188 protein-coding genes, 6 tRNA genes, 1 pseudogene and 1 riboswitch (2 of these 196 cut by a window edge) are annotated in these 230686 nt (G+C 67.7%); of the genes and pseudogenes, 135 read left to right on the top strand and 60 right to left on the bottom strand.

Annotated elements, in window-relative coordinates:
- The 6 genes from GQ464_RS17700 to GQ464_RS17725 all read left to right on the top strand — a co-directional run.
- On the top strand, window positions 1–743 hold the final stretch of the coding sequence (locus GQ464_RS17700) for a RimK family protein (protein WP_166978411.1). The gene continues 757 nt to the left of window position 1, outside the view; only the last 743 of its 1500 coding nucleotides appear in the window; the start codon falls outside the window, past its left edge; it ends in the stop codon at window positions 741–743.
- Window positions 712–1947 (top strand): carboxylate-amine ligase, encoded by a 1236-nt coding sequence (locus GQ464_RS17705; protein ID WP_166978409.1) that lies wholly within the window; start codon window positions 712–714, stop codon window positions 1945–1947. The genes GQ464_RS17700 and GQ464_RS17705 overlap by 32 nt, the downstream gene beginning before the upstream one ends.
- A gap of 348 nt (window positions 1948–2295) precedes the next feature.
- A complete protein-coding gene (locus GQ464_RS17710) occupies window positions 2296–4050 on the top strand; it encodes an alanine/glycine:cation symporter family protein (protein ID WP_166978407.1) in 1755 nt (584 codons plus the stop codon).
- A 72-nt stretch (window positions 4051–4122) separates the two neighbouring features.
- Window positions 4123–4752, top strand: a complete 630-nt coding sequence (upp, locus tag GQ464_RS17715; protein WP_166978405.1) for a uracil phosphoribosyltransferase — start codon at window positions 4123–4125, stop codon at window positions 4750–4752.
- A gap of 76 nt (window positions 4753–4828) precedes the next feature.
- The gene (locus GQ464_RS17720) at window positions 4829–6784 is read left to right on the top strand and encodes a Na+/H+ antiporter NhaC family protein (protein WP_166978403.1); all 1956 of its coding nucleotides are present in this window, start codon (window positions 4829–4831) and stop codon (window positions 6782–6784) included.
- 59 nt (window positions 6785–6843) lie between these two features.
- Window positions 6844–7191 carry a phosphomannose isomerase type II C-terminal cupin domain gene (locus tag GQ464_RS17725; protein WP_166978401.1) on the top strand — a complete coding sequence of 116 codons (348 nt, stop codon included), beginning with the start codon at window positions 6844–6846 and terminating at the stop codon, window positions 7189–7191.
- Between the two features lie 107 nt (window positions 7192–7298).
- On the opposite strand, the gene GQ464_RS17730 is transcribed toward GQ464_RS17725, so the two are convergent.
- From GQ464_RS17730 to GQ464_RS17740, 3 genes are all read right to left on the bottom strand, one after another.
- Window positions 7299–8354, bottom strand: coding sequence for a DUF72 domain-containing protein (locus tag GQ464_RS17730; protein ID WP_166978399.1), 1056 nt, complete (start codon window positions 8352–8354; stop codon window positions 7299–7301).
- Window positions 8355–8381: 27 nt separating this feature from the next.
- The gene (locus GQ464_RS17735; RefSeq protein ID WP_166978397.1) at window positions 8382–9563 is read right to left on the bottom strand and encodes a lysylphosphatidylglycerol synthase transmembrane domain-containing protein; all 1182 of its coding nucleotides are present in this window, start codon (window positions 9561–9563) and stop codon (window positions 8382–8384) included.
- Between the two features lie 89 nt (window positions 9564–9652).
- Window positions 9653–10165, bottom strand: coding sequence for an HIT family protein (locus GQ464_RS17740; protein WP_166978395.1), 513 nt, complete (start codon window positions 10163–10165; stop codon window positions 9653–9655).
- Between the two features lie 145 nt (window positions 10166–10310).
- Here GQ464_RS17740 and GQ464_RS17745 point away from each other — a divergent pair, with 145 nt between their 5' ends.
- The 6 genes from GQ464_RS17745 (at window position 10311) to GQ464_RS17770 (ending at window position 16053) form a co-directional block, all read left to right on the top strand.
- On the top strand, window positions 10311–11171 hold the full coding sequence (locus GQ464_RS17745; RefSeq protein WP_228350420.1) for a PHP domain-containing protein: 861 nt from the start codon (window positions 10311–10313) through the stop codon (window positions 11169–11171).
- Window positions 11172–11209: 38 nt separating this feature from the next.
- The gene (ribH, locus tag GQ464_RS17750) at window positions 11210–11674 is read left to right on the top strand and encodes a 6,7-dimethyl-8-ribityllumazine synthase (RefSeq protein ID WP_166978391.1); all 465 of its coding nucleotides are present in this window, start codon (window positions 11210–11212) and stop codon (window positions 11672–11674) included.
- A 105-nt stretch (window positions 11675–11779) separates the two neighbouring features.
- Window positions 11780–14158: a type IX secretion system anionic LPS delivery protein PorZ gene (gene porZ / locus GQ464_RS17755; protein WP_228350421.1), complete on the top strand. Its 2379-nt coding sequence runs from the start codon at window positions 11780–11782 to the stop codon at window positions 14156–14158.
- 174 nt (window positions 14159–14332) lie between these two features.
- Window positions 14333–14406, top strand: a tRNA-His gene (locus GQ464_RS17760).
- Window positions 14407–14455: 49 nt separating this feature from the next.
- Window positions 14456–14528 (top strand) — tRNA-Glu (locus GQ464_RS17765).
- A 331-nt stretch (window positions 14529–14859) separates the two neighbouring features.
- A complete protein-coding gene (locus GQ464_RS17770) occupies window positions 14860–16053 on the top strand; it encodes a glycosyltransferase family 4 protein (protein WP_166978389.1) in 1194 nt (397 codons plus the stop codon).
- A gap of 9 nt (window positions 16054–16062) precedes the next feature.
- Here the strand turns inward: GQ464_RS17770 and GQ464_RS17775 are convergent, their stop codons facing one another.
- Window positions 16063–17274 (bottom strand): Lnb N-terminal periplasmic domain-containing protein, encoded by a 1212-nt coding sequence (locus GQ464_RS17775; RefSeq protein ID WP_166978387.1) that lies wholly within the window; start codon window positions 17272–17274, stop codon window positions 16063–16065.
- A gap of 166 nt (window positions 17275–17440) precedes the next feature.
- Here GQ464_RS17775 and nth point away from each other — a divergent pair, with 166 nt between their 5' ends.
- Entirely contained in the window at window positions 17441–18286 is an 846-nt protein-coding gene (gene nth / locus GQ464_RS17780; RefSeq protein WP_228350422.1) for an endonuclease III, read from the top strand.
- A gap of 45 nt (window positions 18287–18331) precedes the next feature.
- Window positions 18332–19945, top strand: a complete 1614-nt coding sequence (gpmI, locus tag GQ464_RS17785) for a 2,3-bisphosphoglycerate-independent phosphoglycerate mutase (RefSeq protein ID WP_166978384.1) — start codon at window positions 18332–18334, stop codon at window positions 19943–19945.
- 115 nt (window positions 19946–20060) lie between these two features.
- Here gpmI and sppA read toward each other — a convergent pair whose 3' ends face one another.
- Window positions 20061–21869: a signal peptide peptidase SppA gene (gene sppA / locus GQ464_RS17790; protein ID WP_166978381.1), complete on the bottom strand. Its 1809-nt coding sequence runs from the start codon at window positions 21867–21869 to the stop codon at window positions 20061–20063.
- Window positions 21870–22033: 164 nt separating this feature from the next.
- On the opposite strand from sppA, the gene GQ464_RS17795 reads away from it, so the two are divergent.
- The 6 genes from GQ464_RS17795 (at window position 22034) to GQ464_RS17820 (ending at window position 27663) form a co-directional block, all read left to right on the top strand.
- Window positions 22034–22534, top strand: coding sequence for a DUF2231 domain-containing protein (locus tag GQ464_RS17795; protein ID WP_166978379.1), 501 nt, complete (start codon window positions 22034–22036; stop codon window positions 22532–22534).
- A gap of 195 nt (window positions 22535–22729) precedes the next feature.
- A complete protein-coding gene (locus GQ464_RS17800; protein WP_166978377.1) occupies window positions 22730–23908 on the top strand; it encodes a hypothetical protein in 1179 nt (392 codons plus the stop codon).
- 280 nt (window positions 23909–24188) lie between these two features.
- A complete protein-coding gene (gene hrcA, locus GQ464_RS17805) occupies window positions 24189–25286 on the top strand; it encodes a heat-inducible transcriptional repressor HrcA (RefSeq protein ID WP_228350423.1) in 1098 nt (365 codons plus the stop codon).
- Window positions 25287–25334: 48 nt separating this feature from the next.
- Complete coding sequence (locus tag GQ464_RS17810) at window positions 25335–25910, top strand: nucleotide exchange factor GrpE (protein WP_166978375.1); 576 nt, start codon at window positions 25335–25337, stop codon at window positions 25908–25910.
- Between the two features lie 39 nt (window positions 25911–25949).
- Entirely contained in the window at window positions 25950–27107 is a 1158-nt protein-coding gene (gene dnaJ, locus GQ464_RS17815; protein ID WP_166978373.1) for a molecular chaperone DnaJ, read from the top strand.
- A gap of 22 nt (window positions 27108–27129) precedes the next feature.
- A complete protein-coding gene (locus GQ464_RS17820) occupies window positions 27130–27663 on the top strand; it encodes a flavin reductase family protein (RefSeq protein ID WP_166978371.1) in 534 nt (177 codons plus the stop codon).
- A 978-nt stretch (window positions 27664–28641) separates the two neighbouring features.
- Here the strand turns inward: GQ464_RS17820 and GQ464_RS17825 are convergent.
- The 3 genes from GQ464_RS17825 to GQ464_RS17835 all read right to left on the bottom strand — a co-directional run bounded on the left by GQ464_RS17825 (window position 28642) and on the right by GQ464_RS17835 (window position 31314).
- Entirely contained in the window at window positions 28642–29451 is an 810-nt protein-coding gene (locus GQ464_RS17825) for a TIGR02757 family protein (RefSeq protein WP_166978368.1), read from the bottom strand.
- 439 nt (window positions 29452–29890) lie between these two features.
- Window positions 29891–30916 carry a threo-3-hydroxy-L-aspartate ammonia-lyase gene (locus GQ464_RS17830; protein WP_166978365.1) on the bottom strand — a complete coding sequence of 342 codons (1026 nt, stop codon included), beginning with the start codon at window positions 30914–30916 and terminating at the stop codon, window positions 29891–29893.
- 56 nt (window positions 30917–30972) lie between these two features.
- Window positions 30973–31314 carry a DUF4342 domain-containing protein gene (locus GQ464_RS17835; protein WP_166978362.1) on the bottom strand — a complete coding sequence of 114 codons (342 nt, stop codon included), beginning with the start codon at window positions 31312–31314 and terminating at the stop codon, window positions 30973–30975.
- Between the two features lie 440 nt (window positions 31315–31754).
- On the opposite strand from GQ464_RS17835, the gene GQ464_RS17840 reads away from it, so the two are divergent.
- From GQ464_RS17840 to GQ464_RS17880, 9 genes are all read left to right on the top strand, one after another.
- On the top strand, window positions 31755–32180 hold the full coding sequence (locus tag GQ464_RS17840) for a hypothetical protein (protein WP_166978352.1): 426 nt from the start codon (window positions 31755–31757) through the stop codon (window positions 32178–32180).
- Window positions 32181–32295: 115 nt separating this feature from the next.
- Window positions 32296–32706, top strand: coding sequence for a hypothetical protein (locus GQ464_RS17845; protein ID WP_166978358.1), 411 nt, complete (start codon window positions 32296–32298; stop codon window positions 32704–32706).
- Between the two features lie 52 nt (window positions 32707–32758).
- Window positions 32759–34297 (top strand): O-antigen ligase family protein, encoded by a 1539-nt coding sequence (locus tag GQ464_RS17850; protein ID WP_166978356.1) that lies wholly within the window; start codon window positions 32759–32761, stop codon window positions 34295–34297.
- A gap of 579 nt (window positions 34298–34876) precedes the next feature.
- Entirely contained in the window at window positions 34877–36241 is a 1365-nt protein-coding gene (locus GQ464_RS17855; RefSeq protein WP_166978355.1) for a type II secretion system F family protein, read from the top strand.
- 51 nt (window positions 36242–36292) lie between these two features.
- Window positions 36293–38467: an ATPase, T2SS/T4P/T4SS family gene (locus GQ464_RS17860; protein ID WP_228350424.1), complete on the top strand. Its 2175-nt coding sequence runs from the start codon at window positions 36293–36295 to the stop codon at window positions 38465–38467.
- Between the two features lie 378 nt (window positions 38468–38845).
- The gene (locus GQ464_RS17865; protein ID WP_166978986.1) at window positions 38846–40201 is read left to right on the top strand and encodes a type IV pilus twitching motility protein PilT; all 1356 of its coding nucleotides are present in this window, start codon (window positions 38846–38848) and stop codon (window positions 40199–40201) included.
- A 75-nt stretch (window positions 40202–40276) separates the two neighbouring features.
- Window positions 40277–42202: a PilN domain-containing protein gene (locus tag GQ464_RS17870; protein WP_166978985.1), complete on the top strand. Its 1926-nt coding sequence runs from the start codon at window positions 40277–40279 to the stop codon at window positions 42200–42202.
- Between the two features lie 24 nt (window positions 42203–42226).
- A complete protein-coding gene (locus tag GQ464_RS17875) occupies window positions 42227–43228 on the top strand; it encodes a hypothetical protein (protein ID WP_166978984.1) in 1002 nt (333 codons plus the stop codon).
- A gap of 28 nt (window positions 43229–43256) precedes the next feature.
- Window positions 43257–44648, top strand: a complete 1392-nt coding sequence (locus GQ464_RS17880) for a type II secretion system protein GspD (protein WP_228350425.1) — start codon at window positions 43257–43259, stop codon at window positions 44646–44648.
- A gap of 68 nt (window positions 44649–44716) precedes the next feature.
- On the opposite strand, the gene GQ464_RS17885 is transcribed toward GQ464_RS17880, so the two are convergent.
- A complete protein-coding gene (locus GQ464_RS17885) occupies window positions 44717–45439 on the bottom strand; it encodes a hypothetical protein (RefSeq protein ID WP_166978983.1) in 723 nt (240 codons plus the stop codon).
- 236 nt (window positions 45440–45675) lie between these two features.
- Here GQ464_RS17885 and GQ464_RS17890 point away from each other — a divergent pair, with 236 nt between their 5' ends.
- Window positions 45676–47025: a zinc-binding metallopeptidase family protein gene (locus GQ464_RS17890; protein ID WP_228350426.1), complete on the top strand. Its 1350-nt coding sequence runs from the start codon at window positions 45676–45678 to the stop codon at window positions 47023–47025.
- Window positions 47022–47810 carry a sugar phosphate isomerase/epimerase family protein gene (locus tag GQ464_RS17895; protein ID WP_166978980.1) on the top strand — a complete coding sequence of 263 codons (789 nt, stop codon included), beginning with the start codon at window positions 47022–47024 and terminating at the stop codon, window positions 47808–47810. Before GQ464_RS17890 ends, GQ464_RS17895 begins: the two co-directional genes overlap by 4 nt.
- 58 nt (window positions 47811–47868) lie before the next feature.
- On the opposite strand, the gene GQ464_RS17900 is transcribed toward GQ464_RS17895, so the two are convergent.
- On the bottom strand, window positions 47869–48579 hold the full coding sequence (locus GQ464_RS17900) for a porin family protein (protein WP_166978979.1): 711 nt from the start codon (window positions 48577–48579) through the stop codon (window positions 47869–47871).
- Between the two features lie 185 nt (window positions 48580–48764).
- On the opposite strand from GQ464_RS17900, the gene GQ464_RS17905 reads away from it, so the two are divergent.
- From GQ464_RS17905 to GQ464_RS17955, 11 genes are all read left to right on the top strand, one after another.
- A complete protein-coding gene (locus GQ464_RS17905; protein ID WP_166978977.1) occupies window positions 48765–49520 on the top strand; it encodes a lysophospholipid acyltransferase family protein in 756 nt (251 codons plus the stop codon).
- An 82-nt stretch (window positions 49521–49602) separates the two neighbouring features.
- Window positions 49603–49890: an Asp-tRNA(Asn)/Glu-tRNA(Gln) amidotransferase subunit GatC gene (gatC, locus tag GQ464_RS17910; RefSeq protein WP_166978973.1), complete on the top strand. Its 288-nt coding sequence runs from the start codon at window positions 49603–49605 to the stop codon at window positions 49888–49890.
- Between the two features lie 81 nt (window positions 49891–49971).
- Window positions 49972–52461, top strand: a complete 2490-nt coding sequence (locus GQ464_RS17915; RefSeq protein ID WP_228350427.1) for a YfhO family protein — start codon at window positions 49972–49974, stop codon at window positions 52459–52461.
- On the top strand, window positions 52458–52994 hold the full coding sequence (locus GQ464_RS17920; RefSeq protein WP_166978965.1) for a class I SAM-dependent methyltransferase: 537 nt from the start codon (window positions 52458–52460) through the stop codon (window positions 52992–52994). Before GQ464_RS17915 ends, GQ464_RS17920 begins: the two co-directional genes overlap by 4 nt.
- 29 nt (window positions 52995–53023) lie before the next feature.
- On the top strand, window positions 53024–54349 hold the full coding sequence (locus GQ464_RS17925; protein WP_228350428.1) for a glycosyltransferase family 4 protein: 1326 nt from the start codon (window positions 53024–53026) through the stop codon (window positions 54347–54349).
- Between the two features lie 12 nt (window positions 54350–54361).
- Window positions 54362–55456: a non-hydrolyzing UDP-N-acetylglucosamine 2-epimerase gene (gene wecB / locus GQ464_RS17930; protein WP_166978962.1), complete on the top strand. Its 1095-nt coding sequence runs from the start codon at window positions 54362–54364 to the stop codon at window positions 55454–55456.
- Window positions 55444–56637 (top strand): glycosyltransferase family 4 protein, encoded by a 1194-nt coding sequence (locus GQ464_RS17935; protein ID WP_166978960.1) that lies wholly within the window; start codon window positions 55444–55446, stop codon window positions 56635–56637. Before wecB ends, GQ464_RS17935 begins: the two co-directional genes overlap by 13 nt.
- 14 nt (window positions 56638–56651) lie before the next feature.
- Entirely contained in the window at window positions 56652–58124 is a 1473-nt protein-coding gene (locus GQ464_RS17940; RefSeq protein WP_228350429.1) for a lipopolysaccharide biosynthesis protein, read from the top strand.
- A 165-nt stretch (window positions 58125–58289) separates the two neighbouring features.
- The gene (gene eutM / locus GQ464_RS17945; RefSeq protein ID WP_166978956.1) at window positions 58290–58580 is read left to right on the top strand and encodes an ethanolamine utilization microcompartment protein EutM; all 291 of its coding nucleotides are present in this window, start codon (window positions 58290–58292) and stop codon (window positions 58578–58580) included.
- A gap of 204 nt (window positions 58581–58784) precedes the next feature.
- Window positions 58785–59249 carry a BMC domain-containing protein gene (locus tag GQ464_RS19125; protein ID WP_272493451.1) on the top strand — a complete coding sequence of 155 codons (465 nt, stop codon included), beginning with the start codon at window positions 58785–58787 and terminating at the stop codon, window positions 59247–59249.
- 108 nt (window positions 59250–59357) lie between these two features.
- A complete protein-coding gene (locus tag GQ464_RS17955; RefSeq protein ID WP_166978952.1) occupies window positions 59358–60278 on the top strand; it encodes a YbbR-like domain-containing protein in 921 nt (306 codons plus the stop codon).
- Window positions 60279–60580: 302 nt separating this feature from the next.
- On the opposite strand, the gene GQ464_RS17960 is transcribed toward GQ464_RS17955, so the two are convergent.
- The gene (locus GQ464_RS17960; protein ID WP_166978950.1) at window positions 60581–61036 is read right to left on the bottom strand and encodes a CBS domain-containing protein; all 456 of its coding nucleotides are present in this window, start codon (window positions 61034–61036) and stop codon (window positions 60581–60583) included.
- A 193-nt stretch (window positions 61037–61229) separates the two neighbouring features.
- On the opposite strand from GQ464_RS17960, the gene GQ464_RS17965 reads away from it, so the two are divergent.
- The 8 genes from GQ464_RS17965 to GQ464_RS18000 all read left to right on the top strand — a co-directional run bounded on the left by GQ464_RS17965 (window position 61230) and on the right by GQ464_RS18000 (window position 69774).
- Complete coding sequence (locus tag GQ464_RS17965) at window positions 61230–61901, top strand: hypothetical protein (RefSeq protein WP_166978948.1); 672 nt, start codon at window positions 61230–61232, stop codon at window positions 61899–61901.
- The gene (locus GQ464_RS17970) at window positions 61898–63346 is read left to right on the top strand and encodes an isochorismate synthase (protein WP_166978946.1); all 1449 of its coding nucleotides are present in this window, start codon (window positions 61898–61900) and stop codon (window positions 63344–63346) included. The genes GQ464_RS17965 and GQ464_RS17970 overlap by 4 nt, the downstream gene beginning before the upstream one ends.
- Window positions 63324–65078: a 2-succinyl-5-enolpyruvyl-6-hydroxy-3-cyclohexene-1-carboxylic-acid synthase gene (menD, locus tag GQ464_RS17975; protein ID WP_166978944.1), complete on the top strand. Its 1755-nt coding sequence runs from the start codon at window positions 63324–63326 to the stop codon at window positions 65076–65078. The genes GQ464_RS17970 and menD overlap by 23 nt, the downstream gene beginning before the upstream one ends.
- 4 nt (window positions 65079–65082) lie before the next feature.
- Complete coding sequence (locus tag GQ464_RS17980) at window positions 65083–65424, top strand: DUF7009 family protein (RefSeq protein WP_166978942.1); 342 nt, start codon at window positions 65083–65085, stop codon at window positions 65422–65424.
- A 117-nt stretch (window positions 65425–65541) separates the two neighbouring features.
- Window positions 65542–66474, top strand: a complete 933-nt coding sequence (locus GQ464_RS17985) for a 1,4-dihydroxy-2-naphthoate polyprenyltransferase (RefSeq protein ID WP_166978940.1) — start codon at window positions 65542–65544, stop codon at window positions 66472–66474.
- A gap of 36 nt (window positions 66475–66510) precedes the next feature.
- Entirely contained in the window at window positions 66511–67602 is a 1092-nt protein-coding gene (menC, locus tag GQ464_RS17990) for an o-succinylbenzoate synthase (RefSeq protein ID WP_166978938.1), read from the top strand.
- Complete coding sequence (gene menE / locus GQ464_RS17995; RefSeq protein WP_228350430.1) at window positions 67599–69101, top strand: o-succinylbenzoate--CoA ligase; 1503 nt, start codon at window positions 67599–67601, stop codon at window positions 69099–69101. The genes menC and menE overlap by 4 nt, the downstream gene beginning before the upstream one ends.
- A 118-nt stretch (window positions 69102–69219) precedes the next feature.
- A complete protein-coding gene (locus tag GQ464_RS18000) occupies window positions 69220–69774 on the top strand; it encodes a GNAT family N-acetyltransferase (protein ID WP_166978935.1) in 555 nt (184 codons plus the stop codon).
- A gap of 91 nt (window positions 69775–69865) precedes the next feature.
- Here the strand turns inward: GQ464_RS18000 and GQ464_RS18005 are convergent, their stop codons facing one another.
- The 3 genes from GQ464_RS18005 to GQ464_RS18015 form a co-directional block, all read right to left on the bottom strand.
- Window positions 69866–71047 carry a PP2C family protein-serine/threonine phosphatase gene (locus GQ464_RS18005; RefSeq protein ID WP_166978933.1) on the bottom strand — a complete coding sequence of 394 codons (1182 nt, stop codon included), beginning with the start codon at window positions 71045–71047 and terminating at the stop codon, window positions 69866–69868.
- A complete protein-coding gene (locus tag GQ464_RS18010; protein WP_166978932.1) occupies window positions 71026–71478 on the bottom strand; it encodes an ATP-binding protein in 453 nt (150 codons plus the stop codon). Before GQ464_RS18010 ends, GQ464_RS18005 begins: the two co-directional genes overlap by 22 nt.
- 70 nt (window positions 71479–71548) lie before the next feature.
- Window positions 71549–71902: an STAS domain-containing protein gene (locus tag GQ464_RS18015; RefSeq protein WP_228350431.1), complete on the bottom strand. Its 354-nt coding sequence runs from the start codon at window positions 71900–71902 to the stop codon at window positions 71549–71551.
- Window positions 71903–72212: 310 nt separating this feature from the next.
- On the opposite strand from GQ464_RS18015, the gene asd reads away from it, so the two are divergent.
- The 7 genes from asd to GQ464_RS18050 all read left to right on the top strand — a co-directional run bounded on the left by asd (window position 72213) and on the right by GQ464_RS18050 (window position 77755).
- Window positions 72213–73301 (top strand): aspartate-semialdehyde dehydrogenase, encoded by a 1089-nt coding sequence (gene asd / locus GQ464_RS18020; protein ID WP_166978930.1) that lies wholly within the window; start codon window positions 72213–72215, stop codon window positions 73299–73301.
- 14 nt (window positions 73302–73315) lie between these two features.
- Window positions 73316–73840 (top strand): GNAT family N-acetyltransferase, encoded by a 525-nt coding sequence (locus GQ464_RS18025; RefSeq protein WP_166978928.1) that lies wholly within the window; start codon window positions 73316–73318, stop codon window positions 73838–73840.
- 147 nt (window positions 73841–73987) lie between these two features.
- Window positions 73988–74059, top strand: a tRNA-Gly gene (locus GQ464_RS18030).
- A 204-nt stretch (window positions 74060–74263) separates the two neighbouring features.
- Window positions 74264–75565 (top strand): serine hydrolase domain-containing protein, encoded by a 1302-nt coding sequence (locus tag GQ464_RS18035; RefSeq protein ID WP_166978926.1) that lies wholly within the window; start codon window positions 74264–74266, stop codon window positions 75563–75565.
- 35 nt (window positions 75566–75600) lie between these two features.
- A complete protein-coding gene (locus GQ464_RS18040) occupies window positions 75601–76239 on the top strand; it encodes a TVP38/TMEM64 family protein (RefSeq protein ID WP_166978924.1) in 639 nt (212 codons plus the stop codon).
- A gap of 39 nt (window positions 76240–76278) precedes the next feature.
- A complete protein-coding gene (locus GQ464_RS18045; protein WP_166978922.1) occupies window positions 76279–77190 on the top strand; it encodes an SMP-30/gluconolactonase/LRE family protein in 912 nt (303 codons plus the stop codon).
- A gap of 40 nt (window positions 77191–77230) precedes the next feature.
- The gene (locus GQ464_RS18050) at window positions 77231–77755 is read left to right on the top strand and encodes a DinB family protein (RefSeq protein WP_166978920.1); all 525 of its coding nucleotides are present in this window, start codon (window positions 77231–77233) and stop codon (window positions 77753–77755) included.
- 21 nt (window positions 77756–77776) lie between these two features.
- Here GQ464_RS18050 and GQ464_RS18055 read toward each other — a convergent pair whose 3' ends face one another.
- Entirely contained in the window at window positions 77777–78625 is an 849-nt protein-coding gene (locus GQ464_RS18055; RefSeq protein WP_166978918.1) for an endonuclease/exonuclease/phosphatase family protein, read from the bottom strand.
- Window positions 78626–78816: 191 nt separating this feature from the next.
- Between GQ464_RS18055 and GQ464_RS18060 the strand changes: the two genes are divergently transcribed.
- From GQ464_RS18060 to GQ464_RS18070, 3 genes are all read left to right on the top strand, one after another.
- Complete coding sequence (locus GQ464_RS18060; RefSeq protein ID WP_228350432.1) at window positions 78817–79857, top strand: glycosyltransferase family 2 protein; 1041 nt, start codon at window positions 78817–78819, stop codon at window positions 79855–79857.
- A gap of 54 nt (window positions 79858–79911) precedes the next feature.
- Window positions 79912–80958: an S-methyl-5-thioribose-1-phosphate isomerase gene (gene mtnA, locus GQ464_RS18065; protein ID WP_228350433.1), complete on the top strand. Its 1047-nt coding sequence runs from the start codon at window positions 79912–79914 to the stop codon at window positions 80956–80958.
- A gap of 137 nt (window positions 80959–81095) precedes the next feature.
- Entirely contained in the window at window positions 81096–81848 is a 753-nt protein-coding gene (locus tag GQ464_RS18070; RefSeq protein ID WP_166977727.1) for an energy transducer TonB family protein, read from the top strand.
- Window positions 81849–81896: 48 nt separating this feature from the next.
- On the opposite strand, the gene GQ464_RS18075 is transcribed toward GQ464_RS18070, so the two are convergent.
- The 4 genes from GQ464_RS18075 to GQ464_RS18090 are packed head-to-tail and all read right to left on the bottom strand — an operon-like array spanning window position 81897 to window position 87493.
- Entirely contained in the window at window positions 81897–83405 is a 1509-nt protein-coding gene (locus GQ464_RS18075) for an RsmB/NOP family class I SAM-dependent RNA methyltransferase (RefSeq protein WP_166977729.1), read from the bottom strand.
- A 3-nt stretch (window positions 83406–83408) separates the two neighbouring features.
- A complete protein-coding gene (locus GQ464_RS18080; RefSeq protein WP_166977731.1) occupies window positions 83409–85346 on the bottom strand; it encodes a TonB-dependent receptor in 1938 nt (645 codons plus the stop codon).
- Window positions 85343–85924: a hypothetical protein gene (locus tag GQ464_RS18085; protein ID WP_166977733.1), complete on the bottom strand. Its 582-nt coding sequence runs from the start codon at window positions 85922–85924 to the stop codon at window positions 85343–85345. The genes GQ464_RS18080 and GQ464_RS18085 overlap by 4 nt, the downstream gene beginning before the upstream one ends.
- Before the next feature lie 12 nt (window positions 85925–85936).
- Window positions 85937–87493: a capsule assembly Wzi family protein gene (locus GQ464_RS18090; protein ID WP_166977735.1), complete on the bottom strand. Its 1557-nt coding sequence runs from the start codon at window positions 87491–87493 to the stop codon at window positions 85937–85939.
- A 322-nt stretch (window positions 87494–87815) separates the two neighbouring features.
- On the opposite strand from GQ464_RS18090, the gene GQ464_RS18095 reads away from it, so the two are divergent.
- From GQ464_RS18095 to GQ464_RS18105, 3 genes are all read left to right on the top strand, one after another.
- Complete coding sequence (locus GQ464_RS18095) at window positions 87816–89288, top strand: sugar transferase (RefSeq protein ID WP_166977737.1); 1473 nt, start codon at window positions 87816–87818, stop codon at window positions 89286–89288.
- A 253-nt stretch (window positions 89289–89541) separates the two neighbouring features.
- Window positions 89542–91575, top strand: a complete 2034-nt coding sequence (locus tag GQ464_RS18100; RefSeq protein WP_166977739.1) for an alpha-ketoacid dehydrogenase subunit alpha/beta — start codon at window positions 89542–89544, stop codon at window positions 91573–91575.
- A complete protein-coding gene (locus GQ464_RS18105) occupies window positions 91575–92342 on the top strand; it encodes a winged helix-turn-helix transcriptional regulator (RefSeq protein ID WP_166977741.1) in 768 nt (255 codons plus the stop codon). The genes GQ464_RS18100 and GQ464_RS18105 overlap by 1 nt, the downstream gene beginning before the upstream one ends.
- A 25-nt stretch (window positions 92343–92367) precedes the next feature.
- Here the strand turns inward: GQ464_RS18105 and GQ464_RS18110 are convergent, their stop codons facing one another.
- The 6 genes from GQ464_RS18110 to GQ464_RS18135 form a co-directional block, all read right to left on the bottom strand.
- Window positions 92368–93186 carry a hypothetical protein gene (locus GQ464_RS18110; protein ID WP_166977743.1) on the bottom strand — a complete coding sequence of 273 codons (819 nt, stop codon included), beginning with the start codon at window positions 93184–93186 and terminating at the stop codon, window positions 92368–92370.
- Window positions 93187–93205: 19 nt separating this feature from the next.
- Window positions 93206–93940, bottom strand: coding sequence for a L,D-transpeptidase (locus tag GQ464_RS18115; RefSeq protein ID WP_166977823.1), 735 nt, complete (start codon window positions 93938–93940; stop codon window positions 93206–93208).
- Window positions 93941–93963: 23 nt separating this feature from the next.
- Entirely contained in the window at window positions 93964–95151 is a 1188-nt protein-coding gene (locus GQ464_RS18120; RefSeq protein WP_166977745.1) for a L,D-transpeptidase family protein, read from the bottom strand.
- A 168-nt stretch (window positions 95152–95319) separates the two neighbouring features.
- Complete coding sequence (locus tag GQ464_RS18125) at window positions 95320–95922, bottom strand: DUF4398 domain-containing protein (protein ID WP_166977747.1); 603 nt, start codon at window positions 95920–95922, stop codon at window positions 95320–95322.
- A 180-nt stretch (window positions 95923–96102) separates the two neighbouring features.
- On the bottom strand, window positions 96103–96264 hold the full coding sequence (locus GQ464_RS18130; protein ID WP_166977749.1) for a hypothetical protein: 162 nt from the start codon (window positions 96262–96264) through the stop codon (window positions 96103–96105).
- Between the two features lie 206 nt (window positions 96265–96470).
- Window positions 96471–96887, bottom strand: coding sequence for a hypothetical protein (locus tag GQ464_RS18135; protein WP_166977751.1), 417 nt, complete (start codon window positions 96885–96887; stop codon window positions 96471–96473).
- Window positions 96888–97077: 190 nt separating this feature from the next.
- On the opposite strand from GQ464_RS18135, the gene bcp reads away from it, so the two are divergent.
- From bcp to GQ464_RS18165, 6 genes are all read left to right on the top strand, one after another.
- Window positions 97078–97557, top strand: coding sequence for a thioredoxin-dependent thiol peroxidase (bcp, locus tag GQ464_RS18140; protein ID WP_228350434.1), 480 nt, complete (start codon window positions 97078–97080; stop codon window positions 97555–97557).
- 125 nt (window positions 97558–97682) lie between these two features.
- Window positions 97683–99179, top strand: coding sequence for an Asp-tRNA(Asn)/Glu-tRNA(Gln) amidotransferase subunit GatB (gene gatB, locus GQ464_RS18145; RefSeq protein ID WP_166977753.1), 1497 nt, complete (start codon window positions 97683–97685; stop codon window positions 99177–99179).
- A 109-nt stretch (window positions 99180–99288) separates the two neighbouring features.
- A complete protein-coding gene (locus GQ464_RS18150; protein WP_166977755.1) occupies window positions 99289–100677 on the top strand; it encodes a peroxiredoxin family protein in 1389 nt (462 codons plus the stop codon).
- 42 nt (window positions 100678–100719) lie between these two features.
- Complete coding sequence (tpiA, locus tag GQ464_RS18155) at window positions 100720–101475, top strand: triose-phosphate isomerase (protein WP_166977757.1); 756 nt, start codon at window positions 100720–100722, stop codon at window positions 101473–101475.
- Between the two features lie 69 nt (window positions 101476–101544).
- Window positions 101545–103104 (top strand): alpha-L-fucosidase, encoded by a 1560-nt coding sequence (locus tag GQ464_RS18160; protein WP_228350435.1) that lies wholly within the window; start codon window positions 101545–101547, stop codon window positions 103102–103104.
- A gap of 103 nt (window positions 103105–103207) precedes the next feature.
- Complete coding sequence (locus GQ464_RS18165) at window positions 103208–103600, top strand: hypothetical protein (RefSeq protein WP_166977759.1); 393 nt, start codon at window positions 103208–103210, stop codon at window positions 103598–103600.
- Here GQ464_RS18165 and GQ464_RS18170 read toward each other — a convergent pair.
- Window positions 103597–103890 carry a DUF4359 domain-containing protein gene (locus tag GQ464_RS18170; protein ID WP_228350436.1) on the bottom strand — a complete coding sequence of 98 codons (294 nt, stop codon included), beginning with the start codon at window positions 103888–103890 and terminating at the stop codon, window positions 103597–103599. The two genes, GQ464_RS18165 and GQ464_RS18170, sit on opposite strands and share 4 nt — an antisense overlap.
- Window positions 103891–104181: 291 nt before the next feature.
- On the opposite strand from GQ464_RS18170, the gene acs reads away from it, so the two are divergent.
- Entirely contained in the window at window positions 104182–106143 is a 1962-nt protein-coding gene (gene acs / locus GQ464_RS18175) for an acetate--CoA ligase (protein WP_166977763.1), read from the top strand.
- Between the two features lie 248 nt (window positions 106144–106391).
- On the top strand, window positions 106392–107984 hold the full coding sequence (pckA, locus tag GQ464_RS18180; RefSeq protein ID WP_166977829.1) for a phosphoenolpyruvate carboxykinase (ATP): 1593 nt from the start codon (window positions 106392–106394) through the stop codon (window positions 107982–107984).
- Between the two features lie 18 nt (window positions 107985–108002).
- Here pckA and GQ464_RS18185 read toward each other — a convergent pair whose 3' ends face one another.
- From GQ464_RS18185 to polX, 3 genes are all read right to left on the bottom strand, one after another.
- The gene (locus GQ464_RS18185; RefSeq protein ID WP_166977765.1) at window positions 108003–108923 is read right to left on the bottom strand and encodes an N-acetylglucosamine kinase; all 921 of its coding nucleotides are present in this window, start codon (window positions 108921–108923) and stop codon (window positions 108003–108005) included.
- A gap of 57 nt (window positions 108924–108980) precedes the next feature.
- The gene (locus GQ464_RS18190; RefSeq protein WP_166977767.1) at window positions 108981–110939 is read right to left on the bottom strand and encodes a penicillin acylase family protein; all 1959 of its coding nucleotides are present in this window, start codon (window positions 110937–110939) and stop codon (window positions 108981–108983) included.
- A gap of 64 nt (window positions 110940–111003) precedes the next feature.
- Window positions 111004–112716 (bottom strand): DNA polymerase/3'-5' exonuclease PolX, encoded by a 1713-nt coding sequence (gene polX / locus GQ464_RS18195; RefSeq protein ID WP_166977769.1) that lies wholly within the window; start codon window positions 112714–112716, stop codon window positions 111004–111006.
- 304 nt (window positions 112717–113020) lie between these two features.
- Between polX and GQ464_RS18200 the strand changes: the two genes are divergently transcribed.
- The 10 genes from GQ464_RS18200 to GQ464_RS18240 all read left to right on the top strand — a co-directional run bounded on the left by GQ464_RS18200 (window position 113021) and on the right by GQ464_RS18240 (window position 121448).
- On the top strand, window positions 113021–114709 hold the full coding sequence (locus GQ464_RS18200; protein WP_166977771.1) for a S41 family peptidase: 1689 nt from the start codon (window positions 113021–113023) through the stop codon (window positions 114707–114709).
- A gap of 361 nt (window positions 114710–115070) precedes the next feature.
- Entirely contained in the window at window positions 115071–115775 is a 705-nt protein-coding gene (locus GQ464_RS18205) for a MotA/TolQ/ExbB proton channel family protein (protein ID WP_166977773.1), read from the top strand.
- 50 nt (window positions 115776–115825) lie between these two features.
- Window positions 115826–116101 (top strand): hypothetical protein, encoded by a 276-nt coding sequence (locus GQ464_RS18210; RefSeq protein ID WP_166977775.1) that lies wholly within the window; start codon window positions 115826–115828, stop codon window positions 116099–116101.
- A 34-nt stretch (window positions 116102–116135) separates the two neighbouring features.
- Entirely contained in the window at window positions 116136–116690 is a 555-nt protein-coding gene (locus tag GQ464_RS18215; RefSeq protein ID WP_166977777.1) for an ExbD/TolR family protein, read from the top strand.
- A gap of 53 nt (window positions 116691–116743) precedes the next feature.
- Window positions 116744–117196, top strand: coding sequence for an ExbD/TolR family protein (locus GQ464_RS18220; RefSeq protein ID WP_166977779.1), 453 nt, complete (start codon window positions 116744–116746; stop codon window positions 117194–117196).
- 4 nt (window positions 117197–117200) lie between these two features.
- Window positions 117201–117332, top strand: a complete 132-nt coding sequence (locus GQ464_RS18790) for a hypothetical protein (RefSeq protein WP_262899679.1) — start codon at window positions 117201–117203, stop codon at window positions 117330–117332.
- Between the two features lie 5 nt (window positions 117333–117337).
- On the top strand, window positions 117338–118360 hold the full coding sequence (locus GQ464_RS18225) for an isocitrate/isopropylmalate dehydrogenase family protein (protein WP_166977781.1): 1023 nt from the start codon (window positions 117338–117340) through the stop codon (window positions 118358–118360).
- A gap of 22 nt (window positions 118361–118382) precedes the next feature.
- Window positions 118383–118838 carry a DUF4293 family protein gene (locus GQ464_RS18230; protein ID WP_166977783.1) on the top strand — a complete coding sequence of 152 codons (456 nt, stop codon included), beginning with the start codon at window positions 118383–118385 and terminating at the stop codon, window positions 118836–118838.
- Window positions 118839–118877: 39 nt separating this feature from the next.
- On the top strand, window positions 118878–119798 hold the full coding sequence (locus GQ464_RS18235) for a DMT family transporter (RefSeq protein ID WP_166977785.1): 921 nt from the start codon (window positions 118878–118880) through the stop codon (window positions 119796–119798).
- Between the two features lie 81 nt (window positions 119799–119879).
- Window positions 119880–121448 (top strand): B12-binding domain-containing radical SAM protein, encoded by a 1569-nt coding sequence (locus tag GQ464_RS18240; protein ID WP_166977787.1) that lies wholly within the window; start codon window positions 119880–119882, stop codon window positions 121446–121448.
- On the opposite strand, the gene GQ464_RS18245 is transcribed toward GQ464_RS18240, so the two are convergent.
- Window positions 121417–122487, bottom strand: coding sequence for a glycosyltransferase family 2 protein (locus tag GQ464_RS18245; RefSeq protein WP_166977789.1), 1071 nt, complete (start codon window positions 122485–122487; stop codon window positions 121417–121419). The two genes, GQ464_RS18240 and GQ464_RS18245, sit on opposite strands and share 32 nt — an antisense overlap.
- 156 nt (window positions 122488–122643) lie before the next feature.
- On the opposite strand from GQ464_RS18245, the gene GQ464_RS18250 reads away from it, so the two are divergent.
- On the top strand, window positions 122644–125010 hold the full coding sequence (locus tag GQ464_RS18250) for a glutamine--tRNA ligase/YqeY domain fusion protein (protein ID WP_166977791.1): 2367 nt from the start codon (window positions 122644–122646) through the stop codon (window positions 125008–125010).
- 20 nt (window positions 125011–125030) lie between these two features.
- Here GQ464_RS18250 and GQ464_RS18255 read toward each other — a convergent pair whose 3' ends face one another.
- From GQ464_RS18255 to GQ464_RS18270, 4 genes are all read right to left on the bottom strand, one after another.
- Window positions 125031–126041, bottom strand: coding sequence for an AAA family ATPase (locus GQ464_RS18255; protein WP_166977793.1), 1011 nt, complete (start codon window positions 126039–126041; stop codon window positions 125031–125033).
- 87 nt (window positions 126042–126128) lie between these two features.
- Window positions 126129–127493, bottom strand: a complete 1365-nt coding sequence (locus tag GQ464_RS18260; RefSeq protein WP_228350438.1) for a peptidylprolyl isomerase — start codon at window positions 127491–127493, stop codon at window positions 126129–126131.
- 145 nt (window positions 127494–127638) lie between these two features.
- On the bottom strand, window positions 127639–128517 hold the full coding sequence (locus GQ464_RS18265; RefSeq protein WP_228350439.1) for a peptidyl-prolyl cis-trans isomerase: 879 nt from the start codon (window positions 128515–128517) through the stop codon (window positions 127639–127641).
- Between the two features lies 1 nt (window position 128518).
- On the bottom strand, window positions 128519–130567 hold the full coding sequence (locus tag GQ464_RS18270) for a peptidylprolyl isomerase (RefSeq protein WP_228350440.1): 2049 nt from the start codon (window positions 130565–130567) through the stop codon (window positions 128519–128521).
- A 206-nt stretch (window positions 130568–130773) separates the two neighbouring features.
- Here GQ464_RS18270 and GQ464_RS18275 point away from each other — a divergent pair, with 206 nt between their 5' ends.
- From GQ464_RS18275 to gltX, 3 genes are all read left to right on the top strand, one after another.
- Entirely contained in the window at window positions 130774–131355 is a 582-nt protein-coding gene (locus tag GQ464_RS18275; protein WP_166977797.1) for an RNA polymerase sigma factor, read from the top strand.
- 47 nt (window positions 131356–131402) lie between these two features.
- Window positions 131403–131951, top strand: coding sequence for a zf-HC2 domain-containing protein (locus GQ464_RS18280; protein WP_166977799.1), 549 nt, complete (start codon window positions 131403–131405; stop codon window positions 131949–131951).
- 107 nt (window positions 131952–132058) lie between these two features.
- Window positions 132059–133549: a glutamate--tRNA ligase gene (gltX, locus tag GQ464_RS18285; RefSeq protein WP_166977801.1), complete on the top strand. Its 1491-nt coding sequence runs from the start codon at window positions 132059–132061 to the stop codon at window positions 133547–133549.
- 24 nt (window positions 133550–133573) lie between these two features.
- On the opposite strand, the gene GQ464_RS18290 is transcribed toward gltX, so the two are convergent.
- Genes GQ464_RS18290 through GQ464_RS18310 form a run of 5 tightly spaced genes read right to left on the bottom strand, consistent with a single transcriptional unit; the run spans window position 133574 to window position 140607 of the window.
- Complete coding sequence (locus GQ464_RS18290; protein ID WP_166977803.1) at window positions 133574–134620, bottom strand: phosphotransferase family protein; 1047 nt, start codon at window positions 134618–134620, stop codon at window positions 133574–133576.
- Window positions 134617–135726, bottom strand: coding sequence for a methylmalonyl Co-A mutase-associated GTPase MeaB (meaB, locus tag GQ464_RS18295; protein WP_228350441.1), 1110 nt, complete (start codon window positions 135724–135726; stop codon window positions 134617–134619). Before meaB ends, GQ464_RS18290 begins: the two co-directional genes overlap by 4 nt.
- 22 nt (window positions 135727–135748) lie before the next feature.
- Complete coding sequence (gene scpA / locus GQ464_RS18300; RefSeq protein WP_228350442.1) at window positions 135749–137911, bottom strand: methylmalonyl-CoA mutase; 2163 nt, start codon at window positions 137909–137911, stop codon at window positions 135749–135751.
- 23 nt (window positions 137912–137934) lie between these two features.
- Window positions 137935–139974: a methylmalonyl-CoA mutase family protein gene (locus GQ464_RS18305; RefSeq protein WP_166977807.1), complete on the bottom strand. Its 2040-nt coding sequence runs from the start codon at window positions 139972–139974 to the stop codon at window positions 137935–137937.
- 45 nt (window positions 139975–140019) lie between these two features.
- The gene (locus GQ464_RS18310) at window positions 140020–140607 is read right to left on the bottom strand and encodes an RNA methyltransferase (protein ID WP_166977809.1); all 588 of its coding nucleotides are present in this window, start codon (window positions 140605–140607) and stop codon (window positions 140020–140022) included.
- A gap of 111 nt (window positions 140608–140718) precedes the next feature.
- Between GQ464_RS18310 and GQ464_RS18315 the strand changes: the two genes are divergently transcribed.
- From GQ464_RS18315 to rpsA, 3 genes are all read left to right on the top strand, one after another.
- Window positions 140719–141330 carry a hypothetical protein gene (locus GQ464_RS18315; RefSeq protein ID WP_166977811.1) on the top strand — a complete coding sequence of 204 codons (612 nt, stop codon included), beginning with the start codon at window positions 140719–140721 and terminating at the stop codon, window positions 141328–141330.
- A gap of 135 nt (window positions 141331–141465) precedes the next feature.
- Entirely contained in the window at window positions 141466–142152 is a 687-nt protein-coding gene (cmk, locus tag GQ464_RS18320) for a (d)CMP kinase (RefSeq protein WP_166977813.1), read from the top strand.
- 227 nt (window positions 142153–142379) lie between these two features.
- Window positions 142380–144695, top strand: a complete 2316-nt coding sequence (gene rpsA / locus GQ464_RS18325) for a 30S ribosomal protein S1 (RefSeq protein ID WP_166977815.1) — start codon at window positions 142380–142382, stop codon at window positions 144693–144695.
- Between the two features lie 56 nt (window positions 144696–144751).
- Here the strand turns inward: rpsA and GQ464_RS18330 are convergent, their stop codons facing one another.
- Window positions 144752–145270, bottom strand: coding sequence for a CPCC family cysteine-rich protein (locus GQ464_RS18330; protein ID WP_228350443.1), 519 nt, complete (start codon window positions 145268–145270; stop codon window positions 144752–144754).
- 169 nt (window positions 145271–145439) lie between these two features.
- On the opposite strand from GQ464_RS18330, the gene GQ464_RS18335 reads away from it, so the two are divergent.
- Both GQ464_RS18335 and GQ464_RS18340 read left to right on the top strand, forming a co-directional pair.
- The gene (locus GQ464_RS18335; RefSeq protein ID WP_166977819.1) at window positions 145440–145931 is read left to right on the top strand and encodes a hypothetical protein; all 492 of its coding nucleotides are present in this window, start codon (window positions 145440–145442) and stop codon (window positions 145929–145931) included.
- 129 nt (window positions 145932–146060) lie between these two features.
- A complete protein-coding gene (locus GQ464_RS18340) occupies window positions 146061–148388 on the top strand; it encodes a TonB-dependent receptor (RefSeq protein WP_228350444.1) in 2328 nt (775 codons plus the stop codon).
- An 86-nt stretch (window positions 148389–148474) separates the two neighbouring features.
- Here GQ464_RS18340 and GQ464_RS18345 read toward each other — a convergent pair whose 3' ends face one another.
- From GQ464_RS18345 to GQ464_RS18355, 3 genes are all read right to left on the bottom strand, one after another.
- Complete coding sequence (locus GQ464_RS18345) at window positions 148475–152296, bottom strand: ThuA domain-containing protein (protein ID WP_166980733.1); 3822 nt, start codon at window positions 152294–152296, stop codon at window positions 148475–148477.
- A gap of 280 nt (window positions 152297–152576) precedes the next feature.
- Window positions 152577–153542, bottom strand: a complete 966-nt coding sequence (locus tag GQ464_RS18350) for a phosphoribosylaminoimidazolesuccinocarboxamide synthase (protein ID WP_166980735.1) — start codon at window positions 153540–153542, stop codon at window positions 152577–152579.
- A gap of 24 nt (window positions 153543–153566) precedes the next feature.
- A complete protein-coding gene (locus GQ464_RS18355) occupies window positions 153567–154592 on the bottom strand; it encodes a LacI family DNA-binding transcriptional regulator (RefSeq protein WP_166980737.1) in 1026 nt (341 codons plus the stop codon).
- 300 nt (window positions 154593–154892) lie between these two features.
- Here GQ464_RS18355 and GQ464_RS18360 point away from each other — a divergent pair, with 300 nt between their 5' ends.
- Window positions 154893–156020 carry an ABC transporter ATP-binding protein gene (locus GQ464_RS18360; RefSeq protein WP_166980739.1) on the top strand — a complete coding sequence of 376 codons (1128 nt, stop codon included), beginning with the start codon at window positions 154893–154895 and terminating at the stop codon, window positions 156018–156020.
- 51 nt (window positions 156021–156071) lie between these two features.
- Window positions 156072–156293 carry a heavy-metal-associated domain-containing protein gene (locus GQ464_RS18365; RefSeq protein WP_166980741.1) on the top strand — a complete coding sequence of 74 codons (222 nt, stop codon included), beginning with the start codon at window positions 156072–156074 and terminating at the stop codon, window positions 156291–156293.
- Here GQ464_RS18365 and GQ464_RS18370 read toward each other — a convergent pair.
- Entirely contained in the window at window positions 156290–157762 is a 1473-nt protein-coding gene (locus tag GQ464_RS18370; RefSeq protein WP_166980743.1) for an FAD-dependent oxidoreductase, read from the bottom strand. The two genes, GQ464_RS18365 and GQ464_RS18370, sit on opposite strands and share 4 nt — an antisense overlap.
- Before the next feature lie 373 nt (window positions 157763–158135).
- Between GQ464_RS18370 and GQ464_RS18375 the strand changes: the two genes are divergently transcribed.
- Window positions 158136–161714 carry a hypothetical protein gene (locus GQ464_RS18375; protein WP_166980745.1) on the top strand — a complete coding sequence of 1193 codons (3579 nt, stop codon included), beginning with the start codon at window positions 158136–158138 and terminating at the stop codon, window positions 161712–161714.
- Window positions 161715–161773: 59 nt separating this feature from the next.
- Here the strand turns inward: GQ464_RS18375 and GQ464_RS18380 are convergent, their stop codons facing one another.
- From GQ464_RS18380 to murA, 3 genes are all read right to left on the bottom strand, one after another.
- Window positions 161774–162235 (bottom strand): hypothetical protein, encoded by a 462-nt coding sequence (locus GQ464_RS18380; protein WP_166980748.1) that lies wholly within the window; start codon window positions 162233–162235, stop codon window positions 161774–161776.
- A 117-nt stretch (window positions 162236–162352) separates the two neighbouring features.
- Complete coding sequence (locus GQ464_RS18385) at window positions 162353–163012, bottom strand: hypothetical protein (RefSeq protein WP_166980750.1); 660 nt, start codon at window positions 163010–163012, stop codon at window positions 162353–162355.
- Window positions 163013–163126: 114 nt separating this feature from the next.
- Complete coding sequence (murA, locus tag GQ464_RS18390) at window positions 163127–164446, bottom strand: UDP-N-acetylglucosamine 1-carboxyvinyltransferase (protein ID WP_166980752.1); 1320 nt, start codon at window positions 164444–164446, stop codon at window positions 163127–163129.
- Window positions 164447–164780: 334 nt separating this feature from the next.
- On the opposite strand from murA, the pseudogene GQ464_RS19130 reads away from it, so the two are divergent.
- From GQ464_RS19130 to GQ464_RS18400, 3 genes and pseudogenes are all read left to right on the top strand, one after another.
- A pseudogene (locus GQ464_RS19130) lies at window positions 164781–165401 on the top strand (cysteine desulfurase family protein); the annotation flags it as partial.
- Window positions 165289–165873 carry an aminotransferase class V-fold PLP-dependent enzyme gene (locus tag GQ464_RS19275; protein WP_262899680.1) on the top strand — a complete coding sequence of 195 codons (585 nt, stop codon included), beginning with the start codon at window positions 165289–165291 and terminating at the stop codon, window positions 165871–165873. The pseudogene GQ464_RS19130 and the gene GQ464_RS19275, both read left to right, overlap by 113 nt.
- 54 nt (window positions 165874–165927) lie before the next feature.
- A complete protein-coding gene (locus tag GQ464_RS18400; RefSeq protein ID WP_166977611.1) occupies window positions 165928–166608 on the top strand; it encodes a TIGR04282 family arsenosugar biosynthesis glycosyltransferase in 681 nt (226 codons plus the stop codon).
- A 23-nt stretch (window positions 166609–166631) separates the two neighbouring features.
- Here GQ464_RS18400 and GQ464_RS18405 read toward each other — a convergent pair whose 3' ends face one another.
- Window positions 166632–167837 (bottom strand): ATP-grasp domain-containing protein, encoded by a 1206-nt coding sequence (locus GQ464_RS18405; RefSeq protein ID WP_166977613.1) that lies wholly within the window; start codon window positions 167835–167837, stop codon window positions 166632–166634.
- A gap of 251 nt (window positions 167838–168088) precedes the next feature.
- On the opposite strand from GQ464_RS18405, the gene GQ464_RS18410 reads away from it, so the two are divergent.
- A complete protein-coding gene (locus tag GQ464_RS18410) occupies window positions 168089–168928 on the top strand; it encodes an alpha/beta hydrolase (protein ID WP_166977615.1) in 840 nt (279 codons plus the stop codon).
- 231 nt (window positions 168929–169159) lie between these two features.
- Complete coding sequence (fbp, locus tag GQ464_RS18415; protein ID WP_166977617.1) at window positions 169160–170203, top strand: class 1 fructose-bisphosphatase; 1044 nt, start codon at window positions 169160–169162, stop codon at window positions 170201–170203.
- Window positions 170204–170292: 89 nt separating this feature from the next.
- Here fbp and GQ464_RS18420 read toward each other — a convergent pair whose 3' ends face one another.
- Window positions 170293–171462, bottom strand: a complete 1170-nt coding sequence (locus tag GQ464_RS18420) for a trans-sulfuration enzyme family protein (protein ID WP_166977619.1) — start codon at window positions 171460–171462, stop codon at window positions 170293–170295.
- A 38-nt stretch (window positions 171463–171500) separates the two neighbouring features.
- On the bottom strand, window positions 171501–172517 hold the full coding sequence (locus tag GQ464_RS18425; protein WP_166977621.1) for an amino acid kinase family protein: 1017 nt from the start codon (window positions 172515–172517) through the stop codon (window positions 171501–171503).
- A 191-nt stretch (window positions 172518–172708) separates the two neighbouring features.
- Window positions 172709–172845: riboswitch (SAM riboswitch) on the bottom strand.
- A 274-nt stretch (window positions 172846–173119) separates the two neighbouring features.
- Here GQ464_RS18425 and GQ464_RS18430 point away from each other — a divergent pair.
- The 3 genes from GQ464_RS18430 to GQ464_RS18440 all read left to right on the top strand — a co-directional run bounded on the left by GQ464_RS18430 (window position 173120) and on the right by GQ464_RS18440 (window position 176260).
- The gene (locus GQ464_RS18430) at window positions 173120–174136 is read left to right on the top strand and encodes a homoserine kinase (protein ID WP_166977623.1); all 1017 of its coding nucleotides are present in this window, start codon (window positions 173120–173122) and stop codon (window positions 174134–174136) included.
- A gap of 161 nt (window positions 174137–174297) precedes the next feature.
- Window positions 174298–175614 (top strand): threonine synthase, encoded by a 1317-nt coding sequence (gene thrC, locus GQ464_RS18435; protein WP_166977625.1) that lies wholly within the window; start codon window positions 174298–174300, stop codon window positions 175612–175614.
- The gene (locus GQ464_RS18440) at window positions 175595–176260 is read left to right on the top strand and encodes a hypothetical protein (protein WP_166977627.1); all 666 of its coding nucleotides are present in this window, start codon (window positions 175595–175597) and stop codon (window positions 176258–176260) included. The genes thrC and GQ464_RS18440 overlap by 20 nt, the downstream gene beginning before the upstream one ends.
- Before the next feature lie 8 nt (window positions 176261–176268).
- Here the strand turns inward: GQ464_RS18440 and GQ464_RS18445 are convergent, their stop codons facing one another.
- Entirely contained in the window at window positions 176269–178521 is a 2253-nt protein-coding gene (locus GQ464_RS18445) for an APC family permease (protein WP_228350445.1), read from the bottom strand.
- 97 nt (window positions 178522–178618) lie between these two features.
- Here GQ464_RS18445 and GQ464_RS18450 point away from each other — a divergent pair, with 97 nt between their 5' ends.
- The 18 genes from GQ464_RS18450 to miaA all read left to right on the top strand — a co-directional run bounded on the left by GQ464_RS18450 (window position 178619) and on the right by miaA (window position 197672).
- A complete protein-coding gene (locus GQ464_RS18450) occupies window positions 178619–179404 on the top strand; it encodes an enoyl-CoA hydratase/isomerase family protein (RefSeq protein WP_166977629.1) in 786 nt (261 codons plus the stop codon).
- A gap of 27 nt (window positions 179405–179431) precedes the next feature.
- Window positions 179432–180265, top strand: coding sequence for a squalene/phytoene synthase family protein (locus tag GQ464_RS18455; protein WP_166977631.1), 834 nt, complete (start codon window positions 179432–179434; stop codon window positions 180263–180265).
- A 115-nt stretch (window positions 180266–180380) separates the two neighbouring features.
- On the top strand, window positions 180381–181409 hold the full coding sequence (purM, locus tag GQ464_RS18460; protein WP_166977633.1) for a phosphoribosylformylglycinamidine cyclo-ligase: 1029 nt from the start codon (window positions 180381–180383) through the stop codon (window positions 181407–181409).
- A gap of 104 nt (window positions 181410–181513) precedes the next feature.
- Window positions 181514–182197 carry a glycerol-3-phosphate 1-O-acyltransferase PlsY gene (gene plsY / locus GQ464_RS18465; RefSeq protein ID WP_166977635.1) on the top strand — a complete coding sequence of 228 codons (684 nt, stop codon included), beginning with the start codon at window positions 181514–181516 and terminating at the stop codon, window positions 182195–182197.
- Between the two features lie 43 nt (window positions 182198–182240).
- Complete coding sequence (locus tag GQ464_RS18470) at window positions 182241–183299, top strand: NAD(P)H-dependent glycerol-3-phosphate dehydrogenase (RefSeq protein ID WP_228350446.1); 1059 nt, start codon at window positions 182241–182243, stop codon at window positions 183297–183299.
- 20 nt (window positions 183300–183319) lie between these two features.
- A complete protein-coding gene (locus GQ464_RS18475) occupies window positions 183320–183973 on the top strand; it encodes an AlbA family DNA-binding domain-containing protein (protein WP_166977637.1) in 654 nt (217 codons plus the stop codon).
- A 162-nt stretch (window positions 183974–184135) separates the two neighbouring features.
- Entirely contained in the window at window positions 184136–186487 is a 2352-nt protein-coding gene (locus tag GQ464_RS18480; RefSeq protein WP_166977639.1) for a DNA gyrase/topoisomerase IV subunit A, read from the top strand.
- 37 nt (window positions 186488–186524) lie between these two features.
- Complete coding sequence (locus GQ464_RS18485; protein ID WP_166977641.1) at window positions 186525–188453, top strand: DNA gyrase/topoisomerase IV subunit B; 1929 nt, start codon at window positions 186525–186527, stop codon at window positions 188451–188453.
- Between the two features lie 51 nt (window positions 188454–188504).
- Window positions 188505–188580: transfer RNA gene (locus GQ464_RS18490), tRNA-Lys, on the top strand.
- A 202-nt stretch (window positions 188581–188782) separates the two neighbouring features.
- The gene (locus tag GQ464_RS18495; RefSeq protein ID WP_166977643.1) at window positions 188783–189373 is read left to right on the top strand and encodes an RNA polymerase sigma factor; all 591 of its coding nucleotides are present in this window, start codon (window positions 188783–188785) and stop codon (window positions 189371–189373) included.
- A gap of 116 nt (window positions 189374–189489) precedes the next feature.
- Window positions 189490–190413 carry a hypothetical protein gene (locus tag GQ464_RS18500; RefSeq protein WP_166977645.1) on the top strand — a complete coding sequence of 308 codons (924 nt, stop codon included), beginning with the start codon at window positions 189490–189492 and terminating at the stop codon, window positions 190411–190413.
- 60 nt (window positions 190414–190473) lie between these two features.
- A complete protein-coding gene (locus GQ464_RS18505; protein WP_166977647.1) occupies window positions 190474–191460 on the top strand; it encodes a FecR family protein in 987 nt (328 codons plus the stop codon).
- Between the two features lie 31 nt (window positions 191461–191491).
- Window positions 191492–194074, top strand: a complete 2583-nt coding sequence (locus tag GQ464_RS18510; RefSeq protein ID WP_228350447.1) for a TonB-dependent receptor — start codon at window positions 191492–191494, stop codon at window positions 194072–194074.
- Between the two features lie 89 nt (window positions 194075–194163).
- Window positions 194164–194775 carry a thioredoxin family protein gene (locus GQ464_RS18515; RefSeq protein WP_166977651.1) on the top strand — a complete coding sequence of 204 codons (612 nt, stop codon included), beginning with the start codon at window positions 194164–194166 and terminating at the stop codon, window positions 194773–194775.
- 81 nt (window positions 194776–194856) lie between these two features.
- A complete protein-coding gene (locus GQ464_RS18520; RefSeq protein WP_166977653.1) occupies window positions 194857–195465 on the top strand; it encodes an HNH endonuclease signature motif containing protein in 609 nt (202 codons plus the stop codon).
- The gene (locus tag GQ464_RS18525; RefSeq protein ID WP_166977655.1) at window positions 195462–196415 is read left to right on the top strand and encodes a tyrosine-type recombinase/integrase; all 954 of its coding nucleotides are present in this window, start codon (window positions 195462–195464) and stop codon (window positions 196413–196415) included. Before GQ464_RS18520 ends, GQ464_RS18525 begins: the two co-directional genes overlap by 4 nt.
- Before the next feature lie 2 nt (window positions 196416–196417).
- Window positions 196418–196765, top strand: a complete 348-nt coding sequence (locus GQ464_RS18530) for a rhodanese-like domain-containing protein (protein ID WP_166977657.1) — start codon at window positions 196418–196420, stop codon at window positions 196763–196765.
- A 46-nt stretch (window positions 196766–196811) separates the two neighbouring features.
- The gene (miaA, locus tag GQ464_RS18535; RefSeq protein ID WP_262899681.1) at window positions 196812–197672 is read left to right on the top strand and encodes a tRNA (adenosine(37)-N6)-dimethylallyltransferase MiaA; all 861 of its coding nucleotides are present in this window, start codon (window positions 196812–196814) and stop codon (window positions 197670–197672) included.
- Here the strand turns inward: miaA and folB are convergent.
- The 4 genes from folB to GQ464_RS18555 form a co-directional block, all read right to left on the bottom strand.
- A complete protein-coding gene (gene folB / locus GQ464_RS18540) occupies window positions 197654–198022 on the bottom strand; it encodes a dihydroneopterin aldolase (RefSeq protein WP_228350448.1) in 369 nt (122 codons plus the stop codon). The genes miaA and folB overlap by 19 nt on opposite strands.
- A 2-nt stretch (window positions 198023–198024) precedes the next feature.
- A complete protein-coding gene (locus GQ464_RS18545; protein WP_166977663.1) occupies window positions 198025–199026 on the bottom strand; it encodes a cytochrome P460 family protein in 1002 nt (333 codons plus the stop codon).
- Window positions 199023–199955, bottom strand: a complete 933-nt coding sequence (locus tag GQ464_RS18550; protein ID WP_166977665.1) for a PfkB family carbohydrate kinase — start codon at window positions 199953–199955, stop codon at window positions 199023–199025. Before GQ464_RS18550 ends, GQ464_RS18545 begins: the two co-directional genes overlap by 4 nt.
- A gap of 115 nt (window positions 199956–200070) precedes the next feature.
- Entirely contained in the window at window positions 200071–200709 is a 639-nt protein-coding gene (locus tag GQ464_RS18555) for a hypothetical protein (RefSeq protein ID WP_166977667.1), read from the bottom strand.
- Window positions 200710–200960: 251 nt separating this feature from the next.
- On the opposite strand from GQ464_RS18555, the gene GQ464_RS18560 reads away from it, so the two are divergent.
- The 7 genes from GQ464_RS18560 to GQ464_RS18590 all read left to right on the top strand — a co-directional run bounded on the left by GQ464_RS18560 (window position 200961) and on the right by GQ464_RS18590 (window position 210296).
- Window positions 200961–203978: a tetratricopeptide repeat protein gene (locus tag GQ464_RS18560; protein WP_166977669.1), complete on the top strand. Its 3018-nt coding sequence runs from the start codon at window positions 200961–200963 to the stop codon at window positions 203976–203978.
- A 225-nt stretch (window positions 203979–204203) separates the two neighbouring features.
- Window positions 204204–205943 (top strand): TonB-dependent receptor, encoded by a 1740-nt coding sequence (locus GQ464_RS18565; RefSeq protein WP_166977671.1) that lies wholly within the window; start codon window positions 204204–204206, stop codon window positions 205941–205943.
- Window positions 205944–206058: 115 nt separating this feature from the next.
- Complete coding sequence (locus GQ464_RS18570; RefSeq protein WP_166977675.1) at window positions 206059–206259, top strand: HU family DNA-binding protein; 201 nt, start codon at window positions 206059–206061, stop codon at window positions 206257–206259.
- A gap of 16 nt (window positions 206260–206275) precedes the next feature.
- A complete protein-coding gene (locus GQ464_RS18575; protein WP_166977678.1) occupies window positions 206276–207496 on the top strand; it encodes an SPOR domain-containing protein in 1221 nt (406 codons plus the stop codon).
- A 53-nt stretch (window positions 207497–207549) separates the two neighbouring features.
- Window positions 207550–208284 (top strand): MotA/TolQ/ExbB proton channel family protein, encoded by a 735-nt coding sequence (locus GQ464_RS18580; RefSeq protein WP_166977681.1) that lies wholly within the window; start codon window positions 207550–207552, stop codon window positions 208282–208284.
- Window positions 208285–208296: 12 nt separating this feature from the next.
- Window positions 208297–208707 (top strand): ExbD/TolR family protein, encoded by a 411-nt coding sequence (locus tag GQ464_RS18585; RefSeq protein ID WP_166977684.1) that lies wholly within the window; start codon window positions 208297–208299, stop codon window positions 208705–208707.
- On the top strand, window positions 208704–210296 hold the full coding sequence (locus GQ464_RS18590) for a carboxylesterase/lipase family protein (RefSeq protein ID WP_166977688.1): 1593 nt from the start codon (window positions 208704–208706) through the stop codon (window positions 210294–210296). The genes GQ464_RS18585 and GQ464_RS18590 overlap by 4 nt, the downstream gene beginning before the upstream one ends.
- Before the next feature lie 17 nt (window positions 210297–210313).
- Here the strand turns inward: GQ464_RS18590 and GQ464_RS18595 are convergent, their stop codons facing one another.
- The 3 genes from GQ464_RS18595 to GQ464_RS18605 form a co-directional block, all read right to left on the bottom strand.
- Complete coding sequence (locus GQ464_RS18595; RefSeq protein ID WP_166977691.1) at window positions 210314–211858, bottom strand: YifB family Mg chelatase-like AAA ATPase; 1545 nt, start codon at window positions 211856–211858, stop codon at window positions 210314–210316.
- Window positions 211859–211967: 109 nt separating this feature from the next.
- Entirely contained in the window at window positions 211968–213560 is a 1593-nt protein-coding gene (locus GQ464_RS18600) for a 4Fe-4S binding protein (protein WP_228350449.1), read from the bottom strand.
- Window positions 213539–214879 carry an NAD(P)/FAD-dependent oxidoreductase gene (locus tag GQ464_RS18605; protein WP_166977695.1) on the bottom strand — a complete coding sequence of 447 codons (1341 nt, stop codon included), beginning with the start codon at window positions 214877–214879 and terminating at the stop codon, window positions 213539–213541. The genes GQ464_RS18600 and GQ464_RS18605 overlap by 22 nt, the downstream gene beginning before the upstream one ends.
- A 156-nt stretch (window positions 214880–215035) precedes the next feature.
- Here GQ464_RS18605 and GQ464_RS18610 point away from each other — a divergent pair, with 156 nt between their 5' ends.
- The 4 genes from GQ464_RS18610 to GQ464_RS18625 all read left to right on the top strand — a co-directional run bounded on the left by GQ464_RS18610 (window position 215036) and on the right by GQ464_RS18625 (window position 217984).
- Complete coding sequence (locus GQ464_RS18610) at window positions 215036–215914, top strand: NAD(+)/NADH kinase (RefSeq protein WP_166977698.1); 879 nt, start codon at window positions 215036–215038, stop codon at window positions 215912–215914.
- Between the two features lie 143 nt (window positions 215915–216057).
- Window positions 216058–216130, top strand: a tRNA-Phe gene (locus tag GQ464_RS18615).
- A 73-nt stretch (window positions 216131–216203) separates the two neighbouring features.
- A tRNA-Asp gene (locus GQ464_RS18620) sits at window positions 216204–216278 on the top strand.
- Window positions 216279–216982: 704 nt separating this feature from the next.
- Window positions 216983–217984: a LacI family DNA-binding transcriptional regulator gene (locus tag GQ464_RS18625; protein ID WP_166977701.1), complete on the top strand. Its 1002-nt coding sequence runs from the start codon at window positions 216983–216985 to the stop codon at window positions 217982–217984.
- A 61-nt stretch (window positions 217985–218045) separates the two neighbouring features.
- On the opposite strand, the gene GQ464_RS18630 is transcribed toward GQ464_RS18625, so the two are convergent.
- Both GQ464_RS18630 and GQ464_RS18635 read right to left on the bottom strand, forming a co-directional pair.
- Window positions 218046–218945: an ROK family protein gene (locus tag GQ464_RS18630; RefSeq protein ID WP_166977704.1), complete on the bottom strand. Its 900-nt coding sequence runs from the start codon at window positions 218943–218945 to the stop codon at window positions 218046–218048.
- A gap of 4 nt (window positions 218946–218949) precedes the next feature.
- On the bottom strand, window positions 218950–220221 hold the full coding sequence (locus tag GQ464_RS18635; protein WP_166977706.1) for a sugar MFS transporter: 1272 nt from the start codon (window positions 220219–220221) through the stop codon (window positions 218950–218952).
- A 1446-nt stretch (window positions 220222–221667) separates the two neighbouring features.
- On the opposite strand from GQ464_RS18635, the gene GQ464_RS18640 reads away from it, so the two are divergent.
- The 5 genes from GQ464_RS18640 to GQ464_RS18660 all read left to right on the top strand — a co-directional run.
- The gene (locus GQ464_RS18640) at window positions 221668–224862 is read left to right on the top strand and encodes a SusC/RagA family TonB-linked outer membrane protein (protein ID WP_166977708.1); all 3195 of its coding nucleotides are present in this window, start codon (window positions 221668–221670) and stop codon (window positions 224860–224862) included.
- Between the two features lie 56 nt (window positions 224863–224918).
- The gene (locus tag GQ464_RS18645) at window positions 224919–226241 is read left to right on the top strand and encodes a RagB/SusD family nutrient uptake outer membrane protein (protein WP_166977710.1); all 1323 of its coding nucleotides are present in this window, start codon (window positions 224919–224921) and stop codon (window positions 226239–226241) included.
- Between the two features lie 84 nt (window positions 226242–226325).
- Window positions 226326–227162, top strand: a complete 837-nt coding sequence (locus GQ464_RS18650) for a PIG-L deacetylase family protein (RefSeq protein WP_166977712.1) — start codon at window positions 226326–226328, stop codon at window positions 227160–227162.
- A gap of 251 nt (window positions 227163–227413) precedes the next feature.
- Window positions 227414–230062 carry an exo-rhamnogalacturonan lyase family protein gene (locus GQ464_RS18655; protein ID WP_166977714.1) on the top strand — a complete coding sequence of 883 codons (2649 nt, stop codon included), beginning with the start codon at window positions 227414–227416 and terminating at the stop codon, window positions 230060–230062.
- Window positions 230063–230127: 65 nt separating this feature from the next.
- On the top strand, window positions 230128–230686 hold the 5' end (the start) of the coding sequence (locus GQ464_RS18660; RefSeq protein ID WP_228350450.1) for an SLC13 family permease. 986 nt of this gene lie beyond the right edge of the window; 559 of the gene's 1545 nt are visible here — the first part of the coding sequence; it begins with the start codon at window positions 230128–230130; its stop codon lies off the right edge, out of view.

Consider the following 230686-nt stretch of genomic DNA (forward strand, 5'->3'; position numbering starts at 1 on the left):
CCGTCAATCACCACACCTACCGCTTCGCCAGCCGGGCGCAGTCCGAAGGGATGGCCGTCATCGACAGCCCGGACGCCATCCTGCGCTGCAACAACAAGGTGTACCTGGCCGAGCTGTTCCAGACGGCCCGCCTGCCCGTGCCGAAGACCCTCGTGGTGCATGCGGATAACCGCAAGACCGTCGCGGGGGCGCTGGGGCTGCCGTGCGTGCTCAAGCTGCCGGACTCGTCCTTCTCGCGCGGGGTGGTCAAGGTCAAGACGCCGGAGGAGCTCCGCACCGAACTCGACCGCATGCTGGAGGAATCCGAGCTGGTCATCGCGCAGGCCTTCACGCCGACCGACTTCGACTGGCGCATCGGCATCCTCGACGGCCGCCCACTCTACGCCTGCAAATACTTTATGGCGAAGGGGCACTGGCAGATCTACAACTGGAGCGGGCGGAAGGCTGACGTCGAAGGTGGGGCCGAGACGGTGCCCGTCGAGCAGGCACCGCCGGCCGTGGTGGAGGCGGCCCTGCGCGCCGCCCGCCTCATCGGCGACGGCCTCTTCGGTGTGGACGTGAAGGAGGTCGACGGCCGCCCGCTGCTGATCGAGGTCAACGAGAATCCCAACATCGACGCGGGGGTGGAGGACGCCGTGCTGAAGGAGGAGCTCTACACCCGTATCATCCAGGCCCTCAAAATCCGCATCGAAAACCGACTGGGCATCTCTCGTGTCAACACGTCCCCGCTACGACCTCTTTGAGGTCTTTGGCGTCGAACTCGAATACATGATCGTGGACCGGGCGACGCTGGCCGTCCGTCCCCTGGCCGACGTACTCATCCACGAAAAGACGGGGCAATACGTCTCCGACGTAGACAACGGCTCCGTGGCGTGGTCGAACGAACTGGTCAACCACGTCCTCGAGCTGAAGACGAACGGCCCGGTGCCGTCGCTCGACGGGCTGGCAACCCTGTTTCACGCGAATGTGGTGGAGATCAACGACCGCCTGCGCCGGCACGAGGCGATGCTGCTGCCCTCGGGCGCGCACCCGCTCATGGATCCGCGTACCGAGACGCACCTCTGGCCGCACGAGTACAACGAAGTCTACAGCCTCTACAACCGTCTCTTCGACTGCCGGGGACACGGGTGGGCCAACCTGCAGAGCACCCACCTGAATCTGCCGTTTCGAGACGAAGACGGCTTCGGGCGGCTGCATGCCGCCATCCGGGTCCTGCTGCCCGTCATCCCGGCCCTGAGCGCCAGCACGCCCCTGCTCGACGGGGCGCTCACGGGCTTTGCCGACAGCCGCCTCGAGACGTACCGGCACAACCAGGACCGCTTTCCCGTCATCACGGGCCGGGTCATCCCCGAGGCCGTCTTCACAAAGGCGGACTACCACCGGCGCATCTACCGGCCCATCAACGAGGCGCTCCGGCCCTTCGACACCGACGGCGTGCTCGACCATACCTTCGTCAACTCGCGCGGTGCCATCGCCCGCTTTGACCGGAACGCCATTGAGATCCGGATCATCGACCTGCAGGAGTGCCCGGCCGCTGATCTGGCGATCCTCGCCGGCGTCGTGGCGGTGCTCCGGGCACTGGTGGCGGAGCGGTGGGTCCCGCTCGCGGCCCTGAAGGCCTGGCACGAGGACGCGCTGGCCGCCATCTTCCTCGACGTCGTTCGCCACGCCGAGCGGGCCGTGATCACGGACCAGGCCTACCTGCGGCTCTTCGGCCTGGAGGCGTCCGAAGCCACGGCGGGGGCGCTCTGGCAGCACCTTGTCGCGGCGATACAGGACGACCTGTCCGGCGACGCCGCCGGGGTGCTGGAACACCTCCTCACGCAGGGGTCGCTTGCTACCCGCATTACCCGCCGCCTGGGCGATGACATCACGCCTGGCCGCATCCGGGAGGTGTACCACGAACTGGCCGTCTGCCTGGCCGAGAACCGGCTGTTTGAAGCCTGAACCCTCCGCTGCGGGCGGGTTATGCAGGAACCCGGAACGCTACGTGGTTCGTGCCTTTGCTCCGTTCCCGCACACCGGGTGCGGGGTGCGTCCGTGGATCCGCCATCCGTATCCGTGGATCCGCCATCCGTACAGGTCCATTCCGTGTGCCGTCGCCGGGTTGGAAGGGGGGCCTCCTCACCCGTTCAACGACCGGCGCACCCGGGGGGAGCGGAAATCGGTTTGCCCCGCTGTTACGGGGGCGTTATATTTTCGCGCGGCGTACGTCGCAGTGACGGGAGCGCGGGATCCCCGTGCCCCCTGATTTTTTGCTCCCGGTCGCTCCAACCTTCACGTTGATCCGGATTCATGGAAACGCTGTCTTCCTTCATCGAACTGGCGAATGGCCTGCTGTCTCCCGTCCTGGTGACCGGGCTGCTGGGTGCGGGGTTGTTCCTGACGTTACGACTCGGCTTCATCCAGATCCGCCGGCTCGGGCATGGTTTTGCCGTCACCTCGGGCAAGTACGACGATCCGAATGAGCCGGGCGACGTGTCCCATTTCCAGGCCCTGACGACGGCGCTCTCGGCCACGGTCGGGATTGGCAACATCGCGGGGGTGGCGCTGGCGATCCACTGGGGTGGGCCGGGAGCGCTCTTCTGGATGTGGATCACGGCGCTGCTCGGCATGGCGACCAAGTACAGCGAGGTCACGCTTGCGCAGCACTACCGGGAGACGATCGAGGACGGAAAGGCCTGGGAAGGCTCCGTCGCCGGCGGGCCCATGTACTACATCGAGAAGGGGATCAAGGAACGGTACGGGTGGAACTGGAAGCCTGTGGCCGTCTTTTTCGCCTTCATGCTGATGATGACCTCGTTCATGACGGGCAACGCGATCCAGGCCAACACCATCGCCACGGAGATGGCGTCCAACTTCGGCCTGGCCAAGTGGATCACGGGCCTGTGCACGGCGACCATCGTCGGGGTGGTCATCATCGGCGGGATCCGGCGGATCGGGGCCGTCACCGGCGTGCTGGCTCCGCTCATGGCGGCGCTCTACGTCACCGGCGGGCTCCTGATCCTGCTCCTCAACGCGGGGGACGTGCCGGGAACCCTGGCGACGATCATCACCGAGGCCTTCAACCCGTCGGCCGGGGTGGCCGGCACCGGCATCGGCCTTTTCCTGACGACGATGACCTACGGCGTGCAGCGCGGCCTCTTCTCGAACGAGGCGGGGCAGGGATCGGCTCCCATCGCCCACTCGGCCGCCAAGACGGACGAGCCCGTCTCGGAGGGGGTTGTGGCCCTGCTCGAACCCTTCATCGACACCATCATCATCTGCACCATCACCGGCCTGGTGATCGTCTCCACCGGGGTCTTCGACGACAAGGTGCCGACGACCATCTCCCTGGGCGACAACAACGTGTCGTATGTACAGGTCGACGACCGGGGTAACATCACGAGCACGTCTTCGCCGCGGGAGCTGGCCGTGCAGAACGGCATGCCGGTGGTGACCTCGGGCACCGATCCCCGCCTGGCCTATTTCGACGTGCCGGTGGATACCCTCTTCATCGACGCTGCGCAGACGCAACCCTTCACGGGCACGATCTTTCCCGGCCGGGCACAGGCCGTAGGGTCCGACGGCACCACGTACGCCGTGCTCTACGGCAATGCCGTGCGCAACAGCGCCCCGCTCACCTCGCTCGGCTTCCAGCGCGGGCTCGAACCCCTCGGCCTCTCGGAGCTGGGACGCTGGATCGTGCTGCTGTGCGTGTTCCTCTTTGCCATCTCGACGGCCATCTCCTGGAGCTATTACGGTGACCGCTGCGCCAACTACCTCTGGGGCAAGAAAGCCATCCTGCCCTACAAGATGGTCTTTCTCGTCATGCACTTCCTCGGGGCCGTCGTGGCGGTGACGACGATCTGGGACCTGGGGGATGTGGCCCTCTCGCTCGTGACGCTGCCGAACGTGATCACGCTCGTCCTGCTCTCGGGGCTGCTCAAGCGCGTCACCGACAGCTACTTCCAGCGCAAGCCGTGGCTGGAGAACTACGAGGTCCACCGGCGGATCGTGGAGGAGAAGAAGCAGAAAGCCGCCGCGCGCAAGCAGCACGAGCGCATCTAGCGCGTCGCGCGTCCAGGACGCGCTGGAGGAGGACGGCTCCGGGCCGCGTCGTCAACAGACCTGCCGAAGGGCATGAAAAACCTCACCGTTGTCGATCATCCGCTTCTGGCACGGGACGTGACCATCCTGCGTCGCCGGGAAACCCCTCACGGTGTCTTCCGGGAGACGCTCTCGAACGCGGCGGCGATTCTGGCCTATGAGGCCCTGCGTGACCTGCGGCTGCGGGCCGTCCCGGTCATGACGCCGCTGGAAGCGACCGTCGGCGTGGAGGTGGACGAGGAGGTCATCGTTGTGCCGATCCTGCGGGCCGGGCTCGGCATGGTCGACGGGTTCGTTCGCTTCATCCCGACCGCCCGCATCGGCCACCTGGGTATGTACCGGGACAAGGAGACGCACCGGCCGGTGGACTATTACAGCAACATTCCCGGCGGGCTGGAGACGGCCCGCGTGTTCGTCGTCGATCCGATGCTGGCCACGGGTGGGAGCGCCGTCGGCGCCATCAACCATCTGAAGGAGCGGGGAGCCCGGCGCTTCACCTTCGTCTGCCTCGTGGCGGCCCCCGAAGGGGTCCGTGCCCTCGCCGAAGCCCACCCCGGCGTGCCCGTGCTCGCGGCCGTGCTCGACCGCGAGCTCGACGAACACGCCTACATCCGCCCCGGGCTGGGCGACGCCGGCGACCGTATCTTCGGGACGTCCGGTTGACGGCCGGCCCCCGGGCCGTGCCACCCGGCCCGGTCGTTTCGGCTTTCGGTACGGGACCTTCGACCTTCGACGCAACATGCAACGCCTGCTTCTCCTGCTCGTCTTCCTCGGTGTGGCACGGCCGGCCCCGGCACAGGACTACACGCTCGAGGTTCCCGGCGTCGTGCTCCGCGACGTTCCGTTCTCGGTCGCCGTGCGCAGCCCCGACGTGCTCTTCGACGAGGTGAGCGCCGTGGCCTACCGCCTCTGCCTGGGCGACGCGACTCCGCCGCTCACCTGTCTGGGCGGCGAGGCGGTGCCCCTGGCGTTTCAGCGCGGCGACGACGGGACACGCCGGCTCGTAGCCGAGGGCCTCACGGTGCCCGGGACCGGGGCGTTCGAGGTCGCCCTGCTGCACAACGGCCTGCCGGCGGCCGTCGCCCGGTCCCGTGCCGTGCCCGGGTGGCTTTCCATCCTCCCGCCGCTGCTGGCCATCGCCATCGCGCTCGCCTTCAAACGGGTCATCCCGGCCCTCTTCCTGGGCATCTGGGTCGGGGCGTGGACGGCCGCCGGCGGCGGAACCGGCTTCTGGAGCGGCCTCCTGGACACGTTCCAGGTCTACGTCGCGGGGGCCCTCGCCGACCCCGACCATGCGGCCATCATCCTCTTTTCGCTGATGATCGGGGGGATGGTGGGCATCATCTCCCGCAACGGCGGCATGCAGGGCATCGTCAACCGGATCGTCCGCTGGGCACGGGACGCCCGGCGCGGGCAACTCGCCACGGCCCTGCTCGGCATCGCCATCTTTTTCGACGACTACGCCAACACGCTCGTCGTCGGCGGTACGATGCGGCCCGTGACGGACCGCCTGCGCATCTCCCGGGAGAAGCTGGCCTACATCGTCGACTCGACGGCGGCCCCGGTGGCGGCCCTGGCCTTCGTCACCACCTGGATCGGCTTCGAGGTCGGGCTCATCGGCGACGCGGTCGGTAAGATCGACGGGCTGGACCTTTCGGCCTATTCGATCTTTCTGCACTCGATCCCGTACAGCTTCTACCCGATCCTGGCACTGTTCTTCGTCTTCGTGGTGGCGGGAACGAACCGGGAGTTCGGGCCGATGTGGGAGGCGGAGACCCGGGCCCGCACGACCGGACAGGTGCTGCGGCCGGGGGCCAGCATCGACGAGGAGGCCGCCGAGGGGAAGGACGTGCAGCCGAAGCCGGACAAGCCGCACCGGCTGATCAATGCAGTGCTGCCGATTCTGGTGCTCGTCGGGGGGGTGCTGGTCGGGCTCTACGTCACCGGCGAGGGGGAACACCTGCGCGACATCATCGGGTCGGCGGATTCGTACAAGGCGCTGATGTGGGCCTCGCTGCTGGGCACCCTCACGGCGGCCCTGCTTTCGGTCGGGCAGCGCATTCTCTCGCTGGAGGAAACCATCGAAGCCTGGTATGCCGGGCTGAAGGCGATGCTCTTCGCCATGATCATCCTGGTGCTGGCCTGGGCGCTTTCGGAGATCACCGAGGTGTTGCACACGGCCGCATACCTGGTCCATCTGCTGGGGGAAGCCCTGCCGCCGGGGGTGGTGCCTGCGCTCGTCTTCCTGCTGGCCGCCGCGACGGCCTTTGCGACGGGGTCGAGCTGGGGCACCATGGGCATCCTGCTGCCGCTCGTGGTGCCGCTCGTCTGGGCCATCCTGCAGGCCAACGACATGGCCGACCCGGCCCACTACCACGTTCTCTATTCGACCGTCGCGAGCATCCTGGCCGGCTCCGTCTGGGGGGATCACTGCTCGCCCATCTCGGACACGACCATCCTCTCGTCGATGGCCTCCGGCTGTGACCATATCGACCACGTGCGGACGCAGCTCCCGTATGCCGCGCTCGTGGGGACGACGGGCCTGCTGCTGGGCGAACTGCCCGTCGGCTTCGGCATGCCCTGGTGGGTGGCCCTGCTGCTGGGCATGGGGGTGCTCGTGGCCGCCATGCGCTTCCTGGGACGCACGGTGCCGGCCGCACCCGTCACGGCGGAACCCTCCACGCCCGTCCCGTGAGGGCGCCCGCGGCGTGCCGACCTCGCAAAAATCCGATAACCCGACATCGACTGAAACCTATGTGGCTGGAAGCGGACAACAGACCCTGGGGACGCTGGGAAGAATACCTGAATGAGCCGGGGTACCGGGTCAAGCGCATCGTGGTCAATCCCGGGCAGCGGTTGTCCCTGCAGAAGCACCGGCACCGGCAGGAGCACTGGGTGATCGTCCGGGGCACGGGCCTGTTCACCCTCGACGACACGGTCACCCGCGTGCAGGCCGGCGACCACGTGCACATCCCCGTCGGCGGCGTGCACCGCATCGAGAACGACGGCGAGGATTACCTGGTCCTCATCGAGACGCAGCTCGGGCTCTGCCTCGAGGACGACATCGTCCGGCTGGAGGACGATTACGGGCGCGTGGCGTGATGCCGGGACATGCCGGCTCCCCGGCATGCCCGGGCCCGGTTCAAGACCGGCCAACGCTACTTCCACCGCCGGCGGTCCGGGTCGTTCGCGGTGGGGGCGCGCCGGGATCATCCGGTGCGGCGCCGCTCCTCCTCTTCGAGCACGCGGTAGGCGATGGCCCGGGCCAGGTCGGGGGCGTTGCCCCAGGCCCGGTTGTTGGCAATCAGGTTGAGGACGACGCCCTGCCGGGCGGCCTGGAAGACGAGCGCCGTCGCGTCCAGCACCATGGCGCGGGCCTCCGGCGTCTCGGACAGTTCCGGCACCGGGCGGTCGAACGGATGGGCCAGGGCGTACGCTTCGGCGTACTTCACGCGCAGCGGCGTCAGCAGGCGGGCCACGGCGCTGTGGCCGGCGGCGGTGAACCGCCCACCGCAGCGCTGCCATTGCTCCCGGATCGGCGGGAGCCACGTCCAGTGGCTGAAGACGAACCCCAGACCGCGCGCGGCCAGCCAGTCGAAATAGGGCGGGATGAGCAGGTGGGGCGAGCGGAGTTCGAGGTGCAGCGGCACGTCGTCCGGCAGGGCATCGAAGAAGCCGTCGAGCGCGGCGATGTTTTCCATCGGATCGGGGCCCTCACGCTGCCGCTGGTATTCCTGCTCGAAGAGAATGCCGGCCAGCCGTTCCCCGAGCACCTCGCGGGCCGGTTCGTGGAACCGGCGGAGGTAGGCCGCCGCATTCAGGAAGTCGGGATTGGCTTCATAGACCGGCCGCCCGCCACGGCTCCGGCGCAGCGTGCGGGCGAAGAACGCCTGCGGGGCTTTGAGCAGAAAACGGGCCGTTGCCGGGGCATGTCCGGCGTATTCTTCGAGGACGAACAGGTTGTTCGACGGTGTGCCGTCTTCCTCCCGGAGGGGGCGGTAGAAGGTGAAATCGAGTTCGAGCACCTCGAAATGCTCGAAGTAGTCCCGGACCGAGGCGACGGGCAGCAGGCGTTCCTCGTAGGTGTCGTCGTCGAGCCGCTTGCGCCGTGTCTTGATCTTCGCATGGTACGCCTCCGGGTAGATCTGCCCGATCCATCCGGCATAGCGGTCGCTGGCGGTGCCGAAGCGGGCGTTCGGGTGCACACCGCGGAAGTCGTAGGCGGCAACCCGGGCGCGGCGTTCGTCGAGGGAGAGGTCGGGCATGGCGGGGGCGTGGAAGGTGCCGGGGGCTCAGCCGGCGGGTGGGTCCGCGGGGGGCGCTTCGGCGCCGGTTTTTTCGGCGGCGGGGTGACCGTTGGTGCCGAGGCGGGCCTGGCGCCGGCGAAAGCGGAGGGTTTTGTGCACCGTGTGGGTGGTGACGAAGACGCCGAAGAAGAGGAAGATGTAGTAGCCCAGGATGCGCCATACGAGCAGGGTGGGGACCACCATGCCCTTGGCCATGAGTGGGCCGAGGAAGAGGACGTAGAGGCCTTCGATGCCGCCGGCACCACCCGGTGTGGGCAGGATGAGCGAGCTGAGCGTCAGGGCGGCGGTGCGGAAGAAGGCCAGCAGCACGTCGACGTCGGGCACGACGCTCCAGACGATGAAGACGATGAGGAAGTACCGGGCCAGCCAGGTGCCGAGGGTCAGCAGGAAGCCGTACAGGTAGAAGACGGGCGGCTGGGAGCGAAGGATCCGGGCGCGGCGCTGGTACTGCTGCATCTCGCGCGTGACCCGTTCCCGGAAACGACGCAACCCCTTGATGCGGAAGACGAAGCGGGTGAAGCGGTCCAGCAGTTCGGGGCGCACGAGCGTGGCATAGGCGAAGACGGTGGTCCAGAGCATGAAGCCCAGCAGGTAGGTGACCGTGGTCCAGAAGCCGACACGGCCCAGCGAGGCCGGGATCACCTCGATGAAGACCGTGGCCGTGAGCACGAGCGGCACCGAGAGGGCGAACCAGATCTGGTCGAGGATCATCACGAAGAGCATCCAGGCCCCCACCTCGCCGACGGCGACGGCCCCGCGGCGGCTGCTCTTGCTGTCCCGGGCGATGTAGAAGGCGGCCAGGGGGGCGCCGCCGACCAGCGAGGGTGTCATGTTGGAAGCGAAGTCCCAGGCCAGTTGCCCGCGTGTGGCCGCCATGAAGTCGAGCCGTCCGTGGGAGACGAAGTGCAGGCGCCAGCCGCCGAAGAGCACCCGCAGCACCACCATGGCCAGCGCCAGCCCGATCATGACCGGGTCCAGCGTGTCGAGCATCAGGACGAAGTCGTCCGGGCTGAAGGTGAAGTACCCGATGACGAGCAGTACCCCGAGGCTCAGCAACAACGGCCAGAGCAGGCTGAGCCAGGAGAAGGGAGGGGGCGACGGTACCTGTTCTCCCGCCTGCGCCTCGGGCACCGGGGCCTCCTGAAGCGTGGACGAAGGGTCGGGCATGCAGGCTGACGGTTGGTGAAAAGCGAAAAATACGGAGGATCGTGCGGGAGTGCCTGGCCCGGCGTGTAAATGAACGGTAAAGCCTGACGTCACTCCCGTTCCAGCGCTTCGATGGCCTGCCGGAGTTTCCGGTAGGTGTCGTGGAGGGCTTCCGGAATCACCTTGACGTCTGCGATGGTGGGCATGAAGTTCGTGTCGGCCCGCCAGCGGGGTACGACGTGCAGGTGCAGGTGTTGCGGGAGGCCGGCGCCGGCCGCCTCGCCCAGGTTCATGCCGACGTTGTAGCCGTCCGGGCGGAGGGCGTGGTTGAGCCAGCGGATGCAGCGGCCGAGCGTTTCGGCCAGGGCGGCCTGTTCGGCCGGGGTGAGGTCCTCATAGGCAGCCACCTCGCGGTAGGGCACGATCATGAGATGGCCGTTATTGTAAGGATAAAGATTCATGATAACGAACACCAGCTCCCCCCGCCACAGGATCAGGTTCTTCTCGTCCTCGTTCTCGGCGAGGAGCCGGGTGAAAAGGGAAGGGGCGGTCGCTGCACCGGGCTTCCGCTGTTCCCAGGTTTCCAGATGTTGCGAGCGCCAGGGGCTCCACAGGCGTTTCATGCGAACCGGCGGGTTGGATGTGAGGACCGGACCGTGGCGCTAACGCTCCGGGGGGGGCGACGGGTTTCCGGCGGCACACCGGTGGAAAACATCCGGGGCGGCCGGGCGTTCGAGGGACGACGTGTTGGCCTGCCTCCCGCTGCTCATGGACCTGCGACGTGCCGATCTTCACACGCACACCGTCTGTTCCGACGGGATGCTGGCTCCGGAAGCCCTGGTGTATCTGGCCCGGGAGCGGGGGCTTGCCGCGCTGGCCGTCACCGACCACGACACGGTCGAAGGCCTCGAGGCCGCGATGGCGGCGGGGCGCCGCCTCGGCGTCGAGGTGATCCCGGGGGTCGAGTTGAGCGTGCATGTGCGGGCCGGCACGGCGCATGCATACCGGGAGGTACACCTGCTCGGTTACTTCTTCGATCCGGCGCATCCTGCCCTGCGGGCCTGTCTGGACACCTACCGCCGGCAACGCCGGGAGCGGGGGTTCCGCATCGTCGAGCGCCTGCACGACCTCGGCGTCCCGCTCCGCCCGGAGGCCGTGCTGGCCCAGGCCGGCGACGGGGTGATCGGGCGCCCGCACGTGGCCCGCGCCCTCGTCGCCGGCGGCTTCGCCGCCTCCTACGGCGAGGCCTTCGCGCAGTACCTGGCCGACGAGGCGCCGGCATTCGTTCCCAAACCCCCTTTTCCGTTCGAGGAAGCGCTGGCGCTGTTGCATGAAGCGGGAGGCATCGGCGTGCTGGCCCACCCCGGCCACTGGACGTCTTCTCATGACCTCCAGTACATGATCCGCGCCGGCCTCGACGGCATCGAGACGGTTCATCCCGCGCACGACGCCGTCCTCACCCGGTATTACCGCGACGTGGTCCGCGATTTTCTCTTGATAGAGACCGGCGGTTCGGATTATCATGGGCTCCGCGACGAAGAGGCGGAACACTTCGGGAAGTTTGGCATCCCGTACGCACGCCTCGAACCGGCGCGCCGCCGCGCCTGCACGGGCATGGCGCAGCCCTGACGTGTATCAACCCGCGTGCACACGCGGCCGACGACCTTATGCCTGAGTACATCGAAGGCCATCTCGTAGCCCGGGACGCCGGCTTTGCCCTGGTGGTGAGCCGGTTCAACGCCTTCATCACGGAACACTTGCTGGAAGGAGCCCTCGACGCCCTGCGCCGCCACGGAGCGGACATGGACCGTGTGACGGTGGTCCGGTGTCCCGGTTCGTTCGAAGTGCCCCTGGTGGCCGGGAAACTCGCCGCCTCGGGGAAGTACGAGGCCGTCATCTGCCTGGGGGCGGTCATCCGCGGTGCGACCACGCACTACGACCTGGTGGCCGGCGAGGTGGCCAAGGGCACGGCGCAGGTGGCCCTGCAGACCGGCGTGCCGGTCATCTTCGGCGTCATCACGACGGACACCATCGAGCAGGCCATCGAACGGGCCGGGACCAAGGCCGGCAACAAGGGTGCGGAGGCGGCCCTTGCGGCCATCGAGATGGTCAACCTCCTGCGGCAACTCTGAACGTAGCAACGAAGCGGTAGCCCATCGACGAACGGGTACGATTTCGGGCATTTGATAACGAGAAGAGACGGGCGGTTGCGGCGCAGGCCGTGCCGTCGCATGGGCATGACATTCCTTGCACGCTTCTTTTTGTCCCGGTCCCGGTGCCTGCTTCTTCTGGTCTGGGCGATGGGCGCGGGTGCCGTTCAGGCCCAGATGGGTGCCTGGACGGCGCACACGTCGATGCGGGAGGTGGTGGCTGTGGCGGCTTCGCCGGAGATCGTGTGGGCGGCCACCACGGGCGGCGTCTTCGGCTATGACGTCACCACCGGCGCGTTCGACCGTTTCACCCCGGTCGAAGGGCTCAGCAGTATCGAGGCCACCGCCCTTGCCTTCGACGCCGCCCGGTCGCACCTCTGGATCGGTTACCAGGACGGCGTGATGGACCGGCTCGACGTGCAGACGGGGACGGTGCGCACGATCCGGGACATCGCCCGGGCCGGGCAGTTTCCCAACCGGCGGATCAACCGGATCGTGGTGCATGGCGACTCGATCTTCGTGGCAACAGCCTTCGGGGTGGTTGTCTACGATCCGGTCCGGGAAGAAGTGCGGGATACCTACAGCCGGCTGGGAACGCTGCCTCCCACCACCGCGGTCCATGACGTGGCGGTGGCTCCCGTGCCCGGCGGCGGGCCCGGCCTCTGGCTGGGCACGGATCGCGGCATCGCCCACGCCGCGCTTGCCACGGTCAACCTGCAGGACCCGGCGGCGTGGACGGTCGAGGTGGCCGGCCTGCCCGGCCCCGATCCGGTCGTTCATGCGGTGGCGGGCTTCGAGGGACGGCTGTATGCCGGTACCCCCTTCGGCCTGTATCGTCGCCAGCCGGACGGGCGGTATGCGTCCGCCGGGGTCACCGGCCGGGCCGTGACGGATCTGCACGTCGCCGGCGACCGCCTCTTCGGGGTGGAACGCTTCAACCTCTTCGTCCTGGAGCCCGGCGGGCAGGGGCGGCTGTTGCAGGCCGACGGCTTCACCGAGCCGACGTCGGTGATGACGGGTCCCGACGGCAACCTCTGGTTCGGCGATGCGCTGGAGGGCCTGGTGGCCGTGGCCACGCCCGACGCCGTCGCCACGAAGCTCACCGTCCTGCAACGGCTCGTGCCGGAAGGACCCTTCAACGACCAGTTCGTCGACATGACGTTCGACCGGCAGGGCAACCTGTGGGCCGGCGAGGTCGGCGCGGGCAACTCGGGCTTCTACCGGCGCAGCCCGGACGGGCGCTGGACGAGCTACCTGGGACGGTTCTTCGGTGAGCTGGCCGGCACGGGCCGCTACACGTCGGTTCACGCCGATGCGCAGGGGAACGTGTGGGCCGCCTCCGAAGGGGGCGGGCTCGTGCAGGTGACGCCCGAGGGCACGCTCGTCCGCTACGACAGCCGGAACGCCTCGCTCCTGCCGGCCTCAGGCACGGACAACTTCGTCATCGTGGGCGGCGTCGCCTCCGACCCGGACGGAACGATCTGGGCCACGACCCGCGCCTCCCCGCGCCCCCTGCATGTGCGCACCCCGGACGGTACCTGGACGGCCCTGCCGCCCTATACGGGGCAGGGACTGACCTTCGCCTCTACCGCCTACGGGCGCATCTACGTCGATGCGTTCGAGCAGAAATGGATCGTCATCCGGAATGAAAACAACCTGGGGCAGATCCGTGGACTGATGATCCTGGATACGGGCGGCACACCCACCGACCCGTCGGACGACGTTTTCCGTTTTCTCGATGAGGAAGGGGGGGCCGGACGCGGTTTGCCCAGCCCGGCGGTCACCGCCGTGGTGGAGGATCAGGAGGGACTGGTCTGGATCGGCACCGAGGAGGGGCTGGCCTTCATGATCAACACTGGCATCGTCGCGCGCGACCCGAACAACGTCCCCAGCTGGCCCACGTGGGCGGATCGTTCCCGGGGCACTTTTACGCTCTTCGGGTTGCGGATCAACGGCCTGGCCGTCGATCCGGCGAACCGGCTCTGGGCGGCCACGAACGAGGGCGCCTGGCTCATCCGGGCCGCCCCGGAAGGCGGTTATGACCTCGTGGCTCATTTCTCGACGGACAACAGCCCGCTCTTCTCCAACACGGTGCTTTCGGTGGCCGTCGATGCCCGTACGGGCCAGGTGTACTTCGCCACGGACCGGGGGCTGCTCAGCTACCAGGGAGATGCCGTGGCGCCGGCCGAAAAGCCGGGCGACCTGTTCGTCTACCCCAATCCGGTCGTGCTGGCCGACGGCGACACGCCCGATATCATCATCGAGGGGCTGGTGCAGGAGACCGAGGTGCGCATCGTGGCGCCGCACGGGGCGGTGGTGGCCCGCCTCTCCGCCCGCGGCGGCCGCGTCCGCTGGGACGGGCGCGACCTGGACGGACGCCTGGTGCCCAGCGGGGTCTACCTCGTCATCGCCGTGGGACAGAACAACGAGGGGACCGCCTACGGTAAGGTGGCCGTCATCCGGTAGCGGCCCGCCGCCGGCTTTCAAAAAAACTTGAACCGGCCTGCCGGAACCCGCTTCCCCGCATTCGGGTTGTTACCACCCTTTTGAGACGGGCTGCAGGCCGTTCCACGTAAAGTTCATCCGGAATGGTTTGAAAAGGACGCCGGATCGTTCTAACTTGCCTGTCTCACCTGCACGGTGACCGTAGCTCAGCCGGTTAGAGCGCCAGGTTGTGGCCCTGGAGGTCGGGGGTTCGAATCCCCTCGGTCACCCGTTTTTAACCTTTGTAATACCGTCACACCGGTATTGCAGTAGAAAAAAGCCGCGTTCGTCTAGGGGTCTAGGACGCCGGCCTTTCACGCCGGTAACACGGGTTCAAATCCCGTACGCGGTACCGCAAGCCCCGGAGCCTCAGGGTTCCGGGGCTTCTTTGTTTGCTTATCCCTCGCGTATCGTAATGAGACCCGGGAGCCGGCGGAGGGCTGGCTCCGGGGCAGCGGCCGATCGGAAAAAGCCTTCGGAGGGGTCGAAAACGGGCTTTTCCGGGGTGACGGCGTTTCAGAAAGGGACTGGCATGTCCTTTGGGTAACGGTTCCGGCGAGGCCGGCGCGGGTCGGAGTGATCTTAATGCGCCGGTAACGCGCCGAGGGGTGCCTGCCCCTATCATACGGCACGGGTAGAGAAGTGCAGGCATTACACATTGAACCGCACAACCCAGGATTTTCATGCTACCTTACAGCCTTTCGAGTGTTCTGCTCATCGGTATCGTTGCCTTTGGGATCACCTATCTGTTGATGCCCGCCGTGCGGCGTTTTGCGGTGAATGTGAACTGGGTCGATGCGCCGGACGGGCATCGCAAGATCCACGTGCAGAGCATCCCGCGTGTCGGCGGCCTGGCCATCTGGTTCGGGCTGGTCGGGGCCGTATTGGTCATCCTGATGACCGGTCGCGGTTTTGAGGTGGACCGGCTCTCCGGGCATCTGGCGACGCGCTCCATGCTCTGCCTCTTTGCCGGGGCGACGCTGGCCGTGGCAACCGGTCTGCTCGACGACGTCTTTCAGCTTCGTGCGCGTTACAAGTTGCTCGGGCAGGTACTCAGCGTCGTTCCCGTGCTGTTTTGCCGGGAGCTGGTCGCCGGGGTGGTGGTGTTGTTCGGGGGAGGCCTGCCGGCGACGTTGCTGGCCTACGTGTTCATCGCCGGCTGGGTCGTTTTCATGATGAACGCCGTCAACCTGATCGACGGGATGGACGGGCTCGCCGGTGGGGTGGCCCTCATTGCCCTGTTTTTCATGGTGTTGCTGGGAGGGATGACGGGCCCGGTGCTGCTCTTCTGTATCGCCTTCGGGGGAGCCCTCATGGCGTTTCTGCGCTACAACCTGCCGCCGGCCCGGGTGTTCATGGGCGACACCGGCAGCCTGCTCATCGGCTATCTGCTTGCCATCCTGGCCCTGACTTCGCTCGCGGCCGATCCGTCCTGGAGCCGGGCCCTGGCCCTGATCGTCGTCCTGGCCCTGCCGGTTCTGGACACGACGATGACCCTCGTGCGGCGCCTGGCCCGCCGGCGGGATCCGTTCGCGCCGGACCGGGAGCACCTGCACCATCGGGTGCTCGGACGCCTCTTCGGCAGCCAGCCCCGCGCTGTCATGGTCTTCTATCTGCTGGGGATCGGCCAGGGACTCTATGCCCTGTTCATGGTACGGTGGAGCACCGGCGTCGCCTTCCTGTTGTTCGGCGTGGCCGTCTTGCTGGGACTGCTGTTGCTCTGGGAGCTTGGTTATTTCGATCCCGGCTCGTACCGGCCGGTCACGCCTGCATCGCCGTCGCTCCGCCCGTCGCGTCGCGTGAAGGAGCGCCGTGAGGTGATCCGGGCCGAGGGGATCCTGCACAGCCCGCTCGGGCCTCGGCCGCCGGTGCTCTAGGGCGTACGGTCAGTGCGGGGAGGCGGTGGTGCGGGGGGCCGGGCGCAGCCGGAAAGACCACCACACGCAGCGCAGCAGCAGGAGCAGTATCAGTGGCAGGGTGGCCGGGTGGAAGTCTTGCGGCCGGTCCAGCAGGGCACCGGCCAGGGCCACCCCGGTGACGGCGGCGGCCGCAATGAAGTAGCCGCGCAGGCCCCGGAAGTGCCCTCGCCACAGCAGAACCGCCACCGGCAGGTGCACCGGCAGGGCCCACAGGAGGTTGGCGTTCCAGCGCGTCACATGGTGCTCGGTGCCCAGCCACATGAAGAGCATGAAGCAGCCCACCAGGCCCGTGGCGGCAAAGAGGAGCACATCCCAGCGCCCGGCGGTGCCTTCAGGGGCAGGGCGACGGGCCGACCGGAAGGTTCCGGCGAGTCCGGCGGCAAAGAGCGCGGCGAAGCTCCACAACGGCCAGGCGGGGGCCTTCACCGGAGGGGTGTAATCCGGTACCACCAGGAGCGTGTCCCGGCGTGCGACGAGTGGCCGTGCGGTTTCTCCCTGCACCACCGTGGCGTGGTCGAACGCCGTCATCAGGTAGTCCGGGAGAAACATCACCTCGTGCGGGGTGGCGGTGCGGTCCGTCGAGGCACCCAGCAGCAGGTCGATGCCCAGGTCGATCCAGGGACGATCCGCCAAGTAGGGGTCGAGCAGGCGGCGGAAGGAAAGGCCGGGATCGGGCTGGGGGGCGAACCGTAGGGCTGGTCCCAGGGTGGTCGCCAGCACGTCGCGCAGGCGCGTGGAGCAGTTGTCGAACAGGAAGTCGTAGCGGTAGGTGCGGTTTTCCGGGCGGGCGTTGATCCGGAGGAAGCGGTAGAGGACGGCCACCTGTTCCTGCGACAGGTTCAACACCTGTTCGATGACCGGGCGACCTTCGAGGCGGCTGCCCCGCAGCGTGGCGGCCAGCGGCGAGACGGAGAGGAAGTAGTCGAGCCGGCCGTAGGCAAACTTCGGGAGGAAAAGGGGGTCGCGGAAGTCGAACGTGCCGTAGTTGAAGACCGCGTCGAAGCCCGTGGCGGGGTCGTGCACGCGCAGGGCACTGTGTCCGAAGGCGGCATAGAGGGCCTCGCCCGGCAGGATGGTCAGCAGCGAGACCTGCGTGTGGGCCGAGACGCTGTCCGGCAGCTGGGCCAGGGCCGGAGCCCCCAGCAGGCCGAGGCAGCAGACGAGCAGGAAACGTCGCATACGGTCCGTTTCGGGAAGGAGGGGGAGCGGGCCGCGGCGGTGTACGCCGAAGCCCGGCGAACGTTGCCGCGGTATTGTATGCATTCTTCAAAACGATTCCGAACATTTATCGCTAATTTCGATTTCGTGGCCGCAGGCTTGTGTTTCAACGAATCATCGTCGGGCTGTGAATCGAAAAGCGCGTGCACGGGCGGTTCTGGAGGCGTTGCGGCGGGTGATTCCCCGCCCGGAGACGGAACTCCGGCACGAGAACCCGTATCAATTGCTGGTGGCGGTGATCCTCTCGGCCCAGTGCACCGACGAACGGGTCAACCGGGTGACGCCGGCCTTCTTCGAGGCTTTCCCGACGCTGGAGGCGCTGGCGGCGGCGGAGCCGGAGGACGTCTATCCGCTGATCCGGTCGATCTCCTACCCGAACAACAAGGCGAAGCACCTGGTGGGCATGGCCCGCATGGTGCGGGACGCCTTCGGAGGGGAGATCCCGCGCACGATTCCGGCATTGCAGCGCCTGCCCGGAGTCGGGCGTAAGACCGCGCAGGTGGTGGCCTCGGTCGCCTTCGACAGCGAGGAGGCCCTGCCGGTGGACACGCACGTCTTCCGGGTGGCACACCGCATCGGGCTGGTGACGGACGAGGCGGACACGCCGCTGAAGGTCGAGCGCCAGCTCAAGCGCATCCTGCCCCGGAAGGACTGGGGCGAGGCGCACCACCTGCTGATCCTGCACGGGCGCTACACCTGCACGGCCCGCCGGCCGAAGTGCGAGGCCTGCCCCGTGCCGCCGCATTGCCGGTACTACGAGCGCCTGCAGAAACTGCCGCCGCCGCTCGACGGCCTCGACCCGGGCCGGGGCGCCTTCTTCTGCAAGACGTGCGCCCGTTACTTCGACGCCCCCGTACGCCATGAGGACCGCTACGGCGTCGAGCAGATCGCCTGCCCTGCCTGCGGCTCGATGAACGTTTTCGACACGAAGACGGGCCGCACCACGAAGCGCATCAAGGATTACCGCGTCTGACCACGGGCCTCCCGCCCACGTCTTCATCCGTAAACCTCACCGAGCATGAAACCCAGCCAGCGACATATCCTGATCATCCTGGACGGCTACGGTATCGCCGAGGACCCGTCGGTGAGTGCCGTCGATCAGGCGAAGAAGCCGTTCCTCGATCATCTTTTTGCAACCTATCCCCATGCCACGCTCGAGGCATCCGGGCTGGCCGTCGGCCTGCCGGAGGGACAGATGGGCAACTCCGAGGTCGGCCACATGAACCTGGGCGCCGGGCGCGTGGTCTACCAGGAGATCACCCGCATCGATCAGGCCATCCGGAACGGCGACTTTTTCGACAACGCGGTGCTGCGGCAGGCTGCCGCCCACGCAAAGGCCCACGGCGGCAAGCTGCACCTGTTCGGGTTGCTCTCCGACGGCGGCGTGCATTCGCACATCGATCACCTCTTTGCCCTGCTCGAACTGGCCCGCCGGGAAGGACTCGAGCGCGACCAGGTCTGCCTGCACGCCTTCACGGACGGGCGCGACACCGACCCGCACGGCGGCCTCGGCTACGTCGAGGCTTTTCTGAAAAAGGCGGAGGAGGTCGGTGTGGGGCGGGTGGCGTCCATCGTCGGGCGGTACTATGCGATGGACCGGGACCGCCGCTGGCAGCGCACGCGGCTCGCCTACGACCTGATTGTGCACGGCCGGGGAGAGGCGTTCTCGGACCCGCTGGCCGCCGTCCGGGCCAGCTACGACGAAGGGGTCACCGACGAGTTCATCAAGCCGCGCCGGATCGAGCACGAAGGCGGCCGCAGCACCCGTGTGGAGGACGGCGATGCCGTCGTCTTCTTCAACTTCCGCGGCGACCGGGCCCGGCAGCTCACCCGCGCCTTCGTGCAGGAGGACTTCGAGGCGTGGGTCCGCGAGGGCAACCGCGCCCGGGGCATCCCGCCTGACGACCGGGAAAAGGCGCCGTTCCCGGTCGTCCGCTTCAAGAACCTCTACTATGCCACCTTCACCCCGTACGACGAGGAACTCGACGTTCCCGTGGCTTTTCCGAAGGTCAACCTGACGAACACCCTGGGCGAGATCATCGCCCGGCGCGGGGGGACGCAGCTCCGGGCCGCCGAGACGGAGAAGTACCCGCACGTGACGTACTTCTTCAGCGGGGGACGGGAGGAGCCGTTCGAAGGAGAAGATCGGATCCTGGTGCCTTCGCCGAAGGTGCCGACGTATGACCTCAAGCCCGAGATGAGTGCGCCGGAGGTGGCCGCACGCGTGGCCGAGGCCCTGGCGCAGGAGCGGTACAACCTGGTCGTGCTCAACTTCGCCAACCCCGACATGGTCGGGCACACGGGGGTCTTCGAGGCGGCCGTCAAGGCCGTGGAGGCCGTCGATGCCGGGACGAAGACGGTCGTCGAGGCGGCGCTGGCGCACGGGTACAGCGTCACCATCCTGGCCGATCACGGCAACGCCGACAAGATGCGCAACCCGGACGGCTCGCCGCACACGGCCCACACGACGGCGCTGGTGCCCCACCTGATCATCAAGGACGGCTTCACCGGTCCCATCCGTCCCGGCAAGCTGGGAGATGTGGCCCCGACGATCCTGGCCCTCCTGGGTGAACCCGTGCCGGAGGAGATGACCGGCGAGGTGCTCGTCGAGCCGGCGCCCGAGACGGTCTGAGACCCGCTTTCCGGCCGCGTCGGGACGCGTCCCATCGGCCTATCGGCAGGGGGTGAGGGGCGCATACCCTGGGAAGGGGCCTGCGGCGCGCAAGTGCCTTCCGCGTCTGGAAACGTCAGTGCACCGCCAGGTCGAACGGGAGGCGGGCCTGCACCGTGCCGTGCTCGCGCAGGAGGCGGCCGGCGGTGCGGGCCTGTTCGAGCAGCGCCCGTTCCGGCGAGGTCATCCGGAGGTGGCGCCACAGCGTGGCGGCCCCGGCGCTGAGCTCGGTGCCTAGCACCTCGATCAGGGTTTTCGGGCGCGGCAGTTCCCGGATCCGGTAGCGGTCCGGTGCCAGTCCGGCCCGTTCGGCGGCCAGCCCGAGGGCCGTCTCCAGGCCCCCGAGCACGTCGACGAGCCCGTGGTGGAGGGCATCCTGGCCCGTCCACACCCGCCCCCCCGCGGCCGCTTCGACGGCTTCGACCGCCAGGCCCCGCTCGCGGGCCGCGTGCCGGAGGAAGGCGGCATAGGTGCTGTCGGTGGTGCGTTGCATGCGGCGGCGTTCTGCTTCCGTGAGCGGGCGGGTGCCCGAGAACATGTCCGCCAGCGGTCCCGTGCGCACGTTGTCGAACGTGATGCCGAGCTTCTCGTCGAAGAAGTCGCCGGTGTCGAGCAGCAGGCCGAAGACGCCGATGGAGCCGGTGATCGAGAGCGGGTCTGCGACGATGGTGTCCGCCGGCACGGCCATCCAGTAGCCGCCCGAGGCCGCCACATCGCCCATCGACACCACGACCGGCTTTTCGCGGGCCGTCAGGGCGATGGCGCGGCCCATGGCGTCGGCGGCCGGTGCCAGCCCGCCGGGCGAGTTGATGCGCACCACGACCGCCTTCACCCGGTCCGATTCGCGTGCCTGCCGCATCGCCTCGGCGAACGTTTCGGTGCCGAGGGCCTCGCCGCCCAGGAGCGGGTTGGGGTCGAAGCCGCTCTCGCCCTCGATGATGGCCCCGACCGCATAGACGACCGCGATCTCGTCGTCTCCCCGGGACGGCAGGCCCGCCTCGCCGGCCGGCACCCGGACGTAGGCCTTCAAATCGATCTGCGGGAACGTCTCGCCTTCACCGAGTCCGAGTCGCCGGGCCAGGGCGTCCTCGATCTGGTCCTCATAGAGCAGCCCGTCCAGCAGGCCGGCCTCCAGCGCCTGTTCCGTGGAGAAAAGCCCCTGTTCCCGGGCCAGGGCCTGCAGCCGGGCTTCCGGGATGCCCCGCCGTTCGGAGACGGCCTTCAGGAAAGTCGTTTCGATGCCGGCCAGCAGGGCCCCGAGTTGTTCTTCGCTCTCGGGCGAAAGGTCCGTGCGCTCGAACGGCTCCACGGCGCTCTTGTATCGCCCCGCCCGTAGCACCTGGGGTTCGATCCGGAGCCGGTCGAGCAGTTTCTTGAAAAAGGTGGCTTCGAGGTAGAACCCGTTGAACTCGAAGAGGCCCTGCGGGGGGGCGAAGACGCTGTCGGCGAGGCAGGCGAGGAAGTAGTCGGCTTCGTCCAGGCCGAAGGCGCCGGCCGAGGCCAGCAGCGGTTTGCCGCTGCGTTTGAAGGTGCGCAGGGCGTCGGCCAGCTCCTGCCGGCTCGCCCAGGAGGCGGACAGCCGCCCGAAGCGGAGCCAGACCGCCGCGATGCGCGGGTCGGCGGCCGCCTTGTGCAGGGCACGCCGGACGTCGTGCAGGTCGAACGGCGGCTCCTCGGTGATGAGCCGGCGCAGCGGGTCTTCCGAGACGTACTCGGGCAGTCTTCCTTCCAGCGGTACCACCAGGACCGACCCCGTCGTCACGTGCGGCGTGCGGTCCGTGGCGGCCGTGAGGGCGATCAGGAAGAGCAGGGAGAAAAAGAAGATGATCCCCAGGGCGATCAGGGTTCCCAGGACGCTGGCGAGCAAGGTCGAGAAGAAACGCATCGGACGACGATTCGGTGAACGGGCCGGCAAAGACGGAGGCACGAGGGCCTGCACGGCTAAAGCTAACCTTTTTTCGCGAAAAAGGGGCAGGGGGACATTGAATCCGAAACGAAAGCGCCCGATTTCAGTCTGACGGCCCGAGTCGGTGCCGCAACCGTGGCACCATGCTTTCGTTCGTAGTACCCGGCACGTACGTCATGGATGTCGTCTTCCAGTATGAGATACCCTATCTGCATCCGCTGGTGGTCCATTTTCCGCTGGCGCTCATCCTCGTCGGGGCGCTGACGGTTTTTCTCTGGCTGATCCGGGGCACCGTCTTCTGGCAGCGGTGTGCGCTTTTTCTGTATTCGCTCGGGATGGCCGGGGCGCTCCTGGCCTATTTCACCGGGGAGGCGATGGAGGAGGCCGTAGAAGGCGCGGCCATCGTCGAAGAGCTGGTCGAACTGCACGAGCAGATGGCGCTCTACACGCTTCTCTTCACGGGGCTGACCCTGGCCGGGCTGGTGGGCATGGCGGTCTGGGCACATTATCGCCCGATCGCCCGGCCGCAGGGGGACCCGATCCTGCTCCGGGTTCTGCTGGGCCTGCTGGCGCTGCTCTCGGCGGTGCTGGTGGCCTGGACGGCCCATATCGGCGGGACGATGGTCTGGGGCGTGGCCCGTTGAGGGCTTCGGCGCGTGCGAAGAACCGTTTCGTGTGTACAAAATCGTGGACGATCCGGCACGGCCGGGAACGCCCGAAAACGCGCCTGCGGGGTGTTTCACCCGCGTTTGCGTAATGCCGCAACCGGGTGGCACGGTGTTGGGCGGCAGGCCGGGGTGAACCCCGGACACCGCCCCGTGACCAGACCGGAGACGACCATGAACGCATCGATACCTGCTCTGCACGCCACCCGGTTGCTCCCGGCGCTTATCCTGTTGATCGCCCTGACCGCACCGGCCGACCTGCTTGCCCAGTCCCGTGAGGCAGGGCGGGGACGGACGAGCGGCCGGGAGCGGGTCGAACGCACGGACGACGAGAAGAAGCGTGGGACCCCCTCGCAGGCGTCGCGGAAGACGACGCCGGAGCGGGAACGCGAAGCCGGCCGGAGGGCATCCCGCACGACGACCGTGCAGCGAGACGCGCCGGACCGGCGGGTCATCGTGCGGGGCGAACCCGGCCGCCGGGGCGAGCGCGCGCCCGAGGTCCGGCACCATCCACCCGAGGTCCGGCATCACCCGCGCGGGCACCATCCCCCGAAACACCACGGGCCTGTGGTCGTCGTCCGGCCCCACGTGCAGGTGAACGTTCACTGGCCGTGGACGTACCGCCACAGGCGGCACTGGCGCCCGCGCTACCGGTATCGCCAGGTGGTCTACGTGGAGGTGCACTGGGGCCGGCGGCACCGCACCAGCCGGATCGACGTGCAGACGTACTACCGCCAGGAGGTCCGCTACGCCGACGCGCACCATGCCGTCGTCGACCTCTACATCGAGGAGATCGAGCTGTTCAGGGATGGCCGGTACTATGGCCGGGTTCACCACATCCCCGCCCGCCTCGGTCATCTCACGGCCCGGATCTACCGCGACGGCCGGGTGGTCTTCGACCGGGACGTCTTCATCGTCGGCGATCCCCATGCCGGATTCGAGATGATCGCGACGCGGCACCGGGGCGGGTATGTCTTCGACGGTTATTACGGGCCCGGCGAATGGGTCGTGGGGCGGCTCGACCTGCGGCACCAGGCGGTTCACCTGGTTCATCGAAGCCGCCTCTTCGACCCCTACGACTTTGAAGGCTGGGTGCCGATCTCGCTCCTGCCGGACGACCTCGCCTGGCGCTACGACTACGGGGCGGGCGCGATCAGTGCCTACGACGACGATGACGACTATTACGGCTACGAGCAGGTACCCTCGGGCGGGGTCTCGGTCCACGGCGACGTGCATTTCCGTGTGGAAAAGACGGCCCGTCCCCGGACCCTGCGTGAGGAGAAGCGGGTGACGGCGGCCTTCGGCGCGACGATCCACCTCCGCCGTGAAACCGAGATCCAGCGCCTGCGCTGAGGCCCGGCTGCCGGGAGCCGGCAGGGCGGCGCCCCCCGAGAGGCGGTGCCCTTTGCCGTATCCGCCCGGCCTGCCACGATGAAACCCTGTGGTCGAAAGCGGGGTTGGAGGACACGGACGCCGTGCCGCAGATCGGGCCGGCGGCACCGGCGTTTCCTGCCAGACTGGCAGAATCGTCCGCGTCGCCCGGGCGCAACACCCGGCAAAACAGGGTGTTCACCGCACCGGCAAGGCTTTTGCTGAGCACGGGATATCGTTCCCGCCATCGGATGTGACCGCCGTGCATACGACCCACCGGACATATGGTGAAACGCCGTACTCCCTGAACCAGCGGGAGCGGGAGATTCTGCGGCTCGTGGTGCAGAGCTTCGTCCACACGGCGGGGCCGGTCGGCTCGCGTTTCCTCTCGAAACGGTATCCGCTGGGGTTGAGCCCGGCCTCCATCCGGAACACCATGAGCGATCTGGAAGAGCGCGGTTATCTGGATCATCCCTACACCTCGGCGGGGCGCATCCCGACGGAACTGGGGTACCGCGCCTATGTGGACGAGCTGATGGAGACGGTGCCGGTGCCCCCGTCCGTCCGGCGTTCGCTGAAGCACCGGCTGCGTCCCGCCCGGCAGGATGCGGAGGAGATGTTGCGGATCGGCTCCCGCCTGCTCGGGGAGTTGACCAACCTGCTCGGGGTGGTGCTCAGCCCGCGCCTCTCGACCGGGGTGCTGGAGCGGCTCGAGATCGTCCCCCTCTCTTCCACGCGGGTCATGTTCGTGCTCAGCGTGCGGGGCGGGCTCATCCGCACCATGATTTTTCCCATGCAGGCCGGGCATGACATCCGCCGGGAGGAGCTGGTTCGGATCGTCGCGCTGTTGAACGAGCGCCTGGCCGGGCTGACGCTGGAAGAGATCCGCCGCTCGTGCCGTCCCCGTGTCCGCGACCTGGAGGACACCACCGGCCTCGTCCGCCTGATCCTGGACGAGTCGACCACCCTCTTCAGCGAGCTGACCGACACCCGCCACGTCGAGTACGGCGGGACGGGGAATATTCTCGCGTTGCCGGAGTTTAAGGAGCCCGCCGACCTGCGTGGGCTCATCGAGATGCTCGAAGACGAGACGACCCTCGTCTACCTGCTGGAGGAGCCGGACCCGCCGGCCGAGTTCGACGTGGCCCGGGCGCAGGTTCGCATCGGCAGCGAGAACCGGCGGGCCGCGGTCGGTGGTGAGAAGGTGGAGCGTTTCTCGGTCGTCACCGCCCGGTACAAGCTCGGCGATACCGTCGGCACCATCGGCGTCATCGGGCCGACGCGGATGGACTATGCCCGCGTAGTGGCGCTGGTCGAGGAGATGGCCCGGCAGATGAGCGGGCCCGCCGAAGTTTCCTGACCGGCCCGCCGGCCGCTGAGCAAAACCAACCCTTAGAACCTGATCCCGATGAGCAGGGAAACGACCCGTAACGATCTTGCACCGGACCGGGAGCAGCCGCCCGCGGCGCCGGAGACGGAAGCCGCTGTGGCGGACGGTGCGGCTCCGGACGAACTCGAACGCCTCCGCGCCGAGCTCGAAGCGACACGCGAGCAGCTGCTGCGCAAGGTGGCCGAGTTTCAGAACTTCCGCCGCCGTACCGAGCAGGAGAAGGCGTTGCTCCTGGAGGTGGGCAAGGCCCATGTGGTGACCTCCCTGCTCGACGTCGTCGATGACTTCGAGCGGTCGCTGGAGGCCACCCGCCGGCTGGAGCAGGAGAAGAAACAGAGCCGGAAGGCGGCCTACGAGGGATTGAAGGAGGGCGTCGAGTTGATCTACCGGAAGCTGATGGAGGTGCTTGCGCAGCACGGAGTCGAGCCCATCGAAGCCGCCGGCCGGCCGTTCGACGAGGCCCGGCACGAGGCCGTCCTGCAGCAGCCGGCGCCGGAGGGAACCCCGTCCGGGGTCGTCTTGCAGGAGCTTCAGAAAGGATACCGGCTCGGGGATCGTGTGCTGCGGCACGCGAAGGTCGTCGTCTCGTCCTGACGACCTGGCCCGATGCAGCGACGCAAACGATCGAACGCAATGCGCGATTACTACGAGATACTGGGTGTCGAGCGAACGGCCACCGCCGAAGAGATCAAGCGGGCCTACCGCAAGCTGGCGCTCAAATACCATCCGGACCGCAACCCGGACGACCCGACGGCGGAGGAGCGCTTCAAAGAGGCGGCCGAGGCCTACGAGGTCCTTTCCAACCCGGAGAAACGCCAGCGCTACGACCGTTTCGGTCATGCCGGTGTGCGGGGCAACGGCAATGCCGGTCCCGGCTTTCAGGACATCAACGACATCTTCAGTGCCTTCAGCGACATCTTCGGTGGCGGTTCCATCTTCGAGGAGGTCTTCGGTGGAGGGCGTGCCCGGGGACGGGGGCCGCGCCCGCGCGGGCGCCCCGGCAGCGACTTGCGCATCAAGCTGCCGCTGACCTATGAGGAGATCGCCGAAGGGGTGGAAAAGAAGATCAAGGTCCGGAAGTACGTCGTCTGTGAGGCGTGTGCCGGGACGGGGGCGGAGGGCCGGGAGCAGGGCTATGTGGTCTGCCCGACGTGTGGCGGCACCGGCGAGATCCGCCACGTGACGCGCTCGGTCTTCGGCCAGTTCGTCAACGTGCAGCCGTGCCCGGCCTGCCAGGGAGAGGGCCGCGTCGTGCGGCACCGGTGTGCCGCCTGCGGCGGGGAGGGCCGCCGGAAGGGTGAGGAGACGATCACCATCAACGTGCCGCCCGGGGTGCTGGAAGGGCATTACCTGACCCTGCGCGGGGCCGGCAATGCCGGGGTCCGGGGCGGACCGGCGGGCGACCTCCGCGTCGAGATCGAGGAACTGCCGCACGAACACTTCACCCGCGAGGGGCTCGACATCTACTACGAACTCTACCTCTCTTTCCCGGATGCCGTGCTGGGTACGGAGGTGGAGGTGCCCACGCTGAAGGGCCGGGCACGGCTTCAGATCGACCCCGGGGTGCAGTCCGGTAAGATCCTGCGCATGCGCGAGCGCGGCCTGCCCGAGCTGCACGGCGGCCGCGTCGGCGACCAGATGGTTCGCATCCACGTCTGGACGCCTACCTCCCTGACCGACGAGGAACGGCAGCTCCTCGAGCAGCTTCGCCACTCGCCCTCGTTCGCCCCGCAACCGGAACGCCAGGAGCGCCGGTCTTTCTTCAGCAAGTTCAAAGACGTCTTTACCTGAGCCGTCCCCGGTTCCGGAAAATATGCCCGATAAACTCGACGGCGAGGCCCTGCGCGACGTGATGCGGCTGGTCCCGTCTCCCGTGACGGTGGTCACCGCACGATCCGGGGAGGAGGTGCGCGGCATTACGATCGGCTCGTTTACCAGCGTGTCGCTCGATCCGCCGCTCGTCTCCTTCAATGTGGGCCGGGACGCCCGCATGCACGACCTGATCACCCGTGCGGATCGTTTTGCGATTCATGTGCTGCAAGAGGATCAGGCCCATCTCTCCGAGCACTTCGCCCTGCCGGATCGGGCCGCCGGAGACCAGTTTGACGCCGTGCCGCACCGCCTCGACCCCCACGGCCTGCCGCTTCTCGAGGATGTCCTGGCCGTGCTCGTCTGCCGTCCCTATGCCGTCCACGAGGCGGGGGATCACGTGATCGTCGTGGGGGAGGTGATGGAGGCGCGTGTGGGCGCATCCGGTCGTCCCGTGCTCTACTGCCGGCGCGGGTACTACGGCCTCGGCGAGCCGCTGGAGACGGAACTGCTTCTCCCGCGCGAGAGCCTTTCCTGAGCCGCGCACGCGGAAAACTTTTCACCCGTCGCGATCCGAAACCGTGTCGCCGGGGCGCTTTTCTTCCTTCCGCCGCATGGTATCATGTTTGCCCCGGCGCGAAGCAGATGTGCACCGTGGCATAGATGACGGGTTATGGGTACCTATGCGGATCGGCGGGAGGCCGGCTTCAGCTTTCTGGGGTTCTGGATCGAGGGGCGTCTCGTCGATGCCGTTCGGGTGCGTCGTGCCGTGTGGCGCCGGGTGCTGTGGCTCATCGGGCCGCTCGGTGTGCAGCTCGTCCTGTTCAAGCTGATGCAGTACGTGCTGCTGGAGCGGGGCCTGGAGGAGGGCAGGGCCCCGGGGGTGTCGCTGGGGGCGTTTTTTCTGGAGCAGGCGCCGGTACCGCTGCTGCTCGGCGGGCTGGCCTTCTCTACGGCGGCCCTGTTGATGCTCCGCTGGCCCGTGCTCAAGGCGGCGTTCGTACCCCTGGTCGTGCTCATCTTTGCCGGTGTCGCGGCCGTGTTGCGTGCCGCGGTGCCCTTCGACCTGAGCTGGGTGTCGGCCGGGTACTTTGCCGTCGTCCGGGAAGACCTGCTTTTCTGCCTGCTGGCGATGCTCGGGGTGGCGCTGCTGTTGCACAATGTGCGCGGGCGGCTGGGACGGTTCCTGGCCGGGACGGTGCATCTGCTGGCGCTGGCGTGCATGTTGCTCGCCAGCCTGGACTTCGGCTATTTCCTGCAGACGGGCACCGTGGGTGGCGTCCGGGAACTGTATGCGTTCGTTACCGGAACCCCGCTCGTGACGGAGGCCGGTAGCGACCGGAGCCTGCTCCTGTTGCTGGTGCTCCCGTTCGTCCTGGCGATGCTGCCGCTCCTGGCCGACCGGCTGTCGGTGCGGCGGCCCCGGCGGGGACGGGGCGGGGTCGCCGTCGTGTTGTTGCCGGTGCTGCTGCTTCTCTTCTGGCCGCGTACGGCGGTGCGCGGGGAGCTGGTGCCGTTATGCCGGACCCCCGTCGTCCGCCTGCTCGACGACGTAGCCGGGCGCTTCCCCGAAGGCGCCGGGCCCGAAGAACGCGAAGTCGTAGCGGGCGGGGTCCTCCGGGCAGAGACGCCGGCACTGCGCCGTCAGTTCGAGGACGGCCCGCCAGTCGTTCTGCCGGCGGGTCAGTAGGCCGAAGGCCCGGGCCTGCCGTCCCGCGTGCACGTCCAGCGGCAGCACGAGCCGGGCGCGGTCGATCCGGGTCCAGACGCCCAGGTCGACGGGACCGGGCCGGACCATCCAGCGCAGGTACAGGCTCAGCCGCTTGCAGGCGCTGCCGGTGGACGGGCGCGCGAGGTGTTTCCGCAGCCGGGCCGGTGTGCCGGGCAGGATCGTCAGGAGCGTCTCGCTGAAGCCTTCCAGCGCCGGACCCACATGCGGCGACGACGGCGGAAGGTGCTGCACGAAGAGCCGCTCGAGGCTGCCGTATTGCGCGAGCACGGCCTGCAGGCTCCTGGTCAGCCAGAGGGCGTCCACCGGCTGGAACGTGCGGTGCTTGAAGCCGGCCAGGGCCGGTCCGTCCCGCCCTTCGTCGAAGTGCCGGACGAAGGCGTAGGGGCGGTACCGCATGCGCTCGCAGAGCTCGGCCAGCTTCTTCAGCATCGTCTTGCGCTGTCCCCAGGCCAGCAGGGCCGCATACAGGCCGATGACCTCACGGTCCCGCGGGTCGTCGAAGCCGTGGGGGATCGACACCGGGTCCGTGGCGATGAAGGCCGGCTGCTCGTACCGGTGCACCAGGGCTTCGAGGGTGTCCTTGAGGGTCGGCACGTTGAATCGTTGCAGGAAGAGCCCGGGAAACCTTACTAACTGATGTTACGCAGTTGAAACCTGTGGGATAGCAGGACTACCCCTCCGTCGCTTCGCGCCACCTCCCCTTCGCAAGGGGAGGATCTGGACGGCTGCATCGTGCCAATACAAGCCCTTCCCCCTGGCCGCAGGCCCTGCAGGGGGAAGGTCCCCGCAGGGGGGATGGGGGTCATGACCGCTGCGACACCGCCATCGCCCGGCGTCTACCCCTCCGTCGCTTCGCGCCACCTCCCCTTCGCAAGGGGAGGATCTGGACGGTCGCGTCGTGCCAGCCCGAGCCCTTCCCCCTGGCCGCAGGCCCTGCAGGGGGAAGGTCCCCGCAGGGGGGATGGGGGTCGCTATCTCCCTGATCGGGGGCCTGTCCCGAAGTGAAGGGAGTGAAACGTGGTCGCTTCGTCGCCTACTGTGTAACATCAGTTGCTAGCGTTCCGGCGCGCCGGTACAGCCGGAGGACGTGGCCGAGATCCACGTTGCCGCCCGAGAGAATCACCCCGACGCGGGCCTTGCGAACGGGAAGGACGCCTTCGAGGACGGCTGCGGCGGCCAGCGCGCCGGTCGGCTCCACGACGAGCTTCATCCGTTCCCAGAGGAAGAACATCGTGCGGAGGAGGGCCTCGTCGGAGACGGTGACCATCTCGTCGACGCACCGGAGGACGAGGGGAAAGGTGACCTGGCCGAGCGAGGGGGTGCGGGCCCCGTCGGCGATGGTGTCCGGGTTGTGGACCGTATGCAGCGTGCCGGTGCGGAAGGAACGCGTGGCGTCGTCGGCTTTTTCCGGCTCGACGCCCACGACCCGGCAGCCGGGGGCGTGTGCCCGGGCCGCCAGCGCGCTGCCCGAGAGCAGCCCGCCTCCGCCACAGGGGACGAACAGGTAGTCCAGCGGGCCCGTCGCCTCGAAGAGTTCCTTCGCCGCCGTGCCCTGCCCGGCGATGACGTCCGGGTGGTCGTAGGGCGGGATGACGGGCAGCGCCTCGCGCGCCGCGACCTCGGCGGCCAGGGTCTCGCGGGTCGTCCGGTGCCGGTCATACGGGATGATCCGGGCGCCGTACCCCTCGGTGGCGGCGCGCTTGATGGCCGGCGCGTCCTCCGGCATGATGACCGTGACCGGGACGCCGAGCAGCCGCCCGGCCAGGGCCAGGGCCTGGGCGTGGTTGCCGGACGAATACGTGAGCACCCCCCGGTGCCGCACGCCGGGAGCAAGCCGCGCCAGGGCGTTGTAGGCCCCGCGAAACTTGAAGGCGCCTGCCCGCTGGAACGGCTCGCACTTGAAGAAGACCGTCGCGCCGGTGCGGGCATCGACGGTGCGCGAGGTCATCACCGGCGTCCGGTTGGCGACGCCGTCGAGGCGTGCGGCGGCGGCGGCCACGTCGTCGTAGGTGACGGGCAACGCCGTCTCGTGCACCGGTGCTGCCGTGTGCCGTGTCATCGTGCGCTATGCGGTCTGGTGGTCGTCCTGTCCTTCCGGGCACCCGGCGGTTCGGCTCAGGCGCTCGTCGTGCTCGTATCCGTGGGTTCCTGCCCGGCGGCGCCTTCGTCCGGGAGCTGTGCCGGCGGTGCGGCTTCCCGCTCGATGATCACGTCGATGTCCGAGACGAGCGCGGCAATCGCCCCGATGGCGGCCAGCACCGGGCTGATGAACAGCGCCGCGGCCGCACCGCCCACCCCCACCGAGAGGGGGAATTCCATCAGCGTGCGCCCGTCTTTCTTCAGGATGACCCGGCGGGCGTTGCCCTCCTCGATGATGTCGCGCACCTTGTCGACGAGCTGTTTGCCCTCCACCTTGATGCGCTCGATGATGACCTGGGGTTTTTCTTTCTGCGTCATGGTTTCTCCTGCTTGAGACGATGCGTGCGGGGGTGCGGCCGGCTGCGGCGCGCACGGGACACCGGAAGATACGACCGTTTGCGACGGCGGTTCGCCGCACCGTGCACACCGGCGCCCTTCGCGGCAGGGAGCGTCCCGGCCGGCCGGGGTGGCCTTTTCCGGGGTGGGAACGATGCTTGTCCTGTTTTTACAGCCGGATAGCCGGCGGGCGAAAGAATCGCTTTTTCGGGGATTAAGTTCGAACGCGGCCATCCGATACCGGCAAAGAGTTCCGCCGGGAAGGAAAAAACGGGCCCGGTAAAAAAACACGCGTTACAACTTAAGTCTTTTCGAAAGCAGGCCGATTGCCCCGGAAAGACCGGAAAAGCGGGTAGCACCCGGAACGCTTACGAAGCAAACCAACTCCGCACGTATAACCAACCCAACATGGAGGCTCGACTATGGGTCAGCAACAACTTCTCCTGCTCGTTCTCGGCATCGTGATCGTCGGTCTGGCGGTCGTCGTCGGGATCCAGGCGTTCAGCGAGAACCAGAAAAAAGCCAACGCCGACGCGCTCGTCAACGACGCCATCCGCATCGCCAGCGATGCCCAGGCGTGGAAACTCAAGCCGGCTGCCTTCGGTGGTGGCGCAGATGCTACCAACTGGACTGGACTTACATTCCAGCAACTCGGATACGAGACTACGGACGATGTGAATACGTATGAAAACCTGAATGGTAAGTTCGTGATGAGTGATCAAACTGAGACCACACTCACAATCACGGCTACGAACACCGAAACGGGTAACCAGGTGGTGGTTGAAGTCAGCGGTACCAAGCCGAGTGACATCACGACTACGGTCTCGAACTTGACCTCATCGCCATAATCTTTTCCTAAGTTATATATTAAGCGGCACCCCTGGTTGTGGGCCTGGCCCCGGCAGGGGTGCCGCTGTCCGTTAGGAGCAAGGCTATTCGTGTACCAGAGGCCGGTCGAAACGTATGGGACAGCAACAATTACTCCTTCTGGTGATCGGAATCATCGTCGTCGCCGTCGCCGTGCTGGCCGGTTTCCACGCCATGGAGACGAGCTACCGGCAGCGCATCGCCGACACGCTGGTAGACCGGAACCTGACCATTGCCAGCGACGCGGTTTTCTGGAAGACCAAGCGTGATCCCTTCTGGGGCGGCAATGCCGAGTACACGGGGCTGGCCTCGGACGGCATGCAAAAGCTTTTCCTCGGCGAGGAGACCCTGCACGGCACGTTCAAGATCACCGAGGCCACGGCCAACACGCTGGTCATCACCGCCGTCGCCAAAGCCTATCCCGAGATCGGCGTGCGCACGTACGTCAACGGCTATTCGATCGATTCGACCGTCGTGCGCTACGACGGCTCCATCACGCTGGAGTGAACAGCGCGGCGAGGCCCGGTAGCGCCCGTCCATCTTGTGTTTACGTCTCGCCATGCAACGTACGCTCGCGATTCCCCATGCCGTTTCCCGGGCAGGACAGTCGTCCGTGGCGCTGTGGTTCGGGGTGGCTGTCGCGGCGCTCTATGTGGTGTTCATGCCGGTCATCAACCCGCTGGCCGGCTTTGAACGTTTATCTCCCTTTGATGCAAAGCGGATCGTCCAGGTGGGCCTGCTGGTGCTGCAGGCCCTGGTCGTGGTCTTTGCCGGTGCGGTGAGGCGTGCGTGGTTCGAGCAGTATGTGCTGCTTCCGCGAGCGGCGCGGTGGGCGCTGGTTGCGATTCTCGCGCTGGGAATTGCCTCGTCTTTACGGGCCGAAGCGCCGTCTATCGCGCTCCTCGAGGTCGGGCATCATGTGCTGCTTTTCGCCCTCATGCTGTCGGTGGCTCTGTGGGTACGCACCACCTCCGGTGTGGATGCCTGGGTGCTGCCTGTCTGTGTGGCGGCGGCGAGCTTCTATGTGCTGAAGTTTCTGGTCGGCTACGTGCTGGCGCAGGCGGTGCCTGTGTTCGTTCACTGGCCGTCGGCCAACGTCGGGTTCGTTCACGTGCGGATGTTCAACCACCTGCAGACGTGGAGCCTGCCTCTGATTGCCGGGGCCGTCGTGATCGGGCGTGTACGTGGGGGCGTGCCGGTCTGGTCCGGGCGGTTGCTGCTGGCCTGCTGGTGGATGTTGCTCATCGCGTCCGGGGGGCGGGGAAGCAGCCTGGCGCTGGTGCTGGCCCTGGCCGGGTGTGTGCTGCTCTACGGCCGGCATGCCCGGGCCTGGGTGCGTGAGATCGTTATCGGTCTGGCCGGCGGCATCGTGCTATACGGGGTGCTGTTTATCTGGCTTGCCGGCAGTGCGCCGGGGTTGCCGGAGCGTGATCTGACCCACGATATGGGGCGGTTCACCTTCTGGCGCTATGCCCTGGAACGCTGGCAGGCCTCTCCCTGGCTCGGGGCCGGGCCAATGCATTATGCGCGTTTTGCAGGCTTTCCCTGGCAGCATGGCAGCCCGCACAATGTCTATCTGAAATGGCTCTGCGAGTGGGGGCTTCCGGCCGCCGGCCTCATGATCGGCCTCGGCGTATGGGGGCTGGCAGCCTGGATACGAAAGACGCGGCAGAGCCTGCGGGCCGGCATGCGTTCCGGCGATGCCGTGCTGCGTGTGGCGCTGACCGGTTCGGTGGTTGCTGCCTGTGTGCACGGAGGGTTCAGCGCGGTCGCCGGTGCTCCCCTGAGCCAGATGTGCCTGGTGCTCATTGCCGGGTGGATGCTGGGCCTGCATGGCCGGCAGGTACTCCCGCAACCCGTGGGCACGTCGAAACGACGGTTGCGGATGGCCGTGGGACTCGCCGTGTTCCTTCTGGCCGCTACCCATGTCGCCGGGCAGGCGACGGTGGGGATACGGCAGGCCGAGGCCGGCATCGCGAGGTACCGGGAGTTGATGCCCGGGCACCCCCTGAAGCCCCGGTACTGGGGACAGGGCCTGTTCCTGATGCCGGAGCCGTCTGCTCCAGACGAATCTTCTCGGGTCGCTTCGCATCGTTGAGGCCGGTGCGGTGGCCTCCGTCACGGAGGTTGTCTCGACGGATCTCGACCCTAACTCTTCGGGGCGACACCTCCCTTCGCAAGGGGAGGATCTGGACGGCCGCGTCGTGCCAGCCCGAGCCCTTCCCCCTGGCCGCAGGCCCTGCAGGGGGAAGGTCCCCGCAGGGGGGATGGGGGTCATGACCGCCGTGACACCGCCATCGCCCGGCGTCTACCCCTCCGTCGCTTCGCGCCACCTCCCCTTCGCAAGGTTGACAAGGGTAGGTATAGCGGAGGTCATTTTTATTGAGGGTATAGCTGCCCTTAGCGAACGGCCCACTGTAGCCGCGGATCTGGACGCGTTGCGCGTCCCGCCGGCCCGGGCTCTCCGGTGGGCCGGGGGACGCGCCCATAAAGGGTGCGGCTACATTGCGCTGCACAACGACGCCTTCAGCAGCATGGACCAACGCTATATGAAAACCTACCCCTGTCAACTGCTTGACCGGGGGTTGTGCGCTGTGTTCCGTCGCGGGACGGGCTAAAGTTGGTTCGGATCGGGTCGATCCCGTACGTGTCCCTTTCTTCCGGATTCAAATCGACTATGGCAGCCGTACGGGAATACAAGTTTGTCGGGATCAGTCATGCGGGGCAGCCGGTGCAGGGAACCGTGTTTGCCCCGTCTCGCCGGGCCGCGCAGAAAAAAGTCCAGACCCTGGCCGAAAAGCATGGCTTTCGTCCCCGGGACGTTCAGCAACGGCAGGTGTACCTTTACAAAGTCCGGCACCCGAACGGCAAGGTAGTGACGGGGGAGCAGAAGGCCTTCTCCGCGCAGGAGATCGAGACGGCCCTGCGCAAGATGGGGCTGGAGGTGCTCAAGGTTGAGAAGAAGCTCCTCAACTTTCAGCGTAAGCCACCCCGCCAGGACATGATCATGTTCGTGCGCCTGGCGGCCAACCTGCTCAAAGAGAAACTGCCCTTCGACGAGGTCCTCAACCTGCTCGTCAACGACGTCTCCTCGCGGAGCCTGAAGCAGGTCATCCGGGACCTGAACGCCGACCTCAAGGGCGGGATGGAGGCGCAGCAGGCCTTCATGAAGCACCAGCACATGCTGGGCAAGTTCACGGCCTACATGCTCGGCATCGCCTCCCGAAGCGGTAACATGGCCGAGATCTATGAGTCGACGGCCCGTTTCCTCGAGCGCCAGAACGAGTTCAAGAAGAGCGTCCGCAGCGCCATGGTCACGCCGACCATCACCATCCTGGTGCTGATCGCCGCCTTCATCTGGTACGTCTGGTACATTTTCCCGCAGACGGCCGGGCTGTTCAGCAACTTCGGCATCGAGCTGCCTCCCATGACGGCGGCCACGTTGCGTTTCTCCGAATGGATGGACCGTAACTACCTCTGGCTGATATTGCTCTTCTCCGGCACGTTCGGCGGGTTCCTGGCATTCGCCCGGACCCCGAAGGGACGGTTTCACCTTCACCGGTTGCTGATTCGCATACCCGGCATCGGTGAACTGCTCCACAAACTCAACATCGAAATTTTCTGCCGGGTCTTCGGGGTGCTCTACTCCGGCAGCGGCGACAACATCAACGTCATCAAGATCGCCGCCGAGGCCTGTGGCAACGCCTACATGGAGCACCGCATCAAGACGATCACGGTCCCGATGATGGTGGCGCAGGGGGCGGACCTGGTGCGCTCGATGGAGGCCAGCGGTGTCTTCACCCAGATGGCGCTGGCCCGCTTCCGCAGCGGGGCCGAAACGGGGAACGTGCGTGCCAGCGCCCTCCAGATGGCCGACTATTACGAGAAGGAAACGACCCTGAAGCTGCGCTCGACCGTCGAGACGATCCAGACCGTGGTGGCGATCATCATCACCATTGCCATCATGTTCCTGACGATCATCTCGTCCGAGATCGCCCTGATCCAGCCTTCGAGCACGGACATCATGCGGCTGAAGAAGTAGCCGGGCCGGTTTCGAAAAAAGACGTTTATCCACCATCGACCTGCCTGAGCCATGGTTCCCGGCGCTTTTGAGAACGGTTCGGATGCCGGTGCGGGCCCGGCCGGGGGCCGGGGGCATCGGTCCGGGGATCGTCCCTCCCGGGGTCCCGCGGAGGCCGCCCACGGGCCGGAGGAGGACGAGGCGCGCTTTCTGGCCGCCGTCTGGGAGGAGGTCCTGGCGGAACTCTCGGCGCAGGCGCCCCGGGACGAGTCGCCCCTTTCCGGGGAGGAGGGGGCGGAAGCGCCGGAGCCGCCGGAGGCCGGCGGCGACGGGCAGGCCCCGGGACCGCCGGAGCCGCCGGCGGTCGAGGTGAAGACGCCGTCGGAGGAGCCGCCCGGCGTGCCGGAGGCCCCGGAAACGATGGAAGCGGCGTTGCAACAGCTCCCGCCGGCCGGGCGGAAGGACCGGGTCGTCGCCTCGCTGATCCTGAAGCGGCAGGTCTCCCCGAAACAGGTTGCCGAAGCCGTGGCGAAGCAGCGGCAGGCCGGGGAGAAGGAACTGCTCTGGCGCCTGCTCGCGCAGGTCCCCGGGGTGGACCGGGAGCAGGTCTATGAAGAAGCCGCACGTGTCTACGCCTTCCCGGTCGCCGAGATCGACGAGGACCGCCCGGACCGGGAGTTCGTGCTGCTCATCATGGAGACGGTGGCCGAAGACCGGCGCCCCGAGCTCGTCCAGCTGCGGTTGCTCCCCTACGAATACGACATCGACCCGCAAAACGGGGCGGCACGGCTCATCTTCGTCACCCACGATCCCGCCCGGCCCGAGGTGCACCGCACCCTGCAGCAACTCAACCTGGGCCGCTTCGAGCTGCGCTATGCCGCCGAGTCGAAAATCGAGCGGATCATTGCCGAGGTCTTCCCGAAAAAGAACGAGTTTCTGGAGAAGATTCGGGAGAAGAAGGTTGCCTTCGACCTGGGGATGAGCTACGAGGACCGGCAGAACGAGCTGATCGACGAGGAGGCCCTCGAAGCCGAAATCAGCCGCTCCTCCCTCATCAACCTCTTCGAGGCCGCCCTCGTCGATGCCGTCCGCCAGGGCGCCTCGGACATCCACGTCTTTCCCAATCCCGGCCGGCAGATCGAGATCCACTTCCGCATCGACGGCCGGTTGAAGCGTTGGTACGTCGAGGACAAGGTGCACCCGGAGTCTTTCCTGGCCGTCGTCAAGGACAACGCCGCGGGCGTCGACCGCTTCGAGCGGGACATGGCTCAGGACGGCTTCATCCAGCGCTGGATCGACGGCGCCCTCATCCGCTTCCGCGTCTCCGTCCTCCCGATCGCCTCCGCCGCCCAGGAAATCCGCGCCGAAAGCATCGTCATCCGCGTCCTCGACGACCGCAAGGTCCTCACCGACCTGCGCGAACTCGGCATGCTGGACGACGCGCTCGAACGGTTCCAGCGAGCCATCCGGCAACCCTACGGCATGGTCATCCTGACCGGCCCGACCGGCTCGGGCAAGAGCACCACGCTCGTGGCGGCCCTCCACCAGGTCATCAGCCCCGACGTCAACGTGCTGACGGTCGAGGACCCCGTCGAGTACATCATCAAGGGCGTGCGGCAGGTCAAGCTCAATCACAAGCTCGACCTGGAGGGGGCGCTGCGGGCCATTCTGCGGCACGACCCGGACATCGTCATGGTGGGGGAGATGCGCGACCGGGCCACGGCCGAGCTGGCGATCAAGCTGGCCAACACGGGGCACCTGACGTTTTCGACGCTGCACACGAACGACGCCCCGAGTGCGGTCAGCCGGCTCTACAAGATGGGGGTGGAGCCGTTTCTGATCGCGTACGCGATCAACCTGGTCGTGGCGCAGCGGCTCATCCGCAAGCTCTGCCCCGCCTGCAAGACGGCGGACACGGACCCCGACCCGGTGCTGCTTCACATGCTGGGGTTCACCGACGAGGAGATCGCGGCGACGACCTTCTACCGGCCGGGGAACGACCCGCAGTGTCATACCTGCCAGGGACATGGCTACAAGGGCCGCCGGGCCATTTGCGAGACGCTGTACTTCACACGGGAGATCCGGCACCTGATCGCCGAAGCCGGAGACAAGATCGACGAGGAGGCGCTCCGGGACCGGGCCGTCGCGGACGGCATGCTGACGCTGCAGGACGCCGCCCGTGTGCTCGTCAGGATGGGCGACACGTCGGTCGAGGAGATGATGCGCGTGACGGCGACGGAAGCGTGAGGCGCGTTTCGGATGGCGGGGCCGGGGCCTGTTGTTGAGAGAAGGACCGGCTTGAGCGGTCCGGGGCGGGGCCGCCCGTCTCAGGTCCGGCACACAGATCCGGAGGGCGTCATGCCGGGCGGGTACGACCCGTGCGACCCCGGGCACGGAGCGCCTGCGCGGCGGAGAGGCGCGTCCCGTGTGTGTTGCCTTGCCGCCCGGCCCGGTGCCCCTTCCGGCCCGTCCCATCGACGCGCGGCGCACCCCGGCGACGATACTCACCGGTCCGGCTTAAGGGGTCTCCGGGGCGGCCGATATGCTGAATAGGCCGCGCAGCCCCGGTATCGGGGCGGCCTCGATGACGGAGTACCCACCAGCTTGAACGGCAGGATTTTTCGGATGGATACGAAACGGAGCGAGTTGTTGGGCCGGCAGCAGCGTGCCGTGCCGCGGGCACCGGAGGCGGACGGGCCGGCTGTGCGGGATCGCCTGCGGGCGGTACGGCCGGCGGCGGTGGTGGACCGGCCCGAGGTGCCGCCGCTGCCCGAGATCTGCCGCACCGTGGCCGACTCGATTCCCTACTCGCTCTACGGCGAGGAACGGCTCCATTTCCTGGCCGACCAGGTGCGCGTCCTGCCCGACCGGGAGAAGACCGCCCTGCGCCTGCATGTCGAGTTCTTCGTCCGCCACATGCTGGAGGTGGGCGCCAGCGACATCGACGCCGGCGGGCCGGCCTGCAACGGCTTCATCTGGTACCGCGTCGACGGCGACAAGCGGCCCGACGAGCGGATGGGGCGCTATCACGTCGACGAGACCAACGTCCTCTTTCTGAACCTGCTCACCGAGCGGCAGCGCGAGGTGCTCTTCGAGGAAGGCGCCGTCGACTTCTCGTTTCAGCTCCCGGTCGAGGGCCGGGACGGGCGGCCGCGGCGCTTCCGTGCCACGCTCTACTACGATATGGAGCACCTCGGCCTCAACATGCGCGCCATCAGCGACGAGTTGCGGTCCCTGCGCTCCCTGGGTTTCCACCCGATCATCGAGCACGGCGTCATGTTCCGCCACGTGCGCGACGGCCTCACCCTCGTCACCGGCGTCACCGGCTCCGGTAAGAGCACCACGCTCGACGCCATCGTCGATGCCAACAACAAGGACTTTCCCGGCCATATCGTCATCATCGGTAAGCCCATCGAGTACATGCACGTCTCCAAGATGTGCATCGTGCGGCATCGTGAAGTGGGCAACGACGTGCGCACCTTCAAGGACGGCATCGTGCAGGCCCTGCGCCAGGACCCCGACATCGTGGTCATCGGCGAGATGCGTGACCCGGAGACGATCTCGGCCGCCCTCGAGATCACGGACTCCGGGCACAAGGTCTTCTCCACGCTGCACACCTCCTCGGCCGTCGAAAGCATCGACCGTATCATCGGCGAGTATCCGCCGGAGGAGCAGAACCGCGTCCGCAACCGCCTGGCCGACGTGCTGCGGTGCGTCGTCTCGCAGAAGCTCTGCCCGAAGGTCGGCGGCGGGCGGGTGCTGGCCAAGGAGGTGCTCTGGATGACCCCCTCGGTCCGGGCCGCCATCAAGAACGAGAACACCAACGAGATCTACCAGATGATGTGGGAAGGCGGCAACCAGGGACAGATCACCCTGGAGCAGGATCTCTTCCGCCTGATGCGGCAGGGGCTCATCACCGCCGAAACCGCCATGAACTATGCCAACAACAAGCGGCGCCTGCAACAACTGATGGGCAGTTGACCCCGTGAGGTGGCCGGTACCACCACGAACCGTTGAAAACCAGCAAGACGGCACGTATTACGCCGCAACCTTCTCATGAAAAAGTACGGAACGAAACAATATGTGCTGGGCGTGGCGGCCAACAGCAAAACCGTCGACGCCGTGCTGCTCCGGGAGGGGCCCGAGGGGCCCGTCGTGGTGCGCACGTTTCGACGGCACCGGAACGCCACCTATATGACGGCCGACCTGGCCGACACCCCGGCCGCCGTCCAGGAAACGGGTAGCGGAGACTTTACCATCCAGTTCGGTGAAGGCGGCGGTGCATCCGACCTGTTTCTGGCCTCCGAGTTTGAAGGGCTCGAGGCCGGCGGGCAGGGAGGCGAGGGCCTGCCGGGCGCCGAGTCCGCGGTTTCGACCTTCGAACTCGAACTGGCCGACATCCTCGCGGCCTGCGAAGATGCCGGCTACACGGACCTGCAGGTCGCTTTCTGCAACGGCTCGCTCGACGTGACGGCGGTCGAACTCCGGATTCAGCACAGGAAAGAGGAGAAGAAGGAGGAGGCGGCGAAGAAGGGGACGACGTCCGGGGAAGAGGCGGCGCCGGCGCGCCCCGGCAAGGCACCGGACCGGGGCGCGCTGCTCGAACGGCTCGCCGCCCAGCAGGGAGAAAAGTACGAGCCGGACCAGGTGGCTTTCCTGCCGATGACGCCCGCCGAAGGCGGGGTGCCGCGTTACCTGGCGCTCATCCGCCCGCGGGAGGATGCCGTGGTGGCGACGGTGCAGGCCTTGCGCGAGGAAAGGAAGAACCTGCCGCCGGTGCGCCTGCTCGATACGGAGGTGCATGCCTACCTGGGCATAGCCCGGGCCGTGCAGTTTCAGGATGCCGGCCCGGAGGACGTTGCCCCGGATCCCCTGATGGGGCGGCGGCGCACCCTCATCGTCCGGGCCGGTGCGGAAGACACGCTCGTCATGTTCGTGGAGGAGGGGACCCTCCAGCATTGCGAGAGCCTGCGTTCGATCACCACCTTCGACGCACCCGAGACGATCTGCAGCCGCGTGATGCTGTTGCAGGACGAGTACGCCACGGGGGAGGTGCAGCACGTGCTGGTGCTGGGGGAAGACCGGGAGGCGCTGCTCGTCGAGAGCTTCAGCCTGTTCTTCCCCGACGCCCGGGTGGAACCGCTCTGGCACTACCTGCCGCGCCCCGAGGACGAAGATGCTCCCGAGGCCTCACCGGCTGCGGCCGGTCACGGAGAGGCCGTCGAGCGGAGCCGTGTCCTGGCCACGGCGGCGGCCCTGCGTCTGGTGCCGGACGAGGTTTTCGGGAGCGTCTTCGAGGCGGTCAACCTCCTGCCGGCCCGGCTGATGCGGCGCCAGTTTACGATGCCGGTACCCTGGCCCGCGCTCGTCATGCTGGCGGTGCTCTTCTGTACCGTGCTCTTTTTCGTCTACCGTTACTTCGACAACGAGCGGGCGGTCGCCGAGGTCACGCAGCGCCTCCAGGTGCGCCAGGCCGCCGAGGTGGAGGAAGACGCCCGGGCCCTGCAGGCCCGCATCGACAGCATGAAGGCCACTACGGCCGGCTACATCCGGGCCCTCGACGTGCTCGACTCGCTGCTGGTCGGCAGTGACCAGTGGAGCCGTGCCCTCGAGAAGATGGCCCGGGAGACGGCCGCCATCTCCGGCGGCATCTGGGTGGAGAGCTGGCGCCTGAGCGGTAACGAACTGGAGCTGCAGGGCAACGCCACCGAACGCCACCAGGTCGTCCGCCTGGCCGACCGGCTCAATGCCTCCATCCGGAGCCTGTCCTTCTCCGAGATCCGCGAGTGGCCCGTCTACTCCTTCCGGATGACCTTCCCGCTGGATCGGGACCTGCCGGAAGCCGCCCGTTACCTCCGGGAGCACGCCCGGATCGAGCTGCCGTCCGAGGAAACGGCCGCGCCCGCCCGGCCGGCCGGCCAGGGACCCGGTGCCACCCGGCCGACCCGGACGCCGGCCCCCGCCTCATCGCCCACCCCCTGATTCGCCTAGCCTGGTGTTGACCCCATGTCCAACTTCGTTCAAAATATCGTGGTGCTGGCCGTCTGCTGGCTGCTGGTGACGGCGGCCGGGGTGTACGTGACCTTCTTCGAACAGCCCGAGGAACTCGATCGTCTGGAGAAGGCCGAGAAAGTCACCCGCCTCAAAGAGGCGGAGCTGACGACGTTGCTCGCCGAGGAGGCCTCGGCCGCACAGCAGGCCGAGCAGATCCTGCGCCGCTGGGAAGCCCGCTATAAGATCATCCCGAAAGAACTGGAGGACGAAGAGGTGGTGGCCTACCTCAACCACCTCAGCCGCACGGGCTTCAAGAACTTCGACATCACCTTCGGCGGCATCCGGCGCACCAGGGATTTCAGCGCCTATGCCTACCAGATCTCCGGGCGCGGCTTCTTCGACGCGCTTTACCGGGTGGTCTGGGAGCTGGAAAACAACCGGTATTTTTTCCGGGTGCGCGACCTGCGCCTGGAGCACATCGACCTGGTCAGCCGGGACCGGGAGAGCCAGCGCGAGGCCCTGCACGTGATGGTCTCCTTCACCATGGGCGTCGAGGCCTACTTCGGCGGGGCCGAAGGGCTCAGCGCCGAGTCCGTCCTGGCCGGGCTGCCGGAAGAGGCCGGCCACGTCGAGGGCGGGCTGGCGACGGTGCTGCCGCCGGTGCCGGCCGAGGTGTTGCCTGCCCGCGAACCGGCCAAAAACCCGTTCTTCCCCGCCATCATGTCCACGATCCCGCCCAACACGGACAACCTCGTCGACGTGGAGAAAGCCCGGCTCGTCTCCATCGTGGCCGGCAAGGCCATCTTCCTCTGGGAGGATGAATACCACCAGCTCGATATCGGGGACCCCGTCTATCTGGGCAAGATCATCCTCGTCGACCCGACGGAGGACCGTGTCGTGGCCCGGCTGAACAAGGGCGGCATCATCGACGAGGTCGAACTCGAACTCCAGACGGGCGAACGGTACCGGCAGGCCCTCGGCCCGGTCAACCTGTCCCCCGCCGAACAGCATTAACCACACCCCGACAAGCATGATGAAAAAGATGCGCATATACCTTCGCTGTGGACACGCTGTGCTGGGCCTGGCGCTTCTGGCCGGCTTGCTGGCTGCCCCCCTGCACGCGCAGGACCGCCCGCCGGAACGGGTGATCCGGGCCTACATCCCGCCGGATCAACTGGTGTCGTTCCTGCCCTCGACCCCGTTCGACCGCTTCGTCGACTTCCTCAACCCGATCTTCCAGCGCGTGACGGGCAAGCAGGTGATCGACCCGGACGAACGCACCCACCCGATCGGGATCTCGATCGCCGGAATGCACTTCCTGGACGCCTTCGAACTCGTCCTGCAGTACAACGGGCTCACCTTCCGGGAGACGGACCGGTACTTCATCGTCGAACAGGCGCCGCCGGAACAGCAGCTCGTACTCGACGCCGAGCAGGCCACCGGCCGGGCGACGGCGGCGCCCGCCGCACGGCAAGCCCTCCCGGCCTCGCTCGACACGCGCGAGATCCAGATCAACGCCATCCTGTTCGAACTCGACCATACCCGTGCCCGCGACATCGGGATCGACTGGAGCGTTTTCCTCGGCGGTGCCGGGAGCGGTCAGGGGGGCCAGGGCGGTCAGGGCGGTTCCGGCTCGGGCGGCTCGGGCAACCAGAGCGGGCAGGGCGGACGGAACTTCATCCTGAAGACGGATGATCTCTTCGGCGGGATCGACGACCTGGTCCAGGCACCCCAGGAGATCAACTTCAGGGACCTGAACCAGTTCTTCCGCCTGGCCGAACAGCAGGGCGTCGGGGAGACGATCGCCAGCCCGAACGTCACGGTGCAGAGCGGTGAGAAGGGCCGGATCCAGATCGGCACCGACGTACCCGTGCAGGTGCGCGACTTTGCCGGCAACACCGTTACGCAGTTCTTCTCCACCGGCATCATCGTGGACGTGACCCCCACCCTGATCGAGCAGCCGCTGGCCGACACCGCCGGTGCACCCACGCTGGAGTTCATCCACCTCGACGTCAAGGTGGAAAAGTCGGGCAGCTCGCCCTCGGCCTCGGGCCCCATCATCGACCGGAACACGGCCACGACGCGGGTGCTGTTGCTCGACGGAGAACAGACCGTCATCGGCGGGCTCTATTCCACGGACGAACGGGTCTCCCGCACGGGCATTCCGATCCTGAAGGACCTGCCGGGGTGGTTCTTCGGGCTGCGTTACATCTTCGGCCGCACCCAGCGCTCGACCACACAGAAGGAGCTGCTGATCGTGCTGCAGGCCCGCGTGCTCGAGCCCCTCGAAGCACGGGCCGGCAAGCCGTTCCGCGAGAACCTGCTGGATGAGCAGCGCCAGAAGATCCGGGATGCCCTCCGGCAGTTCAACAACCGGGTCGGGCGCGAGGTGCGGATGATGGACAAGTATCGCATGAACACGGAGCAGGACTGATCCATGCGCCGGGTTTCCGGAGGGAGGGCGGTTCCCCTGGGGGAGCCGCCCTTTTTCTGTGGTGGGGGTCAGGCGGCCTGCGGTTGCAGCAGGGCAGGGCGGGGGCGTGCGGGAGACGGGCGCGGTGCCACGTAGAGCGGGGTGTGCCGGTAGGACTTTGCCCGGTGGGAGGTGAGAAGCGGTGTGGTTTCAAGGGGTTGCAGGGCGTCCATCAGCAGCGTGAGGTGGGTGCGTGCCCGGCGGCGCAGGAGCAACTGGTACGCCTCGGCCGGCAACAGCAGCACCAGCGCGGCGGGAAGGATACCTCCGGAGGGGGACCCGGAGAAGAGGAGCACGGTGAGGCCCAGGAGGGTGGCGGCGGGAAGGCCGGCATCGAGCAGGGGGCTGCCCACCCGGAGGCGTCGCAGCAGCGGTGCAAACGGGCTCGGAGCGGCCGTCCGGGCCGGGCGCACGCAGGTGTGGTTGAGCCCGGCAGCCAGGCAACTGCGGCGCCGGATGCGTGGCGCTTCGAAGAGACGGCGGCTCAGGTGGGGCGCGGCTTCGAGGTAGCGGAGAAACTGCTGCTCCAGCGTGAGCTGGCGGAGGGCGTAATGGAGGCGCAGCACCACCCCGGTCTTGCGGACGGCGTACAGGCCGACCAGCAACAGGCCGAGACGAAACACCCCGCCGCTGCCGGAGGCCACCCAGGCCAGCAGGGCCGGGGTGACGACCAGGCAGGCAGCGGCCGCCAGCCGGTAGCGCCGGTACACCGTGCTCAGGTCGACGGTCCGGTCGGTGATACGGGCCAACATGGCAAGAGGGAAAAGCGGTCGGGGCACAACGGGGGACTCGGACACTACAAAATCGAATCCGCTTTCGCAAGCGCACCCGTCGAAGAAATTGCAGGGCCGGCGGTTGCACACCTTCGGGGTGGCATTGCTATCTTTCCGGGCCGGCAGCGCCGGGTTCAAACGCAGCAAATCCAGGGTCGATGCGCAAGGGTGCTGGAGTCAGGAGGTACGGGTGGAGGGCGCTTCTCGTGTCGGGGATGCTGCTGTGGGCCGGATGTGCCGGCGTCACGCCACCGTCGGAGCCGCCGCCGCTGTCGCCACTCGTCCCGGTCTGGTCGGATGTGGAGCTGCAGCGCCACCTGCGGGTTTTCAACGGGGAGGGTGCCGCGGGGCGGGCCACCGGAACGCGCGGCTACGTGCAGGTGGCCCAGTACGTCGCGGCGCGCTGGCGGGATTTCGGCCTGCAGCCGGGCTTCGGCAGCAGTTTTCAGGGACTCTATCCCACCTTGCTGAACTATCCGGTTCGGTTGCGCATGACACGGGCCGGTCCGGATACCCTCTACTTCGTGCCCGGCCTCGATGTCTTGCCCCATGCCCGCACCGATTCCGGCCGGGTTGCCGTGCGGGACGTCGTGCCGGTCGCCGGGGCCGGGCCGGAGCGCGGGGCGGTGGTGGTGCATCCGTCGGCGCAGCTCGACGCTACCCTGCTCGACGACCTGCGCCGGCGCGGCGTGCGGGCCGTGCTCGCCCTCGGACCGCTGCGGCCCGCCCTGGCGACGAGCCCCGTTCCCGGGCTGATGGTGGTGCAGATGACGGAACGTGCGGCGGCACGGATGCTCGATGTGCCGCCCGGAGAACTGTCCGCCCGCCTCGCCGGAGGGGGACCGATCCGGCTGCCGGGCGAGCTGGCGATCACCGTCGGGGTCGAGCCGAACCGGTATGTGCACGCACTCAACCTCCTGGGATACGTGCCCGGAAGCCATCCCCTCCGGGCGAAAGAGCTGGTGATCGTCTGTGCCGATCTCGACGGCTTCGGGCGCCTGGCCGGGACGCTCGTGTTCGATCCGCGGCACACCGGCGAAGCGGCCGCCGCCGTGCTCGAACTGGCGCGTCATTACGCCGCCGTCGCCCGCCTGCTCGACGTGCCGGAGCGGACGTTGCTGCTGGCCCTCTGGTCCGGAGCGCGCCTGGGACATGCCGGGTTGCGTGCCTACCTCGACGCCCCGGTATGGCCGCTGGACAGGACCCACGCCGTCATTTACCTGGGCCTGGATCCGTCCGAAACGGATACCGTCGAGCGCCTCCTCGGCCCCTCCGGGGTGCCGCTCTATCCGGTGCTCCTCCCGGACTCGCTCCGGCCGGAGGAGCCGCCGGTGCTGGTGCCGGATCCTGCCTGGCAGCCGGTGGTTTCGGCCCGCCGGCCGGATGACTGGCCGCCTCCCGTCCCATGGTCTTCCTATCTGGACCGTGCGGTTGCCCGGGCCCGCTACCTGGCCGAGGCCGGACACCGGCTCATCCTCCGGGAAAGCATCGGCCTCGAGCCCCCGGTGATGCCGCCGGCGCCGCGACGCGAACCCGTGCCGAAAGACACCACGATACGCCGATGATTCCTGCCTGGCTGACCGACACCGTCACCCCGAACCTGGACCGGGCGCTGCACTATACCCACCTGTGGGGGCTGGAAGGCATCGAGTTGCGCACGCTCGGGGGTCCTTCCGATCGGGTGCCCTACGTCAATGAGGGCAAGCTGAAACGTCGCCTGGCCGAGCACGACGTGCCGGTGGTCGCCGTGGTGCCGGGCATGTTTGAGGGAGACGCCGCCGCGCGGACGGCCTGGCTCAACGAGGTGGTGGCTTTCGGCGAGACGCTTGCGTTCTGTCGCCGGATCGGATGCCGCCTTGTGGTCGTCTCGGCCTTTTCACGGGCCGACGATCCGGCTCCGGCCGTCGACGCCCTCCGGCGGGCCGGGACGGCGGCCGCACGGCAGGGTTGCACCGTGGCCGTGTTGAACGAAGCCGGGGGCGCCTTTCCGACGGGCACGGCCCTGGCCGGCCTGCTTGCCGCCGTCGATCACCCGAACGTCCGGGCGGCCTGGAGCCCGGCCGAGGCACTGCAGGCCGGGGAGGCACCGGAGGAGGGGCTCCAGGCGCTGGCCGGGCGGGTCGCGCTCGTCCGGTGCCGGGACGGGCAGCCCGGGCGTTCCGGCTGGACGCCGCTTCCCTTCGGAGAGGGCGCCGTCGGATGGGAACGCCAGCTCCGCCTGCTGCATCGCCAGGGCTTTCAGGGGCCGCTGAGCCTGGAACTGGACGTCGAGCCGCGCCCGCGGCAGGGCCTCCGGGCCGCCACCCGGCTCATCGAGATGATGCGCACCCTCCGGCGGAACGCGTCTTAGCAGCCGGTGCGTCCTGCCGGGCATTTTCATGGGAAGGGGTTTCTGGGGCTTCCTGCCTTCAGAAGACGAGCCCGGCCAGGAAGATCACGCTCGTGTTGTAGAAGGCCTGGTCCTCTTCACGGGCGTTGGCGAAGTTGATGTTGGTGAGGCCGATGGAGGCCCGTGCGCTGAGGCTGAGGCGTGGCCCGCCCAGTTCGTATTCGACGCCGCCGCCCACCACGAGTCCGAAGTCGAGGCCCTCCACGTTGTCCTCGCTCTGTTCCTGTTCGAGGCCGCCGCCGCGGGGTTGCCAGCGGAAACGGGCGTCGAGGAGGAAGGCGGCGGCCGGTCCGGCCATCAGGGCAGGGTGCAGCCGCCCCCGCGTCTCGAAGCGCCGAAGCACCAGCAGCGGCAGTTCCACATAGGTCAGTTCCAGGCCGCCGGTGGCCGGTGTGGCCGTGTCGTCCCGGCCGGGCGGGAGGATGAAGATGGTGTCCGCCGAGGATCTGACGTCGAAGTCCATCGTGGTGCCCTTGACCACGTAGAGAACTTCGGGCTGGAGGCTCCAGCCCCCCCGGAGCGCGTAGTTGAAGCCGACCCCGCCGGCAAAGCCGGTGCTGGTTCTGAAGTCGAAGGCCGAAGCGCCGCGCAGCGTCGCGGCGGAAACGCCGGCCTTGAACACCGGGGTGATCGTCTGGGCCGGCAGGGACGACGGGGCGAGCAGAAGCGCCAGCACAAGGAACGCATGACGCGTCCGGTACACCGGCAGGCGGAACGGGGAACAGCGCATCGGCATCGGGTCGTTGTTCGGGGACCGTCCGGCGGATGCTCGCCGGAACGTACCGGGCACGATAGGAACGATGACGTAACTTTCCAAGGCAGAAACATGTGCCTCCGCACGGGGTGCAAGCACGCAATATGCCAGCCAGACGAACCATAACGGCAACGCCTTCGGATCCGCTCCGGCCTCTGCCGGTGACCTGGCGTACCCGGCTCTTTGCCCTGTGGGCCCTGCTCTGGTCCGCCGCGATGACGGTGATCTTCGCCGTCGGCTTTCTGGTCTCGAACGTGTTTCGACGCCGGGCCGAAACGTTTCGATGGTGGGCCCGGTGGTGGGGGCGGGCGATCCTGCTCGGGCTGGGCGTACGCCTCCGCGTCGAAAAGAGGGGACGGCTCGACCCGGACCGGCCCTATGTTTTCGCCGCCAACCACCAGAATGCCCTGGACATCCCCATCCTGGCGGCGGCGCTCGAACATGCTTTCGGGTTCGTGGCCAAGGCAGAACTGGAAAAGGTGCCCTTTCTCGGGGCCGCAATCAAGCACTCCCCCTCCGTGTTTGTGGACCGGAGCGATCCCCGGCGCTCCCTCGAAAGCATCCGGCGTGCCGGCCGGCGCATCCGGGACGGCAACTCGGTGCTCATCTTTCCGGAAGGGGAACGGTCCTACAGCGGGCAGATGGGCCGTTTCAAGAAAGGGGCTTTCGTGCTGGCCGTCGAAGCCGGGGTGCCGCTGGTGCCGGTGACGATCCGGAACGGCTTCACCGTCCTCGACGAGCGCCGCCGTGTGGCCCGGCCCGGCCTCGTGCACGTGGTGGTCGGAGAGCCGATCCCGCTCGAAGACAGGACCCGCCGGGACATACCCGGACTCATGGACGAGCTCTATGCCCGTATCGCCCGGGAACTGCCGGCCGCCCCGGCGCCCACCACCCTGCACCTTCCCTCCGAAACCTGAGGTTTCACGTTTTACGCATGATCTTCGAGCTTTCAAACCGTTAACTTTGCCCCCCGTCGATTCCTCGTCAACCCCTGGTGCCATGTCTGTCTCTGTCGAAGAAGTCCGCTACATCGCCCGGCTGGCCCGGTTGCGTTTTTCGGAGGAGGAGGAACGCCGGCTTGCCGTGGAGATGAGTGCCATCCTGGATTACATGGACCAGCTCACCGCGCTCGACACCGAAGGCGTCCCGCCGATGTCGCACGTGCTGGACCTGTACAACGTCGAACGGGAAGACCGGGCCGAGACACGCATCACGCGGGAGGAGGCGCTCCGCAACGCCCCCGACGCCACCGCCGAGTTCTTCCGCGTGCCCCGGGTCATCGAGTAGCGGGTGCCGTTCCCACCGTGTTCCGATTTTTTCATGGCGAAAAAGAAGCAAAGGAGAGCGTCCGCCCCGGCAAGGCGGCCCGTGCCGGCCTGGTTTGAGGCCTGGTCCCGCCTGCCGGCCCGGGTGCAGGACGGGATCTGTGTCGTATTCCTGCTGGTCGTCTCGATCGGGTTCTTCGCTCCGGTGCACTTCTCGGGCAAACAGCTCGTCGGCAGCGACACGCTGCACTGGCAGGCGATGGCGAAGGCCATGATGGACTACGAGGAAGCCACCGGCGAGCCGGCGCTCTGGGCGCCGAACGGTTTTGCGGGCATGCCCGGGTACATGATCCGCTATGATGAGGTCGTGCCCCAGCTCGACGACCTTCCGGCCTGGCTCCGGCAATACGCCTGGCCCACCTCGCACTTCATCTTTCTCTTGCTGGGTACGTTTCTGCTGGTCGTCTTTCTCACGGGCGACCGGCTGGCCGGGGTGCTGGCGGCCTGTGCCTACGGGCTGACGACCTACCTTCCGGTGATTCTGGTGGCCGGGCACAACACCAAGTTCGTGGCGCTGTGCTTTGCGCCCTGGCTCGTGCTGGCTTTCGCCTTCGTGTTGCGGAGGCCGAAGTTGCTTCCGGCGCTGCTTTTCGCGGCGGCGCTGGCCGTGAACCTGCGGGCCGGGCACGTGCAGATCACCTACTACGTGGCTTTCCTGCTCGGGGTCTGGTGGCTCGTGGAAGGCATCGGTGCCTTGCGCGAGGGGCAGGGAAAACGCTTCGCCGCCGCGACGGCCTTCCTGGCCGTTGGCGCGGTGCTCGGGTTGCTGATGGTGGCCCAGCCCTATCTGGCGAACTTCGAGTACAAGGCCTACACGATCCGGGGCGGCGCCGGCGACGGAGCGGGCGGGCTCGACTGGACCTACGCCATGCGCTGGAGCCAGGGCTTCGCCGAACTGCTCACCCTGTTCGTCGCCGACGCCTTCGGGGGGGCGGCGGACTACTGGGGGCCGAAGCCGTTCACCGGCGGGCCGCACTACGTGGGCGGCATCGTGCTGGCCCTGGCCGTCCTGGCGGTGATCCGGGTCCGCCGCCGGAGCGTCCGGGCTTTCGCCATCGCCGCCCTGCTGATGACCCTCTTTGCCCTCGGCGAGCATTTTCCGGCGCTCAACCGGCTCATGTTCGCGTACTTTCCCCTCTTCGATGCCTTCCGGGTGCCGGAGACGTGGCTGGCCGCCGTCGCCTTTGCGCTGGCCGTGCTGGCCGGGGTGGGGCTGCATGGGATGTGTAAGGAGGCCGGGCCGGCGAGGAAACCGTACCGCCCGCCGGAAGCGCGCACGGCCTATCTGGTCTTCGGCGGGGCAGCGGCCCTGGCGCTGCTCCTGTTCCTGGGCAAGGATGCCCTCTTCGACTATGAAAAGCCCGGCGAGTTCGAACAGATCGCTGCCCAGGTGGCGCGCCGGAACGACGTCGCCGCGGACGACCCCCGCGTGGTGCAGGCCGTGAGCGAATACCTGGCCGAGGCCCGTGCCCGTCGCGCCGACATGATGGGGGACGATGCCTTCCGCACCTTCCTTTTCCTGGTGCTGGCCGGCGGGCTGGTGGTGGCCTTCCACGCCGGGAAGTTGCCGGCCTGGACGATGCAGGCCAGCCTGGTGCTCCTCGTCACGGTCGACCTGGCCGGGGTGGGACGGCGCTACCTGAACGAGGAGGTGCTACGCCCCGAAACGGACCTGGCCGCGCAGATCCCGCTCCTGCCGTTCGACCAGTTCCTGCAGGCGAAGGTGCAGGAGGCCGGCGGCCCCGGCCACTTCCGCGTGCTCTCCCTCCTGGGCGACCCGACGACGAACGCCCGTCCTGCCCTCTACTACGAAACCCTCAGCGGCTACCACGGCGCCAAACTCCGGCTCTACCAGGACTTTCTCGACCACATTCTTTTTCGGGAGAACGGCTCGCTCAACCAGAACGCGCTCTCGATGATGAACACCCGCTACCTGGTCGGCCTCGGGCCGCTCGAAGGCTACCGTGTGGTGTACCGCGATGACCGCTTCGCCGTGCTCGAGAACCCGAAGGCGCTCCCGCGTGCCTTCTTCGTGGGGGAGACCGAGGTGATCCCGTCGGACGAGGAGACCTTCGCCCGGCTGAAGGATCCGGCCTTCGACCCGGCCCGGACGGCCCTGCTCCCGGCGCCGATCGACTTCGAGACCACCCCGATCGACTCGACCAGCACGGTGCGGGTCGAGCTGGTCCGCCACACGCCGCGGGAGATCGTCTTTGAGGTGGAGACGGACGCGCCGCGCCTGCTCGTCGTCGGTGAGGTCTACTACCCGGCCGGCTGGAAGGCCGAGGTCGACGACGCGCCGGTGCCCATCTACCGCGCCAATCACCTGCTGCGGGCCGTGCCGGTGCCGGCGGGCCGCCACACCGTGCGGATGCGCTTCGACCCGGCGAGCCACACCGTCGGCGTGTGGGTGGCGGGGGCCTCCACGGCTTTCGTCTACGGCGGGATCGTGCTGCTGCTGGGGCTCGCCTGGCGCCGCCGGCGGGCCTCGGCGTCTACCACCGCGGCAGAGCAGGAACCGGCACGGCCATGAGCCTTCCGTATCCCAGCGACAACCCCGCCCTGCGGCGTCGCTACGAGCGGACGCTGCGCTTCCTGCGGGCTTCGTTGCCGCCGCCGGCCCGGTTGCTCGACCTCGGGGCACCCAACCCACTCGCCCGGGTGATGCAAGCGGCCGGCTACACCGTGCAGAACACCCACGGGGACCTCGACGAGCATCCGGAGATCGTGTGCGGTGTCGACGTGGAAGCCGTGACGGCGTTCGAGATCCTGGAGCACCTGGTGGGGCCGCTCAACGTGCTGCGGGCCATCCGGGCGCCGCGCCTCTTTGCCACGGTGCCGCTCCGGCTCTGGTTTGCCCGGGCCTACCGGAACCCGTCCGACCCCTGGGACCGGCATTTCCACGAGTTCGAGGACTGGCAGTTCGACTGGTTGCTGGAGAAGGCCGGCTGGCGCATCGTGCGGCGCGAGAAGTGGACGAGCCCGGGGGGCGGGTTCGGCATTCGCCCGGTGCTGCGCCGGTTCGTCCCGCGCTACTACGCCGTCGAAGCCGTGCGAAACAGCTGATCCGGCCGCATCGAGACCGCAGCGTGGACGTGAGACGGATTCTGATCGTCACCTATTATTTCCCCCCTTCGGGAGGGCCGGGTGTGCAGCGCATGCTCAAGTTCGTCAAGTACCTGCCCGGCTGCGGGTGGGCGCCGGTCGTGCTGACGGTGCGGCCGGAGGACGCCAGCTATCCGGCCCTGGATCCGTCGCTGGAGCGGGAGGTGCCGCCGGCGGTGCCGGTGGTGCGGACGCGGGCCTGGGATCCATACGCCCTGTATGCCCGCCTGCTCGGCAAGGACAAGTCCGAGGCCGTCGGGGTGGGGTTCACGGGTGAGGGGGTGGCGGGAACCCGGCACCGGCTGGGCCGGTGGCTGCGCGCCAACCTCTTCCTGCCGGATGCCCGCGTCGGCTGGGTACCCTTCGCCCTGCGGGCGGCACGGCGGCTGCACCGTGAGGCACCGTTCGAGGTCGTCGTCACCACCGGGCCGCCCCATTCGACCCATTTCGTCGGTTTCCGGATGCGGCGTGCCTTCGGCGTCCCATGGGTGGCCGACTTCCGCGACCCGTGGACGGACATCAGCTGGTACGGCGAGTTGCCCTTCACCCCCTGGGCCCGCCGCCTCGACGCCCGGCTGGAACGGGTCGTGCTCGATGCGGCGGATCACGTCGTCACGGTCAGTCCCGCGCTGGCGGCGTTGCTCGCGCGGAAGACGGCTACGCCGATCACCGTCATCCCGAACGGCTTCGACCCGCCGGACTTCGACGACGTGCCCGTACCGCCGCGGTCCGGGGGCTTCGAACTGACCCACGTCGGCACGCTTTCGCCTTCGCAGAACCCGGAGGCGCTCTGGCGTGCCCTGCGGCGGGGGCTCGACGCGGGGGAACTGCCGGCGCTCCGGCTGCGCTTCGTCGGCAAGGTGGATCCCGTCGTGCTCGAGCGCCTGGCGGCCTTCGGGCTGGCCGGCCGCGTGGAACAGACGCCCTACGTGCCGCATGCCGAAGCCGTCGGGTACATGAAGGCGGCGGACCTGCTGCTGCTGAGCATCAACCGCACGCCGGGTGCCGAGGGCATCGTCACGGGGAAGCTCTACGAATACGTGGCCTCGGGACGGCCGGTCCTGGGCATCGGTCCGGTGACCGGAGACGCAGCTGCGATCCTGCGGGAGACCGGTGCCGGGCAGCTGTTCGACTACGAGGATGTGACGGGCATTGCCGCCTGCGTGGCCCGGCACTATGCCGCCTGGGCGGCCGGTCAACGGGCGGCCGGCGCGGACCCGGTCGCCGCCGGTGCCTACACGCGGGAGGCGCTGACCCGCCGGCTGGCCGGGGTGCTCGAAGCGGTTGCCGGGAAGCGGCCGGCGGTCGATGCCTGAGGGAGAGCGATCATGCGCGTATACACCATCATCGGGGCACGCCCGCAGTTCATCAAGGCCGCCGTGGTGAGCCGGGCCCTGGCCCGGGCCGGCATCGAGGAGCACCTGATCCATACCGGGCAGCACTACGATCCGGAGCTGAGCGGCACCTTCTTCGACGAGCTGGGCCTCCCGGCGCCGGCGGTCGATCTGGGGGTCGGCTCGGGCTCGCACGCCGTGCAGACGGGCGCCATCATGACGGCCCTGGAACGGTATCTGCTCGACCGGCCGAAGCCGGACTGGGTCGTCGTCTATGGCGATACGAACAGCACCCTGGCCGGGGCGCTGGTGGCGGCCAAGCTGCACCTGCCGCTGGCGCACGTGGAGGCCGGGCTCCGTGCCATGAATCGCCGGATGCCCGAAGAGGTCAACCGCATCGTGACGGACCGGCTCGCCGGCCTGCACTGCTGCCCGACACAGACCGCCGTGGAGAACCTCCGGCGGGAAGGCATCACCCGCGGCGTGTACCTGACCGGCGACGTGATGCTCGACGCCACCCGTTTCTTCGCCGCCCGGGCCGGGATGCAGGTGCCGCCGGAGGCCCTCACGCCGCATCCCCCGCGCGGGTACTATCTGGCAACGATCCACCGGGCCGAGAACACGGACGACCCGGCCCGTCTCCGCGGCATCTTCGAGGGACTGGGCCGGCTCGACGCCCCGGTGCTGTTGCCGTTGCACCCGCGCACCCGGAACCGCCTGGCCGGAATCGACGTGCCGGCCGGCGTCGAGCTGCAGCCGCCGGTCGGCTACCTGGCCATGCTCACCCTCGTCCGGCATGCGCGTAAGGTGATCACGGACTCGGGCGGCCTGCAGAAAGAAGCCGTCTGGCTCGGCACGCCGTGCGTCACGCTTCGTGACGAGACCGAGTGGACGGAGACGCTCGCCGGCGGCTGGAACCGGCTCGCCGGCGCCGATCCCGCTGCCATCGTGGCCGCGGTGGCGGCCGCCCCGGAGGGGCCGCCTCCCGCCTTCGGTGAAGCCCCCGAAGGCCGGGCCGCCGACCGCGTCGTGGCGGCCCTGTGCGCGACGTCCCGGCAAACCGGCTTTTCAACGCCATGCACATCCTGATGGTGCTCGATCATCCTTTCCCCCCCGACGTGCGGGTGGAGAACGAGGCCCGTTCCCTCGTCGAGGCGGGGTTTGCGGTAACGGTGCTTGCCATCGCCCCGGACGACCGCCCGCCGGTGGAGACCGTCGAAGGGGTGCGCGTCATTCGGGATCGCCTGCCGAAGACGGTGCGGAACAAGCTGCGGGGTCTTGCCGGGACACTCCCCCTGCTCTCATGGTACGTAGCCCGTCGGATCAGAAAGCTCCACGCGACCTACCGCTTCGACGCCCTTCACCTGCACGATCTCTATCTCTTCGGCGGGGGCCTGCGGGCGGGGCGGAGGCTCGGGCTGCCCGTCGTCGGCGACCTCCACGAGAACTGGGTGGAGGCGCTCCGGCATTATGCCTGGAGCACCCGCTTTCCCGGAAACGTGGTGGTGAACCTGCGCCGGTGGGAACGCCTGGAAAAGGAATGGGTGCAGGCCGTGGACCGGCTCGTCGTGGTCGTCGAGGAGGCGGCGGAGCGCAACGTGGCCCTCGGCGTGCCGCCGGAACGGATCACCGTCGTACCGAACACGATCAAGCTCGATGTCTTCGACCGGTACGAGCCGGAGCCGGATCTCATCGCGTCCCTGCGTTCCCCGCTCACGCTCACCTACACGGGCGGCTTCGACGTACACCGGGGGCTGGCTTCCGCCATCGAGGCCATGCCGGCGGTGCTGGAGCAGGTGCCGGGGGCGCGCCTGGTGCTCGTGGGCGACGGCCGTATCCGTGCGGAGTTGGAGGCCCTGGCCCGGCGGCTGGGGGTGGCGTCCGCCGTGCGCTTCGAGGGCTGGCAGCCACAGCCGCGCCTCAAGAGCTATATTCTCGGGAGCGACATCTGCCTGATACCACACCTCCGCACCCCGCATACCGACGCCACGATTCCGCACAAGCTTTTTCACTATATGTATTTCGGTCGTCCGGTCGTGGCCGGCGACTGCCGGCCGCTGGCCCGCATTCTCGGCGAGACCGGCGCGGGGCTGGTCTATCCGGCCGGCGATGCGGCAGCCCTGGCCCGCGCCGTCATGACGCTGGCGGCGTCGCCCGTGCAGGCCGCCGAGATGGGACGACGCGGGCGTGAAGCCGTCCTGCAGACCTATCACTGGGACGCCACCGTGCAGGGCCTGGTCGACCTGTACGCGGCGCTGGCCCGGAACTGAGGCGAGGGATGCGCATGCCGGCCCCCTTCCTGCGTATCGTCAAGCAGAGCGGTCTCTATGCCCTGGGCAACGTCTCTGTGAAGGCGGCCGGGCTGTTGCTGGCGCCCGTCTTTCTCAACCCGGCCTACCTGAGCATCGAGGCGTACGGCTACTTCGCGTTGCTCAACGTGACGGGTCAGCTCGGGATCTTCGTGGTGGGACTCGGGCTGGGGACCGGTCTCCTGCGTTTCATGACGAGCGAGGCGCACGCGGAGGTCCGGGACGTGCTGCCTTTCACGGCGCTGGCGACGACCGTCGCGGCGGCGGTGCTGGGAGGAGGGTTGCTCTGGGTGCTGGCGCCGGCCCTGGCCGGGCTGCTGCTCGACGACCCGGGACAGGCGCGGCTGGTCCACTATCTGGCCCTCTACGTCGCGTTCAAGGTGGTGGGGGGGGTGCCCATGGTGCTGCTGCGCATCCGCGAGCGGGCCGGGTGGTACGCCACGGCGGTGGCGGTGGAGATGGCGTTGTTGCTGGCTGCGGTCTACGGTTTCGTCGTCGTTCGGGGGGAGGGGCTGGAAGGGGTGATGCAGGCCTATGCCGTGGCGGCCGGAGGAAGCATGCTGGTGCTTACCGGGGTGATGCTGCGCCGCATCCGCTGGTGCTTCCGGACGGCAATGGTGCGGCCGCTCATCCGCTTCGGCGTGCCGCTGGTGCTGGCAGGGCTGGCCGGCTGGTTCCTCAATGCCGGGGACCGTTACCTGCTCAAATGGCTTGCCGACCCCGAGACCACCGGGCTCTACGACTGGAGCGCACGCCTGGCCGGGGTTATCAACCTGCTGTTCGTGCAGAGCTTTCAGCTTGCCTTCAACGTGATCGGGCTCAAGGCGCTTGCGGAAGGAGACCTGAGCGTGCACCGCCGTACGTTCCGGCACTATGTCGTCTGGACGGGTTGGGCGGTGCTGGGCCTGTCGCTGCTGACCCTCGACGGGATGCTGCTGCTGGTGTCCCGCTTCGACGTGGCGGCCTTCTACGTGCAGGCCGAGGCGCTCGTGCTTCCGCTGGCGCTCGGTTTTCTTTCGTACGGCGTGTACCTGATTGCCAACAGCGTCCTCTACGCCACCGGCGAGACGGGGCTCATCAGCCTCAACGTGGCCGGGGCGGCGTTGCTCAACGCAGGGTTGAACCTCGCGCTGATCCCTTTTTTCGGGGCACTGGGGGCGGCCCTGACGACCTTCGTCTCGTACACGGTGCTGGCGGTGGGGGTCGCGCGTCAGGCGGAGCGACGTCGCCGGGTGGGGTATCCCTGGCGGGTTTTCGTGCTCACGCTGGTGCTGGTCGTGGGGTTGTTTGCGCTGGGGCGGTTGACGGCGGCGTGGAGTCCGGGGGTACGCCTGGCGGTGCGGGTGGGGTTGATCCTGGCCTATGTGCCGTTATTGCAAGTCACCAACCTCTACCGGCGCGAGGAGCTCCGGGCGGGTCTCCGGTGGGTGAAGGAGCGGCTGCGATGAGCCTGCCCGCCCCCGGAGGAGAAGTTGACAAAGGAGAGGGGCGCTTCTATATTCGATGCGACAGGAACGCGATGCTCCCGGAGAGGCGGGTGCTCCCGCTCCGGAGGAGGCCGGTGCCCCGGCGGGCAGGCGCGGTGAACCCTTCAAACGCAGAGAGAACCTCTTATGGCGGAAGATTATGGAATAGCCCTGGGCATGGTCGAGACGCGCGGGCTCGTCGGGGCCATCGAGGCGGCCGACGCGATGGTCAAGGCGGCGCGGGTGCGGCTCATCGGGAAGGAAAAGATCGGTGGCGGGTACGTCACCGTGATGGTGCGGGGAGATGTGGGGGCCGTGAAGGCGGCGACCGATGCCGGGGCGCATGCCGCCGAGCGGGTCGGCGAGCTGGTGTCGGTGCACGTCATTCCGCGGCCTCACAGCGACGTCGAGATGATCCTGCCGCGCGGCAACGAATAGGCCCGTCCGGCCGCGTTACGCGGCCTGCCGGACCGGTTCTTTCCGGGCACGGGGCGTCGTTCCGGCAGGCCGGCGCGGCTTGCCTGCGGGGACGACGCCCGCTGTCCATGGAGACGGCCCGCCGGCCCCGGTTTGCTTTCTGCGATACGGTATCCGTTCTGAGGCGGCGTTACGATGGCAGATCAAGGAGAAACGGCGCTGGGCATGATCGAGACGCGTGGGCTCGTGGCGGCCATCGAGGCGGCCGACGCGATGCTCAAGGCGGCCGACGTGCGCCTGGTCGCCCTCGAGTTGACCGTGGCGGCCCTGATGACCGCCCACGTCGAAGGGGAAGTGGCCGCCGTGCAGGCTGCCGTCGAGGCCGGCCGCCGGGCCGCCGAGCGGGTCGGCGAGGTGGTCTCCGTCCACGTCATCCCACGCCCGGATCCTGCCGTCCGGGCCATGCAACGCCGCGAGCACACGCCGCCGCCCGCCGCGTCGCCGCCTGCCCCGTCCACCGGAGAGGCGGCCAGCTCCGGGGAGCCGGACCTGGCCGGGCGGACCGTCCGGGAACTGCGGGCCCTGGCTCGCCAGACACCGAACTATCCCCTGCAGGGGCGGGCCATCGCCCGGGCCACCAAGGCCGAACTGCTCCGGCATTTCCGCCAGCTGGGCGCATCCAACCGTTGAGGCAGCCGATCCGCCGTACCCGTGGCGTCACCGCAACGCTCATCCGCCGGCACGTTGGTCCTTGCCCGTCTGCGTGGCCTGTTTTCGCGCAGTCGTTCGGATCGTGCGGTGCCCTACGAACCGCAGAACCGCGGCCTCGTCATCACGGTGTGCATCTTCACGGCAACCCTGCTCTGGTTGATCTTCACCATGCAGGCCGTTCACACCGTCTCGCTGTCGTTCCCGACGGAGATCCGCAACCTGCCGCCGGACGAAGCCCTGGTCGCGCTCCCGCCGCGCACGGTGCGCGTTCAGGTGAAAGGAGAAGGCATCCAGCTGCTCCGGCTCTATTATAACCCCCCCACGGTGCCGATCGACGCCGGCGCCGGTGAGATCAACTTCGACGGCGTGGTGACCGAACTGGCCGGCGGCGTACAGGTCGAAGGGGTGTTTCCGCGGACCTTCGTCGTGCGCAAGGAGGAGCGCACGTCCAGGACCGTACCCATCCACGCCCGCGTCGAGGTGCGCACCCCGCCGGCGTTCGAATTGCTCGGTCCCGTTCGGCTGCGGCCGGATTCGGTGGCGGTCTCCGGAGCCGTTTCGGTCCTGGAGAACCTGCACTTCTGGCCCACGGTGCACCGGGTCTTCGAAAACGTGCGGGATACGCTCCGCACGACGGTGCCCCTGGCCGACACGCTCGCGGGCCTGGTTCTCCGGGAGTTCGACGCGGTCGAGGTGCTGGCGGTGGTGGAAGAATTCACCGAGGCCGTGCGGGAGATTCGCGTGCTGGTGCCCGGGGCACCCCTGGGCCAGGAGTATGTCCAGCTCGCTCCCCCGACCATCACGGTGCGGTACCGCGTGCCCCTCAGCCAGTACGACGCCGCCCAGCGGGCCGAAGACTTTTTTGCCACCGTCTCTTACGACGAGATCCGGGCAGACACCACCGGCCGCGTCCGCCCCCGCCTCCATACCCCGGCCAACCTCGCGCTGCGCGACGTCGATTATTTTCCCCGGACCCTCCGGTATTTCAACGTGCTGCTGGAGCGTTGAACGGTCCCCGGCCTGGAAGATATAGCATTGGTCAATGCTATTGAAGGCGTCGTTGTGCAGCGCGATGTAGCCGCACCCTTCACGGGTGCGCACCTGGCGCCACAGAAGAGCCCGGGCTGACGGGACGCGCAACGCGTCCCGGGACGCGCAACGCGTCCAGATCCGCGGCTACACGTGGGCCGTTCGTAAGGGCAGCCATGCCTTCAATAACCATGACCTCTGCTATAGACGACAACGTCTCCCGGGCGGATGGGGCATGAACCGCGTTGACGCCGTGCCGTCTGGCCGCGTGCGGCGGCCTGTCAGCCCGGATACGTGGGATACGGCTTCTCCATCACATATTCCTTGAGCTTGTCGATCTCGAACTTCCTTTCCTCGTTTTCGACGCGCAGGATGTCTCGCAGGGAGACGACGCCCAGGAGCCGTTCCTCATCGGCCACGGGGATGTGACGGATGTGCTGTTCGCGCATGATCCGCTCGACCTCGTAGCGCGGGGTGTCGCTCGAGACGACGATCACGTCGTGGGTCATCACCTCGGAGATCGGCGTGGTACGGGCGTCGAGTCCCTTGAGTACGACCCGGCGGAGCAGGTCGCGCTCGGTGAAGATGCCGACGAGCTCACGGTTGTTTTTCAGGACGAGGATGGAGCCTACGTTGTGGAAGGCCATCCGCTCGATGGCCTCATAGACGGTGGCATGCGGGGCGATGTAGACCACCACGCCGCCGTTGCGCAACACGTCGGAGACGGGACGATGCATGGGCGGATCCTCTGCTGGGTGGGGAGTACGGCGCGGCTTCTTCATGAAAAGCTCATATACATAAATGTCGCGGTGAGGCCGGTGGTTCCATCGCTCCCGGTACGGGGGACGAAGGTCTTATTTCAACTTTCAAAAAAAAGTGAAACTACCCGTCAGACCTGGCGTTGACCTGAGACACGAGCGCCCACAGACCATGGAGCAGGACCGGGCCGGCACCGCTGCGCAGACCTACGTCGATACGCCGAAGGGGATCTTTACGGCGTCCGGTGTCTGGTTTCGCACGCGTGAGGCGGACCTGGTGTCCTATGCCGGGCCGGTGCTCCGGCGGGTGCCGTTACCGGGGCTGCTTGCGCGGGCGGAAGCGTGGTTGCGCTCTCCCGAGACGCTGGTGCTCTGGTGCCTGCCGGTGCTGCTGTGGTGGGTGCCGCCCGTCCCGGCGGTGACGGGGGCGCTGGGGCTCTACCTGGGGTGGAGCCTGCTTTCGCCGGCCTGGGTGTCGCCCGGCCTCGACCGGCTCGTCCGGTTGCTGAGCCGGGTGGAAGTCCAGGCGATTTATTACGTGGTCTGGCTGAGCGGGATGGCCCTTTCGGGCCGTCAGGCCGCGCTCTGGACCGGGGTGGCCGGTTTCGTCGTGATCCGGTGGGGCGGCCTGGCGCGTGTCCTCGGGCCGGTGATCGACCGGCTCCACCGGCGGCTGTACCCCCTGCCCCGGGCCGATCAGGTGCTGCGTGCCCTCATCGTGCGGCTGGCGCTCAAACACCGGCTTTCGCTGCCGGAGCTGGACCAGATGGAAGCCCGAATCCTGAAAACCTGGAGCAAACGGACATCGAAAAGCTCTCCTACATATCCACCGAAGCCCCGTTGAGCCTGTCGTCGGCCGTGGTGTTTCTCCGGCAGGAGGTGGGGCGGATCCTGGGCGGAACCAACGGCAGCGCCGGCCGGCGGGGTATCGTCCGGATTGAAGTGCCCGTCGAAGTGGGGGGGGCCGTGCCGGAGACTGCCGCCGTGGACCTGCTTGCCTGGCTCCGCGCCCAGCCGGCCGGGACGAAGCTGTACTGGGCGGGGCGACGGGACGGGAGTGCCGTGGCCGCCGCGGGGGTGGCCGACGCCTGGGGCGAAGAACCAGTATGCGGCGACGGGGACGGATCCCCGGCGTATGCGCGCCGGGAAGGAGCCGTCTATGCCGCGCTGCGGGCGGGGCTGGCCCGGCGACTCGAAGCGGCACCGCCGGGCACCCGTTACTACGGCGGTCTCCGGTTCGATGTGGCGACCGGCGCCGGGACGGCGTGGCAGCCGTTCGGGACGTATCGCTTCGTCCTGCCGCGCTTCGAACTCCGGCGCCGGGATGCGGCGACGATGCTGGCCTGCAACCTCGTCCTTCCCGGCGACCGCGACCGGGCGGCGTCCGTCTGGAAAGAGGTCGATGCGCTGGCACTGCCGGGCGGTCCGCTCACCGGGCGGCTCCCGAAGCCGGTGGCGCGGGAAGACCGGCCCGATGCGCGGGGCTGGCAGGAACAGGTGCGGTGGGCCCTGAACGCCTTCGGGCACACCGGTCTGGAGAAGGTCGTCCTGGCCCGCAGGGCGACGTTCCGCTTCGGGGTGCCGCTCGATCCCGTTCTCCTGCTGAAACACCTGGAAGCCGCCACGCCGAACTGTTTCCACTATCTGTTTCAACCTGCGCCGGGCATGGCGTTCGTCGGGGCCACACCGGAACGTCTCTTCCGGCGGGACGGCCGCGACCTCTGGAGCGAGGCGGTGGCCGGAACCCGCCCGCGCGGCGAGACGGCCCGGGCCGACGAACAGCTCCGGGACGAGCTTTTCTACAGCGAAAAGGAGCAGCGGGAGCATGGCTACGTTCGCACGAGCATCCGGCAGACGCTGGCCCCGATGTGCGAGCACCTGGAGGTAGACGAGATGCCTTCCGAGATGCCGCTCGCGCACGGCCGGCATCTGGTAACGCCCGTCCGCGGTACCTTGAGGGAAACGGTCGAGACGTTCGACCTGCTCGAGCGCCTGCATCCGACCCCGGCCGTCGGCGGCTATCCGAAGGCCGAGGCCCTCGCCGCCATTCGCCGGCTCGAACCGTTCGACCGGGGCTGGTACGCCGGCCCCATCGGATGGGTGGGGGTGGAGGAAGCCGAGTTTGCCGTCGCCCTGCGGTGCGGGCTCGTCCGGCACGAGAGCCTGGCGCTTTTCTCCGGTGCCGGCCTCGTCCTGGGGTCGACCCCGGAAGCCGAATGGGCCGAGATCGAGCACAAGATCGTCGACTTCATCCGGATCCTGGAGGGTGATCTTCGACGCACCAAATAGAAACCGCTTCTGGGCGGAGCTGCTCGTCGAGGAGCTGGTGCGGTGTGGAGTCTCCTTCTTCAGCCTGGCGCCCGGTTCGCGCTCGACCCCGCTCGTCACGGCGGTGGCGGCCCATCCGGAGGCCCGTGCCCACATGCATTTCGATGAGCGGGGAGCGGCGTTTCTGGCCCTGGGATATGCGCGGGCCACGGGGCGGGGAGCCGCCTGGGTCACGACTTCCGGCACCGCCGTCGCCAACGGGTTGCCGGCCGTCGTCGAGGCCGCCATGGACGGGGTGCCGTTGCTGCTCCTGACCGCCGACCGGCCCCCGGAACTCCGGGACACCGGGGCCAACCAGGCCATCGACCAGGTCAAGCTCTTCGGCGACTACGTCCGCTGGCAGTTCGACCTGCCCGTCCCCGACCCGGCCCCCGACCCGGCGATGGTGCTCACGACGGTCGATCAGGCCGTCTACCGTGCCTGCCGGGCGCCGCGCGGGCCGGTTCACCTCAACGTGATGTTTCGCGAGCCGCTCGCTCCGGAGCCGGACGGCGGCGACTTTCCCGCGGAGGGCGCCTCCCTGCGGGCCTGGTACGCCCGGGGTACGCCCTACACCACCTATACCGGGCCGGCCTGGACCACCTCGCCGCCGGGCGACTTCGTGGAAATCCTGGCCGGGGTGGAACGCGGGCTCGTGGTGGCCGGCCGGCTGGGTACGGCGGCGGAGGGGCAGGCCGTGCGCCGCCTGGCGGAAGCGCTCGGCTGGCCACTGCTGCCGGACGTGGGCTCGCAAGTGCGTCTCGGCCGGGAGCACGCTTCCCCCGTGCGGGTCGACTACTTCGACCTCCTGCTGGCCCAGCCCGGCTTTGCCGAGACTCACCGGCCCGAGGCGGTGCTCCACTTCGGTCGCCGGCCCACCTCGAAGCGGCTGGCCCGGCTCCTCGAAACGACGGCTCCTCCCCTCTACGCCCTCTTCCAGCCCGATCCCTTCCGCCATGACCCGGCCCACCGGGTGACCCACCGGTTCGAAGTGGACCTGGCCGCCTTTGCCACGGCGCTGGCGACCGCAGTCCCATCGCGGGCAGCCGGGGCGGCGGCCTGGCTGGCCGGATGGAAGACGGCCTCCGACCGGGTCGGGGCCTGGCTGAACACCGCCCTTCCCGCCACCGGCCTGAGCGAACCGGCCGTGGCGCACGCCGTGACCCGGCTCCTGCCGCCGGAACACAGCCTCGTGCTGGCCGCCAGCATGCCCGTCCGGGATGCCGACGTGTTCGCCGCCGCCGACGGTCCGGCCGTTCCCGTCTTCGCCAACCGGGGAGCCAGCGGCATCGACGGTACGGTGGCCACGGCCGCCGGCGTCGCGCTGGGGCGTGCGGCACCGGCCACGCTGCTCATCGGGGACCTGGCGCTGCTGCACGACCTGAACTCGCTCGCGCTACTGCGCCGGGCTCCCGTCGTGGTCGTCGTGCTCAACAACGATGGCGGGGGGATCTTTCACTTTCTTCCCATTGCCCGGCATACCGGCGTCTTCGAGCCGTTCTTCGGCACGCCGCACGGGCTCGGGTTCGAACACGCCGCCCGTCTTTTCGATCTCCCGTACCATCGCCCGGCAACCCTGGCGGATTTCGAGGCGGCTTACCGGGAAGCCTGTGCGACCGGGCAGGCCGCCCTCATCGAGGTCGTCACGGACCGGAGGGCGAACCGGGCGCTGCACGACCGGTTGCAAAAGGAAGCGGGCGAAGCCCTGGCATGATACGATGAAGCTCAGAATACAGGGGAACAGCCTCCGGTTGCGCCTGGCGGCGTCCGAGGTGGAAGCGCTGCGTACCGGGGGACGGGTCGAGGAGACGATGCGCCTCGGGCCGGATCGTCTCTTTCGCTACATCCTCACGACGGAGGCGGAGGCGTCGTCGTTCGCGGTGCGGTTCGACGGCCGGACGCTCATGGTCATCCTTCCGGCGGCCGAGGCGTCGGGCTGGATAGAGACGGACCGGATCGGGCTGGAAGCCGTGATCCCGGTCGGCGAGGGGGAGGTGCTGCGTGTGCTCGTGGAGAGGGATCTGCCATGCCGGCACGGCGGGGGGGCGGGGGACGGGTGAGGCCATGCCGAACGGCACGGTGGGGCCGGGAACCCGGGCCACGTCGTCGTTGTGGGAACGCCCCGGTACCCCTTCCGGGTTCTGCCATGCCTTTTTCCGACCTTTCCGGTTTGCTCCATGCACGAACCAGCGGCCAACATGGGCCTGGCGGTTTCTGAGGCCGGGCCGCCGCCGTCGGTGTTCAGGATCTGGTGGACGGCGGCACGCCCGAAGACGCTCTGGGCCGCCGTGGCGCCGGTGCTCGTCGGGGTGGCGATGGCCGCGGCCGACGGGGCGCTTCACGTCCCGGCGGCCTTCTGCGCGTTGCTCGGCGCCATCCTCATCCAGGTCGGTACCAACCTGTACAACGACTATGCGGATTTTGAGAAGGGAGCCGATACGTCGGAGCGCAAGGGGCCGCTCCGGGTGACCCAGGCCGGCTGGGTGACGCCGCGCACGATGCGGCGGGCCACGGTGATCGTCTTTGGCCTGGCCGTGCTTGCCGGGGCCTACCTGATCTGGCGGGGGGGCTGGCCGGTCCTGCTCATCGGGGTCTCCTCGATCCTCTTCGGCGTCCTCTACACCGCCGGTCGTTACGCCCTGGCCTACCTGGGACTGGCCGACCTGTTCGTGCTGATCTTCTTCGGTCCCGTGGCCGTGGCGGGGACGTACTACGTACAGGCACTCGCCCTTCGCCCGGAGGTCGTCGTGGCCGGCCTTGCGCCGGGGCTGCTGTCGGTGGCGATCCTGCTCGTGAACAACATCCGGGACGTGGAGGAAGACCGGAAGGCGGGTAAGCGGACATTGCCGGTACGCTTCGGGCGTTCTTTCGGGGTGGGACTCTATGCGGTGTGCGTCGGGGTGGCGCCGCTCGTACCCGTGGGGCTCTACCTGTGGATGGGGGGCCACCCGTGGGCGCCGGTCACCGTGGCGTTGGAGGCGCTTGCCCTGCCGATGGCGGTCCGGTTGCACCGCACGCGCGAGCCGGCGGCGCTCAACGCCCTGCTGGGCGAGACGGCCCGGCTGTTGCTGCTCTACAGCCTGGTTTTCTCGGTCGGATGGTTGCTTTGACGCCGCGATCAGGGGCAGAGAACGGGCGAGCCGGTCATGGTCATTGCGGGCTATCAGCTTTTCCGGTATGCGTTGCCGTTTCAGGGGTCGCCGGGGCAGGGGGGAAGGGCGATCCGGAACGGGCTGTTGCTGTGTCTCCGCAGCACGGGGGGGGCGACGGGCTGGGGTGAGGCGGCCCCGCTCCCCGGCTTTTCCCGGGAAAACCTGGACCAGGCAGCGGCGGCGTTGCGGGCCGGGGCGGATCGGCTGATCGGGACGGCATGGCCGGCCTCGCCGGCGACGATGCGGGCGACGATGGCCGAACGGTTGCCTCACGCCGTGCCGCCCTCCGTGCGCTTCGCCCTCGAGCAGGCGCTCGGTGAGGCATGGGCCGGTGAGCACGGTCGGTCGCTCGCCCACCTCTGGCGGGAGGGTCCGGCGGAGACGCTTGCCCTGGCGGCTCTCGTCATGCCGGATGAAGGTGGAGAGGCCGGTTGGGCCGGCTACCGCGCCGTCAAGGTGAAGGTCGGGCGTGGCACGCCGGGTGAAGACGCGGCGCGGGTTCGGCAGGTATGGGAGCGGCTGGGGAGGCAGGTCGGGCTCCGGCTGGATGCCAACCGGGCCTGGGACCTCGATGACGCGCTGGCCTTTGCCGCGGCACTGGAGGTGGGGTCCGGTGTGCCGGCCGTCGAGTTCATCGAAGAGCCGCTTCGGGACGTTGCCTGCCTGGAGGCGTTCGTGGCCGGAACGGGCTTGCCGGTGGCGCTCGACGAGACCCTGTCGACGCTCGCGCCGGAAGCCCTCGGGCGGTATCGGAAGGTGCGGGCTCTCGTGCTCAAACCCACCCTGCTGGGCGGGTTCACCGCGGTGGCCCGCTGGGTCGAGGCGGGCCGGCGGCTCGGGATGCGCCCGGTCATCAGCGCGGCGTTCGAGTCCGGCATCGGGATGCGGGGGCTGGTGGCGGCCGCGGCGGCGCTCGGTGAAGCCGGGGTTCCCGCCGGCCTGGACACCTACCGCCGTCTCCGGGGGGACGTCCTCACGCCGCGCCCGGCCCTTGCCGGCCCCGAAGTGGCTGTGGCGCCGGTCCTCACCGGTACCTTTGGCCTGAATCATCGTTGCCTGACGCTCCTTCATACCGCCGGCGCATGAATGCTTTTCTTCCCATACCGGCGAGCGGGATGCCGGCGTGTCCGGTGCGTTTTCACGCCGGGCATCGCCCGAAGGCGACGGCCGTCGTGCAGGGCGGCATGTCCGTGTCGTATGCACGGCTGGACCGGCTCGTGGAGGGGACGGCGGCGGCGCTGCGGCAGGCCGGCGTCGATCCCGGCGCACGGGTGGCGCTCTGCTTTCCTCGCGGGCTCGACTACCTCGTGCTGCTGGTGGCGCTGTTGCGCACGGGTGCCGTGGCCGTGCCGCTGAGCACCCGGCTACCCGGAGACGCCGTCCGGGCGGCCGTGCGGTCGGTCGGAGCCCGGTGGCTCGTGACGACGGCGGCGCTGTCGCTGGAGGAGGGACGGGTGCTTGCCCCCGGCGACCTGGTCCGCCCGGCACGGGTAGGCCGTGTTACGCGGCCGAAGCCGCTCGCGGGCGTTCCCGACGCCGTGCTGGACGTCGAGCGCCCGGCGACCGTGGTGTTCACCTCGGGCAGCACCGGCCGTCCGCGGGCGGCGGTGCACGCGTTCCGGCAGCACTACTTCAGCGCGCTGGGCTCCCAGGCCAACCTGCCGCTGGCACCCGGCGACCGCTGGCTGCTCTCGCTGCCCCTCTACCACGTCGGCGGGCTGGCCATCGTGTTTCGGTGCCTGCTGGCCGGAGCCACGGTGGTGCTGCCCGCACGCGACGAACCGATGGGCGAAGCCCTGCGTAAGTATGACGTGACGCACGTGTCGATGGTCGCCACCCAGTTGTACCGGCTGCTGCGGGAGACGACAGCCACGCACCGTGCCTTGCCGCCGTCGCTGCGGGCCGTGTTGCTCGGCGGCGGGCCTGCGTCCTCTGCCCTGATCGATGAGGCCCTGAACCGGGAAGTACCCCTGCATACCAGCTACGGACTCACGGAGATGGCTTCCCAGGTGACGACAACGCCCCCCGGCGCACCTCCGGACAAGCTGCGTACCGCCGGCCGGGTACTGCCCTGGCGCGAGGTGAAGATCGACCCCGGCGGGGAGATCCTCGTCCGGGGGGCAACGCGCTTCGACGGTTATCTCGTGGAAGCGGGCATCGAGCCGGCCTTCGACGGAGACGGGTGGTTCCACACCGGCGACCTGGGCCGGCTCGACGACGACGGATACCTGCACGTGATCGGGCGAAAGGACAATATGTTCATCTCCGGCGGGGAAAACATCCATCCCGAGGAGATCGAGGCGGCCCTGCACGAGCTCGAAGGGGTCCGCCGGGCGGTCGTCGTGCCGGTTCCGGATGCCGAGTTCGGGGCGCGGCCGGTGGCGTTCGTCGACGGCGAAACCGGCCGGATCCCCCGGTGGCGGGAACGGCTCGCCGAGAGGTTGCCCCGCTTCAAACTCCCGGTGGCTTTCTATGCCTGGCCCGAGCATGCGCCGGTCGCGGGCTTCAAGGTGAACCGCCCGGCGTTCCGCCGCCTGGCCGAAGAGCTCCATGCGGAACGCGGCCCGGCCCCGCCCGGGGTTTAAGCCCCCTGCGCCGGTGGTCGATACGACAGGGGCGTCCGATGAACCCCGGCACGGTCTCCGTCCACTCTATCGGAAGCGTTTCCAGTTTGCCTGAAACAGGACCGACCACGAACCAGACATGATTACGACGGCAAAGCGCGAGCTGGCGGGCGAACGCGTCCGGTTTACCCCGCTCCAGATGGAAAATATCTACAAGCATTTTGCCTGGAACAACGACCCGGAGCTGAACATGCTCGACAGCGAGCTCCCCTACGTGGAGGAGTCGTTCGGGGAGTTCAAGCGACGCTTCGAGGAGATGCTGGAGCATCCCGAGCCCAACAGCCAGGATTTCGAGGTGCATGCCGAGGACGGTACCCTCATCGGCGTGGCCGAGATGACCCACATCAGCGAGCACAACCGGCACTGCAACCTGACGCTGACGATCTGCGACCGGGCCTACTGGGGCAAGGGCTACGGCCGGGACGCCATGCAGGCCCTGCTCGCCTACTGCTTCCGCACCCTGCGGATGCACCGCGTCATGGCCGAGGCCTTCGACTACAACGACGCCTGGAAACGTCTCGTCGAAGGAATGGGCTTCAAAAAGGAAGGGACGTTGCGGGACTTCGTCTTCCGGCAGGGACGCTACTGGGACAAGCACGTCTACGCCCTGCTCGAATCGGAATACCGGGCTTGACGGCCGGCGATGAACCGGCACCGGGGAGCACGTACCCGGACCCTGTGGGACGTTGCGCCCTGCGGAATACGCACGGCGCACGACGAGACGGTCAGGGTTTGGCCTCGGTCGTGTCGAGGAAAGGGGAGAACCAGCGGGGGCCGGAGCGCTGTTCCTCGGGCTGCTTCATGCGTTCCAGCCAGAAGACGAGGATGTCGTCCTGGAATTCCGGTGCCTCGCTCTGCTGAAGCAGTTCGTTCAGGAGCCATTCGATGGGCTGGGGTTTTCCGAGGGCCGGCGGGAGGAAAGACGCCAGCCCGTTTTCACCCAGCATCTCGCCCGTACGCATCCGCTGCTCGACGATGCCGTCGGTGTAGGTGAGCAGGGCGCTGTTCGGGGGCAGTTCGAACGTGGTGTCCTTGAACGTGGCATGGGGGTTGAGCCCGAGGACCAGGTCGCTGTATTCGATCACCCTGGCCTGGTCGCGCAGTACGAGCAGGGGACGGCAGTGGCCCGCGTTCGCGTAGGTGACGGTGTTACGCTCGGGCTCCCACCGCATCAGCAGCAGGGAGGCAAAGGTTTCCTCCATGGGCGGATCGTCCATGAGCACCTGGTTCATCCGCGTCATGAGCTCGGCCGGGGAGTCGGTCGTCGAGATCAGCGCGTGCAGGATGCTCCGCATGTAGGCCAGGAAGCTGAAGGCATAGAACTTTGCCTGCAGGCCTTTGCCCATCACATCGCCGATGGTGATGAAGTAGACGCCGGGCCGGGCTTCCATCCAGTCGAAGAGGTCGCCGCCGCCGTGCTCGCGCGGCTGGTTGTGGAAGAAGGTGCGGTAGCCGGAGGCCTGCGGCAGTTTCTTGGGCATCAGGCGCCGGGAGAAGTCCTGGCCGATGCGCTCGTCGAGCTGGTTCCGGTAGTAATGGGTGCGTTCGAGCAGCCGTTCGACGCGGACGAGGAGCTGCTCGATGTCGAACGGTTTCGTGATGTAGTCGTCGACGCCGGTGCGCATGCCCCGGAGCCGGCTCTGCTCGTCGGCTTTGGCCGTCAGGAAGATGAAGGGAATGGCGCGCGTCTCCCGCCGTTCCTGCAGGGCGGCCTGCAGGGCGAACCCGTCCATCTTCGGCATCATGATGTCCGAGATGATCAGGTCCGGCAACTGTTCGGCGATCTGCTCGAGGGCTTCCTCCCCGTTCGCCGCCGTGCGGACACGGTAGAGCTTGCCGAGGCGGTACTCCAGCAACCTCCGCAGGGTGTACTCGTCTTCGACGACTAAAATGGTATGTCCATCCATGGGTCTTTATCTGCGGAGACGGAAAATTCCAGGCGAAAATGTCCGTTGTGGGCGCGATAATAGACCAGATCCTCCGTACATCGTTCCATCATCAGGAGCCCCATACCGCGCTCGGGCAGTTTTTCCAGCATCGCCTCGCGGATCCGGAGGTTGGTGTTCAGGTCGAACCCATCCGAGTTGTCCTCGATCACGCAATGGACGTTGCGCCCGTTCGGCTGGATGTCGATGTGGATCTCCGGTTCGCGATCGTGGAAGTCGGCATGCTGGACGAGGTTGGCGATCCATTCATGGACCACCTGCCGCAGCAGATACCGCGCGTTTTCCGGGAACGCCGGAGGGAAGCGGTTCTCCGCGTTCCAGCGGTCGAAGAGACCGTGGACGTGGTCGATGATCGTGTTCAGGTCGCGAAAGCGGTGGTGTACGATGTCCATTGCTGGGCGGCCGGACAGGGCGGGCGCAGGGTACGACGCCGGGAGGGAGGGGGATCCCCGCCGGGCAGGCTTACAGGACCGCCTCGCGGGCGGCCTCGACCGTGGGGAACTGGCGGAACACCTTGTAGGTGCGCGTCAACTGAACGACCACCTGCACCGGGCGCGAAACCGACGCGAAGACCACCTGCCCTTCGAGCGGCGAGACCTGCCGGTAGAGGGAAAAGATCGACCCCAGCCCCGTCGAGTCGAGGATGCCGGTGTCGGTAAAGTCGAGGATGAAGTTGCGCACGCCGGAACGCACCTGCTCCTGACAGACGGTCTTGAATTCGGCGGCGTTGCGAAAATCCAGCGCCTTCCCGACGCGGATGATAACGGTTTCCTGGGTGCAGGGCTCGACCGAAAAATTCATTGTGGATACGTTCATGGCGTCACGATAGGGTTTGGTTGCTGCCGGTGAGTATCGGAAATTCGGGGCGAAACTAAAGCATCGCCTGCCTGCCCCCCGGCATCCACGCGGTGGTACTACGTAAGGCCTTCCCGAGGGTTCGGTAGCGGAGGGAGGGCAGAACGACCTGATGACGGGCAAAAGGTGGGCCATCCGTTTTCGGGGTGGGGCGCCGGGGAGAGGGCTCCGGACGGGGCCTGCATGCGGCAGAGAAGGCGGACGTCCACCCGGCCCGGAACCGCCGGTTCCCGGCCGGGGTTTGTAAGCGGAATTTAAAACGCCTTTACCTATGGAAAACAAGCTACGCGTCGGAATCCTGGGCGCCACGGGCGCCGTCGGGCAGAAGTTCATCGAGTGGCTGGACGGTCATCCCTGGTTCGAGGTGACGGCCCTGATCGCTTCGGAGCGTTCGGCCGGAAAGCCGTACCGGGAGGCGGTCAACTGGATCGGCAGCCGCCCGATCCCGGAAGCAATTGCCGCCATGCCGGTCGAAAGTGCCACCACCTTGCCCGACTGTGACTTCGTCTTCTCCGGGCTGGATGCCTCCGTGGCGGGCGAACTCGAACGCCGCTTCGCCGAGGCCGGCTATCCGGTGATCTCGAACGCACGGAACTACCGCATGCACGACGACGTGCCCCTGCTGATTCCGGAGATCAACCCCGACCACACGAAACTGATCGAGCAACAGCGCTGGGGCGAGGGGTTCATCGTGACGAACCCGAACTGCTCGACCGTCGGGCTCGTCTGTGCCCTGAAGCCGCTCGTGGACCGGTTCGGCGTCGAGGCGGTGCAGGTGACCACGTTGCAGGCCCTCTCCGGCGCCGGGTATCCGGGGGTCCCCTCGCTCGACATCCTGGGGAACGTGGTGCCGTTCATCAAGGGGGAGGAGGAGAAGATCGCCTCCGAGCCGAAGAAGCTGCTCGGCACCTTGAAGGAGGGCCGGGTGGAGCCGTTCCCGGTCACCATCAGCGCACAGTGCACCCGGGTGCCGGTGCTCGAAGGCCACCTCGAATGCGTCTCGGTGCGGCTGAAACGGAAAGCCGACGTGGCCGACGTGCGCGAGGCCTTCCTTTCCTTCGAAAGCCCGCTGGCCGGGCTGGACCTGCCCAGCGCCCCGGCGCGTCTGCTCGAGGTGTTCGACGATCCGGCCTTTCCGCAGCCGCGCCGCCATGCCGAGCTCGGGCGCGGCATGACGGTGTCGGTCGGGCGCATCCGTCCCTGTGAGGTGATGGACGTCAAGTTCGTCGCGCTCGTGCACAACACCCTGCGCGGGGCGGCCGGTGGCGCCGTGCTCAACGCCGAGTTGCTCGTGCGGCAGGGCTACCTGGCCGCGCGTACGCGCGGCAAACGCCAGCCGACCATCCCGGCCCTGGCCTGAATGTGCTTCCCGACATGAACACCCTGATCCGGATTCGCAAAGCCGAACGTCATGACGCCGACGCCGTGGCCCGCCTGTGGTTGCAGTTCCTGCACGAGCAGGCCGCGCTGGACCCGCGCTTCGGAGTGGCTGGCGATGCCCTCGTCCGGTGGCGCAACGACTACCCGCAATGGCTTCGCGACCGGCATCGCCGGTTGTTCGTGGGGGAGCTGAAGGGGGAGATCATCGGCTTCGTGACGGCCCAGTGGTGGTCGCCGCCGCCGGTCTATGCGGAAACCACCGAGGTCTTCGTCAACGAACTCTACGTGCGCCCGGAGGCCCGGGGGCAGGGGGCCGGGGGACGGCTCCTGGCCGCCGTGAAAGCCTGGGCGGAGGAACTGGGCGCCGACCGCCTCCGCCTGGCGGTGCTGGCGGCCAACGAGGCCGGGCAGGCTTTCTGGCAACACCACGACGCCCGCCCGTTCTCCGTCACGATGACCATGGAACTGGAGAAAAAGGCTTCGGCAGCCTCGCGGGCGTCGCGGCGCATCGGGTTTTAGCGAACCCGTCCGGCAGCGGGAACCCGGGCGGCCGGCGCGGGTTTCTCCGGACGCGAGCCACGCGTTTTTTGAGGTTTTTGCGGAACCCCACGCGGGGCTTGACAAGCAGGGCGGTACGTTCGTATCATAGCCGCCCCTCGGGAAAAAGCGGGTGTAGCTCAGTGGTAGAGCATCACGTTGCCAACGTGAGGGTCGTGAGTTCGAATCTCATCACCCGCTCCCGTTAACCCTCAGATCGCGCTTGCCGGTCTGGGGGTTTTTTTCGTCTGGTCGAACCGGAGCGTGTATCTCATGTCGAAATCGAAGACCCCGGCCATGGGTCGGCGGATCCCGCACCGCAGGTCGGGGCTGCATGGTGCTTGCGGGCGGCGGCCGCACCCGATCGTCCGGTCACTGCTTTTTCTTTTCGTCACCGGCCTTTTCGTGGGAGGGGCCGTCCGGGCCCAGCCGGTCGACCCGGTCACGGCCGCGCGGATCGACTCGATCTTTGCGGCGTGGGACCGGCCCGATGCGCCCGGGGCCGCCGTCGCCGTGCTGCGCCGCGGCGAGGTGGTTTTCGAAAAGGGCTACGGCATGGCCAACCTGGAGCACGACGTTCCGATCACCCCGGAGACGGTCTTCATGGTGGCTTCCGTCTCGAAGCAGTTCACCGCCTTCGCCGTGGCGATGCTGGCCGGGGAGGGGCGGCTCTCGCTCGATGCCGACATCCGAACATACCTGCCGGAGATGCACGATTTCGGCACGCCGATCACGGTCCGTCACCTGGTTCACCACACCAGCGGGCTGCGGGACGAGTTCGACCTGCTCGGCATGGCCGGGTGGCGCATGGATGACGTCATCACGAAAGCACACATCGTTCGCCTGGCGGCAGGACAGCGGGAACTCAACTTCACCCCCGGCGACGAGTACCTCTACTCGAACACCGGCTATACCCTCCTGGCCGAGATCGTCGAGCGGGTGACGGGGCAGTCGTTCCGGGAATGGACGAAAGAGCACCTCTTTGACCCCCTGGGAATGACGCAAACCCACTTTCACGACGATCACGAGATGCTGGTGCCCGGCCGCGCGCAGGGTTACAGCCGCGGGGAGGACGGCAGCTACCGGGTGCAGGTGAACAACTACGCGAGCGTCGGGGCCAGCAGCCTGCACACGACCGTCCGGGATCTGGCGAAGTGGTTGCGTAACCTCGACACGGGCCGGGTCGGCGGGGCGGATGTGCTGGCGCAGGTGCACCGGCGGGGCCGGCTCAACAACGGCGATACGCTCGGCTATGCCTTCGGCCTGCGGGTCGACGAGTACCTCGGGCACCGGCGGGTCGGGCATGCCGGCTGGCACCGGGGCTACCGCACCTACACCGCCCGCTTCCCGGAGGACGATCTGGCCGTCATCGTTCTCTCGAACCTGGAGCAGTTCAACCCGTCCGAACGGGCCATGGAGGTGGCCAGGCTCTTCCTCACGCCGCCGCCGGAGTCACTGGCGGTCTACACGGGCACCTACGTGAGTCCGGAACTGGACACGGCCTATACCCTCGTGCTCGAAGGCGACCGCCTCGTGGCCCGGCACCGCCGCAATCCCGACATCACGCTCACCTTTGCCGGCCCGGACACGTTCACCACCGACGCCTGGTTCTTCGAGAAGCTCGTCTTCGAGCGGTCGGCGGGGCGCATCACCGGGTTCCGGGCCTCGACCACCCGGGTGAGAAACCTCTTTTTCGAGCGGCGGTAACATTTTCGTCACGTGAACCGTCCGCTTTCCGTTCCATGCGCGAAGAGCCCGCTGCCGAACGGTCGTTCGGCGCCGCGCCGGTGCCTGCCGGGGCCACCGAATGGCCCGGGAAACGATCCGCCTGGCGGCGTGTGTTTACGTCGAAGGCGCTCTACATCCTCCTCGGCCTGACGGCACTCGGTGTGGCGCTGCTGCGCTGGAGTGAAGCCTATGGGGGGCCCGGCGGGCTCTGGGAGACGTTCGGGTGGTGGGCCCCGGTGCTGTCGGTCCCGCTCCATGCGCTCGTGGCCGTCACGCCGCTGCCTTCGGACATCGTGGGCATGGCCAACGGCGCCCTCTACGGGTTCTGGTTCGGAGCGCTTCTGAGCTGGCTCGGCTGGTACCTGGCCTCGTTCGGGCAGTACGCGATCGGCCGCCGCGCCCGCCGTGACTTCGACCTGGACACCTGGCTGGCCCGCGCGCCGGCGTGGATCCGGCGTTTGCCGGTCGAACACCCCCTTTTCCTCATCTCGAGCCGCTTCGTTCCCTATGCCGGGGGGCACCTCGCGACGCTCGTCCCCGGGGCCATGCGGGTTCCGCTGCGCCGCTATGCCTGGTGCACGGCCGTCGCCCTCGTGCCGCAATCGATGGCCATGGCCGGCGCCGGTGCCGGGATGATGTTGCTCGGTTCCTGACGGCGCGGAACGGAACGGTTGAACCTGGAAAGATGTGCCATGCGTAGCTGCTTGCTTTGCCTGATAGCGGGCGCGATGGGCTGGCTCGCCTGTGAGCGGGCCGCGACACCCCCGCCCGAAACCGTGATGCCGGGCTGGGACGCCGTGCAGGACTCGACGCACCGGGTCGCTTCGGTCACCGGCTTCGCTGGTCCGGAGGCCGTCCGGTATGATCCCGAGCAGGACGTCTTCTTCGTGTCGAACTTCAACGGAGGAGGGAATGAACGGGACGCCAACGGGTTCATCAGCCGGGTCAGCCCCGAGGGGGACGTGCTCGACCTCCGCTTCATGGTCGGGACCGACGCGCATCCCCTGCACGCTCCCCGCGGTATGTTCATCACCGGCGACACGCTCTGGGCGGCCGACGCGGACGGCCTCCACGGGTTCGACCGGCACAGCGGAGCCCACCTGGCCTTCGTCGACTTCACCGGTTTTGCGCCCGGCTTCCTGAACGATGTGACCGCCGGGCCGGACGGCGCCCTCTATGTGACGGATACGGGGGCACGACGGGTGTACCGGCGGGCCGGTGCGCGCGTCGAGGTCGTCCTCGAAGACACCACGCTGGCACCGAACGGAATCACCTGGGACGCCGCCAGCGGGCGGATGCTGCTGGCCCCCTGGGGCGGCGACCAGCTGTTCCGTGCCTGGCAGCCGGGCACGGACTCGCTGGGCGTGGCCGGAACCGGTACGGGAGGCCATTACGACGGGATCGAGGTCGTCGCGGGGCGGGTACTCGTGGCCAGCCAGACCGACTCCAGCCTGCACGTGCTGGAGGATGGCACCAGCCGCCCGGTCATCCGAACCCCCGGACGCCCCGCCGACATCGGCATCGACACGCAGCGGATGCGGGTGGCCGTCCCCTACGTCGCCCTCAACCGCGTCGATATCTGGCAACTGCCGCGGGAGAATTGACTGGATCGTAGCAAACCGCGTCTTGTGGGTGCGGGCGGGAATGAATTTCAACCTTTCGAACAGCATCGCCGTTCTGGAGCGCACGCCTGTCGTCCTGCGTGCCCTTCTGGCCGGTCTTCCCCGTGAGTGGACGCACCGCAACGAGGGTCCGGATACGTGGAGCCCCTTCGACATTGTCGGACACCTCATCGATGGCGAAGAGACGGACTGGATGGATCGGGTTCGCATCATCCTGGCCCAGGGCCCCGACCGGCGCTTCGTCCCCTTCGATCGCTTCCGGCACCTGCAGAAGAACAGAGGGAAGGCACTGGAGGAGCTCCTGGACCGTTTTGCGGTCCTGCGGGCACGAAATCTCCGGGAAATCCGGGAACTGCAACTGAACCCGGAACAGTTGCAGCTGACCGGCGAGCATCCGGCCTTTGGTACCGTCACGCTCGAACAGTTGCTGGCGACATGGGTGACACACGACCTCGGGCACCTCGCCCAGATCGCCCGCGTGATGGCGAAGCAGTACCGCGAAGCCGTGGGACCCTGGGAAGCCTACCTGCCGGTCCTGCATCGTTGAGCGGAGGCGCCGGCGACCGGCTCAAGGAGCCAGCAACAGCTCGGCCAGGACGGGGAGGTGGTCCGAGGCGTAGCGTCCGTCTTCGCATTCGGCCAGCACGCCGTAGCGGAGCACCCGGATGCCCGCGCCGGTGAAGAGGTAGTCGATCCGGCGCGGAGTAGAGGTCCCGGCCTCGAAGCCGGTGAAGGTGCCTTCGGGCCCGTGCGGTGGCGTTTCGGTGTGCTTCCGGGCGTCTGCAAGCTTTTCGGTCAGGATGGCATAGCCCGGTGCGTCCGGGGTGAAGTTGAAGTCGCCGGCCAGCACGACGGGCATCGTTCCGGCGCGTTCCGCCAGGTGGGCGGCGAGCAGGCGGGCGCTCTCGGTGCGTGCCGTCTCTCCCCGGTGGTCGAAGTGGGTGTTCATGAAGAGGAAGCGCCGGCCGGTGGTGCGGTCCTCGAACACGGCCCAGGTAGCGATGCGGGGCAGGGCGGCATCCCATCCCTTGCTGCCGGGCACGTCGGGAGTGGGGGAGAGCCAGAACGTACCGTGCTCCACGGGGATGAGCCGGTCCTTCCGGTAGAAGATCGGGGAAAACTCGCCGCCGTCGTGCCCGTCGTCGCGCCCGACGCCGAGCCAGGCGTAGGCGGGCAGGTGGGCGGCAAGGGTGTCGATCTGATGACGGAGCGCTTCCTGGAGGCCGGCCACGTCGGTCCCGTGGAAGCGGATCGTCGAGGCGACGCGTTCCTTACGGTGCGGCCAGGCGTTTTCGCCGTCCTGCGGGTTGTCGTAGCGGATGTTGAACGTCATCACGCGCAGGGGCTGGGCCGGTGCGGAAGCGGTGAGGAGGCCCGTTGCGGCCAGCACGAGCGCGGCGAGGAAGAGCTGGGTCATGGGCGGTCGGGCGCGGTGTGTGGTGCGTAAAGATCCCACAAAATACGAACGACGCGCGCGGCGTGGGAGGTGCGTTTGCCGGATTCTTTTCGCAAAGGACACCCTTCCGGGGCGTTTTCGGAACGCCTTCCGCCGGTGGGTGTCCTATGCCGGTGGATGACCCTGCACCGGGGCTTCGTATATTGGGCGAAATGCACGTACGGCTTGTGGAGACCCTGCAACCCCATAGCACCCGGCCCGGCCGGCGGGAGACCGTCGCCTTCGTCATTCCGCTTTACAACGAGGAGGAGGTCCTGCCGGTCCTGATCCGTGAGGTAGAGGCCTACCGGGCGGCCCATCCGGAAGTGACCGAGGTCGTCCTGGTCGACGACGGCAGCACCGACGGCACGGCCTCGCTCATCCGTTCCCTGACCGAAGGGCGTCCGGGTTATGTGTTGCTCCGTTTCTCGCGCAACTTCGGGCACCAGCTCGCCATCACCGCCGGGATGCACTGCGTCTCGGCCGATGCGGCCGTCGTTCTCGACGGAGACCTGCAAGATCCCCTCGACGTGGTCACGCAGATGATCGAGAAGTGGCGCCAGGGCTTCGATGTGGTCTACGGCATCCGCCGGGAACGGCACGGGGACGGTCTGCTGAAACGGTGGACCGCCCGCCTTTTCTACCGTCTCTTCCAGCACCTGACGGACGTGGACGCCCCGCTCGATGCCGGGGATTTCCGGCTCGTCTCGCGTCCCGTGCTCGATGCCTACCGGCAGATCGAGGAACACCAGCCCTATGTGCGCGGCCTCATCGCCTGGCTGGGGTTCAACCAGACGGGGGTGTTCTACGACCGCCCGCCGCGTGCGGCCGGACGGAGCAAGTACCCGCTGCGCAGGAGCCTGCGCCTGGCTTTCGACGGCATCGCGTCGTTCTCCGTGCGTCCTCTTCGCTACGCCGTCCGCCTCGGCCTGCTCGTGGCCGCGCTTTCCGTAATCGGCCTCGTGTGGGTGCTGCTGGCGAAGTATGCCTTTGGCAACACCATCCCCGGCTGGTCCTCGCTGATCTTTGCCGCGTTTTTCTTCGGCGGGTTGCAGCTTTTTTTCCTCGGGGTGGTGGGGTCGTATCTGGCCCGGGTGTACGAGGAGGTGAAGGCCCGGCCCCGGTACGTCGTGCGCGAGCGCTGGGTGTCGGAGCCGGCGGAGGCGTCGCCTGCGGCCGGGCGAGAGCCCGAGACGGCCCGTGTTCGTTCCTGAATGGCCGGCGGGCCGTGTGATGCGGCCAGGTGCGGCCTAAACGCGCTGGTTCCCATGCTGATACCCCCGTTGCGATGGAATGACGAGGCAGGTTGCGTCGACCTGCTGGATCAGACCCGGCTGCCGGTCGAGGAGGTCTGGTTGCGGATTGAGACGCCGGAGGCGATGGCGGAGGCGATCGGCCGGTTGCGGGTGCGCGGAGCGCCGGCCATCGGCATCGCGGCGGCCTACGGGGTGGTGCTGGCCCTGCGGGGGCCCGGCGTGGTCGATCCGCACGCCGCGGTGGAGGCGGCGGCGACGCGGCTGGCCGCCACGCGCCCGACGGCGGTGAACCTGTTCGGGGCCCTCGAGCGGATGCGCCGGGTGGCGGCCGCACACCCGGAAGCCGGGCCGGAGACCCTGCACGCGATGTTGCTGGCCGAGGCCCGGGCCCTCGAGGCGGAGGACCGGGCCGCCGGGCGCCGGATCGGCGAGTATGGCCTGTCGCTGCTGGAGGACGGGATGACCGTCCTGACGCACTGTCATGCCGGCGGGGTGGCCACCTCGGGCTACGGGACGGCCCTGGCCCCGCTACTCCTGGCGCACGAGCGCGGCCGGCGGCTGTCCGCCTTCGTGGACGAGACGAGGCCACTCCTGCAGGGCAGCCGCATCACCGCGTGGGAGTTGCAGCGCGCCGGCATCCCGGTCACGCTCATCACCGACGGCATGGCGGCCCACGTCATGCAGCAGGGCCGCATCGATGCCGTCCTCGTCGGGGCCGACCGCATCGCCGCCAACGGCGACGTCGCCAACAAGATCGGCACCTACGGCCTGGCCGTGCTCGCCCGTGCCCACGGTGTTCCGTTTTACGTCTTTGCCCCGCGCTCTACCCTCGACCCGGATACGCCGGACGGGGCCGGCATCGTCATCGAGGAACGGGACCCGCGCGAGGTGACCCATGGCTTCGGCCGGCCGACGGCCCCCGACGGCGTGCGGGTCTATAACCCGGCCTTCGACGTGACTCCCGCCCGCCTGGTGACGGCGATCGTCACCGAAGAAGGGGTGCTGCGCCCGCCCTACGGCCCCGCACTCGCGGCGCTCTTCGCCGGGCACGCCGTTTGATCGGGTGGCAGCGGGCCATGAGGAGGCCGGCCGGAGGGAGCAAACCGCCGCCTGCGCCGTATGGAGGCATTGGGCGAGATTTTTGCCGGAACACCGCTTCGGCTTCCTTTTCCCACGGTTTGAGTGAGCGAACACCTATGAGAAAGAACGACTGGTTCGGGCTGGGCGCGAGCATCCTGGTGCATCTGCTGCTTCTCCTGGCCTTTTCCTTTATGACGGTGGTGGCCTCCGAAGAACAGCCGATCGGCTTCATCGAAGTGGAGTTCGGGCCGCTGGCACAGGGACGGCCCGTGCAGAAGGCGGAGGCGACGCGGCCGGCGCCGGTGGAGGAGCCGAAGCGACCCCGGCCGGAGGTGGAGCAGCAGGTGGCCTCCACCCCGCCGGAAAAGGTCAAGCCCGTCGATCTGCCGGATCAACCGGAAGTGGCCGATGAAGAGCAGGTCGAGACGCCCGAGGCCGAGACCATTGCACCGGAGAAGCGGAACAACCCGGAGCCGGTCAAGAAGACGGAACCGCAGCCCCGCCCCGATCCGGTCCAGCCGCTGGGCGGCGGGGCCCGGGACGGCTCCAGCGGCGCGCCCGAAGGCGATGCCGGCGCGGCGGCGGACGAGCGCAAGACGGCGCCTTTCCAGATCGAGGGCCTCAACCGCATCCCCACGGTCACGGCCCTGCCGGCCTACGTCGAGAAGGTGAATGCCGTCATCAGCGTCCGCATCACGGTGGATCCGCAGGGCCGCATCGTACAGCGCATTCCGCTCATCAAGGGCAATCCGGCACTCGAACAGGCCGTGATGGACGCGCTTCTGCGCTGGCGGTTCAACCCCCTCCCGCCGAACGCTCCACAGGAGAACCAGACCGGCGTGATTACCTTCCGTTTCCGCCTGGAATGAAGTTGCACACGGGCCTCCTGCCGTGGCGCCGGAACGGCCGGCGGGGCGTCAGGAGAACGGGCCGAAGGGGGCCCGGATGCCGGCCCAGGTTTTCGGAAAGAGGCTCTTGAGCCAGGCTCCCTCGTCGTCGGGTTTGAGGAGCGCGAGGCCGAACGTCATGTCTTCGTGCCGGACGAGCACGTATCCGAAGCCGGTGCATCCCGGCGCATGCACACCGGGTTCGAGGGCCTCGCGCGGCAGGCGGATCGTCTCCCGGTTCAGGTAGGCCGTCAGATCGGCCCGGTTCAGGTGGACGACGTTGCGCGTCGCGTGCGGACCGAAGACCTGTGCCGCCCCGGTGGTCAGCTTCGGGTGGCGCAGCGAGGTTTTGAGCAGAAACAGGCCACGGTGCTGCGGTGCCGGTCGTTCCGGCGGGTCATGATCCCGCGAGGTGATGGCGAGGTATTTTTTGTTCGGGCGATGAAAGGCATATGCCGCGAAGAGGTCTTCGGGAAACCCGAAGCGTTCGTGGAGGAAGGCAAGTTCCGGGGGGGCTTCGTCCGGGTTCGGGATCATCCCGGTGGGTACCGGCCGGATTGCCTGCCTGCCGGAGAGATCCTTTTTTTCGAGCAGGGCCACGAAGAAGCCCCCGGTGTCGTTGTGGTGGGGCCACAGGCGGCGGGTGTGGCGGAGGGACGCCGGGAGGGACTGCCCGTTCCAGCACGTCAGGCCGGGGGTGGTATGGAGCCCTTCGAGCGTGATCGGGCAAACGGTGAGCTCGTCTCCGAAGTGCCGGAGCACGTGGGCCACGACCAGCTCGTTCTCCTCCGGAGCGAACGTGCACGTGGCGTAGACGAGCCGCCCGCCGGGGCGAAGGAGACGGACGGCCCGGGCCAGGATGCGGCGCTGGCGCCGGTGCATCCGTGCGCTGAAGGCGGGGCCGGACTGGCCCACGACGCCCGGATGCCTCCGCACGGTGCCTTCGCAGGAGCATGGCACGTCACAGAGGATCCCGTCGAACGGGCCGGCCTCCAGCGGGAAGCCGGCGGCGTCGCACCGGGTGACGGATACGTTGAGCAGGCCCAGCCGGTCGAGGGTCGTACGCAGCACGTTCAGCCGTGAGCGGCTGACATCGTTGGCCACGATCGTGCCGCCGTTGCGCAGGGCCACGGCCATCTCGGCGGTCTTGTTGCCGGGGGCCGCACAGAGGTCGAGGAGGCGCATCGGACGTGGGTCGCGTCCACCGGGCCGGGGGTCGAGCAGCCGGACAGGCAGCATCGAGGCCTCCTCCTGAATGTGGAAAAAGCCGGCCAGGTAGCCGGGCAGGTTGGCTGGGTCGGCGTCGGGCGGGAGGCGGAAGGCCCCCGGGCGCCAGCGGAGCGGGGTCACGGGGAAGCCCGCCGCCCGCAACTGCGCCTCGACGCGGTGCGGGTCCGTGCGAAGCGTGTTGGTCCACACACACGTCGGCAGGGGACGGGCCAGCGCCTCGATGAAGGCATCCCAGTCGTCCACGATGGGCCGGTAGCGCTCGAACGGGGTGAAAACGGGGAGGTCCTGTGTCCGGTTGGCTTCGATCATCGGTCAGAATCGGGCCTCGATCTGTGCAAAGAGACTCAGGTGGGTGACGGCCCCGGCGGGGTGCGGCCGGTAGGACGTGTTCGTCAGGTTGCGAAGCGCCAGGTGCAGGCGCAGGTGTTCCTGCCACAGGCGCTTTTGCAGTCCCAGATCGGCCAGCAGGTAGGCCGGGCGTCTGGCGGACGGTCCCACCGAGGCGAAGGCGGGCCATCGCGTACCGGAGGTGAACCGTATGGTTCCAAAAAAACAGAGGCGTGGATGGGGAGAGAAGCGGGTCCGGTAAACGACCTGGTGCCGTGCGGCGGAGGCCCATGCCTGCCGGAACGCGGCATCGTTTCCGGGAACCGGGTGCAGGACGGTGTAGCCCAGGGTCTGGTCGAGCAGCAGATCGAGACGGTGCCGGAGCCGGATCGTGCTGCCCAGGAGATGCCCGCTCACGCCGGCATATACACGGGTGGAGGTGTGGAAGCCGGGGCTTTCCGGGTCCACCCCGAAGACGTGGCCGGCAAGGTGGTGGTCGAGGAAGCGCCGGTAGAAGGCGGCCGCCTCGATGCGAAACGACGGGACCTGCCAGGACCAGCCCAGGTCGGCCGTGAGTGTTCTTCCATCCGGGAGGGAGGGGGGCAGAACGACCTCTGCACCGGCCCGGCGGAAGAAGGCATAGCCCCGGGCGACGTCATACCACGGGCGGTTGTCTTCCTCGATGCCGTGCCGGAGATAGGCCAAGGCGAGCATGATGGTGTGGGACGGGCGGGGCCGGATCGTGGTCGTGACCAGGGCGCTCGTTCCCAGGCGGTCGGGCTGTCCCGGCCGGCTGGTGTGGTGTGCCAGGAGGAGCATGCCCTCCAGGTTCCAGGACGGTTTGGGCCGGACGGCGACCCGGGCGTGGAGGCGTGGTACGAAGGCGGTGGGGGCATCGAGGGGATCGCTCGTGGAGGTGTGGCGATAGGTGGCGATTGCGCCCAGCGCCAGGTGCACCCCGGGCCGGCCGGAACGTATCTCGATGAATCCCTCCCCGTGCTGCCGTTGCCATCCCGGGATCAGGTTGCGGCGGTTGGGGCGTGGGCCGAGTTCGAGGGTGGAGAGGCTGAACCGGTAACGCAGGCCGGTCGGACGGGCCGGGGCGGTGTTGCCGGCGATTCCGCCGGTGAGAAGGTGTTGCTCCAGGGGTAGCTCCCGGCCCAGCGGCGCCAGAAAGCGCAGGTCCCGGAAGCGGGAATAGCCGGCGAAGACGTGATGATAGCCCCGGCGGCCGGAGAGAGCGGCGGACACATGGCCGGCCAGAAGCATGAGCCGGGGCGGTTTGGGTTCCCGGTACAGTCCTTTCACCCGTTTGGCGATGCGTTCGTCGGTGGCGTGGTGCTCGTCGGCCACGAAGGCGGCCCGGACGAACCAGCGGGAACGGGCATAGCTCGTCTCGACCAGGTAGGTCGGACCGATGCGATCGATGTTGGGAGTCGCCAGGGGTGTGTAGCGAAAGGGGCCGGGATCGTCGATCTCGTTGCCGGCGGCGGCGTGCGCCCGCAGGTGGAGACCGCCCGGCGGTCGGCGGGTGTGCAGGTGCAACAGCCCGGCTGTGGCCGGCACACCGTTGACGACCACGGGCCGGCTCACGACGGTCACGCTGTCGATCTGGAGGACGTGCAGGGGCAGGGTGTTCAGGGAGGCACTGCCCGGTGAAGCCGGGCTGACAGGGTGACCGTCGATCATCACGGTCCAGGCCTGGGCCTGGAAAGGAGCCAGCCCGCCGGCCGAGAGCGCAGCGGTATACCCTTCCAGGGAGACGGCCTGCCATGCGTCGATCAGGGGGAGAAGATCCGTCAGGCGCACGACGCCGGCCGCCTCGAGCGTCTCGGCGTCGAGGACCAGGGTTGCCGGCTGGGCGCGGGTCGTACGCAGGCAGGAGGCCAGCAGCACGAAGGCGAACAACGGCCAGTGCCTCATTGCAGGAACGTCTTCAGCCAGTCCGGTGTGCGGAACGTGTAGCGCAGTCCCGCCGAAACGTGAAGGAGCTTGAGGCGGATGAAGGTGTAGGATTTCATGTAGTTTCCTGCTACGTAGAGGCTCAGGTTCGGGTGGAGCCGGCCGATCAGGGTGGAACGGAGGGCAACCGTCAGTTCATGCTCGGTGCGTAGACCCGGGAAGGTGTCGTCGTCGAAGGTCATCCGGTAGTTGCCCAGGCGGGCCCCGCCTTCGACGGCCAGCCGGGGCGCGATCGGGACGCGAAGTCCCCAGCCCGCAAAGAGCAGGAGACCCGAGAAAGAGGGGACCTCGGCGGTGCGGGCGGTGTAGGGGTGCAGGATGCCGCCGGCCTCGGCACGGCCCCGGTAGAACGGTGTGGAAACCGATAGCTCCACGCCGGGACGAGCCTGCCAGAAGGTGTGGAGCGGGCTGTGATTGACGTTGACCGTTCCCGCCAGGACGAGCTCCATTCGCTCGAAAGGCTGGCCTGAGACCGGGTGGGTGAGGCAGCCGGCGAACAGGGCGAACGACGGAAGGAGCCGGAACGGGAAAACGGGCATGAACGTCGGGTGTCAGAAGCTGTGGAGGCGGAAGGTCCGGCGCAGGCCCAGCCGCAGGCCGAAAGCCACCGCGCCGGCGAACCGGGTTTCGTCGTGGCCCCGGACGGCGCCGCGGTTCTTCGTGACGTTGACACCGAGGTCGACGCGGAGCCACCACCGGGGGTCGTGCTGGTAGAAGACCTCGACGGCGGCGCGTGCGGTGTGTTCCACGGTGCCGTCGAGGAGCGTGGGCACCTGCTCTTCGTTTCGGGGGAAGGGTTGCCGGATGTCGCGCTCGCCCTGTGCCAGGTAGTGCAGGCGCGGGGAGACGGTCAGGGCGGGGACGGGGTAGAGGTCGGCGAACAGGGCGGCGTGCACGTAGTCGCTGAACTGGGTGGCGAGGCCGCGCAGGAGGTAGAGGTAGCGTCCTTCCGGCTGGATGGTGTTGTACGTCCGTGCGGCGATGACGTCGAGCGTGCCGCCGAGGTCGAAGGTGCGGGCCGTGTAGACCAGGCTGCCGGCCAGGGCGAAGGAGGCCGGCTCGGTGGCGTTGAGCACGTCGAAGTCGTCCATCAGGAGCTGGCCGTGCACCGTCACCCGGCCGAGTCGGAACCAGAGCAGCCCGGCGAAGAGGCCGTTGTTCTCGTCGTTCTTGGGCCGGTTGTCCACGACGAACAGGAAAGGGTGGAGCGGGTTCAGGTATTTGAGGGAGAGCCCGCTGCCCGCTCCGGAATAGAGGGCCGACTCCATCAGGCTGAGCAGGACGTTCTCCGAGGGGCGCCAGTCGAAGCGGTGGGCGGCGAGGTAGCGTCGCTCGCTACCGGCACGGACGGAGTCGTCCCCGGCGATGCCGGTGTAGCGGCCGTCGGCGGTGATGCTGTCGAGCTCGCCGAGCAGGCTCCGGAGGGAGAGACGCTGCCCGCCGAGGCGGAAGGCGATCAGGTCGTAGCTGCGGGGGTTGTCGCTCAGGACGACGGCCGTCTCGCCGGGCAAGCCCCAGTGGTGGGCGAGGCGGCCCAGGTAGATCGAGGCCGGGCCCGTGTGCCACCCGGCGTAGCTTTCCTCGCTCCGGGTCAGCAGTCGCTTCACGGCATCGAGGCCGTCCGGGTCCCGGTCGTAGTACAGGTCGTGCCGCAGGCCAAGCTGGCCCACGAACGGGCCGTCGTCCAGGAAGAAGCGCAGGGCGATGTGCTCGTAGGCATGCACCGCGTCGCCGAGGGGGCGCAGCGGGTCGAGGCGTCGCGTGTTGGCGGCGTCGAGGCCGGCGTCGAGGTCGAGGCCGGCGACCGCCTCGTCGTCGCCGGGCGCGGCCCGGCCGAGGAGGGCCTCCAGCATGGCGACCCAGTGCGCTTCGACGGGTGCCAGGGTGTTCCGGTCCAGTTCGTCCAGGGCGGCCGCGACGTCGCCCTGCCGGTAGGGCAGCGCCGTCGGGTGCAGGGACGGCAGGAGACCGCGCCGCTGCAGGCGGTTCAGGTACTGGTAGGCCACGTCCCCGGTGGGAAGGAAACGGTTCGGCTGGGCCATCCCTTCCCGGGCGAGCATCATCCCCAGCCACAGGCAAAGCAAGAGCGATCCGCTGCGTTTGAGCATCGATCCGGCGTTGGACGTTCTGAAGGGGCCCCTCCGGTCGGAGGCGGCCGCGTCGCGGAAGGGCAGAAATTAGGAGCATGAGGGGATAATCCAAAGCCCGGTGGAATAGACCGGCCGGCCCGGTGGTCTACTGCATACCCCGCGGGTCCCGCAGCCGGTCCCGCTCGCCCTGCGTTGCTTGCTTCAAACGAATCAAATGGATATGTTTAACCGGAATCGGTTGGAACCCGGCGGCACAATCTTTGAAACAACCTTTCCCGCTCGCCATACCGCTGTCCGGCGCAGCCCTTCTTTCCCGCATACGCGTTCTCGTGTTTCCTCTGTGTCCCGAAAGACCGAGCTCATAGTCCTGTTGCTTTCGGATGCGCTGGCCATCACGCTGGCGGACCTGTTCTACTACCTGGGCCGGTTCCGCTGGATGTGGTTCGGCGAGCCGGCCCTCTTCCCGGATACGCAGCCGCTCTACTTTTTCCTCTGGAATGCGGTGCTGGCGGTCTTCTGGGTGGTGCTTTTCCTCTTCTTCGGCATGTACCGGGAGCGGTACGCGGCCAGCCGCTTCGACGAGATCGTCTCGCTCGGCAAGATCATCACCGTGGGGGTGCTGGTGCTGATCTTTGCCGTCTACATCGATGCGTTGCAACCGGGGACGAGCCGGCAGGCGATCTTTTTCTACTGGGGGGCGATGCTCGGCTTCGTGGCCACGGGACGCATCGGCGTGCGGTCCGTGCAGAAGGCGTTGATCCTGCGGGGCCACGGCACGCACCGAACCCTGATCGTCGGGTGGAGCGACCATGTGGAGAAGATCTACGAGGAGGTGGCCCGCTACCCGGAGGCGGGGCTCGACGTGGTCGGGGCCATCCGCCTCCGGCGCGATGACGATCCGCCGGAAGCCGAGGGGGCCTACCCGGAAGCCGGGGGCGACGGAGCCCCGGCGGTCGTCGGGGGGGTGGCGGTGCATGCCCCGGCTGCCCGGGCCTGGACCATCGAGGACCTGCCCCGGCTGATCGACGAGCTGGGGGTGCAGGATGTCCTCATCGCTCTGGGCTCGAACGACCACGCGCCGCTGATGGAGGTGTTGCGCCTCTGTGACGGGAAGCCGGTGACCCTCAAGCTCGTGCCCGACTTCTACACCATCATCGGGGGCATGGCCCGTACCGAGCACATGTACGGCCTTCCGCTCATCGAGGTGTTGCCCGAGCCGATTCAGCCGTGGGAGCAGAGCACGAAGCGCCTCATCGACGTGCTGGTGGCGACGGTGGTGCTCCTGGCGGGCCTGCCGCTGTGGGTGCTCCTCGGCGTCCTCATCCGCCTGACCTCGCCCGGGCCGGCCATCTACCGGCAGCAACGGGTCGGGCAGCACGGCCGCGTTTTCACCATGTACAAGTTCCGCACCATGCGGCACGACGCCGAAGCCGAAACCGGCCCCGTCTGGGCGCGCGAGAACGACCCCCGCTATACTCCCCTGGGCCGGTGGTTGCGCAAGACCCGTCTCGACGAGGTGCCGCAGTTCTGGAACGTCCTCAAAGGCGACATGAGCCTCGTCGGTCCCCGCCCGGAACGCCCCTACTTCGTGGAAAAACTGGCCGACGAGATCCCGCTCTATCGTCGCCGGCATCGTGTCAAGCCCGGCATCACCGGCTGGGCCCAGGTCAAGTGGAAATACGACGAGAGCCTCGAAGACGTGCGGCAAAAGGTCAAGTACGATCTGTTCTACATCGAGAACATGAGCCTGCGGATGGATTTCAAGATCCTGTTCCGCACCCTCCGCACCGCCCTGCTCGGCAAGGGGCGATGAGGCGGTCTCGCCGGGCGCGGGCGGATCGTGCCGGATGCGGACGCGCCTCCGTCCGGTTGTCGCGAAGGGATGTCGCCTCCGGCTTCCCGTCTTCAGGGTCCTTCCCCCTCGATCCGGGGGCTCTCCGTGGCGTGCGGGCGTTCCCGGGGTGGGCCCGTGTGTCGTGAAATCTCCGTGGCGGGTGGAGGCGGGTGGTGCGCGTGGGCCGTGGCTTCGTACTTTGGTGAGGTCCTTTTCCGTATCCGACACGAACATGGCGAAGACGAAGGCGGCCCGGACGGTGCCGGGCAATGGGAAGGTCGGGCAGGTGCAGGCGGCCCCGGCCGGTGACCTCGACCTGAAAGCGCTCTTCCGGGCCCTCCTGTTGCCGCGGGTCATCGAAGAGAAACAGTTGCGGTTGATCCGGCAGGGGCGGCTCTCGAAGTGGTTCAGCGGGTACGGGCAGGAGGCCGTCGCCGTCGGCTGTGCCTGGGCGCTCGAACCCGGCGACGACATCCTGCCGATGCACCGTAACCTGGGGGTGTGGACCACGCGCGGCGTGCCGCTGCGGCCGCTCTTCTGCCAGCTCATGGGCCGGGCCGGCGGCTTCACGAAAGGGCGCGACCGGACGTTCCACTTCGGCCTGCCGTCGCATCATCTCTACGGCATGATCTCCCACCTGGCCGCCATGCTTCCGGTCGCCTGCGGGCTGGGGCTGGCCGCCCGCCTCGACGGGCGCCCCAACGTGGCCCTCGCCTTCGTCGGCGACGGTGCCACCCGTGAGGGCGACTTCCACGAGGCGCTCAACCTGGCTGCCGTCTGGAAGCTGCCCGTGCTGTTCGTGGTGGAAAACAACGCCTACGGCCTCTCGACGCCCGTGCAGGAGGCCGTCGCCGTCGAAGACATCGCCGACGCGGCGGCGGGCTACGGCATGCCGGGCGTCGTCGTCGACGGGAACGACGTGCTGGCCGTCATCGCCGCCGTGCGGCAGGCCGCCGAACGCGCACGACACGGGGAGGGGCCGACGTTGCTCGAGATGAAGACGTTCCGCATCCGGGGGCACGAGGAGGCCTCCGGGACGAAGTACGTCCCGCCGGAGCTGATCGCGGCCTGGGCGAAGAAGGACCCGGTCGAGCGGTTCACCCGGTACGTGCTCGAGCGCGGCGTGATGACGGAGGCCGAGGTCGAGGCCGTGCGGGCGGAACTGGAGGCCGAGGTCGACGCCGTGGCCGAGTGGGCGCTGGCACAGCCGCCCGTCGAGAGCACGCCCGAAGCCGAGCGGGCCGACGTTTTCGCACCGGCGTTCGAGGCTTTCGTACCGCCGGCCGGGTCCTCATCGGAGAAGCGGTTCATCGACGCCATCTCGGAAGCCCTTGCCCAGGCCATGGAACGGGACGAGCGGGTGATCCTCATGGGGCAGGACATCGCCGAGTACGGCGGGGTGTTCAAGGTCACGGCCGGCTTCGTCGAGCGGTTCGGGAAGGCGCGGGTGCGCAACACCCCGATCATCGAGAGCGGGGCCGTCGGGGCGGCGATGGGGCTGGCGCTGGCCGGCTACCGCCCGGTCGTCGAGATGCAGTACGCCGACTTCATCTCGTGCGGGTTCAACCAGATCGTGAACAACCTGGCCACCACCCATTACCGCTGGGGGGCACCGGTCAACGTCACGATCCGGGCGCCGTTCGGGGGCTATATCGGTGCCGGGCCGTTCCACTCGCAGTCGATGGAGGCCTGGTTCTGCCATGTGCCGGGGCTCAAGGTGGTGGTGCCCGCCACCCCGCAGGACGCCAAGGGGTTGCTCCTGACGGCCATCGAGGAACCGAACCCGGTCCTGTTCTTCGAGCACAAGTACCTGTATCGCTCGCTCCGGGGCGACGTCACGGAGGCGCCGTTTCACCTGCCGTTCGGGGAGGCCCGGGTGGTGCGGGAGGGCACGCACGCCACGGTCGTAACCTATGGCCTGGGCGTGCACTGGGCGCTGGAGGAAGCCGAGCACTGGGCCGGTCAGGGCGTGGAGCTGGAGGTGATCGACCTGCGCACGCTCGTTCCGTGGGACCGCGAGACGGTGCTGCGTTCGGTGGCGAAGACGAACCGGGTGCTGGTGCTCCACGAAGCCCCCCTCACGGCCGGCTTCGGCGCGGAGATCGCCGCCCGCATCGCCGAGGAGGCCTTCGAGCACCTGGATGCACCCGTCTTGCGCGTCGGCGCCGAAGACCTGCCGGTGCCGTTCTCGCCGTCGCTCGAACGAGAGATCTATGCTGCCCGCGTACGGCTGCGGCCGGCCCTCGAACGGCTGCTGGCATACTGATGAAACATCTCGAACCGCTCAAGCTTTGCCTGGTCTGCGACGACGAGCTCGTCCGGGCGGTGGTGCGGTTGAACTGCCCGTCGCCGCACGAGGTCGTGACGCTGTCGCTGGCCGGGCTGCTGGATGAGCAGCAACGCCTTTCGGGGCACGGGCAGGCGGTGGTCGCGGCGGCGCGGGAAGCCGACGTGGTGCTGGTCGACTGGCACCTGGCCTCGGCACCGGTGATCAACACGCTCTGCTACCAGGTGCGCAAGGAGGTGCGCGCGCCGGTGCTGGCCCTCTGCCGCAACGGCCCGGACGAGCGGGTGGCCGCCATCGCCGCCGGTGCCGACGACGCCGTGACGCTGCCGCTGCACCTGCCCCTCCTGCAGGCGAAGGTGCTCTCCTACCGGCGCCTGGTCGAGGCGGTGCGGGCGGCAGCCCCGGTTCCGGGCGACGCCCGCCTGCCGGCTGCCCGCACGTTCGGCCCCTTCCGGCTGGATCGCAGGGCCCACCGCTTCTTTATCCGGGGGCAGGAGGTGGACCTGACCCCGCGCGAGTTTGCACTGCTCGAATACCTGATTGCCAACGCCGGTACCCTGTGCACCCGCGAGCAGATCCTCGATCATGTGTGGGGGCTCAGCTTCGACACCGGCACCAACATGGTGGAGGTCTATATGTACTTCCTCCGGCGCAAGCTTGAAGCCTTCCAGCTTTCCGACGTGATCCAGACGGTGCGGGGACTGGGCTACCGGCTCGTGTTGCCGGAAGAGACCTCCCCGCCCTGAGGTACCGGTGCGCCGGCGACGGGGCTCAGACGTCCGGGGGCATCCGGAGGGCCAGGCGGCCTCCGGGCGGCAGGGCACGATAAACGGCCTTCGCATCCTCGGGGGATAGTTTCACCTCGATCCGGCGCGCTGCCCGGGGCAGGCTGCCGTGCAGGAGCCGGCGGACATCCCGGCTCGTCGTCGCCAGGCGTTCCATGAGCGAGAAGCGGAGCCGCGTCCAGGGGCTGTGCGAGGGCGAGGGGCTGACGTGCAGCACGAGCCCGCCGTCGAAGTAGAGGGCGAAATGGGGCTCCGTCGTCTCGACGGGCACGTCGAGTGGGGGACGCGACCGGTATTCGGTGGTGTCCCGGGGGGCCCGCACGACCCGGATCGGTGTGTGCGGGAGGGTGGCCACCGCGTGTTCGAGGGTGAAGAGGCGAGGCCCGCCGGCTTCGGGAAAGCCCCGCACGGCCAGGGCGCGGCCGAGGCGTACGTCGCGGAGGGAGCAGACCCGGACGGGCACCCCCGCGATCTCGATCTGAAGCGTGCGTTCCACCAGGTCGAGGGAGAGGCCGATCTGGTTCTGGTCGGCCAGGGCGAGGCGTGCCGCGAGGAAGGCTTCCAGGGTGCGCAGCGAGTCGAGGGTTCGGGCCGGTACGGTTGCCCCGGGTGCGTCGTCGGGGGCCTGCACGCGGGTTGCGGCGGGGGGCGGCTCGCGCAGCAGGCCGAGTACCGGAAGTACCACCGTGATCGTGACGACCGGCAGCAGCACCCCCAGCATCGCGCCCCAGAACGGGCAGTGGCCGGGACGGTCGAGCCGCAGGGTTCGACCGGCCTGTTGCAGGCGGGTCAGGAGGGAAGGCATGGCGGATGGCCCGGGTGGGCTAGTAGATGAAGACGGGGGCCCCGAGGCGCAGGGCCAGGTAGACGGCGCGCAGGTCGTCGTCGCCGAGGCGGATGCAGCCGTGCGTGACGGGCAGGCCGAGCAGGCGCTGGTAGAGGGTGCCGTGGATGAGGTAGCCCTGGCCCAGGGCGAGGGCGTAATCGCCGAGGACGCCGCGTTCGTAGCGCTCCGGCGCTCCGGGCGGGGGAACGGGGCGTCCTTCCTCGACGAAGGCCCAGTCCGGCTTGCGCCAGACGGGGTTTTCCATTTTGCCCAGAATCTTGAAGGCACCGCGCGGGGTGAAGAAGGTCCAGGTCTGGTCGGTCGCTCCCTCCAGGCGTACGTAGCTGCCGGTCGAGCACAGCCCTTCACGGAGCAGGCCGGTTCCCTGCCGGAGCCAGAACCTGTTTTCGGTGGTACTGACGACCAGGTAGGGCTGGCGTGGAATCCGGGCGTTCAGCCGTGCTTCGAGCCGGCGGATGCCCTGCCGGTGCTGGCGTGCCGCCTGCTGCGCCTCGGCCCCTCCGAGGACCGGGCCGGCGGGTTCCCGGTGCGGGAGGAGCGCCAGCAGGCCTTCCTGCAGGTCCCGTGCGCCCAGTCCCACGAGCAGGGCCAGCAGGAGGCCGAGCAGCCCGCCGGCCAGGGCGGGGCGCAGGCGGGAGCCCTTGCGGGGTAGGCTGGTCCCGGCTGTTGTCTCCTTCGCCGGGGCCGTGGTGCCCGGGGCTGGTACGGGCATGGCGGGGGGGAAGAGCGCAAGCGTCATGGCAGGTTGCCGGCCGAGGGGCGGCCGGCGGCCGGGAAGTGGCCGGGCGGAGGGGCGCCGATGCGGGCAAAGGCGGGCACCTCCAGGGCCCCGACGATGGTGACGGGGGTGCCGGTGGGGACGAGCTCGAAGAGGCGCTCCATGTCGGCGTTGGCGAGGGCGATGCAGCCGCGCGTCCAGTCGGCCCCGCGGCCGCCTTCCCCGTGGATTTCGATGTTGCCGCCGATGCGGGCATGCGGGGGCAGGGTGCCACGCCGGCGCGCTTCGAGGAAACGCTGCCGGTCTGCCGCGTTCGGATAGTCGAGGTCCAGCGCCCGGTGGTAGATCGTCTCTCCCGCCCCGCGTTTCCGGACGACGCGGTACTGCCCTTCAGGGGTCGAGAGGTCGCCTTCGTGCCGTTTGGGGCCCATCCAGTTGGGGCCCAGTTCGGCGTCGAAGGTATGGCGGAGGCGACCGGCCTCGTAGAGATACAGGCGGTGCGCCATCTTGTCGACGACGATCGCCGGAGCGCGGTGCCGTGCCGACCAGGCGACGGTGTCGTCGTGCCAGCGTCGCCACAGCGGCAGCCGGGCCAGGTACTGCGTGACGGTCTGTTCGAGCGCCTGGCCGACCTGTTGCACGACGGCCTGTGCGGCAGCGGCGGCCTCGGCGGCTGCCAGGAAGTCTTTCCGTTCGAGGGCGGCCTCGCCCCGGACGAGCCGTGCGTGTGCGGTGGCCAGGGTCGTTTGCCAGCGCGGGCGATGCGAGAGCCGGCTCAGGCCGGCCTGCAGCGAGTCGAGCTGGTCCCGCAGCAGCGCCAGGGTGAGCGTGGCATGCCAGGCCAGCGAGTCCCGGGCGTGGCGGGCACGGCGGGTGGCCGCTTCGCCCAGGCGGGCCGCCTCACCGGCAGCCTGACGGGCCGCGTCGTAGTTCCGCAGGATGAACCAGCGCCGGTTTTCCTGTTGCCAGTGCCGGAGGGCTTCCTGCCAGCGTGCCTGGGCCTGCTGCCAGGGTTCGGGGGCGTACCGTTCCGCCTCGGTTGCCCGGGCCTGGCCGAGTGCCTGTCGCGCCGTTTCGAAGGCCGCGACGGGCGCCGTGTCGGCCAGCGTGTAGGCAAGCAGGCCCAGCAGGCCCGGCAGCAACAGCAGTCCGGCTATCCAGCGCCGGCGACCGGAGGCCGGGCGGGCCGCACGTCGAAGCCGCATGGCGGGCGGGGCAGAGGTTCCTGTTGACGGGGAGGGTGAGGCCGGCGGTGTGCGGCGGGTGCGGGAGGCATCCGGCAAAACCCGGCCCGCGAGGTACGTCCGGTCATGGCCGGGGCGTGCTCGCGGGCCGGGTCGCCTTGCTGCCTCGGAACCCTTTTCAGTGTTCTGTCAGCTGCGGGTACCGGCTTGCTTGGCGATGGCGGTGTTCAGCTCCTGGATGAGCAGGTTCGCTTTCTCAAGCGCCGTGGCGGCCAGGTCGCGGGCCTCGAGGATCTTTCCGTTCTCCAGCGCCGTGGTGGCCTGGTCGAGCGTCTGCGAGGCGTTGTTGCGGTCTGTCTGGATGGAGACCAGGGCCATGGTCCCTTCCTTGCCGCGCGGCGCCTTCGCCAGCAGGTCCTGCACCTGCGTCAGGGCCTGCCGGGCCTCTGCGATCAGGCGCTCCGCCTCGGCCCGCATGGCCTCCTTCTGCGTGGCCGCCTGGGCCTCGGCCGCCGTCTGCGTCACGAACTGCAGCAGCCGTTCGGCGCGGCTGTAGTCGCGCGTCAGGGCGAACCGGGATTTCTGGGTTTCGATCTCTGTCTGGGCCGCGGCCAGCGAGTCCTGGAGTGCCTGGTACAGGTCGGCCACGTACAGGTTGGCTTCGGCTTCGGCCGCCGCCTGAAGCGCTGCCTGGGCGGTGTCCAGCTGTTGCTGCGGCACCTGCGCGCAGCCCGTCAGCACAACGGCCAGGAGAAAAAGCCCGGCAAGGGCCTGGAAACGGTTCGTCTTCATGGTCGTTCGTGGTGGGATTCGTTATGTTTTTTTGTCGCTTTCTTGGACCGGCCCGTATGGCCTGTCTATGAAACGTAAATTGTGAAAACCGCGCTCTTCGTGCATAAAAGCAAGATTTAAAAGAGGCCATTGCTCCATTAAAATGTGCTTAAGGATTCTTCATGCTCGCTTCATTGGAGGTCAGATGAAAAAGGGCAGGAGCAAGAAGTAGATCAGGGCGACGGCCAGCATGCCCATGAAGAAGTAGAAGGCCAGGCGGGCCCCCCGGTCTTCGCCGGTGGAGGGTTGCCGCGACGAGGAGGCCGGGGAGACGGAAGCCGGAGACGTTTTGATGGTTTTCATAGGGATATACCACACGTATCAAGGTTCTTGAGGCGGAGATGCCGGACCATCCCGGCGGCCGGGGCGCAGGACGTCACAGGCCGGCATCCGGGGAGGGAGAAGATGTGCCGGGCCACACCGGCCCGCCGGGCAAAGCCGTGAAACGGTGGTGTGGATGCCGGCGACGGCCCGTCACGCCGCAGGGGCGCCCGGGTCCGTGCCGGGGGTCATAGCCTCAGGACGTGCAGGAGAAGGAAGCGAGGGGAGAGCGGCGGGGGCACAGCCGGAGACCGCGCCGATCCGGCAAGGGGATCCGGGGGGCGCCGGTGGGCCGGCCGGTCGCGCTTCGCCTGCCCGGACGGATCCGCCGCCTCCGGCGCGGGGACGACCTGGACGGGCGTGCTGCCGGCCTGCACGAACGGCGAGAGCACGAAGTCCGTCGCAACCAGATCCCGGGAAGGGGCCGGGAGATCGGTCCGGCCGGCGGTATCCTCCCGGAAGGAGGGGGGGACCGGCCGGGAAGCCTCCGGCGCCCGTGGCGTACCCCACCGGACGACGCCCGCCAGGAGGAGCACCGCCAGCAAGAGGTGGCCGGTACCGGTCACCCGGTGGCTTCCCTTCAGGAAATTCCGGGAGGCAGACATGAGGCGACAAGCCACGGTCGGCGAAGATGGCGAGAGACGCCTTCTCTAACGCAGCAGGTCGAAAGGGTTTCTGCCGGTTGAAGAAAAAACGGGGTGCACGCCGGGGGTTCGCAAAAAGCTCGAAGAAACGGCCACCCCGAATGCGTATCTTCCCGGCGCCGGAGACCGTTCAACAGCACACGTGCCTACGATGCCAGAGACCGACACCATGCCCGGGGTGGGGCAGATCGCCCCGGATTTCGAGGGGAAAACCCAGCACGGCAAGACCGTTCGCCTGTCCGACTTTCGCGGGAAGAAGGTCGCCCTGTATTTTTACCCCAAGGATGACACCCCGGGCTGCACCCGGCAGGCGTGTAACCTCCGGGACCACTTCGCGGCCCTGCAGGAGGCCGGGGTCGTGGTGCTCGGCGTCTCCGCCGACGACGTGGCCTCGCACGAGCGGTTCGCCGGGAAGTACGACCTGCCGTTTCCGCTCGTGGCCGACCCCGAGCACCGCATCCTCGAAGCCTATGGCGTCTGGGGCGAGCGCACCCTCTACGGGCGCAAGTTCATGGGGACCCGGCGCACGACGTTCCTGATCGACGAGGACGGAAAGATCGTCCACGTCTTCAAACGGCCGAAGGTGGACGAGCATGCCCGGGAGATCCTCGAAGCGTTCGGGCTTGCCTGATCGCGGGAAACGGTCGTACCGGGAGGCGCGGCCGGGCCTTGTCCGCGCGGGGGAGTCCTTCCCCCGCCGGTCGCCGGGGGCTTCTCGCCCGGGTTTCTGAAAGTCCCACGCATGTCACGCAAACCATGCCGCACGAAGATTACGAAGCCGTCATCGGTCTGGAAGTGCACTGCCAGCTCTTGACGGCGTCGAAGGCGTTCAGTCCCGAGCCGGCGGCCTTCGGGGCGGCACCCAACACGAACGTCGATCCGGTCAGTCTCGGCCATCCGGGCACGTTGCCGGTACTCAACGAGCGTCTGGTGGACTACACGTTGCGGATGGGGCTGGCCACGCACAGCCGCATCGCTCCGCGCTCGGTCTTCGCTCGCAAGCATTATTTCTATCCGGACCTGCCCAAGGGGTATCAGATTTCCCAGTACGAGACCCCGATCTGCGAGGGCGGGTACGTCGAGGTCGAAGGCGAAGGGGACGGTGGCGTGCAGGTGCGGCGCATCCGGCTCCGGCGTATCCACATGGAGGAGGACGCCGGCAAGTCGCTCCACGACCAGGATCCCTATGCGACCTACATCGACCACAACCGCTGCGGGGTGCCGCTGATCGAGATCGTGTCGGAGCCGGACATCCGGACCCCCCGCGAGGCGGCGCTCTACGTGCAGAAGATCCGGCAGATCGTCCGCTACCTGGGCATCTGCGACGGCAACATGGAGGAAGGATCGCTCCGGTGCGACGCCAACGTGTCCGTCCGGCGTAAAGGGGAGACGCGGCTCGGGACAAAGACGGAGGTCAAGAACATGAACTCCTTTCGGAGCGTGGAGCGGGCGCTCGAGTACGAGATCCGGCGGCAGATCCGCCTGCTCGAAGCCGGGGGGACGGTGGTGCAGGAGACCCGCCTGTGGGACGCCGACCGGCAGGAGACGCGCCCGATGCGTTCGAAGGAAGAGGCCCACGACTACCGCTACTTTCCCGATCCGGACCTGGTGCCCGTCGTCGTCACGGAGGAGCGCCTGGCGAAGGTGCGGGCCGCGTTGCCCGAGATGCCCGAGGCCCGGCGCCGCCGCTATGTGGAGACCTGGTGCCTGCCCGCCTACGACGCCGCCGTCCTGACCGAAGAGCGGGGCGTGGCCGAGTATTTCGAGGCGACCGTCGCCGCGCTCGCCGCCGGGGCCACGGACGAGGAAGCTGCCGTGGCGGCCAAGGCTGCCTCGAACTTCGTCATGACCGACGTGCTGCGGGTGCTCAACGAGCGGGGGCTCGCCGTCGAGGCGTTCCCGATTGCCCCGGCACGCCTGGCCGCGCTCATCCGCCTTCGCCTGGAAGACCGCATCAGCTCCTCGGCGGCGACGGAGCTGTTCGAGAGGATGCTGGAGGACGAAAGCGACCCGGAGGCGCTCGCCCGGGCGCACAACCTCCTGCAGGTGTCGGACGCCGGGGCGTTGCTGCCGGTCGTGGAGGCGGTGCTGGAACGCCATCCGAAACAGTTACAGCAATACCTCGGTGGGAAGGAGGGCGTGCTCGGTTTCTTCATCGGGCAGGTCATGCGCACCTTTCCCGGTGCCCCCGATCCCCGCCGGGTGCGCGAGTTGCTGCTCGAACGCATCGCGGCCCGCCGGGAACGGGCGTGAGCCGGTGCGCGGCAGGAGGAAACGGGCCGGTTGGCGATGACCTTCTCCTCCCGCAAGGGGGTGGGGGAGCCTCCCGGCCATGCTCTAACGTGCAACGCAAAACCTATCCATGACACGAATCTGTCTGCTGATACCCTTCGTGGCCGGGTTGCTCTGGGTCGGGTGCGGTCCGGGTGGAGAGGACCCGGGGCCGGTCCGGAGCCGGCTCGAAGGGCGGCTGTCCGTGGCGGCGGAGGTGGATTCCACGGGCGATTACGGCGGCTTCGAGGTGCTCGTCGTCGACAACTCCACCGGCGACGTGGACACGCTCGGCCGGGCCGTCACCGATTCGACCGGTGCCTTCGGGCTGGACGTGCGGGCCCCGTTCCGGGGCATCTTCCCGCTCCTCATTAACCGGGCCGGGGCGCAACTCTATTTCGGCGAGCTGGTGGTGGCCCACGGCGACACCGCCCGCATTCAGGCCACGTTCCCGCTCCGGCGGCCCAGCCTGGTCGTCCGCGGGTCGAGGGAGAACGGTGCCTGGATGGCCTACCGGAGCGCGAAGGACCACCATACCCGGGTCCTCTCGGAGGTGCTCCGGGAACAGGGCTATGAAGCCGGGCGCGTGGCGAACACCATCCGGCAGACGAGCAACCTCATGTGGGGCTTGCAGCAGACCTATCCGGGCACGCTCGGGGCCACCGTGGCTGCCGCCGAGGCCGTCGTCATGCTGGACGGGTGGGACGATGCCCTGCTGGTGGAGCGTGCCCGGCAGCTTCCGCCGGACCATCCGAACCTGGTCGAGGTGATGCGGGCGGCCCGCCGTGCACAGGCCCGTCTCCGCGGGCAGGAGGCCGCCCTGGCCCTCCTGCGCGAGTTCCAGGCACGTACTCCCTCGAACGAGACCTGGGCCGGCCTGCAGTCCGAGGTCGTCCTGGCCTACATCGACAGCCTGCAGCAGGACGAGGCGCTGGCGGCCGCGCAGGAGCTGGCCCGCCGGGCGCCGGACGGCCGGTGGGTCCGGTGGAGCGACCGGGCCGTCTATGAACTGGAGAACCTGATGCCGGGCATGCCGGCCCCCGGCTTCGTCGTCACTACCCTCGACGGGCGCACCGTGCGGCTGGACAGCCTGCGGGGCCGGGTCGTGGTCCTGGAATTCTACGCACCGCGGAACGAAATCTTCCTCCGGGAGGTGGGCCTGCGAAACCGGCTCTACCGTGCACTGGACGCTTTTCCCGTCACCGTGGTGGCCGTTTCCCTCGACCCGGACACCCTCATCACCGAAGCCTTCCTCGAAGGCCGGGACATCCCGGGCCTGCACGTCGTCGCCCCCGGCGGGCTCGACGGGCCGCTGGCCGGGCTCTACAACGTGAATCTCCTTCCGACGCGCTATCTTATCGGGCCGGACGGCACGATCGTCAGCAAATACGTCGGCAGTGCGATGGTGCCGCTGCAGATCGAGCTGGCCGGGCTGCTTGGCCTGCGTCCTCGAACCGACGCGCCGGTCTCTGCCCGCTGAGGCCGGTCCCTCCCCGTTCACCGTCATCCCGGAGAATGCCTTATGCTGGTTGCCGGAAACTGGAAGATGAATACGGATCGTACCTCGGCGGTACAGCTCGCCCGTGACGTCGTCGGTGCCGTCGGCGACGTGACCGGCGTGCAGGTGGCCGTGTGCCCGCCGGCCGTCAGCCTGGACGCCGTCTTCGAGGTGCTGCACGGCTCTTCCGTGCGGCTCGGCGCGCAGAATATGCATTACGAGGACCACGGCGCCTTCACCGGCGAGATCTCCGCCGGGATGCTGCGCTCCGTCGGATGCCACTACGTCATCCTCGGGCACTCCGAGCGCCGCCAGTATTTCGGTGAGACTGACGTGTCGGTCAATAAAAAGGTCAAGAAAGCGCGTGAGTACAAGCTGGTGCCCATCCTGTGCGTGGGGGAGACGCTGGCACAGCGGGATGCCGGTGAGGAGAACGCCGTGGTGCAGACCCAGGTGGAGAAAGGCCTGGCGGGGGTTGAGATCCGGGATCCGGGCGAAGTGGTGCTGGCCTACGAGCCGGTGTGGGCCATCGGGACGGGCCGTACGGCCACCCCCGCGCAGGCCCAGGCCATGCATGCCTTCATCCGGGGGCTGCTCATCAACATGTATGGCGAGAAGGTCGGGTTTGCCATGCAGATCCTCTACGGCGGCAGCGTCAAGCCCGGCAACGCCGCCGACCTCTTCGCCCAGCCGGACGTCGACGGCGGGCTCATCGGGGGCGCCAGCCTCAACGCCGCCGACTTTGGCGCCATCGTCGAGGCGGCCGTGGCCGCCTCCTGAACGCGAAGTCGCCGCGTCCCGGCACGGCCGGCCTCCCCCTGAAAAGAGAGGCTGAAGCCCGAGCAAACCATGAAAAAACGGTGGTTATGGCAGGCGGTGGTTCCCTGGCAGGGGCCGGCGCTGGTACTGCTGGCGGCCGTGATCCTGTCGGTGCGGCCGGATCCGGGCGCGGACGCCTTCGAGGTCCCGCCTCCGGAGGGAACGCTTCGCCCCGCGCAGCCGGCGGCCGGTGCGGTGCCGCCTCCCCGGCCGCTCCTGCCCATCCCGACGGCCCGCCAGCTCACCTGGCAGCGGGACGAGATGCGGATGTTCCTGCACTTCGGCATCAACACGTTCACCGGCCGGGAATGGGGCACCGGGGCGGAAGATCCGGCCCTGTTCAACCCGGCACGGCTCGACGCCGGGCAATGGGCCCGCGTGGCCCGCGAGACCGGCTTCAGGGCCCTCATCCTCACGGCCAAGCACCATGACGGCTTTGCCCTGTGGCCCAGCCGGTATACGGACCACTCGGTGGCCCGCAGCCCGTGGCGCGGCGGCCGCGGGGACGTCGTGCAGGAACTGGCCGAGGCGGTCCGGGCCGAAGGCCTGAAGATGGGCCTCTATCTCTCCCCCTGGGACCGGCACGAGCCCACCTACGGCGACGAGGCGGCCTACAACGCCTTCTACCTGGGCCAGCTTCGGGAACTGCTCACCCGGTACGGCCCGCTGGCCGAAGTCTGGTTCGACGGGGCCAAGGGGGAAGACGCCCGGGACATGGACTACGACTTCGAGGCCTACTGGGCGACGGTGCGCCAGCTGCAGCCGGAGGCCGTCATCTTCTCGGACGAAGGGCCGGACGTGCGCTGGATCGGCAACGAACACGGTTTCGCCGGGGAGACGAACTGGTCCACCATCGACCGGACGAAAGTGGGAGTCGGGCAACACGGCATCTCCGACTACCTGAACACGGGTGAACCGGGCGGCCCGGACTGGGTGCCCGGCGAGTGTGACGTGTCGATCCGGCCCGGCTGGTTCTGGCGTCCCGATGCCGACGGTACCGGCCGCGAGGCGCCCAAGTCGCTCGAACAGTTGATGGAGATCTATTTCAAATCGGTCGGGCGCAACTGTGTGCTGCTCCTGAACGTGCCTCCCGACGACGAAGGGCGGCTCGACCCGGCCGACGTGGCCCGCCTGCGCGCGTTCAGGGCATCCCTGGATCGCCTCTATGGCACCGACCTGGCCGCGGGGGCATCGGCCCGGGCCGGCAATGTGCGCGGCGGCGCACCCGAATACGGCCCCGACCGGGTGCTCGACGGCGACCTCGACACGTACTGGGCGACGGATGACACGGTGACGGTGGCCGCCCTGGAACTGCACTTCGACGCGCCGCGGTCGTTCAATGTCATCCGCCTGCAGGAACCCATCGCGCTGGGACAACGCGTGGCGGCCTACCACGTCGAGGCATGGCTCGACGGGGGCTGGAAGACGATCAGCCGGGGAACGACCATCGGGCACAAGAAGCTGGATCGTATCGAGACGGTGACGACGTCACGGGTGCGCCTGGTCCTCGACGAGGTGCTGGCGCATCCGTTGATCGCCGAGGTGGGCCTGCACCTGTACGTGCCGGCGTCCGGCGAGGAGGGGAGGTGAGCAGCCGGTTTCCGGGCCGGAAAACACGCCGCCGGCTCGGCCGTATCAGGTAGGGAGGGCCTTTCCGGCACCCCGCCGGGGGCACCCGCAAACGGAGAAAGCCATGAAAGGAACGTCCAACCTGATCCGGTGGCTGGTGCCGGTCTGCGGGTTGATCCTGCTGGCCGGGTGCAGCGGTCCCTGGAAGCCGGCAGAGCGTCAGGTGGTGGTGCCGGCCAGCGCGCGCGAGGTCGACGTCGAGCGGAAGCTGGCGCAACGCCAGATCGCCATCGTCGAGGAGCTGCTCATCGGCGAGCCGGGCGTCTTCGTCGACGGCCGCACCGTGCGCATCCGCGGCAGCCAGCGCGGGCCGCTCTGGGTCATCGACGGCATGTACACCGACAGCCCGGCCGGGCTCAACCCGCGCGACGTGGCACGGATGTGGATCGTGCCGGACGGCAGCGGCTACGGCCGCCGGGGTTCCACCGGGGTCGTCATCATCCAGACCCGCATCTAGTTGATCCTGATGAAGCGCTGCGCCACGCCGAGGTAGCGGATCGTGTCCCCCGCGGTGTTCTGGTAGGTGTAGACGCTGAAAAGGTAGTAGTCCTGCCGTTCGGGGCGGATCCCGGTCTCGACAGGGTACGACGGTTCGGGGGTGCGCCCGAAGAGCAGGACGGGCGCCTGCTCGCGCTCGCGCGTCACCATCTTTTCCACCACGTAGGCCGAAAAGTCCGTGCTGCTCGGGTTCGTCGACCAGAGGACAGGCACCGTAACGAGCGCCAGGATGAGCAATGCCACTTTCACGGTTCCCTCGCTGCCTGGTTGAACTCATCTCACATGGACATACCCGGTGTGCCTCGTTCATGCACCTGCGGTTTGACGGCACCGGATAGACTACACTCGTCTGCCGGTAGGTATCGACGGGGGTAAACCCGGGTAAAATCGAGACGTGCAAAATCGGATTGGAAAAAACGGTGTAGAAGTAGTATTCTCAGAATCCGTACCGCTTCCACGGGACGAACGTCATGCCGTGGAAGCGCCGTCTCGTCCCGCTTCGTACGTCCCGCTCGCCTCACCCTAAAACCTTCCGTACCCATGGCAGACCACGTTCGATCTTCCGAAGCCCTGTACGAAGCGCCTCCCGCCTTCAAAGCCCGTGCACACATCGCCTCGATGGAAGAATATGAACGGATGTACCGCCGGTCCATCGAGGATCCCGAGGGGTTCTGGCGCGAGCAGGCCCGGCGGCTGTTCTGGTTTCATCCCTTCCACACCGTCCGCGACGCTTCCTACGGGCCGGGGGACGTGCACATCCGCTGGTTCGACGGCGGGCGGCTGAATGCGGCCTACAACTGCCTGGACCGGCACCTGGAACGCCGGGGGGATCAGACGGCCCTCATCTTCGAACCGGACGACCCGGAGGAGCCCGCCCGGCACATCACCTATCGCGAGCTCTACGAGGAGGTGTGTCGCTTTGCCAACGTGCTCCGGGCACAGGGCGTCGAGCGCGGCGACCGGGTGACGATCTACCTGCCGATGATCCCCGAGGTGGCCTGTGCCATGCTCGCCTGTGCCCGGATCGGCGCCATCCACTCCGTCGTCTTCGCCGGCTTCTCGCCCGAGGCGCTGGCGGACCGCATCCTCGACGGGGATTCGCGCCTGGTCATCACGGCCGACGAGGGGATGCGGGGCGGGCGCCGGGTGCCGCTCAAGCAAAACGTCGACCGTGCCCTGCGTCGCTGCCCGGGCGTCGAGAACGTGATCGTGGTGCGGCGCACCGGTGGCGACATCGACTGGGTCGAGGGGCGCGACGTATGGTACCACGAGGCCCGCGAGCAGGTCGCGGCCACGTGCCCGGCCGTGCCGATGGAGGCCGAAGACCCGCTCTTCATCCTCTACACGAGCGGTTCCACCGGCAAGCCCAAAGGGGTGCTCCACACCACCGGCGGCTATCTGCTCTATGCCTCGCTGACGCATCAGTACGTCTTCGACTACCACGACGGCGACGTCTACTGGTGCACGGCCGACGTCGGCTGGATCACGGGCCATTCGTACATCGTCTACGGACCGCTGGCCAACGGCGCCACGCAGGTCTTCTTCGAAGGGGTGCCCACCTATCCGGACCCCGGCCGTTTCTGGCAGGTCGTCGAACGGCACCGGGTCAACCAGTTCTACACGGCTCCCACGGCCATCCGGGCCCTCATGGCGCAGGGAGACGACTACGTCCGGCGGGCCGACCGTTCCTCGCTCCGGTTGCTGGGTACCGTCGGTGAGCCCATCAACCCCGAAGCGTGGCGCTGGTACCACGAGGTCGTCGGCGACGGGCGCTGCCCCATCGTCGACACCTGGTGGCAGACCGAAACCGGCGGTATCATGATCACCCCGTTGCCCGGAGCCATCCCCCAGAAACCCGGTTCCGCCACGCGCCCCTTCTTTGGCATCCAGCCCGAAATCGTCGACGAGAACGGGCGGGTGCTCGACGGCCCGGCCGCCGGCATCCTGGTCATCAAAGAGGCCTGGCCCGGGCAGGCCCGCACCGTCTACGGGGACCACGACCGCTTCGTGCAGACCTACTTCTCCGCCTTCCCGGGCAAGTACTTCACCGGCGACGGCTGCCGCCGGGACGAGGACGGCTACTACTGGATCACCGGCCGCGTCGACGACGTGCTCAACGTTTCGGGGCACCGCCTCGGGACGGCCGAGATCGAGTCCGCCCTCGTGCTGCACCCGGCCGTGGCGGAGGCCGCTGTGGTCGGCTACCCGCACCCGATCAAGGGGCAGGGGATCTATTGCTACGTAACGCTGAATGTGGGAGAGACGCCCAGCGACGCCCTGCGGGAGGAGCTGGTCAAGCTCGTTGCCGAGGAGATCAGCCCGATTGCCAGGCCGGACAAGATCCAGTTCGCCCCGGCCCTGCCGAAGACGCGCAGCGGGAAGATCATGCGGCGCATCCTGCGCAAGATCGCCGCGGATGAGTATGACCAGCTCGGAGACACCTCCACGCTGGCCGATCCGGGAGTCGTCGAAGCGCTCATCCGCGGCCGGCAGCAGCCGTGACGGCACCGGGCCGTAGCGGGGCGGTCCGGGTTCCGGGGAAGCCGGCGTGACGGGGCTTGTGCCGCAAGAGGCCCGTCAAGCAGGTGAGAATTCCGCTCAAACTTCCCCGGAATTCCGGCCCGTGGGCTGGAAGCGCTTCTGGAACGGGTGGTTCGGAAAAACGTCGTTCCTTACCTTGCACCCGAACGGGCGGCGGTTTGCGCCGGCCCGTGTATCCACGCCGGAACAAGCACTGCGAGGAAGACACGATGGAGGGCTTCAGCCTCGAACGCTACGGAATACACGTCCGGGATCTGGTGCGCAATGCGGCACCGGCCCGTCTCTACGAAGAAGCCATTCGGCATGACCGCGGCTCGGTCATTGCCAGCAGCGGCGCCCTGATCACCCGCTCCGGCAAGAAGACCGGTCGCAGCCCGCTGGACAAGCGCATCGTCCGCAATCCGAACACCGAGAAGGACATCTGGTGGGGCAAGATCAACATCCCGCTGGATGAACACACTTTCCAGATCAACCGGGAGCGGGCCGTCGACTACCTCAACACACGGGACCGTCTCTACGTCGTGGACGGGTTCGCCGGATGGGATCCGAAGTACCGCATCAAGGTGCGCATCATCTGCTCCCGGCCCTACCATGCCCTCTTCATGCACAACATGCTCATCCGCCCCACGCCGGAGGAGCTCGCCACGTTCGGGGAACCCGACTACGTGATCTACAACGCAGGGGAGTTTCCGGCCAACAGCCACACCTCGCACATGACCTCGAAGACGAGCGTCGACCTGTGCTTCGAGGACCGGGAGTTCGTCATCCTGGGCACCGAATACGCCGGGGAGATGAAGAAGGGCATCTTCACCATCATGCACTACATCATGCCCCGGCAGGGGGTCCTCTCGATGCACTGCTCGGCCAACGAGGGCGAGCGCGGCGACGTGACGCTGTTCTTCGGCCTCTCCGGTACCGGCAAGACCACCCTGTCGGCGGATCCGCGCCGCCGCCTCATCGGCGACGACGAACACTGCTGGACCGAGGAGGGCATCTTCAACATCGAAGGCGGCTGCTACGCCAAGGCCATCGGCCTTTCGGCCGAGAAGGAGCCGGAGATCTGGGAGGCCATCCGCTTCGGCACGGTGCTCGAAAACGTCGTCTATGACCCGGAGACCCGCGTCGTGGACTTCGACGACGACACGATCACGGAGAACACCCGGGCCTCGTATCCCATCGAGTTCATCCCCAACGCCCGGATCCCGTGCGTCGGCGGCCACCCGCGCAACATCATTTTCCTGACTTACGACGCCTTCGGGGTGCTGCCGCCGGTGAGCCGCCTTTCGCCGGCCCAGGCGATGTATCACTTCATCAGCGGGTACACGGCCAAGGTGGCGGGAACCGAGGTGGGGGTGACCGAGCCGCAGGCCACCTTTTCGGCATGCTTCGGCGCAGCTTTCCTGGTCTGGCACCCCTCGAAGTATGCGGAGATGCTGGCCGAGAAGATGCGCGCACACGGCACGAACGTCTGGCTCCTCAACACGGGCCTCACCGGCGGCTCGTACGGCACCGGCACCCGGATGAAGCTGGCCTACACGCGCGCCATCATCGACGCCATCCATGACGGCACGCTGGCCGAAGTCCCGACCACGACGGATCCGGTCTTCGGTATCGAAGTGCCGACCGCGTGCCCGAACGTGCCGTCGGAGATCCTGATCCCCCGGAACACCTGGGCGGACCCCGAGGCCTACGACCGGACGGCCCGGCGGCTCGCGGAGCTGTTCAACAGGAACATCGAGCAGTTTCGGGACAACTGCACCGAGGAGATCCTCCAGGCCGGCCCGCGCCTCGTCGAGGTCTGAACGGGGCGCGTTTCGGTTTCAGCGTTCCCCGGGGGCGGCATCCGGGCAGGCCCGGCGCAGCGCGCCCTCGACGGGGCTGTGCCGGGGCGGTTCGACGTGCCAGCCCTTGAGCTTTTCGCACAGGGCCTTGGCGAGCCGGTTCCGGTAGTAGGCGTCGTGGGTGAGGCCGCCGGCCAGGGACAGGCGGGGCGGTACGTCGCCGGTGCGCTCGATCAGCCCGGCGGCCTGCCGGGCCAGGGCCGCGGCCTGGGTGTGCACGATCTCCACGGCGACGGGGTCGCCTTCGGATGCGGCGGCGAGCACGTCCGGGGCGAAGAACGGCGGGGGGAAGGCCTCGCGGCGACGGGTTGCGTAAACCCTGCGGATGAGCTGCTCCGGCGACGTGATGCCGTGGTGCCGGGCGAGGCGGGCCGTCAGGGTCGTTGCCGGGCCGCCGTCGAAGGCGCCGGCGACGGCCCGGAGCCCGGCCAGGCCGATGGCGTAGCCGCTGCCCTCGTCGCCGAGCAGGTAGCCCCATCCGCCCGCCCGGTGGAAGCCGCCGTGCCGGTCCCGGGCCAGGACGATGGAGCCGGTGCCGGCAAGCACGAGCACGCCGCCGGCCCCGTTGAAGGCGCCCTCATGGGCGATCCACACGTCCGGTACCACCTCGACGGTTTCGAAGTTCTGTGCGGCGAGCAGCGGGAGGAGGGCCTCGTGGAGGCGCTGGCGGTCTTCGACCCGCCCGGCCCCGGCCACGCCGGCGCAGAGACGTGCCGGGCGGGCTTCGGGAAAGCGGGCGCAGGCCTTCAGGACGAGGCCGGCCAGGCGTTTTGCCGTGCGTTCGGGGCCCAGCCGTTGCAGGTTGGCCCCGCCGCTCCGGGCAGACCAGGTGGTGCCGTCTGCGGTGCGGGCCAGCAGGGCCGTCTTGGTGCCGCCCGCGTCGAGTCCGATACAGAGCATGGTTATTTCGAGGGTACCTGTCGTGCGTGGCTTTGCCGGGGCTCGTTTGCGGTGCGGTCAGGCCGGGGGCGGGGGGCGGAGGCGGGTTTTCGGCCCCGCGGGCGACGGGGTCAGGGGAACGAACCGGGCGGTGCGGGAGCCGAGGAGGTAGCGACCCAGGAACCGCCGGGGCATCAGGTCCAGGCGGCGCACGTGCAGCGGGGCGCCCGGGTCGGCGGGGCTCCAGGCTTCCCAGGCGGCCGGGGCGGGCGGCGATGAAAGCAGGGGGGAAGCACCCCAGGCCGGGGTCGTCGGGTGGCCGGTGCCGGGGCGCCGGACGGGGTGAAAAAGGTACGGGATGGTCGCGGTGGCGGTGGTATCCGTCCAGGGCGGGACGTAGCGAAGGTCGGGCTGCACCGTTTCCCAGCGCCACCGGCTCAGGTCGGGTCCGTGGGTGCGGGTGAGGGTGGCCAGGGCTTCGGCCAGCGTCTCGACCAGCAGGGGCCGGCTGGTCGAGTCCGCCGGTTCCGGCCAGCGGTGCGTCCGGTCGTAGAAGGTGCGGACCCAGGTGTCGAAGATGGAGGCGGCGATGCTGGCCCGGTCGTAGGCATGGTTCCAGTTGCGCAGGTAGGCGAGGCCATCCTGCAGGAGGGGCGGGAGGTCGGGAGCCCGGGCGACGGCGGCCACGAGGGGGGGGGCCAGCGAAGCGGCCCAGGCGCTGAAGGGGTCGTCGAGCCAGGCGGGGGGCGGGGCGCTGCGCAGGGCGAGCGAGTCCAGGCGCGGGAGCAGGAAGGCGGCCCACCGGCTTTCGCCGATGAGGAGCCCGCGGCGGTAGGTCCGGCTGACGGCTGGCGTGCCGAGGAGGTGGGGGCGGCCGTCGCGGGCGACGTACAGCCCGTTGCCCTGCAGTAGCCGGAACGGAGGGGCGGGAGGGCTTGAAGCCCGTGGGAGGGCCTGCCAGGCAGGCCAGTCGGTGGCCGTGGAGAAGCCGGCCCACTGGAGGACCCAGGCCGAGTCGACCGCCAGCGAGTCGGAGGCGCGGGTGCGGTCCCGGAGGAAGGGCAGGTACGCATCGGTGCGTACGATCTCGATCAGCCGCTCCGTGCCGTCCCGGTGGTGCAGCCGGGCGTGGCGGTAGGGCAGGCGGGTGGTGTCCACCGCCATGCGGATGAGGTGGGCGGATCCCTGGAGCAGCAGGGCCCAGTCGTGGCGGGGGGTGCGGCCGGCCGGGAAGAAGGGCGTGCCCGGCAACGTGGCCCCGTGCAGGGGCGGGGCACCCGTCACGCGCAGGAGGACCTCGACGAACAGCGGCCGGACCGTGGCCCCGTAGACGTGTCGCTGCACGAGGTGCGTGCCCGTGCTATCCGTGACAGTCCAGGCGACGCTGTGCTCGAAGCCGTTCAGTTGCAGCCAGCTCCGCAACCGGCGATCGGACTGGAAGAAGGCGTGGGCTTCCGGGCCGAGGTGCGCCAGCACGTCCGGTGCCGGCGGGGCGACGGCCAGCCAGGCATAGAGGCGTTCCAGGGCCAGCGGGTGCCAGGGCTCCCACGGGGCGACGGGGACGGAGAGCAGCACGAACGGTCGGGAGAGGCGGGCCGTCTCCGTCGCCAGGGCAGCGTTGAGGCCCTCGGTGTAGGCCCGCAGGCGTTCCCGGTCCGCCTCGGGCAGGGTCTGAAAGGCCGCGCGGGCTTGCTCGGCCAACCCCAGCCGGAGTGCGAGGCTATCCAGGGTGAGGGCCGGGGTTCCGAACCAGGTGCCGAGCCGGCCCAGGGCGATCTGCCGGACGTGGAGGACGTGCCAGGGCCGCAGGAGACCGTGGACGAAGCCCAGTGCCCGCAACGCATCCGTCTCGTTCCCGGCCTCGATCGTCACCGGGCCACCCGGCTGCCAGCCGAGGGTGACGGGGCCGGCCAGCCCGTTCACGACGACCTCCTCGGGATAGTCGTCGTCGATCTCGAAGCTGAGATACCAGACGAGCAGGACCGCGCCGGCAAGCACGGCGAGAAGCAGGGCAAGGGCGGCAGTCAGGCGAGCCACGGATGCGCAGGATGGTTGCAGGGAGAGGGCGCAGGTCGAAAACCGTGTGAGGCGGCGGGCGGGGTTATCGGCGCTGCCGGCGTCGTTCCTCCAGCCAGCGCGTGAAGGCATCCAGGGGGAGGGCGTTCAGGCAGTGGGCCGGGGTCAGCCAGCCCTTGCGGGCGACGGCCACTCCCCAGCGCACCAGTTCCAGCTGTTCGACGGCGTGGGCGTCCGGGTTGATGGCGATCATCACCCCGCGCTCGACGGCCGTGCGGACCCAGCGCCAGTCGAGGTCGAGCCGGCGCGGGTTGGCGTTCAGCTCGATGGCGACGCCGTGGCGGGCGCACGCCGCGAGGATGGCCTCATGGTCGATGGGATAGCCCTCGCGGCTCAGCAGGAGCCGGCCCGTCGGGTGGCCCAGGATGGTGGTGAACGGGTTCTCAATGGCGGTGAGGAGCCGGCGGGTGGCTTCGTCGCGGGTCATGTTCAGCCCGGTATGGATGCTGGCGACGACCAGGTCGAAGGAGGCGAGTACGTCGTCCGGATAGTCGAGCGCGCCGTCGGGGAGGATGTCGGACTCGATGCCCTTGAAGATGCGAAACGGGCGCGCGCGTCCGGCATAGGCCCGGTTGAGCCGGTCGATCTCCTCATGCTGGCGGCGCACGTCGTCGATGGAGAGGCCGTGGGCGACCTTGAGGGAACGGCTGTGGTCGCAGATGCCGAAGTACTCATAGCCCATTTCAAAGGCGGCCTCGGCCATCCGGGCCAGCGGGTGGGTGCCGTCGCTGTAGGTCGAGTGGTTGTGCAGGGTGCCCCGGAGGTCGCGCACGGTGATCAGTTCGGGCAGCGTGCCGGTTGCGGCAGCCTCGATCTCGCCGCGCCCCTCGCGCAGTTCCGGGGGGATGAAGGGAAGGCCGGCGGCGGCATAGACCTCCTCTTCCCGGGCCTGCGGGGCCGGGGGGCCGTAGCGGGCGATGAAGGCCGTGCAATGCGCGTGGGAGCCGGTCGCTTCCCAGAGCGCCGTGCCGAAGCGGTCCGGCGGTACGATGCGGGCGCGGAAGGGGAGCCCCTCGCCGCCGGTGCCGAGGCGGCCGTGCAGCAGCACCTCCCCGGCCGGCCGGTCCGGAAGCTGCTCGATCGCTTCTACGAGCCCGTCGAGGACCGGCGCGAGGTCGGCCTCGCTGTCGGCGCCCACGACCAGATCGGCCTGCCCGACCGTTTCGAGGCCGCGGCGGACCTCTCCGGCGACGGCGACGGTGCGGACGTGCGGCAGGGCCCCGGCGGCCTCCGCAATGGCCTCGAGCCGGGCGCTGGCCTCATCCAGCCGCATCCGTGCACCGTAGGCCCGGAGCCGCCGGATCTGCTCGAGCACGGTCTCCTGGGTACGGGGGCCGAAGCCCGCCAGCGAGGCCAGCCGGCCCGTCTCGGCGGCGTGCTCGAGCGCGTCGAGCGAGGTGATGCCCAGCTGTTGCCAGAGCACCCGCACCTTCTTCGGTCCCAGGCCCTGCACCTGCAGCACCTCCAGGAGCCCGGCGGGAACGGCCGACCGCAGCGTGTCGCGCAGTTCGAACGAACCCCGGGCCAGGATCTCACGCACCTGCGCTTCGAGGCCTTCTCCGATACCCGGCAGGTCAGTCAGCCCGCGTGCGGCCAGTCGCTCCGCCAGGGGCTCGTCCAGGCGCTCGAGGACACGTGCGGCCTGCCGGTAGGCCCGGGCACGGAACGGGTTGCCGCCGGTCAGTTCGAGCAACGCGGCCGTCTCGTGAAAAAGGCGGGCTACGGCTTTGTTCGTCATGGGGTACAACTTTATGGGGCGTTTGAGAAGCACGCGGCGAAGGTACGCAGAAAATCCGACACGGAACAGGAATTGCCTGTCAAGGCAATGGGTTGCCCGGAGAACCCGCCGGATGGAATCCGAAAGGAGATCCACAGCCCGATGCGGGGATCCAAAAAGCCGGGTTTCCGTAACTGTATTCCACTTTTTCGGACGCAACGTCCGGATGCCGAGGCAGCCGGCGTCATCCGCCATCCCCTCGTGTCGAGGCGTCGTTCGGGTTGTGACCTTCCTTTTTCACCCTAATCAAGGAGAAAAGGCTTCCATGCGGCAAAGAAAGTTTTACACGTTCGGGGCGATGCTCCTGCTCGTTGGTATGCTGCTCGGCGTGCAGATCGGCGCCGTCATCTTCCACGACGACACAGCCCGGGCCCTCAAGAAGCTCGAAGACGCCTTCATCCTGATCAACCAGCGCTACGTCGAGGAGGTCGATTCGGCCGAGCTGGCCGAGCGGGCCATCAAAGGCATGCTCGAAGCGCTGGATCCGCACTCGGTCTACATCGACGCCGAGCGGATGAAGCGGGTGACGGAAGACTTCGATGCCTCGTTCGAGGGGATCGGCATCGGGTACGAGCTGGTGCCGGGGCCGGACGGGCAGGACACCCTGACCGTGCTGAACGTCATCCCCGGCGGGCCCAGCGAAGAGGCCGGCCTGCTCTCGGGGGACCGCATCATCGCCGTCGATGGGGCCAGTGCCATCGGGTACACGCACGAGGACGTGCAGCGTAACCTGAAAGGCCCCCGGGGCACCCGGGTGACGGTGACCGTGCTGCGCCCCGGCTACCCGGACACGCTCGAGGTGACCATCACCCGGGACAAGATCCCCATCTACACCGTCCTCTCGGCCTATATGCTCGACGAGAAGACAGGCTACCTCAAACTGGATCGCTTCGCCCGGACCACCTACGCCGAGTTCATGCAGGCCATGCGCCGGCTGAAGGCCCAGGGGATGGAACGCCTGGTGCTCGACCTCCGCGGAAACGCCGGCGGCTACATGGAGATGGCCATCCGCATCAGCGACGAGTTCCTGAAAGAGGGACAGCTGATCGTTTCGCAGCGCGGCCGGCTGCCGGAGACGAACGAAGCCTACTACGCCCGGCCCGGCGGCCTCTTCGAAGACAAACCCGTCATCGTCCTCGTCGACGAGCATTCCGCCTCGGCCAGCGAGATCGTGGCCGGGGCCCTGCAGGACCACGACCGGGCGCTCATCGTGGGCCGGCGTACCTTCGGAAAAGGGCTCGTCCAGAAACAGTACCTGCTCGACGATGGCAGCGCGCTCCGGGTAACCGTGGCCCGGTACTACACCCCCTCCGGCCGGCTCATTCAAACCCCCTACGACAACGGCGACCGGGAGGACTACTATCGCACCAAGCTCGAACTCCAGAAAGAGTTCGAGACGATGAGCGCCGAAGAGATCCTGAACCACATTCCGGACTCGCTCAAATTCACCACCGACACCGGGCGCGTCGTCTTCGCCGGCGGTGGCATCCTGCCCGACTACATCGTCAAAGGCGAGCGCACCTCGCCCTTCCTGCAGGCCGTGCTCCGGGGCGGGGTCGAGAACGACTTCGTGCGCTACTGGCTCGACCGGAACGCCGAAACCGTGCACGCGCGCTGGGACGGCCGGCGGGACGCTTTCCTCAATACGTTCGAGGTGACCGACGAGATGCTGGCCGCCTTCTACCGCTTTGCCGGGGAGAAGGGCATCCGGGTCGTCGATGAGAAGCCGGCCGGGGGCGAGGAAAACGGCAAGGTGCAATACTTCACACGGGACGAGGTCGGGCAGGACGAGGCACAACTGCGGGCCTTGCTGAAGGGACGGATCGCCACCCGGCTCTACGACCGCAGCGCCTGGTATCCGGTCATCAACCGGATCGACCGCACCCTGAATGAAGCGATGAAACTCTGGGCACCGGCCGAAAACCTCAGCTTCCATCACGGGGAGGGCGGCTGAGGCCGTTGTCCGTCGAAAAAACGCAACGGGGGCGTGCGGGGTTTTCTCGCGCGCCCCTTTGTGTTGCCGGGGCGGCTACACGTTGGGCTCACCGGGGAGCAACTTCGGCGCCGTTTGTGTGTCCAGGCATAGACGGGGGGTGAGGCAGGGCGCCCCGGCGTCTGCGCCTGCATTGACAATCCCGCGGAGAATGGATATTATCCGTTCTCGATACCGGCAAACAGCAGCGGCGCTGCAACATTGTCTTGGCATTGTTGGGAGACGGGGCCGTATATTGACCCCTCGTTGGACCCCCACCAACCCCACAGCCGACCTCTCATCCTCGGAACCTAACCAATCGCTTTCTGGAGGAAAACCATCCATGAACCTTTTCAGTGTGCTTCTCATGCTGCCGCAGGAGGCAGGTGACGATGGGTTTGTCAACGTGCTGGTTCAGCGGTTCAATGAGGGGGGCGACTTCATGTGGCCCATTCTCATCGCGCTGATCATCGGCCTGGCCATTGCCTTCGAGCGCATCATCACGCTCAACCGTGCCGACATCAACACCCGCAAATTCATCCTGAAGGTGAAGCAGGCGCTCGAAGAGGGCGGCATTTCGGCTGCCGAGGAGGTCTGTGCGAACACGCGGGGGCCGGTCGCCTCGGTTTTCCAGGCCGGCCTGCTTCGTCACGACGAGGGCATCGAGGCCGTTGAGAAGGCGGTCGTCTCGTACGGCTCGATCGAGATGAGCTTCCTGGAGCGCGGCCTCGTCTGGCTCTCCCTCTTCATCGCGCTGGCGCCGATGTTCGGCTTCCTCGGCACGGTCGTCGGCATGGTGGCCGCCTTCGACGCCATCGAGCAGGCCGGCGACATCTCGCCGAGCCTCGTGGCCGGCGGTATCAAGATCGCCCTGCTGACGACCGTCTTCGGTCTGATCTCGGCCATCATCCTGCAGTTCTTCTACAACTACGCCGTGTCCAAGATCGACCGGATCGTGGTCGACATGGAAGAGGCCTCCATCGAGCTGATCGACTCCCTGGTGCTGCTGCAGGCCGGCCGCCCGATCGCCGAAAAAACGGAAGGTTGATGCGACCGGTCGTGCGTTTTCCAATCACCCGATTTTAGCACCGAGAGAAGATGGAAACCCTGGTTCCTTATGCGATCTGGGCCGTGCTGCTGCTGGCAGGTATCGGTCTGCTCCTGATCGTCCTGTTTGGCCTGCGTAACCTGACCTTCGGGAAGGTCAGCCCGGTCTCGATTGCCATCGTGGCCCTGCCCGGCCTGCTGATGCTCGGGCTCGGCCTGGGGCTGGGCGACTGGGCCCAGGCCGGTGTGATCACCTTCCTGGTGATGCTCCTGCTCGCGCTGCTTTCACTCTTCCTGTCGAGCCTGCGCGGGTTCATCGGCCTGTAACCGAACCGTTTCGGAACCCTAACGTCCCAACACCATGGCTGGACTTTTGAAAAAGAAGGAGCGCCGGGGCGCCGAGATCCCGACCGCCTCGATGGCGGACATCGCGTTCCTGCTGCTGATCTTCTTCCTGGTGACGACCACGATCGACGTCGATACCGGCATCGGGATGGTGTTGCCGCCCAAGCTGGAAGAGGACATGGAACCCCCGCCCGTGCGGGAACGCAACATGCTCAAGATCCTGGTCAACGAGCAGGGCATGGTGCTCATCGAGGACAAGCCGGCCACGATGAACGTCATCCGCGAGGAGGTCAAGCGGCACGTGCTCAACTACGGGCAGGATCCGGATTACTCGGAGAACCCGGGCAAGGCCGTCGTCTCCATCAAGACGGCGCGCGGCACCCCTTACAACGCCTACATCGAGGCCCTTGACGAGGTGTGGATGGCCTACTTCGAGATGTGGGACGCCGAAGCACGCCAGCTCGGCTATCCCAACTACGACGCCTACGTCAAAGCCATCGGAGACGGCCCCAACGAGATCCGGGAGAAGATCAAAGCCCAGATCTCGATTGCCGAACCGGACCCGGCCTGAGGCGCCCGCCGGCCGCTCCGCTCGTCCTCTTCGCCAAGCCGTAGACTGCGCTCATGTCCACACACTTCAAAAAGAAAAGCAAGACCTCCCAGGAGATCCCGACGGCGTCCATGCCGGACATCATCTTCATGCTGCTGATCTTCTTCATGGTCAGCACCGTGCTCCGGGAGACCACCGTGCAGGTGCGAACGCGCCTGCCGCAGGCCGAAGCGATCACCAAGATCGAACAGAAGCGCCTCATCTCGTACATCTGGATCGGCCCCAGGAAACTGGCCAACAACCGCCTCGGCGAGACGGCCGTTCAGATCGACGATGCCCTCATCGAAGACATCTCGACGATCCGCACCATCATGTGGCGCAAGCTCAACGAGCAGCCCAAGCTGATCGTCTCGCTCCGGGTCGACGAGACGTCGGAGATGGGAACCGTGCTGGACGTACAGCAGGAGCTGCGGGAGGCCGGAACGCTCCGGATCAACTATTCCACGAAGCGGCTGCTGGCCTCCTGACGGTGTGAACATTTCCGAAAACCCCGAAGCCCTGCCCTGGCAGGGCTTTTTTTATGGACGCCGGGCCCGTAAGTTTGCCGGACACGCGGGCCCGGAGGCGCCGGTGCCCGGCGAGGCCCGCAAGCCCATTCCCTGATCGTTATGGCGTATCGCATCACCCTGCTGCCGGGTGACGGCATCGGACCCGAAGTGACCGACGCCGCCGTGGCGGTGCTGGAGGCGACCGGCCTCCGCTTCGCGTGGGAGCGCTTCGAGGAGGTCGGCGCGGCCGCCCTGCAGCGCTACGATACGCCGCTGCCCGAACCCGTTCTCGACTCGATCCGCAAGAACCGCGTGGCCCTCAAAGGACCCGTCACCACGCCGGTGGGGAAAGGCTTCAAGAGCGTCAACGTGCAGCTCCGGCAAAAGCTGGACCTCTACGCCAACGTGCGGCCCTGCAAAAGCCTGCCCGGCATCGAGACACCGTTCAAGAACGTGAACCTGGTCATTTTCCGGGAGAACACCGAGGGGCTCTATGCGGGTATCGAGAACTACGACGAGCGGCTGGAGATCGCCGACTCCATCGCCCGGATCTCGCGGAAAGGTTCGCAACGCATCATCCGGTTCTGCTTCGAATACGCGCGCCGGCACGGCTTTCGCAAGGTGACGCTCGTGCACAAGGCGAACATTCTGAAGCTGACGTCGGGTATGTTCCTGAACATCGGCCGGGAGATCGCGCAGGAATATCCGGAGATCACGTTCAACGACCGGATCATCGACAACATGTGCATGCAACTCGTCGTGCGTCCCCAGGATTACGAGTGCATCGTGACGACGAACCTGTTCGGGGACATCCTGAGCGATCTGGCGGCCGGGCTCGTCGGCGGGCTCGGGATCGTGCCGGGGGCCAACATCGGGGACGCCTGTGCCGTGTTCGAGGCCGTCCACGGCAGCGCGCCGGACATCGCCGGGCAGAACCGGGCCAACCCGACGGCATTGATCCGCAGCGCTGTCATGATGCTCCGGCACCTGGGCGAGCACGCCGCCGCCGACGCCGTCCGGGATGCGCTGTACGAAACGTTCCGCGAAGGCCGGTACCTGACGGCCGACCTCGGCGGATCGGCCACGACGTCGCAGTTCACCGAGGTGGTGGCCGATCGGGTGCGGCAGCGCGTTTCCGGCTGACGACGAAACGGTTTCTGTTGCCATGATCCAGCGTATACAATCGCTTTATCTTTTGCTCGGTGCCGCGGCTCTGGCGGTGCTGGTTTTCGGTCTCCGTGCCACCTGGCAGGTGCCCGCCGCGGCCGCGCAGTCCTGGTACGTGCCGGCCGTGACGGGACTCGGCAGCCTGACGGCGCTGGCCGCCCTGGCGGCCATCTTTCTGAACAAGGACCGGCGCTTTCCGAACCGGATGCTGCCCGGGTTGCGGTTGCAGCGCCGGGTCGTCGTCGGGGTGCAGGTGCTCGCGGTCGTGTTTCTGCTCGTCTTTTTCGTGGGATTCTACCTGGCCCAGGCGCTCCCGCGGCTGACCGACGCCGGCGGGATCCTGGCGCTGGGGCTGCCCGTGCTCGCCTACGTGGGCTTCTACCTGGCCCGGCGCGGCATCGACCGGGACATCCGGGAGCTCGAAAAGGCGGAGCAGTTTCGCCTGCGGGACTGACCGGCCGGGTCTTCGGAGCGTGGGGGGAGGTACCTGACTATGCATGCAAAACGGCCGGATCATCCCGTACGGCCGCCCGTCGTCTATCCCCTGCTGTTTTTCGGGCTGATGAGCTTTTCCATCAGCCCGATCCTCGTTCGGTTTGCCGCCGAGGCGCCGGGGCTGGCCGTGGCGGTCTGGCGGACGGGGCTGGCCGTGCTGATGCTGGCCCCCTTCGCCCTGCCGCGGATCGGGGCCGAGGTACGGGCTTTTACCCCCCGGGAGCGGTTGCTCATCATCGTGGCCGGGGTGATGCTGGGGTTGCACTTCGTCACGTGGATCGAGTCGCTCTATCACACCTCCGTCGCCAGTGCGTCGGTCATCCTCTCGGTCACGCCGCTGCTGCTCGGGCTGTTCGGGTACTGGTTGCTGGGGGAGCCCCTCACGCGCCGGCTCGTCGCGTCGATCCTGCTGGCCATGACCGGGACGGCGCTCATTGCCTGGGGCGACAGCGTGGACGAGCGGGCCGTCGGTTCCCTGTTCGGTAACGGGCTGGCGCTCGCGGCCGCCTGCTTCCAGTGTTTCTACCTGCTCATCGGGCGGGTCATCCGGCGCCGGACGTCCTGGCTGGCCTATGTCTTTCCGCTCTACCTCGTCGCGGCGCTGACGACCCTGGCGACGGCGCTGCTGCGGGGCGTGTCCCTGCTGGGCTACGATCCGATCATCTATGTGCTGTGCGGGCTGATGGCCCTGTTGCCTCAGATCACCGGGCACGGCTCGTTCAACTATGCCCTGCGGTACTTCACGGCGGCCCTGCTCGGGTTGCTGGCCCTTACAGAACCGGTCATCGCCTCCTGGCTGGCTTACCTGCTCTTCGACGAGATGCCCACGGGGATTGCCCTGGCGGGGATGGTCGTCGTGCTCGTCTCGGTGGCGGTGGTGCTTATCCGACGGCGTCCGGCGCGCGTGGAGACGATCTGAGCCGCCAGACGGCTTGCACCGGAGGAGAACGGGGGTTAAGTTCAGTTTGAACTTTTCTTGAAGCCGATCTCCCCGAACGCCATGAAGAAGCTTCGCGTCGGCGTCGTCGACATCCTCGGCAAGTCGGTCAGCCGGAAAGCCTTCTCGCGCTACATGCGCGCCAACAACGCCAGCATCATGCCGCAGGCGATTGCCGTCTGGTGTGCGGAGATGGGGCACGACGTCGCCATGGCCTATTACGACGGCCCGGTGCTGCTGACGGGGCGCGAGCACGAACGACCGGATCTGGTCTTCATCAACGCCTATTCGCAGACGGCGATGCTCGCCTACGCGCTGAGCGCCCGGTACCGGGCCCAGGGGGCCGTGACGGTCCTCGGCGGGCCGCACACCCGCTCCTACCCGGAACACGCCGTAAAATATTGCGACTATGCCCTGGGTTTCACCGACCGTGAGCTCGTCGAGGCGGTGCTGCAGGATTGCGCCCCGTACCGGCCGGAGGGGCAATACCTCTCGGCGGCGCGGCAGCCGTTCGACGTGCCGGGCGTGCGAAGCCGCTGGCCCTACATCCGGATGACGATGGCAAAGGCGCCCCTCCTGCGCACGATCCCCATCCTCGGCAGCCTCGGCTGTCCCTACACGTGCAGCTTCTGCATCGACGCCGGCGTCCCGTACCAGCCTCTCGACTTCGACGTGCTCCGGGAAGACCTGCGTTTCCTGGTGAAGAACTGGCCCCCCCGGGCCCTGCTGATCTGGCACGACCCCAACTTCGGGGTACGCTTCGACGACTACCTGGGCGTCATCGAGGAGGCGGTGCCGCCGGGTAGCCTCATCTTTGCGGTGGAAAGTTCGCTCTCGCTCCTGAAGGAAGAGAACGTCCGGCGCCTGGCCCGGGCCGGCTGCCGTGTCATCGCGCCGGGCATCGAGTCCTGGTTCGACCTCGGCGACAAGTCGAAGATGCGAAGCATCCGTGGCATGGAGAAGGTGCGGCGCGTGGCCGAGCAGATGCGCATGATCGCCTCGTACATCCCCTATACCCAGGGCAACTTCATCTTCGGCCTCGATCAGGATGAAGGTCCCGAGCCGTTCGAGCTGACCAAGCGGTTCATCGACCTGGCACCGGCCGTCTACCCCCATTTCTCCCTGCTGACCTCCTACGGCCGCAACGCCCCGGCCAACCTCGCGTACCAGCGGGCCGGGCGGGTCCTGAACGTTCCGTTCCATTTCCTCAACCAGCTCCATGCGCTCAACGTTCGGCCGAAGCACTATGCGTGGCCGGAGCTCTACGGCCACATCGCCGACCTCTATGCCTATGCCTTTTCCTGGAAGGCGATCGCGCGGCGTTTCCGGGCCGGTGCCGGGAGGCTGGCCGCGCTGGAACAGGTCTTCCGGGCCATCTCGTCGGAGCGGAACCACAAGATCCGCAGCCATCTCCAGATGAAGCGCCGGCTGGAAGATCCGGAGGTGCGTCGCTATTTCGAGGGAGAGACGACGACCCTGCCCGACTTTTTCGTCCGCCCGGTCTACGAGGATCTGGGACCGCTGGCCCGCTGGTTCCCCGAAGAGGCCCTCTATCACGATCCAAACGCCTACCTGAAGTCGCTCGGCGAGTCGTCCGGCTTTACCCTTCGTGCGGGGCGGGCGGTGGCCTGAGCGGCGGGGCGGCTTCGTCCGGGTGGAAGAAGCAGGCCGGCGGCAGGTCGCGGAAGCGCCGGCGCCCCCGGAGGAAGTAGTCGAGGACGATGCTGCCGCGGTAGTAGGGGCCGGTGCGGCACCGTTCGGGGCGGGCATCCCGGTAGGCGTCCTTCATCCGGTGGGCGTCCCGGTAGGCGCGGGCGATGGCGGCGGCCTCGGCGGGGCGGCCGGCGAGCAGGGCCCGGGCGGCGGCCAGCGCGTCGAGCAGGGCGCGCCGGGGAAAGATCCGGCGCCAGGCCCGTGGCGGGAGGTTCTTGTAGAGCAGGAGCAGGTTGTTGCGGAAGTTGTAGTAGGCCTTTCGCGTATCGCTCCGGGGCAGCGAGCCGCCGCCGATGTGGTAGACGACGCTGCGGGGCACGATACGTACCCGCCAGCCCTGCCGCCACAGCCGCCAGCACAGGTCGATCTCTTCCATGTGCATGAAGAAGCGCTCGTCGAGCAGGCCCACGGCGTCGAGGGCCCGGCGGCGCAGCAGGAGGGCGGCGCCGGTGGCCCAGAAGACATCGCGCTCGTCGTCGTACTGCCCTTCGTCTTTTTCCAGAGAGAAGAAGACCCGTCCCCGTGTGAAGGGATACCCGAAGCGATCCAGGTAACCCCCGGCCCCCCCGGCGTATTCGAAGTGGTCGCGACGGTCATACTGGAGCAACTTCGGCTGCGCCGCGCCTACCGATGGATCGGCCTCCATCGCGGCCACGAGCGGGGCCAGCCAGTCCGGCGGTACCTCGACGTCGTTGTTCAGCAGCACGACGTACTCGCCCGAAGCGTGGGGCAGCGCCGCATTGTTGCCCCGGCAGAAGGCCCAGTTCTCGGGATGCCGGACGATCTTCACCGATGGAAAGGTGCGGTGCACCCACGCCGCCGAGCCGTCGGTGGAGGCGTTGTCCGCCAGGATGATCTCCAGCGGCTCGTACCGCGTGGCCACCACCGACGGCAGGCACCGCTGCAGCAGCGGCAGGGCGTTCCACGAAACGATGATGATCGAGACGGGAGGCGGCAAAGGGCTTTTCGGCTTGCGTTTCGGGTTGAAAACCGGAAGATTTCGTGTCGGGTGGGGCTTGCGTCCTACCGCTATGGCCGGCCCGGTGCGAAGCTTTTCCGGCGGGCCGGCGTTCAAGAGCCCCCTACCGCACTACGGGCACGAACCTTTTCAGGCATGGCCGAAGATACGATCCACACCCCTGTCACGCATCCGGACCGCGACGACGCGGCACGGAGCAACTTCATCCGCGATCTCGTCGAGGAAGACCTGCGGAGCGGGCGCATCCGGCAGGTCGTGGTCCGCTTTCCGCCCGAGCCGAACGGCTACCTGCACATCGGGCACGCCAAGTCGATCTGCCTCAACTTCGGCCTGGCCGAAGAGTTCGGCGGCGTCTGTCACCTCCGCTTCGACGACACCAACCCGGAGACGGAGGACCTCGAATACGTCGAGGCCATCAAGCGGGACGTCCGCTGGCTCGGCTTCGACTGGGGCGACCGGGAGTTCTATGCCTCGGACTATTTCGAACAGCTCTACGACTGGGCCGTCGAGCTCATCAAGCAGGGCAAGGCGTACGTGGACGATCTGAGCCTGGAGGAGATTCGGGAATACCGGGGCACGGTCACCGAGCCCGGGCGGGAAAGCCCGTACCGGAACCGCCCGGTGGAGGAGAACCTGCGCCTCTTTGCGGAGATGCGGGCCGGCAAGTACCGCGACGGCGAGAAGGTGCTGCGGGCCCGGATCGACATGGCTTCGCCGAACATGAAGATGCGGGATCCACTCATGTACCGCATCCGTCACGCCCGCCACTACCGGCGCGGTACCGCGTGGTGTATCTATCCGATGTACGACTGGGCGCACGGGCAGTCCGACGCCATCGAAGGCATCACCCATTCGATCTGTACCCTCGAGTTCGAAAACAACCGGGAGCTCTACGACTGGTTTCTGGACAACCTGGGCATCGACCCCCGCCCGCACCAGTACGAGTTTGCCCGGTTGAACCTCACCTACACCGTGATGAGCAAGCGCAAGTTGCGGGCGCTGGTGGAGGGGGGCTACGTCCGGGGCTGGGACGATCCCCGCATGCCCACGATCTCGGGCATGCGCCGGCGGGGCATCACCCCGGAAGCCATCCGGCGTTTCTGTGAGCGCATCGGCGTCACGAAGGTCGACAGCCGCGTCGATGTGGGCCTGCTCGAACACACCATCCGGGACGACCTCAACTTCCGCGCCCCGCGCGTCATGGGGGTGCTGCGCCCGCTCAAGGTGGTCCTCACCAACTATCCCGAGGGCCGGGTCGAGTGGCTGGACGCCTCCTACTGGCCGCACGACGTGCCGAAGGAGGGAAGCCGGAAGGTGCCCTTCGGCCGCGAGCTCTACATCGAGCAGGACGACTTCATGGAAGACCCGCCGCGCCGTTTCCATCGCCTGGCGCCGGGCCGCGAGGTGCGCCTCCGCTATGCCTACATCATCCGGTGCGAGGAGGTCGTCAAAGATGCCGACGGCAACGTGGTGGAGCTGCGCTGCACCTATGACCCCGAGACGAAGAGCGGCGGGGCCCGGGCGAACCGGCGCGTCAAGGGCACGATCCACTGGGTCGAGGCCACGCACGCCCTCCCGATGGAGGTGCGCCTCTACGACCGGCTCTTCAATGTGCCCGATCCGGAGGAGGCATCCGGAGACGGCCGCGAGGACTTCATCGCACACCTCAACCCGGCGTCCCTCGTCGTCCTGCCGGAGGCCCGCATCGAGCCGAGTGTGGCGGACGACCCCCCGGAGACGCGCTACCAGTTCGAACGCCAGGGCTATTTCTGGCAGGACCCGGTCGACTCGAAGCCCGGTGCCCTCGTCTTCAACCGGATCGTGTCCCTGCGCGACTCGTGGGCCAGGATTGCCAGGAAGGCGGAAGCGGCGCCGGCGCAGACGTCCCGTAGCCCGCGTCCCGGGCCGGCGAAAAGCCCGGCCCCGGCGCCGGTCGAGCGTGATCCATACGAGACCCTCACGCCCGCGCAGCGTCGCCGCTTCGACCGGCTGACCGGGCTGGGGCTCGGGCGGGAGGAGGCGTCTGTTCTGGCCGTGGACGCGGCGCTGGCGGCCTACTTCGAACAGGTGCGGGCGGTGCACGACAACCCCGTCTCCGTCGCCAACTGGCTCGTCCACGAGGTGCAGCGGGCACGGAAGGAGACGCCGCTGGAGGCGCTGCCCTTCGGCCCGGAGGCCGTCGGCAGGCTGGTGGCGCTGGTCGACCGGGGCGTCATCACCGGGCGCATCGCCAAGGAGGTTTTCGAGGAGATGATGGCGCACGGCGGCGACCCCGAGACCATCGTCGAGACGAGGGGGCTGCGGCAGGTGGCCGATCCCGAGGCCCTGGCGCCGGTCGTCGAAGCCGTGCTGGCCGCCTTTCCGGAGAAGGTGGTGCAGTACCGGGAAGGGAAGAAGGGGCTGCTGGGTTTCTTCGTGGGCCAGGTGATGCAGCGGACGCAGGGCCGTGCCAACCCCGAGCTTGCCCGCGATCTGCTCACGGACCGCCTGGCGACGACGTGACGCGGCGGAGGCCCGGTGGCCTAGGCGTCATGCTTCATGTGCGCCAGGAGGCGTTCGATGAGGTCCACGGTGGAGATGCCCTCGGCCTCCGCGTTGAAGTTGGTCACGATGCGGTGGCGCAGAACGGGCACGGCCATCCGGTTGACGTCCTCGACGAGCGGGGTGAGACGGCCGTCGAGCAGGGCCAGGGCCTTGGCGCCCAGGATGAGGTACTGCGAGGCGCGGGGGCCGGCCCCGTAGCTCAGGTAGTTGGTCACGAAGTCGGGGGTACCGTCCCGTCCCGGGCGCGTCTTGCCCACGAGCGAGACGGCGTATTCGATGACGTGGTCGGCCACCGGCACCTGCCGGACGAACGACTGGAAGAGGAGCAGTTCCTCCTTCGTCATGACGGGCTCCACCTCGACGTGGCGGGCGCTGGTGGTGTTGCGCACGACCGCCACCTCCTGGTCGAATGTGGGATAGTCGAGCCAGAGGTTGAGCATGAAGCGGTCGAGCTGGGCTTCGGGCAGGGGATAGGTGCCTTCCTGTTCGATGGGGTTCTGGGTGGCCAGGACGAAGAAGGGTTCTTCGAGCACGAACGTTTGCCCGGCGGCCGTCACGCGGTGTTCCTGCATGGCCTCCAGCAGGGCGGCCTGCGTCTTGGGCGGGGTGCGGTTGATCTCGTCGGCCAGGATGACGTTGGCGAAGATCGGGCCCTGCATGAACTTGAAGTGGCGGCGGCCGGTGGCGGCGTCTTCCTCGATGATCTCCGTGCCGGTGATGTCGCTCGGCATCAGGTCGGGGGTGAACTGGATGCGGTTGAAGCTGAGATGGAGGGCATCGGCCAGGGTGCGGATGAGCAGCGTCTTGGCCAGGCCCGGCACGCCGACGAGCAGGACGTGTCCCCGGCAGATCAGGCTCACGAAGACCATGTCGATGATCTCCTGCTGTCCGACGATCACCTTGCCGATCTCATCGCGGAGTCGCTGGTAGCCTTGTTTGAGTTCGTCGAGGTCGACCGGCGGGGCCGGGGAGTGCTGCGCTTGCGTCATACTTGATCAGGCTTGGGGGAGGGAAGCGGAGGCGTGCCCATCCGTCTATCGCCCCCCGCGAAGGAAATGTTTCGTGCCGGCGCGGAATCAGTTGCGCCGGGCGACGAGGGATTCGCTCGCCGCGCCCCGGATGTCGATGTAGACGCTCTCGCGGAGCTTGTCGAGCCAGGCGGCAAGTTCCCGGTTTTGCTTCTCCCGCAGGGCGTATTGTTCGATCAGTGCGTAGTCCGTCTCGAGGTTGACCCGGTGTTCGGGGACGCGCCGTTCCAGCCGGACGATGTGGTAGGCCCGCCGGCCGTTGAGCAACTCGACCTCGGCCGGTTCGCTGATCTGGCCTTCCTGCAGGCCGCTCAGGGTGGCCTGCCAGCGCGGTCCGAGGGCGGCGAGGACAAGGTCCCGTTCGCCGGTGCGGGGGTCGATCACGCGGCCGCCCCGCAGCGCCGAAGATTGCTCTTCGGAGTGCCGCCGTGCCATGAGCTCGAACGGCATGCCGTGGGTCAGGATGGAGTCGCGCACGGCGTTGAGATAGGCGATGGCCTCGCTCGGGTCAGCCTTGCTCTCGTCGAAGGCGATGAGGATGTGGTTGTAGTCGATGACGTCGCCGAGGCGGCGGTTGACCCGGAGGATGTGCAGGCCGAACTGGGTCTCGAAGACCTGCGAGATCTCCCCGATGGGGATACGGGCGGCCACGGCCGCAAACTCGGGCACGACCTCACCCAGGCGCATGTTCTCGTAGCGCCCGCCGTTCTGCGCCGAGCCGGGGTCGTCCGAGAACAGCCGGGCGTATTCCTCGAAGGAGACGCGGCCGGTCACGATGGAGTCGCGGATGGCCGTGATGACTTCCATGGCCTCCCGGCGTGCTTCCTCGGTGATTGCGGGGAAGCGCACGATGTGGCTCAGGCGGACCGTCTCGGGGAAGGTGGGCAGCGAGTCGGTAGGGAAGCGGTTGAACCAGGCCTTCACCTCGCTCGGGGTGATCTTGATCTGCCGGAGCTTGCGGCTGCGGAACTGGTCGGCCAGCAGTTGATCCCGGAACTCCTCGCGCAGGTCGGCCTTGATCTCGACGAGGCTCTTGCCGTAGATCTCTTCGAGCCGGTTGGGGCCGCCGAGCTGGGCGGTCATCTGCTGGATGCGTTGTTCCAGCGCCTGCTCCACCTGATCGTCCGTCACCTGGATGGTGGTGTCCCGTTTGGCGTGGATGGTCAGGACTTTTTCGTTGATGAGCTGGTTGAGGGCCTGGTTCCAGAGGTCTTTCGAGTATTCGAGGTCCTGTTGTTGCCGGAGCAGGCCGACGACGAAGGCGTCGACGTCGGAGCGGAGGATGATCTCCTCGCCGACGACGGCGACGATCTCATCCAGCACCTTCATTTCCTGGGCTCGTCCGTCGTAGGGAAGGAGGACGATCAGCAGGAGGGCAAGCAGCAGCCCCGTATGTTTCGAGCAAAGGGTCATGATCCGGTAAGGCGCGGGTTGGATTCGTGCCGGTGGCCGCAGAGCAGGAACGGGGGGAGCGGGGGGGTATTGCGGCGTAGAAAAAGGAACGGGACGCACGTCGGGGATGCGTCCCGGCCCCGGTCCCTGGTTGCGGGATGCCGTTTCATCGGATCTCCAGGGCTTCCCGAGCCAGGGCCTCGTTCCGCAAACGTTGAACCTGACGGGCGTACATCTGTTTCCGGGCTTCGATCATGAGGCGTTGCTTCAGTTCTTCTTCGATCCAGGCCGGTTCGGGCACGGTGCCGGCGGGGATGCGCTCGACGAGCTGGAGGACGTGGTGCCGGTTGCCGAAGGCAATGAGGGGGGCCAGCTGGCCGTCGTTCAGGGTGCGGAGGACTTCCTGGAGGCGGGGTTGTGCGGAGAAGAGCCGGGCTTCGGGGTGGTAGGTTCCGGACAGGCTCAGCACGCCCTCGGGGTCTGCGGCAAAGCGGGTGGCAATGTGGACCCAGGCCGAGTCCGGGTCGGGTCCGGTCCGGGCTGCCGCGAGCCGTTCGTGGGCCAGGGCGGCCGAGTCGGGGTCCGGATGGGCCAGGTAGCGGATGCGCACATAGGGTTCGCGGAGGCGAAGCTGCTCGCGGTGCTGCTCGAAGTAGGCCTGTATGCTGGCCGGCGAGGGCTCCGAGAGTTCGTTTTCGTACAGGCGGTTGATGTAGGCGCTGATGAGCACCGACCGCTCGTTGTCTTCGAGCAGGCGTCGCACGGCGGGGTCGTCGCGCAGGTTGAGCCGCCGGGCCTCCCGGTAGAGAAGCTCGTTGCTGATCCATTGCTCGATGATCTGCCGGCTGGTCTCGGCCGAGTCGGCGACGAAGGGCAACGTCTCCAGCGCGGCGGCCAGTTCGCCGCGGGTCAGGTAGCGGTCGCCCACGCGAGCGATGTAGTCGGGGGCGGGGGATTCCGGCCGGCATCCGGCCAGCACGGCCAGCATCGCCGCGGCCCCGATCCAGGGTGCCGGTACGCTGCGTAGCACGGAGCGGAGGATCATCTTACTGCGTGGCGGTGGACGAAGCCGGGGCGGCACGTTCCCGGGCGAAGACCCCGGCGAGGCGTTCCGGGAACGTCCGGGCGCGGTAACGCGCGCGGAGCCGCTGCAGCAGGGCCGCTTCGAGCACCTTCTGATAGTCGTTGAGGACTTCGGCCCGGGCCTCCTCGAACGTCTTGGCCCGCGGCGGTTCGACGCCGTCGTTGAGGAGCAGCACGAACCCGCGGTTGTAGGGCAGGACGCCGGTCAGGCCGCCGACCGGCAGGTCGAGGGCCCTGTCGAAGACCGATTCGGTCCGGTCGGCGATGAAGGTCGTGTCTAGGCGCAGCCCGGGCTCGTGCCGGACGTCCTCCCACACCGTTGCGACACTTTCACCGCCGGCCAGGCGCGTGCGCAGCGCCTTCAGCAGCGAGTCCGACCGGTGATGGAAGCCGAGGATCCGCTTGCGCTCGGGGAACCAGTAGGCTTCCCGGTGGGCGTCGTAATGGGCCTGCAGGGCGGCCGAGTCCCGGGCCGCTGCGTTCCAGACCGAGTCTTCCATGAGCCGGAAGAGCAGCAGCCCGTTGCGGAACTCCTCCATCGTGGCGCCAAACTCGGGGTCACGCTCTTCCAGCCGGTCCACCTCGAGATCGATGGCGCAGTAGTTGAGGAACAGGTCCACGGCCCGGAGGAGGGTGCTCCGGTGGTCGGCTCCGCGGGGGATGGGGTTGTTCTGCGTGAAGGCGACCAGGTCGCCCAGGGTGTAGGAAGTGTTGCCGACTGCGGCGAAGGGGACGGCCCGCAGGCTGTCGGCGAGTCGTCCGGCTTTCAGCAGCCGGTGCGTCGAGTCGGCGCCTACGTCGGGGAAGGCGGCCAGGACGCGCGTGGTGTCGATCCGGGTGCCGAAGCTGCGGCGAAGTGCCCGGGCGAACTGCTCATTGCCCCGTTCGGCCCGGGGCAGGCGGGCCAGCGTCTTCTGCAGGTCGGGGCGGGCCTCGTCGTAGGCGGGGAGGTCCCGGCGCTCCGTGACGGTCAGCAGGTGATAGCCGAACGGGGTCAGTACGGGTTCCGAGACGTCGCCGACGTTCTCGAGGGCGAAGGCGGTCGAACGCAGGGGCTCGATCAGGCGGCTGTCGTAGCTGACCCAGCCCAGATCCCCGCCGGCCCGGGCAGTCCCCCCGTCATCCGAGTGTTGACGGGCCACGTCGGCGAAGGACGCGCCGGCTTCCAGCAGGGCACGGAGGGAGTCGACGCGGGCGAGCGCCGCCGCCGTGTCGGCCGGGGTATTGCCCTGCACCCGTACCATGATGTGGCTCAGGCGCACGTCCGGGGGACGGGCTTTGCGGTCGTGCACGTACACCAGGTGGTAGCCGTACTCCGAGCGGAACACGGGAGAGACGTCCCCTACCGGCGTCCGGTATGCCGCATCTTCGAAGGCCTTCACCATCCGGCCGCCGGAGAAGTAATCCAGGTATCCCCGTGCGCCGAGCCCGTCGCCCCGGGCCGAGGGGTCCTCGGAATGGCGATAGGCCAGGTCGCCGAAGTCCACGCCCATCAGGACCGAGTCCCGCAACGCCGAGATTTTTTCGTACGCGGCCAGGGTGTCCTCCGGGGCGGCGTCCGGGGGCACGCGGATCAGGATGTGGCTCGCCGCGATGACTTCCTTCTGTTTCTCGTACAGATCCCGGAGCAACGGCTCGGTCACCTCCTGTTCGAGCAGGTAGGGGCGTGCGAGTTGTGCCCGGTAGGTGGCGATCTCCTGCTGGAGGGCACTGTCTTCGCGCAGGCCCGCGTCCTCGGCAGCCCGCACCTTGAGTTTGAAGTCGAGGTATCGTTCCAGGAAATCACGGTAGGCGTCGAGCGAGTCCTCGGCGGCACGGGCCCGCCCGCCCACCGTGCGGGCGTACTGCCGCTCGAATTCCTCTACCGTGACGCGGCCGCCCTCGTAGACGGCCAGCACGTTCGGGGCGAGCGGTGCGTCGGTGGCAGGCTGCCGTGTGGCGCTGCAACCGGCGCCCGTCAGAAACAGGAGAAGGAGTACCCCGATTCCGGGGAAAGCATGGTTCCGCCACATAGTCGGTAGAGAAAGGGATGCCATCAGCAGACGTGTTTCATTAACCCAAACAACATAGGCGTGCCGTTCAGAGGAGGCAATGCGTTTTTCCATGAAGAATGCGGATCGGAGGCAGGGGCCGGGCCGGGCGCGCCGCGGCAACTTTCGGGGGCGAAACCGGTCTTAACCTGGACACCCTTTTTCGCAGATGCCGACGGTCTCCCACCATGCACGTGGACGACAACGCCCTGATCGAGGCCTTTCAGACGGGCGACGAGTTTGCCTTCGTCTCCCTCTACAACCGTTACAAGGGTCCTGTCTACGCTTTCTGTGTCAAAATGCTCCTGGACCGGACGCTGGCGCAGGACGTGATGCAGGAGACCTTTCTACGGGTGTACGAAAACCGGGACCGGCTGATGAAGTCGGGCTCTTTCAAGGCCTGGCTTTTCACCATTGCCCGGAACCAGTGCCTGAACCAGCTTCGCCGGAAACACCGGCAGGTGCCGCTGGAGCCGGATGCGGTGCCGCTGCTGCGCAGCCCGGACGTTCCGGCCGCGCACATGGAAAAAAGCGAGCAGGTGGAACTCGTCAACCGCTTTCTCGAACGGCTCAAACCCGACTACCGGGAGGTGCTCATTCTGCGGGAATACCAGAACCTGAGTTATGAGGAGATTGCGGCGGTGACGCGCAGCACCCTCAGCGCCGTCAAGTCCCGGCTTTTCAAGGCGCGGCGCAAGCTGGCCGATTTCATGGAGCCGGTGCTCGATCAGGCAGCGGGCGAGTCGCCTCGAACCCCGCCGGCCGCCTGATCGCCCGGCATCCGGTCTTTCTTCGAGCCATTCCTTTCGACAGGATCATGTATACATCCCCCTTTCCGGCCTACGGTGCGGGTCCGTGCGGCGGCGCAGCGGAGGAGGCGTTGAACCTCTACCTCGACGGCGAGCTGCCGTCGGAGCAACAGCCTGCCCTCTTTGCCCATCTGGCCGCCTGCGAGGCCTGCCGCCGCCGCTTCGATGCCGTGCTGAAGTTTCGCCGCATGAGCCGTCTGGAGTACCTGACGGTGCCGCCCTCGGTCGACGACGACTTCTTCGAGCGGCTGGCCCGGCACCGGGCCTTCGCCCTCCGGGTGGACCGGAGCGCCGAGCGCCGCTCGCTCTGGCAGCGCCGGGCCGTCGTCTCGTTCCGGGCCGCCGTGCTCGTGGCCCTGCTGCTGTTCCTGGTCGGGGTGCTGCTGCCCGAAGCGCCGGCTCCACCCCGGACGGTGGTGATGCCGCCCGTGCACGGCGAAGAGGAACGGATCGAGTTCGCCGACTTCGAACTGCCGCCGCGACGCCTGGAGGCGGTCTACGTCTTCTACCCCGGTCTCACCATCGAGGCGACGCAGACGGCAGGGGGTGAGAACTGATTTCATCTCAAATCTGCTTGAAAAGGCCGGAAACGGAGGAATAAGGGGGCCGTGCTTCGTATCATCAGCCCGGTTCACCTTGTTCCGGAACAACCTTGTCCGCGTTGATGGCCGAGACCGTTCGCGTTCGCTTCGCCCCCAGCCCGACGGGCCTGCTGCACATCGGCGGGCTTCGGACGGCCCTCTACAACTACCTCTTCGCCCGCAGGCACGGCGGGGCGTTCCTTCTCCGCATCGAGGATACGGACCGTACCCGCTTCGTGCCGGAGGCCGAAGATGACATCCTGGCCTCGCTCCGCTGGGCGGGGCTGGAGATCGACGAGGGGCCGGAGCAGGGCGGCCCGCACGCACCCTACCGCCAGTCGCAGCGGCAGGCGATCTACCGGGAACACGTGCAACGGCTGCTCGAGGCCGGGCATGCCTACGTGGCCTTCGACACGCCGGAGGAACTGGAGCAGATGCGCACGCGCCTGGCCACGGAGGACGACCCGTCGCCGAAGTACGATGCCCGAACGCGGCAGCACATGACGAACAGTCTCACGCTGCCGGCGGAGGAGGTGGCCCGCCGCCTCGCGACCGGCGAGCCGCACGTGGTGCGCCTGAAGGTGGAACCGGGCGAGACGATCCGGTTCCACGACCTGATCCGGGGCGAGGTCGCCATCGAAACCGACCAGGTGGATGACCAGGTGCTCCTCAAGTCGGACGGCCTGCCGACCTATCACCTGGCGAACGTCGTCGACGACCATCTCATGGGGATCACCCACGTCATCCGGGGGGAGGAGTGGCTGCCCTCGACGCCGAAGCATCTGCTGCTCTACCGCGCCTTCGGATGGGAACCGCCCCGGATGGCTCACCTGCCGCTGATCCTGAGCCCGAACGGCGGCAAGCTTTCGAAGCGCAACGCCGAGCAGGCCGGCATCCCGGTGTCGGTTCGGCAGTACCGCGAGGCCGGCTATGAGCCCGAGGCCCTGGTCAACTTCCTCGCCTTCCTCGGGTGGAACCCCGGCGACGAGCGGGAAATCCTTTCGCTTCAAGAGCTGATCGAAGCATTCTCGCTCGACCGCGTGGGCTCGGCCGGAGTTCAGTTCAACCTGGACAAGCTCCAGTGGTACAACGAGCAGTATCTCCGCCGGATGCCGCTCGACCGGCTCGTAGAGCGAGCCAGGCCCCACGTCGAACGGGCCGGCTACACGGCCGACGACGCCTATCTCCGGCGGGTGGCCGCGCTCATGCAGGAGCGGATCCGCTTCGCGCACGAACTGGCGACCGCCTGCCCGTACTTCTTCGAGGATCCGGTGACGTACGACGAGGCCGGCGTCAGGAAACGATGGAAGGACGACGCCCCCGGCCTCGTGTCTGCGTACGCGGACCGGCTCGAAGCCCTGGATCGTTTCGACGCCGCCACGGCCGAGGCCGCGCTCCGGGCCCTGGCTGAGGCGCGGGGCGTCGGGGCCGGTCGCATCATTCACCCGACCCGGCTGGCCCTGAGCGGCGTCACGTTCGGGCCGGGGCTTTTCGAGATGATGGAGGTGCTGGGGCGCGAGACGTGCCTGCGTCGCCTGCGCCGGGCCGTTGCGGTGCTGGGCGACGGGCGTTGAACCTGGCGTGATGCGGGCGGGCATTTAAGCCGTTATTGCAAGGAAAACCTCCCGGACCACCGGGTCGGTGGGGGGGAGGCCGTCGTACAGGTAGCCCGCCTGGAACGGCCCGGCGGCGCGGACGAGCAACTCGCAGGCGAAGTGGACGGCGTACAGGTCGCGTTCCTCGTCGTCGAACAGTGCGGGGGCGTCCGCTTCGAGCATGCGGTGATAGGCGGTAAGGAACGCCTTGCGGAAGGTGTTGACCCGCCGGCGGGCGGAGGCGTTCGGAGCGCGATGGGCGAGCATCCAGAGGTGGGCGTCCAGATGGGCCACGTCCTGCAACGGCCGGCCGAAGTGAGCGAACTCCCAGTCGATCAACCGGAGGGTGCCGTCCCGGCCGGGGAGGATGGAGCGGGGCCACAGGTCGCCCATGATGAGGCAGCGCCCGGGTTGCAGGAGGGCGTCGCCGAGGGCCAGGGCACGTTCGGCCAGGTGTGCGGCGCCGGGCGGGCCGAGCCGGCGGAGGAGGTCGGCCACGGCGGCGTACTGTACCGCACGGCGCGTCGTCTGGATGGCCCGGTTGTCGAAGGTTCGGGCCAGCATGGGGTCCCCGAGCGTGCGGGCATGGAGCCGGGCGATGAACGCCCCGAGCCGGGTACCGGCTTCGCGGATCGTCGCGGCCGGGGTGGCGGCGTAGAGCCAGGCGTGCAGGTCGGGGCGGCTGCCCGCGTCCTCCATGAACAGAAGCGCACGTTCGGGTACGAAGCCGAGTGGCCGGGGGGGACGGACGGCCTCGGAGACAAGGCCGGCCAGGTGCCCTTCGGGACTCAGGGTGGTGAGGGCATGGGCCTCGAACCGGAGGCGCGAGGGGTCGAGCGGCACCGCCGGTGCCGAGGCGAGGTGCGGCGGGGCGTGCTTGGCGATGACCGGTGCCGGGCGGCCGGGAACGCGCCAGACGTGGTTCAGCAGCCCCCCGCCGAGCGATTCCGGCATCCCGGCCGGCTCGAACCCCGGAACACAGGCGCCGGCCAGGCGACGGATCTCGTGCGGGCTGAAAGGAGGGGCTTTGGTTTGTTCCGTCAACGTCACGGTGTTTCTCGGGCGGTGTAGAGCGCCAGCAGCTTCTCCGCCGCCGTGAAGGGACTCGTCCGGCCTTCGAGCACCTCGGCTTCGAGCCCGGCCAGGGCGGCCCTGACCCCGGGATGGTTGAAGAAATGCTCGCGGAGCCGGTACTCGATCGTTTGCAGCATCCATTCTCTGGCCTGGCGTCGCCGGTTCTCCTCGAAGTATCCGCTGGCGATGGCTTGTTCCCGGTAGGTCTGGATCGTCTGCCAGAGGGCCTCCAGGCCCTCGCCGGTGCGGGCCGAGCAGGTGAGCACGGGCGGTTTCCAGCCGGAGGGAAGGGGAGGAAAGAGGCGGAGGGCGCTCTGGTACTGTCCCTGCGCCAGCCGGGCCGCCCGCACGTTGTCCCCGTCGGCCTTCGTCACGACCACGGCGTCGGCCATCTCGATGAGGCCCCGCTTGAGGCCCTGCAGTTCGTCCCCGGCGCCGGCAAGCACGAGCACCAGGAAGAAATCGACCATCGAGTGCACGGTCGTTTCCGACTGCCCGACGCCGACCGTCTCGATGAAGATCAGGTCGTACCCGGCGGCTTCGCAGAGGAGGATCGTCTCGCGGGTGGTGCGGGCGACGCCGCCGAGCGAGCCGCCGGCGGGAGAGGGGCGGATGAAGGCGTTTTCGTCCGTGGCCAGGCGCGGCATGCGGGTCTTGTCGCCCAGGATGCTTCCTTTCGAACGCTCGCTCGTCGGGTCGATGGCCAGGACGGCGAGGCGGTGACCGGCGGCGGTGAGGCGTGTCCCCAGGGCTTCGATGAGGGTGCTCTTCCCGGCACCCGGCGCCCCGGTGATGCCGATCCGCAGGGAACGTCCCGCCAGGGGCAGGCACTGCTCGACGACGGCCCGGGCCTGCGCCCGGTGCTCCGGCCGGGTGCTCTCGATGAGCGTGATCGCCCGGGCCAGTGCCACCCGGCTGCCGGTGCGGAGGCCCTCGACGATCGCCTCGACGGAGATCGCCTCGACGGACCACGTCCGCCCCCGTCCGGCCCGGAGGCCCGGGTTGATCGACGGCGGCTCCGGCACACCTTCCTGCACGCGGAGGGCCTTGTTCGTCTCAGAGGGAGGGTGGGGGTTGGTCAAGACGGCTTGGCGGGTTGATGCTTCAACGTGTGACGTCTCCGCCGGCGGGGGCGCCGGTGCGCTGGAGCAACACTTCGAGGATCTGCCGGGCGGCGTCGGCGATGACGGTGCCGGGTCCGAAGATGCCGGCCACCCCGGCGTCGTAGAGGTAGGCGTAGTCCTGCGGGGGGATGACACCGCCGGCGACGACCAGGATGTCCTCCCGTCCGTGGGCCGCCAGCGCCTCGATGACCCGGGGCACGAGCGTCTTGTGCGCGCCGGCCAGGCTGGAGATGCCCAGGATGTGGACGTCGTTCTCGACGGCCTGCCGGGCGGCCTCCTCGGGTGTCTGAAAGAGCGGGCCGAGGTCGACGTCGAAGCCCAGGTCGGCGAAGCTGGTGGCGATGACCCGGGCGCCGCGGTCGTGCCCGTCCTGGCCGAGTTTGGCCACGAGCAGCCGGGGTCGCCGTCCCTCGACCTCGGCGAAGCGGTCCGCCAGGCGGCGGGCGGCCTCGAACCCGGCATCCCCGGCGATCTCGGCCGCGTACACCCCGCTCAGGGAGCGGACGTCCGCTTCGTAGCGGGTAAAGACTTTTTCCATGGCGTAGGTGATTTCACCCAGGGTGGCGCGGTGGCGGGCGGCCTCGATCGAGAGGGCCAGCAGGTTGCCCTCACCCGTCTCGGCACAGCGTGTCAGTGCGTCGAGGGCCGCCTGCACGGCCGCCTCGTCGCGGGTGGCCTTCACCTGACGGATCCGGGCGATCTGCCGCTCGCGCACGGCCGTGTTGTCGACCTCCAGGAGTTCGATGGGGGCCTCGCGGTCGAGCCGGTACCGGTTGACGCCCACGATGACGTCTTTACCGGCATCGATCCGCGCCTGTTTCCGGGCGGCGGCCTCCTCAATGCGCCGCTTGGGCAGCCCCTCCTCGATGGCCTTCGTCATGCCGCCCTGCGCTTCGACCTCCTCGATGAGCGCCCACGCCCGCCGTGCCAGCCGGTCGGTCAGGTATTCGACGTAGTACGATCCGCCCCACGGGTCGATGGCCCGTGTCAGGTCGGTTTCTTCCTGAAGGTAGAGCTGGGTGTTCCGGGCGATCCGGGCGGAGAAGTCCGTGGGCAGGGCCAGTGCCTCGTCGAGCGCATTCGTGTGGAGCGACTGCGTGTGCCCGAAGGCGGCCGCGAGCGCCTCGATGCACGTGCGGGCGACGTTGTTGAAGGGGTCCTGGGCTGCCAGGCTCCACCCGGACGTCTGGCAGTGCGTGCGCAGCGCCATCGACTTCGGGTTCTTCGGTTCGAAGCCCCGGACGATCTTCGCCCAGAGCAGCCGCGCCGCCCGCAGTTTGGCAATCTCCATGAAGAAGTTCATCCCGATGCCGAAGAAGAAGGAGATGCGGGGGGCGAAGTCGTCGATGGCGAGGCCGGCTCGCAGGCCGGTGCGGATGTATTCGAGGCCGTCGGCCAGGGTGTAGGCCAGCTCCAGGTCGGCCGTGGCCCCGGCCTCCTGCATGTGATAGCCGCTGACGGAGATGGCATTGAAGCGCGGCATGTGCCGGGCCGTGAAGGCAAAGATGTCGCCGACGATGCGCATGGACGGTTCCGGCGGGTAGATGTAGGTGTTGCGCACCATGAACTCCTTCAGGATGTCGTTCTGGATGGTGCCGGTGAGTTGCTCGGGCCGGACGCCCTGTTCCTCGGCAGCCACGATGTAGAAGGCCATCACGGGCAGCACCGCGCCGTTCATCGTCATCGAGACGGACATCCGGTCGAGGGGGATCTGGTCGAACAGGATCTTCATGTCCTCGACCGTGTCGATGGCCACGCCGGCCTTGCCCACGTCCCCGACGACGCGCGGGTGGTCGGAGTCGTACCCGCGGTGGGTGGCCAGGTCGAACGCCACGGACAGCCCCCGTTGCCCGGCCGCCAGGTTGCGCCGGTAGAACGCGTTCGATTCCTCGGCCGTCGAAAAGCCTGCATACTGCCGGATCGTCCACGGGCGCACGGTGTACATCGTCGCATACGGCCCGCGCAGAAAGGGGGGCAACCCGGCGGCGTAGTCGAGGTGCTCCAGCCCGTCGAGGTCCTCTTCGGTGAAGAAAGGCTTGAGCGGAATGTGCTCGGGGGTCATCCCGGCCGGCTCCGGAGCGTGGCCCGCGGCCGGTCCGCGGCGGGGACGGTAGTCGATGCGAGAAAAATCGGGGCGAGGCATTTCGCGCTTTATCACGTTGCACATTATTCGATCCCCAGCTTCTGCTGGAAGTGTTCGAGCGCTTCGAGCAGGTTGGACCGGCGGTGGATGAAGGCGTCCACGCCGGCCCGGCGGAGGGCGTCCAGGTGGGCTTCGGGATGGCCGGCCACGACGACCGGTGCGGCCACGCCGCGGGCGCGCAGGCGCTCGACGATCCGGGCGGTGTGTGCGGGGTAGGCGTCGTCGGTGCTGCACAGGACGACGAGGTCCGGGCTGGCGCCGGCGGCTGCTTCGATGCCTTCGAGCGGGTCGTCCCAGCCGGGGGGGGCGACGATCGAGAAGCCGGCGCAACCGAAAAAGTTACGGGCGAAGGTGGCACGGGCGTTTCGCATCGCCGGCTCGCCGAAGGGCAGGAGGAAGACCGTGGGGAGGTGTCCCGTCATGCGGGCGTGCCGTTCGGTGCGGAGCCGCAGCCGCTCGAGCGCTTCGGCGCCCCGGTGCGGGCACAGCGCGTCGGCGTCCGGTACGGTTCCGCCGGGTGTGGGAGGAAGGAGGGCGTCGAGCGGGGTGCCTTCCCGGAGGGCACGGCGCAGGGTGTCGAGGTCGGGCGCATCCGGCCGGTGTTTCGCCGGGGTGAGGGGATGGCCGGGGGCGGCCCGTTCGACCCGGTCCAGGATGCGCTCGTCGAGGTCGGGGTACTGGTTGACCCCGACGAGCACCGCCCGGCGCAGGGCGACCTCCTGATCGCGCCGCTGGCGGCGGGCGGCGATCTCGCGTTGTACGGTGCCGCGGCGCAGCGCTTCGAGCAGCCCGCCCTCGGCCTCCAGCGTGCGGAACCGTTCCCAGGCGGCTTCGGCCAGCCGGTCGGTCAGGGTTTCCAGGTAATACGAGCCGCCGGCGGGGTCGATCACCCGGTCCAGGTGTGCTTCGTGGTGGAGGATGCGGCCCGTGTTCAGGGCTATGCGATGACCGAAGGCGTCGGAGCGCCCGTCGAGGGCGTCGTGGGGTTCGAGGCACAGCACGTCGCACCCGCCCACGAAGGCGGCTGCGGCCCCGGTGGTCGCCCGCAGCATGTTGACGTAGGGGTCGTAGCGGGTGTGGTGGGAACGGGAGACCCGCGCCACGACGAACGGGCGGGCCGGGCCGTTGGCGGGTTCCGGCGGCGACCCCGTGTAGGCTTCGACCAGGCGGGCGAAGAGCAGCCGAAAAGCGCGGAAGCGGGCGACCGACAGGAAAAAGTGCACGTCGAGGGGCATCGTCACGTGCAGGGCGTCGAGGATCGTCTCCGGGGAGAGCCCCCGGTCGGAGAGCCGGGCCAGCAGATCGCTGGCGGCGCCCAGCGTGAAGGCGAGCACCTGCACGGATGTGGCGCCGGCCTCATGGAGGCGCACGGCGTCGCAGGCCAGCACCCGGAGGCCGGGCGCCCGGGCGGCGGTTGCGGCCAGCAGCCGGGCCGTGTGCTCGACGGCGCCCGCATCGTGCAGCCAGCCGAACCGCTCGAACGGGGAGAGCGGATCGAACCCGAAGGTGCCCTGCAGCCGACCCACGTCGAGGCCCTGTGCTTCGGCCAGGTTGAGCCACATGGCCAGGAGCGGCAGGGCCGTCGAGGCGCCCGAGACGTGAAGCGGCGTCGCGTCGAGCGGGAGGCCGTCGAGCAACCGCGCCAGGTCGTCCTGCTTCCGGACTGGCACGCCGTGGAGGCGGTCGTCCCGGACCTCGAGGGGCAGGTGCACTTCCACGACGTCGGCGGGGTCGGAACGGAGCGTGCGGGCCAGCCGGTTGGCCTCGGCGAGGTCGTCGTGGACGATCGTGACGGCCAGGCGCACCGCCTCCGGCGTGGCGTGGGTTCCGCGCACGAACGGAGGGCAGCCCGGCGCAGCCCGGAGGTGGTCCAGCCCTTCCAGGTCTTCCCGCCGGTAGAACGGCCGCAGCGTGAGGCCGTCCGGTGTGTGCCAGGAGAGCTTGTCCAGGTAATCGGTCCCTTTCAGGTCCTTGTGGATCTGTGTTTCCCAGGCTGCGGTGGGCACCGGCGGGAACTCGGAAAAAAGCGCTTTTCCGGGTGAACGGTCGGGTGGTGCGTTCATGGTCGGGAAGGCTGGTTTTCGGGCATCCGGTGGGGTGTGGACGCTTCAGGCGTCCATACGATCCGGGAGACGAGCCGGTTCGTCCGGGTGGGGAGGCAGGCCCTGCAGCGAACGGCAGCGCTCGACGAGGCCGAAGACAGCCACACCGTAGGCGACGGCCACGTTGAGCGACTGCTTGGCGCCGTACTGGGGGATCTCCAGCGCCACGTCCGCCCGTGCGACGAGGGCATCGCGTACGCCGTGCACCTCGTTGCCCACGATCAGGCACAGCGGGAAGTGGGACGCGTCGAGGTCGGCGATGTGCGACGGCGTGTCGGTGATCTCGAGCACGGCGAGGGTGTAGCCCGCAGCCCGGAGGCGGTCGACGAGCGGTAGCGGATCCCGGTGTCGTTCCCACGGCACGAGGTCCTGGGCGCCCAGGGCCGTCTTGTGCATCCCCGGATGTTCCGGGGTCGGGGTGATGCCGGTCAGGTACAGTTTCTCGATGCGTGCGGCGTCCGAGGTGCGGAAGATGGCGCCGACGTTGTAGAGCGAGCGGATGTCGTCCAGCACCGCGACGACCGGGTGCCGGGGGACGGCGGCGAGTTCGTCGGGGGCGAGGCGGGGGATTTCGTCGTGCCGTAACTTGCGCATCGTATCCGGGAAAGGTGGGTTGCCTGCTGAAACTCCGGGAGGAGCGGCGTGTATGCGGTGCCGGTGGGGGCCCTGCGGCGGGTTGCCCGTGCTAAAATCGGATTTTGAATGATGAAGAACGTGTTTGAAAAGGCGAGGCAGAGCAGGGGAGGCTGGTGGTGCCTGTTGCTGCTGGCAGGGCTTGCGGGGTGCCAGGCGGTCCGCGAGATCGCCGCGCTGCGCCAGGTGCACTTTACGCTGGACCGGGTGGCCGGTGTCCGCCTGGCCGGGATCGAGGTCGAACGCATCCGCTCGTACGAGGACCTGAGCGCGATGGATGTGGCACGCCTGACGGGGGCGATGGCACGGCGGGAGCTGCCCCTCGATCTGGAGGTGCACCTCCTGGCCGAGAACCCCCCGGAGAACACCGTATCGGCCCGGCTGGTGCGGATGGACTGGACGCTGCTGATCGATGAGACCGAGACCATCAGCGGCCGGTTCGACGATACGGTGGTCTTGCCTCCGGGCGAGCCGAAGCCGGTAACCTTTGCCGTCAGCCTGGATCTCATCGACTTCTTCGACCGGAATGCCCGGGACCTCGTCGAGCTGGCGCTGGCGATCTCGGGGCAGGGAGGGGCGCCCAAGCGGGTCAGCCTGCGGGCCAGCCCCATCATCGACACGGCGCTGGGACCGATCCGCTATCCGCAGCCGATCACCATTGTGAGCCGGGAAGTCGGTTCCTGAAGCCCGGCGGCCTCCACCGGCAATTCACCGGGCCTCAACGACGTGCGGTTGCGTGCCGTTCCAGCAATCGGTAAATTGCTGTTCTAAGCGGCCGGTACCGGCCGCCTTTCAGCCTGCACGAGCGCTCACACAACCTTGGTCATCACCATCGACGGTCCGGCCGGCTCGGGAAAGAGTACGACGGCGAGGTTGCTCGCGGACCGGCTCGGGTACCTGTACCTTGACACCGGCGCCATGTACCGGGCCGTCGCGCTGGCCGTGCTCCGGGCCGGGGTTCGGCCCACCGAGGAGGAGGTCGCGCCCCTGCTGCAACGGCTGCGCCTGGTCGTGCGCCACGAGGCGGACGGCATGCATGTCCTGCTCGACGGAGAGGACGTGACGCCGGCGATACGGACCTCGGAGGTGGGAGCGCTGGCCAGCGAGATCAGCCGGCTGGCGCCGGTGCGGCAGAAGCTGGTCGCGGTGCAGCGGGAGGCGGCCCGCCGGGCCCTGCAGGCCGGCGGCGGCGTCGTGCTCGAAGGCCGGGACACCGGCACGGTCGTCTTTCCCGGGGCCGACCTGAAGGTCTTCATGGTAGCCGAACCGCAGGAACGGGCCCGGCGACGCCGCGAGGAGCTGCGCCGGCGCGGGGAAGAACGGACCCTCGACGAGGTGCTGGCCGAGATCGAACAACGCGACCGGCAGGACCGGGAACGGGCACTGGCGCCCCTGCGCAAAGCCCCCGACGCCTTCGAACTCGACACCACCGGCCTGACGATCGAACAGCAGGTTGACCTTATTTTGGCAGAAGTTAGGGAACGGCAGCGTAGAGCCGCCGTTTAGATACGTTTGCAGCCCATGGCTTCCGGGTGCGGCCTCACGGCCCGTGCCCGTGTGAAGCCGTTTCCATTCACGGGGGCAACCCCATCAAACCCGGCCCGGCGATTGAGGGAGGAGCTTTCGCCGGGTACACGCTCACAAAACGGAGGAAGGGCGGCGTCGCTGCTCCTCGACTCGCCCCGGCACGGACCGGCCGGCGAGCCTGAGCGATCAAGCCCGGAGAAACCAACATGGCTGAAGACCAGCGCAAAAACGAACCCACAGTTCAGTCCGAAACGGAAGCGACACCGGAGAAAGCAACCGAGGTAGCCGTGGACGAGGCCACGGAGACGCCGGCACCCGAGGCCGCCGTAGAGAAGACCGCGGAAGCCGCCGAAGCCGAGGCTCCCGAGGCGGAAGCCGCCGAGGCCGAAGCAGAGGCTCCCGAGGCGGAAGCCGCCGAGGCCGAAGCCGAGGCCCCCGAGGCGGAAGCCGCCGAGGCCGAAGCTGAGGCTCCCGAGGCGGAAGCTGCCGAGGCCGAAGCTGAGGCAGAAGTCGCACCGGCCGGGGTCAACGGGGCCGCCGAGGCCGCGACCGAAGCCCCGGCCCCCGCGGCGGTATCGCCGGGAGGACTCGAAGGGTATACGGGCGAGATCACCGGCCCGGTGCTCCGGCTCGAAGACATCGAGGAACGCGCCGAAGCGGCGGAACACGAGCCGGAACACGAAGCCCTGAAGAAGCTCGTCGAACAGTCGTTCACGAGCGTCAACGAGGGCGAGATCGTCCGGGGCCGGGTCGTGACCATCGGGGAAAAAGACGTCGTCATCGACATCGGCTTCAAAAGCGACGGCATCGTTTCGAAGAACGAGTTCAACCGCGAGTTACAGGAAGGAGACGAGGTTGAGGTTTTCCTGGAACGGCTCGAAGACCACCAGGGCCAGCTCGTCCTCTCGAAGACGAAAGCCGACGCCTTCAAGCGCTGGCGGCGAATCGAGGAAGCCTACGAGAACGAGGAAGTGCTCGAGGGCACCATCGTGCGCCGCATCAAAGGTGGCATGATCGTCGAGCTCTTCGACGGCATGGAGGCCTTCCTGCCCGGCTCGCAGATCGACGTGCGCCCCGTGCGCGACTTCGACGCCTACCTCGGCAAGCGGATGGAGTTCAAGATCGTCAAGCTCAATCCGGCCAACGAAAACATCGTCGTCTCGCACAAGGCGCTCATCGAGAAGGACCTCGAAGAGCAGCGTCAGAAGATCCTGGCCTCGATGGAGCCGGGGCAGATCCTCGAAGGCACGGTCAAGAACATCACCGACTTCGGGGTCTTTATCGACCTCGGCGGTGTCGACGGCCTGTTGCACATCACCGACCTGTCCTGGGGCCGCGTTTCGCACCCCTCCGAACTGGTCAGCCTCGACGAGAAGCTGAACGTGGTGGTGCTCGACTATGACAAGGAGCGCCAGCGCATCTCGCTGGGCCTGAAACAGCTGCAACCGCACCCCTGGGAGAACATCCAGGAAAAGTTCTCCGTCGGCGACGTCGTCGAGGGCAAGGTCGTCTCGATCACGGACTACGGCGCCTTCGTCGAGTTGGAGAAGGGGATCGAAGGGCTCGTGCACATCTCCGAGATGAGCTGGACCGAGCACATCAAACACCCGAGCCAGATGGTTTCGCTGGGCCAGCTCGTCAAGGTCAAGATCCTCAACATCGACTATGAGGGGAAGAAGATCTCCCTGGGCATGAAGCAACTCGAGCCCGATCCGTGGGAGAACATCGCCGACCGCTACCCGCCGGGGACGGTGCTCCGCGGCAAGGTGCGCAACATCACCAACTTCGGCGTCTTCGTTGAGATCGAGCCGGGCATCGACGGGCTGGTGCACATCAGCGACCTGTCGTGGACCCGGAAGATCCGCCATCCCAGCGAGGTGGCCAAGAAAGGCCAGGAGATGGACGTGGTGGTGCTCAACATCGACGCCGAGGAACGCCGCATCTCGCTGGGGCACAAGCAGGTGGAGACCAACCCCTGGAACCAGTTTGCGAAGGTCTATGCCGAAGGGTCCGAGACCGAAGGCAAGGTTACGCGCGTGGAGGACAAAGGGGTGGCCGTGGAGCTTCCGCTGGACGTGGAGGCGTTCATCCCGATCAGCGAGCTCAAGGAGCGGACGAACCACCGGGATCACTACCACGTGGGGGACACGCTCACCGGACTGACGGTCATTCGCTTCGATGCGGGCCAGAAGGAGATCATCCTGAGCGAGGTGGCCGCCGAGCGGGCACGTGAACGGGCCGAGCGGCAGAAGGAGGCCGAGGCCCGCCGGGCCGAACGCGAGCGTGAACGCCGGGAGGTGGAGGCCTTCAAACGCTCCACCTCCGGTCCGACGACCCTCGGCGAGTTGAGCGGTCTGGAAGACCTCAAGGCGCGGCTCGAAGAGTCGGAGGCGGAAGCCGGTGAGGCGACCGCCCCGGCCGGGGAAGGCGCCGAGGAGGCGCCGAAGGCCGAAGCGGAGACCGCCGACGACGCCGGGGACGCCCCGGAGGAAGCGGAAACGGATCAGGACAAGAAGGACTGACGCCCGGCGCTACACGCCGGGAACGGTCCCGCCGATCTGGCAATACAGCGGCCCGGTCATCGCCCCCGATGGCCGGGCCCGCGTGTTTTTTCGGCCAGCGCCGCCTGTAGCAGCGCCCGTTCCACGGCCAGGACACCCCCCACGGCCGCGACGATGTCCTCCGTACGCCGCGCCGTGCGCAGGGCTTCGTACGCGGCGAGGAGCCGCTGCCGGTCCGCCGCCTCCCGTTGCGCCCTTTCGAAGACCTCATGGTCGTCCGGAGAGAACATGCAGCCGTAGCGTTCGAAGTTGAGCCGGGCGTCCTTGAGCGAATAGGGGCCATTCGGACCGCCGTTGGGCTCGTCCGGATTGCCTTTGTAGAGGTTCTGTATCGGATCCTGCTCCCAGTGACAGATCGTGCAATAATCAAAGTTCCACCCTTCGACGGTGGGATAGCCGCAGGCATCACATGGATAGCGCTCAAACGGTTCGGGCAACGGGATCGGCTGGTAGCGGATCCGCCTGAGTAGCGCGTCAAATTCCATACGCCGGATGAAGAAACGTTCGAGCGCTTCGGGTATCACAGAGCCGTGCATCGTTCGGGGGATGGCTGTTCCGGTTTCTCCATGACGGGATCACGGAGCGTGGTTCTGAAACGCGCCCCCGGGCCTGCCGTTCAGTCCGTGAGGCTAACGTTTTCGAAACGCCTTCACGGTCGTCCTCGTATCTTGATGCCGTCTTCGGGGCTCGATCACGTTTCGCCGGATGCCGCGTACCGCCTCGCATAGCGAAGTGATGCCGCCGGTTCGTCACCGGCTGGCCGCCTGCTGTCTGGCGGTACTCATGCTCGTGCCGTACGGACCGTGGCACGGGCTCCACCGGCTCTGCGTGGAAGGCGGCCCCGCCCATCACCACGCCGCCGGGATGCACACCTACGAGCGCTGCCGTCATCACAGCACGGCGTCGGGCAGGCATGCGACGCACGACCCGGCCGACGGCATCCCGACGACGATCACGGGGACGTTCTGCCACCGGGAGCCGGACGCGCAGACGCCTTCGGGTCCGCAGTTCTGCGGGTGCGATCACCACGACCGAGCCCCGGCCTTCTCACTCGCCGCCGGGGTGGATAAGTACGTCTCCGCTCCGCCTCCGGCCCTCCCTGTTCCCCGGCTTTCGACCCCTGCGCCGGCTCTCTCCTCACCGGCCTACATCGAACGCCGGGCGTCCGACATTTTCCATCCTCCACGGCATCTCTGAGCCCGGCACCCATCGGTGCCCTTTCCCTGCTTCACCTGTTCCCGACGGCCCGTGGCCCCGGCGGGCGCGCTCGCGTGCTCGTTCGTCACGGCCGGAACGGGTCTGTTCCATCCTTGCCTCAGAGATGCCATGAACACACGTATCCTTTTCTTTTTCCTTCTTCTTCTCTCCCTGTCCTCCACAACACCGGCCCGGGCACAGGCCGGGCGGATCGTGGGCACCGTCGTCGACGAGGCGGAAGCGCCCGTCGTCCGGGCGGCGGTGGTGCTCGCCGGCACACTCCGCGGCACGCTGACGGACGAGGCGGGCCGGTTCGAACTCGGGCCGCTGGCACCGGGCACGTACACGCTTCAGGCCCGTGCGCTGGGCTACGAACCCGCCGAGGCGACCGCCACCGTGACCGCCGGCGGCGTCGCACGCCTGACCCTGCGCCTGGCGACGCGGCCCGTCCTGCTCGAAGGCGTCGAGGTGGTGGCGCGGCGGCCCGGCCTGGAGCCGCTGGCGACGCTCGACGCCCGGCGTGTCCGCGAGACGCACGCGGCCGACGCCGGAGCCCTGCTCCGTCTGCTTCCCGGCCTGAACGCCGCCCGGCGTGGCGCCCTCGGCCTCGACCCCAACATCCGGGGACTGGTCGAGACGGAGGTCGGCGCCTACGTCGACGGTGTCCGCTTCTTCCCCGCCGGGCCGCTGCGGATGGACTCGCAGATCAGCCATTTCGACCCGACCGGCATCGCCCGCGTCGAGGTCGTCAAGGGCCCCTATGCGCTGACCTGGGGCGCGGGCAACATGGCGGCGATCCGGGTGGAACGCTTCGGCCTCCACCCGCCGGCCGGCCTGCATGCCACGCTCCACACCGGCTATGACGACAACGTGGATGCCTTCGCCTCCGCGGCTACGGCCTCTTACCGGCAGGGGCGCGTGTCGGCCTGGCTCCACGGGGCCTACCGGCAGGGGAACGACTACCGCGACGGCGACGGCACCACCATCCCGGCCGATTTTCGCTCCGGCGAAGTCCGGGCCCGCGTCGGCGTGCAGACCGCACCCGGCGCCCGTCTGACCTTTGCCGGCGGCTACAACCGGCAGGATGACATCGACTACCCAGGCCGCCTCCTCGACGCCGACTTCTTCGACGCCGTCGACCTTTCGGCCCGCTATGCGTGGATCCGCACCGACGGGCTCCTGCGCCACCTCGACGTGCAGTTGAGCTGGAACCGCGTCGCGCACGACATGGACAATGAGGACAAACCCACCGCCCGGCCCGGCACCTTCCCCGACGGCAGCATGCGGCCGGCCCTGGCGATCCGCGTCGAGACGGCCTCGCGCACGCTGGGCGGCCGGGCCGCGGCCGAGCTCGTCCCCGCCGGCGACGTGGTCCTCACCTTCGGCGCGGACTTCTACGGCGTCAACCGGGACGGACGGCGGCCGTTCGAGGCCATCCGCCCGGACGGCTCTCGCTTCGTCCCGCCCTTCTACGTCACCGACGTGGTGTGGCCCGACGTGACGATCACCGACGTGGGCCTCTTCGGCGGGGCCACACACCTGGCGGGAGCGGTCGAACTTTCCGCCACGGCCCGCCTCGACCTCGTCCGCGCCGAGGCCGGGCGTGTCAGCGACGCCTACCTGAGCGTCGTCGGCGGCGGCCTCACCCGCGACGACCTGACGCAGACCGAGGCCAACCTGAGCGGAGCGCTGACGCTGGCCCTGCGGCCGCACCCGGCCTGGACCGTCTCACTCGGCGCCGGCTCGGTCGTCCGCACTGCCGACGCGCTCGAGCGCTACGCCGACCGCTTCCCGGCCAGCAAGGCGCAGACGAGCGCCGAGTTCGTGGGCAATCCCACGCTCGACCCCGAACGCAGCACGCAGGTCGATCTCTGGCTGGAGGGCACCTACCCCCGTGTGAGCGCCAGCCTCAACGTGTTTGCCCGGCGCATGGACGACTACATCACCCTGGAGGCGACCGACATCCCGCCGCTGCTCCCGTTGAGCCCGCCCATTGTCTACCGCTACGTCAACGGCGAGGCCACCTTCTACGGCGGCGAAGCGGCCGTGGCCGTTCGCCTGCTCGAAGCGCTGACCCTCTCGGCCGGCGCGCACTACCTGTGGGGCCGGGACGAGACGCTCGACGAGCCCGCCCTCGGCGTGACACCGCTCACCGCCCGCCTCGGCCTGCGCTACGACGCCCCCGGCGGCCGCTTCTTCGCCGAGGCGACGACACACCTCGTCGGAAAGCAGACCCGCGTGGCCGTCACGCGTGGCGAGCAGCCCACCGACGGCTACACCACGGCGGACGTGCGCCTGGGCCTGCGCCTGCTCCGGGATGCCTCGCTCCTGCTCGGGGTCAACAACGTGTTCGACGCCTACTACGTCAACCACCTCAACGCCGCCAATCCATTCACCCGGCAGCGCATCCCCGAGCCCGGACGCGTCCTCTTCGCCAGCGTGCGTGTGGCGCTCTGAACGCCCACTACTTCCCTTCCGAAGCGTCCTCGTTCCCCGGAGCGAGGACGCTTTTTTTGCCGGGCCACAATACGCGACCTCTTTCCTCACCGCACGTGCACAAGTGTCCGGCGGAGGGTGGTGTCGGGCGTCTCGAGGCGGAGGAGGTAGACGCCGGCGGCCAGCTCGGGCGGCGTCCAGACGAGGCGGTGCGTGCCGGCCGGACGGGGGGCCTCGGCCAGCACGGCCACCCGGCGGCCGAGCAGGTCGTAGAGCGCCAGACGGACCTCGGCGGGCGCGGGCAGCCGGTACGTCACGGTGATCTGGCGGCGGAACGGGTTCGGAAAGGGCATCTCCAGCTCGATCCGTTCGGGCAGCGCCGGCTTCGTCTCCGATGCCGTCGCGCCCGTCGTGTCCGCATACAGGTAGCGCTCCGGGATCGTCTGTATGGGTGTCGAGGGGCTTTCCCACAGGAGCTGGATGCTGGCCGCGCCCGTCCCCTCGAAGTACTCCACCACGATCGGGTAGCGCCGGCCCGCCTTCAGCGCCAGGGGGGGACTCCGCTGCTCGACGACCTCCGCCGACTCCTCCCACCGGTCGATGCGGAGGACATCGTCCACCCACACGCGCACGCCGTCGCGGCTGCGGGTGGCAAAGACGAACGCCTCGTTGTGCGGAGCTTCCACCTCCCCCGTCCACCGCACGCTGAAGCCGTCGGGTGGGAAGAGGGGCAGGGGGGCGGCCGTGCTCCAGTTGAAGCTCACCTGTGGGTCGAGGCGTGTGATCGCCTGGCCGGAGAAGTCCTTTTGAAAAAAATAGGTCGCCTTCAGGCCGTGCGGGGAGGGCGGCGGCGCGGTCGTGCCCGGCCCGTGGAAGGTGATCGTGTTCACGTTGAACAGCCCGCTGTCGCCCGGCTCGCGGAGGAAGACGAGGAACAGGTCGTGCGTGCCGTCGGGGTCCTCGACGGGGATGGTCACGTCGGTGTACGTCTGCCAGGCGCCGGTGGGGTCCACGTAGGCCGTGCCCAGGAGGGGGCCGTCCGCGGCGTCGGCCCGCACCTCGATCCGCCCGCCGGGTCCCGCCGAGGCCACGCGGAACGTGACGAAGCCGATTCCGCTCAGGTTGACCCCCTCGAAGGCCAGGTAGTCGCCGTGGTCCACGTAGCCGACGTTCTGCCCGCCGCCGAGCACGTCGCCCGTCGGTTCCAGTTGCACGCCCACCTGCACGGGTGCGTGCTCGGCCTCCAGGCGTCGCGGGTAGAGGCGGTGGAGGGCCGACCCCGTGAGCGCCCCGGCCCCCGCGCCGCCGCCGTCGGTATATGTCACCTCCAGCAGGTAGAACAGGTTGTCGCCGTCGGCGCCGTGCCCGGCCTCCGTCGTGAAGCTCCCCTCGCACCCCGAGAGCACTTCGAGCGGGTGGCTGTGGTCGTCGTGGCCGATGAAGGGCTGCACGACCACGCCGGCGCAGTCGATGGTGCCGTCGGCCGTGGAGCCGTCCTCGGCGTCGGTGACGTGCACCTTGAACGGGATGGTGGCGCCCCAGTCGAAGATGCCTCCGGCCACGGGTGCCTCGATGGTGACCTCGGGACGGGTGTTGCCGGCCGTGATGGTGACCGTGGCCGTACCGCTCAGGCCCGTCGCGTCGGTGACGGTGAGGCGGGCCGTGAAGGTGCCGGCCTCGGTGTACGTGTGCGCCGCGTCGGGGGTCGTCGCGTCGGTCGTCCCGTCGCCGGTGAAGTCCCACGCATAAGCCAGCGGCGTGCCGGCGTCGGGATCGTAGGTGCCGGCACTCGAGAACTGAACCGTCAGCGGCAGCGGGCCGGAGGTAGGCGTTGCCGTGAGCGTCACCACCGGCGGGCGCATCCCCCCGGCATACGCCAGGCACACGATCTGCGCGTCCGGGTTATTCCCGCCGAAGCCCGTCCCCCACTCGATCACGTAGAGTGCCCCGTCCGGCCCCTGCTTCATGGCGATAGGGCGTTTCCAGGTGATCTCGGGAAGGAACGGCTGGATCGCGAGGAGATCGCCATTGTCGTCCAGACGGGCTTCCAGGATGAAGCTCCGCGCCCACTCGACGAGGAAGACGGCGCCGTCATAGTAGTCCGGCAGCGCTCCCTCCCCCTCGCTTCCCGTGTGGCGATAGATCGGCCCGGCCAGCGCCGTGCGCCCCGTTCCGTTCGGGATGGCGGGAAACGCGGGCGAGGGCGCGTAGGGATACCAGATCCACGCGGGCTGACTCGGCGGCAGCGTCACCGGCGCGGCGATGTGCGGCGAGTCGTTCAGCGGGGCGTCGCAGTCGAAGGCGCCGCCCGAGAGGCCCGTAGCGAAGTCGTACGCCACGTACGGCCGGTTGTCGGCGATGCAGAAGGGCCAGCCGAAGTTGCCCGCCGTGTCGGTGCGGTTCCACTCGTCGAACCCCTCGGGGCCGCGGGTGGCGCTCGGCGCTCCGGCGTCCGGCCCCACGTCACCCCAGTAGAGACGTCCCGTCACAGGGTCGACGGCGATGCGAAAGGGGTTGCGCACGCCCATCACGTAGACCTCGGGCCGCCCGGCCGTGCCGTCCGCCGGAAAGAGGTTGCCCGCGGGGATGGTGTACGTGCCGTCCGGCTCGGGGTGGATGCGGAGAATCTTGCCCCGGAGGTCGTCCGGGTTGCCCGAGGTGCGGCGGGCATCCCACGCCGCCCGTCCCGGCCGCCCGTCGATGGGCGCATAGCCGTCCGACTCGAACGGGTTGGTGTCGTCCCCCGTGGCGATGTACAGGTTGCCGTCCGGGTCGAAGGCGAGCGAGCCGGCCGAGTGGCAGCACTCGTCGCGCTGGGTGGGCACCTCCAGCAGAACCACCTCGGAGGCCGGATCGAGCACGCCGCCGGTCATGGTGAAGCGCGAGAGGTGCTGCCGGGCCGACCCGCCCGCCGGGGAATAGAACAGGTAGACCCAGCCGTTCGCGTCGAAGCCGGGATCGAGGGCGATGCCGAGCAGGCCGTCCTCCTGTCCCTCGTACACGCTCAGCGTCAGGGCCGTCGTGGTCAGCCCCGTGGCCGGGTCGTGGAGCCGCACCCGCCCGCCTTTCTCGATGAAAAGCACGCGCCCGTCGGCCAGCACCTCCAGGTCCATCGGGTCGTCGACCTCGTCTTCGAGGATGAGCTTTTCGAAGTTGCTCCCGAACGTGGCCCCGCAATCGCCCCGGGCGGCCCCGGCGGCGTACTCGATCCCCTGGAGCAGGTGCTCGCGGAAGAGTGGCTCGCCGTAGGCCGCCTCGGTGTGCCCGCCGGCGGTATACCAGGCCCGCCCGCCCTCGTAGACGTGGCACCAGGCGATGGGGTGGTCGTGCCCCATCGTACCGCCGCCGTACGTCGTCTCGTCGAGCACGGCCAGCACGTGCACCTTCCCCCACGGGTTTGTCCGGAAGTTGTACCACTCGTCCGTGCGCACCCAGCGGGCCGGGAGCATGGCCGTGGAGGGATGCACGCGGTCGACCACCTTCACCGTGGCGGTCTGGATCTCCGGGTGGCTTGCGAAATAGGCTCCGACGAGGCCGCCGTAGAACGGCCAGTCGTACTCGGTGTCCGCCGCCGCGTGGATGCCCGCGAAGCCGCCGCCGGCGCGGATGAAGCGCTCCATGGCCGCCTGCTGGTCGGCGTCGAGGACGTCGCCGGTGGTGTTGAGGAAGACGATCACATCGTAGGCAGCCAGGCCGGCGTCCGTAAAGACCGAGGCGTCTTCGGTGGCGTCGACCTCGAAGTCGTGCTCGGTGGCCAGCTCCTGCAGGGCCGCGATACCCGCTTCGATGGAGCTGTGACGAAACCCGGCCGTCTTCGAAAACACCAGCGCCCGGAACCCGTGGCGACCGGCCTCGGGCGGCGGGGACGGCGTGGCGGCAGGATGCGCCGGCAGGATCAGCAGCAACGCGGGAACGAGGAGGTGAACCATGGGAACGGGGAAGCCGGGGAAGGACGCCGTGCCTTCATGCCGGGTCTGGTGACCGGTGTCTAAGGATACGGTCGTATGCCCGGAACGGCAAGAACATGCGTTTCAGCCGCGCGGCCTTTTGCCGGACCGGTGGGCGGGAAAAAAGAAGCCGCCCGGAGAACCCGAACGGCTTGCACCCACAGTGATTGAGGAGATGGATCTTCGAGAGAGGCACGCCCAAGATAGCGCGGTGGTGCGTTGCCTGCATTAAGGGAAGATCATCAACGGTGTTAAGAAAAGGTCACCGGGGCACTTCGAGGCCGAGGGCTTCCCGGATGCGGGCCTCCGGATCGGGGTGGGTGTCCGGCACGAATGGTTTGCCCGTCACGGTTTCGTAGAGTTCGATATAGCGCTGTGCCACCTCCACGCGGAAGTCGTCCGGCAGGTCGGGCAGGACCTGGCCGTCGCGTCCCTGGAAGCCCCGGGCCATGAGCCATTCCCGGACGAACTCCTTCGAGAGCTGGCGCTGCGGGGCGTCCCGGGCAAGCAGGGCGTCGTAGGTGTCCGCGTAGAAATAGCGGGACGAGTCCGGGGTATGCACCTCGTCGATCAGGACGTAGGTGCCTTCCGGGGTGCGGCCGAACTCGTATTTCGTATCGACCAGGATGAGGCCGCGTTCGGCGGCCATTTCGGTGCCGCGGGCGAAGAGGCGGAGGGCCAGGTCCTTCAGGTGGTCGAACGTGGCGGCGTCCAGGATGCCGCGGGCGAGGATTTCCTCACGGCTGACGTCGAGGTCGTGCCCGGCCTTTGCCTTGGTGGTCGGGGTCAGGATGGGTTCGGGCAGGCGGCTGTTCTGGCGGAGGCCTTCGGGGAGAGGAACGCCGCAGAGGGTTCGCCGCCCCGCCCGGTATTCGCGCCAGGCGTGGCCGGCCAGGTAGCCCCGCACCACGAACTCGACCGGCACCGGCTCGCACCGCACGGCCACTGTGACGTTCGGGTCCGGCACGCTGAGGACGTGGTTGGGGGCCACGTCGGCCGTATGCTCGAAGAAATAGGCGGCCGTCTGGTTCAGCACCTGGCCCTTGAAGGGGATGGTCTGCCGGAGGATGTGGTCGAAGGCCGAGATCCGGTCGGTGGTGACCAGGATGAGCCGGTCCCCGTCGCGGTACGTATCGCGTACCTTGCCCCGGTACCTTGCCTCGAAGCCGGGCAGGTGGGTTTCGTAGAGGGTGTGGTTGAGGTGACGGCGCAGGAGGGCGGTTTCCATGGTGAGGCGGGTTGCCGTTGGGGATCAACGGGTGCGCCTGCTCGAACGGCGCACCTGGAGCTTGGGCACGACGAGGACGGCTTCGGGGGGGGTGGTGCGTTTCCCCTCCATGCGTTCGAGCAGGACCTCCGTGGCCCGCTGGCCGATGGCCTGCATGTCCTGGGCGATGCTGGTCAGGCCGATGTAGGTGCTCGTCTTGATGTCGTCGTAGCCCACCAGGGCGATGTCGTCCGGCACCTTCTTGCCCGCGTCGATGATGGCCTTCCAGGCACCGATGGCCTGCACGTCGCTGCTGGCGAAGACGGCGGTCAGGGGCGGGTCCACCTGGAGGAGGGTTTGCATGGCCTCATAGCCGGCCTCTTCGCTGTAGCCGGCGTGTTTTTCGGTGAACCCGCTGGCAAGCAGGGAGGGGTCGAACGGGAGGCCCGCGGCTTCCAGTGCCTCCCGGTAGCCTTGGATCCGGCGGTTTTGCAGCGGGCTGCCCGTGGCTGTGGTGATCATGCCGATGCGGCGGTGCCCCTGCTCGATCAGGTGTTCGACGGCCTGCCGGGCTCCGGCGACGTCGTCCCAGTAGAAGCTGTCGAACGACTCCCACTCGGAGCCGATGAGCACCACCGGGGCGTGCAGGGCCTGCAGCTCCTGGGCGATTGCCTCCGTGACGTCGACGCCGGCCAGCAGCAGCCCGTCCACCGTGCCGCGCCGGAGGAAGTTCATCAGCGTCAGGTGGCGCTTGGTGGAGCCGAGGTCGCAGAGGAGCAGGTCCACGTCCCGCTCGCGGAGGCAGGTTCGTATCCCCTTCATCAACTCGGTGTGGAAGGGGGTGGTGAAGGTGGGCATGGCCACGGCCAGGAGCTGGGTGGCCTGCTGGGCCAGCGTCTTCGCCGTGCGATCCGGGCGAAACTGCAGCTCTTCGATGGCACGTAGGACCCGTGCCCGGGTGCGGTCGGAGACGTCGTCCGAGTTGTTCAGGACGCGGGAGACGGTCGAGATGGCAACCCCCGCCCGCGCGGCGACGTCGTAGATGGTGACCTTGCTTTTCTCCTGAGGCATGGCGTTTCCGGGGCAAGGCAGAACGAATACGTGGTGAGCATGAAACCCGACAAACGGGTCAAGGTTTTGCACGGAGAAGATATTTTAGAAAAAAGTTAGGCAAAATGGCGTCTGGGCATTCTTTACTTAAAGTTTTCGGGGTGCGAAAGATCATCGAATGAGGGTGAGGAGGCGGCAGGGCCTCATGAAGGCAGGTCATGGGGAGGCGGCATGAGGGGAATATAGGGGTTTTCCTTAAATTGGGGCGCAGCCGGTGCGTGCCGGCATCGTTTTCCTTCAAGAGTTCAGCACGAGAGCATCATGGCAAACGTCACGCTTGAGCGGGTACGCAAAGTATACGACAACGGCTTCGTGGCCGTGCACGGGGCCAGCTTCGAGGTGCGGGACGGGGAGTTCGTCGTCCTCGTCGGGCCCTCCGGGTGCGGCAAGAGCACCATGCTGCGGATGATTGCCGGGCTGGAGTCGATCACCGAAGGGGTGCTCCGGATCGGCGACCGGGTGGTCAACGACGTGCCGCCGAAGGATCGGGACATCGCCATGGTTTTTCAGAACTACGCGCTGTACCCGCACATGACGGCCTTCGAGAACATGGCCTTCGGCCTCCGGTTGCGCAAGTTTCCAAAGGCGGAGATCCGGAAACGGGTCGAGCAGGCTGCCGAGATCCTGGGGTTGATGGCGGTGCTGGACCGGAAGCCCGCGCAGCTCTCGGGCGGCCAGCGGCAGCGCGTGGCCGTCGGGCGGGCCATCGTGCGCCAGCCCCGGGTGTTTCTCTTCGACGAGCCGCTCTCGAACCTGGACGCCAAGCTCCGGGTGCAGATGCGGACGGAGATCGCCCGGCTGCACCGGCGGCTCGGGGCCACCATGATCTATGTGACGCACGACCAGGTGGAAGCCATGACGATGGGGGACCGGATCGTGGTGCTCCGGGACGGTCATATCCAGCAGATCGACACGCCGCTGGCGCTCTACAACAGGCCGGCCAACCGGTTCGTGGCCGGGTTCATCGGGAGCCCGTCGATGAACTTCGTCCCGGGGCGGGTCGTGCGGGAAGGGGGGCTCCGGTTCCAGGCCCGGGACGGCCGCTTTGCCCTGCCGCTGGACGAGGAGCGGGCCCGGCTGCTTCGGGCGTATGTAGGGCAGCCGGTGACGCTGGGGATCCGCCCGGAGGATCTTCACGTGGCCGGAAGCCGTTACGTGACCGGCCCGGTGGCCGAGGCAGCGTTTCCGGTCGAGGTGCTGGAGCCGATGGGGAACGAGATCTTCGTTTATGCCCGGGCCGGGGAGCAGACGCTGGTGGCGCGGGTGCCGCCGCAACCGCTGCCGGGGCCGGGCGAGCCGGTTCGGCTGGCGTTCGACCTGGCCCGGCTGCATTTCTTCGATGCGGAGACGGAGGAGGCCATCGGCTTTCAGGTGGCGGTGGCGGCCTGAGGGGAGCCGGGCACGGGGGAGTAGCGTGCGAACAGTAAATCCGTTATTGCAATGCAAAAAACCCTGAAAATAGACGGAATGAGTTGCCAGCACTGCGTGCGGGCCGTCGAACAGGCCCTGCAAGCGGTCGCGGGCGTGACGGTGAAGCGCGTCGGGATCGGCGTGGCGGAGGTCGAATACGACCCGGCGCAGGTGGACGCGCAGGCCCTCGTCGATGCGGTGGAGGAGGCGGGGTACACCGTCGAAGAGGGACGCGGCGGCGTTTCGAACTAGGCGGAGCGGGCCGGATCCTCCCGGAGCGCTTCGAGCATCTCGCGGACGCCGGTGAACTTGACGCGCGGCCGTCCGGCGGCCTCACCCCGCTCCACCTCGATCCGGTCGATCCGTTTCCAGTCGTCGTACGTCACGTAGTCGGGTTGCCGGGCCCGGATGTGGTTCAGGGCGGCACCGGCATCCGGCTGTTCCGGTTCGGGAAGGCGCCCGGCCGCGGCATCTTCGAGCAGCCGGCTGACCGTTTCGACGGCGCAGGCCTTGTTGGTGCCGATGACCCCCGTCGCCCCGCGTTTGATCCAGCCGGCCGCGTAGAGACCGGGGAGCGGTCGCCCGGTCGCTGGATCGAGGACGCGGCCTTCCTCGGTGGGGATGACGCCGTGCCGCTCGTCGAACGGGACGCCGGGCAGGGGGACGCCCCGGTACCCGATCGAGCGGAAGACGAGCCCGACCGGGAGGTCTTCGTACCGGCCGGTCGCACGCGGGCGCAGGCGCCCGTCTTCGGTGCGGTAGAGCTCGTTGCGCACGAGCCGCAGCCCCGCCACGTGGCCGGTGCCGTCATCGTGAATCGCGACGGGGGAGACGAGGAAGCGGATCGTGAGGCGGCGCGGTTTGCCGGTGGGACGGCGCTGCGCGAATTCCTGGATCAACTCCACCTTTTTCAGGGTGTCGCGGTCGCCCTCCTCCGCAAGCAGGGCCTGGCTGAACGGGTCGAGCACGGCTTCTTCGGGAGGAACGAAGACGTCGGCGCCGGGCAGCTCGCCGAGCTCGCGGGCTTCGGGCAGGGTGAAGGCGGCCTGGGCGGGTCCCCGCCGGCCGAGCATGAAGATCTCCCGGACCCGGCTCTCGCGAAGCGCTTCGAGGGCATAGTCGGCGATGTCGGTCCGGGCCAGTTCCTCGGGGGTGCGGCACAGGATGCGGGCCACATCCACGGCCACGTTGCCGACGCCGACGATGGCGACCCGTTCCCGGCTGAGGTCGAAGTGGTGGTCCCGGTAGTCGGGATGCCCGTTGTACCAGGCGACGAACTCGGTGGCGGAATGGCTGCCGGCGAGGTCTTCCCCGGGGATGCCCAGCGAGCGATCCACCTGGGCGCCGGTGGTGAAGACGACGGCGTGGTAGTGACGGCGGAGGTCTTCGAGGCGAATGTGCCGGCCGAACTCGACGTTGCCGAAGAACCGGAAGCCGGGGCGTTCGGCCGTCTTGTCGTAGACCCGGATGACGTTCTTGATCTTCTGATGGTCCGGGGCCACCCCCAGGCGCACCAGGCCGTGGGGGGTCGGCAGCCGGTCGAAGAGGTCCACTTCGACGGGGAGGTCGGTTTGCCGGAGCAGGTGATCGGCGGCATAGAAACCGGCCGGGCCGGCGCCGATGATAGCGATGCGAAAAGGTCGGGGTGCGGCGCCGGACCCGGCGTGTACATGCCGGGGGTGTTCGTCCGGTACGCGCTGCGCGGGGCCTGCCGCCTGCATGCGAACTCGGGTCTGAATGGAACGGCTGTGTTCGGCGTGTACGTGCCGGGAGGACGCCCCAAGGTATCAAAGTCGTCGAACGACGGCAAGGGGAGGGCCGGTTTCGGGGGAGCGCGCCGGGGCGGTGTGTGCGATTCGGTGCGGCTGCCCGTCCGATACCTGTCGAAACCCCCGGCGGGGGCACCGGGTACAGACGGCAGGTCGCCGGGCCGAAGGGGCGCGTCCCGCGATCCGGCGCGGCCCTCCTCCCACCCAACTCGAACGGATGCTTTTGCCCCTCGCTACGACGTGACGCCGGCGGGTTCCGGTTTCGCCCTGTTTCGTTTCCGGCCCGCTTGCGCCGGGATGCCGATCCTCCACATGGCGCTTCGTGATGATGCGCATCGTTGCCGTTTTGCTGCTGGGATGGGTGCTGTCCGGTCCGGCCGTGGTGTGGGCGCAGGCCACGCGTACCGCCGGGGAGGGGGAGACTGCGCCGGGGCTGTTTCAGGACACGCTGGCGGTGCAGGCCGTGCAGCCCTACGTGCTCCGGCCGTTCATCCTGCCCGGCACCGAGGAGGTATACCTGGACGGTCGCCGCCTGGCAACCGAAGCCTACCGGCTGGATCCGCGGCACGGGCGGCTGTGGCTGCTCACCCCCGTAGCCTCGGCCGACGCCGTGCTGGTCGTCCGATACCGGACGCTGCCCTTCGAACTCAAGGAGGTCTACCGGCGCCGGCACATCGTCGAGGCGACGCCGGAAGACGGGGCCGTGGCGGTGGTGCGGGAGGAAGAACGGGCTGGCGACGACGACCTCTTTGCCGGTCTCAACCTGCAACGCAGTGGTTCCATCACACGGGGGATCCTGGCCGGCAACAACCGGGACGTGACGGTGGAATCCGGGCTGCGCCTGCAACTCTCCGGGGAAATCGTCGAGGGGGTGCAGATCCAGGCGGCACTGACCGACGAGAACACGCCGATCCTGCCGGAAGGCACGACGCAGCGCCTGGATGAGTTCGACAAGGTTTTCATTCAGATCCGGGCCCGGCAGGGCACGGCGCAACTGGGTGACTTCGACCTGAGCTTTCAGGAAAGCGCCTTCGCCCGGCTCTCCCGCAAGCTGCAGGGCGCCAGCGTGGAGGGGACGTTGCCGCCGGTGGCGGAGGCCGCCTTTGCCGGAGGGCGCGTCACGGTCGCCGGGGCGACGGCCCGCGGCATCTTCCGCGTGCAGGACCTGGTGCCCGTCGACGGGGTGCAGGGACCGTACCGGCTCGAAGGGGCCGGCGGGGAGCGCTTCATCATCGTTATCCCCGGCTCGGAGGTCGTCTACCTCGACGGCCGGCGGCTCGAACGCGGGGAGACGAACGACTACACCATCGACTATGCCACGGGGGAACTCACCTTCACGGCGCGGCGCCTCATCACCGCGGACCGGCGGATCCGGGTCGAGTTTCAGTATACCACGAACCAGTTCACCCGCACGCTCGTCGGTTCGCAGGTCGTGCTGCACTTCGGCCCGCAGGCGGCGGGCAGGGCCCGGGCCCGCCTCGGCGCCACTTTCCTCCGGGAGGCGGACAGCCGGCAGTTCGAGGAGGCGTTCGGGTTTACCTCGGAGGACTCGCTCCGGGTGGTGCAGGCCGGCGACGGCCTTGCGGTGCGGAGCGGGGCCGAGCCCGTCGTGTATGACCCGGAGGCCCCCTACGTGCAGTACGTCCGCGAGGTGCGCCCGCGGCCCGGCGGCGGCCTCGACACGGTGTTCGTCGCCGTCTCCGTGGCCCCGCCGGACACGGTGCAGGTCTTCCGGGTGCGTTTCACCCGCGTCGGCGCCGGGCAGGGAAGCTACGTGCGCGTGGGGCGCTCGGTCAACGGCATCCTCTACGAATACCGCGGGCCGGGCCTGGGCGAATACGAGCCGGTGCGTGTGTTGCCCAAACCCAAGCAGCAGCGCCTTTTCGACCTGCACGGTGCCGTAGCACCCCTGCCGGGCCTGGAACTCTTCGGCGAGTGGGCCCACTCGCTCAACGACCTCAACCGCCTCTCTCCCCTCGATGCCGACGACGACGTGGACCATGCCTTCCTCGGGGGCCTGCGGCTGGACCCGACGCCGGTCCGGATCGGCGCGACGACCCTGGGAGAGGTCTCCGGCATGTTGCAGCGCCGGTTCACCGGGGGGCACTTCGCCCCCTTCGACCGGATCCGCCCGGTCGAGTTCACGCGCCGGTGGAACCTGCTCGGGCGGCCGGCCGACGTCACCGGCGGGGTGGCCGGGGGCGAGGACGAGACCGTCGACGAAGCCGATCTGCGCTTTGCCTTTACCCCGCATTCGGCCCTGGAGGTGTCCTGGGGACGGCTCGACCTGGAGGAGACGTTTCGCGGCGTGCGACGGGCCTTTGCCCTGCAATCCGGCGAGGCAGGTCTGCCGGAGGTCGATTATCTGCTGGAACAGATCGAGAGCCGGGATGCCCTGCGCGCCGAGGACGGCCGCTGGCTCCGGCAGCGTGGCACCCTGCGCCGGCCGTTTCTGGGCGAGCGGCTCGTGCCGCACCTGGAGCTGGAACAGGAACGACGCACGCAGGTGACGGCCGGCACGGACAGCCTCGTCGAAGGCTCTTTCTCGTTCGTGGAATGGCGGCCGGGGATCACCTGGCAGGCGGAACGGCTGACGGCCGGTGCCGAGGTGGAGCGGCGTACGGAGAAGCGCTGGGCGGCGGGTGTCCTGCGTGATGCGGCCACCGCCTGGACCGTGCAGTCGCAGGTCCGCTACCGGCCGGGCACGGCTTTCAGCGCCGAGGGCGGTGTCAGCTACCGGGTGCGGCGCTTCACGGACTACTTCCGGATCGAGGAAAAGCAGGAGGACAGCGAGTCGGTTCTGCTGCACCTGAACGCCGACGCCCGGCCGTGGCGCCGGGCCGTGAACGTCAACTGGTTCTACGAGGCCCAGACCGAACGCACACCGACCCTGCAGGAGATCTACGTCCGCACCGGTCCCGAGCTCGGGCAGTTCGTCTGGGAGGACGCCAACGGCGACGGGGTGATCCAACTCGACGAGTTCATCCCCGAACGCCTGCCGGACGAAGGGACGTACGTTCGCACCTTCGTGCCCTCGGATTCGCTCACGTCGGTCGTCAGCGTGCAGGCCCGGCTTCGCCTGGACCTCGATCCGGCCCGCCTGTTCGAGCGGCACGGGGACGCTGGTTTCTGGAAGAACGTGCTGGCCGGGATGCAGGCCCGCACGGTCGTCGAGGTGCTGGAGAAGAGCCGCGAGCCGGATCTCAAACAGGTCTATTTCCTCAACCTGAAGCGTTTTCGCGATCCGGTCAACACCCTCAACGGCCGGCTCCGGATGGCGCAGGATCTCTCGCTTTTCCGCTCCTCCACGACGTACGGGCTGGATCTTTCGTTCAACCAGGTGCGGGGCCTGACGGAACTGGCCGCCGGGGAGGAGACGCGATTCCTGAGCACCTGGCGGGCCGAGGGACGGTATCGTCCCGCGGACCGGTGGCAACTACGCCTGGCGGTGAGCCGGGAGCGTAACCGGGTGCTGAGCGAGGCGTTTGCTTCGCGGCGGTATGACATTCACCGGGAGACGCTCGAACCCGAGGTGGCTTTTCAGCCGGGGCGGGCGGTGCGGTTGTCGGCCGGCGTGGCCCTGGCGCGGAACGACGACGTGCTCGGCGCCCGCCATGCCCGGATCGTCCGGGTGCCGCTGGAGGCGCGGTACAGCCGGGTCCGGCGACTGCAGGTGACGGCACGGGTCGAGGTGGCCCGCGTGGACCTGCGGGGCGAGGCGGCCGGGCTGGCGGCCTTCGAGCTGACGGACGGCCGCGGGCCGGGTACCTCCTTCCTGTGGAACCTCAACGGGCAGTACGTGCTCAACCGCTACCTGCGCGCCTCCTTCTCCTACGACGGACGGGTGCCGGCCGGGGCCCCGACACTCCACACGGTCCGAATGCAACTCAGCGCCGTGTTCTGACGGTGTCGCACGCGGGGAAAGTGTGTCCGGGGCAGGAAGCGGGTCTGACGGCGCCGGTGTCACTTCACCCGTCGCCAGACCTCCTGGTAGCGGTGATCTCCCAGCCCGCCGGTATGATACCAGAGCGAGTCGCCTTCCAGCCGGCATTCGAAGACGAAGGAAAGCCCGACGTTGCCGGGGATGGCGCTGTATTCCACCACTTCGGTGTAGATCCCGTTCTGGAGGGTGTACCGGCCCCCCTGGGCGTGGATGAAGTTGTCCGCGGACTGGCGGATGAACATCCAGTGGGTGTCGTTGAGGATCTTGAGGGTGGGGGCTTCCTGGTAGTTCGGGTCCGTCTCGTAGGCCCCGGTCAGGGCCGGGGCGTCATCCTCGATGGAGACGAGTTCCCAGGAGCCGACGAGGCTCGGACAGGAATCCTCCTCTTCGCCGGCCGTGGCCTCGGGAGACGACTGCCCGCCGCAGGCACACAGGACAAGGCACAGCGGGAGGAAGAGGCGGGGGAGCAGGATCGTACGCATGGCAACCTCCTGTGCTGGTGGGATGTACGACGACAGCGACACCGTGAAACACGGTGCGTGCCGTCATCTATGGCCGGCCGCAGGGCGGCATGGTGTGCACAGGAGCGAAGCCGGGCATCAGCGCTCGATCGCGAAATCCCTGACCGTCACGTCCAGGTTGTGGTTGACCCGCAGCCCGGCGATGCCGTCGGTGTTGAGCATCGGGACGCGATCCAGGGCCGTCACCTCGACGCCGTTGACGAGGAAAGCCACGCGCTCGGGGGTGGCCCGGACGGCCAGGGTGTTCTCCGACGTACCGCGCTCACCGGGGACGCGCACGGCCTCGTGGGGCGTCCAGTCCACCAGCGTGTGCGTTTCGGCACCGGCCCGGTGCTTCACGAGGTACTGCCCGTTCTGGCGGACGAGGAAGTACAGGTAGTCCTGGCCGGGGCCGTTCAGGTCGCGGCCGCCCACGAAGAGGCCGTAGGCTTCGGGATGGGCGGACGGCTTGTTCAGGACGAAGGTGGCACGTGCGGTGTAGCTGCCGGAGGCCGTGTCTTCCGGCCGGTAGAAGATGGCGGCCGGCCCCAGGGTGATGTGGTAGCCGGCCTCCGTTTCGACGAAGCGGACCTGGTCGAGCGAGGCACGGGCGCGGTCCAGCCGGGCCTGCCAGCCTTCGGGCAGGTGGCCGCCGCCCGTGACAGCTTCGTCCGGGTCGTGGTCATGTTGCCGGGCGGTGGCCGGGACGGTCACGAGCCATCCGATGAGGAACAGGAGGGTCCAGCGTAACGTGCGCATGGGGCGGGTACGGTCAGGTTGCGTGGTGCCGGCGTGGCGGGTGAAAGGGCCGCAACCGTTTAAACCGGCAAACCGAAAGGAGGTTTTGCCGGCCGGGCGAAAAACCGGGCGCTCCTATGCTTCGTGGGGGTGTTCCAGGAGCGGATCGGCGAACTCGTCGTACGTGGTGCGCCGGATGACGATGCCGGCCCGGGAAAGCTTTTCTTCAAGTTTTTCGTAGCCCCGGTCGAGGTGGTAGACGCGCAGGACGTGGGTTTCGCCCTCGGCCACGAGGCCCGCGAGCACCAGCGAGACGCTGCCCCGCAGGTCGGTGCTCATCACGGTGGTGCCCTGAAGGCGGCTCGTGCCTTCGACGACCACCTCGTTGCCCACGACGATGGCGTTGGCTCCCATGCGGCGCAGTTCGGGGACGTGCTTGAAGCGGTCGAGGTAGATCCGGTCGACGATCTTGGCGTTGCCTTTCGCCTGGGTCATCAGGACGGTCCACTGGGCCTGCAGGTCGGTGGGGAAGCCGGGATAGACGTCTGTTTCGATGGAGACGGCCCGGACCTCGTCCGGCACAGTGACGTGCACGCGGTCGGTTTCGGCGTGCAGTTCGGCGCCGGTAGCCCGGAAGGCGTCGAGGAAGGCCTGCCCCAGGTGGCCGGCGCCGGCCTGTTCGAGCGTGATCGTGTCTCCGGGGGTTCCGGCCAGCAGGGCGGCGATCATGAAGGTGCCCAGCTCGATCCGGTCGGCGCAGTTGGCGAAGGTGACGGGCCGGAGCGTCGTGACCCCTTCGATCTCCAGCGTGCGCGTCCCGATGCCCTCGATGCGGGCGCCCATGGCGTGCAGGGCTTCGCAGAAGACGACCACGTCGGGTTCGATGGCGGCGTTCTCGATACGCGAGTGCCCCCGGGCCGTGGCCGCGGCCAGGACCAGGTTGACCGTAGCGCCCACGCTGGAGGGTTCCAGGCGGAAGGTGCCGCCTTCGAGCCGCCCGCCCCGGGCCCGGGCGACGACGTACCCCTTGTCGAGCTCCACCTCGGCCCCGAGGGCTTTCATGCCTTCGAGGTGCAGGTCTACCGGGCGCGGCCCCCAGGCACATCCACCCGGGAGCGACACGCGCGCCCGGCCGCATCGCCCGAGCAGAGCGCCCAGCATGTAGAACGAGGCCCGCATGCGCTTGACCAGCTCGTACGGCGCCTCGGGGTGGGCCAGCGGGGTCGGGTCGATGCGGAGCGTGTGCCCTGCCGCGTCGAAGTCGACCCCGGCACCGGTGACACGGATCACCTTCGAAAAGGTGTCGATGTCCTTGAGGTCGGGAATGTTCGTGAAGGTCGAAGGGCCGTCGGGCAGCAGTGCCGCCGCCATCAGCGCCAGCGCCGTGTTCTTCGATCCGCTGATCGGGAGGGATCCCCTCAACCGGTGGCCGCCTTCTATGACCAGTTTGTCCATGCTTCAGACGAAGGATCCGTGTGTGGCCGGTACCGGCCGTGTGGTGCCCGTCCGACCCGTAGATCCTTTCAGCGTTCGGGATGACGGAGGCTTTTCGAACGATCCGGCATGGCGTTCAACGCGCAGCGCTTCTCCTGAACCGGCCGGAAAAGGACCAACGCCCGGGAGGCGGCGAAGGTTCGGCTTCGTGCATCTTTCAAGCATTACCGGCATTGGGGGAATCAGGGACGGGCTTTCTGCGTTTGTGTGGGGCACCAGACGAACGAGAGTCATGCGTCGCATTTATCTGGATCATGCCGCCACCACCCCGCTCGACCCGGCGGTTTTCGAGGCGATGCTGCCGTATTTGCGGGAGCATTTCGGGAACGCTTCGTCGGTGCACGCGCTGGGGCGGAAGGCCCGCTTTGCCGTGGAGGAGAGCCGGGAGCGCGTGGCGGCCTGCCTGGAGGCCGAGCCGGCCGAGATCCTGTTCACGAGCGGGGGAACCGAGTCGGACAACGCGGCCCTGGCGGGGTTGCTCGGCGGCGAGCGCACGGGGCTGATCACCTCGGCGGCCGAGCACGAGGCGGTGCTGCAGCCGGCCGAGCGCCGCGCCCGGGAGGGATACCCGGTGACGCTGCTCCGGCCGCAGGCCTCCGGTGCCGTCGCACCGGAGCAGGTGGCGGCCGCGCTGACGCCGGAGACGGGGCTCGTCTCGCTCATGCACGCCAACAACGAGGTGGGCACGCTGACGGACGTGCGGGCCGTCGCCGCCCTTTGCCGGCGGCACGGGGTGCTCTTCCACACCGACGCGGTCCAGACGGCCGGTCTCTATGCGCTCTCGGTGAAGGACCTGGGGGTGGATGCGCTCTCTCTCTCGGCGCACAAGTTCTACGGTCCCAAGGGCGTCGGGGTGCTCTACCTCCGGGGCGGGGCGGACTTCCGGCCCTTCCTCGAAGGCGGGGCGCAGGAACGCCGCCGCCGGGCGGGGACGGAGAACGTGGCGGCCATCGTCGGCCTGGCCGCGGCGCTCGAACGGGCCGTCGCCGCCGGAGCGCCTGGCCCGGCTCGCCCGCCTGCGCCGGCGCCTCTACCGGGGCCTGCGCGAGGCGCTCGGCGACCTGTTCGTGTGCAACACCCCGATGGACGAGGGCGCCGCGGCCCCGCACCTGCTCAACATCGCTTTCCCCCCTCACGACGGCCGGCCGTTCGACGGGGAGATGCTCATCCTGAACCTGGACATGGAGGGCATCGCCGTCTCCTCCGGCTCGGCCTGCACGAGCGGCGCGCTGACGCCCAGCCACGTGCTGCAGGCTCTCGGGCACGACGCGGCCACCGCCGCCGCGGCGATCCGGTTCTCGCTCGGCAAGGACACGACGGAGGAGGAGATCGACAGAACCGTCGATGCCGTGGCGCGGGTCGTCCGGCGGATGCTGGCGGTGATGTAGGAAAACGTTCCCGGCGCGTGCACCCCGCACGGCACCGGCAACCCTTCCCGTCTCATGCGAAAAGAAGCGCTCATCGTGTTCGCCAAGGTTCCGGAGCCGGGGCAGGTCAAGACCCGGCTGACGGCCGTGCTGACGCCCGCCGAGGCGGCCGGTCTCTATGCCGCCTTCCTCCGCGACGCGCTCGCACAGTACGCCGCGCTGGAAGTGGACCTGCGGCTCTATCTGGATCCGCCGGGCGGTGCCGTGCCGGACGAGTGGCTCCCGCCCGGCACCCCGGTGCTGCCGCAGCGGGGGAGGGGACTCGGTGCGCGAATGCAGCGGGCTTTCCTGGAAACGTTCGTCGCCGGCTACGAGCGCATCGCCATCATCGGCACCGACCATCCCACCCTCCCTTCGGCCTTCATCGAAGCCGCCTTCGCGGCGCTGGCCGAACCCCGGACGGTCGTCATCGGGCCGAGCGAGGACGGCGGGTATTACCTGCTCGGGATGAACGTGTTTTACCCCGAGCCTTTCGAGGAGATGACCTACAGCCATCCCGGGGTTTTTGCGCAGACGCTCGAGCGCATCGCCCGGACGCCCGCGACCCCCGTCATCCTGCCGGGCTGGTACGACGTGGACACGCCGGAGGCCCTGCTCCGGCTGGCCGGAGAACTCGAGGTCGCGACGCCGGCCCTCCGGCATACCCGGCACATGCTGCGACGCCTTCAGAAAAAGCTTGAAGCCCGGACGGGCTGAGGCAGGGTTCAACGGTGGGCGTCTCACGCCGTCGGGCGGTCGCGGGCGGGGGCGAAGGCAAAGTGGTCCCGGTGGATCCGCACCATGTATTCGTGCAGGAGGGTCTGGATACGGTCGAAGGAAGGGGCGCGAAAGATGAGGCCCACATGATGGGGCTTGTTCAACCGCCAGACGATCTCCGGGTCGGTATAGGCGGCGGTGTCGGGCTTTTCTTCGCGGGCCAGCGAGATGATGATGCCGGCGTAGTCGTTCCGGACGGGGGGAAGCGTGTAGGGGGTGTCCCGGGGGAGGGTTTCGATCCGGGCCCACTCCACCCACAGGTTGATGCCGCTGGAGGCTTCGAGCATCTCCGCGATGTGCGCGCCGCCGACGCGGGCCGAGGTCTCGAGGAAGAAGAAGCGCCCGGCGTCGTCCCGGATGAACTCCGTGTGGGAGACGCCGGCGCGCAGGCCCATGGCACGGATGACCCGTTCGTTCAAGGCCAGCAGGGCGTTCTCCTCGGGCGAGCCGTACGGGATGTTGTGCGAGGCGAAGAGGCCGCCTTCGTGGGCTACCTGCAGGGGCGGGTCGAGGTAGCGGTGGGCGCGGGCGAAGACCACCCGGCCGTCGAAGACGATGCTGTCGACGTGGTAGACGTCGCCGGGGATGAACTGCTCGATCAGGTAGAAGGACTGCTCGGCGTCCAGGGCCGCGATCGCTTCCCAGAGCGTCGCGGCATCGTGGAGCTTTTTGATCCCGGCGGCGCTGGCCGACGAACGGGGTTTGAGGACCCAGGGAGGCGGCACCTGCTCCGTGTACGTCCGGATGTCGTCGTGGTAGAGCACGGGCACGAAAGGCGGGACGGGGATGCCCTGTTCCTGCGCCTGCATGCGCATGGCGAGCTTGTCCCGGAAATAGCGGGTGCGGGTGTCGCCCAGGCCGGGCACGCGCAGGTGTTCCCGGAGGTAGGCGGCCTTTTCCAGATCGAAGTCGTCCAGCGGCACGATGCGGTCGAACCTGATGCGCCGGGCCAGGTAGCTGACGGCCTTGATCACGTCCTCGCGCTTCCAGTCCTGCTCCTCGCCCGGCAGGTAGAACAGGTCGTCGAGGGCTTCGCGGGGCCAGGGGGCCCCGGCCAGCTTCTCGGTCGTCAGCAGGTAGATCCGGCAGCCGAGCTGCCGGCACGTACGCAGGAACGTCTCACCTTTGAAATAGGTGGCGATGCAAAGCATGTTGAGGGGGCGCTGCATGGGAGGTTTCGGGTGGGTCAGGGAGAAAAAAGTGCCGTCGCCGGGCAGAAAGAGTATACGGAAATACGGTGTGCGGACCCGCCGTGCGGGAAAATAATCCTGGAGGCGGTGCGTCGACCGGGATGCGCCGCGGGGTTCCCGTTTCGGTACGGGATTCGTAGCTTCGCACACCACCCGGTCGTCCGGCCGTCGGATCCTGCCGGCGCCGGGGCCCGGGATGAGCCCCAGAGCCGCTAACTCCACCTTTTATCGTGAAAGGACATCTCGAACGACACGAGCAGTTTGCGTCCGCGTGGGTGGAACCCCGTAACGTGGATGTCTGGTTGCCTCCGGGCTATGAGACCGACCGCCGGCGTTATCCCGTACTCTATCTGCACGACGGGCAGAACCTCTTCGACCCGGGCCTCTCGTTCAGCGGCGTGGACTGGGGTGTGCACGAACAGGTCGAGCACATGATCCGCGACGGCGAGCTGGAGGGGCTCCTCCTCGTGGGCATCTGGAACACCCCGAAGCGCATCCGGGAGTACATGCCCGAGAAACCCCTGCGGGTTCCTCGTTTTGCCCACGTTCGGCGGCGCTTCGTCGAGACGTACGGAGGAGAGCCGTGCTCCGATGCCTACCTGCGCTTCATCGTGCGCGAGCTCAAACCCTTCATCGACGAGACGTACCGGACGCGCCCCGGGCAACGGGACACGTTCGTCATGGGATCGAGCATGGGCGGGCTCGTCTCCCTCTATGCGCTCTGCGAATACCCGGACGTGTTCCACGGGGCGGCCTGCCTCTCGACAAGCTGGCCCATCGGCGGGCGGGTGATGCTGCCCTACCTGGAGGACCATCTGCCCGACCCGCGAAACCACCGGGTGTATTTCGACTACGGGGTCGAAGCCCACATCGGCTCGTACGAACACCTGCAACGTCAGGTCGACGCCATCCTGCGCAAGGGCGGGTATGAGCGGGACGTCAACTGGCTGACCGAGCGGTTTCCCGGGGCACCGCATTCGGAGGCGGCCTGGCGGGAGCGCGTCGACGTGCCGCTGCGCTTCCTGCTGCGCACACGTATTGCGAAGGGGGAGGTGGTGGCCGGCTCCTGAGCGGGAAGGAGTGGCTGGAAGCGGTTCCGAGAATTGCCTATCTTGCTCTCATCGATTTGCCGGAGAGCACCCCGCACCGGGTAGGCCGCCAATCTTCCCATCCGTATCTTGAACCGGGTATCGTAGCCGTCCTCCGATCACGGCGCGCGGATTCGCGAGAAGGTTTAAGCAAAAGTGTCCGTCGCGAGGCCCCGGAACCCCTATCGACTTTCCAACCTTTCAATGCGAAACATGAACCGGACGACCGCGACCCGCGAGCTGGGTCAGTTCAAGACGCTCGAACAGTTCATCATCGAGCGGCAGGAATCCTTCCCGCACTCGACGGGTGCCTTTTCCCGGCTGCTGCGCGACATCTCGGTGGCGGCCAAGATCGTCAACTACCACATGCGGCGGGCTGGCCTGGTGGATATCTATGGCGACACGGGCGAGCTGAACGTGCAGGGGGAGGTGCAGCAGAAGATGGATGCGCTGGCGCACCGGGAGTTCGTCCGGGCGCTCCGGCGGGGCGGGGAGTGCTGCCTGATCGGCTCGGAGGAACACGCCGAGGCCATCCCCATCCGGGCCAACGGCGGCAGCGACGGCAAATACATCGTCCTGCTCGATCCCCTCGACGGGTCGAGCAACATCGAGGTCAACGTTTCGGTGGGGACCATCTTCAGCATCTACCGCATGCCGGAGGACCACGTCGGCGAGGTGACGCTGGAGGATGCGCTGCAACCGGGTTCGAAGCAGGTCGGGGCCGGGTACGTCGTCTACGGCTCCTCGACCATGCTCGTCTACACCACCGGCAACGGGGTCAACGGCTTCACGCTCGACCCTTCCATCGGCGAGTTCCTGCTCTCGCACCCGAACATCCGCACGCCGAAGACGGGGACGATGTACGCCATCAACGAGGGCAACTACAACTCGTTCGAGGACGGGCTGAAGAAGTACATCAAGTGGTGCCAGCGGAAAGACAAGGCCACGGGACGGCCCTACAAGACCCGCTACATCGGCTCGTTCGTCTCCGACTTCCACCGCAACCTGCTCAAAGGGGGGATCTACATCTACCCGGCCACGGCGAGCAGCCCGGAGGGCAAGCTCCGGCTCATGTACGAGGCCAACCCGATGGCCTTCATCGTGGAGCAGGCCGGCGGGCGGGCCTCCGACGGGCACACGCCGATCCTGCAGAAACAGCCGCGGGAGCTGCACCAGCGCACCCCGCTCTACATCGGCAGCGAGGAGATGGTGCGCACGGCCGAAGCCTTCCTCCAGGGAGAGATGGACCTGGATTGATCCGGCGTGCAGATCGAAGATTTTGACGTCTCCGTGGCCGGTGCGGATCGGGTGATGGCGAGGAAGCGACCGGCGCGGCGCATCGGTCCTCAGGACGGCGCCGGTACGGTGACGGGTTCGGAAACACGGAGGGCCTGTTCCAGGTCTTCGAGCAGGTCTTCGGTCGCTTCGATGCCCACGGAGAGACGGATGATCTGGTCGGTGATGCCGGCGCGGCGGCGCTGGTCGGGGCGCATGGAGGCATGGCTCATCGTGGCGGGGTGTTCGATGAGCGACTCGACGCCGCCCAGGCTCTCGGCCAGGGCAAAGACGCGGGTGGCCCGCAGCACCCGGTGGACGTCGTCGAGCGTGCCGCGCAGGGCGAAGGACACCATGCCGCCGAAGCCCGTCTGCTGGCGCCGGGCCAGGTCATGCCCTTCGTGCCCGGGCAGGCCGGGGTAGAAGACCTTCTCGACGGCCGGGTGCGCGTCCAGGTATTGGGCGACGGCCAGGGCGTTCTCCTCGTGCTGCCGCAGCCGCACCGGCAGCGTCTTCAGCCCGCGCAGGACCAGCCAGCAGTCGAACGGCTGCGCCACGGTGCCCAGGGCGTTCGCGGTGAACTGCAGCGTCTCGTTGAGCGCCTCCGTGCGGGCGACGACCGCGCCCCCGACGACATCCGAGTGGCCGTTCAGGTATTTCGTCGTGGAGTAGACGACCAGGTCGGCGCCGAACCGGAAGGGTTGCTGGAAGAGGGGGGAGAGGAAGGTGTTGTCGACGATGAGGAGGCAGTCGTGCGCACGCGCCACGCGGGCGACGGCCTCCAGGTCGGTGATGCGCAGAAGCGGGTTCGAGGGGGTCTCGACCCAGATGGCGCGGGTTTCGGGGCGGATGGCAGCGGCCAGGGCTTCCGGGTCGGTCAGGTCGGCGAAACTGACCGAGAGCTTTCCCTGCCGCTGCATCAGACAGAGCAGCCGCTCGGTGCCGCCGTAACAGTCGTGCGAGCAGATCAGGTGGGCCCCGGCCTCGAAGAGGGCCAGCACGGTGGTGATGGCGGCCATGCCGGTGGTGGTGGCGACGGCGCCGGCGCCCCCTTCGAGCGCGGCGAGCGTCTCTTCGAGGGCGAGCCGTGTGGGGTTGCCGCTGCGGGTGTAGTCGAACCCTTTCGTCGTGCCGATGTCCTCGAACCGGAACGTGGCGGTCTGGTAGATCGGCGGGGCGATGCTGTTGAAGGCGTTGTCGGTGCGCTGCCCGGCCAGGGCGAGACGGGTCTGAGGTTGCATGATGCGTCTGCGGTCAGGTTGAGGTTCGAGAGGTCGGTTTACAGGCGTTCGGCCGGCGTCAGGGGCTCGTCCGTCCATCGGGGTTCGGTGGCGCCCGTCTCCGCCCGGTCGGGGACGACCCGGGTGTGGCGGTCGGGGCGGGTGGTGCACCGGACGAGGAGCGGGATGCCGGCGGCGCGGAGCGGGGCGAAGACGCGGGGGTGCATGCCCAGGCCGCGGGTGCGGTGCAGGGCCTCGGCGGTGGACATGTCGAGCCGGGCCAGATGGCGGGCGCCGGGATGGCGGCGGGGGTCGTCGGTGTAGAGCCCGTCGATGTCGGTCCATCGTTCGAGGGCTGTGGCCCGGAGGGCCGCGGCCAGGCAGGCGGCGGCATAGTCGCTGCCGCCCCGGCCGAGCGTGGTCACGAGCCCCTCCCGCGTGGCGCCGATGAACCCGGTCACGACCGGGACCGTGCCGGCCGGCAGGGTCCGGTACCAGGCGCGGACGCGGGTGGTCGTCTCGGCTTCGAGCACGGTGGCCTCGCCGAAGGCGTCGTTGGTGACGAGCAGCCCGGCGGCGTCTTCGGCGCGGGCCGGGAAGCCATGCGCTTCGAGGAGGGCGGCCACCAGCGGGGCCGCGAGCCGCTCGCCGGTTGCCAGCCAGGCATCCCGCAGGGCGGCCGGGGGGAGCCGGCAGGCGTGCTCGTCCAGGAAACGGTCGAGGGCGGCCAGGATCGCCTGCGCCCGGTGGGCATACGGGGCCCGTGCCGCTTCGGGCAGGACGTCCCCGGCCAGCGTGAGGTGGCGGTGGAGCAGGTCCCGGAAGAGGGGCGGGCGGGCGCCGGGCTCCAGGGCCGCCTCCGGCCATCCCGCGACGAGGGCGTCCGTGACCCCGGAGAGGGCCGAGACGACGAGCACGGGACGGTAACCGTCCGAGCACGCCTGGGCGGTGATGGACACGACGCGCCGGAGGGGTTCGGCGCTTCCTACCGAGGTGCCGCCGAACTTCAGCACCCGCAGCGGCCGGGCCGCCGTGCTCGGCTCAGGGATGGGGGGGAGGGTACGAGGGGAGGGCATGCGTCATGGCGCGTTGGTTGAGCGTACCGGCGATCTGTCGGCTCAACCAGCGCCCGCTGCGTGCCCGGCGCGAGGGGACCGTCACCCGGAGGTGCGGCTACGTGGCAAGAGAGGCCATGAAAAAACCTCTCCCGCGCGACGTAGCGGAAGAGGTCAGTAGCGGCCCCGCCCGGGGCAGACTGTGCATCTCCCGCTCATCTTTCCTCGCGCCGAAGTACGAGGCAGGACTTGGCACCTTCCTACACCCAGCCGGCATACCGGTGTGGGAGTAGTGTAGGGGTTGCCAGGGCTTCATCGGGCCTGCACCCTCCACCCTTCTGGATGAGCAAACAGACTTTTCAAACTTAGCCCCATCCTACACGACCGGCAAGGGCAAGTTTCCGGTTTTGCGAAAAAAAATTTCGTTGTGAAGAATTGGCTTAGAATAGGGCTTTCTGAAGCGGGGTCGAGGATCGTGCCGGGCATCTCGTCGTACCTTACGCCCCTGATGCTTTTGCGGCCGGCCCGGTGTGTGGCTTGTTTCGCTGTGCGTATTTCGCGGGGCCTTTTCATGCTGCCTGCCACGGAGTACGGTGCACGCCGAACGGCGATCGGGTGGCCGGATGGGTAGGATAGAAGACCGGTATCGTACCGCCGTGCAGACCGAACGTTCAGTCATTGATGCCCTGCGGCCGGTTGGCGAGGCCATCGCGGTGCGGGGGCCGGCCTCGCTTTCCAACCTGGGACCCGGCTTCGACGCGGTGGGCCTCTGTCTGGACGGCTGGGGGGATGTGATCGAGGCACGCGTGGTGGAGGAGCCCGGGGTGCACCTGTTGCCGGGGGAGGGGGCCGTGGCGTGGACGCCCCCGCCGTCGGTTGCGGAGAACACGGCGGGGATGGCGGCGCACCTGGTGATGCAGCGGCTCGGTGTGGAAGGGGGGCTTGCGCTCCGGATTCACAAGGGCATCCCGCCGGGCTCCGGGCTGGGCAGCTCGGCGGCGAGTGCCGTGGCGGGGGCCTGGGCAGCGAACGTCGCCTTCGGCGGCGGGCTGGAGAAGACCGATGGGGACCTCATCGAGGCGGTGCTCGAGGGAGAGACCGTAGCCTCCGGGAGCCGGCACGGGGACAACGTCCTGCCCGCCCTGCTGGGCGGGCTGGTGCTGGTGGACCCGGACGACCCCGCCCGCCATCGCCGCGTCGGTGTGCCCCCCGGCCTGTCGATCGCCGTCATCCTGCCGCAGGTGCAGGTGCTGACGAAGGCGGCCCGGGCCATCCTCCCGCAGGAGGTACCGTTGCGCGATGCCGTCCGCAACGCCGCGGCTTTCGCCTTCCTGGTGGATGCCTTCCGGGCCGGGGACTGGGAGACCGTAGGCCGGTGCATCATGGCGGACCGCCTGGTGGAGCCGGTGCGGGCGCCGCTGGTGCCGTGCTATGAAGCCGTGCGCCGCGCTGCCCTGGATGCCGGCGCGTGCGGCTGCGCGCTGAGCGGCTCCGGCCCCGCCCTCTTCGCCCTCACCGGCGAGGCCGGCCGCGTCGAGGCGATCCTGCAGGCCATGCTGGAAGCCAGCCGGAACGCCGGTATCCCCGCCCGCGGCTTCGTCTCGGGCATCGACGACCAGGGCGCCCGGGCGGTGCGGTGATCGTCCCGTGTCATCCACAGGTCGTGCATCGTCCCCGCCTGCCCGTTCATGGCACGCGGATGGGCACGGGTCGATGACGGGTTCGTACGGATTTTTGTCGCGAGGCACAACGGGTCTCCCCGGTGTTCAATCTTCCATTTGCCATCTTCCGACCGTTAACGATGAACCTGCATCCTGCGTATCGCAGCACCCGGGGTGGGGCCGCGTCGGTGTCGTTCGAGGACGCGCTGCTCGAAGGGCTGGCGCCCGACGGCGGGCTGTTCGTTCCGGAAGCAATCCCGGCGTTGCCTTCGTCCTGGCGCTCGGCCGGGTCGTTCCCGGAGATGGCCCTCGCGGTGCTCGACCGGTGGATCGGGCACGAGGTTCCGCGTGACGTCCTGGCGCCGCTGCTGGCGGACGCCCTGTCGTTTCCGGTGCCGCTCGTCCCGCTCCGGGGCGGGGGCTGGGACGGCGTCTACGTCCTGGAGCTTTTCCATGGCCCGACGCTTTCGTTCAAGGATTTCGGAGCGCGGACGATGGCGCGCCTGATGGGGCACTTCCTGGCCGGGCGGCAGGAGACGGTCACGATCCTCGTCGCCACGTCCGGGGACACGGGCAGCGCCGTCGCCGACGGGTTCGCCGGGCAGGGTAACATCCGGGTGGTGCTGCTGTATCCGGCCGGGCAGGTCAGCCCCACGCAGGAGCTCCAGCTCATCGTGGCGCGTCCCGGTGTGCAGGCCCTTGCCGTCCGGGGCACGTTCGACGACTGCCAGCGGATGGTCAAGGAGGCGTTCGTGCACGAGGCGGCTGCGCGGCTGCGCCTCTCGTCGGCCAACTCGATCAACGTCGGGCGGCTCCTGCCGCAGATGCTGTACTACGTCTGGGCCGTACACCAGGGCGGGTTCGAGCGGGTCCACTTCTGCGTTCCCAGCGGCAACCTGGGGAACCTGACCGGCGGCGTGCTGGCGGCGCTCGGCGGGCTGCCCGTCGGGCGCTTCATCGCCGCGCACAACGCGAACGATTTCTTCCCGCGCGTGCTGGCGGGGGGAGCGGAGACGTACCGGGCCTCGGTGCGGACGCTCTCGAACGCAATGGACGTGGGTGTGCCGAGCAACTACGAGCGGCTCCGGGCACTGCTGCCGGTGGAGGAACTCCGGCGGCGCATCTGGGGCACCAGCGTCCGCGACGAGGAGACGCTGGCTGCCATCCGGCGGGTGCGCGCCGAGACAGGCTACCTGGCCGATCCGCACACGGCCGTCGGGCTCGAAGCCGCGCGGCGCTATCGCGAGGCCACCGGCGACGTCACGCCCGTCGTGGTGCTGTCCACGGCCCATCCGGCCAAATTCCCCGAGGTCCTCCGCGAGGCGCTGGGCGTCGAGCCGGAGGTGCCGGAGCAACTGGCCCGGTTGCGGGGGGCGGCCACGTCGGTCCGGTCCATCGAGGCCGGGACGGAACACCTGCTGGAGCACCTGCCGGCCGATGCAGCCGCCCGGGCGTGATCCTGCCGAGGTGCCGGCCGGGGCGCTGGTCGACGTGCCGCCGGCGGACCCGCTGTTCGAGGGATTCGGGCCGGCGGCGTTCGCGGCGCTGGCGCGGCTGAAGGCCGAGCCGCACATCGAACGGTACCGCGTCGAGAAGGAGGCGTTGCGGCGGTACGTGCAGGCGCCGTTTCGCCGGCTGCGGGACGACCTGGCGGTACGGTGGGTGCTGCCGAACGCCCTGGCGCTGGAGACGGAGCGCAACGTGTTCAGCCGCTTTCTGAAGAACGACTTTGGGGCGGGCGGCTGCCACGCGCACTACTGGATGGCGTTTTACCGGGTGGGCCGGCGGCGGCTGGCGGACGTGCAGTTGATCGTGAGCCTGCACGCGGACGGCCTGAAGGTCGGCGTCTATGCCGGGGAGCCGGCGCGGGCGGTGTGGAAGGCGGTGCGGGCGCACCTGCCCGGGACGGAGGGGGCGTCCTGGCGGGCGGGTGTGCCGTTATTGCAAACCCAAAAAAGCGTATGGGCCGGCGAGCGCCTGCCCCGCGAGGCGGTGCTGGCCCTGGGGCCCCGGCTCACGGGCGAGGTGGTGCGTGTCTGGCACCGCTGCTGGCCATTCTATCGCTTCTGCTGCACGGTGACGCGTGCGGCGGGGGCCGGGTGAACGGAGGGTCAGCGGATCTCGATCTCGTGCGGAGCGTGGACGAACAGCACGTCGCGCAGGTAGGGGTGGTTCGTGAAGACGGCCTCGCGGCGTTCGGAGAGACCCTGCAGGTCGAACCCCACCACGGTCAGGTCGGCGTCGGACGAATACTCGGCCACGAGGCTGCGGAAGGAGGCCACGTCGTCGGTGGGGAGGAAGCGGATGTTCTTTCGTGAGATGGGGAGGCGTCCTTCTTCGATGAGCTGCTCGAACCGGGTTTTCTGCTCGGCAATCTGGTGGCGGGGCAGGGCGGCGAACACGCTGATCTCGGCGTTTTTCCACTCCGGGTGACCCAGCAGGATATAGCTGAGCAGGATCATCACGTTGGCGTTGTCGCCGTCGTTCCAGGTGAGCCAGATGTGCAGGTTGCGGCGTTCGCCGAAGTGGTGATCCCCGTGCCGGAGCACCAGCAGGGCCATCCGGGTACTGGCGGCGAACGTGCAGCTTTTCAGCACTTCGGAGACGACCTCCGGCGGGTCGTGCACCGAGAACTCGAACATGGCGGTGTTGTTGTTCAGCCCCGAGACGCCCGGCACCTGCAGGCTCTGGGCCAGCGCCGAGATGATCGACGGGCTGACGATGGTGTCCATGTAGACGGGGCTGTTCTGCACGCGCGCCATCTGGATGAGCTTTTCCTTCACGCGGCGGCTTTCCGCATAGGAAGCGTCGTTCAGGTGTCCCTGGATGAAGTGGAGGTAGGTGCCGAAGCCGTAACGGTGACAGAGCCAGCGCAACAGGGCCAGCGGCGCACGGCGGTCGAAGGTGCGGTTGTTGACCATGATCACGCTGGGACGCCATTCTTGCGGGCGGGACGTCTCCGAGCGGGTCTGCAGTTTGATGTGCAGGTAGCGGGTCAGCTGGGTCATTACCCCTTCAAACATCTCGGCCAGGTCGTCCTGTTCGTTGCCGCGGGTGCGCAGGATCAGCCGGTAGAGCCCGACCATGATCACCAGCGCCAGGATTGCGTAGAGCGGGTCCATCTGGAACATCAGGAACAGGCACATCACGGCGCCGAAGAGGCTGATGTACCAGCGCGACCGGAAGCTCGGGCGGTAGCTGGGCCGTGCGGCAAAGTGCTCGAGGAAGCTGATGGCGCACAGCGAGCCGTAGGTGACCATGAAGAACATGGAGATGAGCCGCGCCACGAAGTCGACGTTGCCCAGAGCCACGATGACGAGCGCCACTCCGGCGGTGACGAGCGTGGCATTCCGTGGCTCGTTGACCTGCCCTACGCCCCGGGCCAGCCAGGGGTTCAGCTTGCCCCAGGGCAGGCTGGCGTCCGAGCCGAGTGCCTGCAAGGTCCGCGGTGCCACCAGGATGGAGCCGATGGCCGAGCTCAGCGTGGCACAGGCCAGGCCGATCGGGATGATCGGGCCCCACAGGGCAATCTCGGCCATGATGAGCTGGTTCCCGGCGAGGGCCTCGGGAGGGGCCGAGAAAGCCAGCTTGATCACGATGAAAACGTAGACGACCATCCCGGTGAGCGTGGCGGCCAGCGTGCCGGCGGGGATCGAGCGGCGGGGGTTGGCCAGGTCGCCCGAGAGCCCGACGCCGGCCGTCATGCCCGTGAAGGCGGGGAAACAGATGGCGAAGACGATCATGAACGGGTCGGCGTCGGCAATGCGATCGGTGAGGGTGACCTGCTCCGGGGCGTAGCCCGGCAGCGGGTTGCCCAGGAAGAAGAGGAGCAGGGCCACCGCCAGCGTGCCCACGACGACGTAGAGGGCCCGCACCCCCAGGTCGGCGCCCTTCGTGAGCATGAGCAGGATCAGGGCGACGGTGGCCGGCAGGGAGACGAAGCGAGGGTCGAAGCCGATGCCGAAGGTTCGTTCAAAGCTCCCCGCCAGCGGGGTGAAGGCCTCGGCAAAGGCGATCATGTAGAAGGCGACCGAGATGGCCTGCGAGAGGTAGAGCGAGATGCCGATGACACTCCCGATGGTGGTGCCGAAGGAGCGGGAGATGATGAAATATTCTCCGCCGCCCTCTACCTTCCGGTTCGTGGCGATCTCGGCCAGGGCCATGGCCGTGGGGACGGTGACCAGGTGCCCGAGCAGGATGATGGCCAGGGCCCCCAGGAGCCCGACGTGTCCCACCGCGTATCCGAAGCGGAGGAACATGATGGCGCCGAGGATGGTGCTGATGCCGGCCAGGAAGACCGGCGCCGTGCCGAAGCCATGTCCCCGCCGGGGGGTGTCGGAAGAAGAAGTGGCCTGTGTTTCCACGAAAAAAAGGGGCTTATCCGTAAAGGACGACGGAAGCTACGCCGCCACAGGCGGTTTCGCAACGTGGTGTCCAGACCGGGTACAGCCGGGAGGCGGCATGTCTGAGGAGCTTGTCAGGGTAGAAAAGGACGGTCCGGTGACGGTGGTGGAGATGCACCGGCCGGAGAAGCGGAACGCGCTCAACGGGGCGATGGTGGCGGCGCTGAGGGCGGCGCTGGCGGACGCCGCGTCGGACCCGGGGTGCCGGGTGGTGGTGTTGACCGGAGCCGGGCGGGTGTTCTCGGCGGGAGCCGACCTGGCGGCGCTCGAGGCGTTGCAGTCGGCCACGGCCGAGGAGAACCTGGCCGATTCGGAACACCTGGCCGGTCTGTTCGAGGCGATCTACCTGCACCCGAAGCCCGTTATTGCAAAAATAAACGGCCATGCCATCGCCGGGGGGTGCGGCCTGGCGGCCGTGTGCGACTTCTCAATCGCCACGGAGGAAGCCCGCCTGGGCTTCACGGAGGTCCGCATCGGGTTCGTGCCGGCCATCGTGATGGTCTTCGTCCTGCGCAAGCTCGGCGAGGCGTCCGCCCGCGACCTGCTGTTGCGGGGCCACCTCGTCACCGCCGCCGAGGCGGCCCGGATCGGGCTCATCACCCGGGCCGTATCGCCGGAGGCGCTCGAGGCCGAGGCGACGACCCTGGCCCGTGAACTGGCCCGAGAAACCAGTGCCTCGGCCCTGGCCCTGACGAAACGGATGCTCGCGCAGGTGCCGGGCATGGGCCTGAAGGAGGCCCTCGACTACGCCGCCCGGGTGAACGCCCTCGCCCGGGGCACCGCCGACTGCCGGGCCGGCATCCGTGCGTTTCTGGACAAATCGGACCCGCCATGGCGGACGTGAACCCTCTTTCTTGCGAACCATCCTGTGATGACGACCGTGTCGGGAGCGCATAGCCTGCCGTTGCCGTTCTATGACGATCCGTGGACCGGCCAGGCGCGGGAAGCTGCCCGGGCCCTCTGGCGCTGGCACCTTTCGCTGTGGGCGGCCGCCCACGCCGCCGCCGCTCACCCGCATGCAGCCGGGGACTGGACGGAGGCCGCGGAACGGGTGGCAGCCGGAGAGCCGGACGGGGTGGTGCCGCTGGAGGTGTACGGGGCGGCCCGTGCCGTGTGCGAGCAGAGAAACATGCCCGTGGCATTGCTGGCCGGGCAGGTCCGGGCGGCTGCCGGGCTGACCGGGCCGGTGCGCTTCGAGACCGCCGCCGCGCTGCGCGACTTTGCCGCCGCTTTTGCCGGGGCACACGGGCGGCTCCTGGGCCGCCTGGCCGGTGCCGCCGGTGCCTGGCAGCAGCCCTGGATCGAAGAACTGGCGACCGGTTTTTTCCTGGTCGGGCGCCTGCTGCACCTGCCGTCCGAGCTGGAGCGGGACTGGCTCTTCATCCCCCTGGAAGACCTGGACAGGGCCGGCGTCTCGCTGGAGGCCCTGCGCACCGGCGCCCACTCGGAAGCCGTGCGGCGGCTGCTCTGGAAGCAGGTCGTGCGGGCCCGCGATGCCTTTGCCCAGGGCCGTCCCCTTCTGGACGAGCTGGAGCCCCGCTATGCCCGCACCCTGAAGCGTTACTGGCTCGGTGCCCTGGAGGTGCTGAGCGAGGTCGAGCGGCGCGGGTATGACCTGTGGCAGGCACCGCCCACCCTCTCGCGTTTCCGGCGGCTTCAGGTGCTGATGCAGGCCCGCTTCGGCCGGTCGATCTTCTCGCGTTAATGCGTATCTTGTCGGGTCACCGGGGGCGTGTGGGCCTGCGCGGGCCTTTTTCCGGTGCCGCGCGGCTTCGTTCTCCCCTGTGCCCGTTTCACCATACTCCCATCCTGCTTTTTTTATGACAACCTATCGTGAGGCCGGCGTCGACATCGATGCCGGCGAGGAGACGGTCCGCCGGATCAAACCCCTCGTGCGCGAGACGTTCACGCCCGGGGTGCTGGCGGATATCGGCGCGTTCGGGGCTTTTTTCGAACCTGACTTTCGGCGGTACCGGCATCCCGTGCTCGTTTCCTCCGTCGACGGCGTGGGGACCAAGCTGAAGGTGGCGTTCCGGATGAACCGGCACGACACCGTGGGACAGGACCTGGTCAACCATTGCGTGAACGACATCGCCGTCTGCGGGGCCGTGCCGCTGTTCTTCCTGGACTATTTCTCGACCGGAAAGCTGGACCCGGAGGTGGCCGAGGCGGTGGTGCGGGGGTTTGCCACGGCCTGCCGCGAGAACGGGTGCGCGCTCATCGGCGGTGAGACGGCCGAGATGCCCGACCTGTACGAGACCGGCGAGTACGACCTGGCCGGCACCATCGTCGGGGTCGTCGAGAAGGAGCAGATCCTCGACGGGAGTCGCGTGCAGGAAGGCGATGTGCTCATCGGGTTGCCGTCGACCGGGCTGCACACCAACGGGTATTCGCTGGCCCGCAAGGTGCTCTTTGCCCATTACGGGGTGGCCGACCGACCCGCCGGGCTGGGAGGGCAGACGGTCGGCGAGGCACTGCTGGCGGTGCACCGCTCGTATCTGCAGGCCATCCGTGCCCTCATCGAGCAGGACCTGGCGCATGCCTTCGTGCACGTGACCGGTGGCGGCATCCCGGGCAACACGGCGCGGGTGATGCCCGAAGGGCTCACGTTCGAGGTGGACTACGCGGCCTGGGAGCGGCCCGCCCTCTTCCGGCTCATCCAGTCGCTCGGAAACGTTCCCGAGGAGGACATGCGGCGCACCTTCAACCTGGGCATCGGGCTGATCGCCGTGGTGCCGGCCGGGCAGGTGGAAGCCGCCGAGGCCGTGTTGCGCGCGCGGGGCGAGGCACCGGTGCAGATCGGTCGGGTAGGCCGTGTGGCGCGGCCGGAGGCGGTGCAGCGTTCGTAGCCGCAGCGCCGGCGGGCGCGGAAAACAAAACGCCCCGATTCGCCGTTCTAGTCCAGTCCTCCCGGCATGGAGGGAGGCCCGTTTCATCTTGTTTGTGACCGTCTATGCTCTCGATTGCCGTCATCGTCGTTCTCAGCTATCTTGCCGGGTCCATTCCCGGGAGCGTCTGGGTAGGTAAATGGCTCTACGGGATAGACATCCGCCACTATGGGAGCGGCAACGCCGGGGCCACGAACGTCTTCCGGGTGCTCGGGTGGAAAGCCGGGGTGCTGGCGACCGTCGTCGACCTGGGGAAGGGCCTGCTGGCCGCGGGGGTGATCGCCACGATCCGGCTGGATGATCTGCCCTCCGGGCTGGCTTTCTGGCACGTCGAGACCTTCGTGCGCATGCTGGCCGGGCTGGCCGCGATCGTCGGGCACATGTTCCCGGTCTGGGCCGGCTTCAAGGGCGGCAAGGGGGTCAATACCGCGGCCGGGGTGTTGTTTGCGCTTTCCCCCGTGACGATGCTGATCACCCTGGGCGTCTTTGCCCTGGTGCTCTTGACCTCGCGCTACGTGTCGCTGGCTTCCCTGACGGCGACCATTGCGTTCCCCTCGGCCGTGGCCATCCGGAAGTACCTGTTTCACGTCGATTCGCTCGACGGCAGCCTGCTCATCATCAGCATTCTGATGGCCCTGGGCATCATCTACGCGCACCGTGCGAACATCCGGCGGTTGCTCAACGGGACGGAGAACCGGGTCCGGACGTTCCGGCCGGCCCGGGGGATGCGGGGACGCGGAGAACTTTGATCCCCGGGCAGGTAGACGCTCTTTTCACGGCTCCATCAGGCAGGTGGCTAAAAAAATCGCAGTCATCGGGGCGGGCAGCTGGGGCACGGCCCTGACGATCAGCCTGGCCTCGGCCGGACACCAGGTGTCGCTGTGGGCGCGACGCCCCGCCGCGGCGGCCTTCATGGATCAGGAACGCTACAACCCGACCTACCTGCCGCAGGCCCACCTGCCGGACTCCGTACACATTACCTCGAACCTGGCGGCGGCCGCGACGGACCAGGACCTGTGGGTCTTTGCCACACCCTCCCAGAGCGTCCGGGAGGTCGCCGCGCGGCTCAGGCCCTATGCCCGTCCGGACCTGATCGTCGTCTCCGTGGCCAAGGGCATCGAGAACGGCACGCTGCTGACGACCACGCAGGTGCTCGCCGAGGTGCTGGAGAACGTCCCCCGGGCACGCATCGGGGTACTCTACGGGCCGAGCCACGCCGAGGAGGTGGTGACCGGCTGCCCGACGGCCGTCGTGGCGGCGGCTCCCGACCTTGCCGTGGCCGAGGAGATCCAGGACACGTTCATGACCCCGCGCCTGCGCGTCTATGCCAACACGGACGTCATCGGGGTGGAGATCGCGGGCTCGGTCAAGAACGTGATGGCGATCGCGGCCGGCATCAGCGACGGCGTCGGCTACGGCGACAACGCGAAGGCCGCCCTCATCACCCGCGGCCTGGCCGAGATCCAGCGGCTGGGGCTTGCCCTGGGGGCCGAGGCCGGAACGTTTGTCGGCCTGGCCGGCATCGGGGACCTGGTCGTCACGTGCATGAGCCGGCACAGCCGCAACCGCTACCTCGGCGAGCAGATCGGCCGGGGCAAGACGCTCGAGGCGGTCGAGCGCGAGATGACCATGGTGGCCGAAGGGGTGCGGACGACCCGCTCCGTGCGCGACCTGGCCCGCCGCCTCGAGATCGAAATGCCCATCACGGAAGCGGTCTACGCCATCCTTTTCGAGGGGAAAAAGCCGCAGGAGGCCGTCAACGAGTTGATGACGCGGTCGGCCAAGCAGGAGGACTGGCTTCCGGACTGCCTTCAGGAGCGCGTCCGGCATGCGGGCGCCGGGCGGCAATGACCACGCAACCGCCGACGATCATGACGCTTCGCGAACTGACCCGGCTGGTCGCTCTCGGTGAGGGACCGCGTCTCGAATTCAAGCGCCGCGTGCCGCACCCGGCCCGCATGGCCAAAGAGATCGTCGCCTTTGCCAATACGAACGGCGGGCATCTGCTGCTGGGGGTGGCCGACGACGGCACCATCCTGGGCGTGCGCGATGCGGGCGAGGAGGAGTTCTCGCTCCGGCAGGCGCTGGAGCGGCATTGCACCCCGGCCGTCTCGATCCAGGTCGAGCGCATCGAGGTCACCCGGCGGCGAGATGTGATCGTGGTGCACGTGCCGGAGAGTGCCGCCAAGCCGCATTTCGTGGTGAACAACGGCCAGGCTTCCGCCACGGCCTACGTGCGGGTGGCCGACATGAGCGTGGAGGCGAGCGCGGAGAAGGTGCAGCTGATGCGGGCCGAGCGGAGCCCGGCCGGGGTGCAGTTCACGTTCGGGGAGAAGGAGCTGTTGCTGATGCGGTACCTGGAGCAGTACGGCCGGATCACCGTGGCGCAATTCGCGCAGCTGGCGCACCTGACCCCGCACCGGGCTTCCCAGACGCTCGTGCTGATGACCCGGGCCGGTGTGTTGCTCCTGCACACGAATCCCGGGGAGGACTATTTCACGCTGGCGTACGAGGAAGAGGGTTGAGGCGCCGGCCCCGTCGCCGCCCGGCGGCGGGAGGTGCGCCCGGAGCGGTGGCCGGTCGTGGCGCGCGAGCGTGCCCGGCGTGGTATGTCGTACCATTGTCACCGTCGTTTTCGTACATTGTGCCGTACCGGCCGTGATGAAACCGTTATTGTAAAGAAAAAAATGCCCGTAGTCGACGTCATTCCCCTGCACCAGACGACGCGTACGCGGTATCTGAACTACGCGTTGTCCGTTATTACCAGCCGTGCCTTGCCGGACATCCGCGACGGGCTCAAGCCGGTGCAACGGCGTATCCTCTACGCCATGTACACAAACCTGCGGCTCTACCCCGACGCCCGCTACCGCAAGAGCGCCACGGTGGTGGGGGAGGTGATCGGCAAGTACCACCCGCACGGCGATGCCGCCATCTATGAGGCCATGGTCCGCATGGCGCAGGACTTCTCGCTGCGTGCGCCCCTGGTCGACGGGCACGGCAACTTCGGCTCGCTCGACGGCGACAACCCGGCTGCCATGCGCTACACGGAGGCCCGCCTCCGGCCCCTGGCCATGGAACTGCTCGACGAGATCCGGAAACAGACCGTCGATTTCCGGCCGAACTTCGACGGGACGCTCTTCGAACCCGTGGTGCTCCCGGCCCGGGTGCCGAACCTGCTCGTCAACGGCGCCAGCGGGATCGCCGTCGGCATGGCGACGAACATTCCCCCGCATAACCTGGGCGAGGTCGTCGATGCACTCATCTACCTGATCAGCTCCCCGAATGCCCGTGTCGCCACGCTCGTGTCGAACTTCATCAAAGGACCCGACTTTCCCACGGGCGGGCGGGTCCTCAACGATGCGGACTCCCTCGTGCAGATCTACGAGCAGGGCGAAGGGGCCGTCGAACTGCGCGGCGAGTACCGGGTCGAGGGCAAGAAACAGATCGTCCTCTATTCGATCCCGTACGGCGTGACGAAGGCCGCGCTCATCGAGCAGATCGCCGACCACATCGCCCACGAGCGGGTGCCGCAGCTCGTCGACATCCGGGACGAATCCACGGACGAGGTGCGCATCGTCCTGGAGCTCCGGCGCGGGGCGGACCCCGAAGCTGCCATGGCGTACCTTTTCAAGCATACGTCGCTGCAAACCCGCTTTCACGTCAACCTGACCTGCCTGGTGCCGACGGCCAACCCGGAGGTGGCCGTTCCCGCCCGGGTGGACCTGGTGACCATCCTCCGGCACTTCCTCGACTTCCGGATGGAGGTCGTCGTGCGCCGGCTGCAATACGAGCTCGAACAACTCGAGAAGCGGATCCACATCCTGCGCGGCTTCGAAAAGATCTTCGACGCGCTCGACGAGGCCATCAAGATCATCCGTGCCTCCGAGGACAAGCAGGATGCGGCGCAGCGCCTCATGCACCGCTTCCGCCTCGACGACGTGCAGGCGGAGGCCGTCCTCGAAACCAGGCTCTACAAGCTGTCCCGGCTGGAGATCGAGGCCATCCGGAAGGAGCTCGAGGAGAAGGAGCGCCAGGCGGCGGAACTCCGGGCGTTGCTCGGCGACGAGGCGGCCCGCTGGAAGCTGATCCGGGAGGAGTTGCGCGAGATCAAGAAGAAATACGCCGACGCGCGCCGCACGACCATCGCCGGCCCGGACGAGCACCTGGAGTATTCCGAAGAGGACTACATCGTGGCGGAGGACGTCTACGTGATCGTCTCGCGGGACGGATGGGTGAAGCGGCAGCGTTCCTACACGGAGGTGCAGAGCATCCGCGTGCGCGACGGCGACGAGGTTGGATGGGTGCTGCCGGGCTCGACCCGGGCCACGGTGGCGTTCCTGACGAACTTCGGCCGGGCCTACACGGCCCGCATCGACGAGTTGCCGAACACGACCGGCCACGGCAATCCGATCCAGAAGATGTTCGACTTTTCGGACAGGGAGCAGATCGTCGGGGTGATCAGCTTCGATCCCCGCGTGCTGCCGAAGGTGGAAGAGGAGCCGGCCGGGCGGGATGCGCCGGAGCTTTTCGAGGGGGCGTCGAACGGCGAGGCGGCCGGTGAGGGAGAGACAGGGCCGTTTCTGGTGGCGGTGACGGAGCAGGGGCAGGCCGTGCGCCTGCCCGTGGCGGGCTTCACCGAACCCTCCACGAAGAACGGGCGGATGTTCATGCGCCTGGCCGACGGGGACCGGGTGGTCATGGCCGAGCCGGCCGGGGGAGGCGAGAACGTGTGCCTGGCTTCTGCGGAAGGATACGTGCTGATCTTTCCCGTTCGCCAGCTCCCGGTGTTCAAGAGTGCGGCGAAGGGCGTCATTGCGATGCGGCTGGGGAAGGGCGATCGGGTTCTCGGGGCGACGCTCTCGTCGGCGGCCCGGCAGGGGCTGGAGGTGGAGACGACGCGGGGCCGGCGGGAGGTGGTGCGGACGACCAAGTTCGAGGTGACGCGGCGGGGCAACAAGGGGCGCCAGATCATCCGGCGCGGGGGGCTTCGCCGGGTGATCCGGGAGCCGGTTGAGCTGCCGTTGAACGGCAGGGGCTGAGGACGACCGGACCGGGGACATTAAGACCGTTATTGCAATGCAAGCCTACACCGGAAAAGACATCCAAGTCCTGGAGGGACTCGAACCCGTCCGCAAGCGTCCCGGCATGTACATCGGGGGGACGGGCAAGCCGGGGCTCCATCACCTGCTCTGGGAGATCGTGGACAACGCCGTCGACGAGGCAACGAACGGCTATGCCTCGCTCATCGAGGTGACGCTGCACCGGGACGGGCGAAGCGTCACCGTCAGCGACAACGGGCGGGGCATCCCCGTCGACAAACACCCCACGAAGAAGGTACCGGCGCTCGAACTCATCCTGACCACGCTGCACGCGGGCGGTAAGTTCGACAACCGCAACTACATCACCTCGGGCGGGTTGCACGGCGTCGGCGCCTCGGTCGTCAATGCCCTTTCCGAAGAACTGGTCGCCACCGTGAAACGCGACGGCAACGTCTACCAGCAGCGTTTTCGCCGCGGCAAGCCGGTCACGAAGCTCAAGTGCATCCAGAAAAACGCCCGGGGAACCGGCACGACGATCTTCTTCCGGCCCGATCCGGAGATCTTCGAAAGCACCACGTTCGACGAGGCCTGGATCCGGGAACAGCTCGAGGTCAAAACGTTCCTGAACGGAAATCTCAAGATCCTCTTCAGGGACGAAGCAAACGACCGGCGGTACGAGTTTTTCCACGAAGGGGGGATCGTCGAGTACCTGGCGCATCTGCTCCGGGAGCAGTCGGCCCGTCCGGTGCATCCGGATCCGTTCGTCGTGAAGCAGGAGGCGATGGAAGCCGGCAGCCGGGTGGAGGTGGCCCTCCAGTGGACCGAACTGCCCCGGGAGTACGTCTGCTCCTTCGTCAACGGGATTCCGACGCGCGACGGGGGCACCCACGAGCAGGGGCTCAAGGACGCCGTTCGCAGTGCCGTCCGCGCTTACATGGAGACGCACGATCTGCTGCCGCGCAACCTGGATATCTCTGCCGACGACATCCGGGAGGGACTGATCGCGGTCGTTAACCTGTTCATGGTCGACCCGCAGTTCCAGGGGCAGACGAAAGAGAAGCTCAACAACCCGGAAGCCCGCTCGTTGATCGTCACGGCCGTCCGGCTGGAGCTCGAGCAGTTTCTGAACGCCCACCCGACGACGGGCGAGGCCATCGCCACCCGGGTGATCCAGGCGGCCCGGGCCCGGCATGCCAGCCGCGCCGCCGCCCGGCAGGTACGGCGCAAGACCAGCGTCAGCCACCGCCTCAACCTCCCGGGCAAGCTGGCCGACTGCACCTCGACGAACCCGGCCGAAAGTGAGATCTTCATCGTGGAAGGCGACTCGGCCGGCGGCTCGGCCAAGCAGGGCCGCGACCGGCGCTTCCAGGCCGTCTTGCCGCTGCGGGGCAAGGTGCTCAACGCCGAACAGGCCACCCTCAAAAAGGTCCTGGACAACAAAGAACTCTCCAACATCGTCCAGGCCCTCGGGTGCGGCATGGGTGACCACCTGCAGCTCGAAAACCTGCGCTACCACAAGGTGATCCTGCTCATGGACGCCGACGCCGACGGGCATCACATCGCCACGCTTCTCCTGACGTTCTTCTATCGTTACATGCGCCCGCTCATCGACGAGGGCTATGTCTACCTGGCCCAGCCGCCGCTGTACCGGCTCGACATCGGGAAGGAAACCTACTGGGCCCTGGACGAGGCGGACAAGGATCGGATCATCCGCAGGGTGAAGAAGCAGAAACCGAACGCCCGCGTCGAGATCCAGCGCTTCAAGGGCCTCGGCGAGATGATGCCGGAGACGCTGAAGGAAACCACGCTCGACCCGGCACGGCGGCGGCTGCTTCAGGTGACGATCCCGGAGACGGAACGGCTGCTCACCGAACAGACCGTCACCGAGCTCATGGGCCGGGACACTTCGGCACGCTACGGCTTCATCATGAAGCACGCCGCCGAAGTTGAAGAATTGGACGTGTGACCGGCCGGGAAGAACAAATCCCGCCCCGCACGGGTATATTCCCGCCGCCACAGGCCCGTAGCTCAACTGGCAGAGCAGCGGACTCTTAATCCGCGGGTTGAGGGTTCGAGTCCCTCCGGGCCTACCATTTCTCTTTTTCATTTCCGATCATTTTAGTGGGGGCGCCCCGGCGCCTCGCTCGTGCCCGCCGTACACGACCGATCGCTTTTTCCTTCTCCCGCGACCCGCTCCCGTACTGGCCGGGCTTCGACGCGCCGGCAGGCCGGCACGCATTAATTCGCCGCCGTTTTTGCCGATACCCGGCGGGGGATGCTTGTCCGGAGGAAACGATGGCAGATGCAACGCTCGGACTGCTGCTTTTGCTGGCCTGGCAGGGCGCGGTAGGTGAGCTCGACGACGTGGAGCTGGCCCGCCGCATCCACCGCGGCGACCGGCAGGGCTTCCGGCTCTTTTTCGAACGCTATCATGCCTTCCTGCTGCACTACCTGGAACGCATGGGGGTCCCACCGGACGTGGCGGAGGACCTGGTGCAGCAGGCGTTTCTGGCCGTCTGGGAACGCCGGGCGCAGATCGATCCGAGCCGATCGCTCCGGGCGTTCCTGTTCCGGATCGGGCACAACCGGGCCCTGAACCACTTCCGGGACTCGCGCCGCCTCAGCTACGAGGCCGAGCTTCCCGAGTTGCCGGACCCCGCGCCGGGCGCGGATCGCCGGACCGACGCCACCTTCTTGCGGGCGCGGTTGCATGAAGCCGTTGGACGACTCCCCGAGCGCCGCCGGGCCGTCTTCGAGCTGTGCTTCTTGCAAGGACTCACGTACCGGGAGGCAGCCGAAGTGCTGGACATCAGCCCGAAAACCGTGGAAAACCAGATGGCCCAGGCGCTACGCCACCTCCGGTCCGCGCTGGCCGGCTTCCGCTGAGCCGGAAAAAATTCGAGATTCGGATAGGGGTACCGGCCGGCTGGTGTGTTCAGAAGGTAGCCGGCCCGCATCAGGCCGGCCTGACGTACCATCCGAACAAACGCAGGAGGAATGAAATGAAGACGCTGTATCGCGGCGGACTGACGCTGCTGCTGGCGCTGTCGCTGGCAGCCTGCGACACGCTACAGGACGATAACGTGGCGGCGCTCAGCGAGGAAGACGCACAGGCCGTGGCCGAAATCATGGCCCAGTCGCTGGCCGACCGGAGCGATGGTCTCATGGCCGATCTGTACGATGCGACCGCCACGTTCGACGAAAACGGCATGTACTTCCTGGCAGGCGATGTCGCCTCGAAAAACGACGACGCAGGCCTGAACTCGCGCTACTGGCGGGGCATGCGCCACGGGTACGAGGTGGACTATGATTCCTCCACAGGCACCCACACGCTTCATTTCCTGCACGAGGTGAAGCGGCCCGGCTTCCAGAAGTCCATCGAGACGCTCCTGGCGTACATTTTCAAGGACACCGAGGGGCAGTTCATTGCCCGGCCGCGCGCCGAAAAGGACCGCATCGCTTCCATCGACTTTGAAGGCTTCCGCAAGGGATCGATCGCCCATCGGACACCCTCGGGCGGTGAGCGGAGCTCTTCCTTCGAGCGCCGCGCAACCTGGCACGTTGAAGGCCTGGAGGCGGCGAGCGATACGATCGCCTTTGCGGGCGAGCAGGAGATGGAAGGCACCCGCCAGTACGTCGACCGCAGCGACCAGAAGGTCGAGCAGGAGTTCCAGGCACAGCTGGTCACCGACGGGCGGGTTCTCATTCTCAAGCCGTCGGCAACCGATTCGCTGGAACACCTGACCTTCGGTACGTTGATCTACCACGTGCGGATGGTCAGGCGCACCGGCGACCAGGAGGTGGTGCGCGAGGCGGAGGGAACCATCGAACTGAATGGTGACGGTTCGGCCCTGATGCGCTTCTTTGGCGTACCGCAAACGTACCGTATTTTCCTGAGCACCGGCGACGTGGAGCGGGGCTCGTGAATGCAACCCGAAGCGGGTTGGGGAGCCGCGGGGCGCTCCAACCCGCTTCCCCGTACTCCCATGAACGGGCAGTCTCACAACGACAACGACCGTGACGAAGTCCTGGCCCGGCGGATCGGCCGGCTCCGGGAAGAAGGGCGTCCGCTGGCGTCCGATCCGGAGCTGGCCGATGATCCGCTGGTGCAGGCCTTGCTGGCGTTCGAGGCCGGGACGGCGCCGGACGTCGTCCCGGAACGGCAGGAGCGTCTCTGGCAGGCCATCCAGGCGCGGATGCGGGAACCGTCGGCCGATCGCCGGCCCCTCCGGCGGCTTCCCGTGGGCCGTTCGATCTGGTACCGGGCGGCGGCCGTGGTGCTCGTGCTGGTTGCAGCCGGGCTGGGCTGGTGGCTGTACCTGGGTCGTGAGACGCCGCACCATCTGGTCGCTTCGGCCGGGGCAACGCAACAGGTGTACACGGCGCCGGACACGTCGCGGATCACGCTCCGCCCGCATTCCCGGCTCTACCTGGTCGCTGCCTCGGAAACCTCTCTGCAATACCGGCTGGAGGGGGAGGCGTACTTCGACGTGACGTACCGGCCGGAGCGGCGTTTTCAGGTGCTGTCCGGGCCGGTGCGCGTCACGGTGCTGGGGACCCGGTTTGACGTGCGCACCTGGAGCGGGGTCGAGGTTTTCCTCGAGGAAGGACAGGTGCAACTGGAAGGTCCACACGGACAGCAACAGGTGCTCGCCGCCGGCCAGCGCAGCCGCCTGACGGCCGACGGCCGGCTGACGGCACCGGAGCCCGCTCCCGCCGAGACGTATCTGGACTGGATGCGGGGCCGGTTGACCTTTACGCGGGAGCCGGCGGCCCGGGTGACGGCGGAGCTGGCTCACCATTTCGGCGTGCGGATCGAACTGCCCGAACCCCACGCGTCCCAGCAACTAAGCGGAACGCTGTTGCTGGACAGCCTGGCGCCGGCCCTGCAGGATCTGGGGCGGGTGCTGGAAGGCCGCTTCGTCGAGGTCGCTCCGGGACATTACCGATTCGAGGATGATGCGGTGCGGTAGGATTGCGTGCCTGCTGGTCTGGTTCGGGCTCATGAGCCTGGCGGCAACCACCCGGGCACAGCCGGTGGTCTATCAGGAGGTGCCGCTGCGCCAGGTACTCGACGACGTGGCCCGGCGCAGCGGCTACCGGGTGCTCTACCGCGACGCGCTGGCGCAGGGCCGTACGGTCACGCTGCAGGCACCGGCCTCCGTGTTGATCGAAGCCCTCTCGCGCGAGCTGGCCCGCCAGGGGTTGGTGCTGGAAGCCGACACGGCGCGGCGCCTGCTCTTCCTCCTGGAGCCACCCCCGCGAGAAGTGTCGATCGAAGGGCGGGTATGGGATGCGGACACCGGCCGGCCGCTCCCGTACGCGACGGTTTCCTGGGAGGCGGAAACCCGGCTCCAGGGCACCATGGCCGGTGCCGACGGGCGGTTCCGTGTGGTGACGGCGCCGGCGACCGGCCGCGATACACTGGAGCTGACCGCTTCGTATGTGGGCTACGGGCCGCAGACCGTCCGGCTGCCGCTGCACGATGCCGCGCACACGGTCGACCTGTTTCTGCAACCGCAGGTCGAAGCGCTGCCGGCCGTGGTCATCGAAGGCAGTGCCGTCTGGCTGGACGGTGTGGACACGACCTGGCACCGGCTGGTACGGCCCGAGCGGTTTGCACCCTTCGGCGAGCGTGGTGTGCTGCAGGCCCTGCAGGCCCTGCCGTCCGTCGGCCTGGCGGTCGGGCTCGACGGGTTCACCGTGCGCGGTAGCCGGACCGACGGCTTGCAGGTGTTGCTCGACGGCGTGCCCGTCTATCACCCGTCACATCTCTTTGGCCTGTTCGATGCCTTCAACCCGGACGCCCTGCAGGCTGTCGGTTTCTTTTACGACGTGGCCCCGGCCACCTATGCAGCACCACCGGGCGGTACGCTGGCGTTCGTGACGCGAAACGACCATCCGGCCCACCTGCAAGGTGTGGCCGGGCTCAGCAACGTGGCCGGGCGCCTGCTGCTGCAGGGGCCGCTGGGACGCCCGGGAAGCTGGCTGCTGGCCGCCCGTCGTTCGTGGCTGGATGCGTTCGCCTGGCCCGGAAACGACCGGCTGATTTCCTATGGCCTGGATGTGGGGCGCCCCACAGGACCGTTGCCTCCGAACGTGGCCGACCTGGGGGCACGCCTGCTGGAAGTGGGACCGTCGACCGCTTCGTTTTATGACCTGCACGGCAAGCTGAGGCTGGAAGGGCGGCGCGTGCACCTGACCGCCAGCGGCTACCTGGGGGGCGACGATGCCCGCCAGCAGGCACGGCGCCTGATGCCCCGGTGGGCGGGAAGAGAACCCACCGTGCTCGAGTGGACCGAGGTGGTAACCCGCCAGCGATGGAGCAACCGTATGCTGAGCCTGCAGCCCACGCACCGGCTCGCCCAGCGCGTGCGCCTGCGGACCCTGCTGGCCACCACGGCTTACGAAAGCGAGTACACGAAGGACGATTTTCTGTATGCTTTTTCCGGAGGAGGCTTGCAGAACCTGTTCCGGCGTCTGGATCCTTTCGCCTATACCAACACGCTGGCCGGGTGGTACTGGGAACAGGCAGTAGACGCCGGAACCGACCGGGGCTACTGGACGCTGGGGTATGCCCTGCAGCAGCTGGCACTTTCCTACCAGGAGCAGTCCGCCCTGCGGTCGCGGCCGTTTGCGGAGCACCAGCGGGCCGTGCAGGCCGATGCCTTCGTGCAGCACGAGGGCCGGCCGCATCCGCAGTTGAGGTTCCTGGCAGGTGCCCGGCTCCATGCCTTCTCGACGGGCCCGTACGTGCGGCTTTCGCCCCGCCTGCAGCTTACGGTGCATCCGCAGGGACGCTGGTCTGCGGGTCTCGGCTTCAGCCGGAACTACCAGTTCCTGCACCATCTGGCCTTCGAGAACATGAACAGCACGGGCGTATGGCTGCTGACCGGACGCAACCAGCCGCCCACCGTGGTCGACCACCTGAGCGTGGGGGTGCAACTGAGGCCGGGACGCTCGCGCCTGCAGGTGGATGCCTACACCCGGCGTTTTGCGAACGTGTGGCAACACGAGGTGGTGGCGCCGTTCTTTCTGATCACCCGCGACCGGGAGACCTCGACGCCCTGGCTCACCGGCGCCCGGAGCCGGGCCTACGGGCTTGAGGTGCTCCTGGATCAGCCGCTCGGCCCGCTGCGGACCACGCTGGCCTATGCACTGGCCCGGGTCGATCTGGCGCATGAGGCCCTGGCGGGGGGGGCCTGGTATCCGGCGCCCTGGGACCGGCGGCACCAGGTTCGGGTCTATCTGGACGTACCGCTCGGGCGAGCGGCCACGCTGTCGGTAGCCTGGTTTTCGGCCACCGGTCCACCCAACACCGAGCGTTTCACGGATCAGAGACAGCCGGCACGGCTGGGCTCGAACCACCGCATGGATCTGGCACTGGCCGGTCGCCACCGCCTGCACTTCGCGACGGCCGAGTTGCGCCTGGGGCTTTTCAACCTGTTCGACCGTGCCAATCCCTGGTACCGGACTCCCGTGCTGGCCCTCGTGGGCGAACGCCTTCCCGGCCGACTGGCGTTCGTCCCCGTCGACGTGTATGACCTGGGACGCCAGGCTTCCTTCGAACTGGTGCTGCACTTCTGAAAAGACCTTGCCGGGATGAAACACGGATGCGTCCCGGCTATACTAAGGGACTCTATCTCCGTTTGAACGAGTAAAACGTGACGCAGTCTATGCAGGACGAACTGACGGTTCATGACATCGTCGGACGCGGGGTTTCACTGGACGTATACCGCGCCCGGTGGCAGCAGGACCTGGCACGCCCGCTGCGGGGACTCGACCGTACCGCACGGCGCTACCTGCACTATGCCCGCTACAACTGGGAACGCTATCACCGGGTCTTCGAGCAATATGAGCCGTCACAGGCGTTCAGGGCCGTGCTGGAGCGTATCACGTCGCCGCAGGACTGGCTGGTGATCACCGAGGACTGGTGCGCCGACGCAGCGTACAGCCTGCCGGTGTTCGCACGGGCCGCCGAAACGAACCGGCAGGTCTGGTTGCGCCTTGTCCGCCGCGACGAGCATCCAGAGGTGATGGACCGCTATCTGACGAACGGCGCCCGGGCGATTCCGAAGCTGGTGGTGTTCGGCGCCCGCGGTGACGAGTTGTTCCGCTGGGGTGCGAAGCCGGCGGCGCTGTACCGGCTCCGGGAAGACTGGAAAGCCCGCGGCATTGAGGGACATGAGCTCTCGAAGGCGACGATCGCCTGGTACGAGTCCGGCGGCTGGCTCGAGGTGGAACGCGAGCTGGCGGCCTTGCTGGAGACTACGGCGGTGCGGGGTTGACAGGCTGCGGAAAAGATCGTATCCTGTACCTGTGATAAGGATAGTTATCAAGGGTTGATATCTACTAACTCAAAAAAGCCCATGCATCTCGGCGAGATCGAAGCCCTCCTTGAAGACGACCGTTGCCGTGCCCAGCTGGCCCGCCTGACACCGCCGGAGACAGCCCCCGCGCAGCCCGACCCCGCCGCGTGCGACTGGCGGTTCGTTGAGACCCCGGACGGGCTGCTCCGGGATTACGTGGTCTCCACCGGCGGGCACGTGCTTTCTCTGCCGCGCTACCGTCGTTACCGCCCGGCCTCCGGCTCGTCCCGTGTCGCACACCGCAAGTTCCAGCCCGGGCGGTTTCTGCGTCCCGGTCGCCATCCCGAAGGGTTCCGTACCGTGGTGTTGTACCGGGACGGCCGGAAGGAGCCGTTTTACGTGCACCAGCTCGTGGCCTGGACATTTCTCGGCCCGCAGCCACCCGGTCACGTCATCCGCCATCGGGACGGCAACCCCGGCAACAACACGGCGGACAACCTCGAATATGGCCCGGCATCGCCCCGCCTGCACGCCGGTGTGGCCGGGAGCGTGTGCGACCGGGAAAGGCAGTTGCGACAGGCCGTCCGGGAAGCGCTCGACGGCCGGCGCGATGTCCACCGGGTACTCGGCGAAGTGCTTGACTATCTCACGGAAAAATGTGAAGCATGATGAAAGACGATGCTCTTGTTCCGCGCGGTTCGCCTGCATCACTTTTGACCCCGGCCTATGGCGATCAGAACCTCTTGGAACTTTACCTCCTGAAGTTCGATAGGGCCAGAACGAAAGAAGCTTACCGGCGTGATTTGAAGGATTTTTTTGGCACTGAATTTGTCGATTTAAATATTACAATGTCTGTTGATTTCGTCCGGGTCAACGAATATGTCGGCGCTCTTGAAAGGAGCGGATATAAAGCCTCCACGATAAAACGAAAACTTGCAGCCATACGTGGTTTCTTTGACTGGCTGATTGCGCTTGGCGTACTACAGCAAAACCCGGCGCACCGGCAACTCGTCCGCAAGGTTCGCCAGGTGGACCGGAAGAACCGGCGCATTCTTTTCCTCTCTGCCGAGGAGGCCCGCCGCCTGGTCGAGGCCACGGCGGCCAGCGGGGCGGCCCACCTGCGCGATAGGGCCCTGATCCTGACGCTGCTGCACTGTGTGTTGCGTCGCTCGGAGGCCGCCGCGATGGACGTGGAACATCTGCGCCCGCTCGGGCGGTACTGGGTGCTCGACATCCCGCACGCGAAAGGTGGAGCCGACCAGTACGTCAAGGTCCCGGATCACGTTGTGGAGGAGATCGAGCGCATGAAACGGCATTACGGGATCACGACGGGCCCTCTCTGGCGTTCCCTGAGCCCGAACAACCGCGACGGCCGGCTTTCCCCGCATTCCATCTACACCATCGTTCGCACCGCGGCCGGGCGGGCCGGGTTGCCCCGCATCGGAGCACACACGCTCCGGCACACCGGCTGCACACTGGCCATCGAGGCGGGGGCCTCCATCCAGCAGGTCCAGAACCATGCCCGCCATAAGAGCATTGAAACGACGATGGTCTACGTCCATCAGCGGGATCGGCTGCGGGACAGCGCCGCCGACTTCATCCACATCGACGACGTGTAGCCATGGCACTCAACTTCTTCCGCACACCGGTTCCCGGTATCCCGGTAGAACGACTCAAAAGCATGCTCGATCATGGCGAAGAATTTGTTCTTATTGATGTGCGAGAACCGAACGAGAGGAACATCGCCAGCATTGGCGGAACGAACGTGCCGCTTCAGAAACTTCCGGACACGATAGAAGACGTAGTTGAAGACAAAGAAACCAGGATCGTTGTCTACTGCCGCTCGGGTTCGCGTTCGGCCCGCGCTGTCGAGTACATGCGGGCAATGGGCTACAGGAACGTGGTAAATCTGGAAGGAGGTATTCTGGCCTGGATAGAACGCATCGATCCCACGCTCACGCCTTATTGATCGTACCGGTTTGATGGGTGATATATCGGTAGATCTGGAAATACCCGTGATTGCAGGGCCGACGGCCACTGGCAAGACCTGGCTGAGCATCGAGCTCGCAGAGCGTGTCGGCGCAGAGATTGTCTCGGCGGACAGCCGCCAGGTGTACCGTGGTCTGGACATCGGAACGGCCAAACCGACCGTCGAGGAACGCCGGGGCATTCCCCACCACTTCATCGACGAGTTGGAGCTGGAGGTCCCCTTCTCAGCCGGCCGGTTCGCGGCGGCGGCCCGTGAACGTATCCGCTCGATCCTGGAGCGTGGCCGTCTTCCGGTTGTCGTCGGCGGATCGACCCTCTACCTGCATGCCCTGATCCATGGCCTGCCCGACCTTCCGGAGGCCGATCCCGACCTCCGGCACGCGTTGAACCAGCGGCTGGCACGCGAGGGCGGCGAGGCGCTGTATCGGGAACTGCAGCGGGTCGATCCCGGGTTTGCCGCCACGCTCGATCCCACGAAGACGCAGCGGCTCGTGCGCGGGCTCGAGGTGTACTACGCCACCGGCCGGCCGCTGTCCAGTTTCCCCACGACGCCTCCGGAACCCGGGTTTCGGTATCGGGTCGTCGTTCTGTGCCGCGATCGGAAAGAACTGTATGCCCGCATCAACGCGCGCGTCGATGCCATGATCGAGGCCGGTCTCGTCGACGAGGTGCGCGCCCTGGCCGCACAGGGATACGACGAGCGGATCAATGCCCTGAACACCATCGGTTACAGGGAGGTTTTTGCACACCTGCGTGGGGAGATCCCCTTCGGGGAGATGGTCCGGCTCATCAAGCGGAACACCCGCCGGTATGCGAAGCGGCAGATGACTTGGTTTCGCCGGTATGGTTTTGTTTCTTACAATAACGGCTATGACCTGCTTTTGTAGAACACCGCCTCAGCCCGGTCACACGGTCCCCCCACCGGCGGGTTGGGTTTCCTGACCGTCACCTCCACCGCCTCAACTACAGGAAAATTGCTGAGTATATTGTTGGCTATGAGATAGGCAAGCCTTTCGATGAGATAAAACCGGTTCTGTGTTACGAGCTCTCTGACGACGTGATATATCTTCTCGTAATCGACCGTCTTGGATAGATCATCTTCAGCAGCCGCTTTTTCGAAGTTTACCTCCATGCAAACGTCTACCTCGTAACGCCCTCCTATCCGGTGCTCTTCCTGCATCACACCGTGGTGCGCGTAAAAAACGGCATTGATGAGATTGACCTTGTTTTTTGCCATAGTCATTCTACCCCGATCCTGGCCAGCACGGACCGGTCCTCGGGGGCGACGAAGCGCCCGGACCGGGACCGCTGGAGCAGATCGGCAACATACAGGGTGGCATAGATGCCCAGCACGGCGTCTCCCCGGCGACGATGCTCGTTGAAGAAAGCGACGACCTCGCCGTTACGGAGTGCCTCATCGACATAGAGGTGTCGCTTCCCCTCCGGACCCGGCGGGGCCATGCCGGGGAAACTCTTCTCCGGCTCGAAAAGCCGGGAGCCGGTATGACAGCCGACGCACTGGACCGGCACCTTCAGCCGCCGGGGCGCGGTGCGGGTGGTATGGCTCAACGCACCGTCCGGACCATACACAAAGAACTCCCAGTATGTATCCGATGTTTTCCGCATTACCGTCGTCTCGACGAGTTGCCCGTCCTGGTGATGCTCACCGATGAGGATCGTTCCGACCGGATAGACAATCCGGCTATCATATTTCGCATAGTTTGACAGCGCATCCCGGAGTGCAGTTCGAGGAACGTAGACGTGCCGCCGGGCCGTGGTCATCACCCCGTCTATCTCCACCCAGAACCATGCATCGGTGGAATCGAGATAGCCATGGGTCTGGCGTAACAGGTCCAGGTTTTCGGGTGGCGAGACGGCCGCGTAATAGGCACGTTCCAGCAGGTGCTCCAGGGTTTCCTCCCCTATGCTGCCCGCCTCCGCAGCCTGTTTCAGGAGGCCGAGGGCATCCGGGAATGCGGCGAGCGAATCCAGGTTGAGGAAGTACCTTCCCCCCTGTTCCACCAGCAGGCCCGCCCGGAAGGGGTCCTCCCCGCGTGGCCTGGTGAAAGGGCCGAAGTAGTAGCGAAGGAAGGTCTGGGGATCGGATTTGTCAATTTCGAGGGAGAGCAGGTTGTCTGGGGGAGGGTTGTTTTTCTGGGGAGTTTTGCATTGCAATAACGGCAATAGCGCCAGGCACCCGGCCACCCCCAGCCTGACCCGCCAACGCCCTGAACGCCTCATGGCACCACCTGCGCCGGGTCGAACGGAATGTGCGCCAGCGTCCGAAACGCCTCCAGTCGCCGGGCAATCGCCTCACCGCTCAACCCCAGCAACCCTGCCGGCCCGAACCGCTCCACCGTGAAGGACGCCATCGCACTGCCAAAGACGACCGCACGCCGCAACGTGTCCTCATCGACCCGCCCGCAGCGTGCCACATAGCCCGCAAAACCGCCCATGAACGCATCCCCGGCCCCCGTCGGATCCTGTATGTCCTCCAGCGGATAAGCCGGTGCACTGAAGACCACCTCGTCGTAGAACAGCAACGCCCCGTGCTCCCCTTTCTTGATGACCAGGATACGCGGCCCCATGTCCCGGATGACCCGCGCCGCCTTCACCAGGTTCGGCTCCCCCGCCAGCTCCCGCGCCTCCGCGTCATTCACGATCAGCACATCGATCCGCCGGAGCAATGCCCGCAGTGCCTCCGGCGTGTGCTCGATCCAGAAGTTCATCGTGTCACAGAGCACCAGCGCCGGCGACCGTACCTGCTCCAGCACCTGCGCCTGGATACCCGGATCGAGGTTCCCCAGACAAACGACCCCGCCTTCCCGAAATGCGACGGGAACCACCGGCTCGAAGCGCTCCAGCACATTCAGGTGGGTAAAGCACGTCTCCCGGTCGTTGAGGTCGTAGTGATAACGACCGCCCCAGGCAAACGTCTTGCCCGCCGGCTCGACCGTGACACCCTCCAGGTCCAGGTCACAGGCACGAAGCGTCTCCAGGTACGCCGCCGGGAAATCCCCTCCGACCACCGCCACGACCCCCACGGGCCGGCTGACGTACCGCGCCGCCATGGCAATATACGTGGCACTCCCCCCCAGCGCCCGATCCACGGCCCCGAAAGGCGTCTCGATCGAGTCCAGGGCGACCGTACCCACAACGAGAACGTGCACGAAGCAAAAGGCGCTTGATCGACAAAAAACCCGGCGAAGATACGAACGGTCCTTCCCCGTCCCGGTATTCCACCCGTGAGACTTCGGTGAAATACCCGGCCTGATCGATCCGTCGTTACCGGACCGCCTGCCGGAACCAGTCGGCTATACGCTTCACGAAGACGACCAGCACGGCCGTTCGTATGGTATTCAGGACGGATTCGAAGAACCCGTACGTGCGATGGGCCCCGCTTCGCAACGCCTCCATCAACTCCGACACCTGTTCCTCCACGGCGTGCTCGGCCCGGTGGAACACCTCGCTGCCCGTATCGCCGGCACGGTCCGCCAGGCGCTGGCCGGCCTCGGCAGCCTGAGCCGCCAGATGGACCCCCGCGGTACGCACCCGCCGGCCCGCCTGCCGTGCCAGCCGCTCCGCCTTGCGCCGCGCCCGCACCGGGAACGGAACCGGACGGGGCGTCAACAGGCGCCCCACCAGACCGCCGACGAGCACGCCGGCTCCCAGGGCCAGCCCCATCGCAAGCCCCGGATGCTCCCGGACCCAGGCACGGGTCCGCTCCGTCGTCTCCGCTACGTCGAACTGTGCCAGGCCGTCACGCAACTGCCGGATCGAATGGCCGATCTCCTCGCGGATCTGGTTCACCCGCGCGGAGAAATCGGCCTGCGCCTCGACCTCCGCAGCCGCGCCGGCCGCCTCCTCCGTCTCCCCCGTCTCCCGGGGCGGCATCGTCTTCTGATCCGTTTCCTGGTTAGCCATAGGATTGATTCCTCAAAAATGGTAAAAAAATTGCCTGTTGTCCGGTCGATGCACGCCACGGCCTCCGGCCCGGCGTACATCCTCACCCAAAATCTAAGCGATCAACCGCCAGAACGTTCCTCAAAATGGAGTAACTTGAGCGCGATCCGTGATCGCCGACGAAACCTCCCATGCTGAAGACGATTCATAGAGGCGGGCCGGCGGTCGTACCGGCCCGGCCTTCCCGTTTCCACCCCGACGATCCTGCGCGTATGCCGACCGCACACAGCCCGCTCCGGCTTTTCCTGTCGCTTCTCTTGCTCCTGCTTTCCGCCACGGCGGTGCGGGCCCAGCGCGAGCCGGCCCGTCCCGAGACGGCCTTCAACGAAGCGTTCAGGCTCTACAACGAGCAGCTCTACGAGCAGGCCGCGCGGGCGTTCGCCGGCTTCCGGCACGACTACCCCGAACACGTCAGCACGCCGGAGGCACTTTACTACCAGGCGGAGGCCACCCTGGCCGCCGGGCGCGAAGACGAGGCCGTCGAACTCTTCGCCGCCTTCCAGCGGTCCTACCCGGCCCACCCGCTGGCCTACCAGGCCAGCCTGGCGCTCGGGAAATACTTCTTCTCGTCGGGGGACTACGAGCGGGCCCTGCGCACGCTGGGCGAGGTCGTGGCCGAGAACCCGTCCGGAGAGCAGGGCGCCCAGGCCCTCTACTGGATGGGCGAATCCGCCCTGCGGCTGGACCGGCACGACGAAGCCATCCGCCACTTCCAGCGGGCCGCCGACGACTATCCGAACACCGCCACGGCTCCCGTGGCCCTGTATGCCATCGCCGTGGCCGAGGTGCGCCGCGCACGCTACGACGCCGCCGCACGGGCGTTCGAGGTGCTGGCTGCCCGCTACCCCCAGTCGCCCTATGCCCTCAACATCGGGCTGGCGCTGGCCGAAGTGTATTACGAACTGGGCGACTACGACCGGGCCGTCCGCGAGATTCACCGGCGCCTGCCCAACCTCTCCGGCGAGGCCGAAGAGCGTGCGATCTTCCTCCTTGCCGAATCCTACAACCAGCTTCGCGACAGCGAGAACGCCATCGTCTACTACCGGCGCTTCTCGGAGGGTAACCCCGAAAGCCCCTATTACCGGCAGGCCCTTTACGGGCTCGCCTGGAACTACCATTTCGAGAGCGCCTACCAGTGGGCCGCCGACACCTTCGACCGCGTTCGGGAAGGACACGATGACGCCCTCGCCGAGAAGGCCACCTACTATGCCGCCGTCAACCGCTACCTCTCCGCCCAGCCGCGCCAGGCCCTCGCCCTCTTCCGGGAAGTCGCCGACCGGTGGCCGCAGGGCGCCCTGGCCGACCGCGCCCTCTACGAGCTCGGCCTGATCTACTACGAGATGCGGGAGTGGGAAGCCGCCAACCGCACCTTCAGCGAGTTGCTGCGGGCCTATCCGGACTCCGAGGTGCTCGGCGAAGCCCACTACCAGCTCGGCAACACCGCCATCGCCCTGGGCCGCTTCGACGAGGCCCTCCGGAACTTCGACCGGGCCGTGGCCCTCGAAGCCGCCCCGCCCGCCCTCAAGGACGAGGTCGTCTTCCAGAAAGCCTGGCTGCTCTACCGCAGCGGTCGCTACGACGACGCCGCTCCGGCCTTCCTGACCCTGCACGAAACCAACCCCCGGGGCCCCAAAGCCGGCGAGGCCCTCTTCTGGGCCGCCGAAAGTTTCTACCAGACCGGCCAGCTCGACCGCGCCGTGCGGCTCTTCCGCCAGTACCTGCAGCAGTATCCCACCGGCAAACAGGTCGACGCCGCCCACTATGCGCTCGGCTGGGCCTACTTCAAACAAAGCCGGTACGAGGAGGCCATCCAGGCTTTCGAGCGCTTCCTGAACACCTACCGCGAGGAGTCCGGCACCGTCCCCTACCGCACGGACGCCCGCCTGCGCCTGGCCGACAGCTACTACGCCCTGAAGCGGTATCCGGAGGCCATCCGCCTCTACACCCTCGTGGCAGAAGATGGAGAGGATTATGCCCTCTACCAGATCGGCCAGGCCCATTCCAACGCCGGCAACGCCTTCGAGGCCATCACCACCTTCCGCCGGCTGCTCGTCGAATACCCGCAGAGCGAATACCGCGAGGAGGCCCAGTATTCCCTCGGCTACCTCTACTTCCTGAACCAGGACTACGACCGGGCCGTCCAGGAATACCGTTCCCTGATCGAGGCCTACCCCCGTGATCCCCTGGCCGCCAAGGCCCAGTATGGCATCGGCGATGCCCTCTTCAATGCCGGGCGCCTCGAAGAAGCCATCGAAGCCTATCAGGAAGTACTCACCCGTTACCCCTCCTCCCCCTTTGTCGCCGACGCCGCCGCCGGGATCCAGTACGCCCTGGTCGCCCTCGGCGACGAGGCCCGGGCCGAGCGGATCATCCAGGATTTCATCGAGCGGAATCCCGGCCTTCCGGTCGTGGACGAACTGCGGTTCCGCCTGGCCGAAGCAAAGTTCCAGAGCGGTCGCCTCGATGCCGCCCTGGCCGACTTTCAGTCCTTCGTCCAGTCGACCCAGAACGAGCGGCTGCTGCCGGAAGCCTATTTCTACCTCGGCACCATCTACCTGCAACGCCAGCGAGAGCAGGAAGCCGAGCGCTACCTCCGGCAACTGCTGGCGCGCTATCCCCGGCACGCACGCAGCGCCGACGCGGCCCGGCAGCTCGGCGAGCGTTACCTGGAACAGGAGCGTTACCGGGAAGCCCTGGAAGCCTTCAACACCCTCGAGACCGTGGCCCGGCAGCTCGGCGATGCCTATCTGGTGGCCCAGGCCCAGTACGGGCAGAGCCAGGCTCTGCTCAACCTGGGCCGGGAAGCCGAAGCCGAACGGCTCCTCCGGGAAGCCGTGGAGGCCGCCCCGGACGCCCCGCAGGTGATCCCGGCCCGCCTCGGCCTGGCCCGCCTCTACGAACGCACCGGGCGCACGGCCGAAGCACTCCGGCTCTACCGCCAGGTCGTCGACCAGAGCAAGGACGAAACGGGCGCCGAGGCGCTCGTCCGGCTGGGCACCCTGCTTCTCGAACAGGGCAATGCCCGCGCCGCCGCCGAAGAGCTGGGCCGCCTGCCCGTGCTCTATCCGGCCTACACGGACTGGATTGCCCGGGGATACCTCGTCCAGGCCCGCGCCTTCACCCGGATGAACCAGAAAGGCGAAGCCGCCCGCATCTACGACCTCGTCATCAGCCAGTATGCGGGTACGCCCTATGCCGACATCGCCGCCCGGGAAAAGGCGGCCCTGTAACCCCCGGAGCTATCCCGGCCCTCTGCCCATAACCCGGACGCATGCCGCGTCCGATTGCGACATCCCATGACGATGGCCCTTTTGCCCACAGCAGCGTACGGAATGAAACGGACGCCCGGCCGCGACGCACGGCCCAACGCGTCCGAAAAAGCCCGGTGCCGGCCCACCGGAACCGGCAGGACATCGAAGCCACGTTACGCCGCCCACCGCGGTCTACCGACCCTTGTGGGCCTGCTCCTCCTCTTCACCGCCGTCCCGGCGCAGGCACAGCAGCACCAGGACGACCCGGCCCTGCCGGACCTCGCCCCGCGCGAGGTAGAGATCCGCGGGCAACTGGAGATCGTCTTTCCCTCGCTCCAGCGCCAGCCGCTGATCGGCTTCAACCCGCCGCCACGCGTGCCCGACCTGCCGGCAGGCCGCCGTCCCTACATCGAACCATACAAACAGGACAGCGCCGACCTGCCCCCCGGCCCGCTGCAACGCCCCGATCCCCCCCGGGCCGACCTGCTGGCCGGAAAGCCCCCCTTGCGCGGCGTCTTCGAGGCCGGTGCCGGCCGCTACCTCAGCCGGTCCTTCCGGGGACGCCTCGGCCTGCCCGTCTCCGAAACCGCCCTGTTCACCGGCCGGCTGGACTACGAGGGCGCCGACGGCTTCGAACCGTTCGACACCCGCCCCGGCCTGAAAACTCCGTTCGACGCCCTCGAAGCCGAACTGGACCTGCACACCGCCTCGGCGGTGCTGGCAACCGGCCTCACCTTCGATGCCTTCTTCGACCGGTACACCCTCTACGGAACGGAACGGCCCGTGCGCTCCGTCTACGCCGAGAATCCCGAGCGCGAAGGCCGGGGCGGCGGGCTCGGCGTCTGGCTCCAGACCCGGGCCGCCGCCGACATCGCCCTCGACGCCCGCCTCCGCTACGGCAGCACCCGCTTCGAAACCAGTGTCCTGACCGACCAGGCTACCGACACCGGCCTCTTCAGCCGGCGCGAGCGGCGGCTCGACCTCGACGCCACCGGAACCGTCCCCTTCCCGACCGGCGACCTCGACCTGACCGCCCGCCTTTCCACCGCCGGGCTCGACACCGACGCCCTCCCCGGAAACACCGTGCAAACCTACGAGGCCGGCGCCGCCTTCCGCTTCCTCTACGGAAACGCCTACCACGTCCGCCTCGGCCTGACCGTCCTCGGCTTCCGGGCCCTGGGCCAGACCCCCGGCGGCGGCAACCGCACGGCCGGCTACCTCTCCCCGGACGTCCGCATCGACCTGTATCCCGGACCGGGCCTCAATGTCTACCTGCAGCACCGGCCCACAATGCAGGTCCACACGCTCGCCGAACTCTACCGCCTCAGCCCCTACCTGGTCGACGAACCCCGCCTGCAACCCACCCTGCGCACCGTCAACGCGGAAGCCGGCGTGCACTACTTCGTCGGCCGGCTCCACCTGACCGGCCGCGCCGGCTACGTCCAGGCTCCCAACTTCCTCTACTTCCGGAACGCAGGCGGCACCGGCACCGCCATCTACGACCGGGGCCTCACCACGGCCGAGTACGGCGACGCCCGCATCCTGCACCTGGGCGGCGAGGCCGCGTTCTCCCTCACGGGAGGACTGCACGCCTCGGCCGGGGTCACCCTGCAAGACGGTCACCTCCCGGACGAAGAGGCCGACATCCCCTACTTTCCCGCCCTCACCGCCCACACCATGCTCTCGCTGGCCTTCGCCAGCGGCAAAGGACTCCTGCAACTGCGCGGCACCCTCGAAAGCCCCCGCTACCGCGACTTCGACCGGACCCCCGAGAACCGGGTCGACACCTTCTTCGACCTCGATGCCGGCGCCAGCTACCGTTTCTCCCCCTGGGTCGGCGCCGGTCTTCAGGTGGACAACCTGCTCGGAGGACGGCGCGAGCGCTGGGACAACTACCCCCAGATGCCCGGTGTCGTGCGCGGCACGCTGTTCATTCTTTTTTGATTTGCAATAACGGAATAAGCGCCCCCGAACCGCCGTTTTCCATCCGCCCCGACTTAACGTATCTTTAAGCAACCCGGCGGCACCCCGCCGCCCCGAAGCCCATCCTCCGCCCGCTATGCCCGAAACACCGATGGAACCCGTCGCCCGGGCTCTGGCCGACATCCTCCGCGAAGCCCTCGTGCGCGGCGAATCCGTGCATGTCCCCGGCCTGGGAACCTTCGAAGTCCGGCACCAGCCCAGCCAGGTGATGGAAGAAGGCGGCCTCTCGGTCGTCCTCCCGCCCCGCGACGTCGTCGTCTTCAAGCCCGAACCCTGAACGCCGCCGCAGCCCTATGCCTGCCCGCTTGATCGAACAGCTCGCCGACCGCCTTTCCCTGACCCCCCCGGAGGCCGAACAGACCCTCCGGGCCTTCGTCGAAAGGCTTCGCGAACGGCTCCACAACGGAGAGACGGTCGTCCTCCCGACGCTCGGCACATTCCGGCTTCAGGACCGGGAGATCACCTTCGAGCCGGCGCCGGCCCTGGACCTGGCCACGAACCACCGGTATGCCGGGCTCGAACCGCTCCCGGCCGCGCCACCCCCGGATGAACCCGCCGAAGCCCCCGTCGCCGGGGACGAACCGGACGTCGCACCGGAAGCCTCCCGGGAGACCGACGATCTCGAAGACGGCACCTGGGCACCCCCACGCCAGGAAACCGATGACCACCCGCTCGGGCCGCCCCCGCCCGAGCCGTTCGAAGAGGCCGACTATGCCGTCGTCGACGAGGAGGGCACGGCCGGGACCCCGGCGCCGGAGACCGAGGATCCGTTCAGCCTGCTCAAGTACGGTGAGCAAGCGCACGAAGAGGAAGAACAAGAGGCCGTAACGGAGCCGGCAGCCGGGGCGGACGAACCCGGCATAGAGGAAGAGGCGGAACAGGAGGAGGAAGAACGGGAAGCGATCGCGCCGGTCCTGACCGGCCCCGAACCGCCCCTGCAACCGGCCGGAGACCGGGACGAGCCGGCAGCCCCCCCTTCGCAGGCGCCCCGGGCGGCCCGCCGCCGGCCTTTCCCGGCGGGACTCCTGGCACTGGCACTGCTGGGGATCGCCGGAGGAGCCGTGGTCGCCTACCTCCTGCTCCGCTCGCCGGCCCCGTCTCCCTCCCCGCCCCCCCTCACCGAAGCACCCGCCCCTGCCGACACCACAACCGCCGCGCAGCCCGAGCGACCCGCGCCGGAGGCCGACACCACCCGCCGCCTCCCCGAAACGCCCCCGCCATCCCCACCGGCGGAACCGGCCCCCGGCCGCGAAGGCCTCGACCTCGACGCCGGCGGCTGGACCGTGGTCGTTGCCTCCCTCACCGCACGCCGCGACGCCGAGGCCATCGCCGAACGCTATCTGGACCTGAATTTGCCTGTAGACATCCTGACGGCAACAACCAACAACGTCACACGTTATCGTGTCGCCGTCGGCCAGTATCCGACACAGGAGGCGGCCCAGGAAGCCATCACCCGGATGGGTGACCGCCTGCCGGAAGGAAGCTGGCCGCTCCGTATCCGCCCCGAAAGGTAACACTCCTTCAACCGCTCGGACGCCGACCGCGTCCCTATCCGTTCCCAACCGATATGATCACACGTATTCAGGAAGCCGGTGCCCTCGCGGCGGACACGGCCCGGGCCGCCGGCCTGCAGGAAACCACCTCCCTTCTCGACACCGTGATGCTGGGTGGATGGATTCTCATCCCCATCTTCCTGCTCTCGATTCTGACGATCTACCTCTTCGTCGAACGCATGCTGACCCTGCGCCGGGCGGCCAGCGATCCCAATGCCATCATGCAGCGGATCCGGGAATACGTGCAGGCCGGCAACATCCACGGAGCCCAGGCCTACTGCGACGCGCAGGACAAGCCCATCACCCGTATCCTCAAACACGGCCTGGAACGCCTCGGGCGCCCGATCTCCGAGATCCAGGATGCCGTGAACGCCGCCGGCAAGCACGAGGCGTTCGAGCTGGAGCGACGCACCGACCTGCTGGCCAGCATCGCCGGCATCGCCCCCATGCTCGGCTTCCTCGGCACCGTCACGGGCATGATCAAGGCCTTCCAGCAGATCCAGAATCTCCAGGGTAACGTCAACCCGAGTGTGCTGGCCGGCGGCATCTGGGAAGCCCTCATCAGCACCGCCGCCGGGCTCATCGTGGGCATCCTCGCCTTCTTCTTCTACAACTTCCTGCTGAACCGCATCAACCGCCTCGTCAACGACCTGGAACGGACGGCGACCGACTTCATCGACCTGTTGCAGGCACCGGCGCCGGTCTCCCGCCAGCCCCGGTACGCCACGCGCGGAGAAGACACCTTCTGACGAACCGCTGCCATGTCCTCGATCAACTTCTCCACCTCCAAGAAGCCGCTGACGGCCTACAGCCTGGCCGGCCTGGCCGACATCGTGCTGCTGCTGCTGATCTTCTTCCTGCTCACCTCCAGCTTCATCCCGCAGTTCGGCATCCAGGTGAACCTGCCGCAGGCCAGCGCCTCGGCGCCGATGGAGGAGCAGTACGTCACCGTGAGCATCACGGACGACGGGCGCTTCTACGTGGACCAGCGCCAGGTGCCCCGTGAAGGACTCCTGGACGCCATCCGGGAGGCCCGGGGCACCCGCGCCGCCCTGGTCCTCCGTGCCGACCGGGAAGCCACCGTGGGCGACTTTGCCCGGGTTGCCGCCATCGCCAAGGCCCTCAACCTCCGCGTCCTCATGGCGACCGAGCGGGGGCTGGAGCTGCCATGAAAGCGCCGGTCCGCACAGCCTGCCTCGGGCTGCTGCTCGCCTTCGGGCTTTGCGGGCCCGTCGCGATGGCCCAGCCTGCGGCGCCGCTCCGCACCGAGAGCGGGCTGGTGACGGGTACCCCCGGCGCCGACCCGGCCGTCCACGTCTACAGGGGCATCCCGTACGCCGCGCCGCCCGTGGGTCCCCTGCGCTGGCAGCCGCCCGAACCCCCGGTCGCCTGGACGGGCGTGCGGGCGGCCGACCGGTTCGCTCCCGGCTGTCCCCAGCCGCTGCCCCGCTCCCGGCTGCCGTGGACGGAACCCTTCATGCACCAGGGCCCCGTGGACGAGGACTGCCTCTACCTCAACGTCTGGACCGCCGCCGCGGACAGCAGCGAGCGCCGGCCGGTCCTCGTCTACATCCACGGGGGCGGCTTCACCGAAGGTTCCGGCTCGGTCCCCCTCTACGACGGCGAGGCCCTGGCCCGCAAGGGGCTGGTGGTCGTCACGTTCAACTATCGCCTGGGGGTGCTCGGCTTCCTGGCCCACCCGGCGCTCACGGCCGCCTCCAAGCACCGGGCCTCGGGCAACTACGGGCTGCTCGACCAGGTCGCCGCCCTGCGCTGGGTGCAGCGAAACATCGCCGCCTTCGGTGGTGATCCCGGAAACGTCACCATTGCCGGGCAGTCGGCCGGGGCGATGTCCGTCTACCTCCTGACGGCCTCGCCGCTGGCCGGGGGGCTGTTTCACCGGGCGATCGTACAGAGCGGCCCGGGGGCGCTTGCCGCCTTCGGTATTGCCACCACGCGGGAGCTGGCCCGCCCGCTGGCCGAGGCGGAGCGGCAGGGCGAGCTGTTCGCCGGCGCACGCGGCGCCGAAACCCTTCAGGCGCTCCGGGAAATGCCCGTCGAAACCCTGCTGGCCCCGACCGAGGGAGACCCGCCGGGCCGCTTCGGCCCCGTCGTCGACGGGTGGTTCCTGCCCGAGAACCCCGCCGACCTCTACGCGCGCGGGCAGCAGCACGACGTGCCACTCCTCATGGGCATGAACGCCGATGAGCCGAGCGCCTTCCCCGGCTACGGCCGGATGACCGCCGGGGCCTTTCGGGAGCAGGCCCGCACACGCTACGGCGACCGGGCCGAAGACTTCCTGGCGCTCTACCCGGCTGCCACGGACGAAGAAGCCGGGCTGGCACAGAAACACAGCACGCGGGACATGGCCCTGGCGGCCATGCGTCGGGTGGCCGACGAGCGGGCTGCCACGAGCCGGACCCCTGCCTATCTCTACCTCTTCGAGCGGGCGATCCCGTGGCCAGAGCACCCGGAATACGGGGCATTCCACAGCGCCGAACTGCCCTACGTGTTCGACAACCTCCGGCTGCTCGGTCGTCCCTGGGAGCCGCTGGACCGGCACCTGGCCGGGTTGATGTCGTCCTACTGGGCCCGTTTCGCCGCCACCGGCGACCCCGCCGCCCCGGTGCGCGGCGCCGAGGATCTGCCGGCCTGGCCGGCTTACGACCCGTCCGCGGGGGTCCTCATGGTGTTTGGCGAGGCCACCGGCCCCCGTGTGCTGCCCGGGGAGGCCGCCCGGCGGTTTTTTGGGTTGCAATAACGGAAACGGACCCCGCCTCACCCGTGCCACCAGCCCCGGTCGAGTGAGCGGTACTGGATGGCTTCCGAGAGGTGTTCCGGGCCGATGTCCTCGGCCCCGGCCAGGTCGGCGATCGTACGGGCCACCTTCAGGATGCGGTCGTAGGCCCGGGCGCTGAGTCCCAGCCGCTCGATGGCCAGCCGGAGGAGTTGCTGCCCTTCTTTTTTTGTTTTGCAATAACGGCGCACCAGCCGTGAACCCATCTGCGCGTTACAGTACACCCCCGGCTCCCCGGCAAAACGCGCCGCCTGCCGCTCCCGCGCCGCCACCACACGCGCCCGCACCGCCGCCGACGGCTCCCCCTCCCCCCGCCGGCTCAGCTCCTCGAACGGCACCGGCGTCACTTCGATGTGCAGGTCGATCCGGTCCATCAGCGGCCCCGAAATCTTCGCCAGGTAGCGCTGTACCTGCGGTGGCGCGCACACGCAGGCCCGGTGCGGGTCGTTCAGATGCCCGCACGGGCAGGGGTTCATGCTCGCCACCAGCATGAACCGCGCCGGGTACTCGACCGAAAGCTGCGCCCGGCTGATGGTGATACACCCATCTTCCAGCGGCTGCCTCAACACCTCCAGCACCTGCCGCTTGAACTCCGGCAACTCGTCCAGGAAAAGCACGCCGTTGTGTGCCAGCGAGATCTCGCCGGGACGCGGATGCGCCCCGCCTCCACAGAGTCCCGCGTCCGAGATCGTGTGGTGCGGCGCCCGGAACGGCCGCGTGGCGATCAACCCGTGTCCGCCCCGCAGCTTTCCCCCGACCGAGTGGATCTTCGTCGTCTCCAGGGCCTCGTCCGGCGAGAGCGGCGGCAGGATCGTCGGCAGGCGGCGGGCCAGCATCGTCTTACCGGCCCCCGGCGGGCCGATCATGATGACGTTGTGCCCGCCGGCGGCCGCCACCTCCAGCGCCCGCTTGACGTTCTCCTGCCCCCGCACGTCGGCAAAGTCCACCGTCTCGCGCCGCGCCTCCTCGAAGAGCCGCCGGAGATCGCGCCGGAAGGGTTTCGGCGCCGTGTCGTACCCGGCCAGCAGCCGGAACGCCTCGACGATGTTCGCGATGGGATAGACCTCCATCCCCTCGACGACGGCGGCCTCCGGCGCGTTCTCGGCCGGCACGAGCACCCCCCGCTTCCCCTCCTGACGCGCCCGCAGGGTCATCGGCAGCACCCCGCTGACCGGCCGCACCGTGCCGTCGAGCGCCAGCTCGCCCGTGATGAAGTAGCGGTCCAGCCGCGCGGGGTCGAAATGGTCGCCGCCGGCCGCCAGAAGCCCCAGGGCGATCGGCAGGTCGAGCGAGGCCCCCTCCTTGCGCACGTCGGCCGGCGCCAGGTTGATCGTGATGGCCCCGCGCGGCACCGGCAGCGCGGTGTTCTTCAGCGCCGCCCAGATCCGGTCGCGGCACTCCCGCACCGCTCCGGCCGGCAACCCTACCACCGTGTAGGACGGCAACCCCTGATCAATGTGCGTCTCGATCTCGATGGGCAACGCATCCACCCCGAGGGTGGTGCTGCTCCAGACGTGCGACAACATAGCCCATGCGTCCGATGTCTCAGGCTCCACCTTTAAGACACCGAACGGCCCGGAATCTAACCCCCGCCCGAAATTTTTTCGGGAACCCACCGCCCGGCCTCCTCTCACCCTACCCGGCGACGTCCTCCTCGGAGAGCAGTGTCAGGGCGTCGCGCTCGACGAGCACCGGCCCGTTGTAGCGCCCCCGGCGCGGGCCGTTTTCGAGGTTCAGCACGCCGCGCGGACAGACCGCCGAACAGATGCCGCACCCGACGCATGAAGCCCGGATGACGTTCTGCCCGCGCTGGGCGTACCATCGCACGTCGATCCCCATCTCGCAGTACGCCGAGCAGTTGCCGCACGAGATGCACTGCCCGCCGTTGGTGGTGATCCGGAAGCGGGAAAAGTATTTCTGAAAGAGCCCCAGGATCGCGGCCATCGGGCAGCCGAAGCGGCACCAGACGCGCGAGCCCATGACCGGGTAAAAGCCCACCCCGATGACCCCGGCAAAAACGGCACCGATCAGGAAACCATAGGCCCGCGCGTAGGCCTGCGACAGCCCCCCGAAGATCGCCCCTTCCGTGGCCGAGTTGATCCACAGCAGCGCCGTCGTCACCACCACGAAGACCAGGACGCCATGGACCATCCACCGCTCGATCTGCCAGGCCTTGAGCGATTTGTCCGAGAGGTGCCGCCAGGGATCGCCGAACGTCTCGGCCAGCCCGCCGCAACCGCACACCCACGAGCAGTACCACCGTTTCCCGAAGAAATACGTCAGGATCGGGGTGGCAACGAACGAGAGCACTACCCCCCAGAACACCATAAAGACCCCCAGACCACCCGGGTGTGCCATCAACCACCCCACATCCGAGGGCCAGAGGTACGAGTACTTGAGCGGCCAGAAATAGCTGAAATAGAACTCGGGCTGGTTGAGCACGACCAGGATCGCCGGGATCAGGTAGGCAAAGACGAGCTGGAAGAACATCACCGAGAGGGTGCGCAGGACCTGATACCGGCTGTGACGGTACCGGTAGAGAGCCCGCACGCCCATGACGAGCACGGCCAGCGTGTAGAAAGTGCCGTAGAGGAACCACTGGTCCGCCGGACCGCCGCGCAGCAGGTGGCTCAGCGGATCCACGGTGCGGATGAGTCCTTCGAGGGCGCCGGGAAACCAGTAGAGCAGCACGTAGAAACCGGTAAAGACGATCCCCAGCAGCCACCCGACGGCGCCGCGGGCCGTCGTCGCCGAGTGCATCAGCCCGTCGTTGCGGATGCCGGCCGGGTGCCCCGCGTACCGTGCCCGGAAGTAGAGCAACCCGCCCAGGCAGGTAAGCCCGATGCCCCAGGCAAAGAAGAAAACCGGCGCCAGACTGCCCGCCCCCGTTGCCGCCGCGAGCAACCCCAGCAACCCCGCACCGAAGAGCACCAGCCCGGTGCGCGCGCCCTTCGAGAGACGGGTCGTCGGGGCGGCCAGGCTCCGGGTATAGTACAACACCAGCCCGAAGACCAGCACCAGCAGCCCGGCGACGAACGCCTTCACGGGCGAGATGGGACCGGCTCCGAACGCCGCCACGACGAAAAGCAGCAGCCCGAAACCGGCCAGCGCCATGCCCACCTTCTGCCCGCTGGTGAGCAACGCGCCCCCCTCGCCCAGCGCAAGGCTGCGGTCATACCGGTCCGAATAGACCGGCACCTCCGGTTCTACGTGGTTAACGAGGCCCATAGCCCTTTCTTTTTCTTCAACCTGACGGCCCGGTCCGGATACCGGGCATTGTATTGCGCGACGAGTTCCCGCTCGTACCGTGCGAAGAATTCGGGGTCGAAGTTGGCCGCCCCGAGGTGCGCGAGCACGTACGGCATCGGGCGCCGCTGCCGGATCCACCCGGCACAGACCTCGTGCCGGTAGCGCACGCCCATCAGGTTGAACCCGAGGACCCGGTGGTCGTCACGCCGGAAGTTGATCCGGATGCTTTTGTCTCCCGAAGGATGCTGCCAGAAGAGCGTCTCCTCGCCCTCGCGGGGTACCGGTGCCACGTCGCCGTAGGTCTGGTATTCGATGTCGAAGAACTTGGCACTGTTGAAGAAGACGCCGGGACGGTACGGGGTGCGCTCGCCGCAGAGCGTCCGGGCCAGCGTGTAGCCGTGCATCCGGCCCGTGTACCAGAGCTGTTCGATCCGCTTGCGTCCCGGCGGTGGCTCCCGAAACTCGGCGCAATCGCCGGCCGCGTAGACGCCGGGGACATTCGTCTCGAAGTACGTGTTGACCAGGATGCCCCGGTTCGTCTCGATGCCGGAACCCTCGGTCACATCCACGTTCGGGTGAACACCGACGGCGAGCCCGACGAAGCGACAGGGGATCTCCTCACCGCCCGTGGTGACGACGGCCCGTACGCGTCCCGCCTCGTCCGGAAGGATCTCCCGGAGTTCGGTCGAGAGCCGCAGGTCGATCCCGTGCCGGCACAGGTGCCGGTTCACCATCTCGGACTCCTCGGGCGGCAGGAGGTAATCCATATAACTGCGCTCCCGTACCAGGAACGTTACCTGGATGCCCCGGCTGTGGAGCATCTCCGCCATTTCGACCCCGATCAGCCCGCCGCCCACGACCACGGCCCGCTCGATCCCGCGGGTGTTCCGCTCCATCCGCTCCAGGTCCTGCAGGCCGTAGAGCCCCTGTACCCCGTCGAGGTCCTCCCCCGGCCATCCGAACCGGTTCGACTTCGAGCCGGTGGCCAGCACCAGCCTGTCGTAGTGCAGGGTGTTGCCCGAACTCAGGTGAAGCCGCCGGGCCTCCGTGTCGATCGACCGGACGTAATCCCGCAGCAGCTCGATGTCGTTCCGCTCCCAGAATCCGTCATCATACGGCTTCGTCTGGGCGTACGTCAGATGGCCCATGTAGAGGTACATGAGCGCCGGGCGGGAGTAGAAATGGTCGGATTCGGCCGAGATCACCGTGATGCGGTGGTTGCTCCATTTTCGCACGAAGCGCGCCGTGGTAATACCGGTGATGCCGTTGCCGACGATGACGATGTGGGTTCGCTGCATGGCACGTTGTGCGCGGGTTCAAGCGTCCGTCTCCAAAGCCTGCAAGACGTTACAGCGGGACAGGGCGGGGACGGCTTGCTTTTCGCATGGTCCCCCGGTAGTTTCGGCTGGATCTTCGTTTTCCTCCTTCACCTGGCGTGCAGGCGCTTCCCGGCCATGATTTTCGGTATCACCGGCAATACCCGCAAGGAGCAGCTGTGGCGTCCCGTTGCCGGGCTGCTTGCGTGGATGCAGGCCCGGCAGCTCCGCTTTTGCCTGCACCCGGCCGTGGCCGAAGGGTTGCAGGCACGGGGACTGCTGGAGGCCGGCGTGTGCAAGGCCCACACCTCCGCCGACCTGGCCGGTGATGCCGACGTGGTGCTGTCCTTCGGTGGAGACGGCACGCTGCTCAATACGGCGCACGAGGTGGGGCGCCACGGCACCCCGATCCTGGGCGTCAACATCGGGCGGCTGGGTTTTCTGGCGGACGTCGAGGTAGGGCACGTCCGGGAAACCGTCGAACGCCTGCTCCGGGGAGAATACCGCCTCGAAGCGAGAATGGTCCTCGAAGCCGAGGCGGACAACGGGACGGCACTCGAAGGCCGGTGGGCACTCAACGAGTTCGTGCTCCTGCGCCGGGGCGAGACCGGCATGGTCTCCATCGAGGTGAAGGTGGACGGCGTGCCGCTCAACACGTACTGGGCCGACGGCCTCATCATCGCCACCCCCACCGGCTCGACGGCCTATTCACTCTCGGTGGGTGGGCCGATCCTGGTGCCCGGATGCGGGTCGGTGGTCCTCACGCCCATTGCCCCGCACGCGCTCACGGCCCGCCCCATCGTCCTGCCGGACACGGTGCGCATCGAGGCCCGCGTCCTGAACGAGGACCAGCCCTACGTTTTCACGGCCGACGGCACGAGCACCGTCCTGTCCGGCCCCTCGATCCGGCTCACCATCCGCCGGGCCGCCCACACGGTCAACCTGATCAAACTCCCCGAACAGCATTTCTTCCAGAACCTGCGGAGCAAGCTCATGTGGGGCGCCCGGAAAGAGTAGGCGGGTTCGGCCCGCCCGCACCTGAACGGGAAGGGCTTTGCGGCGCTCGCCCGCCCTTTCATAAACTCGTCGTGAAACCGGCGAAGCCATAGAACGTTTGTTGACAGAGCAACAGGTCCCACAGTATATTGGCCGCCCTTCCGGGTCAGGTAGCTCAGTTGGTAGAGCACAGGACTGAAAATCCTGGTGTCGGGGGTTCGATTCCCTCCCTGACCACACCAAAATCTCAAAATTCGTTCATTGCATCCGCTTCAGGGCCTGCGTATCTTGCGGGCCTGTTCAAAAGCACGGTCCGGTAGTTCAGTTTGGTTAGAACGCCGGCCTGTCACGCCGGAGGTCGCGGGTTCGAGTCCCGTCCGGACCGCTCCGTGCTCCTCGTAAGCGCTGCAAAACGCGTACGTTACGAGAACGACAAAGACGCCGGTCGTGCACGTTGTGTGCACCGACCCGCACTTTTCAAGGCCGTCCCGGCAAAAGCCAGGGCGGCCTTTTTTGCGCGGGTCGGGCGGCCTCCCCCCTGGATGTGCATGCGCGCGCATAAGTGCCGCGGTTGTGCAGCCGCACGCCACAGCGCCGGCGGTGCGGGTGCGGAGGTGAGCCCGGTCATTCAGGCAAAGACCGGCGCCTCCCATTAACGAGGCCCCCCCCCATCAGCCTGATCACAAGCCGCCTCCCGCTGAGCTATCCGCTCACCCGGGCTGCGGGCGAGGCGTTGCCGCCGGTTCAAGGCGACCACGGACTCGAAGCAACAGCAGCCAGCACGCCCCGGGATCGGCCGCGGCAGGCCGGATGCACGTGCACGACGAACCGTCGGGGCGACTTAACCTCTAGCGGGTGCAACCACATTCTTCCTGGCAATGGACGAACCCCGGCACCCGATCGACCCGGCGGGGAGCACCTGAGCGTGCCGGAAAACAGGCTTGGAGAACAGCGGACGAAAAGCTATCATGAGAGCAGTAAATTCGGGAGGTTTGACCGGCACCCCATCATCACTCTGGCGAGCGAGGATCAGCCGACCACGACTTTCCGGTTTGCGTTCAAATGGACAAAGTCGAGAGGCTATTGGCCATGCCCGTTACGATTCGCGACGTGGCACGTGCCGCCGGAGTCTCACCGAGCACGGTGTCACGCGCCTTCAATAACAGTCCCCTCGTCAAACCCGAGACGCGGGAGCACGTCCTCCGCATCGCCGCCAAGATGCGGTACGTCCCGAACGCCACCGCCCGGAACCTGACACTCCAGAAAACGGAGGTGCTGGGTCTCATCCTGCCCAAGCCGCGCGAGGAATTCTATCTGGAACTCATCCGCGGCACCGACGAGGCCGCCTCGCAGGCCGGGTACAAGCTGCTCATCTCAAGCACGAACAACCGGCTCGAGGACGTCGTGGGCGCGCTCCAGACCATGCACGGCATGGTCGACGGGCTGTTGATCAACTCCCCGCATCACGACGTGGCGACGCTGTCGCACCTGCTGCCGGAAGATCTTCCGGTGGTGTTCCTGCAGTCCGCCATAGACGACGAACCGTTCGATTGCTTCCGGATCGCCAACCGCCGGGGCGCCTACCTTGCTGTCAAACACCTGATCGACCTGGGTCACCGGCAGATCGCTCTGATCAAGAGTGAAGAACAGAACTTCGAGACCCGTGAACGCCTGCAGGGATGCTACGACGCGTTTCGCGAAGCCGGCATCACACCCGAGCCCACGTTCGAATTCACCGGCACCTTTACCCAGGAGAGCGGCTACAGGGCCGGCGTGGAATTCCTGAAGCTCGACCGTCGCCCCACCGCCATCTTTGCGTTCGACGACCACATGGCCATCGGCGCCCTCCGGGCGATACGGGAGGCGGGCCTCTCGGTGCCGGACGACGTGGCAATCATCGGGTTCGACGACGTGATGAGCGCCCGCCTGGCCATCCCCCCCCTTTCTTCCGTCCGCGTGCCCGTACGCGACATGGGAGCGCAGGCAGTCTATCGCCTGATCGAACTCCTCGACACCTGGGACCACCGGACGCCCGAGACGATCGAGCTACCGGCCGAACTGGTGATCCGAGCCAGCACCGCAGGAAACTGACCCGAACCCTCCACGCGCCCAAAGCACGCACTCCCCCGGCACGTGACACCCCCGGACACAACTATCGCCACGTCTCGACATGGGAAGCTCGCTCCGCGTCGAGTCCCAGCGCGGCGGCGCCGAGAATGGCGATGTGATCATTGGCCGAAACCTCGATCCTGATCTGCTGCAGCGAGCTCTGGTAGGCGAACGACGCCAGCGCGGAGCGCATGTCTGCTTCGAAAAACGAGAAGGCTTTCCGGATGGAACCGCCCAAGACGATCACCTCCGGACTATAGGCGAAGAGGACCGTCTTGATGGCCTGCCCCAGGTGGTTGCCGAACTCCGAGAAGGCTGCAAGCGCCTGCCGGTCGCCCGCCAGGGCGTCTTCGTACATCTGTGCACCACTTCGCCCGTAGCGCTTCAGAAAGAACTGCCCGCTGCAGTAATCCTCGTAAATGCCGTCGAGGTACGGAATCATCCCGAATTCCCCGGCCCCACAGTTCACGCCTTCGTAGAGTTTTCCATCGATTACGATGCCGCCGGCGAAGCCCGTGCCCAGGATGAGCCCGATCACACTGCTACAACCACGTCCCTTTCCGAAACGCTGCTCGCCGAGTGCGAAGCAGTTTGCGTCGTTGTTGACGAACACCGGGAGATCGTAACGCGCCTCCATGATGGCCTTGAGCGGGACCTCTTTCCATGAGGGGATGTTCTGCACCTCATAGACGATGCCCTTCTTCGTGTCTACAACGCTCGGCACGCCGATGCCGAAGCTCGTCACGTCCGTCAGATCGAGCCGGTCGACGATGCCGAAGATCTGATCCAATACCTGCGAAACGGACCCGCCGGCGACGATCGTCGTCGCGGCATGCTCGACGACGCGCCCATCCGCTACCAGACCGGCGCGTACGTTCGTCGCCCCCAGGTCGATGCCGACGAGCCGGGGGGGCGTATTGCGACTACTATTTCTAGCTCCCATGTACTCAGAGATTGGCTTTTCTGGTGATCTTCTTCCTGGAAAGGTCGATCGTCTTATTCGTCACGAGCGGCTTCGCCCAGAACCCGACGCTCAGGATGTACCCGAGCGTGGCGTACAGAAAGATCATGCCGTAGCGAAGACCGGCAAGATCGCCCAGCCATCCAACGATGAGCGGCACGACGGCACCCCCGACGATGCCCGTAACGAGAATGCCCGAAAAGGACCCGTGATGCTGATCCATGGAGTTGAGTGCCAGCGAGAAGACGATCGACCACATGACCGAGGCGAAGAACCCGACCGCCGGGAAGGCCACGAGCGCCATGGCCCCCGAGCCGAAGAGTCCGGCCGTCAGGGCAACAATGGCCCCGAGCGTGAACCAGATCAGTACCCGGCGACTGTCGATGAACTTCAGCATGAGCAGTCCGAGCAGGGTGCCGGCCGTCATGGCACCCCAGAAGAACGACACGGTACGGGCACCAACCGTCTGTGGGTCGTAGCCGTGGTAGGATGACAGGAATTCGGAGATCCAGTTGGCGACACCCTGTTCGGTGCCTACATAGGCAAAGATCGCCAGGAAGTAGAGCACCACGATCGGATTCTTGAGCAGCTTGAGGTGCGTGGCCAGGGCACCGACCTGCTCGTCGACCTTGCGCTCTACCGCCGGGAAGCGTGAGCCGGCGATGATGACCACCATCACTGCCGACACCAGCGCAAAGATCCAGTAGAGTGAGATCCAGGGAAGCTCCGACGGCACGATGTCCGAGAGGAACCCCAGAATGCCACCGGAGGACGCCACCGGATCGGCCAGGTTGAGCACGAGATACGAGTAGACGAGCGGGCTCAGGAAAGAGGCCAGACCAAAAAAGAGCTGACCGAGCACGGAATTGAAGGCAAAGTGCTCCTCTCCTCCCGCCGCCCGCAACAGCGGATTGATGGCCACCTGGAGCGCCGCCATACCCGAGCCAATCAGAAAGAGCGAGACGACGGCGACAAGGTAGTTGGGAAAGAGGGCAAACACGAGGGCACCGACGAAGGCCACGCCGAAAGCACCGACCATCGTCTTTTTCTCACCGATCCGCTCCACGAGCAGGCCGGAGGGAATGGACATCACCCCGTAGGCGATGAAAAAAGCGAAGGGCAAGACGGCCACCAGTGTCAGGCTGAGATCGAAGTCTTCGATGATCTCCGGGACGAGCGGCCCGATGATGTTCGTCAGAAACGAAATCACGAAGAAGATCAGCAGGATGAGACCGACGATAAACAGGTTACGCTGCATAATACCTCCTGGGAAGGGAAAACAGGGGAAAAGGGGATAGCCGCTGCAAAGGCACGTAAACCAACTTCCCGGGACCTGTTGTAGGAACCTGGCCGCCCGTCTCGCGCCGCGGCGTTCGATACACCGGCGCACGGCGGGACAGAGGCCTACGTACACAACCACACCGACAATGGCTGCGCCTAGGGCGGCAGCGCGGGATGCCGCCTCCCGGTCCATGCCAAATGGTTCGGGTCACCGGTCAGCGCGCCGGGCCCGGCAAGTGTTCCGGCTTCACCCGATCGTCCGCCGGCTCCACAGCGGATGCCCTGGCCATAGCACACTCTCGCGATTGACCGAAGAACGGAGAAGAGGTGTGACGGGTACGGAGGGGCATGCGCATGCCCGTAAGCAAAGCACCCGGCTATGCGGGGCAGCAAAGCTGCGCGGCTGGGATATCCGGTACTGGCAGCCCGGGCGTTCGGATACGACCGGATAGGCAGATCCCTATGGCTGCAACGAGCAACGGCACGATGCAGCCGCCAGGTTGCCCTGGACAACAGGAGGGGCAGTTTCGTGAGCATCTCTGGTTCGGTTAGTGTACACGAATGGTTTCCGGTACCGTGTGCAGGCACCGAAAACCACCCGGGCCGCGACGTAGGGTCGCGCTCGACCAGAGAAAGATGGAGAGGAGAGGCTGCTCGGGGAGGCAGCCCGCTATGTGGAGGGCAATCCCTGATAACCTAGGATAAAGACTTTTGAAAGTCAACGTATAGCGGAGGTCCTTGCTATTGAGGGCATGGCTGCCCCTGACTAACCGAACCAACCGTGTAGGACGCGTTTGGCCGCACAGGTCGTGTTACACGTGTCCCGTCAACCCGGGCTCTCCGGCGGGCCATGGGGCGTACCCGTGAAGGATGCAGCCCATTGCTCCCGGCAACGACGCCTTCCACGGTGTCGACCCATTCTATATCCTTTGATTACAACGCTGTGTCTCGGTGTTTTCCAGCCTCTTCCGCCCCCTCCTTTTCCCCTAAGATTCGTTACGACTTGACTATTTTTTAAAGCCTCGCTATGTTGGCGGCGCCTCTCGTGGGTGTTGCCGCGGGAGGTGTTGGTCATGGCCCGGAATGCAACCGGTTTCATTTGCCGATACGACGTCGTTGTCAATGAAACCGGTTGCATCAGGGAAAATACTGGCTGCTGTCGCGATGAAACCGGTTGCAAAGCGAAGATCTCGTTCCGTTCGCAATGAAACCGGTTGCATACGCGCTCTGCCGAGAAAGACGGACCTTTTTGCCGGCATAGCGGCACCGTCCACGGGGAAAGGCGCTCCGCGCCGGGCAATCGGACGATCGCCGCTGGAAACACCCCAGACCGGGTATCCTTCCGTGCGAGAAGGTCGAGGAGAGACGAACGCCGTGGCCCCGAGCCACACACCACACGCCCTATCAACAACACCTCAGAACCATGTTTAGAGCTGCTACGGTCTCCGGCCTGCTTCTCGCACTGGCCCTCCTGCTGGCACCGTCGAATGCACGGGCCCAGGATACGCGGCAGATCACCGGTACGGTGATCGAAAGTGAGACGAACCAGCCGCTGGTCGGCGTGAACGTCTTCGTGCAGAATACGACCATCGGCACGGCAACTGACCTCGATGGACGCTACGCGCTCATCGTCCCCGCCAACGCTGACACGCTCGTCTTCTCCTTCATTGGCTTCCGTACCCTGAAGGTAGCAATCGACGGCCGCTCCGTTATCGACGTCGCCCTGGACCCCGATGTGGCGGCACTCGGCGAGGTGGTCGTCGTCGGCTACGGCACCCAGCAGCGGAGCAAGGTGACCGGTGCCATCACCTCGATCCGCGCTGCCGAGGTGCAGGATCTGCCGGTGGCCAGCTTTGAGAATGCGGTCCAGGGCCGTCTTGCCGGCGTGGTCGTGCAGGAACCGACGGGTGAGCCCGGCGCCGCCCCCAACGTGCGGGTTCGCGGCACGGGCACCATCACGGCCGGCAGCGACCCGCTGTACGTGATCGACGGCGTACCCATCTCGAACGACCTGAATGTGCAGGGAACCGTGTCCCGCCGGCGAGCCTCGTTCCGGCCGCCGCCGGGGAACCCCCTCGCCATGCTGAACCCGGGCGACATCGAGTCGATCGAGGTGCTCAAAGACGCTTCGGCGGCCGCCATCTACGGCTCGCGCGGCTCCAACGGCGTCGTGCTCATCACCACGCGCTCCGGGCGACGCGACGGCCAGCCGGTCGTCCGCTTCAACAGCTACGTCGGCATTCAGGAAGTCTCGAACAAACCGGATCTGATGAATGCCGAGGAGCTCATCGAATTCACCCTGGACGCGCGCAACAACAACTACATCCAGAAGTACGGCGCACCACCGCCCAATCCGCGAACCAACGAAGGGCGCCCCGAAGACGACGACTTTGTGCTCATCCCCGAGCAATACGTCAACTGGGATGGTACGGATACGGACTGGCTCGACCTGGTCTTCTCGCGTGCGCCGATTGCAAGCACGAGCCTCTCGATCACCGGCGGCACCTCCAACATGGGCTACTACCTCTCCGGGGGCTATCTCACGCAGGAGGGCATCATCGAAGGCTCTGGCTTCAACCGCTACACGTTGCGTGGAAACCTGGTGGCGAACGTCACCAGCCGGCTCGAGGTGGGCGCCCGGCTGAATGCGGCCTTCAGCAAGCAGGATCGCCTTCCGGCCTCGGCACCGTACTTTGCCCGGCCGCCGGGTATCGTCTACTCGGCCCTGGTCCACTCGCCCGTCATCAAGCCCTACAACGCCGACGGCACACCGAACCAGCTCGACGGGCAATCCTACCTGGGCGGCGGTACCACCTCGGCAAGCAACCCGCTCGCCATTATGGAGGCCGTCGAAGAAGAACTGGGCATGCACCGCACGATCGGGAGCCTCTACGGCCAGTACGAACTCATCGACGGGCTGCGCTTCAAGACGATGTTCGGCGCCGACCTGATCGACTACAGCCGCTCCTTCTACCGCGGCTTCGCCTTGCTGTACCGGACCGACCCCGAGCCGGAGCCCTATGGCCAGTCCTCTTCGTCCAACAGCGTCAACTGGATCGTCGAAAACACGCTCTCGTTCGACCGCAGCTTCGGCAATCATCACAACGTCTCGGCCGTCGTCGGCTATACCGCCCAGAAAGAGACGATCGAGATGAACGAGGTCATCGCCCAGAACTACTCGGACGATGAAATCAAGACGGTCAACGGCGGCCAGGTCACCGGCGGCTTCAGCCTCCGCGAGGCGTGGTCACTCCAGTCGTGGCTGGCCCGCGTCAACTATGACTACCTCGAGCGCTACCTGCTCACCGCGACCGTCCGTGCCGACCGTTCCTCCCGCTTCGGACCGGGCAACCAGACGGGCATCTTCCCCTCCGTCTCGGTCGGATGGCGGCTCTCGGAGGAACCGTTCATGGACCGGTTCGACTACATCAACAACCTGAAGCTGCGCGTGAGCTACGGCAGCACGGGCAACTTCCTCATCCCGAACTACGGCTCGGTCAGCCTGCTCGAGCAGAACGGGTACGTTTTCAACGACAACCTCGTCAACGGTGTGGCTCCGCTCACGCTCGGCAACGAAGACCTGAGCTGGGAGCGGACAAACATGCTCAACGCCGGCCTGGACGCAGCCTTCCTGCAGGACCGCATCTACTTCACGCTCGACTGGTACCGGAGCATCACGAAGGACCTGCTCCTCAATGTGAACGTGCCGTCGGCGCTCGGTTTCACCGCGGCGCTCACCAACATCGGAGAAGTACTCAACCGGGGCTTCGAATTCTCGCTGACCTCGCGCAACCTGGTGGGTGACTTCTCGTGGTCGACCGACCTGAATTTCTCGACGAACTACAACGAGGTGCTCAAGCTGGGCCCCAGCGGCGATCCGATCCTGAGCGTAGGCGCAGCCGGCCTGCGGCACATCACGCGCGTCGGCGACCCGATCGGCAGCTACTACGGTTACGTGGTGGAGGGCATCTACCAGTCGGAAGCGGAGATCGCCGCCGCACCGGAGGACAAGCTGGCGCCGGATCCCGCACCGGGCGACTTCCGCTTCAAGGACATCAACGGCGACGGCGTGATCGACGCTGACGACCGGACGGTGATCGGCAACTACATGCCGGACTATACCTTCGGCATCACGAACACGTTCAGTTACAAGGGGCTGGAGCTGAGCATCTTCCTGCACGGCGTGCAGGGCAACGAGGTCCTGAACCTGACCGCACGCCACCTGAAGAACGGCGAGGCCAACTTCAACAGCTACGCCATCTTCAACGAGCGCTGGCGCTCACCCGAGGAGCCCGGCAACGGCAAGGTCCCCCGAGCCGACCGGCAGTCCGGTCTGCACGGCAATAACAACCGTCCCTCCTCTTTCCAGGTAGAGGACGGCTCCTACATCCGCCTGCGCACGGTGCGCCTGGCCTACTCCCTCCCGCCCTCCCTGCTCGGCAGGCACGTGCAGAACGCCACGATCTACGTCTCCGGCAACAACCTGAAGACGTGGACCGACTACCTCGGCTTCAACCCGGAGGTGAGCCTGCAGCGCAACAACACGACGCCGGGCGAGGACTACGGTGCCTACCCGCTGGCACGGACCTTCACCGTCGGCCTCAACATGACGTTCTGAGTGGGGGTGCGTTTCGAGCACCATCACCGTCTCCATCGGACAGACCACGCGATATCATGCGAACGACCTATCTTTGCCTGATCTGCTTACTCGGGCTCACCGCATGCGGCGATGACTTTACGCTGCTCGCCCCCGAGTCCCAGCGCAACGCGCAGACCTATTACGACCAGCCCACCGACATGGAAGTCGCCCTCAACGGCGTCTACGACGCGCTCCAGCTCGCGGGCACCTACAGCCAGAGCTACTGGATCATGCTCGAGATGCGCAGCGACAACACCGACCAGGGCGCCGACGTCACGGGGCTGGCCCGCGAACTGGCCGTAATCAACGACTTCCAGGAGATCCCTACCAGCGAATTCGTCGGCAATGCCTGGACGGACTCCTACAAGGGAATCAACCGGGCCAATACCCTGCTGGCCCGCCTCGACGACGTCGAGATGGACGCCGCCAGAAAGGAGCGCATCCGCGGTGAGGCCCTTTTCCTCCGCTCCCTCTTCTACTACAACCTGGCCGTCCTCTTCGGCAACATTCCGCTCGTGCTCGAGGAGACACGCTCGCCCAACCAGCCCTTCGAGCAGGTGCCGGCAAGCCGGATCTACCAGCAGATCATCGCCGACCTCCAGGCTGCCGCCGAGCGCCTGCCTGCCTCGTACTCGGGTGCCGACATAGGCCGCGCCACGAAGGGAGCCGCTCTCACCCTGCTCGGCAAGGTGTACCTGACGACCGGCGACAAGGGAACCGCCGCTCAGGTGCTGCGGCGCGTCGTCGACGAGTTCGACTACCAGCTCGTAGAAAACTACGCCGACCTCTGGGGACCGCAGAACGAGAACAACGTCGAATCCATCTTCGAGGTCCAATACAAGGCCGGCGGCATCGGCGAAGGGAGCCCGTTCACGGATACGTTCGACGCGCAGAACCGCCCCACCCCGGACCTGATCGCCGCCTACGAAGCAGGCGATCTCCGCAAGGCCGCCTCGATCACAGAGGAAGGTTTCTGCGCCAAGTTCCCGAGCGACCCCTTCAGCCAGTTCGACGCGGACAACAACTTCCCCGTGCTGCGCTACGCGGACGTGCTGCTCATGCTGGCGGAGGCCCTGGGCGAGAGCCCCGAAGCCTACGCCCTGATCAACCAGGTACGGGCCCGGGCGGGTCTCGCCCCGATCGACGACTCCACCCCGGGCACGTTCACAGAGAAGCTGTTGCACGAGCGGCAGGTCGAACTCGCCTTCGAAAACCATCGCTGGCCCGACCTGCTCCGCTTCGGCGTCGCAGAATCCCGAATGGCCGCTCAGGGCCTGCAGGCCCGGCCCCTCTTTCCGATCCCGCAACGCGAGATCGACGTCGCACCGGACGTCATGACCCAGAATCCCGGTTTCTGACGCATGCGCCGGGGGTGGCGGGGAGGCAATCCCTCTCCGCCACCATTTCCTTGCCCTCCCCGATAACCCACTTCGGAGACCACCATGTACCGGAAATCCTCCCTCCTCCTCGGCTTGCTGATGCTGCCCGTACTCGTTGTGTCTGCCCAGCCGGAACAACCGGTCGAAGAATGGACCGGCAAGACCATCCTGCTCATCGGCGCCCACCCGGACGACGACTCGCAGGCGCACGGCACGCTCGCCCGCCTCGTCGCTAACGGCAACGACGTCCACGTGATGCTGCTCACGCTCGGCAACGTCGGCACCAAAGATCCCAACCTCTCGCGCATCGAACTGGCCAAGATCCGGCGTCAGGAAGAAGTCAATGCCCTCGCCCAGCTCGGTATCCCGGAGGAGAATTACATCAACCTGGGCTACGACGACGGGCGCGTCGAATACGCTGACCGGGAAGAGATCATCGAGCGCATTGTCTTCCACATCCGCCGCCTCCGCCCGAACGTACTCATGGCGTTCGATCCCGGCAAGGGGGCCCAGCGGTGGCACAAGGCGGACCACCGCGCCGCCTCCTACCTGGCCGCCGACGCCGCCCGCGCCGCCGAGTGGCCCCTCCTCTTCCCCGGCCACCTCGTCAACCACAACCTGGAAGCGCATCAGGTCGAGGAGTATCTCTTCTTCGACACGGCCGACGCAAACACGTGGGTCGACATCACCGGGTACGTCGACGCCAAGATCAACGCCGGCCTGCAGTACGTGAGCCAGTGGGGGCCTCACGGCCAGAACCGCTACGAGGGCCCGACCCTCACGCCGGAACAGGAGCAGCTGGTGAGAGAGCGCCTGCAACGGCGCATCCGCATGCGGGACGGCAAGCCGGTAGAGGCCTTCCGGCACTACAAGGGCGTCCCGGACGGCATCGGCCGCTAGCGTTGTTGATGAAGGGTCCATGCAGGAGATCGTTTCGTCACCGCCCAAGCACCCGAGCCGGAAGAAACCCGTGCTACGGCCAACGGGGCTAACGCCGGCCGTGACGAAAGCAGTCGCACGTCCTCCGCAGAGGAAGTGACTCGTTGCATCCAGCCTGGCTTCCCCTCCCTGGTAGACCGCTCCGGCATGCCGGAAGCACTACGGTTTCCGGCATGCCGGGGGTATTCACCCCTTCACCACAGCTCCCTCTCATGCGCATTCTCCTCCTTTTCCTCACGCTCGCTTTTCTCGGTGCGGACTGCGAAGCCGCGGAACGGGTACCCATACGGGTCGAGAAAGCCGTCGCCGGCGCGCCGATCACGCTCGGCGTCCCCTTCCCGAAGGGCACCCTGCACTCGCCGGACCACGTGCGGGTCCTCAGCACGGACGGCCGGGAAATCCCTTCCCAGATCACCGAGGTGACCACCTGGGAGCCGGTCGACCCGAGCGTCAAGTGGATCTGGGTCTTCTTCTTTGCCGAGGACAGCGAAGACTACGTGCTCGAGTACGGCCCGGACGTCCGCAGGGCCCCGCTCACCGGGCCCACGCTGCGCGTGGTCAACAACCAGCGGTCGTACGGCTTCGCCGAGGTCGACACCGGCCCCCTGCGCTTCCGGATCGACAACGGCGGCAACGGTTTCTTCAAAACGGTCGAGCTGGACCTCGAGGGCGACGGGTTCGAAGAGGACGATGTGATCGCCACCGGCCCCGCGGGCCGCGGCTCCTTCCTCGACCTGCTCGACGACGCCGGGGTGGACTCCTCGCACGCCGTCGTCACCCGCACCGTCAAAGAGAAGGGATCCGGGCCCCTGCACACGATCCTCCGCGTCGAGGGCGTCTACCGCTACGGACGGGAAGACAACCGCGAGGCCCCTTTCATCACCCGCATCCACGCCTACGCGGGCAAGACCTACGTGCGCGTCCTCCACACGATCGTCTACACCGGGGTGCCGGACAAGCACACCCCGCAGGAAGGCGAGCACGCGGCCATCGCCACGGGAAACGGGCCCATCCTCGACGAGGAGATGGCGCAGCAGGATACCGGCTTCCTGGAACCCAATGACCGGATCCGGGGCGCCGGCCTCCAGCTCAACTATCACCTGGACGACGCCCTGACCTATCTCACGACCTACCACGGCGGCACCTGGTGGGCGCCCGGAAAGACGGAATACTACAGCACCGAGGCCGGCGGTCGCGGCGAACTCTACGTCCTGCAGATCGGCCCGGACGTTACCCGCAAGCCCCCGGTGGCCAACTCGACCGCCACCGAGCGCATCGACGGCTTCGCCGTCCGTATCGTCGCCGACGGACACACCGAGGTCGAAGGCCCGCGGGCCGGCGGCTGGATGGACGTCTCCGACGCACGGCGCGGCGTGAGCGTCGGCACCCGGCACTTCTTCGAGGAATACCCCAAGGAGATCAACCTCGACGTCGCCGGCGAGCGCGTACAGGCCTACATCTGGTCGCCCCGCGTCGAGCCGATGAACTTCGCCCGGGCTTCGCTCGAACTGGATGGCGGCATGATGGGCAACTTCGCCGAAGGCACCGCCAAGACCACCGAGTTCTTCTTTCACTTCCACGAGGCGACCGACGACCGCGCCGCGCTCACCCGGGTGGCGGAGTACTTCCTCGATCCCCCCGCCCCGCACGTCGATCCGGCGTGGTACACGGCCAGCAACGTCTACGGCAGGATGGCGCCCTACGCCGAGCACTTCGCCGAGTTTGAGCGTGGCATCGACTACAAGCTCGCCTGGTGGCGCTTCAACCAGGCATGGGAACCGTGGTACGGCCTGATCGACTACGGCGACGGCAAGACCTACTACTTCAACGACGACTGGCACCTCTTCACCAACAACGAGCCTGCCACCGACTTCATGTGGTGGATGGCCTTCATGCGAACCGGAAAGCGGGAGTACTACCTCACCGCAGAGGCCACGAGCCGCCACACCATGGACGTCGACAACATCCACTGGCCCACCTACCCCGAGTACGTGGGCGACACGAACGACGCACTCGACTTCTTCAAGGTGCAAGAATACCCTCCGGGAACGCCTTACCTGGGCATGGGACGCCGGCATGCCCGGCAACACTGGACGGCGCTGCTGAGCGCCCATGTGTGGGTACCCGGGTGGATCGCCTCCTACTACCTTACCGGCAACCATCGCGGCCTCGAGGTCGCCGAGGAGACCGCGGGCTACTACCTGCGCCGCATCTTCGGCGACCACGGGCTCACCGGCCGTCGCCTCTACCTCTCCGTGTGGAACCTCGCCGAGGTGTACGACGCCACGAAGGATCCGCGCTATTTCGAAGAGTTGAAGGACCGCGTCGACCGTATGCTCCGCCTGGCGCAGAGCCCCGATCAAGGCGGCAGCCTGGTAATCGACCGCTACGGCTATGCCCAGGTGTACGTCTCCCAGGGCCTGGGGGCCTACTACCGCATGACGGGTGACGAGCGTGTCCGCACGGCCCTGATCCGCCACGCGCGCCACGTGCGCGACCTGCCGCCGCTCAACCACGAGATGGAGTCCTACCTCTCCTCCATCAGCAGCCTGCTGCTCGGCTATGAGCTCTCAGGCGAACCGAGTCTCCTGGAGGAGGCCGTCAAACGGGCCCAGGTGCTGCGGACCGATCCGCTCCCGAAGGCGCCGGAGACCTATGCGACGCAGCGCGAACTCGCAGAGGCCCTCGAAAGCGTCAGCCACCTGCCGGAGTCCGAGTCGCGCCGCGGCGCCATCTGGAAGATCACCAACGGCCTGCGGGTGTTCGGCTGGACGCATGCCTACAATGTACCCTACCTGGTATACTGGCTCGAGCACGCGGAGCCGGCCCGCGTGATCATGTCCAACGGCCGCCGCCGGTAGAATTTTCGTTGAGACACGGCCGCTTCCGGCAGTAGTCCCCGTGTGGGGTCCTCCGCTTTCGTGTCATGCCTGCAAAGACACAGACCGATAAGGACAACCTGCAATCCCTGCTCGGCTCGCTGAGCACGACCCGTCAGGTCGGGCTTCTGCTCGGGCCGGCCCTCTTCGTGGTGATGCTCGTGCTGCCGCCACCCGAGGGATTGCCTCTCGAAGGCTGGCGCACCGCAGCCGTCGGCCTGCTCATGGCGGTGTGGTGGATCACCGAAGCGCTTCCCATCCCTGCGACCGCCCTCCTGCCCATCGTGCTCTTGCCCTACCTGGGCATCACCGGCATCGGCGACGCCACCGCCCCCTACGCCAACCCGGTGATCTTCCTCTTCATGGGCGGCTTCATCCTTGCCATCGGCATGCAGGAATGGGGGCTGCATCGACGCATCGCACTGACCATCATTCGGGTAATCGGCACCCGGCCCACGTCGATCCTGCTGGGCTTCATGATCGCCTCCGCGTTCCTGAGCATGTGGGTGAGCAATACCTCCACGGTGCTCATGATGCTGCCCATCGCGGTCTCCATCATCGACCTGATGAAACGGCAGGGGGTGATCGGCCTGGCCGGGACCAGGT

It is taken from the genome of Rhodocaloribacter litoris (assembly GCF_011682235.2).
GTDB lineage: Bacteria > Bacteroidota > Rhodothermia > Rhodothermales > ISCAR-4553 > Rhodocaloribacter > Rhodocaloribacter litoris.

Bases quoted from the DNA above. Each gene is read 5' to 3' on its own strand.
- GQ464_RS17710 (WP_166978407.1), top strand. From the start codon at position 2,296: ATGGAAACGCTGTCTTCCTTCATCGAACTGGCGAATGGCCTGCTGTCT.
- upp (WP_166978405.1), top strand. From the start codon at position 4,123: ATGAAAAACCTCACCGTTGTCGATCATCCGCTTCTGGCACGGGACGTG.
- GQ464_RS17720 (WP_166978403.1), top strand. From the start codon at position 4,829: ATGCAACGCCTGCTTCTCCTGCTCGTCTTCCTCGGTGTGGCACGGCCG.
- GQ464_RS17725 (WP_166978401.1), top strand. From the start codon at position 6,844: ATGTGGCTGGAAGCGGACAACAGACCCTGGGGACGCTGGGAAGAATAC.
- GQ464_RS17730 (WP_166978399.1), bottom strand. From the start codon at position 8,354: ATGCCCGACCTCTCCCTCGACGAACGCCGCGCCCGGGTTGCCGCCTAC.
- GQ464_RS17735 (WP_166978397.1), bottom strand. From the start codon at position 9,563: ATGCCCGACCCTTCGTCCACGCTTCAGGAGGCCCCGGTGCCCGAGGCG.
- GQ464_RS17740 (WP_166978395.1), bottom strand. From the start codon at position 10,165: ATGAAACGCCTGTGGAGCCCCTGGCGCTCGCAACATCTGGAAACCTGG.
- GQ464_RS17745 (WP_228350420.1), top strand. From the start codon at position 10,311: ATGGACCTGCGACGTGCCGATCTTCACACGCACACCGTCTGTTCCGAC.
- ribH (WP_166978391.1), top strand. From the start codon at position 11,210: ATGCCTGAGTACATCGAAGGCCATCTCGTAGCCCGGGACGCCGGCTTT.
- porZ (WP_228350421.1), top strand. From the start codon at position 11,780: ATGACATTCCTTGCACGCTTCTTTTTGTCCCGGTCCCGGTGCCTGCTT.
- GQ464_RS17770 (WP_166978389.1), top strand. From the start codon at position 14,860: ATGCTACCTTACAGCCTTTCGAGTGTTCTGCTCATCGGTATCGTTGCC.
- GQ464_RS17775 (WP_166978387.1), bottom strand. From the start codon at position 17,274: ATGCGACGTTTCCTGCTCGTCTGCTGCCTCGGCCTGCTGGGGGCTCCG.
- gpmI (WP_166978384.1), top strand. From the start codon at position 18,332: ATGAAACCCAGCCAGCGACATATCCTGATCATCCTGGACGGCTACGGT.
- sppA (WP_166978381.1), bottom strand. From the start codon at position 21,869: ATGCGTTTCTTCTCGACCTTGCTCGCCAGCGTCCTGGGAACCCTGATC.
- GQ464_RS17795 (WP_166978379.1), top strand. From the start codon at position 22,034: ATGCTTTCGTTCGTAGTACCCGGCACGTACGTCATGGATGTCGTCTTC.
- GQ464_RS17800 (WP_166978377.1), top strand. From the start codon at position 22,730: ATGAACGCATCGATACCTGCTCTGCACGCCACCCGGTTGCTCCCGGCG.
- GQ464_RS17810 (WP_166978375.1), top strand. From the start codon at position 25,335: ATGAGCAGGGAAACGACCCGTAACGATCTTGCACCGGACCGGGAGCAG.
- dnaJ (WP_166978373.1), top strand. From the start codon at position 25,950: ATGCGCGATTACTACGAGATACTGGGTGTCGAGCGAACGGCCACCGCC.
- GQ464_RS17820 (WP_166978371.1), top strand. From the start codon at position 27,130: ATGCCCGATAAACTCGACGGCGAGGCCCTGCGCGACGTGATGCGGCTG.
- GQ464_RS17830 (WP_166978365.1), bottom strand. From the start codon at position 30,916: ATGACACGGCACACGGCAGCACCGGTGCACGAGACGGCGTTGCCCGTC.
- GQ464_RS17835 (WP_166978362.1), bottom strand. From the start codon at position 31,314: ATGACGCAGAAAGAAAAACCCCAGGTCATCATCGAGCGCATCAAGGTG.
- GQ464_RS17840 (WP_166978352.1), top strand. From the start codon at position 31,755: ATGGGTCAGCAACAACTTCTCCTGCTCGTTCTCGGCATCGTGATCGTC.
- GQ464_RS17845 (WP_166978358.1), top strand. From the start codon at position 32,296: ATGGGACAGCAACAATTACTCCTTCTGGTGATCGGAATCATCGTCGTC.
- GQ464_RS17850 (WP_166978356.1), top strand. From the start codon at position 32,759: ATGCAACGTACGCTCGCGATTCCCCATGCCGTTTCCCGGGCAGGACAG.
- GQ464_RS17855 (WP_166978355.1), top strand. From the start codon at position 34,877: ATGGCAGCCGTACGGGAATACAAGTTTGTCGGGATCAGTCATGCGGGG.
- GQ464_RS17860 (WP_228350424.1), top strand. From the start codon at position 36,293: ATGGTTCCCGGCGCTTTTGAGAACGGTTCGGATGCCGGTGCGGGCCCG.
- GQ464_RS17865 (WP_166978986.1), top strand. From the start codon at position 38,846: ATGGATACGAAACGGAGCGAGTTGTTGGGCCGGCAGCAGCGTGCCGTG.
- GQ464_RS17870 (WP_166978985.1), top strand. From the start codon at position 40,277: ATGAAAAAGTACGGAACGAAACAATATGTGCTGGGCGTGGCGGCCAAC.
- GQ464_RS17875 (WP_166978984.1), top strand. From the start codon at position 42,227: ATGTCCAACTTCGTTCAAAATATCGTGGTGCTGGCCGTCTGCTGGCTG.
- GQ464_RS17880 (WP_228350425.1), top strand. From the start codon at position 43,257: ATGCGCATATACCTTCGCTGTGGACACGCTGTGCTGGGCCTGGCGCTT.
- GQ464_RS17885 (WP_166978983.1), bottom strand. From the start codon at position 45,439: ATGTTGGCCCGTATCACCGACCGGACCGTCGACCTGAGCACGGTGTAC.
- GQ464_RS17890 (WP_228350426.1), top strand. From the start codon at position 45,676: ATGCTGCTGTGGGCCGGATGTGCCGGCGTCACGCCACCGTCGGAGCCG.
- GQ464_RS17895 (WP_166978980.1), top strand. From the start codon at position 47,022: ATGATTCCTGCCTGGCTGACCGACACCGTCACCCCGAACCTGGACCGG.
- GQ464_RS17900 (WP_166978979.1), bottom strand. From the start codon at position 48,579: ATGCGCTGTTCCCCGTTCCGCCTGCCGGTGTACCGGACGCGTCATGCG.
- gatC (WP_166978973.1), top strand. From the start codon at position 49,603: ATGTCTGTCTCTGTCGAAGAAGTCCGCTACATCGCCCGGCTGGCCCGG.
- GQ464_RS17920 (WP_166978965.1), top strand. From the start codon at position 52,458: ATGAGCCTTCCGTATCCCAGCGACAACCCCGCCCTGCGGCGTCGCTAC.
- wecB (WP_166978962.1), top strand. From the start codon at position 54,362: ATGCGCGTATACACCATCATCGGGGCACGCCCGCAGTTCATCAAGGCC.
- GQ464_RS17935 (WP_166978960.1), top strand. From the start codon at position 55,444: ATGCACATCCTGATGGTGCTCGATCATCCTTTCCCCCCCGACGTGCGG.
- GQ464_RS17940 (WP_228350429.1), top strand. From the start codon at position 56,652: ATGCCGGCCCCCTTCCTGCGTATCGTCAAGCAGAGCGGTCTCTATGCC.
- eutM (WP_166978956.1), top strand. From the start codon at position 58,290: ATGGCGGAAGATTATGGAATAGCCCTGGGCATGGTCGAGACGCGCGGG.
- GQ464_RS19125 (WP_272493451.1), top strand. From the start codon at position 58,785: ATGATCGAGACGCGTGGGCTCGTGGCGGCCATCGAGGCGGCCGACGCG.
- GQ464_RS17960 (WP_166978950.1), bottom strand. From the start codon at position 61,036: ATGCATCGTCCCGTCTCCGACGTGTTGCGCAACGGCGGCGTGGTGGTC.
- GQ464_RS17965 (WP_166978948.1), top strand. From the start codon at position 61,230: ATGGAGCAGGACCGGGCCGGCACCGCTGCGCAGACCTACGTCGATACG.
- GQ464_RS17980 (WP_166978942.1), top strand. From the start codon at position 65,083: ATGAAGCTCAGAATACAGGGGAACAGCCTCCGGTTGCGCCTGGCGGCG.
- GQ464_RS17985 (WP_166978940.1), top strand. From the start codon at position 65,542: ATGCACGAACCAGCGGCCAACATGGGCCTGGCGGTTTCTGAGGCCGGG.
- menC (WP_166978938.1), top strand. From the start codon at position 66,511: ATGGTCATTGCGGGCTATCAGCTTTTCCGGTATGCGTTGCCGTTTCAG.
- menE (WP_228350430.1), top strand. From the start codon at position 67,599: ATGAATGCTTTTCTTCCCATACCGGCGAGCGGGATGCCGGCGTGTCCG.
- GQ464_RS18000 (WP_166978935.1), top strand. From the start codon at position 69,220: ATGATTACGACGGCAAAGCGCGAGCTGGCGGGCGAACGCGTCCGGTTT.
- GQ464_RS18005 (WP_166978933.1), bottom strand. From the start codon at position 71,047: ATGGATGGACATACCATTTTAGTCGTCGAAGACGAGTACACCCTGCGG.
- GQ464_RS18010 (WP_166978932.1), bottom strand. From the start codon at position 71,478: ATGGACATCGTACACCACCGCTTTCGCGACCTGAACACGATCATCGAC.
- GQ464_RS18015 (WP_228350431.1), bottom strand. From the start codon at position 71,902: ATGAACGTATCCACAATGAATTTTTCGGTCGAGCCCTGCACCCAGGAA.
- asd (WP_166978930.1), top strand. From the start codon at position 72,213: ATGGAAAACAAGCTACGCGTCGGAATCCTGGGCGCCACGGGCGCCGTC.
- GQ464_RS18025 (WP_166978928.1), top strand. From the start codon at position 73,316: ATGAACACCCTGATCCGGATTCGCAAAGCCGAACGTCATGACGCCGAC.
- GQ464_RS18040 (WP_166978924.1), top strand. From the start codon at position 75,601: ATGCGCGAAGAGCCCGCTGCCGAACGGTCGTTCGGCGCCGCGCCGGTG.
- GQ464_RS18045 (WP_166978922.1), top strand. From the start codon at position 76,279: ATGCGTAGCTGCTTGCTTTGCCTGATAGCGGGCGCGATGGGCTGGCTC.
- GQ464_RS18050 (WP_166978920.1), top strand. From the start codon at position 77,231: ATGAATTTCAACCTTTCGAACAGCATCGCCGTTCTGGAGCGCACGCCT.
- GQ464_RS18055 (WP_166978918.1), bottom strand. From the start codon at position 78,625: ATGACCCAGCTCTTCCTCGCCGCGCTCGTGCTGGCCGCAACGGGCCTC.
- GQ464_RS18060 (WP_228350432.1), top strand. From the start codon at position 78,817: ATGCACGTACGGCTTGTGGAGACCCTGCAACCCCATAGCACCCGGCCC.
- mtnA (WP_228350433.1), top strand. From the start codon at position 79,912: ATGCTGATACCCCCGTTGCGATGGAATGACGAGGCAGGTTGCGTCGAC.
- GQ464_RS18070 (WP_166977727.1), top strand. From the start codon at position 81,096: ATGAGAAAGAACGACTGGTTCGGGCTGGGCGCGAGCATCCTGGTGCAT.
- GQ464_RS18075 (WP_166977729.1), bottom strand. From the start codon at position 83,405: ATGATCGAAGCCAACCGGACACAGGACCTCCCCGTTTTCACCCCGTTC.
- GQ464_RS18080 (WP_166977731.1), bottom strand. From the start codon at position 85,346: ATGAGGCACTGGCCGTTGTTCGCCTTCGTGCTGCTGGCCTCCTGCCTG.
- GQ464_RS18085 (WP_166977733.1), bottom strand. From the start codon at position 85,924: ATGCCCGTTTTCCCGTTCCGGCTCCTTCCGTCGTTCGCCCTGTTCGCC.
- GQ464_RS18090 (WP_166977735.1), bottom strand. From the start codon at position 87,493: ATGCTCAAACGCAGCGGATCGCTCTTGCTTTGCCTGTGGCTGGGGATG.
- GQ464_RS18100 (WP_166977739.1), top strand. From the start codon at position 89,542: ATGGCGAAGACGAAGGCGGCCCGGACGGTGCCGGGCAATGGGAAGGTC.
- GQ464_RS18105 (WP_166977741.1), top strand. From the start codon at position 91,575: ATGAAACATCTCGAACCGCTCAAGCTTTGCCTGGTCTGCGACGACGAG.
- GQ464_RS18110 (WP_166977743.1), bottom strand. From the start codon at position 93,186: ATGCCTTCCCTCCTGACCCGCCTGCAACAGGCCGGTCGAACCCTGCGG.
- GQ464_RS18115 (WP_166977823.1), bottom strand. From the start codon at position 93,940: ATGCCCGTACCAGCCCCGGGCACCACGGCCCCGGCGAAGGAGACAACA.
- GQ464_RS18120 (WP_166977745.1), bottom strand. From the start codon at position 95,151: ATGCGGCTTCGACGTGCGGCCCGCCCGGCCTCCGGTCGCCGGCGCTGG.
- GQ464_RS18125 (WP_166977747.1), bottom strand. From the start codon at position 95,922: ATGAAGACGAACCGTTTCCAGGCCCTTGCCGGGCTTTTTCTCCTGGCC.
- GQ464_RS18130 (WP_166977749.1), bottom strand. From the start codon at position 96,264: ATGAAAACCATCAAAACGTCTCCGGCTTCCGTCTCCCCGGCCTCCTCG.
- GQ464_RS18135 (WP_166977751.1), bottom strand. From the start codon at position 96,887: ATGTCTGCCTCCCGGAATTTCCTGAAGGGAAGCCACCGGGTGACCGGT.
- bcp (WP_228350434.1), top strand. From the start codon at position 97,078: ATGCCAGAGACCGACACCATGCCCGGGGTGGGGCAGATCGCCCCGGAT.
- gatB (WP_166977753.1), top strand. From the start codon at position 97,683: ATGCCGCACGAAGATTACGAAGCCGTCATCGGTCTGGAAGTGCACTGC.
- GQ464_RS18150 (WP_166977755.1), top strand. From the start codon at position 99,289: ATGACACGAATCTGTCTGCTGATACCCTTCGTGGCCGGGTTGCTCTGG.
- tpiA (WP_166977757.1), top strand. From the start codon at position 100,720: ATGCTGGTTGCCGGAAACTGGAAGATGAATACGGATCGTACCTCGGCG.
- GQ464_RS18160 (WP_228350435.1), top strand. From the start codon at position 101,545: ATGAAAAAACGGTGGTTATGGCAGGCGGTGGTTCCCTGGCAGGGGCCG.
- GQ464_RS18165 (WP_166977759.1), top strand. From the start codon at position 103,208: ATGAAAGGAACGTCCAACCTGATCCGGTGGCTGGTGCCGGTCTGCGGG.
- acs (WP_166977763.1), top strand. From the start codon at position 104,182: ATGGCAGACCACGTTCGATCTTCCGAAGCCCTGTACGAAGCGCCTCCC.
- pckA (WP_166977829.1), top strand. From the start codon at position 106,392: ATGGAGGGCTTCAGCCTCGAACGCTACGGAATACACGTCCGGGATCTG.
- GQ464_RS18185 (WP_166977765.1), bottom strand. From the start codon at position 108,923: ATGCTCTGTATCGGACTCGACGCGGGCGGCACCAAGACGGCCCTGCTG.
- polX (WP_166977769.1), bottom strand. From the start codon at position 112,716: ATGACGAACAAAGCCGTAGCCCGCCTTTTTCACGAGACGGCCGCGTTG.
- GQ464_RS18200 (WP_166977771.1), top strand. From the start codon at position 113,021: ATGCGGCAAAGAAAGTTTTACACGTTCGGGGCGATGCTCCTGCTCGTT.
- GQ464_RS18205 (WP_166977773.1), top strand. From the start codon at position 115,071: ATGAACCTTTTCAGTGTGCTTCTCATGCTGCCGCAGGAGGCAGGTGAC.
- GQ464_RS18210 (WP_166977775.1), top strand. From the start codon at position 115,826: ATGGAAACCCTGGTTCCTTATGCGATCTGGGCCGTGCTGCTGCTGGCA.
- GQ464_RS18215 (WP_166977777.1), top strand. From the start codon at position 116,136: ATGGCTGGACTTTTGAAAAAGAAGGAGCGCCGGGGCGCCGAGATCCCG.
- GQ464_RS18220 (WP_166977779.1), top strand. From the start codon at position 116,744: ATGTCCACACACTTCAAAAAGAAAAGCAAGACCTCCCAGGAGATCCCG.
- GQ464_RS18225 (WP_166977781.1), top strand. From the start codon at position 117,338: ATGGCGTATCGCATCACCCTGCTGCCGGGTGACGGCATCGGACCCGAA.
- GQ464_RS18230 (WP_166977783.1), top strand. From the start codon at position 118,383: ATGATCCAGCGTATACAATCGCTTTATCTTTTGCTCGGTGCCGCGGCT.
- GQ464_RS18235 (WP_166977785.1), top strand. From the start codon at position 118,878: ATGCATGCAAAACGGCCGGATCATCCCGTACGGCCGCCCGTCGTCTAT.
- GQ464_RS18240 (WP_166977787.1), top strand. From the start codon at position 119,880: ATGAAGAAGCTTCGCGTCGGCGTCGTCGACATCCTCGGCAAGTCGGTC.
- GQ464_RS18250 (WP_166977791.1), top strand. From the start codon at position 122,644: ATGGCCGAAGATACGATCCACACCCCTGTCACGCATCCGGACCGCGAC.
- GQ464_RS18255 (WP_166977793.1), bottom strand. From the start codon at position 126,041: ATGACGCAAGCGCAGCACTCCCCGGCCCCGCCGGTCGACCTCGACGAA.
- GQ464_RS18260 (WP_228350438.1), bottom strand. From the start codon at position 127,493: ATGACCCTTTGCTCGAAACATACGGGGCTGCTGCTTGCCCTCCTGCTG.
- GQ464_RS18265 (WP_228350439.1), bottom strand. From the start codon at position 128,517: ATGATCCTCCGCTCCGTGCTACGCAGCGTACCGGCACCCTGGATCGGG.
- GQ464_RS18270 (WP_228350440.1), bottom strand. From the start codon at position 130,567: ATGTGGCGGAACCATGCTTTCCCCGGAATCGGGGTACTCCTTCTCCTG.
- GQ464_RS18275 (WP_166977797.1), top strand. From the start codon at position 130,774: ATGCACGTGGACGACAACGCCCTGATCGAGGCCTTTCAGACGGGCGAC.
- GQ464_RS18280 (WP_166977799.1), top strand. From the start codon at position 131,403: ATGTATACATCCCCCTTTCCGGCCTACGGTGCGGGTCCGTGCGGCGGC.
- gltX (WP_166977801.1), top strand. From the start codon at position 132,059: ATGGCCGAGACCGTTCGCGTTCGCTTCGCCCCCAGCCCGACGGGCCTG.
- scpA (WP_228350442.1), bottom strand. From the start codon at position 137,911: ATGCCTCGCCCCGATTTTTCTCGCATCGACTACCGTCCCCGCCGCGGA.
- GQ464_RS18305 (WP_166977807.1), bottom strand. From the start codon at position 139,974: ATGAACGCACCACCCGACCGTTCACCCGGAAAAGCGCTTTTTTCCGAG.
- GQ464_RS18310 (WP_166977809.1), bottom strand. From the start codon at position 140,607: ATGCGCAAGTTACGGCACGACGAAATCCCCCGCCTCGCCCCCGACGAA.
- GQ464_RS18315 (WP_166977811.1), top strand. From the start codon at position 140,719: ATGAAGAACGTGTTTGAAAAGGCGAGGCAGAGCAGGGGAGGCTGGTGG.
- rpsA (WP_166977815.1), top strand. From the start codon at position 142,380: ATGGCTGAAGACCAGCGCAAAAACGAACCCACAGTTCAGTCCGAAACG.
- GQ464_RS18330 (WP_228350443.1), bottom strand. From the start codon at position 145,270: ATGCACGGCTCTGTGATACCCGAAGCGCTCGAACGTTTCTTCATCCGG.
- GQ464_RS18335 (WP_166977819.1), top strand. From the start codon at position 145,440: ATGCCGCGTACCGCCTCGCATAGCGAAGTGATGCCGCCGGTTCGTCAC.
- GQ464_RS18340 (WP_228350444.1), top strand. From the start codon at position 146,061: ATGAACACACGTATCCTTTTCTTTTTCCTTCTTCTTCTCTCCCTGTCC.
- GQ464_RS18345 (WP_166980733.1), bottom strand. From the start codon at position 152,296: ATGGTTCACCTCCTCGTTCCCGCGTTGCTGCTGATCCTGCCGGCGCAT.
- GQ464_RS18350 (WP_166980735.1), bottom strand. From the start codon at position 153,542: ATGGAAACCGCCCTCCTGCGCCGTCACCTCAACCACACCCTCTACGAA.
- GQ464_RS18355 (WP_166980737.1), bottom strand. From the start codon at position 154,592: ATGCCTCAGGAGAAAAGCAAGGTCACCATCTACGACGTCGCCGCGCGG.
- GQ464_RS18360 (WP_166980739.1), top strand. From the start codon at position 154,893: ATGGCAAACGTCACGCTTGAGCGGGTACGCAAAGTATACGACAACGGC.
- GQ464_RS18365 (WP_166980741.1), top strand. From the start codon at position 156,072: ATGCAAAAAACCCTGAAAATAGACGGAATGAGTTGCCAGCACTGCGTG.
- GQ464_RS18370 (WP_166980743.1), bottom strand. From the start codon at position 157,762: ATGCAGGCGGCAGGCCCCGCGCAGCGCGTACCGGACGAACACCCCCGG.
- GQ464_RS18375 (WP_166980745.1), top strand. From the start codon at position 158,136: ATGATGCGCATCGTTGCCGTTTTGCTGCTGGGATGGGTGCTGTCCGGT.
- GQ464_RS18380 (WP_166980748.1), bottom strand. From the start codon at position 162,235: ATGCGTACGATCCTGCTCCCCCGCCTCTTCCTCCCGCTGTGCCTTGTC.
- GQ464_RS18385 (WP_166980750.1), bottom strand. From the start codon at position 163,012: ATGCGCACGTTACGCTGGACCCTCCTGTTCCTCATCGGATGGCTCGTG.
- murA (WP_166980752.1), bottom strand. From the start codon at position 164,446: ATGGACAAACTGGTCATAGAAGGCGGCCACCGGTTGAGGGGATCCCTC.
- GQ464_RS19275 (WP_262899680.1), top strand. From the start codon at position 165,289: ATGCGCTCTCTCTCTCGGCGCACAAGTTCTACGGTCCCAAGGGCGTCG.
- GQ464_RS18400 (WP_166977611.1), top strand. From the start codon at position 165,928: ATGCGAAAAGAAGCGCTCATCGTGTTCGCCAAGGTTCCGGAGCCGGGG.
- GQ464_RS18405 (WP_166977613.1), bottom strand. From the start codon at position 167,837: ATGCAGCGCCCCCTCAACATGCTTTGCATCGCCACCTATTTCAAAGGT.
- fbp (WP_166977617.1), top strand. From the start codon at position 169,160: ATGAACCGGACGACCGCGACCCGCGAGCTGGGTCAGTTCAAGACGCTC.
- GQ464_RS18420 (WP_166977619.1), bottom strand. From the start codon at position 171,462: ATGCAACCTCAGACCCGTCTCGCCCTGGCCGGGCAGCGCACCGACAAC.
- GQ464_RS18425 (WP_166977621.1), bottom strand. From the start codon at position 172,517: ATGCCCTCCCCTCGTACCCTCCCCCCCATCCCTGAGCCGAGCACGGCG.
- GQ464_RS18430 (WP_166977623.1), top strand. From the start codon at position 173,120: ATGGGTAGGATAGAAGACCGGTATCGTACCGCCGTGCAGACCGAACGT.
- thrC (WP_166977625.1), top strand. From the start codon at position 174,298: ATGAACCTGCATCCTGCGTATCGCAGCACCCGGGGTGGGGCCGCGTCG.
- GQ464_RS18440 (WP_166977627.1), top strand. From the start codon at position 175,595: ATGCAGCCGCCCGGGCGTGATCCTGCCGAGGTGCCGGCCGGGGCGCTG.
- GQ464_RS18450 (WP_166977629.1), top strand. From the start codon at position 178,619: ATGTCTGAGGAGCTTGTCAGGGTAGAAAAGGACGGTCCGGTGACGGTG.
- GQ464_RS18455 (WP_166977631.1), top strand. From the start codon at position 179,432: ATGACGACCGTGTCGGGAGCGCATAGCCTGCCGTTGCCGTTCTATGAC.
- purM (WP_166977633.1), top strand. From the start codon at position 180,381: ATGACAACCTATCGTGAGGCCGGCGTCGACATCGATGCCGGCGAGGAG.
- plsY (WP_166977635.1), top strand. From the start codon at position 181,514: ATGCTCTCGATTGCCGTCATCGTCGTTCTCAGCTATCTTGCCGGGTCC.
- GQ464_RS18475 (WP_166977637.1), top strand. From the start codon at position 183,320: ATGACGCTTCGCGAACTGACCCGGCTGGTCGCTCTCGGTGAGGGACCG.
- GQ464_RS18480 (WP_166977639.1), top strand. From the start codon at position 184,136: ATGCCCGTAGTCGACGTCATTCCCCTGCACCAGACGACGCGTACGCGG.
- GQ464_RS18485 (WP_166977641.1), top strand. From the start codon at position 186,525: ATGCAAGCCTACACCGGAAAAGACATCCAAGTCCTGGAGGGACTCGAA.
- GQ464_RS18495 (WP_166977643.1), top strand. From the start codon at position 188,783: ATGGCAGATGCAACGCTCGGACTGCTGCTTTTGCTGGCCTGGCAGGGC.
- GQ464_RS18500 (WP_166977645.1), top strand. From the start codon at position 189,490: ATGAAGACGCTGTATCGCGGCGGACTGACGCTGCTGCTGGCGCTGTCG.
- GQ464_RS18505 (WP_166977647.1), top strand. From the start codon at position 190,474: ATGAACGGGCAGTCTCACAACGACAACGACCGTGACGAAGTCCTGGCC.
- GQ464_RS18510 (WP_228350447.1), top strand. From the start codon at position 191,492: ATGAGCCTGGCGGCAACCACCCGGGCACAGCCGGTGGTCTATCAGGAG.
- GQ464_RS18515 (WP_166977651.1), top strand. From the start codon at position 194,164: ATGCAGGACGAACTGACGGTTCATGACATCGTCGGACGCGGGGTTTCA.
- GQ464_RS18520 (WP_166977653.1), top strand. From the start codon at position 194,857: ATGCATCTCGGCGAGATCGAAGCCCTCCTTGAAGACGACCGTTGCCGT.
- GQ464_RS18525 (WP_166977655.1), top strand. From the start codon at position 195,462: ATGATGAAAGACGATGCTCTTGTTCCGCGCGGTTCGCCTGCATCACTT.
- GQ464_RS18530 (WP_166977657.1), top strand. From the start codon at position 196,418: ATGGCACTCAACTTCTTCCGCACACCGGTTCCCGGTATCCCGGTAGAA.
- folB (WP_228350448.1), bottom strand. From the start codon at position 198,022: ATGGCAAAAAACAAGGTCAATCTCATCAATGCCGTTTTTTACGCGCAC.
- GQ464_RS18545 (WP_166977663.1), bottom strand. From the start codon at position 199,026: ATGAGGCGTTCAGGGCGTTGGCGGGTCAGGCTGGGGGTGGCCGGGTGC.
- GQ464_RS18555 (WP_166977667.1), bottom strand. From the start codon at position 200,709: ATGGCTAACCAGGAAACGGATCAGAAGACGATGCCGCCCCGGGAGACG.
- GQ464_RS18560 (WP_166977669.1), top strand. From the start codon at position 200,961: ATGCCGACCGCACACAGCCCGCTCCGGCTTTTCCTGTCGCTTCTCTTG.
- GQ464_RS18570 (WP_166977675.1), top strand. From the start codon at position 206,059: ATGCCCGAAACACCGATGGAACCCGTCGCCCGGGCTCTGGCCGACATC.
- GQ464_RS18575 (WP_166977678.1), top strand. From the start codon at position 206,276: ATGCCTGCCCGCTTGATCGAACAGCTCGCCGACCGCCTTTCCCTGACC.
- GQ464_RS18580 (WP_166977681.1), top strand. From the start codon at position 207,550: ATGATCACACGTATTCAGGAAGCCGGTGCCCTCGCGGCGGACACGGCC.
- GQ464_RS18585 (WP_166977684.1), top strand. From the start codon at position 208,297: ATGTCCTCGATCAACTTCTCCACCTCCAAGAAGCCGCTGACGGCCTAC.
- GQ464_RS18590 (WP_166977688.1), top strand. From the start codon at position 208,704: ATGAAAGCGCCGGTCCGCACAGCCTGCCTCGGGCTGCTGCTCGCCTTC.
- GQ464_RS18595 (WP_166977691.1), bottom strand. From the start codon at position 211,858: ATGTTGTCGCACGTCTGGAGCAGCACCACCCTCGGGGTGGATGCGTTG.
- GQ464_RS18600 (WP_228350449.1), bottom strand. From the start codon at position 213,560: ATGGGCCTCGTTAACCACGTAGAACCGGAGGTGCCGGTCTATTCGGAC.
- GQ464_RS18605 (WP_166977695.1), bottom strand. From the start codon at position 214,879: ATGCAGCGAACCCACATCGTCATCGTCGGCAACGGCATCACCGGTATT.
- GQ464_RS18610 (WP_166977698.1), top strand. From the start codon at position 215,036: ATGATTTTCGGTATCACCGGCAATACCCGCAAGGAGCAGCTGTGGCGT.
- GQ464_RS18625 (WP_166977701.1), top strand. From the start codon at position 216,983: ATGCCCGTTACGATTCGCGACGTGGCACGTGCCGCCGGAGTCTCACCG.
- GQ464_RS18630 (WP_166977704.1), bottom strand. From the start codon at position 218,945: ATGGGAGCTAGAAATAGTAGTCGCAATACGCCCCCCCGGCTCGTCGGC.
- GQ464_RS18635 (WP_166977706.1), bottom strand. From the start codon at position 220,221: ATGCAGCGTAACCTGTTTATCGTCGGTCTCATCCTGCTGATCTTCTTC.
- GQ464_RS18640 (WP_166977708.1), top strand. From the start codon at position 221,668: ATGTTTAGAGCTGCTACGGTCTCCGGCCTGCTTCTCGCACTGGCCCTC.
- GQ464_RS18645 (WP_166977710.1), top strand. From the start codon at position 224,919: ATGCGAACGACCTATCTTTGCCTGATCTGCTTACTCGGGCTCACCGCA.
- GQ464_RS18650 (WP_166977712.1), top strand. From the start codon at position 226,326: ATGTACCGGAAATCCTCCCTCCTCCTCGGCTTGCTGATGCTGCCCGTA.
- GQ464_RS18655 (WP_166977714.1), top strand. From the start codon at position 227,414: ATGCGCATTCTCCTCCTTTTCCTCACGCTCGCTTTTCTCGGTGCGGAC.